Raw genomic sequence first — 229,257 nt, forward strand, 5'->3', positions numbered from 1 at the left:
GGGCAGATGCAGTATCAGGTTCGCCCGTTCGTACCGGGCGCCGGCCCGTTCCTGCTGATGATCATGCACGGCAACCAAGCCGGTGACACCCAGTTCACCCTCGACCAGTACATGCTCAGCGAGGGCTACCAGAGTTCCTGGGGTAAGGCGGAGTACGACGAGCAGATCCGGGCGGCGGCGGCTCTCACCGGGGCCGAGCGGCAGACGGCGCTGGCATCCGTGCTCGCCGACGAACCAGCCGAGATCCGTCAATACGCGTACCTCGCCCATATGGAGGCCGTTCTTGCCAAGTCCGACCGCGTCGACTACCGGCCCAACTCCGCGACCGGAGACGAGATGCGGCTTTCCGAGATGACCCGTGCCGCCCCGGACCACGACTGACGATCCGGCACTCCCACCCTCCCCTGCCCTTCCTTCCCACGAACCGAGGCGAAGCCGATGCTCATCTTCCTCCGGCGCCGGATGTTCACCAGCCTGATCCCGCTGATCATCGTTCTGTTCGGCGTCTTCTTCATGGCCAGGCTCACCGGCGATCCCACCAATCTGTACCTACCGGTCTCGGCGACACCTGAACAGCGGGCCGAGTTCGCCGAGGCGAACGGCCTCGACAAGCCGGTCTGGCAGCAGATGGTCGACTATCTGTCCGGAGTCGCGCATCTGGACTTCGGTGAGTCACTCAAGACCGGGCAGGACGCGGCGACGATGGCGCTCCATGCCTTCCCCGCCACGCTGCAATTGGCCTTCGTCACCCTGCTGTTGTCGATCCTCGGTTCGGTGATCCTGGGCTGCTGGGCGGCGTACCGCCCGAACTCGCTCGCAGACCGCGCGTCGAGCCTCCTGTCGATGACCGCGGCCAGCGTCCCTGACTTCTGGTTCGCCATCACAGGCATCTGGATCTTCGCAGTCGTGCTCGGGTGGCTGCCGACGTCCGGTACCGGCGGGGTGCTCTCCTGGGTGCTGCCCATCGCGACGCTGATGATCCGCCCGCTCGGTGTGCTCACCCAGGTGGTCCGGGGAGCCATGGTGTCGGCGCTGTCTGCGCCGTACGTCAAGGTGGCTCGCAGCAAAGGTGCGGGCGACCTGCGGGTGGTCACCCACCACGCCCTCCGCAATGCCGCCGCGCCGGCGCTCGTCGTCGCCGGTGACCTCGCCGTAGGCCTCATCAACGGCGCCGTGGTCGTCGAGGCGATCTTCGGGTGGCCGGGTATCGGCAAGCTGATGATCGACTCGATCCTCCAGCGGGACTTCGCTGTCCTGCAGGCGGCGGTACTCCTCACCGCTGTCAGCATCTTCATCCTGAACATCGTGATCGACGCGGTACTGGCGCTGCTCGACCCACGAGTACGCGACAAGGCCACGGTCTAGGAGGCTCCCATGTCACTCGTCACCGAACCCCTCGACCCCAGTAGTCCGGTCGGCTCCACCGACCCGACCGGCGACTCCGTCGACGCCGGGAAGGTGCCCTCGGGCCGGATGCCGCTGTGGAAGCTCCTGCTTCGCGACAAGCTGGCCACCGTCGCCGCAGGCATTCTCGGATTCGTCCTGCTCGTCGCGATCTTCGGACCGTGGATAGTCGGGGACGCCGCGACCGACCAGAACCTCGCCGAGTCGAACCTGCCCCCGTTCACACTGGACACCGGCTGGATGAACGTCCTCGGCACCGATCCGCTCGGGCGAAGCATGCTCGCCCGGCTGATCGTCGCGTGTCAGACGACGCTGATGGTGTCGCTTCCCGCGGTGATCATCTCCTGCGTCGTCGGATCTGCCATCGGCATGTGGGCGGGCTATCATCGCGGGTGGCGTGAGACCACCGCGATGCGGGTCGCAGACGTGATCATGAGCTTCCCGTCCCTGCTTCTGGCCGTCGTCGTGCTCTTCGTGTTCTCGCCGAGTGCCGCGAATATCGTTGCGGTGCTGGCGATCACACGGATCCCGATCTACTTGCGCACCGCTCGCGCGGAGGCCGCGGAGCTGCAGAGCCGCGTGTTCGTCGACGCCGCCCGCACCTTCGGAGCCAAGAGCGGCGCCATCATCCGAGTTCACGTGTTCCCGATTCTGCTGCCGACGCTGCTGACCGTGGCCACCCTGGACTTCTGTTACGTGATGCTCGCGGAGTCGTCGCTCAGCTTCCTGGGCATCGGAATCCAACCGCCCGACATCAGCTGGGGGCTGATGGTGTCGCAGGGACGCACCTATCTGCAGACCGCATGGTGGCTGTCCTTCTTCCCCGGCCTCGCGATCGTGATCACCACCGTGTCGGCCACCATCCTCGCCGCGTGGGCGCGGATCGCGACCGACCCGGGACAGCGGTGGCGCCTGACCACTCCGAACGCCCGCAAGCGCTTCTTCTCCTCTCGAAAGGCTGTGCGATGAGTGCTCCCACACTGGACCACCCGGACGCCGACACCGACGACCGCGTCGCACTCGAGGTGACCGGCCTGACCGTCGATCTCCGGACACCGACCGGCACTGTGCGCGCGGTCGACCATGTTTCGTTCGAGGCACGCCGCGGAGAAACTCTGGCGCTCCTCGGCGAATCGGGTTGCGGCAAGTCGATGACGGCGCAGTCTCTGGTCGGTCTGCTCGCCCCGATTGCGTCGGTCACGGACGGATCGGTGACACTCGATGGTGTCGACCTCGTCTCGGCTACCGACTCGACGCGCCGTTCGATGGCAGGCACCGAACTTTCGATCGTCTTCCAGGATGCTCTGACCGCGCTCAATCCGGTTTACACCGTCGGAACACAACTGGCCGAGCCGTTCCGCATCCACCACGGGATGTCCAGGAAGAAGGCGCGCCACGAGGCGATCGAACTGATGAGGCACGTCGGGATCCCAGAACCGGAGTCGCGGGCCGACTCCTACCCGCATCAATTCTCCGGCGGAATGCGGCAGCGTCTGCTCATCGCGATGGCGGTCGCGCTCAGCCCTACCGTGCTGCTTGCAGACGAGCCGACCACGGCACTCGACGTCACCGTCCAGGCGCAGATCATGGCGCTGCTGCAGCGACTTCGGGAAGAGCACGACATGGCGGTTGTACTCATCACCCACGACTTGGCGCTGGTCTCCGAGCAGGCCGATCGGGTGGTCATCATGTACGCGGGCAGTGTCGTCGAATCAGGCCCGGTCGTCGATGTGTTCGGTGCCCCCACCCACCCGTACACGAAGGGTCTGCTCGACTCGGTGCCGGTGGGCGCCGAGCGAGGGGCCGACCTGAGGTCGATAGGCGGTACCCCGCCCGATCTGCATTCGATCCCGTCCGGGTGTGTGTATCAGGCCCGATGCCCACTGGCCAGGGAACGCTGCGTGACGGAGCGTCCTTCACCGAGGAGGACCGGCGTCGGCCAGGCCTCGGCCTGCCACTTCTGGGAGGAGACCCGCAATGCTTGACACCACGACCCGGCCCGTCACCGATCCCCGCGTCCTCGAGGTGCGTGACGTCGGGAAGACGTTCACTGTCCCCGGGAAATCGGGCCACAGGCAACTGCGTGCTCTCGACGGCATCGACCTCGACCTCCGGCGCGGGGAGACTCTCGGCCTCGTCGGTGAATCAGGTTGCGGCAAGTCGACACTCGCCAGGATGTTGATGATGCTCGAGCGCCCCGACAACGGGACGGTGCGCTGGGACGGCACAGATCCGTATCGCCTCGAGGGGAGAGACCTGCTCGCGCTGCGCCGCAAGGTGCAGATGGTATTCCAGGACCCCTACGCGTCGCTGAACAGCCGGATGACGGCATCGCAGATCATCGCCGAACCGTGGCGGACCCACAAGGACCTCTACCCGTCGAAGCGTGACCGGGCCGCGCGTGTACGAGAACTGCTGCATCTCGTCGGATTGCGGCCGAGCGACGAACATCGCAGCCCACAGGAGTTCTCCGGTGGCCAGCGCCAGCGCCTCGGCATCGCCCGCGCTCTCGCACTCAATCCCGAGGTGATCATCTGCGACGAACCGGTGTCGGCGCTCGACCTGTCGGTGCAGGCTCAGGTATTGAACCTGCTCAACGAACTGCAGCATGAACTCGGGATCTCATATATCTTCATTTCCCACGACCTTTCGGTCGTGAGGCATGTTGCGGACCGCGTGGCAGTGATGTATCTCGGACGGATTATCGAGACCGGAAGCACCGACGCTGTCTTCGACCATTCCGCCCATCCGTACACCGAGGCATTGATGTCGGCGGCCCCGACACTCGACGCGAGCGCGCGCCGCACACACATCCTCCTCGAGGGTGAGGTGCCTTCGCCGCTGAATCCGCCGTCCGGCTGCCGGTTCCGAACCCGCTGCGCACACGCAACCGACCTCTGCGCCACCGCGGCGCCGCCGGCGGTGTCCGATGGTGCCGAGGCCGGGCACGTCGCGGAATGCTTCCATCCGCGAGGACGTGTCGCGCTCGGCATTTCCGCTGTGGCGTGAGCATCGCTGCGTTCGCGGTCGTCGCGGCGGCAGTCTGCGTTGCCTCATGCATGCAGGCGTCGATCGGGTTCGGCATGGGCATGCTGGCTGCGCCTGTCGTCGCACTCGTCGAACCCACGCTCCTGCCCGCGACGCTGATCATGTCCGCGACCCTGGTCACCCTGATCGTGGTGGTCAGGGAGCGGGCGAGCCTCGACTTCCGCGGCACCGGCTGGGCTCTCGCCGGCCGGGTGCCGGGGACGGTTGCGGGCACCCTGCTGCTGGTGTGGATCCCGGAGTCCGGACTGACGCTGTTGCTCGCTGCCGTGGTGCTCGGTGGGACCGTTGTCACCCTCCTGGGCTGGAATCCGGCTCCGGTGGCCCGCAACATGGCGATCGCGGGCGCTGCTTCGGGTCTTCTCGGCACCGCGACGTCCATCGGAGGACCGCCGATGGCGCTCGTCAACTCCGGCCGAGAGGGCGCCGCGGTGCGCGGCAACATGAGCGCCTTCTTCCTCGTCGGAAGCCTGATGTCACTGGCTGCGCTCGCCATCGCCGGCCGCATGCACTCCGGGACCGGAACGGCGTTCCTCGCGCTGGTCCCGGCGGTTCTCCTCGGCTACGTCGCGTCGCGGTGGGTGAACCGGCTGCTCGACAAGGACCGTCTCCGCACCGTCTCGATCGTCGTGTCGGCGGCCGGAGCGGTGCTTCTCCTCGGACACCAGGTCCTGCTTGCGACCTGAACCACGCGGAAGGGAATCCACATGAAAATCGTTGTCGGTGAACGGAACCTGGCGCCACACCGGGACTTGTTCCTGTCGTTGCTGCCGGCAGGTGTCGCCGTGTCGTGGCACGAGACCTTCGACGAGGATTCGATCGTCGCGGATCTGCCGGACGCGGACGTGTACGTCGGTGGCCGGGTGACCCCGGCGATGGCGCGGGTGGGGCACCGACTCCGGCTCGTGCACACCGCAGGCGCGGGTACCGACAAGGTATCGTTCGCGGACCTGCCCGCAGGCACCGATGTTGCCAACACCTTCCACCACGAGGACTCGATCGCGGAGTACGTCGCCGCGGCGACCGTTCTGCTGCGTCGGAACCTCTTGGTGCAGGACGGCGCGCTGCGCGAGGGAAAGTGGGCGACCTCCGTGTACCGGCCCGAGCTTCCGCAACCCCGGACGATGCGGGGCGCAACCGTCGGCTATGTCGGGTTCGGGCACATCGGCCGGCGGTGCGCCGACCTGTTCGGAGCGATGGGCGCGAGGGGATGCGCCGTGACCGGTTCCGGGCGTGTTGCTGACGCCACGGGGCTGGAGTGGCACGCCGACACCACGGAACTCGACCGGCTGATGACCGAGTCCGACGTGGTCGTCGTGTCCGCGCCATTGACCGACCGCACGGCCGGCATGATCGGCGCCGGTGAACTGGACCGGTTGGGACCCGAAGGCGTCCTGGTCAATGTCGGGCGCGGGCCTCTGGTTCAGGAGCGTCCCCTGTTCGAGGCACTACGGGACAACCGGATCGCCGGAGCCGCGGTCGACGTCTGGTACCGGTACCCGGAGGGCGGGGATGCGCAGGCACCGGCGGATCTGCCGTTCCACACCCTATCCACCGTCCTGATGACCCCCCACACCTCGGGCGTTACGCACGACACCTTCGTCGGGCGGGTCCGCGACATCACCGACAACATCCGCCGGCTCGACGCCGGGGAGCCACTCGACCGGGTTGTCGCATCCGGCGCCCGATGAACCCATCACCCCTCGATCAGGAGTCGATCCATATGAACGCGACAAAGTCACCCGTGGTCACCGACGTACAGGTGATCCCCGTTGCCGGCCATGACTCGATGCTGCTCAATCTCAGCGGCGCGCACGCCCCGTACTTCACCCGGAACATCGTGGTGCTCACCGATTCCGACGGAAACACCGGTGTGGGTGAGGTGCCGGGTGGCGAAGAGATCCGCCGGACCCTGGAGGATGCGCGAACTCTCGTCGTCGGCAGGAAGATCGGTGACCACAACGCGATCCTCGGCGACCTCCGTACCACCTTCGCGGCCAGGGACTCCGCGGGCAGAGGCGCCCAGACCTTCGACCTCCGTGTCACGGTGCACGCGGTCACCGCGGTGGAGTCGGCACTGCTCGACCTGCTCGGCAAGCACTTCGAGATCCCGGTGGCGGCGCTGCTCGGGGACGGGAAGCAGCGAGACCGGGTGCAGGCGCTCGGGTACCTCTTCTTCATCGGGGACCGCACCAGGACGGACCTGGCGTACCGTTCGGGCGCTGACGAGGACGCAGGCGCCGACGAGTGGATGCGCATTCGGCACGCGGAGGCCCTGACTCCTGACGCGGTGGTGCGACTTGCAGAGGCAGCGCAGGACCGGTACGGATTCCAGGACTTCAAACTCAAAGGTGGCGTCCTCGCACCGAGGGAGGAGGTGGCCGCGGTCACCGCGTTGCACGAACGGTTCCCGTCCGCGCGCATCACGCTCGATCCCAACGGGGGGTGGTTGCTCGACGAAGCAATCGAGACCTGCCGCGGACTCGGTGATGTCCTCGCGTACGCCGAGGACCCGGTGGGGCCCGAGGGGGCGTTCTCGGGGCGTGAGGTGATGGCGGAGTTCAAACGCGCCACCGGCCTGCAGACGGCCACCAACATGATCGCGACCGACTGGCGGGAGATGGGGCACGCCATCCGCACCGGTGCCGTCGATATTCCGCTCGCCGACCCACACTTCTGGACCATGAGCGGGTCCGTGCGCGTCGCGCAACTGTGCGACGCGTGGGGACTGACGTGGGGGTCGCACTCCAACAACCACTTCGACGTGTCGCTCGCGATGTTCACCCACGTTGCCGCAGCGGCACCCGGCGAGATCACGGCGATCGACACTCACTGGATTTGGCAGGACGGGCAGCGACTCACCGCCGAGCCGTTCACCATCGAGGACGGATACCTCGCGGTGCCCGACCGGCCGGGCCTCGGTATCGAGCTGGACATGGAGCAGGTCGCCGCGGCGAACGAGTTGTACCTGCGCGAGGGGCTCGGTGCCCGCGACGACGCCGTGGGTATGCAGTTCCTGCTGCCCGGCTGGACCTTCGACAGCAAGCGGCCCGCTCTGCACCGCTGACCTCGGCTGCTGTGAGCGCGGCGTCGGCGGGTGGTCTCCCTTGGGCCAGTGGGACTACTGAAGGGCATTGCCGAGTCCGAGCCCGAGGGCGGCGGTCGCAACACTGACGATGAGCATCCCTCCGCTGTGGACGAGTGCAGCACGCCAGCGTCCCACGTGGAGTAGCCGCATCGCCTCCGCCGAAGCGGTACTGAACGTGGAATAGCCCCCGAGCAGGCCGACGCCCAACACAGCGTAGATCTCGTCCCATGTGGGATGACCGAGCGCGTAACCCGTGAGCAGCCCGAGGAACAGACACGCTGTTGCATTCACCACGAAAGTGCCCAACGGCAGCGACCACCTGTTGTGGCGGTTGACCGCAGTGTCCACGAGAAACCGGGCTATTCCGCCGAGTCCACCGGCAAGGGCGGTCAGAGCGAGGATCATTCGCCTTCCTCCGCCCGTCCCGGTCGTGGTCGCGAGAATGCCGCTGCGGCAACGCCGATACCGATGCCTGCGGCGGCGATTCCCAGCGCGATGCTGAGCACGGCATACGCGGCTGCGAGAGCGGAGTGTCCCGACTGGGCGAGTCGGTCGACTTCCACCACATAGGTGCTGTAGGTGGTGAACCCACCGATGAGCCCCGTGCCCACGCACAGTCGCACAGCCCGCCTCCAGCCGGTGTCGGCGCCTGCGTGCGCGAGCGACTCCAGCACCGCACCGAGAAGAAGACTGCCGATGATGTTGATAGCGAATGTCGACCAAGGCCATTCGCCGACTTCCGCGGGGTAGGCGCGTTCGATCACGGCCCGAAGGAGCGTTCCGAGGCCGGAGCCGAGCCCGACCATGGCCGCGAGAAAGACAGTCCCCCTTCGGCGGTCAGTGATGTTCATCGGTCCCATGAGCTCGAGGTGGCCTTCCAGTCCACAACCGTCAGCGGAACGGTCACCACAGGTCGATGCTGATGGTGAGCAAGTTGAACTGCAACCGAGCCTTCCATCAGCTCGCGCAGATGAGCGCCCGGACCTGGTGCGCGGGTTCCGACCACGATTGCCGCTGCATCGACGGCTCGTGCCAGGTGCGTCAATGCGCGATCGGGCCGGCCGGCGAGAAAGCGGAACGACCAGTCGCAGGCGACGTCGGTAAGGAGCTCGCGGAGGCGTTCGAGGCACTGCACCTCACGCTCGTGCCACGACTCGTCGCTGCTGTCCGGATCGAGCGGCGCATGCGTCACAGAACCATCAGGATGCTCCGACACGACATGACGTGACGGATCCGCATAAGCGAAGTAGACGTGCGGGGCACCGCACGCCTGGGCAAGTGCTGCGGCAGTCAGGGGGACAAGATCAGGTAGACCAGGGGTGACACCGACAACCACTGGGTGTCCTGAGAACGGGATCAGTCTCTCGACCGTGGGCTGTGGAGGAATGTGCGGCATAGTCGCCAGCCTTCCTGCGGGCAGCGCGTGTCCTGCCCACTCATGTGGGGCAGGAACCATCAGCCGGCAGGCGGTTCGGGTGCTCGGCGCACCCCGGCGGGATCCATCGCCGCTGCGATTCTATCGTGTGGAGATCGCGCCACCGGACCCGACTCGGCCGATAATGCCCCAAGGCCGTGCTACGTCCGGCGTTGTGCGATTGGCGAATGAGTACGTAGTGACACATTGAGCCGCGCGAGCACCGGTAACGCATCGGTGAGCCGCCGTAGGTCTTCAGAGGGCAGCATGTCCACTTCGTCGGCCAGCGCGCTCACGCGGCGCTCTGCCCGGCGATCGCGTCGCGCGGTCCGTTCCCCCGAGATCGTGAGCGTGCTCACCCGCCCGTCTGCCGGGTCCGGTCGGCGTTCGAGCAGGCCCTTGTCCTCCAGATGCCGGACCAATGTGCTGACCGTGTTCGGCCGCAACGACAGTCGGCGTGCCACCTCGCCGATCCGAGTGCCCGGGTTGTTCGCCACATCGTGCAGCACCTCCGACTGTGCTTCCGGGAGTGTCTCGTCCTCACCTGAGGTGACCATGTATTCGCGCAGGGCCCTGCGCAATTCGAACGCTGCATCGATCAACGCGCGCGAGAGATCCGCTGGATTGTGCACCGACATATCTCATCCATCCACTGTGTCTCGCCGAGGCCCGGGCTATCCTGCCACGATGGGTGTTACTGCTGCACGGTGTCTTCCAGAACGGTGAGGACCTGTCTCGCGGCGGTAGGGCCGGTGTTGAGGTAGAACGTGTCGTCGTCGACGGCGATAGCCCGACCCGTGCGGACCGCCTGAAGTTCCGGCCAGAGCGGAGTCTGCGTGAGCGTCGACGGATCGCCGCCCTGCACGCCGTAGAAGAGCCGGTCGGCATCGGCGACCGGCAGTTCCTCTTCGCTGATGTCCCGGGATGTCTCGTCGAACTGCTGAGAAGCCGGCCGCGCGAGTCCGGCGTCCTCCGCAATACTCCCGGTGAACGACGGGACTCCGAAGATGCGCAATCGGTCGCCGTTCTTGCGGGTGAATGACACCGTGGGCGCCGCCTCGAGTGAGGCTCCGACGACCGCGGCGTCGGAGTGGAACTCGTCGAGTAGGGATTGTGCCTGCTCTGTCCGGCCGAGTGCGTCCGCAGCAAGGAGGAAGTCCTGCTTCCAGTACACGCCGGTCCCTTGCGTCGCGACCGTCGGTGCGATCTCCGACAGTTGCCCGAAGAGAGTGTCCGCGTCCTTGCCGGCGGTGTTCATCAGGATGAGGTCGGGAGCGAGGTTCGCGATCGCTTCGAAGTTGGGTGTGAACCGTCCTCCGGCGTCGACGACACTGTCGAGTTCGGTTCGGTACTGCGGATAGGTGTCGAGCAGGTACGGAGGGATCAGGTCGGCGCCGTCCCCTCGCGTCGATCCGGCCGGGACCACACCGACGGACAGCAATGCGTCGGCCTGACCGGTGGAGATGACGACCACATTCTCGGGCTGTGCGTCGAGGGTGGTCTCGCCTTGGAAGTGTGTGACGGTGCGCGGGAACTCACCGTCCTGCGCACCGCTGCCCATTCCCTCCGGTACGGCTCGCGGGGCGACGAAGTCGCCGGTGGACGCCGGTGGGCTGACGGTGTTGATTGCCGATGCGGCGGTGTCTTGGGCACTCGAACAGCTACTGAGCGCTACCGCCAACGATGCGGCGGTGATGATTCCTGCCCATACGAGACGCCTTCTGCTTCGTTTGACGGGCATCGATTCTCCGATTGCTGTTCGACGAGATGGGTTTGACGAGATGGGTTTGACGAGAAGTGAAGTCGATTGGTGCCGGATTGCAGGTTGCCGTCGGCGACGCGCGATTCCGGACAGACCGTGGGTGCTTGTGCTCGGGAGACCGAGCCGGTCATGTTAGGTAACGCTACCCTTTATTGGTGCGTTCGTTTATGTCTGCCACAGATCTAATTTCGTGATCTGAATCATATTAGCGCTGTGGGCATTGCGGGAAGCATGCTCGCCGAGTTCGGCCAACGGGATCTGCCGCGATCCGTGATGAGATTTTCGATCTCCGAATTTGACGCGCTCTCGGTGCGGGGTGGGACGGATGCAGACCGTCACCCATAGCTGATTCGGCGGTGACGGTCTGCATCAGAGCGCTGGTGCCTTACCTGCTCCGGGTCTCGGTCCCGTGGTGCACGTTGCGCGGTCGATGAGTCTTTCGCGGCGGCGTTGCGAACGGGATCGGGAGGGCCACCCACAGTGGAGGCGATTGGAGGGGTGTTGAACTATGCCTATTCTGTCGGCCCCGCGTTGCACTGGCCTCCTGAAACCGCCGTGTATGCATACTTACTAGGTGCACGATCGGTCTCGGTGGCCCGGTAGGTACCGCGCACCGAAGCCTGTCGTTGGGTTAGGTAACCCCGTGGTCGCGATGAGCGTATCGGCATGCTGGTCGGAGCCGATGGGGACCATGGCTGTATCGGCACCTACAGTTGGCTGACAGGTTCCCCCTCGGCGTGGCAGCAAGGCGCGAGTCTTCTCGGCCCCGCGACAGGGGTTCGCGCGAGTGGTCCATTTTCGCCAGGAGGATCAGCCCTGTCCCAGGACCACCATGATCTCGAGTTGGATCTGTTGGGGTTCGGGAAGGTCGATGCTGATCGTGTGTCGTGCCGGGCGACTGGTCTCGTCGGGGAACATTGCGACCCAATGCTTGTCGATGATGGGCCGGATCGACTTGTCGCGAACGAAGACTGTGCACTTGACGACGTCCTCGACCCGTCCGCCGGCTGCGTCGACGGTGCGGCGGAGGTTGGCGAAGGCGAGTTCGACCTGCGCCTCGGTGTCGGTGGGCACTTCGTTCTTCTCCGGATCGAGAGCGACGATGCCTCCGGATGCAAGGAGATTTCCGACGACGGATGCCTGGGGGATCGGCAGTCCGCCGTGGTGCAGACCGGGGACTTCTACGGAGAGACGGGTCGTGGTGTTCAGTTCCTTTCGGTCAAGCTGTCAGATGTTTGATCAGAGTGGTGATGTCGTCGAGTTCGTCCAGTTTTCGGAGCGATTCGACGAGCTGGTCGGTGTGTGCCGATACCCCGAGCCGGGGTGCTGCCGATAGGCAGTCGCGCAGGCGATTCTCGTGATCGTCAGGAGTCAGGGGATTCCCAGGGAACCCGGGTGGTGTGTCGATGCCGTACTCGAGAACGTCATCGCTTGTGGTATGAATCGTCAATCGTGTTGCTCCGGGGCCCTGTTCATCCAGCTTCGGGTCGGCGCGCACGACTACTCGGCCGATCAGGTCCAGCATTTCCGTGCCGGAAATCGTATCAGGCCTGAAGTGTTCCAAACGCGACGCCCCATGGAGGATCGCTCCCGCGACACAATGCGATGCATTGAATTGTGCTGCAACACGCGGATTTTCGTCTGGTGTGAAGGGATGGCCGACGAGGCGGTGTGCATAGGGCGTCATGGTCACCTCGATATGTTCGACTGTGTTCGGGCGGACTCCGTCCGCATACGCGCGTAGCGCCAACTCGGTGGTGCCCTGAGTGAGGCCACAGCGCAATGAGGCGATCGGGTCCTGTTTGGCAGCGCGGAGCGCAGGCAGTGTGCCAGCAAGGAAGGCGATCGCCATGATTCCGAGGATCACGGTGGCGATCGTCGTGGGCTCGAACGCGATGATCGTCAGCCCGGGCATATCCGCCAGAATCGTGCCGTCGAGCGCCGCCGCCGAGATCTTGCCGACGACTACGGCACCGACGACACCGAGCGCGCTGCCGAGCAGGCCGATGACGACGGCCTCGACGCTGAAGAGTGAGAACACCCTGGCGCTCGACAGACCGAGGGCCTTCATGAGCCCGACCTCGCGGGTACGTTCCTGTACTGCCATGAACAGCGTGTTGACGATGCCGATGGACGCCGCGAGCAACGCGATGATCGCGAATGCGTTGAGCACCAGGACAACCGTGTCGATGACCGAGGTGACCGACCCGAGCTGATCCTGAAGAGTGGTGCCGGTGTACCCGATTCGTACTGCCGTCCCGGTTGGATGCCGACAGGGACTGCTGCAGTCGCAGCGAATCCAGTCGGTGACCAGGGCCTATTGCTTGGAGAGGTGTTCACCTATTGCGGGTTGTGATGCGCTGGTAGTGGAGCGGCTGGACTGACCAGTTGGTAATCACACCTTGAATGGTCGTCAGATCACACCCTGCGAACGGCATCCCTCTCAAGGAAGAAAGCGGCATCAGATCCGGGACGATTCACCTGGCGAGAATCACTCCCCGTCCAGTTCGAGGAGCGAAACGCCCCGCGCTGTGAGCCGGAAACGCAGCGGTTTCCTCGTAACCGTCTCAATGATGCCGGCATCGTCTAGGCGCCGAAGTCGCGGGCGGACGAACTGACTGGATCGGCCCACTGCGTCTGCCAGGGTGTTCAACTTGACGGCGCGGTTCGCGTCGAAGTGGTGGGCCTGGCCCAAAGTGAAGAGGACTTCACCGATGTCGTCGCCAACAACCGGCGGCGCCGACTCGCGATCGAGTCCCACGTTCAGCGGAAACTGCTCATCCTCCAACAGGACCTGGATTCGCGTCGCGAGCGTCTCGATCTTCCGCCGACGCTCGGACAGGTCTAGCAGCAGGCGATGTTGCGCCTCGGCGATGATCTCCAGCATGTCGACCAGATAGGGCGTCAGATCTCCGCGATTCAAAGGATTCTCCGCGTCGGAGAACGCTCGGTAGTAACGATCCTTGTTATCGGCGACCGTCGCCGACAATGCCAGGCTCGCATAAGGAGCCAACACCTGTCGAAGGTCCAGCGCGAGAAGATAGCGCCCGGTTCGGCCGTTGCCGTCGTAGAACGGGTGTGTGTACTCAAAGATGAAGTGCGCGACCACTGCTCTGATCAGCCGGGGAATCGAGTCGTCGCGTCCCTGGCTCAGCATGAGCGTCAGCGCGTCGTCGATCGCAGATTCGGGAAACACGCCGGTGTGCACGACCTTGATTCCTGATGTGATCGACACCGGTCCTTGCCGGAACCGCAGCCCGTCGGGGGCGTCTTCATCGCGAATCTCGCCCCGAGTTACCGCGTCGTAGGCGGCCCTGATGTCGTCGAGCGTCTGCGGACTCTCGGCCTGGTCGTTGCCGATGTCGAGGTAGAGTCGCACCATCTCCGCGAACCGCTTGGTCGCGAGGGGCTGTTCCGACCGCACCACTTTGATTGCCTCGCTGATCTCCTTTCGAGTCGAGCGGACCTGTTCGATCTCGTTCGTTGCCTGGATCTCGTCGATCACCATCCGATGCAGGTAGTGGCGGCGCGCGTGGCCCGGAAGGCCGTCCCACTCGGCCTGAATCTTGGGCTCGAAGCTCATGATCCGTTCAATCAGCGCTGCGACTTCGGGTGTCATCAGCGCGAACATCGAGTGTTCACCGAGCGGTAGGTCCCAGTGGACGGCGGCGGGAGACTCTCGTCGCGCCCGTTCCTCAGCGTCGGCTCCAGCACGATCTCGTTGGTGAAAGATCGATTTCAACGTCCTGTACGCCATCTGGTGTTTCCCTGTCTCCACGCCATGTAGCGGCCTTGTCTGTCACGCCTATTTTATCCAGAAAAGGATCTGGATAAAATAGGGCTGCGGCGCGGGAGCACCCAACCCGCACCCGGCCGCGTCACTTCGCCTCTCGGCGCCACGAAGAGCCCTCGGATTCGCCCCGGTCCGGCAGATAGAGACCCCGCCCCGACAACGAAATCCACGGGGTTTCGTGGCTCGACTTCGACCACGGCGCGGAATTACCCGTCCGCAGCCGCCGCGAGACGCGACACGGCTCGATCGGTATGGGAATTCCGCCGCGGTCAAGCTGACGATCTGCCGAATCTGACCCGCTTGGCGGAGTTGCGATGGAAATCAGGGTCCGATTGCGTCCGCAGATTCAATAGGTGGCCCTAATGGGTGACCACTCTTTGGAGCCGATGACGGGAATCGAACCCGCGTACCTAGCTTGGGAAGCTAGTGTTCTACCATTGAACTACATCGGCACGCTGGGCTTTTTGTCGATTTTCATCGACTCTGCCCCACGCTCGGAGCAAACTTTAGCAGACTCTCCGACCGCTACCGCAAACCGCTATACCAGCGTGCGTCCGGTCTCGATCCGCCATCGCATGTCGGCCAGCAACAGCCGGTACGGTGCTTCGCGGACGGCGAGCGGAAGTCGCTTGTTGACCTTGCCGATGGCGCGCATGATGCGCTCGAATCGGCGTTGGTCGCGAGGCGTCCACGACAGCAGCATCTCGTCACGGAACCGTTGCGGCAGAAATCCCGCGGTGAAGAACATGTTGATCGGTCCCGCCACCAGCGACACGGGCTTGGGGACAAACTCCATCCGCGCGATGGAGATCAGGTGTTCGCGGATGGCGTTGTCGATCCGAACCTTCGCGAGACCTTCGTTCCAGTACTCCTCGAACAGTTCACGATCGGCGGGCCACATGTCGGGCTTGACTTGCAGGGTGGTGCCGAAGGTTGCGCCGCGCTGATAGAAGTAATCGACGGCGTGTTCGGGGATCGGCCCGTACAGCGCGCGGTGGACATCCTCGAATCCTCGGTAGATGCACGCGGCGACCCAGAGTTGGAGTTCGGGGTCGAAGGCGTTGTATTCGACGGGGCTCGTCTCGGTCGACCGCACCTGGGCGTGTGCCTTGTTCACGCCGTTGCGGAACATTCGCTTCTCTTCGTCGGTGCCTTTGGCTGCGATAGCGAGGTAGCCGAGGGTGGTGCGGCTCCGCTTGTACGGGTGGTCGAACAGGCGGCCCGACTCGACGCGGCTCTCGAATACGCCGTAGCCGACACCTGGCCACGACAGTTGCATGATGATGTTCGCCGCACCTGCGGCGAGGCCGATGCCGTCCATCGCATCATCGAGACCTGCGGGTTTTTCGATCGTGGGCATGCTGAACTCTCCTCCGAGGTCGAAAATTGCTTACGACTGTACTCAGATGAAAGACGGGCGTAAAGGACCTTTGCTGAGATGATGGGCAGCATGGCGACAGGACGGATCTACGGTGGACGCGCGGGCGAGGAACGATTGGCCGACCGAAGGGCGAAGCTGATCGACGCCGGTCTCGACCTGCTCGGCGCCGCCGACGGCGAACCGACTCTGTCCGTCCGCGGCGTCTGTAAACGTGCCGGCCTCGCATCGCGCTACTTCTACGAGAGCTTCGCCGATCGAGACGAACTCACAGGTGCGGTGTACGACTACGTCGTCCAGCGCATCGCCGAAAGCACGCTGGCGGCGATAGCAGAGGCACCGCATGAGGACCGGGCCCTCGTCCGAGCGTGCGTCGGCAACATCGTGCACGAGATCGGCGAGGACCCCAGGCTCGGCCGCATGCTGTTCTCCGTCAGCCAGGCCAACCCGCAACTCGCGAAGCGGCGGCTCGAGTCCACCCGGATGTTCGCCGGCCTGGTGATGTTGCAGGCGGAGAACTTCTACGAGGTCAAACCCAGCCCGCGCCTCGACCTCGCCGCTCACTACGTCGTCGGTGGTCTCGCACAGGCGCTCACCGCGTGGCTCGACGAAACCGTGCCGCTGAACCGGGACGATGTCATCGAGGAATGTACCGAGCTACTCCTCGCAATGGCCACCCACCTCAACAGAAGCTGAGGCGCGCGAGCGAGGTTGTTAACCTCTACCCGTGCTGCTCTCCGATCGCGACATCCGCGCCCAGATCGCCTCCGGACATCTGGGGATCGATCCATACGACCCGGACCTGGTGCAGCCGTCGAGCGTCGATGTGCGCCTGGACAGTCTGTTCCGCGTCTTCAACAACACCCGCTACACCCACATCGACCCTGCAAAGCAGCAGGACGAGCTCACCTCGCTGGTGGAGGTTCCCCAGAACGAATCGTTCGTGCTGCACCCGGGGGAGTTCGTTCTCGGGTCGACGATGGAACGCTGCTCGCTGCCGTCCGACCTCGCGGGCCGGCTCGAAGGTAAGTCGTCTCTCGGGCGCCTCGGTCTGCTCACGCACTCGACGGCCGGCTTCATCGACCCGGGTTTCGACGGGCACATCACCCTCGAACTGTCGAACGTCGCGAACCTGCCGATCACACTGTGGCCGGGAATGAAGATCGGGCAGCTGTGCCTGTTCCGGCTGACGAGCCCGGCCGAGCATCCGTACGGCAGCTCGAAGGTGGGATCGAAGTATCAGGGCCAGCGTGGCCCGACCCCGTCCAAGGCGTACCTGAACTTCGTGCACGAACATCCCGACGCGCGTCCCAGCTGAATCGGGCAGCGATGGCGCCCACGTCGGTTACCGTCAGTGGATGCGCCTTGCAGTGCTCGTCGCGTGCCTGCTGTTGGTGGCATCGTGTGCGCAGGACACCTCCCCGCGACCGTCACCTACGGAGTCGAGCTCGCAGGTAGTGGTCGCCGGCGACCACCTCCTGCTCGACGGCCGACAGTGGTGGCCCACCGGCATGAACGCCTATCAGCTGGCTACCGACTGGTCGCTCAACGAGGGATGCGGAGCGCAGGTCGATGTGGACGCCTTCTTCGCTTCGTTGCCCCCGAATTCGCTGACGCGCTTCGACGCGTTCCAATCGCACGCCATCCATCGGGACACCGGGACGGTCGATTTCACTGCTCTCGATGCCGTGTTCGATGCGGCCGCACGTCACAATCAGCTCGTCGTGCCGGTGCTGGCACCACAGGACAGCGATTGCGACGCGGGTGGATACAAGCAGCGCGACTGGTACGTCGACGGTTGGCGGCAGGTCCAGGACGGGCACTCGCTGAGTTACGAGGATTGGGTGACGAAGTCCGTCGAGCGCTGGCGTGATTCACCCGCACTCGCCATGTGGGAACTGCTCGGAGAGCCCGAGGCGGCCACGTGTCCGGACGGTGACTGTTCACTCGAGCGACGGCAGTGCCCTCCCGATGCGGCCATCATCCTGAGGAAGTGGACCGACGAAGCGGGGCGCATCGTGCGCGACCACGACCGAGATCACCCGATCACTCTGGGAACGATCGGCGGAAATCAATGTGGCACTGCAGGAGACGGATTCGTGATCGTGGTGGGGTCTCCGTCCGTCGACGTCGCGCAGTACCACGACTACGACGACGGTCGATTCCTCGCGCTGCGTCTGGCCGAGACCGACAAGCCGCTGCTCGTCGGGGAGGTCGGAATCGAGGCCGGAAGCTGCCGCACCCTGGAGGAACGCGCCGACATTGTCGACGAAAGGCTCACCCACTACCGGGAACTCGGGACAGCGGGGGCGCTGATGTGGGCGTTCGTGCCCGATCCTCGTCCCACGGACTGCAGTTTCGATATCGGTCCCGACGATCCGCTGCGGCAGGTCCTCGCTCGACACACGACGCTCGGATGAACGGTGATCGTCAGCTGTCGACCCGCCAGAGCCGCCACGTCGGCTGGTTGTCGCCGTCGTTGGGAATCTCGAGTTCGAGAGTAGCGATCTCACTGCCGGTCTCGAAGATCGTCGGGTAGCGCCGGTTGACGGCGTCGGATGTTCCTCGCCCCTCGTTGGGCACGGTGAGAATGTATCGGACCCCGAACCGGGCGGGTTGGTTCAATACCTCGGTGAAGTCGGCGTCGGACGGGACGACGTAGGTGTCGGGTCTGTCGGTCGCGGTGATCACAGCGAATCCGTACACGGTGTCCATGAGCACCGATCCGGGTGGCAGGCTCTGCTGGTCGAGATACTGCGCGAGGCGCCGTTCGGTCGAGAACGAGGCGATGATCCGCTCCTCCTGTTCTCTCAGATCCGATGGGTCGTCGGGATCCGGAAACAGGACGGTGCGCAGCGCGTGTTGTTCCTGCGACAGCTCGGAATCGAGCATGGCGACGAAGGTGATCGGCAGGCCGCACGCGAGCAGCAGCGCGCCGAGTGGTGCGAGACCGCCGCTGTCGGTAGGGCGCGGTTCAGCGTAGGTGCCCGGTCTCCGCGACACGAACTGCCCGCGACGTGGCGCCAATTGGATCACCCACACCGCGAGCACGGGCACCGCGCACAGGTAGAAACGCAGGAACGGGAATGTCGCCCCGCGCGCATACGACAGCATGGCGAATCCGATCACCGCGCCGAACACGAGGAAGGGGACGAGGGGTTCGAGGTCACGCCGACGCCAGGCCATCGCGATGACGACGGGGATCAACAGAGGCAATGCCGGGCCCAGTGCGACGATCTCCGCGACGGAGAATGCGAGCGCAGAAAGGCCGCCCGCGGAACCGCCGCCGCTCTGCTCGATGATGGCGGCGTTTCCGTACGACGACGAGAACTGCGCGAATGCGTCGCCGGTGATCAACCAGCTGATCGCGGCGAAGACACCGAAGGACAACACGATCGGCGACGCGAACAGGATGCCGTCGAGTATGGCCGGATGCCGGCTACGCGGCATCGATCGGCGAGTCCGCCATCGCGCGAGTATCACGACGAACACCGTGACGGCGCCGCCGGCTGCGAGCGCGTCGTATCGCGCCAGGTACGCGATACCGAGTGCAACACCGGCGAATCCGAGGTCGTGGATGTCGTCGGTACTGCACCAGCGGATCAGGCGACGGGTCGCCCAACACAACAGAAACAGGAACGGTGCCTCGCTCATGCCGTTGGCGCCGTAGTAGACGATCATCGGGTTCAAGGCGAACAACGCCGTCACCGTCCACACGAGCCACGGTGCACACCCGCGGTCGCAGGCGATCCTGTGGATCTGGACGACGGCGCCCGCCATGAACGGCGCGGACATCGCGATGGCGGTGATGGCGAATCGCGTGAGATCGGGAAACCAGTCGGAGAGCGCTACCAGTGGCAGCTGCGCGATCGCGGTGAGGGGAGTGAACACGAATCCGATGGCGGCGAGATGCGGGTCGCGAGAGAACAGGACCGTCCGCGCGGCGGACACTCGGCTCAGTGAATCACCCTGGAAGTACCGGACTTCGAGAGCCAGCCACAGCCCCACCGCGACATAGAGTGCGCATGTCGCCCAGAACACCCGCGACGAACGGGGCGTCATGAGTCCAGTCCGTGGAAGGTCTTCTCCCAGTACGAGGGATTGCGGATCAGCTGATACGTCCCTTTGATGGCCGCGATCGACATGAACAGCCAGTAGATCGGTACTGTCAGACACGGCCACCACAGCGCCGAGTTCGATGATTCGCGGCACGCAACCAGATTCATGTAGACCACTGCAGCATTGCCGAACACCAGCGATATCAGCGCCGGAAAGTACACATACGTCGGAAAGATCTCTTCGATGACGTGCGGCTGTCCCAAGAGCCACGAGATGGTGATCAGCCAGAACACCATGTTCAAGCACGCAATGATCGGTGTTCCGGCGAGCAGCGTGGTGAAGCGCCACATTCCGACGGCGCCGATCGCCCGTCGCAGCTGCATGGGCCGACGCATGTGCACCAGCCAAGTCTGGAGATACCCCTTGTACCAGCGGGATCGCTGTCGAACCCAGTTGATGGGGTCGCTGTTGGCCTCTTCGAGTGTCGTCGAGTCCAGGACAGCAGTGCGGTAGCCGGACTCTGCGATGCGGACGCCGAGGTCGGCGTCCTCGGTGACATTGTACGGATCCCACGCTCCGATGTCGTCGAACACGCTGCGCCGGATGTGGTTCGACGTGCCACCCAGGGGAATGGGCGCCTTCGACACCATCAGCCCGGGCAGAATGAAGCTGAACCACAGCGCGTAGTCGGCGGTGAACCAACCCGTGAGCATGTTCTGAGAGCCGTTGTGAAAGGCCAGCTTCGCCTGAACACATGCGACGTCGCTACCCACACGGTCGAACGCGACGACTACGCGGCGCAGCTGAAGTGGGTCCGGCCGGTCTTCGGCGTCGAAGATCGTGACGATCTCGCCGGTCGTGAAATGGAGCCCGTAGTTGCATGCCTTGGGTTTGGTACGGGGATCCGCGGCGGGAACTTTCAGGATCTCGACGCTCGCGCCGAGTCCGGCCGCTTCGGCCGCGTCGATCGTCACGGTGTCGTCTTCCTCGAGCAGTAGGAGCACCTGCAGCTTCTCTGCCGGGTAGTCGATCGCGTGCATCGCGGCCACGAGGTCGCCGACCACCTCGGGTTCGTTGTATGCGGGCACCAGCACCGTGTACGCGGGCAATCGGTCGTCGGTCGGTGCGAGCGCATCTTCGTCGCTGACCTGCACGATCGCGTCACGGTTCAGGCCGCGCGAGAACAGCAGCAGCCGGTCGGCGAGGGTCGCGATGTAGCCGAAGGTGCACAAGGCGGTGAGTGTGATGAGCGCCGGTTTCGTGACGACCACGAGGGCCACCACGAGGACGACGAGGAGCGACCACCCGATCCGCTTCTGCACCGGAATGAATGCGACCGACGCCGACGACACGGGGCTGCGCTCGCGGAGCCCGAATACGGCATCGTGCAATGCCGCGTGCGTGTATTCGACGTACGCCGCGGTTCCCTCCGGCGGTACCTCCGGTCGCATCCTCACCTCCCTTGCCATTGCGCCTCCACGACCGCGCGTCCGATCTCGGAGAGCATCTCCCGGTCCTTGTATTCGGGGTCGGTATCGGACACGGATGCATTGCCGCGCAGGAGTATCTGCAGCAGGACTCTGATGTTGGCGACCGAGTTCGGGACGGGCTGAGGGAATTCGGCGTCGAACTCGTGATTGTCGACGGTCAGCAGGGTGACGCGCTGAGCGTCGTCGCCGCGAGTCCAGATGAAGCTGAGCAGACTCCACGTGAGTAGCAGGTCATCGTCCACGACCGTGAAGTACTCGGCGGTGACTTCTCGTCCGAGATCGATGTAGTCCTTGGGGCTCACGCGTGCGTCGCGGAGGTTGTACATCGTTTCCGTGGGATAGACCTCGAACGTGCCGACCCGACCGACCTGCAGTGTCTGTAGAGCGACTGTGCGTGGCCGCAGGAGCGCGTCCCAGTCCGGGCGGACCTCGTCGGCGCGGATCATCTGACGCCGGAGGGTCGAAGGATCCCGGAAGTAGTCGCTCGGCCAGTCGTAGTCGACCGAGTTGATCTGACGCCATCCGACGGGGACCACCTGGGTCACCGTGCCGGTCGGCGGTGGCCCGGCAGAGACCGGAGTGAGCCGCTGGTCGGGGAGCGGGACCAGTGCCAGTACCACTGTGATCGGAACGATGTAGAGAGCAGCGTGGGCCGCCTGCACCGGCTTCACCGGGTTGGGCGGCAGCACGCGAGGTGCCATCCCGCGAAATCGGAACAAGTACGCGCCTGCGCCGACGAGGAATGCCGCCCCCGTGGGGACGTACTGGTACAGACCGATCGCAGCGTCGGGCCACTGCGCGGTGACCACCCACAGGAGAACGATCCCGAGAACGAAGGTGATCGCGCCGACGATCATGCCGCGTGCGTGCGAGGTTCGTGTCGCGACGCCGACGGCCGCGCACGCGAGGAGCAGCGTCAGGACACCGGCGGCGACCTTCGAACCGCCCAGCTGTATCAGGATCGCGCGGTAGATGATCGGTGCCGAGAGGAACAGCACCAGCCACGCAAACCAGTACCGCGAGGTGACACGAAGCCCGAACATCGCCACGCACGCGCCGCACGCGAACACCCATGCGGCCAGCACGTCTATGTGCATGAGCTGGTAGGTGGTGGCGTATCTGGGCATCAGCAGGGCTTTGAGCGCGACCGACACCGCAAGCAGGAGGACCGCGACGATCGTGTCGGTCTGCCGGTCGTGGATCGGCAATTCGCGTCTGCGCCGGTGGGTGATGCCGACGGCGATGAGCGCGGCCATCGGAGGGACGATCAGCACGTAACCGCCGCTCGTACCGGTGCGCACTTCGTCGACCAACTCGCTCCACGTCGAGTGGAACGCGACGAGTGTGGCCGCGACGATCACCGTCCACCGGACCCAGGTGTGCACGAATGGCTGCGGCTCCTTCTTTGCAGAAGGTGCCTGCGTGATCGTCGCGACCGTCACTGCGGCCTCGGCCGATTCCGGCGCAGCACCAGCAGTACCCCGGCCGCGACGACACCGGCGGTAACGAGCACTCCGGTGCCGATCAGCGCCCAGCGGACTGTCGGCGACGCATCTTGCTCGGCCGGGACGAGGACATCGCCTCGCGGATCGACGAGCGCGACGGGATCGCGGCCTTCCGCGGTGAACAGCACATGCCCGGTCAATCCCGGCCATCGGTCCGGGTCGACCGCCAGCCAGGTCAGAGTGCGGTCGAGTTCGGCGGGTGCGTCGGTGGAGGTGGCGACGAGGACGGTGCGGTCGTTGTCGCGAAACACCTGTAGCGATGCGTAGATGACATCGGTTCCGAACGTGAGACTCGCGGAGGCACCCTCGGCACCGACTATCTCGAACCGGCGGTCCTCGGTGTCGGTGAGTCGGAGAGGCAGATCGCCGGGTATGGTGCCGTCTGCGGCGACGATCACTGCGGGTGCCGACGACGCGACCGCTTCATCCGCCGTCACCCATTCGGTGTCGAGCAGTATCGGGGTGAGCGACTGCAGCCCGGCGACGATGTCGACGGCTCGCGCGGTGTCGACGATCCCGGAGCCGGTCGCGGCGACGTCGAATTTCGGCATGAGGGTCTGGGGGAGAGACGCGAATCCGTCCGGTACCGGTGGGTCGGCGATCGTGCTGGACACGTGGCTGTCACCGTTGATCATCAGCGTGACCGGTTGAGTCGTACCGCAGTGTCGTTCACCGCCGGTGGTCCGCAGCGTGACCGTCAGCTCGGTGGATCGTTGCATCGCCTCCGGTGGGACGGTGATGGCGCGGTCGATGATGCCGCTGGACTCAGCTGCCCACGAGTCGAGGAGGGTATCGCCCGCTTCGACGGTGAGGAGCCCGCTCTCGGTCTCGGGTAGCGGCGTGTACGACCCCTTCAGGTCGAGTTGCAGGTCGCCGACAGGCCGCCCGAACCGTGCCTGGTCGAGATACAGCCGGACCTGCGCGACGCCGACCGACGTCGCGGTCTGATCGCCGATGCCGAGATCGTCCAGGGTGGTGATGTCGGGACTCTGCTGAGGCGGCACCGTCCTCGGCTCGGCGTAGACCTCCGACGATACCGCCAGACCGGACACTATCGAGGTCACGATGCGGGCCTGGGTCGCGAGGCTCTCGGTGTCGCCCTTCACGTAGAGGGCTGACGGTCCACCGGGTACAGCCCCGATCTCGGCACCGCTGTCGGTGCCATCGGTCTCGGTCACGACGATCTGCCGGACGAACGGGCTCTCCGCAGCGGGCGGGATGCCGTTCGGGGGGATTTCGCGGACGTCGACGGTGAGTGGGCGCCCCGTGTAGCGCGCCGTGACGGCCGAAGCGAGACCGACTGCGGTGTCCGATTCGACTGCGCTCGGCTCTGCGGGAAGGTACAGGTCGAGGCGTTCGAGCACCGGCGGCAGGAAGTCGGCGACGGCGGCGGGGTCGGTGGGGGTTCCGGTGTAGCGGACTACTCCGTCTCTCAGAGCCGCCGACCGATCTGTCCAGTCCTCGGGACAGATATTGTCCACCGCAAAGAGATTCAGCCGTAGCGTGACCACTGCTGCCTGATTCTCGATGGTAGCTCCGCCGAGGGGAATGGAGACGGGGACGGTCGAGATCCCGGGTGGGAGGTCCACCCGCGCCAGGAGACGGCCGTCCGACTCGACGTCGATCGAGCCCCGCGCGATGTTCGCGGGCAACTCCACCGTGGCGTCGAGCGCTTCGGGTCGAAGTCCGTCAGGGGCAGGCACGGTGAGAGTGACGACGTCGGAGTGCCCGCGGAATCCGATGACGTCGCCGAAGCCGAGAGCTTCGGTGTCGAACACGAGCGTGTCCGTTGCGGTATCGGGTTCCAGAGGCTCCGTCTCTTGCGCGACTGCAAGGGACGGACTCGCGCACAGAACGGTCACGGTGATAGCGGTGGCGAGTGCCGAGCGTGTGCGGCACCTGCTGGTGGGATGAGGCGTCACAGGTCTCAGATAAGCAGACATGAGTCCGGGCCGCTGACCAACTGAACGATCTTGCGTCACCTGTTGCCGCCGGATGTCGTACCTACCCGATCGGGTAGTTTCTCGGCAATACTCGCGAGTAGCAATCTTGGTCGATAGACTCGAAAACGCGTCGTCCTCCTGTCCCCCCTGCGAGGACGACCACGCGGGCCGGTACCCCCCATCTCCGGCCTGCGTCGAAGCCCCGCCGATCCCCACCACGATCGGCGGGGCTTCCTTCATCCGCGATAATCTCGTCTCCATGACCGCTATCGGACCTCGCGTCACCATCGCCTACTGCACCCAATGTCAGTGGCTACTGCGTGCGGGGTGGATGGCGCAGGAATTGCTCAACACCTTCGGCACCGACCTCGGTGAGGTGGCACTCGTGCCCGGTACGGGCGGGATCTTCCACATTGCGGTGGACGGCCGCGCGGTGTGGGATCGCAAGGCCGATGGCGGGTTTCCCGACATCGTCACTCTGAAACAGCGCGTCCGCGACATCGTCGACCCGGCACGCGACCTCGGGCATGCCGATCGTAAGTAACACTCGGGCGATCGAACGTATGATCGAGTGGTGAAGCTGTATCGAGTCGCGTCCGGATGGGCCGAGCCTTCGCCCTCGCGCTGCCCGAACGGTCACGAACTCGGTGCGAATCGGGTGCTGGTGGGGTCGCAGGTGTGTGAGTGCGGCGGCAGGCATCGCACTCATTCCTGCCGGGAGTGCGACGCGGTCGTCTACACCCCGCCGCTGGGGCCGAAGTGCCGTTTTCGCGCATTCGACGAACGATGATGCTATTCGGTGCACGTCAGTGAGCAGATTGTTCTATGGTCGAACGGCAGCCGTCGCCGGTGGTCGATTCGGAGTCGGGGAGGTTCTGGACCGGCCGCTGTGCAGGCCTTCGGGGAGGCCGGGCGGCTGGTAGGGGAGCCCCGCCGGCGAATCGAGGGGAGGAGCCGGCGGGGCCCTGAACTGCATCTCCTGTGTCGGGGAGGACCTTCAGGAAGAAGCGTCGCGTCAAGGCGACGGGCGCCACTGTATGGGAGCGCGGCCGACCCCGTCCACTTCCGATGCCGAAATGATATGTAGCACCAGAACTATTCGTGCCTGCATCATCGGCGCGAACAACTGGGCCGGTCGTTCAGCTGCGTTTCCCTTCCGGTTACCTGCAGTGAAGTTGCCCGTACAACTCGGTCGGCCACTGTCTACGGTGTGACGCAGCGCAACGGTTACCACAAGATCGCCGGCCAGCTGGCCGACGAGATCGCCCAACTGGAAGCGGGCACCAAACTCGCGAGCGAGCACGAGCTGATGGCACGGTTCGGCGTGGGACGGGCATCCGCCCGCTCGGCGGTCCAGGAACTCGAGCGTCGCGGCCTCGTCCGCCGGCTCCGTGGCTCCGGCACCTATGTCAACCGCCGCATCGACTACGTCGTCTCCAAGGAGAAGCGACCGTCGTGGCATCGCACCGTCGAAGCGGCCGGAGCGATACCGCGCTCGTCTGTGTTGCAGTCCGAGATCCGGCCGACTCCCGAGACCCCGGCGGGGTACCTCGGGATCGAGCCCGGCGCCCCCGCGCATTACATGCGACGCCTGCGGTACGTGGACGACCACGTGGCCGCGTTGGGGGAGGAATGGGTGGCGTGTGACGCCGTCACCGAACTCGGCTCCGCCATGCGTGTCGAGGAATCACTCGACGAACTTCTGCGCCAGATGGGCAGATTCGACGTGGTGAGGTCGTGGTGCCGCACCGCGACAGAACTTCCGACGCCCGAGATCGGCAAGGCACTCGAGATGACCTACATCGCACCCGTGTGGGTCATCGAAAGCATCAACCGCGACGCCGAAACCGGCGTCGCCGTCACCTACAGCACCGCGTGGATGCGCGCCGACATGATTCGCGTGGTCATGGAGATCGGCGACCAACCTCCCGTTTCGAACCATTAAGGAAACTCATGACGTCCTACACCTACAGCCGGGAGCGGCTCGCCGAGCTGCTCGCCGTGGCGCCCGAACAGGATCTGGTGGGCGCAGCCGACGCCTGCCTGTCCGACGGCGCGGCACTGACCGTCCTGACCACCCCGGAGATCGGGTGCATTGCGACCCAGGTCCGTGAACCCATCGGTCATGCACGCTTCTTCCTCGGCAACGTCCTGGCGTGCCACGCGGAGGTGCGGCTCGACGGCACCCGCGGCTGGGCCATGCGTATGGGCGACGACCGCGCCGCGGTGCTGGCTGCTGCCGTGTGCGATGCCGAGGTCGCCGCGGGCCGCCGGAATGCCGGTCATGTGCTCGACCTGTGCGCTCGCATGGAAGCCGAGCTCGCTCGCGCCGAGGCAGAAGAATGGGCGCAGATCGCCCCGACCATCGTTCAATTCGAGGAGCTGACGTGACCATCGCCGCCGCCGACCAGGTCATGGGAATCGGACTCGATCCCGTTGTTTCACAACAGGTCTATCGAGCAGTGTTGCAGGCGTTCAGTCGCCCGGGCCTGCCGCAGGCGCTGCCGTCGACGGACTTTCCGCCCGCGCTGCTGCCCGCACTTGCCCTCGCCGACCTCGAAACCGGCGTCGCCGTCCTCGAGGACGGATCCGACTGGCGTGAGGTGCTCACTGTCGCGACCGGCGCCCCCGTCGCAGCCCTCGGTCAAGCGAGGTACGTGACTGCGCTTCGTCCCATCACGGGCGATGAACTGCTGTCCGCCACACGTGGAACCGCATTGTCGCCGGAATGCGCCTCGACCGTGATCTGCTCGGTCCGATCCCTCGACGGCGGAACGCCCGCCGAGCTCGCCGGACCGGGCGTGAACGGCACCGAAACCATTGCGCCACTCGGCTTCGACGACGCGCTGCGCAGCGCCCGCAACGACGCCGTCGCCGAGTTTCCCACCGGCATCGACATTCTGCTCGTCGCAGACGACGGCGCCGTCCTCGGGCTGGCGCGTACCACTCGCATCAGCACCCCGCGTTCGACCACCGCACAGGAGAACTGACATGGGATATTCCGGAGCCCGCGGCGGACTCGACGCGATCCTCGCTGCCGAAAGTCTCGTCCGAACCGCACGTGAAGCCGACAACTCGCCGCGCCTGACCACCGAACAGATCACCGGCCGCATGCGGCTCGCCGTCGACCGTGTGATGGGTGAGGGGTCGCTCTACGACCCCGAGACCGCCGCCGATGCACTCCGCCAGGCGGAAGGCGACGTCATCGAGGCCACTCATCTCGTCCGTGCCCACCAGTCGACTCTGCCGCGACTGGCAGTCAGCGAACCCGTCGACCCCGACGAGATGACAGTCCTGCGCCGCATCGTGCCGGCGTGGCGAACCCCGGACGGCCCGCAGTTGCTCGGCCGCACCAGCGATTACACGGGCCGTATGCTCGTCCGCGACGACGGGACCGCGCCACCGACCGTCATCGACGAGGCACCCACCCCGGGGCGCACCGACGCCGAACGTCACCCGAAGCGCTTCTCGGAATTGCTGCGCGAGATGGACCTGCTCGCCGACAGTCGCCCGGCCGACGGCTCCGACCCCGAGCCGTTCGACATCTCCCGCCACCCCGCCGCACCCCCGGCGCCACGCTCGGCGGTGCTCGCGTCGATGGCACGTGCCGAGACCGGCTCGCTGATCGGCACGTGGTACCGCTCGATCCGCGGCACCGAAGGCAACCTGCACGAGGTCACCCTCGGCGAGGTGCGACACGGTCGCGTCCCGGTGCGCGTCCGTCACCCCCACACCGGAAATGCTTTCTCCGTCGGTGATGTTCGTGTCACCGAATGCGAGGCGATCGAGGATCTCAACGGCCCCGACGAGGATCGCGGCCGCTTCGACGTCGGCTACGGATTGTGCTTCGGACACAACGAACGCAAAGCCATCGCGATGGCGAACCTGGATATCGCGTGCCGCCGCTTCGGCGACACCGGAGGCCTCGAGCAGACCCTGCTGCTCACCACCGACGGTCTCGATTCCTGTGGCTTCCTCGAACATCTCAAGCTTCCGCACTACGTCACCTTCCGCTCGATGATCGACCGGAAGATCGCCGTGCAGGCCGGCGCCGACGATGCCGCGGACCGCAACACCGAACCTCTCGGAAGGACCTGCTGATGACCGACCTGCTCACCACTCGCGACACCGGCTCGCGCGTCACCCACACGCTGGACGCGATCGACGCCGCCACCCGCGAACGCGGCATCCTCGACGAAGGATCCAAACGCGAGATCCGCCGCGCGACATTGACCGCGGTGTGCGTGCCCGGCTACCTGACTCCGTTCGGCTCCCGCGAGATGCCCGTCGCCCGCGGCTGGGGCTCCGGCGGCCTGCAGGTCACGTTGGGTCTCGTCGGCGGCACCGACGTCGTCAAGGTCATCGACCAGGGCGACGACGACGGCGTCAACGCCACCAACCTGCGACGGCTGATCGAGTCGAGCGAGAAGTGCGCCTCCACCAAGGACACCCGCGAGTCGACGATCATCCAGTCGCGCCACCGTATCCCCGAGGAGCCGATGACCGAGGACCAGATCCTCGTTTTGCAGGTGCCCAACTCGGAACCGCTTCGGGCCGTGCAGAAATCGGTCACCGAATGTGCCCGTATGCACGCCGAGGCCGACTACTCGATGATGTGGGTCAGTCTCTACGAGGACCTCGTCCGCAACGGCGTCATCACCAAGACCACCGGATATCCGGTGCTCGTCGACGGCCGGTACGTGATGATCACGTCGCCCATCCCACGGTGGGATGTTCCGCGCCTGGACAATTCACCGCATCTGACGCTGCTCGGTGCGGGGCGTGAGAAGCGTATCTTCGCGGTCCCGCCCTACACCCCGGTACAGCCGCTCACGTTCGACGATGTGCCGTTCGAGGTCGAAGGCAGCGACGACCAGATCTGCGTGCGCTGCGGCTCGTCCGACACGTTCCTCGTCGAGGCGTCGCCCGGACGGATGATGTGCAGCGACGTCGAGTGGTGCACCCGCGTCGTCGACGCCGACATCGACGAAGCCCTCCACAGTGCGCACGCCCCGATGCAGTTCCTGCCCGACCCGCAGCGTCGCGTCCGCGCCGCACACGCCGCGACCCGCCGCGATCCGGCCGAACTCACCGATCGTCCCGTGCCCGCGCACCCCGACGGCTGGACCCTCGCCGTACGGGAGGTCGGCAAGGTGCACGGCCCCGGCGGCGCCGACGCCGTCCCCGGAACCGGTCCCGACACCGGCACCGCGATCAGCCCGGTCACCGGCGCCGTCGTTGCCGCGTGGGACGTAAGCTTCGACGTCGCACCGGGAGAGGCACTCGGTCTGATCGGCGAGTCCGGCTCGGGCAAGTCGACGGTGTTGCGCTGCCTGATCGGCGACGACAAGGCCACGAACGGCGCGATGTTCCTGACCACCGTCGGGAGCGGCACCACCGATGTATTCGCCCTCGACGACACCGAGCGTCGCGCGCTGCGCATCGACACCCTCGGCCTCGTACACCAGAACCCCGCCGACGGACTCACGATGACGGTCTCCGCGGGCGGCAACATCGCCGAGCGTCTCACCGCAGCCGGCTGGCGCAACTACTACGAGATCCGCGACCGCGCAGCGTATCTGTTGGAGAAGGTCGAGGTACCCCTCGAACGTATGGACGATCCCGTGCACACGTTCTCGGGCGGTATGCGCCAGCGCGTGCAGATCGCGAAGGCCCTCGCGACCGATCCGCGGGTCCTGCTGCTCGACGAGCCCACCACGGGCCTCGACGCGTCGGTCGCGGCGGGCGTGCTCGATCTGCTGCGGAATCTGCTCGCCGAGCGCGACACCGCCGCGGTGGTCGTGAGCCACGACTTCGCGGTCATCGAGGCACTGACCGATCGCACGCTGGTCATGAACGTCGGCCGCGTCGTGGAGACCGGCCTGACCGACCAGCTGTTCCAGGACCCCCACCACCCCTACACCCAGCGGCTCGTCGCAGCCGCACGGAGGTGACCATGTCCGAGTCCACCACCACAGATCCGGTCCTCACCGTCCGCGACCTGCGCAAATCCTTCACGCTCCACACCATCGACGGCCGCACCGTCGTATCGCTCCACGGTGTCGACCTCGAAGTCGGCCGCGGCGAGCACGTCGCGCTCGCAGGACCGTCGGGCGCCGGAAAGTCGAGTTTCCTGCGCTGCGTGCACCGCAGCTACCTGCCCGATGCGGGTTCGGTCGTGTTGCACACCGACGACGGACCGGTCGAACTGACGGGGCTGTCCGACCGGGAGATGGCCCGACTGCGCGGACGCGAACTCGGCTACGTGTCGCAGTTCCTGTCGGCGCCGCCGCGCACCGCGCCCCTCGAGGTGGTCGCAGCGTCCGCACGTCGCCGTGGGATGAACCGAGCCGATGCCCGCGACGCCGCTGCCGAGGCACTGCAGCGACTCTCTCTCGACGAAGCGCTGTGGGACGTCGATTGCAGCGTGCTCTCCGGCGGCGAACGTCAGCGCGTGAACATCGCTGCCGGCACCGTCCACCCACCGCGGCTGCTGCTGCTCGACGAGCCGGTGTCGGCCCTCGACCCGGTCAACCGCGAACGCGCACTCGAACTCATCGCGTCGCTGTCGGCGTCCGGGGTCGCGGTGCTCGCAGTGTTCCACGATCTCGACGCCATGCACCGTCTCGCGACACGCGTCGTCCGGTTCGCCGACGGCCACATCGACCGAATCGGTTCCGCTACAGATGTGTTAGGGAAGGCAGCATGACCGGAACAGAGACCGCGCCGACCACCGACTCGTGGACGCTGCAGTCCGCGCCGCTCAATTATGTGGTCGGGCATGTCCGGGCGGTGCTGCCGGACCGAATTCTCGAGGATGCGCGCATCGTCGTGCGTGACGGCAGGATCGAGGAAGTGGGACCGTCCACTCCCGGAGTGCGACCCGACGTGGACGGCGGCGGCCTCCTGTGTCTGCCGGGCCTGGTCGACGTGCACTCCGACGGCCTCGAGAAGGAGCGTCTCCCGCGACCGGGAGTCGAGCTGCCGTGGGCGTTCTCGCTCATGTCGTTCGAGGGCAAGGTACGGGCGGCGGGCGTGACGACCGTGTTCCACGGTGCATCGTTCTCCGACCGCGCCACCGCGACGACGGGACGCAGCGTCCATGTCGCGCAGCAGATGTGCGAGTCGATCGAGGGCTGGAACATGCGCGACACCGACGCGCGACTCGTCGATCACCACGTCCTGCATCGCCTCGATGTGCGGTCCGCGGCCGGATTCAAGGCCATGCGTGAGGAATTCGATCGGCTCGTCGCGGCAGGTGTCGTCACCGCAGCAACACCTGCTGTCATCTCCCACGAGGACCACACGCCGGGGATCGGCCAGTACGCCGACCGCACCTACTACGAGAACCACATCGCCGGCGTCCGGGGTATCTCGGCGGAGGACGCGCGCAAAGTGGTGGACGGTCTGGCGGCCGAACGCGAGGCCAACGCCGGGGTCCGCGACGAGACGATGGGCTGGCTCGCCGAGCAGTCGCGTAAGGGCCTGGCCCGCGTCTTCGGCCACGATCCCGAATCGGCGGTTGAGATCGCCGATCTGGCCGCGCGCGGAGGCAACGTCGCCGAGTTCCCCACGACCGTCGAGGCGGCGCGGGAAGCGCGTGATCGCGGCATGTCCGTGGTGATGGGCGGTCCGAACGTGCTGCGCGGACGCTCCCACTCGGGCAACGTCTCCGCCGGTGAACTTGCCGAGCTGGGACTGGTGACCGCGCTGGCGTCGGACTATCTCCCGTCGTCGCTGCTCGGTGCGGCGTTCTCCCTTGCCGACGGATGCATGACGTTGCCGGCTGCGGTGTCGCTTGTCACGAGTGGCCCGGCAACGGCAGTAGGGCTCGCGGACCGGGGCGCTCTGGGCACCGGTCAGCGCGCCGACCTCGTCCTCGTCTCGCTCGAACACGGTCACCCGGTGATCCGCGCGGTCCTGCGCGCATCATGAAATCCCGGCCCCGCACCGAATGGTGTGGGGCCGGTCTCGTAGTGGGCGGACATGCTACCGCGAACGTCTTCCGCTCGAGGTCGGAAGTTCACCTCGGGTTGGGGAATTCGATACACCGCACCGACAGTCTGGATTGCGACGATGCCGCCGGGTGTCGCCCCCCTCGTGCCCCGACTCCGCTTCCGCGGATTCGACAAGGAGCTTTTCTTCATGCGTACCTCTCGTCCCCGATCCCTGGTAGGGATTGCCATGGCCGCCGCAGCAGCGCTGGCTCTGTCCGCGTGCGGCTCGAGCGCCGACGAAGACACCTCGGCCGGCGCATCCGCCGACGAAGGTGCACCCGAGACCCTGGTGCTGGCCTCCATCCCGAGTGAGGACAGCACAAGCCTGCAGCAGGAGTTCGCGCTGGTTCAGCAGGTCATCGAGGATGAGACCGGTATCCCGGTCGAGTTCCAGAACGCCACCGACTACGCGGCCGTCATCGAGGCCCAGCGAGCCGGCAAGGTGCACATCGGTCATTACGGTCCGTTCTCCTACGCCACGGCGAAGGACAGCGGCGTGCCGGTGACACCGCTCGGCGTGTTCGCCGACAGCGCCGACGAGGAGCCCGGCTACCAGTCCTACGCGATCGTGCCCGCGGGATCCGACATCCGCTCACTCGAGGACTTCCGGGGCAGGACGGTGTGCTTCGTCGACCCCACCTCCACTTCCGGTTACCTCTACCCGTCGGCCGGTCTGCTCGAGGCCGGGATCGACCCCGCGACGGACGTCACCCCGGTCTTCGCCGGCGGCCACGACGCATCCGCTCTCGCTGTCAAGAGCGGCCAGTGCGATGCCGGATTCGCATTCGACACCATGGTCACCGAAACCCTCGTCGACAAGGGTGATCTCGCGGAAGGCGACCTCGACGTGATCTGGGAGTCGGAGATGATCGCGGCCAGCCCCTCTGCTGTGCTGACCACGCTGCCGCAGGATCTCATCGACCAGCTCACCGACATCTTCGCGACCAAGCTCAACCGTCCGGCGCTCGTGGAGGCCGGCTACTGCGCATCCGAAGAGGAGTGCGAGCTCCCCGAGAGCACCGAGTACGGATACATCCCCGTCACCGATGACTTCTACGACGGCGTCCGCAAGGTCTGCGAAGTCACGCGGTCCCCGTCCTGCGCGAGCTGACCCGATCTCTCGAACCCCTGGAGTACCGATATGACCGACCCCGACCATGCACGCCTCGGCGCATCCATCGACAGGATTCTCCGACCGACCATCGAACTCGACCACGTCAGCAAGGTATTCGACCCGGCACTCCGGGCGCTCGACAACGTGTCACTGACGGTGCACCCCGGTGAAGTCGTTGCGCTGCTGGGCTTGTCGGGTTCGGGAAAGTCGACGCTGCTGCGGCTGCTCAACGGCCTGCACCTGCCCACCTCGGGTACGGTGCGGGTCCTCGGACACGACGTGGGAGCCGCCCGTGGCCGTGAACTGCGGGAGCTGCGCCGCAAGGTGGGCTTCGTGTTCCAGCAGTTCCACCTCGTGGGCAACATGTCGGTACTCGAGAACGTGTGTTCCGGTGCCCTGGGCTCGCTGCGTGGGCCCCGCTTCGGTCTCATGATGTATCCGAAGTCGGTGCGTCTCGCCGCCATGGAACAGCTCGACCGCGTCGGTCTCGCCGACCGTCCGTTCCAGCGCGCAGACACCCTCTCCGGTGGCCAGCAGCAGCGTGTCGCGGTGGCGCGTGCGCTCATCCAGAAACCGAAGATACTCCTCGCCGACGAACCCGTCGCATCGCTCGATCCGGAGTCGTCGGCCCAGGTGATGGCGCTGATCTCGCAGATCGCGTCCGAAGACGACCTGACGGTGGTGTGCAGCCTGCACCAGGTCGATCTCGCACTGTCATGGGGGCACCGCCTCGTTGGCCTGCGACACGGGCAGGTCGTACTCGACAAGCCGGTGTCGGTGATCGACCGGAGCGAGACCATGAGCATCTACACGGCCGTCGACCCGGTCGTATCTGTGGGGAGTATCGCGAACCGATGACGATCACCGCGCCGCCGCCCGTCAAGACTCTCCCGCGCCCCACCTGGCAGGCGATCAGTGTGCAGGTCATCCTGTTCGGGCTGTTCGCGGCGGCGTTGTGGTCGATCGCATCTCTGAAGATCAACGTCGCCACGATCATCGACAGTATCGGCAACGCAACCGATTTCCTGGCGCGTATCTTCCCGCTCGACTTCCCGCCCATCGGCGAACTGGCCGCGATGACCGGCCAGACCCTGGGCATCGTGCTGCTCGCCACCGTGCTGGCCGTGGTGCTGAGCATCCCTGTCGCGCTCGGTGCGGCCCGCAACACCGCACCTGCCGCAGCTCTGCGAATGCCGGCCCGCGCCATCATCGTCGTCACCCGAGCCATTCCCGAACTGGTGCTGGCGATCCTGTTCCTGCGCCTGTTCGGTCTCGGCGCGATCGGCGGTATCCTCGCCCTCGGAATCCACTCGATCGGCATGGTAGGAAAGCTGTACGCCGACGCGATCGAAGACTCCGACCCCGGCCCGCGCGACGCCCTGCGCGCGGCCGGTGCGACGTGGTGGCAGCAGATCACCGGCGGTGTGTTGCCGCAGATCATGCCCGCGGTCGTCGCCACGGCCCTGCACCGGTTCGACATCAACCTGCGCGCCTCCGTCATTCTCGGCTACGTCGGTGTGAGCGGCATCGGCCTCGAACTGTCGGCTGCGCTGCGCACCATGAACTATCAGCGCGGCATGGCGCTGGCGCTGTTCATCGTCGCGCTGTGTGTCATCGTCGAATTGATCTCCGGTTCCCTGCGGCGAATGGTGCTCGGAGACAAGGCCCCCGCGCGCCGGAGTCTGTTCTCTCGTCTACGCGAACGGGTCTCGGGCGCTCGGAACGGCTGGGTCGATAGTGAACCCGGCAGCGCGCAGGCTCCGACGGCACTGCGCACCTCCGACGGCCGGTACCGCATCAGCCCTCCGTGGACGGGTGAGCGCATCGCTCACACCGCCTACGTCGCGTTGTTCGTGCTGGCCCTGTTGGTGTCGACGTGGGCAGCGAACCTCGACTTGTCCCGTATGGCAGAGGGTTTCGGTTCGATGTGGAACACGCTCTCGCTGTTCTTCCCTCCGGACACCGGCGGCATCGGTGACGAACTGTGGAAGCAACTGATCGTCACGCTGCAGATCGCCCTCGCAGCCACCCTGATCGGCCTGATCGTCGCGATCCCCGTCGGACTGCTCGCGGCCCGTAACGTCGCACCCACTCCGGGTATTGCGAAGGGGTTCCGGGTCTTCATCGTGATCGTCCGCGGTATCCCGGATCTGATCCTGGCGATCATCGTGATCGTCGTGACCGGTCTCGGTGCCACAGCGGGTGCGATCGCTCTGTCGGTGGGCGCAATCGGGCTGCTCAGCAAACTGATCGCCGACTCCGTCGAGGAAACGGACATCCGCGTTCAGCAGGCGGTGGTGGCAGGTGGCGCGACACGCATGCAGGTCCTCATCGCCGCGACGGTCCGCCAATCGGGGCCCGCGATCATCGCGCACCTGTTCTATCAGCTCGATACCAATATCCGCGCCGCCACACTGCTCGGTGTCGTCGGCGCAGGAGGATTGGGCTTCTACCTGATGAATGCGGCCCGCGTCATGCAGTTCGACGTGGTCACCATGATCGTGCTGATGATCTTCGTGGTGGTCATGGTCGTGGAGGGCCTGGCTATCTGGGTCCGCAAGGTCGTGTCCTGATCTGTTCTGCTACATACTATCTGGAGTAACTGCATGAACCTCACCGAATCCGCGACCACCGCTGCCGGACGCATACTCACCGCGGCGTCCGATGCCGCCCTCACCGCCTACCGCGACGCCATCGCGAAATACTCGCGGGAGAAGCTGAAGTCGATCGCGAAGGAAGGTGCCGACGGCACGCCGACGATGTTCATCGATGTCCTCGTCGAAGATGCCATCATCGCTGCCGCAACGGCAGCGGGTGCGAATGTGCTGTCGGAGGAACGCGGCTGGGTCGACGTCGGCTCGGCCATCACCCTCGTCGTCGACCCGGTGGACGGTTCCGCCAATGCCGCCGCGGGAATCCCTTTGGCATGCTTCAGTGCTGCTGTGGTGATGGACGGTGAGTTCACCGAGGCGTCGACCACCTGGCTGCACACCGGAGAGACCTGGTGGGCGTCGCGCAGCCGGTCCGCGTTCCGGACCAGCGGATGCACGTCATTGTCGTCGGCCGCGGTCTCGATGCTCCGCCCGCACGAACGCAACCGCGATTCGTGGTGGCGTGTCGCGGAGCAGGCCACTCGCATCCGCATTCTCAGTTGCAGCACCCTCGAGTCGGTGTTCGTCGCGACCGGATCCACTGATGCGTTCGTCGACGCCGGCAGCGACACCCACCGCTTGATGGACATTGCGGCGGCAGTCGTCCAGGTCGAGGCCTCCGGCGGTGCTGTGATCGACGCGTACGACCGTCCCATCGTGTTCGGCACCGACCTCACCAAGCGGTGGAGCGGAATCGTCGCCGCCACCGACGACCTCGCCGCCGAACTGCGCGACGCCATCCAGGGATGACCCGTCAGAATTTCTTTGCACGCAGGCGCAGCGCGTTGCCGATGACGCTCACCGACGACAGCGCCATCGCAGCGGCCGCAACGATGGGAGAGAGCAGGATCCCGAACGCCGGATAGAGGACTCCGGCGGCGAGCGGAATACCGGCCGCGTTGTAGACGAACGCGAACACGAGGTTCTGGCGGATGTTGCTCATCGTCGCCTCCGACAGCGCGCGTGCCCGTGCGATGCCGGTGAGGTCGCCGTGGAGCAGGGTGATGCCCGCACTCTCGATCGCGACGTCGGTACCGGTGCTCATCGCGATGCCGACGTCGGCGGCGGCGAGCGCGGGTGCGTCGTTCACGCCGTCGCCGGCCATGGCGACCACTCGGCCCTCGCCGCGGAGTCGCTGGACCACGTCGCTCTTCCCGTCGGGAAGGACCTCGGCTTCGACCCGGTCGATGCCGAGGCGGCGGCCCACGGCCTCGGCGGTGGTGCGGTTGTCGCCGGTGAGCATGACGACGGTGATGCCGTCGGTGCGCAGTTCCTCGAGCGCGGTCGGGGTGGTCTCCTTGACGGGGTCGGCGATCGCCAACACCCCGGCCACCGATGTGTCGACACCGACGTATATCGCGGTGGCGCCGTCGCGGCGCAAATCGTCGGCCTGCTCGCGCAGTGCCTGCGTGGCGACACTTTCGTCCTGCAGGTACGACGCGTTACCGATGATCACGCGCCGACCCTCGACCACACCGACCACTCCGCGGCCCACCGGGGAATCGAAGTCGGCGACCTCGGGGACAGTGATGCCCGCATGTCCGGCAGCATCGACGATCGCGATCGCGAGAGGATGCTCGGAACCGCGTTCGACGCCCGCCGCGAGGCGCAGGACCTGTTCGTCGGTGTAACCGTCGGCCGCGACGATCTCGATGACCGTGGGCCTGCCCTCGGTGAGGGTGCCGGTCTTGTCGACGACCAGGGTGTCGACCTTCTCCATGCGCTCGAGTGCCTCGGCATTCTTGATGAGCACCCCGAGCCCGGCGCCGCGTCCCACACCGACCATGATCGACATCGGAGTCGCCAGTCCCAGGGCGCACGGGCACGCGATGATCAGCACCGACACCGCGACCACCAACGCGTATGTGAGCGACGGCGACGGACCGACGAGCGCCCACACGAGGAACGCGATCACGGCGACGGCGATGACGGCGGGGACGAACCACGAGGCGACGAGGTCGGCGAGGCGCTGGATCGGTGCGCGCGTGCGCTGCGCCTCGGCGACCATCGCGACGATCCGGGAGAGCACCGTGTCGCTGCCGACCTGCTCGGCGCGCATCACGAGGCTGCCGCTGCCGTTGACCGTGCCGCCGATGACGTGATCGCCGGTCTGCTTGGCGATCGGCATCGATTCGCCCGTCACCAATGCTTCGTCGACGGACGAGCGGCCGTCCTCGACGGCACCGTCCACCGGGACCTTCTCGCCGGGGCGTACCCGTAGGCGATCTCCGATGTGTACGTGGTCGAGGGGGATGTCGTGTTCGGTTCCGTCGTCGTCGATCCGTCGGCCGGTTTTCGGTGCGAGATCGAGCAGCGACCTGATCGCGCCGGACGTCTGCTCACGTGCGCGGAGTTCGAGGACCTGGCCGAGCAGCACCAGCGTCGTGATCACCGCGGCGGCCTCGAAGTACACGGCGACGGAGCCGTCCATCTGACGGAACTCGTCGGGGAAGATGCCGGGCGCGAATGTCGCGACCACGCTGTACGCCCAGGCGACACCGGTGCCCATCGCGATGAGCGTGAACATGTTGAGAGACCGGGTGCGTATCGAATTCCGGCCGCGGACGAAGAAGGGCCATCCGGCCCACAACACGACCGGGGTGGCGAGGACGAATTGGATCCACGTCGACACCCTGGGCGGTACGACGTCGTGGAGCGCGGGGATCAGGTGCGAGCCCATCTCGAGGACGAACACCGGTACGGAGAGGATGAGTGCGATCCAGAACCGCTTCGTCATGTCGGCGAGCTCGGGGCTCGGGCCGGACTCGGCCGTCACCATCACGGGTTCGAGGGCCATGCCGCAGATCGGGCATGAGCCCGGCCCCTGCTGCCGGATCTCCGGATGCATCGGACACGTGTACTCGGCCATTCCCACACCATACCCCTAGGGGGTATTTAGTCAATGGTGGCCGCGGGAGCCTCCGGCTCATACGGCTCGTCGATGCGGGCAATAGGGCGAACATTTCACACTGATTCTTAGATTAAGTAACGCTGAGAGTTTGCTGTGAGATATTCGAGGTGGCGATGTTGCGCAAGTGACATCGGACCGCCGTACGCCGCGAGGTGAGAGCAGCGCAGCTACCGCGATACCGCACCTTCGAGGGACGTGCGCGTATCCGCAGTCGGCTTACCTCGCGCGGTGGGTGACGGGGAGGACACAAATGTCTCTGAGGGGAGACATATATATGAGGGATGAAGGATGACCACGATCGACAAACTGGAGCGTGATTCTGCACTGACGTCTTCGGCGCGTCAGAGCGGCACGGCCACCCGCTGGACGTGGCAGTCCGCATACGTGCGGCGCCTCTTCTGGACGGACACCGTCATCGTGGTCCTCTCCGTTGTTCTCGCGCACATCGTGCGGTTCGGGCACGAGAATCTGCTCGCTGCGCAGATCGATGCGCTCAACTACACGCTGATCTCCGTCGGCCTCGCTGCAGCGTGGCTGGTGAGCCTGCGGATGTTCCGCACACGATCGCGCCGTGTGATCGGTGCCGGATACGACGAATACCAGCGGATCGTCTCGGCGACGCTCTGGTTGTTCGGATTCATCGCGATCGTGGCGTTGGTATTCAACATGGAACTGGCGCGAGGATATCTGGCGATTGCGCTGCCCGTCGGGCTGTTCGGGTTGCTGATCAGCCGCTGGTTGTGGCGAAAGGTGGTGGCGCGTAAGCGTCGCCGGGGAGAGTTCGCCACGTCGGTTCTGGTCGTCGGTGGTGCGCGGGCGGTGCGTCACCTGGGAAGCACCTTCGAGCGCAAGTTCACCGACGGATTTCGCGTGGTCGGAGTATGCGTTCCCAAGTATTCGGGTGTGGTCGGGGAGGCCGTCGATGTCGACGGGCGCGACGTGCCGATCTTCGGTGACGAGTATTCCATCGCCGAAGCGCTGGTGGCGTCCGGTGCCGATACGGTAGCGGTGACGGCGACCGAGACGCTGGGGCCCGAGGGCATCAAGGATCTCGTGTGGCAGCTCGAGCCGCTGGACGCGGATCTCGTCGTCGCGACCGGTGTCGTCGATGTCGCGGGGCCGCGCCTGGAGATGCGGCCGGTGGCGGGTCTGCCGTTGATCCACGTGGAGAAGCCGAGCTATCACGGGGCGAAGCGCAGCGGTAAGCGCGTGTTCGATCTGGTGTTCTCGTCGTTGGCGTTGCTTGTGCTGGCGCCGGTGTTCGCGGTGGTCGCGGTGCTGATCAAGCTCGACAACAAGGGGCCGGTGTTCTACAAGGCCGAGCGGATCGGTCTCGACGGTGAGCCGTTCGGGATGATCAAGTTCCGGTCGATGGTCACGAAGGCCGACGCGATGGTCGAGTCGTTGCTGGTGCAGAACGAGGGCGCCGGCCTGCTGTTCAAGATGCGCGACGATCCGCGCGTGACGCGGGTGGGCAAGGTGCTGCGCCGGTACAGCATCGACGAGTTGCCGCAGTTCATCAATGTGTTGCGCGGTGAGATGAGTGTGGTCGGTCCGCGTCCGCCGTTGCGTCGTGAGGTGGAGAATTACGACGGTCGCGTCAAGCGTCGTTTGTTGGTGCGTCCCGGTGTGACGGGTCTGTGGCAGGTCAGTGGCCGTTCGGATCTGTCGTGGGACGAGTCGGTGCGGCTCGATCTGTCGTATGTGGAGAACTGGTCGATGATCTCCGATGTGCTGATCATCGGGAAGACTGTCAAGGCCGTCCTCGCGAGTGAGGGCGCGTACTGAGCTGACCCCGACGGTCAACCGGCGTTCTCGTTGCCTTCTTCACGCTGACGTTGCTCTTGCGCGACCCGTCGCTGCTCTTCGACGCGCGCCCGGAATCGGCGCTGGAAGTCGTCGTCGTGCTCGGGATCGACAACGGGACGGGTGGGTCGCGGGTATTCGGCGGCAGACTTCGACATCAGGATCTCGACAACCCCCTGAGGCCGGCCGAGGACCAGCCAGAGCACGGACCCCGCCAGCGGAAGCAGAAGTACGATCATCAGCCACAACAGTTTGGGCAGGTGGCGGACGCGTTCCTCATCGGAGCAGATCACGTCGACGAGGCAGCCCAGCCACAGCAAGGTGATGATCAATCCGAGGTATGGCACCCCCGCAAGCTAGCAGCTCCGATACCGAGCTCGCAGCCCCGGTAGCCATCCACCCGATTCGGTAACATGGGGCTCATTGCAGTTCATGCCCGAAATGCTGGTTGGTGTACCGAAAAGTTCGGCACCAACCAGCATTTCGGACGCCTATGTCGCCCGATCCGCGCGCGCCGAGCCGACCATGAACGCAATCGCCAGCACGGCCGACGCGACTGCCTGGTAGCCGAACCAGAACGCGCCCCCTGATGTCATCATCGCCAGAACAACCAAGGTGACGACGATCCAGCCGCTGTCGTAGCCGATGAGGTACTTGGTGTGCGACGGGGCTGCCGAGCGGAGGGCGAAGACGACCTCTGCGATGCCACTGAGGAGCAGCATGGCCGCGGCGATGACAATGGTCGCGACACTCATGTTCAGTGTGTTGGCGATCGGCGCCACCGCCGCCGAGTAGGTAACGGCAAGGACCACCTTGAACAGGCCGTCACCGAGAAATCCGATGCGCAGCCACCTGCTCGTGTCGGTTGTTGCGACGCTCATGCTCTCTCCTTGCTCGAGTGAGGCGCGACGCCGTACGCGCGCCTGCAGGTGTCCGGGTTCTGCACGACCTCCAACAGCGCTCCGGCCAGATCTGCGCGGTGCACGCTGGCGATCGAATTCGCCTGGGGTACCAGGCGGTGGCCGCGGGCCGGTTTGTCGACGAGGTAGCCGGGACGCAGGATCGTCCAGTCGCAGAACGAACTCGCCGAGCGCAGCACCTCTTCCATTGCTTCGAGGTCCGCGTAGATGTTCGGGCCCTTCCGGCGGACCATCGGGCGGACCGTGCGGCGGAACCACCACGGTTCACCGGCGCCGGATCGTAGTACGGGCGACGCCGATACCGTGACGATCCGGTGGATGCCCTGACGCTGCATCGCCGCCAGCAGATTCTCGGTGCCTGCGGTGCACACCGGATCGGTGTCGTCGTACGACCTCTTGCCGAGTGTCGAGATCACGGCGTCGGTGCTGTCGGGGAGTGTCAGCTCGCGGTCGGTGGTGACCTGGGCTTCGAGCATGCGCACACCGTTCGGTGCGTCGAACGTGCTTCCCGGGCGCACCAGAGCGGTGATCGTGTGACCGGCTGCCACGGCGTTGTCGATGAGTAATCGGCCTGTTGCGCCTGAGGCCCCGGCAATGACGAGATGCAAGTGAAGTCCTCCCATGAGGGGGCTAGTACAGCTTGACTACTGCCCTCGAGGGTAGGCCATTCTGGCAACTAGTCAAGGTGTACTAGAGTTGTCGTCACCACCTCGCGACGGAAGGGCTCCCCAGTGACTGCCACCAGGCTGCTCCTCCTCGGAGCGGTTCGTGGGCGCACAACCGCGCACGGATATCAGGTGATGCGCGACCTCGAGAGTTGGAGTGTGGACCTGTGGGGGAGTCTCAGACAGGGCTCGGTCTACCACGGTCTCAAACGTCTTCGAGACCAGGGGCTCCTGCAGGAAGTAGCATCCGAGTCTCCCGCTGCCGGTCCGGCCCGGACCGAATACTCGATCACAGCAGAAGGTGAGAAGGAGTTCCACGCGCTTCTCGAGAATGCGCTCAGTTCGGGGGAGGACCCCGCAGAGATCATCGCGGGCATCGGACTGATGTCCGTGTTGCCGCGCGAGCGGGTGCTCGATCTGCTTCGCATGCGGCTCGATGCGTTGGCGGTCAAGCGTCAGCGGGTCGTCGGCGAGTACGAGCGCAATCCCGACGCGGATTGGCAGCACCACGTCGAGGCCATCAGGTATTGGGCGAAGACCACCGACAGCGCCATCGAGTGGACGCGCGAATTGGTCGAACGTCTCGAACAGGGCGAATACACGATGGCAGGTGAAGAACACTCTTGGTGATCGTCTTCATCTCTCCGCGTGTCGCCGGAGAAGCTGGACTCAAAGGTGACAACGTGAACCTTCCCGAAACAAAATGAGCCCCGGACTCGGGCTGCAGGCATTGTCGGGGTGCCTGCAGCCGGTCCACTGCACACAATTGAATACGAGGGTGAACCACCTGGTTCATGTGGAGAGGAAGTCATGCCCGCTCAGATCGCCACCGCCGCACCCGTCACCCACGCTGCTCTGTTGGGTTTGGGGGTGTACCGACCACGTCGCGTCGTACCCAATGCCGAGATCGTCGACCAGATCGATTCCTCCGACGAATGGATCAAGACACGATCCGGCATCTCCTCGCGACGGTGGGCCGACGAGGATGAATCGATCGTCTCGATGAGTGTCGCCGCGTCCCGCGACGCGCTCGCCGCGGCCGGTCTGGAGGCCGAGCAGATCGATGCGGTCGTGCTCGCCACGTCGTCGCTCATGGTGCTGGGGCCGTCCGCGGGTGCTGTGGTGGCCACGGAATTGGGTATGGAAGACACCGCCGCCTATGACATCTCGGCCGGCTGCGCGGGCTTCTGCTACGCACTCGGTAACGCCGCGGCCCTCGTTCGTGCCGGGCAGGCCAGGAATGTACTGGTCATCGGGGTGGAACGGTTGTCCGATCTGCTCGAGCCGACCGACCGGACCTGCGCGTTCATCTTCGCGGACGGCGCCGGCGCGGCTGTGGTCGGTCCGTCCGAGTCGGAGGGAATCGGCCCGGTCGCCTGGGGCTCGGACGGAAGCCAGACCGACGCCATCAAGCAGGACAAGGACTTCATGACGTACTTCGACGAGGTCGACGAAGCTGCCGCAGGCGGTGCTCCGGCCGTGCGTCCGTACATCCGGATGAACGGGTCGGCGGTATTCCGCTGGGTGGTGAGTTTCCTGGGGAAGGCGTGCACCGACGCGCTGGAGAAGTCCGGCGTACAAGCCGCCGACCTCGATGCCTTCGTCCCGCATCAGGCCAACAGCCGCATCACCGACGCGCTCATCAAGGGACTACATCTGCCCGAGAACGTCGCGGTGGCGCGCGACATCGGCGAGACCGGCAACACGAGCGCCGCGTCGATCCCGATGGCAATGGAGGAGCTTCTCCGGTCCGGCGTCTCCAAGCCGGGAGACACCGCGTTACTGGTCGGCTTCGGTGCCGGCCTTGCCTACGCGGGACAGGTCGTTCAGCTGCCCCCGATCGTCTAGCTCGCGGTCGCTCTCGGGGGCGAGCAGAAGTGCCACTATCGGCACCGCAAGCAGAACGATGCCGATACCGAACGCCGGGAACAACAGCGACGGCACCGTCATACCTTCGGGTGCCGACGCATCGAGGTCGACGTGCGCACTCATTCCGACCATGCCGGTGTAGTGCAGCGCCACCACGCCGCAGGCCAGCAACAGAGACGACGCCACGCGCACATGAAGTTTTCCAGGCACGTCGAACATCCACATCGCGGCCACCGACCCGACGATGCCGATGGCCGCAGACACGGCCACCATCCTCGGGTCGTGGTCGATGGTGCCCCGGATCCTGATCGCGGCCATGCCGCTGTAGTGCATGAGAACGATGGCCGTTCCCATCACTATCCCGCCCACGGTCAGCGACACAGAGCGGGGGAGTCGACGGGCGGCGGAGAGGCGAGCGTCCGAGATCAACAGTCCGAACAGGGTCGCCCCGACGGCAAGCACCACCGAGAACAGGGTGGCACCGAGGTCGTAGCGGACCGGGGAGGTCGGCACGGAGAAGCCCGACATGCCGATGAAATGCATGAGCCAGATGCCGACTCCGCCGATCGACAGGGCTGCCATCATGAGCCAGCAGACACCGGCGGCAGGCGTCAAGTACTTCCTGGATTGCTGGACGCAGCACAATCCGACGTAGCAACCGACCGCGGCCGTGACGAACGCCAGGTATGGCACCCACAATCCCATCGTGAAGTGCTGTGCGTGCGGCATCCGATCCCCCGTGTCCAGGTACTGCACCTTTCCTGGTTCAGCGGCCCGACCTTATCCCATGCGCCGGCGCTTACTCGACCGTTGGAGGACGATGTAGAGAAGGTGTCGTGGGCGTGTCGGCGAGTTCGCGGATCGCGCCAGCGAGGGGAGACCAGGCATGCTCGGGCAGGTCGTGTCCGACCGCGGGTAGCAGGAGCGTGCGGGCACCGGGAATTCTCGACGCGATGGCAAGGGCGGCTTCGGGTTTGATCAGAGGGTCGTCCTTGCCGTGGACGATCAGCGTGGGACAGGCGATCTTGTCGATCGTCGGGCCGCTCCACTGTGCGCCGATCTGTCGGCTCTGTGATTCCTGGTCGTGGACGCCGCTGTCGGGATTGCCTTCGAGCGTTGCTCGCACTGAATCCTCGTCGAAGTCGACACGGGGAGACGACAGAAGTTTCGCAACGGCAAGCCCAGCCTCGATCGCGCCCTCGCGCGTGTCGGGGAACTTCAGCCTCGCGAATTTGCCGAGTGTGCCCATCCGGATGAAGCGGAGTGTGCGCAGCCCCGTGACATCGCCGGGGACAGCCGCGACCGTGGTGAGCGACCGGACGCGCTGAGGATGCCTGAGTGCGACGCGCTGGGCGACCGCGCCCCCGAGCGAGACCCCGAGCACGTGGGCCGAGTCCCAGCCGAGTTCGTCGAGGACCGCTACGGCGTCGTCTGCCATGTCTTCGGCGGTGTAGGCCTCACCGCGTTTGCCCACTAACGCAGTGATCGGGTTTCGTGTGGGCGTCGGCGGAAAGTGGGTCGACTCCCCTCCGTCCCGCTGGTCGTATCGCACAACAGCGAATCCCTGCTTCGCGAGTTCCCGGACGAACCCGTCGGGCATCGACTCGCGGTTGACGCCCAATCCGGTCGCGACCAGGAGCGGGTCTCCGTCGTGCTCGGGCTTGAACTGGTCGAACGCGATGCGCACCGACCCGTTCTGCGCCCATCGTCGTGGCCCCCATGATCTGTCGGCCGACATCTCGAACCTCCTAAACTGCGTTCAGTGAACTCAGTTTAGGATAGGGCAGAACGGCGACGAGCGGAAGGGCATCGAGTGGCGAAGAAGACGCAGACGATCGTCTGGGACCGTACCGACGGTACGCGCGGCCCGGCACCGTCGCACAGCAGGGACGAATTTGCCGCCGCCGCGATGGAGCTCGCGTCGGAAGGCGGTCTGCCGTCCGTCTCCACCCGCCGGATCGCCCAGAAGCTCGGCGTCAGCCAGTCGGCGGTATATCGGTACGTCTCCGGCGCGGACGACATCTTCGACATCATGGTCGATGCCACGGTCGGCGAGATCGACCTCGAGGTTCCCCTGCGAGGTGAAGCGATCGACGACCTCATCGCACTGGCCAGGCGTGCGAAGAGCGTCCACGTGAAGTATCCGTGGCTGCTCGACCTCCCGGTCGAGTCGATGCGTGTCGGACCACGCACCATCGACTTTCTCGAATACGCCCTCCGTGCAATGGCATCCGTCGATGTGCCGGGCAACGTGAAGATGCAGACGATTGCGGTGCTGAATGCGCTTGTCCAGCAGTTCGCTCGCGCCGAGGTGAGTGGGGGCGAATCCCGGCAGGGCCGCCTCATCGCGCAGGTCGCGTACCTACACAAAATTGCGGAGCAGGGCAGTCACCCTTTTCTCGCGGCAGTGTTGACGCCCGCTGATGTCGACCACGTTCCCGGAGACATGTTCGACCAGGTGCTGCGTCGAGTCCTCGAAGGTGTGCTCGCGGGGGACTGATGCCGGCCGACGTCCCGCTGGGCTGAAACATTGTGGTTGCCGCCACAGGTGCTTCCTACTGTCGAGTCATCCGACGAAGGGAAACGGCCAGAATGCAGTCGCTCGCTTGCCACGCCTGTGGCACCTGCGTGCTCGTCGCGAAATACAGCCCCGCGCATACGAGTATCCAGTGGACCGGATCATCCGAAGGTGCGTGTCACGAGCTCGCCGCCGCGCGTGAGCTCGACCCCGCCGCGTATCTCCTGCGCTGCGGGGCACTCGACCACACGGTCGACGTGGCTGTCGCAGAGGGGAGAATTCCTCAGACCATGCGTGTCGAACCGCACGTGAGGCCTCTCCCGTCCCAGGAATCCCTGCTGTCCGACGAATCCCTGCCGTCCGAGGAACACGCCACCGCCGCGCGGTGACTGCTGCTTGCGTTCAATCCCACTCAGCCCTGGAGGACTCCAATGACCATCGAGCAGGATCGCATCGAGATCCGCAATATCGAAGCCGGCAACAACCCCACTCGCTTCGCGCGCGGGTGGCACTGCATCGGCCTTGCCGAGAACTTCCGCGACGGAAAGCCGCACCAGATCGAGGTGTTCGGTACCACTCTGGTCGTCTTCGCCGACACGAAGGGCGAACTCCACGTCCTGGATGCCTACTGCCGGCACATGGGCGGCAATCTTGCGCGCGGCGAGATCAAGGGCGACACCATCGCCTGCCCGTTCCACGATTGGCGGTGGAACGGCGCGGGTAGGTGTGAAGCGATTCCGTACGCTCGACGCACGCCGAAGGTTGCCCGCACGAAGTCGTGGATCACGATGGAACGCAACGGAGTTCTCTTCGTCTGGCACTGCCCTCAGGGGACGACACCGCCGGAGAACGTGACCATTCCCGAGATCGACGGCTACGAGGACGGCCAGTGGAGCGAGTGGACGTGGACGACCATCCACGTCGAGGGGTCGCACTGTCGGGAGATCGTCGACAACGTCGTCGACATGGCGCACTTCTTCTATGTGCACTTCCAGATGCCCGAGTTCTTCAAGAACGTCTTCGAGGGACATGTGGCAGGTCAGCACATGCGCTCGTACGGCCGCGACGACATCAAGACCGGTGTTCAGATGGATCTCCCTGAGGCCCAGACGATCTCGGATGCGTTTTACTACGGCCCGTCCTTCATGCTCGATACGCTCTACACCGTGGCCGACGGAACGACCATCGAGTCGAAACTCATCAACTGTCACTACCCGGTGACGACGAACTCGTTCGTGCTCCAGTTCGGCACCATCGTCAAGAAGGTCGAAGGTATGTCCGACGAACAGTCCGCAGAGATGGCGACCCTGTTCACCGATGGCCTCGAGGAGCAGTTCAAGCAGGACATCGAGATCTGGGAACACAAGTCGCGCATCGAGAATCCGCTCCTCACCGAGGAGGACGGCCCGGTGTATCAGCTGCGTCGCTGGTATCAGCAGTTCTACGTCGACGTCGAGGACGTCACGCCCGATATGACGCAGCGCTTCGAGTTCGAGGTCGATACCACCCGTGCCCGCGAGTCGTGGCACAGGGAGGTCGAGGAGAACCTGGCCGGCAAGGGGTGACGACGGCGCCGTCCCGCCCGCATCGGGGCGGGACGGCGTCACTCGTTGCGGTTGCGCATCCCGTCGACGAACACGGTGATGATCGTGTGGGCGAGTTCGGTCATGGGTTCGCCCGGTTCGCCGGGGTGCCACCGTGTCGCCTGCCACAGGACGTCGTAGAGCAGTTCTTGGAGGATGCCGGGATCGATGTCGGCGCGGAGAGTGCCCTCGGCGACACCGTCGGCGATGGTGCGACGCCACGCGTGTTGCATCTCGTCGGCGATATCGGCCATGCCGGCTGCCTCGAGGCGCTCGCGCATGTAGTTGCCTTCTCGGCGCCAGATCGATGTGGCTCCGTGGTACTGCACGTTGGAGTCCAGGGCGATCTCGGCGAGTGCCTCGAGGCGTTCGATGGGTGACAGCGAACGCGCGACGACCTCGCGGCAGCGCCCCGAGATGTCGTCGATGTACTCGCGGATGAGCTCGGTGACGATCGCTTCCTTTGACGGGAAGTAGTGGTAGAGCGCTCCGGAATGGACACCCACCGCCGCGGCGATGTCGCGGATAGTGGTGGCGTTGATGCCCTTTCGAGCGAATATCTCGGCAGACCGATCCAGGATCTGCCTCCGGCGTTCCTGCGGATCCATTGCACCCTTTCTGCCGAGTGGCACCGGTGTGCCCGGTCCATAGTGTGCCACATCCCATTGATCAATTGATCAATGGGACCCCTTCTCGCCTCAGGAGTATCAGTGACCACGTTCCATGCGACCACCGCAGTGCTGGCGGGGGAGACCGCGATCGTCACCGGCGCAGGTCAGGGTTACGAACTGCTCGACATTCTGTGAGCAAATGTGAGCAAACATGCTCGAATGTGTTCACAATGCGTGTGAAGCCGGCCGAGTGGGCGCACCCACAGGCTACATGTCGGACCCCTCTGCGAGCATGATCCTCGTGACGTACCGCAACCGTCCGGCCCGGCTCGGAGCCCTGCATCCGACGGCGGTCCTATCTGCGCAGGACCGCCGGATCGTGGCGGGCAACCATGGCCAGCAACACGATCCGGTGCGGGACCTCCTCGAGGATCCGACCTCGAGGTGTCCCCGGTTCTACCGCCACAGCCATGCGCGCACTTGTGCGATGCGGCCGGTCACTGCCACCACACAGGACGTACCTGAGCCGGAGGTCGTGTGATGGCTCGGTTCGAGATCCCGGACGGATGGACCGCGCAGGCCTACAAATTCGCGCTCGACCCGACCCCGGCGCAGGCGCGGGCGTTCCGCTCGCATGCCGGCGGTGCCCGTAAGGCGCACAACACGATGCTCGCCGCCGTGAAAGCGGTCATGAACCAGCGGCAGGCCGAACGCACCTACGGCATCGCCGAGGACGAATTGACACCAACATTGGGATGGTCGCTGCCGGGTCTGCGCAAGGAGTGGAACGCCCGCAAGGACCTGGTGGCGCCGTGGTGGGCGGAGAACTCGAAGGAGGCATACAACTCCGGGTTGGACGCGCTCGCTCGCGGCCTCGACGCGTGGTCGAAATCCCGTAAAGGCAAGCGGGCCGGGAAGACGATTGGGTTCCCTCGCTTCAAGTCCGCCCGGTCCCGCCGGTCGGTGCGATTCACCACCGGCGCCATCCGAGTCGAGACCGACCGGCATCACGTCACCCTCCCGAGGTTGGGGCGGATCCACACCTGCGAATCCACCCGCAAACTCGCCCGCCGCCTCGAGGCAGGCACCGCCCGGATCCTGTCCGCCACCCTGAGTGAGGATTCGGCCGGACGGTGGCACGTCGCCTTTCAGGTCCTCGTGCACCGCGCGGTCGCGGTACCCGGCCACATCGGGGCCGGTGAGCCGGTGGTCGGTGTCGACGTCCGCGTGAAGGCCGACTCGCTGATCGTCGTTGCGACACCGGACGGACGCGAACTCGATCGGGTTCCGGCCCCGAAGTCCCTGACCGCCGCCCAGGACCGGCTGCGGGCGTTGCAACGTCGCCACGCCCGCCAGGTAGGCCCGTACGACCCGTCGACCAAGACGAAGCGGAAACCGTCGAAGCGGTGGGTGCGGCAGCAACGCCGGGTCGGCCGCACCCACGCGCACGCGGCGGCGGTGCGCCGCGATGTGCTGTACAAGGCCACCACCGAGTTGGCGCAGCGGCATGAAGTGATCACGGTGGAGACATTGAACGCCTCCGGGATGCGTTCGGCAGGTGGCAGTCGGAAGAAGGGCCTGAACCTGGCCCTGTCCGACGCGGCGTTGGCGCAGATCCGCCGCATGCTGTCGTACAAAACCACGTGGTACGGCTCGGTGCTGGTGGAGGCCCACCGGTACTTTCCCTCCAGCAAGACGTGTTCGGGATGTGGCAGGCGAAAACCAAACCTGACCCTCGCGGACCGAACGTATGTGTGCGACCGCTGCGGCCTGACGATCGACCGTGATCGTAATGCCGCGATCAACCTCGCCCGCCTCGGCGAGACCCAGCGCACGGGTGCAACGGGGACCGGTACCGGGAGTAGCCTGGCCGCCACCGTTTCGGGTGGAGACGGACGTGGAGCCACGCGGGAGTCCGCGACTACGGAAGTGGTCAACGCAGCAGGCGATGAAGCGTCAACCCGGCACCAGCAGTCGCTGGGTGAGACCGGGACTGTCTCATCGGAAGGTGAGGCTGCCTGATGGCGAAGCAAACAGAGCATGTTCACGTTTGCTCACCAGAAGGCAACGGTATAGGTAGAGGGATCGCGCGCGCGCTGGCCCTCGCGGCCGCCGGGGCGGATGTCGCGGTGGTCGGCCGCACGTCGGCGACGATCACGGCCGTCGCCGACGAGATCGTTGCGCGAGGGGGCCGGGCAGAGCCATTCGTCTGCGATGTGACGGACGGTGTCGCGGTCGACGGGCTCGTCTCGGCGGTGGTGGGGGAGTTCGGTGGGCTCACCGTGCTGGTGAACAACGCGATGGCTCCCGCACACGGGCTTCTGCTGGATGTAGACGAGGCGACCTACCGCGGTGCGATGGAGTCGGGGCCGACGGCGACGTGGCGGATGATGCGGGCATGCCACCCGCACCTGAGCGGGCACGGGCGGATCGTCAATCTCGGCTCGGCGGCGGGGATCCGGTGGGATCCGTCGGGTACCGGGGCATATGCCGCAGCAAAGGAGGCGGTGCGCGTGTTGACACGGACCGCTGCGTGCGAGTGGGCGCGGGACGGAATTCGCGTCAACGCAATTCTGCCGCTGGCAAATTCCGACACGATGGAGGAGTGGTTCCGTCTCGAGCCTGAGGCCGCACAGGGGTATCTCGCGACAGTGCCACTGGGACGGTTGGGTGATCCGGAAACGGACATCGGGCCGGCGGTGGTGTTCCTGTGCAGCGACGCGTCGCGATACATCACTGGGCACACGCTGGCTGCCGACGGAGGTCAGGCGCTGGTGCGCTGATTCACCCCGCGCGGTCTCGGATCGTGTTGTGACAGGGCGTTCCACACGGCTCGTGCCGCGACACGGACCGGGGTGGCGAACTGGACGACGTCCACGGTGTCGACGTTGCCCGTGACCGACAGTGCGCCGATACACGTGCGGCCGTTGCCGATCGGAGCCGCAATGCACGCGACACCCCGCATCGATTCTTCGCGCTCCTGAGCGATGTGTCGTTCACGGATCTGGGCGATCTCACCGCGCAGTCGCGCGGACTCGGCGGCGGGCAGTCGGTCGGGGCTCGCAGGGTCGAGTCGTGTGTGCGCGATCAGGGCCTTGCCCAGCGCTGTGCGGTATGCGGGTTGGCGGCCGCCGATGCGGGACGGAAGCGGAACCGACTCGCGTCCGACTTTGTCGAGATACCTCACATTGTGGCCGTCGAGGACGGCCAGATGCGCGACCAGCCCTGTGGCCGAATGTAGTTCATGCAGGACTGGGTGCGCGGCGCGGTGGAGTTCGTCGTGGTGCTGTGCGAGTGCACCCCACTCGAACATGCTGCGTCCCAATGCGTAGGTGCGTGCCTCTCGGCGTACCCATCCTGCGTCGACCAGTTGGGTGAGGAGTCGGTGGACCGACGAACGCGGCAGGCCGGTGCGTCCGGACAGTTCGGACAGGGTGAGATGCCCGCCGCCTCGGAATTCGTCGAGGATGTCCGCCACCCGATCGATGACTGCAGGGGGAGAGTCGTCACTGTTTCTCACGAAACCTCCATTGATCAAGCGATCAATCAATACGGCAGAACTGTATCAGCATCCCCTTCCCGAGTGAAGAGAATTCGACCGAATCGCAATGATGTTGCTGGTCAGGAGTGGCTGGATGCGGCTATCTGTGCTGCCACGGCGTGGGCCGCCGCGTGGACGCGTCGACCGACGTCGTCCGGGACATGCTCGCGTGGGCCGGTCAGGGACAGTACCGCGATCTCGCCGTGCCCTGCATCGAACGCGGCTGCAACGCAACGGATGTTGCCGCTACCCACGGCGATGCCGTCGTTGCCCTCGCAGAAGGCGAGCGCGGCCGCGCCTTCGACTGTCTCTGCGGCGGATCTCCTTTCACCCGTGCGGGTGTGCAGACTCGTGGACCAGCGTCCGCCGATCTTCTCGAGGTAGAGCAGGCTGTCGCCTTCGAGGACGGCGAGGTGTGCGACGAGTCCGGTGTCGCGGCGCAGGTCGTACATCGCCGGAAGTGTGGCCCGGTGGACTCGATCGTGCGCAACTGCGAGTGCGCCGAGTTCGACCAGTTTGGGTCCGAGGTGGTAGGTGGTTCCGTTACGTCGGACCAAGTCCACCTTCACCAGCTGGAGCAGCAAACCGATGTGCCGACGAGCGGGGGAAGCCGGTGCGTCGGGCGAGTTCGGAGAGGGTGAGGCCCTCGGCGTCGCGGAACGGTTCGAGCAGGGCGGTGACTCGGCCCATGACACTGTGTGGGCCGTCGAGTGCGGTGGTCACGAGGATCTCCTTCGGGGCTGATTCGAAGAGGATTGATCGATTGATCAATGAAGGCGTACCGACGAATCTAGCGCCGTGGCAGCCGAATGGGAAGATGCGACGACAGATCCGCGAACGAAAACGGGCAGACACACCCCTGTCGAGGGTGTACCTGCCCGTGTGTGCCTGGTATCAGCCCGCCGGGATGAATGCCTTCAACGGCTCCGACCCGGTCTGATCGTGGCCCCAATAGGCGTCGGCGGTGATCTCCTCCGACGTGTAATGACGCTCGTCGACGAGCATGCCCTCGGTGCCGAACTCGAGATCCCAGCCGCCCGGTGCGCGGACGTAGAACGAGATCATCTTGTCGTTGGTGTGCCGGCCCAACGTCGACGAGATCGAGAAATCCATGCCGTTGACGCGATCGAGCGCCTGACCCACCGCGTCGAGGCTGTCGACCTCGGTCATCAGGTGCACCAGACCGGGCTCTTCCGTCGGGGGTGCCGGACACAGAGCGAGAGCGTGGTGCCGCTCGTTGATGCCGAGGAATCGCACCCGGCTCACGCCCTCCTCGTCGAGTCGGATCGAGCCGCGCGGCAGGAACCCCAGCACCTGGGTGTAGAACTCGTATGTCTCGTCGAAGTTCGTGGCCGGCAGCACCACGTGACCGAGGCCGAGTCCGCCCGTGACCCAGCGTCCGGCGAAGGGCGTCACGACGGGGCTGTGGTCGAGCACCGGACCGTAGAACACCTCGAGTCGGGTTCCGGCCGGGTCCTCGAATGCGATCGCGGCCTCCGCGTCGAGATGGGTTGCTTCCTTCCGTGACAACACCTCCACCGCGCGTCCGGACTTCTCGACGGTTTCACGTACCCGCTGGAGTGCGAACTCGTCGCGCACCTCCCAGCCGACGGCCAGCGCCTTGTCCGAATCGCCGGGCAGCACCGCGATGCGAGCACGCCGCTCGTCGACCCGCGCGTACAGCGCGGTGGGGTCAGGGCCTGACCCCACCGCCATACCCAGGCCGTCGATGAGCAGTTCCCGCCAGCGCGGCACGTCCTGCGTCTGAATGCGGAGGTAACCGAGACCTCTCAGTTCAGTCATTGTCAACTTCCTCGAAAGTGAAGGGAGATCAGATCATTGCGCGGTAGGCGCCTTGCGGTTCGCCGCCGAGTTGGGTGAGGGCGGCCGAGTGATAGATCAGGCCGGGTACGTGGATGGCGTGAGTGAGGCCGACGTGCGCGTCGCGCCAGAACCGCTGCATCGGTGTCTTGCGGTGCACGGCGGCACCTCCGGCTCGGGCGAAGATCTCGTCCATCGCGCGTACCGCACGCCACGCCGAGGAGATCTGGGTGCGGCGACCGATGGCGCGCTCCTCGAAGCTGATCTCTTCGCCGCGGTCCGTCTTGTCCCAGAACCGGTCGACGGTTTCGAGCAGCGTGATGCGTGCGGCGTCGATCTCCGCCGCGGCCTCACTGACCGCGTACAGCACGTACGGGTCTTCTTTGATCGGGATTCCGGTGACCTGGACGCGTTCCTTCTGAGCCGCGACATAGCAGGCCAGTGCGCCTTCCGTCATTCCGATCAGCGACGACGTGATACCGAGCGGAAAGATGTACGAGAACGGGAACTTGTACAGCGTCTCGTCGCGGCCCGCATGGCGCCAGCCGTTGCCGCTGAGCACGATGTCGGCGTCGATCGTGCGGTACTCGGGGATGAAGGCGTTCTCGACGATCAGGTCCTTCGAACCGGTGCCTCGCAGGCCGATGACGTCCCAGCTGTCGGGATCGATGTCGTAGTCGGAACGCGGCAGCAGCACGTGCAGGACCTTGTCGGTGCGGTTGCCGTCCTCGTCTCCGACGGCAGCGCCGATCATGATCCAGCCACAGTGATCGGTACCCGACGAGAACGCCCAGCGACCGTTGAGTACATAACCACCGTCGACCGGCACCGCGACACCCATCGGCGCGTACGGCGACGCCATCCACATGTCGGCGTCCTCGCCCCAGATCTCCTCCTGGGCACGGGTGTCGAAGAACGTGAGTTCCCACGGGTGGACACCGACGATGCCTGCGACCCAGCCGGTCGCGCCGTCGAGGTTGCCGATGGCCATCACGGTCTCGGCGAACTCGCGCGGGTGCGCTTCCTGACCGCCGTACTCCTCGGGCTGGAACATTCGGATGACGCCGGATTCGCGCAGGCGCTTCGCAGAAATGTCGGGCAGGCGCATGAGGGTGTCGCCGACCGCGCCTTCGGCGCGGATCTCGTCCGCGTGTTGCATGATTCTGTCCAACGTGTGGCCCATGAGGAAACCTTCCTGGAGCTGGGGAGTCGAAGAGGTGGCTTACGCATCTGGCCGGATGTGCTGGCTCGAACAGTCCCAGGCGGTAATGCGACGACGCTCGCGCTTTTCCGTTGAACGGGACGTACGCCACACCGTCCGCCGGCGACGGGTAGAACGGGATCCGCCCTCGCATCGCGCATTGCGATGTGCCCGCACAGTCAGGACGGAGCGATATGACCGACACTGCAGAACTGGTGGCCTCACTGCTGGAGCGCGTTCAGCTCCTCGAGGACAGAGCTGCGATCCAGGAGGTGCTGACTGCCTACGGTCCCGCCGTGGATGCCGGTGACGCAGATGCCGTCGGAGAGCTCTGGGCGGAGGATGCCGTCTACGACATCGACATCCGGGTGATGGAAGGCCGCGACGCGATCACCGAGATGGTGCGAACCCGCCCTCACCAGGACTACATCAACGAAGGCTGCGGCCACCTCCTCGACCCCGTTCACATCCGGGTCGACGGCGACACCGCAGCCGCGACGTGCCACTCGCTGCTGCTGCGTCGCAACCTCGATTCCGAGTCCTACCGGGTGTGGCGCGTGACCGCCAATCGCTTCGACCTCGCCCGCATCGACGGGAAATGGAAGATCAAGCGCCGTACTGCGCGCGTCCTCGACGGCAGCCAGGAAGCCCGCGAGCTGTTGGCGCGCGCGTCCAGCTGACGTCGACGGACGTTGCCGCACTCTCCCCAGCTTCCCGCGAGCGCCCGGACGTTTTCGGGAAGTGGGGATGATCGCGTGTACAAGCTCTGGTCGGCGAAGCGTTCGGGTTCGAGCCGCACTTCAATCGAGAATGTCGCGGACCTGTGTGCCTTCCCTGCCTGCGAGCACCATTTCCTGCGCTACGATCATATGTTTCTGCCAGTGTGTGAACGCGCCTGCGCCGTCGCGGGCGCGCAGCAGCTTGATCAGCTTCCGTTGGGACCGGACGAACAGCTTGTAGTTCGCGTCATATTTTTCTACGTCGCTTTCGCTGCGTTCTCGCGTGACATTGGTGGTGTGCCGCTCGTAGATCTCATGCAGCATTCCCGCGATCAGTGCGAGCGTCGCGTTCCCTGACAGCTGGACCATGCGGAGATGGAACCTAGCGGCAGTCTGACCGAAGGTACCCGCCGCATAGGATGACGGAATAGCTTCGTCCACTATGCGTTCGAGCTCGTCGAAGGCTTCTTCGGTGCCCTGTTCGGCGAGCAGCCGCGCGGCGGCGGGTTCGATGGCTTCGCGGGCGACGTACACGTCCGCGACGGTGGCGCCTGAAAGTTCCAGCAGCAGCGACGCTGGTCGCGCGACCACTTCTGGGCCGGGCACACACACGCGGGCGCCGGTGCGGGAACCGCGGCGGACCTCGACGAGGCGTTCGGCTTCGAGCACACGGACGGCTTCACGGAGCGTAGGCCGACTCACGGAGAAGTGCTCCATTAGCTCGGCTTCGTGGGGCAGGTGGTCGCCGTCCTTGAGCTCGCCGTCGACGATCATGCGGCGGAGCTTGCGTGCGACGAGCTCGGCGGTCTTGGGCGTTCGAATTGCTCGTCCCACTGTACCGGGGGCATCGAAGATCGGAGCCCATGCTGCGTCGGTCACGGGGGACACCTTCCTGCTCTGTTAGAACTTCGCGTACCTAGTAAGGTACCCGACGGACCGCTTCCAGGATGAATCTACTTGTGAAGGCGTGTCACGGGATGCTTCCCCGGTAACGGGCGCTGCTGTATGCGGCGGGCCAACGCAATTCTGAACGCAGGTCCACAGCCGCGCGGTAGGGCCAATGCGGCTCCCGCAATAATTGCCGGCCCATCATGATGACATCGGCAGCGCCGTCGACGAGTACCTGTTCGGCCTGGACCGCTTCGGTGATCAGTCCGACCGCCACCACGGGGAGGGAACTGGCTTCGCGGGCAATCCGAGCGAACGGGACCTGGTAGCCGGGTCCGACGGTGATCTTCTGGTGCTTGACCATCCCTCCGCTCGAGATGTCCATCATGTCCACGCCGGTCCCGTCGAGCAGGCGGCACAACTTGGCGGTGTCCTCGAGGGTCCAGCCGCCGTCGGCCCAGTCGGTGGCGGAGATGCGCACCAGCAGCGGTGTGGCGTCGGGAAGTGCGGCACGAACAGCGGTGACGATCTCGAGTAGGAAACGGCAGCGGTTCTCGAAACTCCCACCGTATTCGTCGGTGCGGCTATTGCCCAAGGGGGAAAGGAACTCGTTGATCAGGTAGCCGTGCGCGGCGTGGATCTCGACCACGTCGAATCCTGCGTCGATCGAGCGACGTGCGGAGTCGGCGTAGGCGGTGACAAGCGTTGCGATCTCGTCGCGGGTGAGCGCGTGCGGTTCGGGGAGGCCTTCGTAGGCTATCGCCGACGGCGCGACGACCTGCCATCCGCCTTCCTCAGCGGGCAGCGGAGTACCTCGGTGGCGGATGCTGCCCTTGCGGCCGGAGTGGGCCAGCTGAATCGCGGGAGTGGCGCCCATGTCGGAAACGAACCGGGTGATTCGCCGCCAGGCGTCGACCTGCTCATCGTTCCAGATTCCGGTATCCGCGTTTCCGAGACGTCCGACCGGCTCCACGGCGGTCGCTTCCGTCATGACCAGGCCCGCGCCGCCGCGAGCCATTCCACCCAGGTGGGCGAGATGCCAATCGGTGGGCACTCCGCATTTCGGCGCCGAGTACTGCGCCATCGGCGCTACCCAGATCCTGTTGCGGAATGTGATGCCGCGCAGCGTGATCGGCGAGAACAGCAGGCTCTCGGACACGGGTCCTCCGATTCTGATGATGGGGTGGATTGGAGGGCATGTCGCCTGAGGCGCCAGTTGGTCCTTGCATCCAGACTACATAGTCAACTATGTTATCTATGTACGCAAGACGGTGTTTCACCGTGAGATCAGGCGCCGGATCGCCGGCGAACTCCGAGGAGCGGCAATGTTGAGGACGCGGTTCACCGAAGAATTCGGTATCGAACATCCGATCGTGCAGGGCGGGATGATGTGGGTCGGGCGGGCGGAACTTGCCGCTGCGGTCTCGAACGGTGGTGGCCTCGGCATCATCACAGCGCTGACCCAGCCCACCCCCGAGGATCTCGCCGAAGAGATCGAGCGATGCCGCGCGCTTACCGACAAGCCCTTCGGCGTCAACCTCACCCTCACCCTGTCGATCAACCCGCCTCCGTATGCGGAGTACCGGCAGGTGATCATCGACTCCGGCGTGAAGATCGTCGAGACCGCAGGCTCCGATCCGACCGTTCATGTCGAGCACTTCAAAGAGCACGACATCAAAGTGATCCACAAGTGCACGAGCGTTCGTCACGCTCTCAAAGCACAGCGCATCGGCGCCGACGCGGTCAGTATCGACGGCTTCGAAGCTGCGGGCCACCCAGGTGAGGACGACGTCCCCGGATTGGTACTGATCCCGGCTTCCGCCGACGCACTCGACATCCCGTTCATCGCCTCCGGTGGTTTCGCAGACGGCCGGGGCCTCGCTGCGGCGCTCACACTCGGTGCTGATGGCATCAACATGGGTACCCGGTTCATGTGCACTGTGGAGAGCCCGATCCACGAGAACATCAAGCAGCAGATCGTCAGCGCCAGCGAGCTCGACACCCAGCTGATCTTCCGCCAGCTCCGCAACACAATGCGCGCGGCGAAGAACTCGGTGAGCGAAGAGGTCGTCGACATCCTGAACAAGGGTGGCCGCTTCAAGGACGTCAAGGATCTCGTCGCCGGCACCCGTGGCCGCAAAGTTTACGAGAACGGTGATCCCGAAGCTGGAATCTGGACCGTGGGTGTGGCGCAGGGCCTGATTCGCGACATCCCGCCGGCCGGCGAACTCGTCGGCCGCATCGCTTGGGACGCCGAGGAGAAACTGCTCTCCTTGACTCACAAGATCACCGACTCCGTTTCTGTGTCTTGAGGAGCGCGCTATGACTGAGACCGACGCACGCGACGCCGCGACCCAAGCGGAATCTCCGCTGCTCGTCACCAAGGACGGGCCGGTCACGATCCTCACACTCAACAGGCCCGACCGGCGTAACGCCATCAACCGGACGATGCGCAAGGCTCTGAAGAAGGAATTGTGGCGCGCCGACGGCGACGACGACGTGCGTGTCGTGGTGATCACCGGGGCTGGCACGTCGTTCTCCTCCGGTGTGGACTTGCCCGAGGCGTTGTCCGGCCCACCACCCCGGACGGAGGGAGTGACGCCGACACAGGTGTTGCGCGGTATTTCCAAGCCGGTGATCGCTGCAGTGAACGGACCGTGCTACACCGGTGGCTACGAACTGGCCGTGAACTGTTCTTTCATCATCGCGTCCGATCACGCCGAATTTGCCGATACTCACGCCCAGATCGGGCTTCTCAACGGCTGGGGCGGCAGCGCCATGTTGCCGCGCATGGTGGGGCTGCCCGCCGCGATTCAGTTCATTCTCAGTGGTGAGCCAATCAACGGAGACGTCGCCGCACGGATCGGCCTCGCAAACGAGGTTGTCGAGCACGACGAGCTCATGCCTCGCACGCTCGAGATCGCCCGCAAGATCGCCGACGGGCATCCCGGTGCAGTGCAGCGGATGCTTCGCCTGCTCAAGGAAGGTGCGGGAGCCTCGCTTGCGCATGCACTCGGTCTCGAGGCCGAAGCAAGCGCGACGCATCGTTCCGACGGCGCTGATATCGGCGCGCGGTTCAGCAAGCGTCGCTCCGAAAAGTCTTGATTCATACACAATCCAAGTTCTAGATCATGGGAGGTGGCGCGGTGGAACAGAACACCACGGCGGTACTCGAAGCGACGACCGGCGACTGGCGCGACAGCCTGGCCGCACTGCTCGACGACTACCGGAAGCGTCCGCGGCCGGCAACGTCCCGTGAGCGTTTCGAGGCTGCCAAGGCTTGGCAGTCCGAACTCGTCGACGCGGGTCTCGCAGCGCCGGGCTGGCCCCGCGAAGTCGGCGGTATGGAGCTCTCGCTCGAGGACCAGCTCGACTACTACCGGATGACCACCCTGGCCGGTGCGCCGAAACATCCGTGTGGCCTCTCGTTCATCGTTGCGCCGACGATCATCGTGCACGGCACACAGGAACAGAAGGGTCGGTTCCTCGAGCCGCTGCTGCGCGCCGACGAATTCTGGTGCCAGGGTTTCTCGGAACCGGGCGCCGGTAGCGACCTCGCGTCGTTGTCGACCCGCGCCGTGCGCGACGGTGATGTCTATAGGGTGACCGGACAGAAGATCTGGACCACCATGGCCGACAAGGCCGATTGGATCTTCGCGTTGGTGCGTACCGGCGCCCCCGGCCGAGGTACGTCTGGTATCACCTATCTGCTGATCCCGATGAATTCGCCCGGCATCGAGGTACGTCCTCTGCGCGACGCTGCGGGTGGCCACCACTTCGCAGAGGTCTTCTTCGACGACGTCGAGGTGCCCGTCGCCAACCGGCTCGGCGACGAAGGCGGAGGCTGGTCGATCATGCGAACCTCGCTCGGCCATGAGCGGGCCACCGCGTTTCTCGCCGACGAATTTCGTTACCGCGGAACGGTCGACAAGGTATTCCGCCTCGCCGCGGAACAGGGTTACGCAAACGATCCACTGATACGCCAGGAACTCGCGAAGGTGGAAACCAACGTCCGCGCGATCGCCGCCAACAGTGCCCGAGCACTTGACGCTGTGCTACGCAACGAGGATCCAGGTGGAGTGGCTTCGGTCAACCGGCTGGTCAAGTCCGAATTCGAGCAGCATTTGCACCGACTCGCACTGCGCCTGACCGGTTCGGGAGCGTTGCTGAACACACGATCCGAAGGTGTTGTCGAAAAGGGACGATGGACGTACGGATACGTGATGTCCCGCGCTGCGACGATCGGTGCGGGTACCGCCGAGATCCAGCGCAACACCATTGCGGAGAACGTGCTGGGCCTACCGTCGCATCGTGGCGAGGGCCGCCGAAACCCAGTGGTCGCACCAGGCCGCCCGCTCACCGCTCCCGAAGCGGACGAGGCGGCGCTTCGCGAAGTACTCGGAGACCTCGTGTCGTCGTACGTGGACACCGAGAAGCTGCGTGCGCGAGAGTCCACGCCCGGCGACTACGACATCGGCCTGTGGGACGAACTTGTGAAGTTCGGTCTGCCGGGTCTGACCGCGCCGGAATCCCTCGGTGGCGGCGGCCAACCGTTGCGGTTGCTGTGTGCGGCCGTCGAAGAGGCTGCGTACCATCTCTCTCCGGTGCCGCTTGTACCGACCGCGATCGCACTCGAGGTGCTCGTCGCAGCCGGTGCAGACGAGCCGGCCCGCACGGTGGCGTCTGGAGCGACCGCGGCGTTCGTTGTTCCCATCGACGACAGGGGCTGGGTTCTCGATTCAGGTCTGCCCGTACTCGACGGCGGCCGGTTGACGGGCCGGGTCGAGCGCATGGCGGGTGCACCGGTTGCCGACGTGCTCGTGCTCCTCGCAACCGATGCCGCGACAGGCGATCGTGTCCTCGTGTCGGTGCAGCCCGAAGATGTCACCGTCACCGTGCAGAATTCGGTTGACCTGACTGCGACCGTGGGTATCGTCACCGCGGATGGGGCGCCAGCCACGGTACTCGGTTCCGGCCAGAATGTCGACGACGCGCTCGTCCGGGCTCGCCGCGTCGCTCAGCTGCTCGTCGCGGCGGACTCGGTCGGGGTCGCAAACCGGGCGTTGGCGATGGCAGTGGACTGGGCAGGGCAGCGCGAGCAGTTCGGGCAGCCGATCGGTTCGTACCAGGCCATCTCCCACCGTTGTGCTTACCTTCTGGTCGGTGCGGAAGGCGCCCGAGGTCAGGTCTTGTCGGCTGCAGATTGCGACGAGGCCGGTCCCGATGCTGTGACGTCGTCGAACCTTGCCACCGCAGCTGCGCTCAGCACCGCGGTATCCGCCGCAGAGGACTGCATCCAGATCCATGGCGGTATCGGCTTCACGTGGGAGCATCCCGCTCATCTCCTCCTGCGTCGTGCAGCCGCCAATGAGGCATGGATCGGACGCCCCGAGGTGCTTCGCGACCGTGCCGTAAGCGAGGTGTTCGACCGGCTGTCCTGACGGGCCGATCGAACTGACTGTCAAGAGACGGCGAGGCCGGTGTCCCGAAGGGGACACCGGCCTCGCCCTGTAACCGGATTCGGATCGGTCAGCAGACGATGTCCTTTTCCCGCAACTCGGATATGCGTTCGGGGCTGATCCCGATCTCGGAGAGGACCGAGTCGGTGTGCTCACCGATCATGCACCCGGCGTCGGCTTTCACTCCCGAGCGGGAGAACCGGGTCAACGGCGCGAGACGACGGTGCTCGTCGAAGACGGGGCTGTCGGCAAGCACGCTGTAGCCGGCTTCGAAGTACACGTCGTCCTGCAGCTCGATCTCGGAGGTCCTTTCGGTCACCGCGACGCAACCGACGTCCTTGGCGTTGAGATCCTTCTCCCACTCGACCTTGGAACGTGTGCGCAGCACGGTCGCGATCGTCTCGGCCAGCTCGGCATCATTGGCGGTACGCAGATCCGGAGTCGAAAACTTCTCGACCGCAAGATCGGTGTACGGCGCGAGGGACTCGACGAGGTTGTTCCACTCCGACTCCTGCGGTGCAGCGAGGAAGACCCAGCCGTCCGATGCCTCATACAGGCGGTACAGAGCATCGAGTCCGTAGAGCCCTGCGTCGGAGGCGGGCGGCTCCGGACGGTTCTCATAGTCGGCGTTGCGGTCCATGAGCGCATAGGTCGCGGAGGACAGCATGGTGGCGGTCATGTCGCCCAGCGCATGGCCCCGGGCACGGGCAAGCAGCCCGAGCAGCATCGCCGACCCGACACCGAGCGCGGCGACACCGTCCGCCTGGACGGAAGGATTGGCACCCGCGGTATGGCGACGAAGTGCGATGCTCTTGATCTCGTCGAGATCTCTGCCGGTGAGGTCGAGGCCACCGAGGTCGCTCATGGTCAGACCGGAGGCGGCTCCGACAGAAGGTGCGTACGCGGGCCGTCCACCGTAGGGGCCTTCCGTGCCGTACCCGGGAGCGTTGAGGTACACCAGATCCGGGTTGAGGCCCTTGAGTGTCGCGGCGTCGACACCGATGCGTTTCGCAGCGCCCGCGCGGTAGCTCTGCAGCACGATGTCGGACCTCTTGGCGATCTCGTGGACGATCGCGAGACCTTCCGGTGTGTTGATATTGAGTGCGACAGACTCTTTGCCCTGCAACACCTTTGCCCCACCTGCTTCAGGGAAGGCGACAAGGTTACGCATCGAATCACCGGCGAGCGGCTCGATCTTGATGACCCGAGCACCGAGATCGCTGAGCACCGTTGCGCCGTAGGGTGCGGCAAACATCGACCCGAGCTCAAGGATCGTCACGCCGGCAAGGGGTAGATCCCCGGCCGGCGCATCCGTCTTCGGTGTAGCGGTCGAACCAGCGGCGAGAGAGGCGAGTACTTCGTCGGTGTCGGCACCGAGGCGCGGAGCCGGATGCAACTCGGTGAGCGGTTTGCCGTCGACATGGACGAGAGTCGACGGCTGGCGAACCGGACCGCGCTCGGGATCGACGATCGTGACGACTCGGCCATCGTGCTGAAGCTGCGGGTGATCGAGCGCGGCCACGGGATCGTTGAAGATCTCGGCGGTCACATCCGGGTTCATGTCGAAGACCTGCTGCCATTCGGCAAGGGTCCGCTCGCGCACCTTCTCGAGCATGATGTCGCGTAGTTCCACGCGGCGTTCGACGTCTTCGAAGAGAGGGAGGCCCTGCCAGTACGGGTCGGAGAAGACGTGGGCGAGACCGAACTCGGTCATCATGGCGAAGAACAGGCGAGGCTCGGTCTGCGCGAACTGTAGCCAGTGACCGTCCTTGGTCTGCGCAACGAGTAACGGGTAGATCAGAGGCGCAGCCGGACGACCCTCCTCGTCGAACGCGTACATCGCCTGGTAGGCGTCGGGCCACCGGGCACAGACGAGTTCGAAGAACCAGTTGTAGGTGTCCATCGACGCGGCACCGCGCAGCAGGTCGGCTTCGACATGCTGGCCGGCACCGCTCGACTCGCGCTCGTACAGTGCGGAGAGGATTCCTTGGACCGCAGTATGCGCTGCGCCCCACGAAGCCCACGGTGTGGATGTGAATGACGGGCCGGGACGCTCGGACATCCGTGCCTTGCCGTGGAACACGCCCATTCGGGCGAGCACCAAGGCTTCGTAACCTTTGTCGTTCGCCCAGGGGCCGGTGGTTCCCCACCCGGTGATGGACGCGCTGACCAGGCGGGGGTTGAGCTCGGTGAGATGTGAGGCAGCCAGGCCCAGCCGTTCGAGTGCACTCGGACGCGACGTGGTGATGAGGACGTCGGCGCCGCGCAGGAGATCGTGAAGTGCCGCGACTCCGGTGTCCGAGTGCAGGTCGAGGGTCACGCTCTTCTTGCCGCGGGCCAGCGCCGGCCAGCCGGTGTGCTTACGCATCGGGTTGCCGTCCGGCGACTCGATCATGATCACGTCTGCGCCGGCATCGGCGAGGAAGACGCTTGCGTACGCACCGGGAGTGGTGAGGGACAAATCGATCACGGTGAGACCGTGTAGGGGGGCGGTGGAACTGAGTGGAGCAGCGTTCACTTCAGACCTTTCGAAAGGAGACGGCGAACGGGGGTGTGACCTTTATAACTAACGAAGTTTACTACGTCCACAAGTTGAACAAAGATTGTTACGCTATTTTCTTTCCTTTGCTGCAGTAACGATTTGCGGGCGGGTACGAAAAACGCACGCCGACCTGTATCGGCGTGCGTTTCCGACGAGTGCAGTTCAGGACCGGAAGCGGAGTAGTCCCTCTTGCGCTGTGCTGGCCACGAGCCTGCCCGCCCGGTCGAACAGGTGTCCCCGCGACAGCCCTCGACTGTTGCCCATCCACGATCCTTCCTGCTCGTACAGGTGCCACTCGTCGGCGCGGAACGGGGTGTGAAACCAGACGGTGTGGTCGAGGCTCGCCAATTGCAGGCCGGGTGAATCGATGTGCCGACCGTGCGGAGGCAGTGCCGCAGACAGCAGGAACAGATCCGAGCAGTACGCGAAGCCTGCGGCTTGGATCAGTGCGTCGTCACCGAGTGTCTCGGGAGTTCGAACCCACGCGCGTTGCCTGGGTGGACGAGCCTCACCACGACGATTCGCCAACCGTGGATACTCCTCGGGAAAGCGGAACTCCACTCCGATGTTGGAGAGGAGTGGGAGGAGCCAACCGGCTTCGCTCAACTCCTGAGGATTCATGCTGTCCTCGAACCGCGAAATCTGCTCCGGCGGTATCGCGGGCTCGCTCGCCGGTTGCTGGTGCTCGAGGCCTGCTTCGGGACGCTGGAACGATGCGGTGGCAACGAAGATCGTGCGGCCCTCCTGCACGGCGCGTATGTGACGCGTGGTGAAACTACCCCCGTCTCGTAATTGCTCGACGCAGTATTCCACGGGTACGTCCGAACGTCCGGGATGGATGAAGTGACCGTGTAGCGAGTGCACTTGCCGGTCGGAGTCGACCGTGAGGCCTGCTGCGACCAGGGATTGCCCGAGCGCCTGACCACCGTAGATACGTGGTGCTGCGATGTTGGACATGCCCTGGAACGTGTCGTCGCCGATGTTCTCGAGCGTGAGGATGCGCCGCACGGGCGGGCGGGGGATGCCGGCCACGGTTTCGGCGGTGACGAGGATAGACATAGGCAAATTGTATAACTACGTTGTATTGCATAGAACGGTTGATATCCAGAAGGAGGGCTCGTGGAGTATCGCTATCTGGGCCGCAGCGGTGTGCAGGTATCCGCGTTGTCGTTGGGAGCCATGTCTTTGGGCTCGATGGGAAACACGGACGCCGACGAGTGCACCGCGATCGTGCACCGTGCGCTCGATGCCGGCATCAATATGATCGACACTGCGGACGTCTACTCGCAGGGCCAGTCCGAGGAGATCGTCGGCGCGGCGATAGCCGGACGCCGCGACGACGTCGTGCTCGCGACGAAGTTCTACAACCCGATGGGGCGCGACCGTAACCGTTGTGGAGCTTCGCGGCGCTGGATCATTCAGGCGTGCGAGGACAGTCTGCGGCGGCTGAAGGTCGAACACATCGACCTCTACCAGATCCACAGGCTCGACGAGAACACTGATCTCGACGAAACCCTTTCCGCATTCTCGGATCTTGTCCGGTCCGGAAAAGTGCGCATGATCGGATCGTCGACTTTCCCGGCGGAAGCCGTCGTCGAGGCTCAGTGGGTGGCGGAGCGGCGCGGGCACGTCCCGCTGCACACAGAACAGCCCCCGTACTCGATCTTCGTACGCGGTGCCGAACGTGACGTCTTTCCGACGGCTCAGCGCTACGGCATGGGCACTCTGGTGTGGAGCCCACTCAACGGCGGGTGGTTGACCGGCAAGTACCGGCCCGATGAGGACCCGGCCGCCGACTCCCGGTTCGCGCGTGTTCCCCGCGGAGCGTGGCGCATGGACTCGCCGGGCGCGCGACGCAAGCTCGAAGCGCTCGACAACCTCGAGAAGGTTGCGAGCGACGCCGGTACCGACCTCATCGGCTTATCGATTGCCTTCGCCATGGCACACCCCGCGGTCAGCTCGGTGATCCTCGGTCCCCGTACTCTCGATCAGCTCGAAAGCCAGCTTCCCGCAGCAGAAATTGTTCTGTCCGAAGATGTCCTCGATCGTATCGACGAGATCGCCTCGCCCGGCACGACCATCTCCCGAGGAGACCTTGCCTTCGAACCCCGGTCGATTCGCCACAAGCAGCTGCGACGCCGCTGAGGCCCGCCCAGCGGAAGGAGTGATCCATATGCAGCCTCTGGACAGGCCCCACGTGATCCGTGCATGGCATGCCCTCATGGAACGGCCCGATCCTGACGTGCTGCAGGCCCTCCTTGCTCCTGGCGTCGTATTTCGATCGCCGGCGGTTCATACTCCTCAGGAAGGCACAGACCGCACCTTCTCCTACCTGTGGGCCGCGATCCAAGTCTTCGGACCCGGCCTCGACTACTGGCACGAGTGGCACGACGAGAGTTCCGCTGTCCTGATGTTCACCGCCGTCGTCGACGGCCTGACGGTCGAGGGCGTCGACATCGTCCGGTGGGACGCCGACGACCGCATCGTCGAATTTACTGTCATGGTGCGACCGTACAAAGGATTACAAGCACTCATCGGTGCGATGGGACGGAAGTTGGAAAGCGCGTGATGGCATGACGTTCCAGCACTGCCATCGACGTACGCCAAGGGCGACGCGCACTGCCTTGCTCATCCACCGTCATTCGATTCACACATCCTCTCGAAAGTTCACCTATGCAGCGCACATTCTTCGAAGGCGATCACGAAGCGTACCGTCACACGGTCCGCGAGTTCCTGGCTCGTGAGGTCGAGCCACACTACGAACGCTGAGAGGACGATCGGTTGGTCGATCGTTCTGCCTGGCTTGCGGCCGGCAAATCCGGCATCATCGGCCTGGCTGTGCCGGAGGAGTTCGGTGGCTCGGGCGTCTCGGATTGCCGATTCCGCTATGTCACCGCAGAGGAGATCGCCCGCACCGGCACGACCTCCTTCGGATCGGGAATCAGCCTGCAGGACGACGTTGCACTCCCGTACATCATCGATCTGGGCACCGATGAGCAGCAGCGTCGTTGGTTGCCCCGCATGGCTGCCGGTGACCTCATCGGAGCCATCGCTATGACGGAACCCGGCACGGGCTCGGATCTGCAGGGCATCAAGACCTCTGCGGTCCGAGATGGCGACCACTGGGTCCTCAATGGGCAGAAGACCTTCATCACCAACGGTATTCATTCCGATGTGGTGATCGTCGTGGCCCGCACCAATCCGGGCGCCGGTTCCCGTGGATTCTCCCTGTTGGTTGTCGAGCGCGATACGCCCGGATTCAGTCGAGGGCGCAAACTGCACAAGGTCGGCCTCGCGGCACAGGACACCGCTGAACTGGCCTTCGAGGATGTGCGGGTGCCGGATGTGAACCTGCTCGGCACTGAGGGCAGGGGCTTCTTCCATTTGATGGAACACCTTCCTCTCGAACGCATCTCGATCGCTGTCGCCGCGATCGCCGCAGCACGCGCGGCCTACGAGTGGACGCGTGAGTACGTGTTCGAGCGCAAGGCATTCGGCAAACCCGTCGGAGACCTCCAGAACACCCGCTTCGCGCTCGCCGAGATGCTCACCGAAATCGAGGTGGCCCGATCGCACATCGACCAGTGCGTTCTCGCGCTCAATGCCGACGAACTGACTGCCGTCGATGCCGCGAAAGCCAAGTGGTGGGCCAGCGAACTACAGAAACGCGTCGTAGACAGGTGCGTCCAATTGCACGGCGGCTACGGATACATGATGGAGTACCCCATCGGACGCGCGTTCGTCGACAGCCGTGTCCAAACACTCTACGGCGGCACTACCGAGGTCATGAAGGAAATCATCGGCCGAGACATCGCTGCGCGGACAACGTGACTCGATACCCGCATGCACTGGACGTGGCAGGGAATGGGGAAACTCCCTTCCCTGCCTTCGTCATTGCTGTGGACTGTGTCCGACAGGCACCTTTCCGTCATGTCGAGGGGCGAGGTTGACAGCAGCAGAAAAGTCAGAATACTATTCTCAGAATAGCAATCTGAGTTTTGTACCCGAGCAGAACTTTGCCGGGAAGTCTTCAGTGGAAGGGCCCCATCGCGTGACGCTCATCGACGACGAACAACTCCGCGCCGACCTGGCCGTACGCGCCACGCGCGCCGGACAAGAATGGCGTGAAGGCCTCTTGGTCACAGACGTACGTCCACTCGCCGGCGGTTCTTCGAGCCTCACCTTCATCTCAGATGCCTCGTCGGCTGCGGGCGAGCAGCAGATGGTCCTCAAGGTTGCACCTCCCGGGCTCGAGCCAGTCCGCAACCGCGACGTGCTGCGGCAGGGACGCCTGATGAACGCGCTGCACGGTGCACGCGGCGTCAAGGTGCCGGAAGTCTACTTTTGCGGCCCGAGCCAATCAAAGGAGGCGCCGCCGTTCGTGGCCATGGCGTTCGTGCCGGGAGAATGCGTCGAACCTCTGCTCGCCGACGAGCGCAGCGACGCGTTCCGGGAGCAGACACGCACGCGATTCCTCGATGCCGCCCGCATGCTCGGCAATCTGCACCATGTCGTCCCAGTCGAGGTAGGTCTCGGCGACGAACCGGTGGTGAGCATCGAGAACGAGATCGACCGATGGACAAAGGCATTCACCACGGTTCCCGAGGATCTGAGCGGCGACTACGAGACATGTGCGAAGGCTCTGCACGCGACGATCCCGAAGTCGATGGCACCGGTCGTGAATCACGGGGACTTCCGTCTCGGCAATACCCTGTGTGACGGCGCGCGGGTCACGTCGATCATCGACTGGGAGATCTGGTCGGTCGGCGATCCCCGCATCGACCTGACATGGTTGACATACTTCACCGACGAAGCCCGACATCCGGCACGCCCCAACGATGAGCCCTGTGGCGCACCGACGATCGCCGAGGTCGTCCGGGAGTACGAAGCCTCGTTCGGCGCGACGATTCCTGATATCGAATGGTTCGACGCACTCACGCGTTACAAGGAAGCCGCCGCGACCGCGCTGCTGATCAAGCGTGCGCGCAAGCACAACACGATGAACCCCTCCTTCGAGCGGATGGAGCCGGCACTGCCAGACCTCCTCCGCGAGGCGCTCGCTCTCGTCGGCGGCTGACAGCCAGACCGGCACACCAGACCGCACCACGAACTTCACGTAAGGAACGACTATGTGGGATTTCCAGACCGATCCGGAATTTCAGGAGAAGCTCGACTGGGTCGAAACCTTCGTCCGTGAGGAGTGCGAGCCGCTCGATCTGCTCTTTCCGCACCTCGGCCAGCCGTACAACACGGAGAACAAGGCAGCCCGAGCGATACTCGAGCCACTGCAGGAGCGCGTCAAGGAGCAGGGTCTATGGGCGTGCCACCTTGGCCCCGAGCTCGGTGGTCAGGGGTACGGACAGCTCAAGCTTGCGCTGCTCAACGAGATTCTCGGTCGCTCGATGTGGGCACCGACGGTCTTCGGCACGGCCGCTCCTGACACCGGAAACGCCGAGATCCTGGCGATGTTCGGCACCGATGAGCAGAAGGCCAGCTACCTGCAGCCGCTGCTGGACGGCGACATCGTCTCGACCTTCTCGATGACCGAACCCCAGGCGGGCGCAGACCCCAAGGAGTTCATCTGCTCGGCGCGTAAAGACGGCGACGAATGGGTGATCAGCGGCGAGAAGTGGTTCTCGTCGAACGCACGGTACGCGTCGTTCCTGATCGTCATGGCCGTCACGGATCCCGAGGCCTCGCCGTACCGACGGATGTCGATGTTCGTCGTCCCGGCCGAGACGCCCGGTGTCGAGATCATCCGCAACGTCGCCGTGATGGGCGATCGCGAGGAACTCGACGAGGGTACCCACGCGTACATCCGGTACAACGACGTGCGTGTGCCTGCGGACGCCATCCTCGGCGGCCCGGGTCAAGGGTTCGAGGTTGCGCAGGCTCGCCTCGGCGGTGGGCGAGTGCACCACGCGATGCGCACGGTCGGCAAATGCCAGCGCGCCTTCGACATGATGGCCGAGCGAGCACTGTCGCGAACCACACAGGGCGAGGCCCTTGCGAAAAAGCAGCTCGTTCAACAGTTCATCGCGGACTCTGCCATCGAACTCGAACAGTTCCGCCTGCTCGTTCTGATGACCGCGTGGATCATCGACACCCAGCCGCACGGCGCCGCTCGCACCCACATCGCGATGTGCAAGGTGGCGATGGCGAAGATCTACCACGACATCGTCCACCGGGCGATCCAGGTGCATGGCTCCCTCGGTGTCACCGTCGAGTTGCCGTTGCACGATATGTGGTCGGGCTGCTTGTCGCTCGGCCTTGCCGACGGACCGACCGAGGTGCACAAGGTTGCCGTCGCCCGCGGCGTGCTGAAGAACTACGAGCCCGCCCCGACCTTGTTCCCCACTGAGCACATCCCCACCCGGCTCGCGGCTGCCAAGGCCAAGCACGCCGACGTTCTCGGGGAGTACGGAATCGCATGACCGACAACCTGTTCGACCTGACAGGAAAGGTTGCCCTGGTGACCGGAGGTAGTCGTGGGCTCGGGCGCCAGATGGTGTTGGCCTTCGCGCGCGCCGGAGCCGACGTGGTGATCACCAGCCGCAAGATCGACGCGTGCACCGAGGTGGGGAAGGAAGTTGAGGCGCTCGGGCGCAAGGCGCTGCCCGTCGCGTGCCATGTCGGAAAATGGAGCGATATCGATGCGCTGATCGAGTCTATCTACGGGACCTTCGGCAAGGTCGACATTCTCGTCAACAACGCGGGGATGTCGCCGGTCGCGCCGTCTTCCGCAGAGACTACCGAGGCGTTGTTCGACAAGGTCATCGACGTGAACTTCAAGGGACCGTTCCGGCTCAGCGCCCGGATCGGTGAACGGATGGCCGAAGGTGACGGCGGCTCGATCATCAATGTGTCGTCGTCCGGCGCGATTTTCCCCGCCCCGAAGTTCGGCCCCTACGCCGGAGCGAAGGCGGCTCTGAATGCGCTGACTGGTGTGTTCGCGCGTGAGTTCGGCCCCGAGGTCAGGGTCAACACAATCTCTGCGGGTCCGTTCCTCACCGATATTTCCGACGCCTGGCCCGAGGAGTCGCGCCGTTCCACCCGCAGTGCGGTCGGACGGCCGGGGAATCCGGAGGAGATCGTCACCACCGCTCTGTATCTGGCCAGCCCCGCATCGAGCTACACCACATCATCGTTCGTGCGTGTGGATGGCGGACTGTACTGACGCACCGAGAATCCCCGGTGCCCCGACAATCTCAGGTGTCAGGAGATGCGTAACCGATGCGAGCAGCACGATGTGACAGGTACGGCTCACCGGATGTGGTGACGGTTTGGGACGTGCCGGATCCAACCCCCGGGGCGGGCGAAGTGCTGGTCGAGATTCGCGCTGCGGCCGTCAATTTTCCTGATGTCCTGACTGTTGCCGACAAGTACCAGGTGTCCGTTCCCACCCCGTTCACTCCGGGTAGCGAGTTCGCCGGAGTCGTGCGGTCGGCGGGAGTGGACGTCCGGTCGGTCGAACCGGGCGACGCCGTCATGGGTTCGGCGATGACCGGAGCCTTCGCAGAACTGATCTGTGTGCCCGAAGGTGCGCTCACTCCCAAACCCGACGGCCTCGACTGGATTTCTGCGGCGGCCTTCCGCGTCACCTACACCACGGCGTATCACGCCTTGGTGACCTTCGGCGGGATGAGGGCCGGCGACTGGGTGGTAGTGCTCGGCGCCGCCGGGGGAGTGGGCACTGCAGCGGTCGACGTCGCACGCCGACTCGGTGCCAGGGTGATTGCCTGCGCGTCATCAGAGGAGCGGCTGGCTGCGGTGGCGACGCTGGGCGCGGAGGTCGGAGTTTCCTACGATTTGCAAGACCTCAAGGCGCGCATCAAGGAGATCACCGGTGGTGGCGCGCAGGTCGTGATCGACCCGGTCGGCGGTAGGTATGCGGAACCGGCGCTGCGGGCGTTGGCCCCCGGCGGCACGTTCGTCACAGTGGGGTATGCAACCGGTGAGATTCCGCGAATACCGTTGAATCTCGTTCTGTTGAAGGATCTTACGATACGGGGAGTCGAGTTGCGTACCCTCGCGCAGCGGCATCCGGACGCACCGGCGCGCGCACAGCAGGCCCTTGCCGCGCTCGTGTCGGATGGGATGAGACCACTGGTGTCGCAGGTGTTCGGCTTGGACGACGTTGCCGGGGCGCTGACGAGCTTGAACGACCGGGCTGCGGTCGGAAAGGTTGTCATTGCCCTCGGCGGCGCGTGCTAATCTCAGAACCGTATTCTGCGTCGTATGGAGGTGAAAGTCGGCTGTGTCCTCATCTCCTGCCGATTCGTTCGACACCGACTTCTTGGTGATCTCCGGGGGCCGCCAACTACGCCGCGCCGCCCATCCTGCCCGTCAGGAAGCGTATGACGCCGAGGTCCGGGCCCTGATCCGGGCGACCTCCGAGGTGATGCTACGCAAAGGCTGCACCGAGGTGCCGAAGGTCAGTGAAATCGTCCGCGAGGCCGGCATCACCAACCAGGCGTTCTATCGGCACTTCCGTAGTCGCGACGACGTCATCGTCGCCACCTACGAACAGGGCATGCAGACGGTCTACAACTACCTTCGTCACCGCGTGAGCAAGATGTCCTCGTGGCAGGACAAACTCGAAGCATGGATCGACGGAATTATCGCGCAGATCGAGGATCCGCGGCTGGCGGATCTGAGCACCGTCATTCAGTGGAACGTATCCCAGGTGGCCAGAGAAAAAACCGAAATCGAGCCGGTGGGCAGAGAGCGCATCCGTGCGCTGCTGCTGTCCATCCTGACGGAGGCCGGTGTGGCCGATCCCGACCGGCAGGCATTGTTCGTAGACAATCTCGTCACCGGCACCGCGTCGCATTACATGGATACCGGTCAGCAGCCGACGGCCGGTGATCGGGAGGCGCTTCTCCGCTTCTGCCTAGCAGGGCTCGGAAGTCCTCCGGCATAGTCGGATCATCGCTGAGGTCGATCGCCAACGAACGATCACCGGGCACCGGCCAGGTACTCGCTACCTGACCCGGCACCCGGCGTCGATGAGCCTCGTCTAATTGGCGATGTGTTCGCGCGGCAGACCGAGCACCCGTTCGGCGATAACGTTCCGGTTGACCTCGGACGTACCACCCGCGATCGTCATTGCGCGCGACATCAGGTAGCTGTACGCGAGCTGCGGCTCGTCCCCGGCCACTACCGCCGGACCGGCGATACGCAGACCCAGCTCGCCGACGTGCTGCGAATGCTCGGCGACGAGCATCTTGCTGATGCTTCCCTCCGGGCCGGGATCCGCACCCGCCACGGCACGCACGACGTTCCGGACGTTGAGCACACCCATTGCTTGCTCACGTGCGACGAGTTCCGCGATAGCGCGAGTCGTCGTGACATCGCCCGCGGCGTACCTCGCGGCAACGTCGAGCAGCATGTAGGCCGAGCGTTCGTCGCCGCCCGTGCTTCCGCCGCCGATCGACACCCGCTCGTTGCCGAGGGTTGCGCGCGCGACCGTCCATCCGTTGTCGACCGCTCCCACCACGTCCTCGTCGGGAACGAACACGTCGTCGAAGAACACCTCGTTGAACACGGCGTCCCCCGTGATCTCGCGCAGCGGCCGCACCGTGACACCGGGCGCGTCCAGGTCGACGACCACAGCCGTGATGCCCTTGTGCTTCGGGACGTCACGGTTGGTGCGGATCGTCGCCAGACCGCGGTTACAGTTCTGCGCGTTGGACGTCCACACCTTCTGTCCGGTGATCCGCCATCCGCCGTCCACCTTCACGCCGCGCGTCGACACCGCCGCTGCATCCGACCCAGCACCGGGCTCGGAGAACAGCTGGCACCACACGAGATCGCCCATCAGGCCCGGACGAATCCAGCGCTCGATCTGCTCGGCATTGCCGTGTTGGGTGAGAGTGAGCAGAATCCACGCACCGATACCCAGGTTGGGAAGATCGACTCCACCGAGCTCCTCGTCGATGACGAGCTGCTCGACCGGTGACGCGGCGCGGCCATACGGCTTCGCCCAATGCGGCATGAGATAGCCCGAGTCCACGAGCAGCGCACGACGATCCGCTTCCGATGCTCCCTGGTACTGCTCGACGAACGCACGAGCTTCGGTGCGGAACGTCTCCGCTTCGGCCGGCAGGTCCACCGCGAAGTGGCGACGCACTCCCGCGGTACCCGACGCGACGATCGAATCGAGCGCGGCTGCGGGCTCACCGAACAGTGCGCGCAGAGCCTGGGCTCGGCGGAGGAACAAGTGGCAGTCGTGCTCCCACGTGAACCCGATACCACCGTGAATCTGAATGCTCTTCTCGGCGTTTGCGACATACGAATCGAACGCGAGCGCCCGAGCAACATCGAGAGCGAGTGCGGCCTGCTCACCGTCGGTGCCGGCGCGTGCGGCGTCCCACGCGACGGCGACCGCGAGCTCACTGGTCGCCAGCATGTTCGCGAGGTGATGCTTGATAGCCTGGAACGAACCGATGGCGCGCCCGAACTGTTCCCGAACCTTCGCGTACTCGAGGGCAGCGTCGAGTGTTGCGCGAGCGCCGCCCGCAGCCTCTGCCGCGGCGAGCGTCCGGGCGATGTGGCGCGCACGGCCCGCGGCGCCACTCACGACCGTCAGCGCCGGCGCGTTGTCGAGCAGTACCCGCGCAAGACGCAGAGTCGGCTCGAAATCGGGAGCCGGGACGACGGTGACGGCTGTGTCGTCGGGGGAGACGAGCACGAGGTCGTCTCCGGCGACCAGTGCGAGCACGCTCGCACCGATGGCCCCCACGACGAGCCCGGCAACACCGGAGACCGCTGTGCCGGAAACAGTGAGCGCCCCGGAGGTGCCGAGCCCGGCCACGGTCGAGCCGTCGGCGAATCCGGGCAGCCACCGGGACTGCTGGTCGTCGTCTCCGGCGATTGCAAGTGCCGCGGAGGTTGCGACGGATGCCAGGAACGGAACCGGAACCAGCTGCCGGCCGAGTTCTTCGGCGACGATCGCCACTTCCGGCAATCCGACGTCTTCGCCACCGAAGCGGGAGGGCAGGTGCAGGCCGAGCCAGCCGAGTTCGGCGAGCTGCTTCCAGAGGGAGGTTGTATCGGCGTTCGGGTCGTCGAGTACGCGTCGCGCGAGCGTCGCTGCGTCGTGACCTGTGAGGAACGAGCGGACCGCATCCGCGATGTCGCGGTGGTCGTCGGTGATCGCGAGTGGCATGGAGACTCTTCCTAGGGTGAGTGGTCGTCGAGTGCTGGACTCGATCAGCGCGGAGCGAACCGCTGGCCGGCGTCGAGACGCAGGCACTGCCCGTTGAGCATGGCGTTGTCGACGATCGCGAGGGCGAGTTTTGCATATTCCTCGGGCCGGCCCATGCGCTTGGGGAATGCGGCGTCTTCGACCAGTGGCGCGACGCGGTCGTCGGGGATTGCGGCGGTGGCGCCGGTAGCGAACAGGCTCGGCGCGATCGCGAGCACGCGGATGCCGAAGGAGCCGAGGTCGCGGGCCATGGTCAGGGCCATTCCGGCGATGCCGGCCTTGGCTGCGGTGTAGGCGACCTGTCCGATCTGGCCTTCGAAGGCTGCTATCGAGGCGGTATTGATGATGACGCCGCGCTCGTCGTCCTCGGGTTCGTTGTTCGACATGTGGGCGGCGGCGAGCCGGTTGAGGTTGAACGTGGCGATCAGGTTGAGGTCGACAATGTCTCGGAAGGTCTCGAGATCATGCGGCCCGCCACGGCCGAGGGTTTTCTTGGCCTTGCCACCGCCCGCGGTGGTGACGATGACGTGGAGGCCACCGAGGTCGGTGACGGCCGCGGCGAGCGTCTCCCCGATACCGGTGAAGTCGGTGATGTCGGCCGGGTAGAACGTGCCGCCGATCGCGCTGGCGACCTCCTTGCCGTTGCTGCCCTCACGGTCGAGGATCGCAACCTGCGCGCCCTGTGCGGCGAGCGCCTCTGCGGTGGCCTTGCCCATTCCGGAGGCGCCTCCGACGACGACGGCTTTCTTTCCGCTGATATTCATGCAGACTCTCCTGGTGTTCGGTACGTCCGGTTCGGGTCGTTACGTGAAGGTTGGGGATCACGTGATCTTCGCGTACCGACTCGGTCGTATGTTAGGTCACTTATAGTACTATCTAAACTATGTGACGGGCGCTACTCTGACAATGTCGGTAGCGGTCGGTCACCGAGGTGACATCGCCGGAGCCGCAGAACGGCCCGAGTGCAGAATTGTTCGAATGGAGGAATCGTGATTCTCAAGGTCGGTCAGTCGTTGGCCAGTTCCGTCGACACCACAACGGTGATCGTGGTCCGCGCGCCCAAGGCGGACGTATCGTTGACCTGCGGTGGAGTCGACATGGTCGTCGGCAAGAAGGGACAGGGGGACGGCTCGTCGATCGATCCCGCGCACGTGGGGGGCGCCGAACTGGGCAAGCGCTATGCAGACGACGAGGCCGGAATCGAAATCCTGTGCACCAAGCCCGGCGCGGGCCGACTCGAAGTCGACGGCCGCGTCTTGCCCCTCAAGGCGGCCAAGCCGCTGCCTTCCTCGGACTGATATCCGGTATCGGTGAATCGATTCCTCGAGTGGAGTGACGAATGAATCTCACGATGTTGCTGGACATGGCGGTCGACGGTTTCGGCGACCGCACCGTGGTCGGAAGTCGCGACCTCGGCATCTCGGCGGCCCGGCTGCAGGAACTGTCGATCGCCGGTGCCGCTGCGATCCGTGAAGTGGGGGCCGACTCCGTCGTGTATCTCGCTGTCAACGGCCCGGCGTTTCCCGTGGCCATGTTCTCGGCAGCACGCGCTGGTGTCCCACTCGTTCCGGTCAACTACCGGCTGGGGCGCGAACAGCTCGACGGTCTGCTCGCGAACCACCCACGCGCACTCGGTATCGCCGACCAGGCGCAATCGGACGCTCTCGAGCGGGCTGGCCTGAAAGTCTTCTCGCCTCAGACATGGCTTCAGAACCTCGCGTCCTCGGCGAACACCGAGCTCGACGAGGACGATGTTGTCGACACCGACGCGCCTGCTGTTGTGATCTACACCTCGGGCACCACCTCTGCGCCGAAGGGCGTGCTGCTCCGACATGAGAACCTCACGTCGTACGTGTTCGGATCGGTCGAGTTCGCGTCGGCCGAGGAGACCGACGCAGCGCTCGTCAGCGTCCCGCCGTATCACATCGCAGCGGTTGCGAACGTGATCACGAACCTCTACGCAGGGCGCCGAACCATGGTGCTCGAGCAGTTCACCCCGCAGCAGTGGCTCGACACGGTCCGCCGCGAAGAGGTCACCAACGCACTCGTCGTACCCACGATGCTCGCGCGCATCGTGGAATCCGACGCCGACAAGAGCATCCCGAGTCTGCGAAGCCTGGCGTACGGCGGTGCTCCCATGCCCGCGAAGGTCATCGAGCGTGCCCTGCGGATGTGGCCCGACGCCGGATTCGTCAACGCCTACGGCCTGACCGAAACCAGCTCCACCATTGCAGTTCTCGGGCCCGACGACCATCGGTCGGCGCTCGAAAGCAACGACGAGTCGGTCCGCGCCCGGCTCGGCTCCGTCGGGCAGGTCGTGCCCGGGATCGACCTCGAGATCCGCGACTTCGACGACAGTGTGCTCGAACCGGGTGTGACGGGACGCATCTGCGTCCGTGGCGACCAGGTGTCCGCCGAGTACGCGGGTGTCGGCCGTATGGTCGACGAGCGCGGCTTCTTCGATACCCGCGACAAGGGGTACGTGGACGAGGAAGGATTCCTCTTCGTGGGTGGACGTGTGGACGACACCATCATCCGCGGCGCCGAGAACATTGCGCCCGCTGAAATCGAGGACGTCATCCTCCGGCATCCGGACGTCCTGGACGTTGCCGTCGTCGGCATTCCCGACGAGGAATGGGGTCAGCGCATCGAGGCAGCTGTCGTCCTACGTCCCGGAGTCTCCATCGATGGTGATGATCTACGTGCGTTTGTGCGGGATTCATTGCGCAGCAGCAAGACTCCGGAGCGCATCGTGTACTGGGACGAACTGCCCCGCACCGAGACCGGCAAGCTCGTACGCAGGCACGTGGTGGAGCGTCTCGCCCATCAGGATCAGTCCGCCAAGGTGTGACGATCGCACGCACCGTCCGGTCGGTTCACGCCGGCCGGACGATGCATTTCAGCTGAACAGTTCGACGATGGATGCTCGGCCCACGCCGCCACTGAACAAGATCTTCCCGACCGAACGCAGGTGCGCGGCCCAATGTTCTTCGGCTGCCACTCCGTCGCCGACCGCGACGATGCTGACGAACTTCTCGTACGACCGGAGATTGCGGCGATAGGCGGGCCACGTGCCCTTGCGCCGGGCCCCGCGGTCCAGGGCGGACTTCTGATGCGTCGTGACGATGTCGCGAAGCACGCCGGCCTGGACGCTGAGCGCGTTGTTGCCGCATCGCTCGGTGATGATGGATTGGAAACTGCCGGTGAGCTCCGCCCATATTTCCGGCGCTCGATTCGTTTTCAGGTCTTCCTCGGTGATGTCGCACATCCGATCGATGCATGCGCGTAGATCGTCGAGGTCGTTGTCGGTGCGACGTTCGGTGAACAGTCGAGCGCAAGTAGGTTCGAAAACCATTCGGGCCGAATAGATTTCGTCGAGTGTGGTGCCACTCATCTGCAAGATGAGGCCGACATACCGCGCTGCGACGGAGATGTCGGGGACGGATACAACGGCTCCACCACGCGCTCCGCGCTTGAGTTGGATGAGTGATTCGGCCTCAAGCAGTCGGTATGCCTCTCGCAGCGTGGGGCGGGAAACGCAGAATTCCTCCATCAGTGTCGTTTCGGGCGGAAGAGTATCGCCTTCCTTCAGCTGGCCGCGCACGATCTCGGTGCGGAGGCGGGCGGCGACGAGTTCGGCCGTTTTCGGGATGCGAACGGAACCCGACGCTGCGCCGAGGGGAGCCGGTTCTCGATTGCTCATGGCCTGAGGTTACGTGCTCGTCCTCGAAGGTTGTCGGAGATATACCATTGAATGGCTTTACATCTATGACTAAGTGCACTTACTGTAGGAAGGGGACCGGCGAGGCGGATCATCGCGCCCGCCCACTCAGCCGCTTCGAAGCGCCGGCCACGATCACGGCGCCCCATCGACCACGGAGGTACTCCATGAGCACGTCGGAGACAACGGAAACAAAGCCCGAGATCTACACCTTCCGCGAGGAGGATGTGCAGAAGGCAAAGGATCTCGTCGGTGTGTATCACGCTGTGACGCAGCGCGAGCAGTACACGCGCGCGACACCGGACATCATGCGCAACTTTGCGCGAAGCTACGGTGACGACAATCCGTTGTTCGTCGACGAGGAGTACGGCCTCGACACACGCTGGGGCGGTCAGATTGCGCCTCCGATGATCAACATCGCGCTCACCAAGGATCTGCTTGCGGATCCGGTGCCGAAGGATCAGCGTCGTCCGTCGTTTCGTGGCATCCACGTGTTCGTCTCGGGTACCACCACCGACTGGTACCGCCCGGTCTACGACGGCGACACCTTGTTCTCGTTCCAGGGTTTCGAGAAGGTCGAAGAGAAGCAGTCCGAGTTCGCTGGCCGCTCGTTGATCGTCACGCGTATCCACGTGCAGTTCAACCAGCGCGCCGAGGTTGTTCAGACCCAGCGTGTGATCACGATTCACACCGAGCGTCACGAGTCGAAGAAGCGCAAGAAGTACGACGCGATCGAGCCGGCTTCCTACACTGCCGACGAAATTGCGAAGATCGACGAGATCTACGCGGCCGAGCAGGTTCGAGGAGCGAATACCCGCTACTTCGAGGATGTGGCGGTCGGTGACACCCTCGGCACGATGGCGAAGGGCCCGCTGACCACCACCGACATGGTTGTATTCCACTCGGGTGGTTACGGTTTCGCACCGTACACGCCAACGTCCAGCCGTCTGGCATACAAGAATCGTCAGCGTATCGCAGCGTTCTACATCCCGAACGAGCAGGGAGTCCCGGATGTTGCACAGCGCATCCACTGGGACAGCGAGTACGCCCGCTCGATCGGACTGCCGGCGGCATACGACTACGGCATGATGCGCGATTGCTGGCTCTCACACTTCCTCACCGACTGGATCGGAGACGAGGGTTGGGTCGAGTCCATGTCCAGCCAGATGCGCAAGTTCAACTACGAAGGTGACATTCACACCTTCACCGGTGAGGTCGTCGGCAAGCGCGTCGAGGGTGATCGCTACCTCGTCGACGTCGAACTGCGCGGCACCAGCCAGCGTGGTGAAATCACGTGCCCTGCCACCGCCACCATCTCGCTTCCGAGCCGCGAAACCGGCTTGGCTGTCCTGCCGACCGCACCGGTCGAGTTCGAGCGTGTCGCTGCGAAGATGCTCAAGCGCAGCGGCGAACTGCGTGCGGCGAAGCGTCAGGGTACGAAGGCCTGATCGTTTTACCGCATGACCCGCCGGGGCGCGGCCTTCAAACGTGCCCTGGCGGGCTTTCCGTATCTGTATCCGCCACCGACGTATGACAGCGAGGACCACATGCCGGTAACCATCGAGCTCCGTGACGGAGCAGCGATCGTCACATTGCGTTGGACGGACAAGCGCAATGCCCTGTCGGCAGACGACGCGGACATCGTGTCCGACGCCATCACGGCTGCCGGATCCGAGGCAGATGCCAAGGCGTTGGTCCTGACAGGGGAGGGCACGTTCTCAGCGGGTGGCGATCTGCCGTACTTCGCGGAACTCGGCCGGACGTTGACGCCCGAGGAGATCCACCAGACCATCTACCGTCGTGTGCAGGCAATGGTGCGCGCGCTGCGCGACTGCCCGATCCCGACGATTGCTGCTGTGGACGGCGCAGCCGTCGGTCTGGGCATGGACCTCGCGCTCGCGTGCGACATGCGGTTCGTCGGCCCGAAGGGATTTCTCATGCAGGGATGGGCCCGGGCCGGCCTGATCGCGGGGACCGGAGGCGTGGCACTACTGCACCGCATCGCGCCGGACCTGCTGTGGCGATTGCTCGCGGAACAGGAACGTATCACCGCGAACCGGGCGGTGGAACTTGGGCTGGCGGAACCCGGCGAGCCGGACGCCCTGTCTGCCGCGCTCGCCCGTGTCGAGGCGCTGTCGTACATCGATCGCCGTGTGCTCGGCGATTATGCGGTGCTCGCGCGGAGGGCGGCGTGGCCGGCCGAGGAGAATTTCGACGAGGCGGGCGCGCGCCAGGGCCACCTGCTGTGCTCTTCCGAGTTCCGTGAACTCACGCATCGATTGCTCGGAAAATCCTGAGTCCCAGCTCTTTCGTGACCGCCTCGCACGACGATAGCGGCCGGTCACATACGTGAGCGGGCAACCGTCAGTTCAGGATGTCTCGGACCTGAGTCGACTCGTGACCGACGAGCAACGAGGCCCGAGAGACCGTCACATGCTGTTGCCAGTGGTCGTAGGTGGCGTCGACGTCACCGGCACGCAGGAGCTTTATCAGGCGGCGGCATGACCGGACCAGCAGCTGGTAACTCGCCTCGTACTTTTCACGGTCCACGAGGCTCTTCTGCGCCGTGACAGCCTCCATATGCCGTTCGAAGATCTCGTGCATCATACCGGCGAGCAGCGAGAGGGTGGCGTTGCCGCACAGCTGCACCAGGCGCAGGTGAAACGCTGCGGCCCCCGCGGAGAGCTTGTTTGCGAGATACGACGCAGGAATATCTTCGTCGATCATGCGCGCGAGTTCGTCGAATTCGGTGTCGCTCCCTGTCAGTGCCAGCAGGCGCGCGGCATGGGGTTCGATTGCCTGCCGGACGACGAGCACGTCGGCAACCGTGGCGCCGGACAGTTCGAGGAGTAGCGACGCCGGGCGGGCCACGATTTCAGGGCCGGGCACGCACACCCGTGCGCCGGAGCGCGAACCGCGCCGCACTTCGACGAGCCGTTCGGCCTCGAGTACGCGAACGGCCTCACGCAGGGTCGGTCTGCTCACGGAGAAATGCTCCATCAGCTCGACCTCGTGCGGCAACCGGTCTCCGTCGGTCAGTTCTCCGTCGACAATCATGCGTCTCAATCTCAATGCCACCAGTTCGGCCGTCTTCGGGGTACGAATCGGTCGCGACGACGTGGTGCCGAGCGAGTCGAAAATCGGGGCGAACGATTCTTCGGCCACGAATACCTCCGGTAAGGGGCGAGGGAGACGCAAGTGGGCTCGCTCTGGACACAGACGATGTAGACAAGACAACAGGTCGAATATCGGCTGACGCTGGAGTCCGGACCGTTCATAGCTTACTATGTGATACATGTCATTTGTGCATTTCACCGTGACATGTGCGTGAAGCCGGTACGGGCTCCACTCGGGCACCGTCGGGTGCTCGCCGTTGGTTCCTCGGCCGACCGGAATTACCGAACGGAGAAGCTGTCTTGAGTAACGGACTGCGGGATGTCGCCATTGTCGGTGTCGGCGCCACCCCCTATTACAAGCGCGGAGGATCCGCGCCCCAGACGATTACGGAACTTGCCGGCAAAGCAATCCTCGCAGCGTGCGAGGACGCCGGAATCTCAGTGAAGGAAATCGACGGTTTCGCCTACTACTCCGGCGCAGGCGCCGGGTACGGCCAGAAGATGGATACCGCCGACTTCATGGAGACCCTGGGCATCCCCGAGGTCACCTTCACGGCATCACTGACCTCCGGTGGCGGCGGCGCCTCCGGATCGATCGGCCTGGCGCGCGCCGCGATCGTAGCCGGTGACGCAACGACGGTGGTCACGGTCATGGCGCTCCAGCAGGATCAGCAGCGTCTGGGCACGGTGTTCGCAGCCTCGGCGCCGAACCCGACCAACTCGTTCCTGCAGCCCTCGGGCCTCGCCGGCCCCGGACACCTGATGTCGGTGCTCGCGCGTCGTCACATGCACCTGTACGGCACCACGCGTGATGCGTTCGCCGAGATTGCCATCTCCGAGCGGCAGAACGCCCTCAACCGTCCCAAGGCGATCCAGAAGAAGCCCCTCACCAAGGAGGACTACTTCAACGGCCGCATGATCGCAGACCCCTTGTGCCTGTACGACTTCTGCCTCGAGACCGAGGGTGCTGTTGCAGTGATCACCACGAGCGCCGAGCGTGCGAAGGATCTGCGGCAGACGCCGGTCCCGGTCGTGGCGGTCGCGCACGGCGGTCGGCGCGAATGGGGTCGCGCGTTCGCGTGGTACGGCATGCCCGACGAGTATTTTGCCTCGGCAGGAAACAAGCCGATCGCCAATCGTTTGTACGAGCAGTCCGGCCTGTCGGCGAAGGACATCGACGTTGCACTGCTCTACGACCACTTCACGCCCATGGTTCTGATGCAGCTCGAGGATTACGGATTCTGCGAGCGCGGCGAGGGCGGTGCGTTCGTCGAGAGCGGTGCAATCCGGTACGAGGGCGGCTCGATACCGGTGAATACACACGGCGGTCAGCTGTCCGAGGCCTACATCATCGGAATGACACACATCATGGAGGCGGTGGAGCAGATGCGAGGCACTGCGATCAACCAGGTCAAGGACGCCGAGTTCGCGCTTGCGACCGGCGGTCCCGCGTCGCTGCCCGTCAGCGGCCTTATCCTGGGACGTGCGGCATGAGCGACATCGTGGCAACGCCGCTTCCTGGTGACACCGTTCGGATCACGACAGATCCGCATACCGAACCCTTCTGGCAGGCTGCCAAGGAAGATCGCCTCGTCGCGTGCCAGTGCGCGGACTGCGGGCACTTCCGGATGCCTCCCACCCCGTTCTGCCCCGAATGCCAGTCCACGGAGAAGAAGTGGCCGGAGCTGTCCGGGCGTGGCACTGTCTACAGCTTCGCGGTAGTGCACGGTTTTCCGGGTCTGCCCGACATCACGGTCGTCGGAGCAGTGATCGACCTCGCCGGTGCCTCCCCGGCCCGGCTGGTCACGAATGTCGTCGACATCGATCCCGACGAGGTCGCGATCGGTATGGAGGTCGAGGTGCGGTTCTCCCCGATCACCGAAGGGTGGAAGCTGCCCGTGTTTCGTCCTGTGACGGACTGAAATCTGCGCGTGCGCACAACGGGATAGCGGGCGCTCTACAGCCGGTGCCTCGAACACTTAGGTGTTCGAGGCACCGGCTGCCGGCGCTCACGAGGGAGTCAACGTAGTTAACTAAGTATTGTTGACAAGCTAAGTGGTGCGACTCACAATAGAGCCCACGACGGCGTGTGCGTCATAGATCGGATCCAGTCGAGTTTCTCGCTTGTGCTCGAACGCAGGGCGCGTCCACACCTCACGCCCAGCCGAACGAAGGGTTTTCCATGTTGCGGTTCATGGCATCACGACTACTGACGGTCGTGCCTATGCTTCTGATCCTGACGGTCATCGTGTTTCTGCTTGTCGAAATCGCGCCGGGCGATCCCGCCGCGATCATCGCCGGCGCCGATGCGTCTCCCGAAGCGATCGAGGCGGTCCGTCAGCGACTCGGACTCGACCAGCCCGTGTGGCAGCAGTACGTGTCCTACGTGTGGAATGCGTTGCAGGGGGACCTCGGGACGTCGTTCGCCACCAACGAGCCCGTGACCGAGGTCATTGCTCGTCGGCTTCCGCGGACCCTGTCCATCGGCTTGTTCGCGATGCTCATGGTCGTCATTCTGAGCATCCCGCTCGGTATCATTGCCGCGGTCAAGCGCGACAGCCTCTACGATCGGCTCCTGACCGGCACTTCAGTGTTTCTGCTCGCCATTCCGCCGTTCGTGCTCGCCGCGATCCTCGTGAAGTGGTTCGCCCTCGGTGGCCTGCAATTCTTCCCGCCTACCGGATATGCGCCGATGAGTGATGGTCTGGGGGAGTGGCTCCTGTATGCCACGCTCCCCGCGATCGCCATCGCCACCATCAGCCTCGCCGAACTCACGCGACAGGCACGTGGCTCCATGATCGAAGCCCTCGAACAGGACTACATCCGTACCGCACGCGCCAAGGGACTGAGCAAGATGGCCTTGGTATGCAAGCACGCGGCGAAGAACGCGTCGGTTCCCTACATCACCATGCTCGGCCTCAATGTCGGCCGCGTCGTCGGTGCAGCCGTCATCATCGAGGCGATCTTCAACATCCAGGGGTTCGGTCAGCTCGGCGTCACCGCCGTCATCAACCGTGACATTCCCACCATGCAGGGCGTTGTTCTCGTCAGCGGCGTGATCGTCCTGTTCGTCACCCTGCTCGTCGACATCTCGTACGGCTACCTGAACCCGAGGATTCGAAACCAATGACCACCACAGTGACGAACGCGTCAAGCGCCAAGGCGCTGTTCTCGTATACGCCCGGCCGGACGATGAAGCGGCTACTGCAGGACCGTCTCGGCATGTTCTGCCTCATCGGCCTGTTGTTCTTCGTGTTCATCGGTGTTCTGGCACAGTTCTGGACGCCGAAGGACCCGTCCGCACAGGACCTGTTGAACCGGCTGCAAAGCCCCAGTGCAGAGTATTGGCTCGGCACCGACGCTGTCGGTCGTGACATCTTGAGCCGGCTCATGATTGCCACCGGTGTCGATCTTGCTGCAGCTGCGCTCGCGGTGGGAATCGGTATCATCGCGGGTGCGAGTCTGGGGCTGATGGCCGGTTACTTCGGCGGCGCCCTGGACTCGTTCACCAGCCGAGTCTCCGACGTGCTGATGTCGTTGCCACCGCTGCTGTTCGCGGTCGCGATCGTCGGTGCTCTCGGGCCGAGCCTGACGAACGCGATGATTGCAATCGGTGTGCTGCTTGCGCCGCGATTCTTCCGGTTGGTCCGGGTGAGTACGCGGGAGATCATCAGCGAGGACTACGTCGAGGCCGCCCGCTCCGGTGGGGCCGGTCCGATCAGGATCGTGGCGCGCCATGTGGCGCCGAATATCGTTTCTCCGTTGCTCATCCAGATTTCCTTCGGCGCATCCGTCGCCATCGTTGCGGAATCGGGCCTGAGCTTCCTCGGTCTCGGTGTGCAACCACCGACCGCGAGTTGGGGTTCGATGGTCAAGGAAGGTTTCGACAATCTCGCGATCAACGGCTGGACCATCATTCCGTCCAGCGTGATGATCGTTGTTTCGATTCTGCTGCTGTCACTGTTCGGCGACAGCCTGCGGGATGCAGTCGGCAGCCAAGGCGGGAGCAAGGCATGACAATAACCACCGAGAAGGCACTCGAGCAGGACACCGTCCTGCGGGTCGACGACCTGTGCGTCGACTTCAAGACACCCGATCATGGGTGGACGCGGATTGTCGATAGCGTCGGGCTCAGCGTCCGCAAGGGCGAAACCGTCGGACTGGTCGGTGAATCGGGGTCCGGTAAGACGGTCACTTCGCTCGCGATCATGCACCTGCTGGCACGTAACGCACGCATCTCCGGTGCCATTGTCGTCAACGACCGCGACTTGAACACGCTCTCGGAGAAGCAGCTCGACGACGTTCGCGGTGCCGAGGTCGCGATGATCTTCCAGGAGCCACGGCGCAGCCTCAACCCTGCCTTCACCGTCGGCGACCAGGTTGCCGAGGCCGTCCGCCGGCACCGCAAGTGCTCGCGGAAGGACGCGTGGGCCCGCGCCATCGAATTGTTCGACCGTGTCGGCATCCCCGATCCGGCAAAGCGAGCGCACGCCTACCCGCACCAGTTCAGCGGGGGTATGTGCCAGCGTGTCATGCTCGCGATGGCACTGTCGTGCGATCCGGACGTTCTGATCGCCGATGAGCCGACCACCGCGCTGGACGTGACTGTGCAGCGGCAGGTGCTCGGTCTGATCCACGAACTGCAGCTCGAACTCGGGCTCGGTGTCCTGCTCATTACCCACGACCTCAGCGTGGTTGCGGAAGTGTGTGACCGGGCTGCGGTGATGTACGCAGGCAGGATCGTCGAGGACGCGCCCATTCTCGAGCTTTTCGACAACCCGCGCCACCCCTACACCGCGGGGCTTCTGCACGCGATGCCTGATCCCGTGCGGCATGCCGAGAAGATGGGTGTGATCCCCGGCCGTGTGCCGCCTCCTCACGAGTTCGTCGATTCGTGCCGGTTCGCGCCGCGCTGCCCTTACGCGCAGGACAAGTGCACCGAGGGCTTCATGCCGTTGTCGACCATCGGAACCGATCATCTCGTGCGTTGCGTCCGCACCGGCGAGATCTCGCTGGAGGACGCTTTCTATGACTGACACGACCGCCGCCGGCGCACACGCCGGTATCCGGAAGAACACCGGCGACGTTGCTCTCGCCATCGAGGGTTTGACGAAGTCGTATCCGGCCAAACGCAATCTGCTCGGTCGTGTGACCGAGACCGTCGACGCCGTGCGGGGTGTGAGCCTCGAGGTGCGCAGCGGTGAGACACTTGCGCTGGTCGGCGAGTCGGGTGCAGGCAAGTCGACCGTCGGGCGACTGGCATTGCGTCTGATCGAACCGGACACGGGCTCGATCAAGGTGCTCGGCGACGACATCACCGCGATGGGACGGTCGGATCTGCGCAAGGTCCGGGGCCGGGCGACGATGATATTCCAGGATCCGTTCAAGTCGCTGAACCCCCGTGCCCAGATCAAGTATTCGATCGCCGAGCCGATGCTCTCGCAAGGGGGGTACAGCTCGTCGGACCGCGACAAGCGGGTGGCGGCGTTGCTCGATCGCGTCGGTCTGACCGCACATCATCTCGAGCGGTTTCCTTACGAGATGTCGGGAGGTCAGCTCCAGCGCGTGGCGATTGCCCGGGCGTTGGTGACCGACCCGGAGGTCGTCGTCTGCGACGAACCCGTCGCTGCGTTGGACATGTCCATCCGATCGCATGTCATCAACCTGCTGCGCGAACTACAGGCCGAACGTAATCTCGCGTACCTGTTCATTTCGCATGACATGTCGCTGGTACGGGTCATCGCCGACCGTATCGCGGTCATGAAGCGTGGCGAGATCGTCGAGTGCGATGAGGCGGCCGCCTTGTTCTCGGACTCCGCCAACGAGTACACCCGCACGCTTCTGTCGGCTATCCCGGCTGCGCATCCGAGTCAACGCACGTTCCGGCCCGCCCCCACCTCACGAATCGCAGGTTAGGGGTCGACCGTGGCAGTCATGCCGATCGAGTGGGGCAAAGTCCGCGAATATGCCCTCGCAACCGGCGCCGGGCGGCCCGAATATCTGGACGACCCGGTAGCTCCCGTGCCGCCGACCTTCCTTTCCACCGTGGTGTTCTGGGACAATATTTCGCGGGTCTTCGACCTTCCCGAAACCCGCGCCGGATGTGAGGCGATCGGAGTGACACCTGATGTCCGCCGACTGCTGTCCCTCGAGCAGGAATACGAATTCCACGGAGGGCTGCTCCATGCCGGCGAAACCGTCACGACCGGATTGCGTCTCGATTCGGTTGAACACAAGAACGGAAAATCGGGACCGATGGCGATGGTGCACTTCACCGTGACATTCACCGATGTCCACGGTGAACTCAGAGCGGAATGCCATTACACCTCAGCTCTTCTCGCGAATCCTGGGGTGCAGGCATGACGTTCTCGACGGTCGGTATCGAAGAGGGGCAGGAGCTTGCCCCGCTCGGGTTCGGGCCCATCACGATGACCGACATCGTGCGCTACCAGGGCGCGAGCGGCGACATGAACCCTATGCATCACGACGACGAAATGGCTTGTGTTGCTGGTTATCCCGCAGCATTCAGCGTCGGGATGCTCGGTGCAGGCTATCTGGCCGCATATTGCACGGATCTCTTCGGTACCCGGTCGGTGAGACGATTCCGGACCCGATTCCGCAAGGTCGTCTACCGCGGAGAGGTTCTCACCGCACGTGCTGTGGTCCGCAGCATTCGGGGGAGTGGAGGCGACGCACGGATCGAACTCGGCCTGGAATTGATCGATTCGACGGGCGCTGTCGTGATCGACGGATCGGCCGAATTTCTGCTCCGTGCGGTGAATAATACTGACGCAAAAAACGATTCCGAATAATCCCATACGTTCGGTATTGTGATGCGAACCACCGCGCGTTAGTGTCGTCGATGAAATATCACATCTTCTTCGGGTGTCGCAGTGTGTGCGCTCCCTCCCGCGCCTGCACAGCCTTGATCCGCGCTCGCACTCGAACCTGATTCCGCGAAAGGGCATCTCATGTTCCGAAGTCGCTGGGCAGTCACCGCAGTCGCGTGTGTGGCTGTAGCCGCGTTGGTTTCCTCGTGCGGGAGTTCCGATTCGTCTGCCGCTGCGGGTCAGGGTGAGGTCGACACCAACGCAACCCTGTCGGTGGGTGTGACCCAGGCGGTGAACACGCTGGACCCGCATATGGCGACCTCGGATCTTGCGTCGTTCCGTTTCGGGCTCAACCTGATCTACGACCGGCTGTTCACGGTGGACCACGAGGGTGAGGCCAACGGCATGCTGGTCACCGACTGGACCTACAGTGAGGATGGCAGCAGCGTTGTACTGACTCTTCGTGACGACGCGTCCTTCCGCGATGGCACGCCGCTCGATGCTGCGGTGGTCAAAGCAAACCTCGACCGTGCGCGCACTCTCGAGTCGCCGGTGGTCAGGCGCTCGTTGTCGGCGATCTCCGATGTGACCGCGACAGGCCCGTACGAGGTCACCGTCGTATTGAACGAACCGACCAACCAGCTGCCCTACACGCTGGCCGGAGTTGCCGGCCTCATCATGAATCCTGTTCTCTTCGAGAGCGGCGATCCCGGCATGACCGCCGACGGCTCCGGTGCGTACAGCGTCGAATCGTGGGCGCCCGGCGAGAAACTGGTGTTGGTGCGCGACCGCGACGACTACTGGGACGCCGACGCCGCCAAGCCGGCTCGTATCGAGTACACCGGTATCCCTGACTTCCAGGCATTCACCAATGCCGTGGCTGCTGGTCAGATTGACATCGGCCAGTTCCAGCCAGGCAACGTTGCCGCCGTCGAAGGCCGTGATGGTCTCGTCACCGTCCCTGTCGATTCCGGGGTGGGTATGGAGATCGCGATCAATCGCGATGCGAAGCCGCTCGACGACCTGAGAGTGCGACAGGCACTCAACCACGCCCTCGACCGCGACATGATCACAGAAGCGCTCTACCCGGATTCTCGCGTGCGGTGGCAGTTCGCTCCCGAGGGACTGCCAGGATTCGATGAAAGCATCGAGGGGATCTACCCGTACGACCCCGAGAAGGCCAAGGCGCTCCTCGCGGAGGCCGGCCATCCGGACGGTATCGATCTCGGTGAAATTGCGGTGTCGTCGGCGACCACACCGGGGCTTGTCGATGTGATTCAAGAGCAGTTTGCGGCGTCGGGCATCCGGTTCGAGCCGCGCGTGCTCGACGGCGTCGAGGTGTACACACAGTTTGCAAGCGGGACCTTCCCCATGATGATTGCGTTCAGCTCGTACGGGCTCAGCCTTCCCGCAGGCCTCAATACACGCGCGGGCGCGACGCAGAATCCTGCTGGTACCACGCCGGAGTACGACATGCTGCTCGACAAGGTCACCGATTCGACGCGCACGGATGACGAGCGGTCGGCGAGCGCGGTCGACCTGAACAGGTACCTCACCGAGGACGCATGGGGAGTTCCGATCGTGTGGATCACTTACCCGTGGGTGATGAGCGACAAGGTCAGCCACTTCAGTACCGAGATGGATTATGCGACGACGTGGGGACCCTCCGACCTGAGGTACCTGACTGTCACCGAATGATCATGCAACAGCGAATTGCGCTGCATCACTGAAGGTACGCACCGCCTGTCGATCGCGACGGCGGTGCGTACCTCGTTCACCGATACGAGAGATGAGGCTCATGAGTGGAACCACGATAGATCTGACCGGGCGAGTTGCCATGGTCACTGGCAGCGGCGGAGGGATCGGCCGCGGGATTGCGCTGTCGCTCGCAGAGGCCGGCGCGGATATCGTCCTCGCCGAGATCGACCCGCAGCGGGCAGAACAGACCGCCGAGCTGATCCGTGGTCTCGACCGCAAGGTGGTTGCGGTGCAGACCGACGTGATGGACAGCGATCAGGTTCGGGCGGCCGTCGAACGGACAGATGCCGAATTCGGACGACTGGACATCCTCGTCAACAATGCCGGTGGAGTGCGCGGCGGAGCGTTCGTCGATCAGAGTGAGCGAAGCTGGCGTCGGCACATCGACATCAATCTCGTCAGCATGCTCGCCGCGACCTCGGCTTCCGTCCCCCTCATGCGCAGGGAAGGACAGGGTGGCTCGATCATCAACGTCAGCAGCATCGAAGGGACCCGCGCCGCACCGAACTTCGCGGTGTACGCCGCATGCAAGGCCGGGATGCTCAGTTTTACGCGGACGATGGCTCTCGAGCTGGCTGCGGACGGCATCCGAGTCAATGCGATCACACCGGACCAGACTGTGACCCCCGGAAATCACGGGCAGCGCACGGGTCCGATCGATGAAGCCGCATTCCTGGTACGTGAGCCGGCTCTTCAGAATGCGATGGACCGGTACATTCCGCTCGGACGCATGGGACACATCTCGGAATGTGGCTCGACCGTAGCGTTTCTGTGCTCCCCTCTCGCCTCATACATTACGGGCGCGACTCTTCCCGTCGACGGTGGAACGTGGGCTGCGTCGGGTTGGTCGCTGGGGGCCGAGGGGACATGGAACCTGGGAGACTACCCCATCGGCTGAGTCGTCGGTCGGGTCGATCGTCGATCCGTAGTGATACGTGAGGAGAATCCGTGACAGCAACAAACGGGTACTGGTCGAACAGATCGACCAGATCCTGGTCGTGACGATCAACCGGCCGCACGCACGCAATGCGGTGTCCGCGGCAGTCACTCAGGGTCTCGTCGACGCCCTCGCGAGGGCCCAGAACGACCCCGATATCCGCGCGGTGGTGGTTACCGGCGCAGGCGACGAGGCCTTCTGTGGAGGCGGCGATCTCAAGGAGATGGCTGCCGGCCGATCGCTATACCCGAGTCCTGAGATCGAGCGGGCCTGGGGGTTTGGCGGGTTCTGTCGGCATCCGATCGACAAGCCGATCATCGCAGCGGTGAACGGCTACGCGATCGGTGGCGGGGTCGAGATCGCGATGGCCTGCGATCTCGTCGTCGCGACCGAGTCCGCCTGGTTCTCGCTTCCAGAGGTGCGTAATGGTTTCCTCGCGTCCGGAGGCGGGGCTATCCGGGCTGCACAGTGGCTACCGCGGGCGATCGCGATGGAGATTCTGTTGTTGGGCGAGAGATTCAGTGCTCGGCAGGCTCACGAGTGGGGGCTGGTCAACCGGGTGGTCCCGGATGGTCGTTCGTTGTCGACCGCACTGGACCTTGCCTATCGGATCGCGACGAGTGCGCCGTTGGCTGTACAGGCGACAAAGCGCCTCGTCGCGGGAATCGTCGACGGTACGGCCGTGACCGAGGTGGAGGCGTGGGCTCGCAACGACAGAGAAGACGCCGTCGTCAGCGAGGCCGAGGACGCGAAGGAAGGCCCGCGGGCCTTTGCCGAGAAACGTCCGGCCGTCTGGAAGGGACGATAGACATCGAGATTCGGAATTCGGGCCAGCCCCGGGGTGCAGGTCTCGAGCCTCTGGCTGCAGTTGCATAACACCTTCTGTAAGTCGAACAGTCTTTTGGAGCCAACTCTAGGCAAGAACCTTGTGTGTGAACTAGGTTACACTCGTGCACTTGGTGATCGACATTCGGTCGCGAGTGATGTCCAGCTTGTACGCAATTTCGACCGTTCGGCCGGTCCGGCCGAGGCTTGAAGGGACGTGTCATGTTTCGACGACGTTGGCGTTTGGCTGTAGCGATGGTCGCTGCTGTCGGACTGATGACAACTGCCTGTGGCTCAGGCGATTCCAGCGGAGATGGTTCCGGTGGCGGCGGTGAGGTGGACACGACGGCGACGCTGCGCGCGGGCTGGACGGTCGGCCCGAATTCGCTGGATCCGCACATGGCAGTCTCCGAGGTTGCATCCTTCCGGTTCGGGATCAATGCGATCTACGATCGGCTGTTCACCATCACCTCCGCGGGTGAGGTGGAGGGGATGCTTGTCGATTCGTGGGAGTACAGCCCGGATGGCCAGCAACTGACCATGCAGTTGCGTGAGGATGCGTCGTTCCGCGATGGCACGCCGCTAGACGCGCCGGTGGTCAAGGTCAACCTCGATCGGGCGCGCACGTTGAACTCGCCGGTGGTCAAGGGTCTGATGGAGCCGGTGACCGAGGTGGCGGCGAGTGGGCCGTACGAGGTGACGTTGACGTTGTCGTCGCCGACCGATCTGATGCCGTATCAGTTGGCGGGGATGTCGGGGTTGATCATGCATCCGGATCTGATCGCGAACGGTGATCCGAATATGGAGGCCAACGGCTCGGGCGCGTACAGCGTGGAGAGTTGGGCGCCGGGTGAGAAGCTGGTGCTGGTACGTGATCGAGATGACTACTGGGACGCCGATGCTGCGCAGGTGGCGCGGATCGAGCACACGGCGATTGCGGATTTTCAGGCGTTCACCAATGCGGTGGCCGGTGGGCAGATCGATATCGGGCAGTTCCAGCCCGGCAATGTTGCGGCGGTCGAGGGTCGCTCGGGGTTGAACACGGTCCCGGTTCCGATGGGTATCGGGACCGAGTTGATGTTGAATTGGGACTATGGGCCGCTGTCGGATGTGCGGGTGCGGCAGGCGTTGAATTATGCGCTCGATCGTGAGGCCGTCACGGAGGCGTTGTTCCCAGGTTCGGATGCGCGGTGGCAGTACTCGCGTGAGGGTTTGCCGGGCTTCGATTCCGGTCTGGAAGAGCGGTATCCGTATGATCCGGCGAGGGCCAAGGAGTTGTTGGCCGAGGCGGGTTTCCCTGATGGTGTGGATTTGGGTCGGTTCATCATTTCCAATGCGGTGACGCCGGGGTTGACCGATGTGATCAAGGAGCAATTCGAGCAGTCAGGGATCCGCTTCGAGCCCAACGTGATGGATTCTCTCGAGGGAATGACTACGTTTGCAGGAGGTGAGGCGCCGGCGTACCTGAATTTCTCGTCGTACGGTCTGGGCTTTGCTGCCGGGATGGTAACGCGGTCCGGTGCGACGCAGAATCCGGCGGGGCCGACGCCGGAATACGATCGGCTCTTCGCGGGTGCAACGGATTCGCGACGTAGTGCCGAGGAGCGAGAGGCCAGTGCGGTCGAGCTCAACGACTACCTGGTGGAGGAGGCGTGGGGTGTGCCGATGACGTGGGTGACCTATCCGTGGGTGATGAGCGATAAGGTCGGAAATTTCAGTGCGGATATGGATTACGCCACCACGTGGGGTCCGTACGATTTCAGGTACCTGACCGTTTCGGAGTAGCTGCTCACGCAGACTCGGATGCCACTGATGCAGTCGTGTCCCCTCCCCACTTCTGTGGGGAGGGGACCACGACTGGGAGGGCGGGTCGAAGTATGCTGCTGCGGCGAGGTTTCCGGCCGCGTGACGTTCGGTCCGAGCAGTGCATCGAGTCAACTGCGTCGAACCGGTGGGCTCCACGCATCGGTCAGGTCGATGGTGTCGAGCAGTCCGGTCTTGAGGACCTTGTTGGTGGGAGTGCGCGGTAGCGCGTGGGTCAGGATGAGATATCGCGGACGCGCGTGCTTGGGTAGATTGCTCGTCAGCCACGTGTACAGTTCCAGCTCGTCCAGAGTGGAATTCTCGACACTCTCCGCTACGAGCAGGACCTGTTGTCCTGCAACAGGGTCGGGCACACCGATTACGGCGCAAGCCGGACAACTGCGGGTGCTCGTCTATCACCGCCTCGACCGCAGTTGTCGAGATGTTCTCGCCCATCCGGCGAATGGTGTCGCCGGCTCGATGGAGAAACTCGAAGTTACCGTCCGGGTGTCGTATGACGACATCGCCCGTGTGGTACCAACCGCCGGCCAGTGCCCGCTCGGTCGCCTCGGCTGGTTCAGATATCCCACCATGATCATGCGCCGGTCGTCGGGCCGAATCCAGAGCTCGCCCGGTACACCGTCGGCGACGGGCTGTGCGTTCTCGTCCACCACCTGCGCCTGGTAGCCGTCGCGGACGCGTCCGCACCAGGTGTGTTCGAGGTCGGGCGGTGTGTCGCTCAGGACAGGAGGGAACCCGACTTCGGTGGAACCATAGAGGTCGTAGCATTTCACGGCGAATCGTTGTGCGAATTCCGCTGCAAGAGCGACGTTGTGCCCGGCGAAGACAGCTTCGAGGGGGTTGTCTGCGTCGTCCGGCTGTGGCGGTGACGCCAGCAGGAGAGCGCCATGCAGTGTGCCGGTGGTGCATCCGAACCTACGGACATCGTCCATGGCGGCCTTCGCCGAGAGCCTTTCGCGGAGCACGACCTGGCCGACGGTATCGCACATCGTGACCAGTGGGCTCCGTCCGGTGACATGGAACATCGCATGGCAGTTGTAGCTGACGTCTTCGGCGCCGAGTGGAATCCGGCCGATCACGGTGGCGAACTGCGCCCAATCGAGTATCACTCCTTTGGCTGGTCCCGTACTGCCGGACGTATAGATCACACACGCGATATCGGCCGGGGAGGGCAGCGGATCGAGCTCGGTGGTAGCCGAATTCAGGGTCTCCCACGCTCCACGTTCGACGACCCGAATAGGCAAGGTCGGTCTTGTGTCTCGGATGTGGTCGGCAAATTCGGGTCTGGTCAAGCACAGCATGGGTGAGGCATCGTCGAGGACATGCTCGAGGAAGGCACCCTTCAGCTCGGGGTTGAGCGGAACCTCTACCGCGCTAAGGCAACCGAGGGCGACCCAGATCATTGCCGCATCGATCGAGGGCGGCAACAAGGTCGCCACACGGGATCCCGAAACCACGCCGAGGTCGCGTAGATGCTCCACCCAGCTGCGGACGCCCTCCCACGTCTCTCCGTAAGTTGCATGGCCTCCCGTCACTTCGCGGAGAAACGGCCGGTTCGGTTCCGATCGAGCACGAGAACACAACTGAACCGGCAGCACCGATGCCGGATCGGTTGCCATGGCGGCGAGTGTCGATGAGGTGGGCAATTCTGGCTTCTCTTTCTTACTTGCACAGATACGGACATTCGATGACGAGACCACCATCGTGCGGATGGTCACCATCTCATTCGTGCCGCCACCGTCCGGATTACGTCTGCGCATTCGTCCGGTCGTTCCAAGGGGAGGTGATGATGTGCGCCGGCCATGGGTCGGATGTCGATATCCGGTTGCCACCCGCGCAGCACCGGCAGTGATTCGATCACAGGAGCGGTGCTCAGTGTGCCGTATGCGTACGCGACCGGACACCGTACCGCCCGCCAGGCTTCATTCACAGCAGTGTCCGAAAACGACGGCGGCCGAAGGTCAGCCCGCCACGTCCATCCGTTGGCAGTCTGGTGAACTGCATATGCGGCGACCGGGTCGATGACGTCTTTCGGCAATGCCGGTTGAGGTGGCTCGAGCCGGAATCGCTCACGTATCTCCTCGTAAGTCCGATACATTCTTTGGGGTCGGACGGTCCGCTGGGCGTCGTCTTTTCTGACCGCAGTACGGAAGCCCGTGTCGAGGACGACCAAGCCACCGAACAGCGCGGGCTCGGCGGCTGCGGCTACCACTGAAGATCTACCTCCCATGCTGTGGCCGACCACAAGTGCGGGTCCTGCACCGACACTGCGCGCGACCGCAGCGAGTTCCTGCGCATGGATTTCGGGATTGTATGCGCTGCGGAGGCCGCTTCGGCCGTTGCCGCTCAGATCGACAGTGATCACACTGAATTCGTCGCTCAGCAGCGGAACGACCCGATGCCACCACATCTGATGCGCACCGAACCCGTGGACAAGTACGATCGGGCGCTGGCCGACGCCGTGAATCGAGTAGTGAATCGGGCATCCGACCACTTCTATCTCGGCAGACGCGATCGTATGGGCACTATGACATTCCATCAGTTCACTGATCCTCTCCAATCTGTAGTGTCGCTCGGCGGATGGTGCGCACCTACTCGCGGCTCTGCAGGTCGAAACCGAATCGACTGCGCCGTCATGCGTTGAGGGTGAGCACGATTCGCATCAGTGGAATCTGGAGATCACCGCGTCGCCGTAGTGGTGGAGTGCGTCGATTGCCTCCTCCACCGTCGTGGCGGGTGGGTCGAGCACGAACCAGCCGACACCTGCCTGGTTGAACTCGTGCAGGCGGTCGCGGTGCTCGTCGAGCGTGCCGCCGTGGACCAACACTTTGCTGTCCGCCCCCTCGATCTGCACCTCGACCGCGTTGCGCGGCCGACCCGCGGCCTCGGTGAGGTCCCGCAGTTCGTCGATCGCCCTCGTCAGCGCAGCGACGGTCGGGATCGGAGTCGTGCGGACCGTCGCGGCTTTCTCCTGATCTATCAGCAAGGGGGCCCAACCCTGTCCGACTGTGGCCGCTCGCGCGAGGGCCCGTGGGGCGTTCCCGGCGATCCACACCGGAACGCCGCCCTCCTGGACCGGGAACGGCAGTGCCGTCTGTGCCAGGCTTATGAAGTGCCGACCCTCGTAGCGATACTCTCGCTGCGTCCAGGCGCCGCGCATCACGTCGATCGCCTCGTCGAAGAGTTCGTGTCGCTCGTCGAAATTTACGCCGACGGCGGCGAACTCCGACTTCAGGTATCCGACGCCGGCGGCCATGATCACTCGGCCCTGCGACAACTGGTCCAGGGTGGACATGGCCTTCGCGACTAGAAAGGGGTTCCGGTAGGGCAGCACCATCGCGTACGTCATCAGCTTGATGCGGTCCGTGACGGCCGCGCAGAACGCCAGTGCGGTGGTCAGGTCGAAACCGTCGTGGCCGCCGGACCGGATCCACTTGTCCGACGGGATCGGGTGGTCGGTGACGGCGATGGCGTCGAAACCTGCGTCTTCCGCGGCACGCGCGAATCGGGTCATCGCCTGCGGTCCGAGGAATTCCGGGGTGTATCCCTGGACCGCGAGCGGGTACTGGACTGTGAACTTCAAGGAATCACCCATCTAGGACAGGTCCCCGACTCGTCCGGTGTCGCGCAGGGCCCGCACGAGTTCGGCGAAGTGGTCGGGCTTCCATCCGTCCTGATCCTCACCCCAGCCGATCTTTCCGTCGAACTCCCAGCGCATCAATGCGTTCGATCCCGTGCCGTGTTCACACATGTGGCTGACGGCGAAGCCTTCGGCTTCCATCGACCGGCCGGTGACGTCGACCAGTTCGACCTCCATGTGCGCGCTCCACCCGGTACGCGGATCGCGGTAGTTGCGCATGCGGCTGCGTGTCTTGTCGAGTCGTTCGAACCGTCCGTCCTTCAGTAGCCACCCGACATTGAGCGGCGAGAAACCCGCGGCGTTGCCGTCCTGGGGACGAACGAAGCTCAAGAAGCCCGTCTCGGCGCCGGCGTGGCCGAAGATGTATTGGATGCGACCGCGACCGCGTTGCCGCTCGACCTGCCGCCATGAGGATCCACCGGGTTCGCGAACGGTGTATTCGCCGCGCAGGTGTTCTGGCTTGCGGCTCTGTAGGTGCGCCCCGCCGCGCGGACCCCACGTGCGGTCCCGCACGGAGTGACAGTCGATGGTGATGCGCTCGCCGTCGAGAACGAGTTCACCGGTGAGATGGCCGAGCTGATCGAAATGCGGGTTGAACATCGCGGGTGCTTCGCCGGGTGTGAAGCGTTGAGGTGGGTGCACGCTGCGGTGTTCGAATTCGATCGCAAACTTCGCAGCCGGGTCGGAGTAAGCGATGTGGTAGTCCATGGTTGGCTTCAAGGCTTTGACGCTGAAACCGCCTGAGGGAAAGGTGATGTCGCGCAGGTCGGGGTTCTCGATCATCGGGATCGGTCCGGGGTTACGGAAGTACGCCAGACGGCCGGGGTCTGCTCCGCGCGGATCCCACGCGAACACGCGCCACGTGACGGTGCCCTGGTTGGGTAGATGTGCCGCGTGGAGCCATCCGCCGATCCGGCGCTCGGGAACGTTGAACGACCACCAGGTCGTCTCGGTCTCGTAGGGGTCGTCGCTGAGCCGGTGGTAGATGTCGTCCTCGGGGAGAAATGGTGCGTCGGGGTCGGTGACGGCGTTCGAGGTCATGTGCACGCTCCGGGATCGGTCGAAGAGCTTGTCGAAAGCAAACTAAGTGATATAAGTGATCTGTACCATATGTGGTGGCTGACCGCATTCGTGAAGCCCTCCAGGAATAGGACGCAGTGATGACGACGGCGACAGAAGATACGACCGAACTCGGAGCGAATGCCCTTTCCTCCGAGCTCGTGGAGTGGATCGGCGACGCGGCGAACGGCACCGTGATCTCGTCCGATCGACGCCCGGGCGGTGGTCGGCGCGAAGCGTGGGTGGTGGAGGTGCGCGGTGCAGACGGCGTGGTACGCCCGCTGTTCCTGCGCTACGACCGTCTCGACCCCGAGGAGAAGGGTGACGATTTCACCCTGCACCGCGAGGCCGCGTTCTTCCGGGCTCTGGGCGGCACTGCGGTCCCCGTCCCGGACGTCGTCGGTGTGCATCCGACCGATCAAGCGATCCTGTCCGAACTCGTGCCCGGGCAGGCGTGGTTTTCCCGCCTGCACGACGAAAGCCAACGAGTGTCTGTCGCGTCGGATTTCATGCGGATCCTCGCCGAGATGCATCGTGTCGATCCGCACCGGCTCGAGCTGCCGGACCAGGACCCCGACGCGGATCTGCGCGTGCTCGTGCACCGCGAGATCGATACGTGGGAGAAGATCTATCGTGACTCCGGGATCATCGATCCGCTGATCGATCTCGGGCTCGATTGGGTGCGTAGCCATGTGCCGGACGTGGACGGACCTGTGGTGATCGTGCAGGGAGATACCGGGCCGGGCAACTTCCTCTACGAGAACGGCAAGGTTACCGCCGTCCTCGATCTCGAATTGGGCCACCTCGGCGACCCGCATGACGATCTTGCATGGGTCTCGGTCCGCGCGGTTCAGGAACCTTTCACGAATCTCATGGAGCGTTTCGGCGACTACGCGCGCGCGGCCGGCACGGATATCGATCTCGACCGGGTCCGCTACTACCGGGTGCTCGCCGAATTGCGCATCGTGATCCTGGGGCACCGCAAGCGTGCGGAACCCGACCTGCTGGGCGAGGTCGGCAACTCTCTCGTGTACGGACTGCTGCACCGGAGGCTGTTCCTCGAAGCGCTGGCCGATGTCGTAGGTGTGGAGATCGTCGAGGTCGATCCGGTGCCGGCGACGCCGAACGAGAGAGACTGGCTCTACGACGCCGCACTCGAGCAGATCCGGCAGATCATCGTGCCGCGAAGCGAGGATCCGTTCGTGATTCAGCGCAGCAAAGGCCTGGCCAGAATTCTCAAGTACCTGCGTGAAGCCGCGTCCGTGTCGGCGCCGATCGAACAGCGAAACCTGGACGATCTCGAAGCGGTGCTCGAATATCGTCCTTCGTCGGTCTCTGTGGGCACTATCAAGCTGGTGAAGCGGTACCTCGTGGGAACGGTGCCGCTCGAGACTGCGGTGGGCGTGCTCTTGCGTCAGGTGGCCGGCGAGACGCAGGCACTGCGCCCGGCAATGGGCGTACTTGCCGACCGGCACTTCGATTCGATCAAGCGGTGAGTGGCGCAATGGGATTCGACGGAAAGATCGCTGTTGTCACGGGCGGCGCTCGCGGGATCGGTCGCGCGATCTGTGAGAACCTCGCCGATGCAGGGGCCTGCGTGGTGGTGGGATATCGCTCCCGGGCAGACGAGGCGACCGCCGCAGTCGCCGGTATCCGCGAACGAGGGGGAGCGGCAGTGGCCGTGCAGATGGACGTGGCGGACTCTCAATCCGTGACGGACTGCATGGCGTCTGCTCGCCGTGAATTCGGCGGTCCGATCGAGCTTCTCGTGAACAATGCTGCCTACTCGCGTTTGCTCGCTGTCGACGAGCTGACTCCACAACGGTGGGATCTCTTGTTCCGCACGAACGCTGGCGGGCCCTATCTCACGACGTGGGCGGTCAAAGACGAGATGGCCGAGGCAGGCGGGGGCGCGATCGTCAATATTTCGTCGATCAACGGTGTCTCGGCGAACCCGTCGACGATCGCCTACGGCGCGACGAAGGCCGCGTTGAACAACTTCACCCGCGGGTGCGCGCTCGCGTTCGCGAAGGACGGCATCCGGGTCAATGCCGTGGCTCCGGGTCTGGTCCTGACGGAGCAGTCGCAGACCGTCACGGCGCAGCAACGTGCCGCGATGGTCGAGGGAATCCCGTTGGGGCGTGGCGCACAGCCGGAGGAGATCGCGTCGGTCGTGCGGTTCCTGCTGTCCGCTGAGTCCTCCTACATCACCGGCGAGACGCTCGTGGTCGCAGGAGGGCGCCACTGAGAGTGGACGCAACGCCACGCACCCGATCCTCTCGGATCGGGTGCGCCGGCGGTCAGGTCGCGTCCACCGGAGTGTCGATCTCGGCCAGCACGTCGAGCCGGTCGGGATGAGGTAGCCACCCGAGTTCGCGCCGCGCGCGGGGTGCGCGCGTGCGACTGCACGTCGAGAAGACGATCAGAGCGGCGAAGGTGCCCCAGATCTCCACGCCCTCGGCAAGACCGATACTCCGGGCCGCAACACCGTGCTTCTGTGCGAGGGCCTGGGCGATGGTGCGGAAGTTCGTTTCACCCGACACCGCGTGGTACAGCGCGCCGGCCGGCGCCTTCTCGGCGGCGAGGTGGTAGATCTCCGCGACGTCGTCCACGTGCACGTTCGAATACAGATTCAGGCCACGGCCGATGTAGCAGACCGCACCGGTCTTCTCGATCGACGTACGGAAGCCGTCGAGCATGGGGGAGCGGCCGTGTCCCCAGATCATCGAGGGCCGTACGACGATGCCTCGGACCCCGCGGGCGTTCGCCTCACGCACGACGTTCTCGGTGTCGACGCGACCGCCGATGTACTTGGACGGGACGAATTCGTCGTCCTCGGCGAACGTGTCCTCGCTCCACTCGCCGTCGGTGCGCTGCGACAGGACGCCGGTGCCGGACGTGAAGATCAGCGTTTTTCCGGTTCCCTCAAGGGTGTCAATCAGTGCTTCGACGGTGTGCCGCTCGGGCTCGAGCAGCAGTTGCGCGGCATAGAGAATGACGTCTGCGTCGGCCGCGTGCGCGACTGTACCCTCGGGATCGGTCAGCAGGTCGCCGAGCACGGGCTCTGCGCCGGCCTTCCGCAGCGCATCACCGTCGTCTTTGTTGCGGACCAGTCCGCGCACGGTGTGTCCACCTGCGACGAACCGCCGGATGAGCGCGGAGCCGAGGAATCCTCCTGCGCCGTAGATCAGAACATTCATGTTGTCCTCCGGGGACTGTCATCGAACCCGTACACTGTGTTATAACCCAGATCACATAGTTTACTAAGTATGCACGATATCGGGAGGCAAAATGGATCTCGGCCTGAAGGGCAAAGCTTTCCTCGTCACGGGCGGGTCCGACGGACTCGGTTTCGCGACTGCCTCGTCTCTGGTCGCCGAGGGCGCCGACGTGACGATCTGCGGGCGCAACACCGAGCGCCTCGACGCCGCAGTGCGGTCCCTGCGCGCACTCGGCGGTGGATTGGTGGAAGGAGTGCGGGCAGACGTCACGGTCGCCGCAGACCTCGACGGTCTCGTCGAACAGGCGCATGCGCAGCGCGGCCGGCTCGACGGCCTGGTCAACTCCGCCGGTGTGCACAGCGGCGGTGCGTTCGAAGAGATCACCGACGACGCCTGGCACGACGACTTCGACCTGAAGTTCCTCGCGGCGGTGCGCGCGAGTCGCGCGGCCATGCCGCACCTGAAGGAATCGAAGGGTGTCATTCTCAACGTGCTCAGCACGGGTGCGCGTGCCCCGGGCGCCGGTGGCGGTATGCCCAGTTCCCCGCTGCGGGCGGCAGGCCTGAGCCTGACCAAGGCGCTGGCCAACGAGTTCGGCCCCGATGGAGTTCGGGTGGTCGCGATGCTCATCGGCATCATTCGCAGCGGGCAGATCATGCGCCCGGCGGTCGAAGCCGGCCGCGATGTCGAGGAATACCTGGCCAAGATCGCCGACCGGATGAAGATCCCACTCGGCCGCGTGGGCGAGCCACACGAATTCGGCGACACCGCGGCCTTCCTGCTCTCACCCCGCGCCGGTTACCTCACCGGTACAGCCGTGCACGTCGACGGCGGCTTCAGTCCCGTCATCTGACCAGTCCCCTGATCACGAAGGAACATGTTGTGAAGACCTATCAACTGGCGGCCCAATCGCTTTCCGAGTGTGGTGTCGGAACCATCTTCGGACTCATGGGTGATGTGAACCTCGCGTATCTCGGTGACTTCGTCGAAAACCACGGCGGTGAGTTCGTGGCGGCCGTGGCCGAAGGTGGCGCGGTGTCGATGGCGGACGGCTACGCCCGCATGACCGGTGGTGTCGGCGTCGCATCCGTGACACACGGCCCTGCAGTCACGAACTGCACGACTGCCCTTGTCGAGGCGGTGCGGTCACGCAGTGCACTGCTGCTGCTGACCGGCGCCACTCCGGACGTGCGCGACCACTTCCAGGACCTCGATCTCGAGGGGTTCGCCCGTCTCACGGGCGCGGAGTACCGTCGGGTGCGGAAGGCCGACGCGGTGGGTGCGGATATCGCCGAAGCCCTCGCGCGGGTGGCCGCCACCCGGGTTCCTCTCGTGCTGGATCTGCCTTACGACCTGCTCGAAGTTGCGGTGACGGGTGAGTCTCCGCGCGCGGTACCTCCGCTGCCGGTGCCCGGTGCCCCGGACCCTGATCTCGTCGACGACGCGCTTGCCGCGTTGCTCGGCAGCGCGCGACCGGTAATCCTCGCGGGCCGGGGTGCGGTCGCCTCCGGGGCGCGGGACGACATCCTGCGGCTGGCGCGGGCCATCGACGCTCCGGTGATGACGACGTTGCTCGCGAAGGACTTCTTCGCGGGTGAACCCGAGAATCTCGGTGTTCACGGGTCGCTATCGCATGCTGTGGCGATCGAAGAGCTCGGACGTGTCGACTGCATGCTCGTTGTCGGTGCCGCCCTGTCGTCGTTCACGACGGACAACACGGCACTGCTGGCCGGCAAGTTCGTCATCCAGGTCGACGATCGATCCGGTGCGTTCGGGCGTTTCGCGCCGGTGGATCTTCCGATTCCTGGTGACGCCGCAGGTGTGGTGCGTGCGTTGTGCGAGCGCCTCGCGGAGGCCGAAGCACCGGTGCCGTCCGGTCGTCGTGTCGCCCAACTCGCCGAAGCGGTGCAAGGGCTCGAGGCGAAGGGTTACCGCAGCATCTCCGGCGGCGGAACCGTCGACATGCGGGACGCGATGGCCCGCCTCGCCGACCTGCTTCCGCAGGGAACACAGGTCGTCACCGACGTCGGACGGTTCTCGTTTGCGGCGTGGAAGTATCTGCCGGTCGATCCGGGTCGCTTTACCGTTCCCGGCGCATTCGGCTCGATCGGACTAGGGATCGCGACCGCAGTAGGTGCTGCCGCGGGTCGCCGCGACGTGCCGACGGTCTGTGTGGCAGGGGACGGCGGCGCGATGATGGGGCTGGTGGAGGTGAGCACGGCGGTCCGGCATCGCCTACCGCTGGTGCTCGTCGTTCTCGACGACCATTGCTACGGCGCCGAATACCTCAAACTCGAGAGTCTCGGGCTCGCGACCGCGCATTCGGAGGTCGAATGGCCCGGCTTTGCGGAGACGGCGCGCGCACTCGGCGCCCGCGCCGTGACGGTGCGGGAGGTCGACGAGTTTGCGCAGGTCAGGGAGCTGCTGGACGAGGGGGCCTACCCTCTGGTTATCGAGGTCAAGGCGGATCCCGCCCGGCGTCGCCCCGAGTTGGCTGCGGTTGCCGGGCATGCGCGTTGATGTGTGGTCGATAGGGACTGGACTCAACATGGGTCACTTAGTAATATTTGTGAGGGCGCATGCCCGTACTTTCCAGGAGGAACTGTGGACCTGAGCGGCTTGACCACGGTGATTGCAGAGCTGAAAGACCACGTTCTGACGATCACGCTCGACCGGCCCGACAAACTGAATTCGTTCACCGACACGATGCGGGCCGAGTTCGCTGCACTGTGGGTCTACGCGCGCGAGGAGGATGACGTCCATGTCATGGTGCTCCGGGCCAACGGGGAACGCGCCTTCTCGACGGGTGTCGACGTCAAGGAAGGTACGTTCCTCTCCGACAACGTCTTCAGCCGCCGCGATCCGGGCGTCGATCTTTCGCCCAAGCACAATGGTTGCTGGAAGCCGCTGATCTGCGCCGTGCACGGCATGGCCGCCGGCGGTGCGCTCTACTGGCTCAACGAAGCGGACATCATCATCGCAAGCGAGGATGCCCAGTTCTTCGATCCGCACGTGTCGTACGGAATGGTCGCGGCGCTCGAGCCGATCGGCCTCGCGCATCGGATCCCGATCGGGGAGGTGCTGCGCATGGTTCTGTTGGGCCTCGATGAGCGCATGTCGGCGAAGCGGGCACTGGAGATCGGATTCGTCAGCGAGATCGTGACCCGGGATGGCCTGTGGGATCGAGCGCAGGAACTCGCAGAGCGCATTGCCGCGAAGCCTCCCGCTGCGATCCAGGGCAGCATCCGGGCCATCTGGGAGTCCAAGGATCACGGCCGGTCCGCCGCCCTCGCGACCGGTATGTACTACACCGACCTCGGCAATCCGATCGGCAAGGCTCAGGTCGTGCGCTCCGAGGTGCCGACCCGGAAGTACGAGGTGCGCTGACATGGATTACGGGATGACCCCGGAGCTCGAAGAGTTCCGTGCAGAGGTAAGCGGATTCGTCGCGGCGAACAAGCCGGCGATCACCGTCAAGGCGGGTGTTCGCAGCGCGGAGGGTGCCGAGGAGCTGGCCCTGCTCAAGGAGTGGACGGGAAAGCTGTTCGCGGCCGGGTATGTCGGCGCCGACTGGCCGGAACAATACGGCGGTAAGGGTTCTGCGCATTCGTCGGAGAAGGACGTCGTCGTCGGTGAGGAACTCGCGCGCGGACGCGCGCCAGCCGCCATCCAGGGCGCCGCACATCTCGTGTCGCATGCCCTGATCGATTTCGGCACCGAGGAACAGCGACAGAAGTACCTGCCGGGAATCCGCTCCGGTGAGCTCATCTTCTGTCAGCTCTTCAGCGAGCCGAGTTCGGGCAGCGACCTCGCGTCGCTGCGCACCAAGGCCGTCCCCACCGAAGACGGTGGTTTCAAGGTCACCGGTCAGAAGGTGTGGACCACGAACGGACACTGGGCCGATTACGGCTACCTGCTTGCGCGTACCGATCCGGATGCCCCGAAGCACCGGGGTATCAGTGCATTCATCGTCGACATGCGCCTGCCTGGTGTCGAGGTGCGGCCGTTGCGGGAGATGACCGGTACGTCCGATTTCAACGAGGTGTTCCTCGACAACGTCGAGCTCGGACCGGATGCGTTGATCGGTGAGGTCAACCGCGGCTGGGGAATCGCGAATTCGAGTCTCGGGCACGAGCGCAGTGGAGTGGCGACGAGCGCGGTGCGGTTGCAGCAGAACGTCGAGGCGCTGAAGGATCTGGCGAAGAACGTCACGCGGAACGGACGGCCGGCGATCGAAGACGGTGCCGTGCAGGACCGCATCGGTGAGCTGGCCGCGGCGGTCACGGCCCTCTCTGCTCTGGTGTACGCGAACATCAGCCGGTGGTCACGCAAAACCGAGCGACCGTACGACGCGCCGATGACCAAACTGATGTTCAGCGAGCTCGGCGTGGACATCGCACGTTTCGCTCTCGAGCTCGCCGGCGAGGCCGGGATTCTCGTCGAGGGAGACGCGAACGCGGTCGACCGTGGTCGGTGGCAGGACGAGTTCCTGTACGCGCGGGCGTACACGATCGCGGGCGGAAGCTCGGAGATCATGCGCAACCTCATTGCCGAGCGTGGGCTGGGAATGCCGCGCTGAAGTGTGTCACGTGATCGGGGGAGGGTCCGACGGATCCTCCCCCGCTTCGTCGTGCGAGGACTGCGGGCGTCCCGTTGCGAAACTTGACCCAAACACGATTGACCTAGTTAACTATGTCATCTATCTTGAAGGTAGACGTTTCGCTCCGCGTTGCCGTAATCGGTGCACGGGAGCGTCATGAAACCGGTACCGATGCAGGAAGAACGCGGATTTTTCCCGTCGGCAGAAGTGGGAGGCATCGAATGACGGGTATCAGGGAAGCGGTGGGCTTGCTGTGGTCGGCATCCGACGACGCGAAAATGGTCCAGCAGGGCAAGGTATGGCACACGTGGGGTGAAGTGCGCGTGCTCGCCGAGAAGATCGATGCCGAACTGGCGCGCGTCGGGTGCAGTGAGGGTGCGCGTATCGGCGTCGTGCTGGGGAACCGGATGGAGTCCATCGCATCCTTGATCGCCATCCTCGGCAAGGGTCGCACGATCATCACACTCAACCCCATGCAGCCGACGGCGCGAGTTACCGCAGACGCGGTGGCATCGCTTCCACAGGTCGTGCTCGCACCGCAGAGCGTGTGGGAAGAAACCGAATTCGAGGTCGCAATAGCGGAGGCCGGCATCGTCGGATTCGCGGTCGACGGACTCGACGTCGTGCAGCGAACGGGTGGTCCCGAGGTCACCATCGAGATCGTGAAGGACGAGAAAGACCCCGTTGCGGTCGAGATGTTCACTTCGGGTACCACGGGCCCGCCCAAGCGGGTCCCGTTGACCTGGCGTCAGCTCGAGGCGGCTCTCAAATCTGTCCACAGCCACACCGGTAAAGGTGGCGACGAGCGTGAGCCGCTCACCGGACGCGTTGCCCTCGTGTCGCTCGCGATCGTGCACATCGGCGGCCTGTGGGGTGTCATTCAGGCGCTTGCCGAGGCGCGACCGATCGTCGTGTTGCCGCGGTTCACGGTCGACGGATGGGTCGACGCCGTGCACGAGCACCAGTTGCGTGTCGCGGGTCTCCCGCCGGCCGCGATGCGGTCGGTACTCAACGAGGACGTGCCCAAGGAGAAGCTCGCGAGTCTGCGTGCGGTGACGGCGGGCACGACCTTCGTCAGCCCCGACCTGGCCGACGAGTTCACCGAACGTTACGGGATTCCCGTGATGATCATGTACGGTGCCACGGAATTCGGTGGTGCAGTGGCAGGGTGGACCAAGCCGCTCATCGGCGAATGGTGGGCGCGCAAGCGTGGCAGCATCGGCCGACCCTTCCCCGGCGTGAAGATGCGCACGGTGGACGAGAGTGGAAACGTGCTGCCCGTCGGCACTACCGGCCGCCTGGAAGTTTGCTCCAGTCAGACCGGCACCGGAACCAACCAGTGGGTGCGTACCAGCGATCTGGCTCATCTCGACGACGACAACTTCGTCTACATCGACGGTCGCACCGACGACGCGATCATCCGCGGTGGCTTCAAGGTGCAGCCGGAGACCGTCTGCAATGCGTTGCGTGCGCACAGTTCGGTGCTCGACGCCTCGGTGTACGGGAAAGCCGACGAGCGACTCGGTCAGGTTCCCATCGCGGTGATCGAACTGGTCGACGGGGCCGACCCCGTCGACGAGGCCGAACTCAAGGAGTTCGTCCGCACTCAGCTGACCGGTTACGAAGTGCCGGTCGCCATCCATACAGTGGACGCACTGCCGCGCAGCGTGTCCCTCAAGGTCGACCGGCGACGACTGCTCGAGATGGTCGCCGAACTCGAATCCACGCGGGTCTGACCCCGCAATCGCTCACAAAGAAGGAATGCATCATGACTGCAGTAATCGTGGAGGCAGTGCGCACCCCCGTCGGTAAGCGGAACGGTGGCCTGTCCGGTATTCACCCGGTCGATCTGTCCGCTGTTGTGCTCACTGCGCTCGTCGAGCGCACAGGCATCGACCCGGCCCTCGTCGAGGATGTCATCTGGGGTTGTGTCCAGCAGGTGGGCGAACAGTCGCAGGACATCGCTCGCACCGCGCTGCTCGCAGCCGGATGGCCCGAGACGGTCCCCGGTGTCACCATCGACCGCCAATGCGGATCGTCGCAGCAGGCACTGAACTTCGCTGTCGCGAGTGTCGAGGCCGGTCACTACGACGTCGTCGTCGCCGGTGGCGTCGAGTCGATGTCGCGCGTCCCGATGGGCTCATCCGTGCAGGTCGCCGGCAAGCCTTTCAGTCAGGCGTTCCTCGACCGTTACGACGGTGCTGTACCGAACCAGGGCGTCGGCGCGGAGATGATCGCCGAGAAGTGGGGCATGAGCCGCACCGAGGTCGACGAGTTCTCCGCCCGCTCGCACGCGCGGGCCGCGGCCGCGCAGGACGCGGGGCTGTTCGATGCCCAGATCGTGCCCGTCACGGCGCCGGACGGCACGGTGATCTCGAAGGACGAGGGTATCCGCCGCGGCACCTCGGTCGAGTCTCTCGCAAAGCTCAAGACGGTGTTCAAGGAAGACGGCGTGATCCACGCCGGCAACGCCTCGCAGATCTCCGACGGCGCGTCGGCTCTGCTCATCATGAGCGAGGAGGCGGCAGTGAAGTACGGTCTCACGCCGATTGCCAAGATCCACACAGCGACCGTTATCGGAGCCGACCCGGTCATCATGCTCACCGCGCCGATCCCGGCGACGGCCAAGGCTCTCGAGAAGTCGGGCCTGAGCGTCGACGACATCGGGGTGTTCGAGGTCAACGAGGCGTTCGCCCCCGTGCCCCTCGCATGGCTGAAGGAGATCGCGGCCGATCCCGAGCGCCTCAACCCGAACGGCGGCGCGATCGCCCTCGGCCATCCCCTCGGTGGATCCGGTGGACGCATCCTTGCCGACATGGTTCACCACATGCGGCGCAACAAGATTCGCTACGGACTGCAGACGATGTGCGAGGGTGGCGGTCAGGCCAACGCCACGATCCTCGAGCTCGTCGAGAACTGAGTAGGAGCCGACGATGACTCGGACAACCCAGGCCGGTGCGCTCGTCGAGCGCGTGGGCAACGTCATGGTGATCACGATCAACCGCCCCGAGGCCCGCAATGCGGTGAACTCCTCGGTGAGTATCGGAGTCGGCGGAGCCCTCGAAGAGGCCGCGAATGACCCCGAGGTGCGTGCGATCGTCGTCACCGGTGCGGGCGACAAGTCGTTCTGCGCAGGAGCCGACCTCAAGGCGATCTCGCGCGGCGAAAAGCTGCATGCTCCCGGTCATGAAGATTGGGGCTTCGCGGGCTTCGTCAAGCACTACGTCGACAAGCCCACGATCGCTGCGGTCAACGGGACGGCACTCGGCGGCGGTACCGAACTTGCACTGTCGGCGGACCTCATCGTGGCCGCGGAGAACGCAACCTTCGGGCTGCCCGAGGTCAAGCGCGGTCTGATCGCCGGCGCCGGGGGCGTGTTCCGTCTCCCTGCCCAGATCTCGCAGCGCCTCGCGATGGAGATGATCTTCACAGGAGATCCGATCAGCGCTGCCCGCGCTTTGGAGATCGGTCTGATCAATCAGGTCGCGCCCGAAGGGAAGTCGGTCGAGGTTGCGATCGCGCTCGCGGAGCGTATCGCCGTCAATGCTCCCTTGTCGGTGCAGGCCAGCAAGCGCGTCGCCTATGGCGTCGTCGATGAACAGCGTGCCGAGGAGAATGATCGGTGGGCACTGTCCGCCGCGGAGTGGGATCGCCTTGCGCTGAGTGAAGATGCCAAGGAAGGGCCGCTCGCATTCGCCGAGAAGCGTGAGCCGGTCTGGAAGGCTCGCTGACGCTCGTTTCGTGGCGGTGTAGAAGCCCGGGTCGTCCCGCAGGGGTTCGGCCCGGGCTGCCCCTGGTCGCCATACAAAGCTTACTAAGTAGACCTTGTGTTCCTTGTGCGGTAATCTCGTGGTGAGCATCACAGCGGGTGTTGGTTCCGGCACATGTAGTCCGGAGTACGAAAGGCGGAATCTCCATGACCGATCGGATTCTCGACGGAGTACGTATCGTCGAACTCGCCTCCGGGCTGGCCGTTCCGGTTGCGTCGCGCATGCTCGCAGAGGCGGGTGCCGATGTCATCAAGGTCGAACCTCCGCAGGGTGATCCACTCCGCGAACGTGTTGCCTTCGCTTCCTGGAACCGCAGCAAGCGCAGCGCCGTCCTGGACATCAAGACCGACGACGGTCGCGCGAAGCTGGCCGATCTGCTTGATACGGCCGACATCTTCATTCACGAGTTCACCCCTTCGCGTGCCGCCGAACTCCGCCTCGACGACGCCGCCCTGCGTGAACGTCACCCGCACCTCATCGTCTCTTCGGTCACCGGATATCCCATCGACCATTCCGATCGTGACCGCCCGGCCCACGACCTGCTCGTTCAGGCCCGTTCCGGACTGATGGGAGAACTCTGGGGCTACCGCGAGGGCCCGATTGCCATGCGCTTCCCGCTGCCGAGCTGGGCAGCGGCCTCGCTGGCCGCCGCAGGCATCGTGGCGCGGCTCATTCAACGCGACGGCACCGGCCGCGTCGGTGCGGTGCATACATCACTGCTGCAGGGCATGCTCAACACGGCATCACTCGCCTGGAACAATGCCGAGAACCCGATTCCGCAACTGATCCTCAACAAGTACGAGGCTCCGCCGCAGCTCGCGATGTACCAGTGCAGCGACGGGGTATGGCTGCAGATGATGAACCCCGGCGAACGCATCGATGTGGGGGCGATCCCCCTCGTCAAGGAGGTCGCCACAGAACTCGGTGGCGACCTGAGCGACTTGTCCAGGAACGCAAGCGAGGATCTGCGCATGGTCATTGCGCAGCGCCCGAGCACCGAATGGCTCCCCGTTCTCCGCGCCGCCGATCTCGGAATCGAACCCGCTCTGCAGATGGGTGAGTTGCTGCGCGATCCGCAGGTCACTGCCAACGGGTACGTCGCCGAAGTCGACGACCCGACGTACGGAAAGACGATTCAGGCAGGAAGCCCCTTCGGCATCGATCCCCCGTGTGCTGTCACGCGCCCGGCTCCGTTGCTCGGTGAGCACACGGACGAGGTGTTCGCCGAACTCGGATCTTCGCCTGCAGCGAATGTGATCCGTCCGGACGATGCCGTCGACCCGCGCCCGCTTGCGGGACTGAAGGTCCTCGACCTCGGATCCTTCCTCGCAGGCCCGATGGCGCCGATGCTGATGGCGGACCTCGGTGCCGAAGTCATCAAGGTCGAGCCCGTCGTCGGCGACCGGCTCCGGTACAAGCCCAGCTATTGGGAAGCGTGCTCCCGCAACAAGCGTTCCCTCGCGGTCGACCTGACCACCGAGCAGGGCCAGGCCGTGCTGCACAAGCTCGTCGAATGGGCAGACGTCGTCCACCACAACCAGCGTCCGAAGGCGTCCGCGAAGCTCCACATCGACGAGGCCGGTCTGCGCGCGCTCAAGCCGGATATCGTCTTCGGCTACGTGACCAGCTACGGAGAGAACGGCGATCGCGCCGACAGCCCCGGTTTCGACTCGATCTTCCAGGCGCTCGCAGGCTGGGAGGTCGAGAACGGTGGCATCGGAAACCCGCCGCAGTTCTCCCGCTTCGGTGTCCTCGATGTCCAGACGGCACTCGGCTCGCTCACCGGAACACTGCTCGCGGTGTACCACAAGCAGCGCACCGGGCGCGGAACCAAGGCATCGGGGTCGCTGCTCGCGTCGGCCACCGCGACGCAGAGCGAAACGCTGATCCGCCTCGCCGACAACAGTGTCGCCGAGTATCCGCGGTTCGACGCAACCCAAACCGGTTTCGGCCCGGGCCGCCGCATCTACGAGGTAGCCGACGGTTGGGTCGCGGTCGTTGCCGAAGCCGGCGGCCAGCTCGCCGCGTTGCGCGCGATAGCGGGCGCAGCCGATGACGACGGGATCGAGGCGGGCCTCGCGGCGTTCGAATCCGAGAAGCTTCTGGTCGAACTCGCGTCCGCGGGCATTGCCGCAGAGCCGGTCCGTGAGGAGTACAGCTTCGAGTTCTTCGACGATGAAGCGAACCGCACCGGTCAGCTTATCGCTACTTACGACCACGCACACTTCGGTCGGATGGAACAGCCCGGCGCCTACTGGAATTTCGACGACCTCACGTTGCAGTTCCACCGTGCAGCTCCGGTGATCGGTCAACATACCCGGGAGATTCTCGCCGAACTCGGGCATTCCGAGAGTGAGGTCGAGAAGATGTACGCGGATCGAGTGGCCGGGGGGCCATCGGTGCCGAAGATGTGGGAACACGAGTAGACAGCAGAGGACAACTTCATGGCAGTCGACATCCCGTTCGGGCTCGTGGCCCGCGGCCCGTCCGGCCCCGCGCCGGCCCGCCGCACGGGTTCGGTGCGCCGCACCTCGACGATCGATATGCGCTGGCCGGAGGGGCCCGGAACCCAGTTGCGTCTCACCGGCAGGTCGCGCGACCTGCTGACACCGGACGACGGTGAGCTCGTCGTCCTCGCCGAGGACGCGATGTCGGTGGGGGTGAACTCGCTGACTCGCACGATCGAGGACATCGCCACCGATCCGCCGCGACCTGCGGTGACCGGGATGATCGGTGCGCGTGGTGGTGGAAGTTCGCGCAAGGTACTCGCCGAGGTGCTGCCCGACGAGGCTGCGGCCGGCACCCCGCTGTATCTGATGCTCGACGACATCGCGGGGGCATCGCTGGTTGCCGGATTCGCGTACTCGCGCTGGATGCCGCGCGAACAGTTGCTTGTGGCGATGGCGAACGGCCCGCGTCGCAGCATGGAGGGTATCTGCACAGGGTTCCAGCCGGGCTCGGAGGCGTTGATGCCGGACGGCTCGTCCAGGTGGAATCATCAGGTGCACACGGTCGGACCGCTGCCGCGCGAAGATGATCCGATCGGTTGGCATGAACTCTCGGAGATCACCGAGATCTCGATGCGACGTGCACGCAGGATCGACGTGACGATGGGTGATGTCATCGAGATCGACTCGATGTTCCAGGACTCGTCGACGGTGCCCGAGGGGGGTCGTGTTGCCGTGCACGAGTATCTGGTGAAAGCGACCGCGGATCGTGTGACAGGGGAAATCCTGTCGATGTCGGCGGATCCCCGCGTGCTTCCGTACGACGAGTGCCCGCTGGCTTCTCTGTCCGTCGACCGGATCGTAGGAACCCCGCTTCGCGACCTGAGAGCGGCTGTGCTGGAGATATTTCCCGGCACTGCGGGATGTACGCACCTCAACGACGCCATGCGCGCAATGGCCGAAGTGCCTGTGCTGGTCGACGCGCTTCGAAGCGCAGACAGGTGAATACAACTTAGTAATATAAGTGCTACAGGTTTACCAAGGAAGATGTTAGCCTAGACACATTCCGGTCGCGGGTGTGTCTCCCGGGCCGGGAATATCCGTATCCCCTGAGAAAGGCCGAACATGTTTCGACGGCGCACTCTTCGCCTGGCTGCCGCCGTGGCCGCTGTAGGATTGCTGGCCGCCTGCGGCTCGAGCGAATCCGGTGGTTCCGGCAATTCCGGTGTACCCAACCCCGACGCGACGCTGAGTACGGGCTGGACCACCGGCATCACCAGCCTCGATCCGCATCTGGCGACCAGTGAGATCGCTTCGTTCCGGTTCGGGCTCAACATGATCTACGACCGGCTGTTCACCGTGAAGGCGGACGGCACGGTCGACGGAATGCTCGTCGACAACTTCTCGTACTCCGATGACGGCCTGCAACTCGTGCTCGACCTGCGTGACGATGCGACGTTCCGCGACGGCTCTCCGGTCGACGGCAATGTTGTCAAGGTCAACCTCGACCGTGCCCGCACGCTCGACAGCCCGTCCGTGAAGTCGCGCATGGAGCCGGTCACCGACGTCACCGTCACCGGCCCGTATCAGGTCACGCTGACACTGGCCGAGCCGACCGACACCATGCCGTATGTCATGGCCGAGATGGCCGGCTTCATCATGCATCCGGATCTGATTGCCAACGGCGACCCGGCTACCGAGACCAACGGCTCGGGTGCGTACTCGGTGGAAAGCTTTGCTCCCGGTGAACAGTTGACGATCGTTCGCGACCGAACCGATTACTGGGACACCGAGGCCGCTCAGATCGCGAAGCTCGAATACAAGGCCATCTCCGACACTCAGGCGTTCACGAACGCGATGGCCGGCGCGCAGATCGAGTTGGGCCAGTTCCTGCCGGGCACGGTGACGGCCGTCGAAGACCGCCGCGGACTGACGACGGTCGACGTCCCGACCGGTATCGGCGTGGAACTGTTCCTGAACCGGAATATGGCCCCGCTCGATGATGTCCAGGTTCGCCGGGCGATCAACTACGCCTACGACCGTGACGTGATCGTCGAAGCGCTCTATCCGGGTTCCGAAACGCGCTATCAGTACTCGCGCACCGGCCTTCCGGGCTACGACGCCTCGCTCGACGACACCTACAGCTACGATCCCGAGAAGGCGAAGCAACTGCTTGTCGAGGCCGGTCACCCGGACGGCATCGATCTGGGTGAAGTGATCATCGTGAACGTCATCACACCGGGAGTGGCCGACGTATTGCAGGAGCAGTTTGCAGAAGCAGGCATCAAGATCACGCCGATTGTGAAGGATGGACTCGAGGGCCCGACATCGTTCGGCCGTGGTGAGGCCTCCGCTCTGTTGCACTACTCCCCGCTGGGGACCAGCTTCACGGCCGGGTCTTCCTATCGCTGGGGCCCTCGCCTCAATCCGTCGGGTGTGACGCCGGAGTACGAGCAGATGCTCGCCGACGCAACAGATCCGCGTCGTTCGGAGGAGGAGCGTGAAGCCTCCTCGGTCGAGCTCAACACCTACCTCGTCGACCAGGCGTGGGGCGCACCGCTCGTGTGGATCACCTACCCATGGGTCATGAGCGACAAGGTTGGCAACTTCAGCACCGAGATGGATTACTCCACGACGACCGGTCCCTTCGACCAGCGGTACTTGACCGTGTCCGAGTAGAGCACTCCCGAATCGGAAATACTCCCCTGGCCACAGGCTGGGGGAGTATTTCCGTATCGGTGGAACCGGGTGCGGCAATCGCGACAAGCAGGTGGGCCTGGGCTCTCCACAATCGTGCGGATCCATCTGCGCGGCGCCCTCGACACCCTTCACAACATTGAAATCCAGGTCCGGAGCCTTGTTCAGGCTCCGGACCTGGATTTCAATGTATGGAGAATGGTTCGGCCGAGCGGCTACTTGCCTTCGGTCTCGGCGGTGTGGGCCCGAGCCAGGGCCAATCCCTCGTCGCGAGTCGGGACGGTGGTGTGCCAATTTCCGCACGTGCAGAAGGCGATGTAGTGGTCTTCGGACGGCAGGACGGCCTGTGCGTCGCAGTATCCGGTGGACTCGGCCATCGAGGAGACGAACTCGCCGGGCAGGTCGTAGAGAACGCTGTCGCTCATCGGAGTGCTCTTTCAGGAGGTGAAGTGGGCCGGCCGGCCCGCGATCAATCGATGCGGACCGGCCGATGGATTACTGGAGAACGTCAGACGGCGGCGGTCGCGGGCTTCTCCGTGCCGACAGCAGGAAGCTTGGGGCTGCCCGGGAACAGCTCTTCGAACGTGCCGTGCATGATGCGATCCTTGACCTTCTGGTCGACACTGTCGAACAGGTTGTGCAGGGTCAGCTGCGTGTGGCCGTAGGTGCCCTCCATATGCGGGTAGTCGCTACCCCACATCACGTTGTTGTAACCCATGCCGGTGAGTGCAGCGACAGCCGACTCGTCGTGCTGGAACGACGCGTAGACCTGGGAATAGATGATCTCCTTGGGGCTGCGCTTCAGCTTGGGTCGGACGACCGTCGAGTGCTGGCGGTACCCCTCTTCCATACGATCGGCAACGAACGGCACCCACGTCGCGCCGCCTTCGGAGACCAGAACCTTCAGATTGGGGTGTCGATCGAGCGCACCCGAAGCGACGAGTTTCATTACAGCGCGCTGGCCGCCGAAGGTGGTCTCGGTGTAGTTCAGCACAGCGCCGCCGGGACCGCGATAGGCAATTCCGGACGCGCCACCGGACGCGAAATCGATGGGCTCGGTACCGATGTGGAACGCGATGACCATGCCGATGTCCTCGGCGAGAGCCCAGAAGGGCTCCCACTCGTCGCGGTTGTAGTCCTTCTGCTGCGGGTGCGGGGCGACGGGCATGAAGACGGCCTTGTAGCCGATCTCGCCGCAGCGCTTGAGTTCGTCGCAGGCATCCTGGATGTCGAGTGTCGAGACCTGGGCGGTGGGGACCAATCGCGGCGAGTAGTCCATGATCGTTTCCTTGGCCCAATCGTTGGACACACGCAGTGCCTCACGCAGGACTTCGGGGGTACGGAACGAGCTGGACCACATGCCGAGCGACGGGAAGATGAGCTCGGTCCAGATGCCCTCTTCGTCGAGGTCCTTCAGGCGCAGTTCGACGTTGCTGGCGCCCGGTGCGCGATGGCTCGCAGCGTAGAACTCTTCCTGCGCAATGCTGGGGAGCCGTCGACGGAATGCCTGCCCGTCGACGAAGACGGTCTCCCACTTGCCGTCGGGATCCTTCTCGGAACGGGGGACGAGATCGGCGAGATGCTTGGGCAGGCGTGCGCGCCACAGATCGTCGGGCTCGAGGAAGTGCGAATCACCGGAATTGGCCCACAGCTTCTTGTCGGACACTTGGGTCTCCATTCGTTCGTACGGGGATGGGGCTGGGCACCGAGCGGGCAAATTCATGCTGGTACCGGCCTGTATTGATAGAAATTCTAGAACGACGTTTTAGGATGTACAGTGATTATGGCCACGCAGAGGGTGGGAAGTCAACCCCAGGCGGTGCGACAACGGAGGAACGATGCTGCAGAGCAAGGGGCGCACACGCGCCCGCACCTGGACGAGTACGTCTGCGACGAAGGAGAAGGTCCTCGACGCGGCCGTCGAGGTCTTCGGCGAGCATGGCTTCACTGCGGCGACCATGGCCGAGATCGTCGAGCGCTCGGGCGTCAGCGTCGGCAGCATTTATCACCATTTCGGTGGGAAAACCGAGGTTTTCAACGCGATCTGGGAGGACTTCGTCGGTTTGCTGCGCGGCCGGGTCGACGAAGTTGTGCAGTCAGCCCGGCAGGCCGGGGAAACCGACGGCTTCGAACTGTTCGTCCTCGGAACCCGCGAATATCTCTCGCTGATATGGGAAAACCGTGTGCAGGCCCGCGTCATCGCGATGGGGGACACCCCACCCGGATTCGACGGGCAGCGCCGGAGGGCGAGCCGGGTCGGCGGCGACAGTGAGATCGCGATACTCGGACTCGGACCGACGCGCAGGGAACGGCTGTTCGGTGACTTCCTGCTCGCCATGCGCAACGAGACCACGATCGCGCTGTTCGGCACGAAGACCGAGGCGGATGCGCAAGAGTTGATCGACGAGGCGGAGAAGTACTTCAGGCGATTGCGCGCCGGCGCCTGAGATGAACGGTACGAAAGGCGAGGCAGTGGTCTCGAACCCGCTGCCTCGCCCTTTCGTGCATGGTCTCGCTCAAGCCGAGACGAGCCGGCGCCGGTGGTACGACACCGACCCATCGAGGAGTTCGTCAACCTTGATGCGGCGGATCAGCAGGTGTACGTCGTGCTCCCAGGTGAAGCCAATGCCTCCGTGTACCTGCAGCGCGGTCTGCGCGGTGGCGCTGGCTCCTTCGCCGGTGAACGCTGCCGCCGCGGACACCGAGCGGGTGCGGGCGTCGGCATCGTCGCCGTCGAGGGCAACGGCGGCGGCCCACAGCGCGGCGCGCGAGGCTTCGACGGACAGGGCCATGTTCGCGCAGTGGTGTTTGATCGCCTGGAAGCTCGCGATCGGCTTGTCGAACTGGGTGCGCTGTCCGGCGTATTCGACCGTGACATCGACCAGACGGGCTGCCGCGCCGAGCGCGTCCAGGGCCCGGAATGTGGTGAGCTCGTCGTGCAGGAGCGCGACGGTACCGGGCTGCAGCACCGACCAGTTTCCCTCTTCGAGGATGACGTCGACTTCGGCGACCGACCACGAGCGGGTCAGGTCGAGGGTTTCAAGGGTGCGCACGGTAACCGTATCGACGGGTAGCACGGCGGCGACTTCGGTGCCGGAGTCGGTGGAAACGACGACCAGAACGCTATGCGCGTCGACCAGCCCTGTCGTGGGAGCTGTCGTACCGCTCAGGCGAAGGGTTGTACCATCGACCTGCGCATGCAGTGCGGAGTTCTCGAGGGACGGGAGTGCCGGTACCACGAGCTTGGCGCCGGATTCGGCGTCCTCGAAGACTGGATGGTCGAGCTGTTCGAGGAGGCGCGTTGCGATCGCGAGTTCGGCGACCGGCAGCGGGCTGCCCGCGCGGCCGTGCTCTTCGACGAGCACAGCGAGATCGACGTGTGTGCCGCCCATGTCCTCGGTGAGGAGCCCGATCAGACCGGATTCGGCGAGGTGCTGCACGCCCTCGGGTGTCGTGCGGGCCGGGCCGTCGTCGATCGCAGGGCGCCGCGCTGCGATCGGATCGTTCTTGGTGAGCCAGGCGCGCTCGGCCTCGGCGAGGGCTTCCTGTTCGTCGCTCAGCGCGAAGTCCATGACACTCCTCCAACATCGTGTTTGTTGACGTAGTTAACCACGTCACCTAAGTTTTGGATAGCGCCCGAGACGAGATTTCTGAAAGTCTAGGTTCGTATCGAGCGGTTGTACGAACACGGAGGTGACATGTTCGGGAGCAGCACAGGTGAATCGGTCGGCGAAGGCGCAATCGGGGGTGGCTGGAGTTCGGTGAGCCACCGGGGCTTCGACGCCGGCGTCCACCAGGAGAATCCGCAGCCGTATGCGGCGATGGTCGCGGTGGCTCGGGACATGCTCGACGAACTCGCGGGAGCAAACCCACCCCTCGACGTCGTCGAAAAGGTTTCTGCTCATCTGGCCGATGTGCAGACACTGCTCACGGACCACCAGGTATCCGAGCGTCGTCGTCCGTTCGGCCATCTCGACGTGCCGGGGCGCGCACAATGCATGTCACCGGTGCTTCGGATGCATCGGTGGGAACGCGACGGTGCTGATGGCGTCGTCACATTCGGCAAATACTACCTGGGCGGGAACGGCGCCGCGCACGGCGGCACGATCCCGCTGATGTTCGACGAAGTGCTCGGCCGGCTCGCGAGCACCGACCGCACGCCGTGCCGTACGGCGTATCTGCATGTGGATTTTCGATCGATCACGCCGATCGACGTCGAACTCACTGTCACCGGGCGGTTCGAACGCGAAGAGGGGCGCAAGCGCTATCTGCGCGCTGAACTCCGTCACGATGACGTGGTGTGCGCCGAAGCCGAGGGCCTGTTCATCGAGCTGAAGCCGGGACAACCGTGACGGACGAGGGTGCGTCTCTGGTCGAGGTCACGCGGCACGGGCATGTCCTCGTGGTGGAGATGCGGCGTGCGGACAAGCGCAACGCAATCGACAGGGCAATGGCCGATGCACTCGACCGGGCATTGACGCTTCTCGATGAGGAGGACGACCTGTGGGTCGGAGTTCTTGCGGCGGATGGGCCCGTGTTCAGCGCGGGTAGTGACCTGACGGCCGGGGGCGACTACGTCACCGAAACTGGCGGTGAATACGGAGTGATCCGGCGGCATCGCACGAAGCCGCTCATCGCAGCGGTTGACGGGCCTGCTCTCGGCGGCGGATTCGAGATCGTGCTTGCGTGCGATCTCGTTGTCGCGTCGGATGCGGCGGTGTTCGGACTGCCGGAAGTAGCGATCGGTCTCGTGCCGACGTGCGCTGGGTTGTTTCGTGCGCCGCGGTCGCTGCCGCTCAATCTCGCGCGTGAGCTCGCGCTGACCGGCGATCCCATCTCGTGTTCGCGCGCGTACGCGGCGGGCTTCGTCAACATCCTGGCACCGGCAGGTGAGGCACGGTCGGAGGCGGTGCAACTTGCGAAGCGAATCTGCAAGAACGCTCCCGTTGCAGTGCGGGCATCCCTCGCTGCGGTCAACGAGATGGCCGCCGCCGACGATGAGGCCGGATGGGAGATCACCGACACCGCAAAGCGTACGATCACCGGTTCCGCAGACGCGACCGAAGGCTTGCGGGCGTTTCTCGAGAAGCGTGCGCCGAAGTGGTCTGGACGCTAATTGGCCTGCAACTTAAGTAACGTAGTAAACTATGTGAAATGGTTTGAGTTTCTGGTGAAAGGGTGCACCGATGTCCGGAACCGAGGCGGGTGTGCCCGTTGCCGACGACACCGTCGAACTCACAGAGATCCTTCGAGTCGAACAACTCGACCGCGATCTGTTCCGTGCCTTGCCCGTGCATCACGACGGCAGGCCACTGTTCGGCGGACAGATCGCGGCCCAATGCCTGCTCGCATGCGGTGCGACGGTTCCGGAACACCGGCATCCGCACTCCCTGCACGGCTATTTTCTGCGGCGAGGTGATTCCGCACAGCCCGTGATCTACCGCGTGGACCGCGACCGCGACGGCCGCAGCTATTCCTCACGCCGTGTCGTCGCACTGCAGGACGGTGAGGTGCTCTTCAGCATGGCGGCGTCGTTCCGTGTCGGTACCGACGGCGCAGAACTGGACGGTGAGCAGCCCACGCCGATGCTGCCGCCCGAGGAGTGCCGCGCAATCCCGAGTGGGCTGCCTCTCGACGCGCGGGTCGACAAGTGGCCGAACCGCACACAATTTTTTCCGACGAGATTTCATGTCCGTCCGATCGGCGGATTGCCCACCGACAATGTGCTCGTCCATGCGGCCGCGTTGACGTACATGTCGGACTTCTCGGCAGGACTACCGAAGCTGCTCGGCGGAGAGGTTCTCGGGCCGAGCCTCGACCATGCTCTTTGGTTTCACGATGTGCCGAACTGGGACGGCTGGCTCCGGGTCGACTACGAACCGGGTACCGCCGGTGGCAAGCGCGGCTGGTATTCCGGGGCGATTCGCGACGCGTCGGGTCGCCGCATTGCGAGTCTCGCGCAGGAGATGGTCTATCGCGACGACGATTCCGAAATGACGGCGCCATGAGGGCGACCGTGAGATGAGGGGTATTCGATGAACGAGGTCGACTCAGGTTCCGGCACTCCGGATGCCGTCGAGGTCGCTGCCGACGCAGTCCGTCGGCTCACGGCCGCGATACTCGAGTCCAGAGTGCGCGGCGTCGCCACCCCCGATGTCTCGGAGAAGATTTCCGTTCTCGCGGATCGTCTGGAGGCCGTGGCGGCACACCCGCGCGAATGTGTCACCGGAAAGATCGGTACGCACGAGGGGGCGCTGCAACGCAGCCCTGTGAGCGGCCCGAAGAACCCTGTCGCCATACCACTTCGCTTCGAGCAGTGCGACGACGGATCGTCGCTTGCTCACACCGAGTTTCCCCGGCAATACCAAGGGCCACCCGGGCTCGTTCACGGCGGCGTTTCGGGTCTCGTGCTCGACGTCGCCATGGCGGTCGCGAACAGCGCGGCCGGCCGAGCGGGCGTGACCGCGGAGATGACGCTGCGCTATCTACGGCCGACACCCTTGTATACGGAAGTGACCGTGCGCGGACGGCACGTGCGCGTCGAAGGACGCAAGACCTGGTCGCAAGGAACGCTCGAAGTCGACGGCGAGACGACTGTGGTCTGCGACGGCTTGTTCATCACGAAGGAGCTTGCCCTGTGACCACCGTCGAAGATCGTCCGTTGCCTGCCCCGGAAGCGGAACTCGAGTACGCCGCCGCCCTCGAACGGGACGCCGTCCAGTTGCGCCGAATCGTGGATCTGCTCCAGCGTGTAGACGTCGACGATCCGCTGCTTCTCGACGTAGCCGAGGAACTCGATGCCCTTTCCGAGCATCTGGAGAATCCGGTTGAAACGGTGACCGAAACGATCCGCAACCCCGGTTGGCGCCACGATCCGGTCAGCGGAGTCGAGAACGCGATCGCACCCCCGATCATCCTCGAGTCCCAACCCGACGGAAGCGTAACGGCAGGAGTCGAATTCGGGCTTCCGTATCAGGGGCCAAATTCCTTCGTACACGGCGGAATCTCGGCGATGGTCATGGACCACGTGCTCAGCGCGGCCACCACGCCGAAAGACGGACCCATCTTCACCGCGCAGCTCACCGTCCGGTACCACAGGCCCTTGCCGCTGTTCGTGCCGCTGACTGTCGTGGCACGATTGAAGGAACGTGAGGGACGCAAGATCTGGGCCACCGGCGAAATTGTCGTCGACGGGAAGATCGCGGTGTCGGCCGAGGGCTTGTTCATCCAGCCGCGCCCGAAGGCTGCACGGTAAACGCTCGGGTCGGCCGGTCAGGAGGCAATGTGGTCACGTGGAATATTCCGGATTCCCGGAAAGAGCTGTCGCGCTATTACACCGGTGCCGAGACGTATCTGACGGCCGTCCCCGGCGAGTCCCCGCTCGACGACACCGCGAACCAACTCCGTCGCATCGTCGAGGCGCTCTCCCTCACGACACCGGACGCAGCGCACATACCGCTGACCACCGAGCGACTCCGCGACATCGCCGACGAACTCGAAAGATACGCTGAACCAGCCACAGATCGCTTGCTCGGGATGTGGGAGGGCGACGGAGTCGTCCGCCACGACCCCGTCACCGGACCGGAGAACACACTCGCCCCACCGCTCGTCATGCACGTCGCGGAGGACGGGTGGGTCGAGGGTGAGGTCACGCTCGGTCTGCCGTATCAAGGCCCACCTGCCGCGGTGCACGGCGGCATCTGTGCCGCACTGCTCGATGCCGCGCTCGCCGTCGCCAACCACCGTGCCGGAAACAACGGCATGACCGCCCGACTCGAAATCCGGTACCAGCGTCCGACTCCGCTGTACCGGCCCGTCATAGTGCGCGCGAAGCAGTTGAGGCACGAGGGTCGTAAACGATTCACGGTGGGGGAGATCGTCGTCGACGGTGAGGTCAGCGCCACCGCCGAAGGGCTGTTCATCGCTCGGCGCACTTCCGTGGCAGCCGAATAGCAAGCGGGAGGCAACGTGAAATACATCCGACTCGGCAACAGTGGCCTGCAGGTGTCCCGGCTCGCGCTGGGGTGTATGAGCTACGGCACGCCCGACACCGGTCAGCATTCATGGACTCTCGGCGAGGACGACGCCACGCCGTTCATCCGTACGGCTGTCGAGGCGGGCATCAACTTCTTCGACACCGCGAACAGCTACTCGGGTGGCACCAGTGAAGAGATCCTCGGGCGTGCTCTGAAGGAATACACCAAGCGCGAGAATGTCGTGATCGCGACGAAGGTGTTCGGCCGGGTGCGGTCGGGGCCCAACGGAAGTGGCTTGTCGCGCAAGGCGATCCTGACCGAGGTGGACGCGAGTCTGCGCCGTCTGGGCACCGACTACATCGATCTGTACCAGATTCACCGTTGGGACCCTCGCACCCCGATCGAGGAAACCCTCGAGGCACTGCACGATCTCGTGCGGTCCGGCAAGGTCCGGTACATCGGCGCGTCGTCGATGTACGCGTGGCAGTTCTCCAAAGCGCTGTACACGGCTGACCTGCACCGTTGGACCAGGTTCATCTCGATGCAACCCCACTACAATCTCCTCTACCGCGAGGAGGAGCGCGAGATGCTGCCGCTGTGCGAGGACCAGGGGATCGGAGTGTTGCCGTGGAGTCCGTTGGCCCGTGGCCGTCTGACCCGGTCGTGGAGTACGACCAGCGCGCGCACCGAGAGCGACGAATTCGGCAAGGGTCTGTACGGCGACGACGACAAGCCGATCGTCGATGCAGTCGGCCGCATCGCGGACGAGCGTGGTGTGGAACGAGCACAGGTGGCGCTCGCGTGGGTACTGAGCCGGTCGGCCGTGACAGCGCCCGTCGTCGGCGCCACCAAACCCAAGCACCTCACCGATGCATTGACTGCGCTGGAACTCGAATTGACGGATGAGGAGTGTGCGGCACTCGAATCCCCATACCGACCGCGGCCGGTTGCAGGCTTCGCCTGAGATCGGTCCAGCCACCGTTCGGCGCGCCCTCGACCGAACCTGCAAGGTCAACAGGAACCCATGAGAGGGAAGCGCAGGTCATGAATGTGTCTCTGCGCAGGCCGAATGCGCACCCGGCCTCGACCCGGGGTAATGAGCTGCAGACCGGATAATCACGTCGACGAGAGGTTCGACGTGGGCCGCCGCGTTTCGTCGTGCGTCGTCGCGCTCGTCGGGATGCAACGAGAGAACGTGCATCAACGTGGAGCCGACGAGTGATTGCACGAGCGGGAGTACGGGCACATCGGGTGCAATTTCGCCGCGCTCGGTAGCGCGAGTGAATATCGCGGTGAGTCCGTACCGGACAGCTTGGTTGATCCGTTTCTGAAACGGGTCGATCATTGTGAGGCTCGAGGTGGCGTCGATGGAGATACGAAGTGTCGCCCAACCCACTGGGTCGAGAAAGTGGAGCAGTAGTCGTGCCGCCGCGTCTGTGAGGTCTTCGCGCAAGCTCCCCGAATCAGATGTCGTGGCCAGGGGTACCGCGACGGATTCGACGCTGTCGATGAGCAGTTGTTCCTTCGTTGCCCAGCGCCGGTAGAGCGCAGACTTGCCGACACCGGCGCGGCGCGCGACTCCCTGCATCGTGAACGAGGCCCAGCCGGTTTGGGCGTATTCCTCGAGTGCGGCCCTGATGAGACGCTCGCTGATGTCCGGGTCTCGGGGGCGACCGGTCGGTCTTTGCTGATCCTCGGACATTGCTCCTCGATTCCGGGTGTCGAACTGTGTCCACTCGATCTTTTCATTTCGCGGAGTGGGGCTTCGCACCCTTGCGGACTTCAAGCGTCCGTAATACTGTGTGACGTGCCTAACATCTTGATCTAGGTGATCCTCTGCGTCTTTGTCGAGGCGCGACGTCTCCCTCGTCCCACTTTGCGCGCACGGTCTGCCGGGCGCTTCCCCTCCGAAAGGATTCTCTTGACCGATCTCGAAGGCAGAGTCGCATTCATCACCGGTGTCGCCCGCGGGCAGGGACGCGCGCATGCGGTCAAACTGGCCTCGCTCGGCGCCGACATCATCGGTGTCGACATCTGCAAGGGCATCGACTCGATGGACTATCCCAACGCCTCACGCGACGATCTCGCCGAGACGATCCGGCTCGTCGAGGCCGAGGGTCGTCGAATGGTCGGCCGCGGCGCCGACGTGCGGGATCGTGCCGGGCTGGCCGCGGCGTTCCAGGAGGGCGCCGCGGAATTCGGCCGTGTGGACATCGTGATTGCCAACGCGGGCATCGTGCGCCTGACTCCGTGTGCAGACGAGGAACGCGAAAACCTGTGGCGCGACATCATCGATACCAATCTCACCGGTGCATGGAACACGGTTGAGGTCGCGCTACCTCTCTTGCGTGAAGGTGGACGGGGTGGGTCGATCGTCCTCACGAGTTCGAGCGCCGGACTGAAGGGCACCGCATCCGATCGGGCCGGAGCCCAGGCCTACACCGCCGCGAAGCGGGGTCTGGTCGGGCTGATGCAGTCACTTGCGAATCAGTATGCGCCCGAGTGGATTCGCGTGAACACCATCCACCCCACCGGGGTTGTATCCGGCATGACGATGAACGAAACGATGGAGAAATTGTTCGCCGCTGCAGCCGTGGGCGAGGGTTCGGGGATGGCGACCATGCAGAACGCACTGCCGATCCCGATTCTGCAGGCCGAGGACATTGCCAACTCTGTCGCGTGGCTGGTGTCCGACGAAGCCAAGTTCGTCACCGGTGTCGCACTACCACTCGACGCCGGCTTCAACGTCCGCTAGTACCGCACCCGAATTCCGAACACGACCACAGGAGCGATTATGACTACTGTAGTAACCGATCTCACCCGTCCCGACGTTCATCTGCATATCGGTGCCGACCGGTCGGCCGCAGGATCGGCAGGCACGTTCGATCACGTCAACCCGGTGACCGGCAAGGTCGACAAGACCATTCCGATGGCAGGACCGGTCGAAGTCGATCGGGCTGTGGATGCGGCCGCGGAGGCATTCGAATCGTGGAAGCGCACCGCTCCGGCGGATCGGGCTCGGCTGTTGAATCGATTGGCAGATCTGATCGAGGCCAACGCCGAAGAGTTCGGCCGGCTGGGCGTAATGGACAACGGCACCGCATTGGGGACTGTTACCAACCTCGTGGGGAAGTCGATCGCGTGGACCCGGTACTACGCGGGATGGGCCGACAAGATCACCGCCGAGGTGACATCGACGCTGACCGCAGACGGAGAACTCGGCTACACACTGCGTCAGCCCTACGGAGTGGTGGGCATCATTATCACCTGGAACGGACCGCTGATCTCGTTGGCGATGAAGATCCCGCCCGCGGTCGCGGCCGGCAACACCGTGGTGGTGAAGCCGTCCGAGCTGACTCCGTTCTCGGCGGAACTGTTCGCCGATCTTGTTGTCGAAGCAGGTTTCCCGCCCGGCGTGATCAACATCCTGCCCGGCGACGCCGCGTCCGGTGCTGCGCTCGTCGAGCACCCCCTGGTCAAGAAGATCTCGTTCACCGGTGGTCCAGCCACGGCATCGAAGATTCTCGCGGCCTGCGCGCCGACGATGAAGCCTGCAGTGCTCGAACTCGGCGGCAAGTCCGCCAACATCATTTTCGAGGACGCGGACCTGCAGACCGCGTGTGGTATCGGCACGATGATGTCGGTCGGTGCGATGGCCGGACAGGGCTGTGCATTCCCCACCCGGATGCTCGTGCAGGAGTCGATCTACGAGCAGGTCGTGGCCACCGTCAAGGCCATCGCCGAACAGATCGTCGTCGGTGATCCGTTCGCGGCGGGTACCTTCGCCGGTCCGGTGGTAAACCAGGCTGCATTCGAGCGGATCCAGGGTGTGATCGCCAAAGCGAAGGAAGACGGCGCACGCCTGGTCACCGGTGGTGGACCGGCAGCGCTCGATGGCGATCTCGCGGGCGGGTTCTTCCTGCAGCCGACGGTGTTCGCCGACGTCGACCCACAGTCGGATCTGGCGCAGAACGAGGTGTTCGGGCCGGTGCTCGCGATCATCCCGTTCCGCGACGAGGCGCACGCGGTCGAGATCGCCAACGGCACCCGCTACGGATTGTCCGGTTACGTGCACACCAAGGATCTCAAGCGTGGTCTGCGGGTCGCCGAAGAGTTGGTCACCGGTGAGGTGTTGATCAACGGTGCTGTCAACCTGCCCGTCAACCGCCCGTTCGGTGGCCTCGGGCTCAGCGGTCTCGGTAAGGAAGGCGGTAAGGCCGGCATCGAGGAGTTCCTCTTCACCAAGGGTATCGGCATCGCCTGACTCTCGTGGCCGAGTGCCCGGCTCCCGCACTTCGGGGCCGGACACTCGGCATGCGGCATGGACGTGGTCATCGAGGTACTCGACCGAGCACCTCGGCATCGGATTCTGTCCCGCAGCCTCACGATGGCCGATTCATCCACGTGTGCGGCACTGCCTCTGACCGGGCTTGCTCACCGCACGAGCCACATTCGGACCGAGTACCACTGAGCGGAAACACATGAGAGTGTGCTCGAAGGCCAAGATTGCGTTTGCCGCATGCATGGCCACTGTTCTACTTGCCGGGTGTTCGGGAGCAAGTGGGGCCGAAACGTTCCGGAGAGATCGATCCGAACGGAACAATCAACGTCGCCAACGTTGCAGGAACTCCCACGCTGGATCCGCACGCCACAACCTCCGAGATCGTGTGGATGCTATGCACGATGCCGCTGGTTTACGACCAACTCTTCTCGGTTGATCAGGATGGCAAGCTGGAAGGTCGGCTGGCCGAGAACTGGACTTACAGCAAAGACGGGCTGGGGTTGAACTTCACGTTGCGCGACGACGTGGTTTTCCGGGAGGGTACGAGGCTTGACGCAGCGGTTGTCAAAACCAACCTCGACCGAGCTCGCACTCTGGATACTCCGGTTGTCAAGAAGCGTATGGAGCCCGTGACCGCGGTAGAGGTCGTCGGTCCCTACGAGGTCCGGCTCACTCTGGCGACGCCGACGATTCCCTATGTCCTGGCCGAATGTTCAGGCTTCATCATGCATCCCGACCTGATCGCCAATGGCGATCCCGCTATCGAAACGAACGGCTCGGACGCCTACAGCGTGGCGTCGTTTACGCCTCGCGAGCGCCTCGAGCTCGTCCGAGACCACGACAACTATTGGGATCCGGATGCAGCGCGTGTCGAGACTGTGACGTTCCAGGCCATCAGTGACAAGCAGTCCTATGTCAACGCTGTGGTCGGCGAGCAGGTCGATCTCGGTAATTACCAGAGCTACGGTGATGTCGCGAAGGGGCAAGATCACCTCCAGGTGGTCCAGGTCCCACCGGCACCGGCGTTCAAATCGTGCTCAACTCGTCGATCACCCCGCTCGACAAACTGGAGGTTCGTCAGGCAATCAACCATGCGATCGACCGTGTGCCGCTCGTGGAGGCGCTCATGCCGGGATCGGAGGTGACGCATCAGCATGCGCGTCGTGGATTCCCTGCTTACGAACCGGCTTTGGAGAATGTCTACGAATACGATCCGGAACGAGCGAGGGCTCTGCTCGCCGAAGCGGGTTACTCGAAAGGTATCGACCTGGGTGATCTCCTGGTTTCCCAGGCGATCGTGCCCGGCACATCGGACGCCGTCATCGAACAGCTCGCGGAGGCCGGTATCCGCGTTCGACCGATCGTCATCGATGGTCAGACAATCTCGTCTCAATGGATCGAAGGTCGCAACGCGGCAATGCTGACATTCGCTCAGACCGGCACCGAGTTCAGTGCCGGTGCCGCGACCCGGTGGGGGCCACGATTCCAACCGGGCGGTATGTCGCAGGAGTTCACTACCTTGCTTGCGGATTCGGCGGACAATCGTCTCGACGACGCAAAACGCGCTGCCCGCTATCAGCGGGTCAACAAATACCTGGTCGAAGAAGCGATCGCTGCCCCCCTCGTATGGCTGGACGACCACTGGATCGTCAATACTCGTGTCGGAGGGTTCAGCGCGGAGAGTGATTACGCGGGTACGACCAGCCCGTTGGCGTGGGTGCCCCGCGGGCTGTGGGTAACCGAGTGAGAGCGTGTCCCCTTGGGGGCAAGTACCTGACGAATCATTCACCGAGCCAAGGCAACCGGAGATGGCAGCGATGAAGTTCGTCTACAGCTTCCCTGGTCGCAGTGTCCGTCGCCGAGGCGAGCCTGAGCTTCCTCGGTCTCGGCGTACAGGCCCCGCAGACGTCGTGGGGCTCGATGGTGCGTGAAGCGTTCGACAATGTCTACACCGCCCCCGGCATGAATGTTGCACCCGCCGTCATGATCGTACTCACCGTTCTGGCGTTCTCCACCTTCGGCGATGGACTACGTGATGCCCTCGAAGGTTCCGGCAAAGTCAAGAAGAACTGACTGCGGCCGCACAGGGGGGATCTGGGGTAGTGCGATGAGTGCGATGCTCGAAAGTATCAGTCCGATCCAGACACCCAAGGCCGCGGAGCTCGTGGCGCGGTACGCGCGTAGATACATCATCGACGCCAGGATCGAAGGGGGGACGAGACTGGCGTCCGAAGCCGAGCTGCGTGCGCGATACGCTGTCAGCCGCACCACGATCCGTGAAGCAGTGCGGATTCTGGAGTCAGAGGGCCTGGGTCGAAGTGCATCGCGGTGCGCGGCGCGGGGCGCGGATATGCGTGCCAGGGCCCGAGATCGTCGCGAAGCCGGCATCGCTGCTACTGGCTGTGGGCAAAGTTCCATTGTCGGACGTGATCACCGCGTGCCGGGCGCTCGAGGACAATGCGGTCAGGCGCGCAGTGTCCGAAGAGGGTGGCATCGGGATCCCCGCTCTGCGAGTGGTCCTTGAGCGTGATCTGCCGGATGCGTTTCGGTCCAGATCTCTTACGCGCGGTGCATGGGGATTCCACCGTGCACTCGTCCGGGCGTCGGGTGTCACAACCCTGGCGATGGTGGCCGAAGCCCTGCACTCCATTCTCGAGTCGCATACGGAGGCTGTGTCCGACTCGAGAATGTATGAGGACCCGGATGGATACGAAGCCGGCTACCAGCGCCTTCGGCGGTCATATGGGCGCATGCTCGACGCAGTGGCCTCGGGTGATCCGGGTGATGCTGCGGGGCAATGGAATCGGCATTGGACAGCACTCGAAAGGATCCTGCTCGCAGAGAACAGCGAAGTTACTGTGGCCGAGGTCGTTCGGTCGGCCGGCGAGACTCGACGATAGACCTGTCGTGAACTGAAATCGGCTTCGGATGTGACGATACGGGCAGGTAGCCGCATCCGGCGTCGGATACGGCTACCTGCCTCCGCTCACGGGCGACCTCGATCGCTGTTCAGAGCAGGTGCTCGGGCACACTGACGTGCTTGGCGAGCAGATACTCCCCGACGGCCTTACCCACCTGATCCACCCGCATGTTGCTCGAACCGCCCGTGCCGAGCAGACCCCGCAGGATGAAGTGCACGGCATTCAGGTGTGGGAACTCGTGCCGAACGATGTCGAGTTCCTTCGTCTCGGGTACGAGCTGTCGGAACTCCTCCGACGTGAGGGTTGAGCGCAACCAATCCCACGCTGCCGGATTCGACACCCACACACCAATATTGCTGTTTCCGCCCTTGTCGCCGCTACGGGCATGCGCAATGGTTCCCAGCTCGACACGCCGGTCGTCGAGCGAGACTGTGCGGGACGCGGGTTCGGGATGCGCCAGCTTCTGCGGGGCCTGCGTCGTTGTCGGGGCATCGATGTAAATGGCGGTGCTGTCGTCCAGTACCGCTCGATGCGAGAGCACGGTCGCCGGCAACAGTGCGGGCCAGTAGTCGACGCGGGCCCACGGCTTGGTCACCCGCTGCGCGCCCCCGTCGAGGAAGTAGCCGGGGATGCTGCCGCAGTAGAGGCTGTCGAGCGCTTCCGAGAACTTGGAGCGGCTCAACGGCTCCGGGGTCGATGCCGTGGCCATGACACGCACCGGCACGGTCGCCGCCCACTGGTTCGGTGGATTGTCGGCGGCGACCCCGAGCGGGGTGATCTCCAACCGATCGATGCCGTCGTCCAGGACCGCATCCAATTGTCGGCGGAGCAAGGCGATCTTGTCTTCCACACGCGGAGCGGTGACGAAGACCGTCTGCACCACCTGATAACCGATCTTCGCGAAGATCGCGACCTTGGTTGTCGGAGGCGGCGGCGAGCCGAGGACGGGCTTGATCCGAACCCGGTCGACGCCGGCCTGTTCGATTTCGATCGAGTCGAAATGCACTGTCACGTCCGGGTTCAGGTATCGTGGTCCTTGGATCTCGTACACAAACTGGGCGGTGACGGTGTCGACGGTGACCGCGCCACCGGCCCCTGAGTGCTTGGTGATGACGCTGCTGCCGTCCTCGGCGACCTCGGCAATCGGGTAGCCGGCGTGTTCGACGCCGGGGATCTGCGTGAATCCGGAGAAGTTGGCGCCGGTCGCATGCGGCCCGCACTCGATGACATGACCCGCCGTGACCGCACCTGCCAGCCGGCCCCAGTCCTCCCGGCCCCAGCCGTGCCACCACGCCGACGGGCCGGCGACGAGCGACGCGTCAGATACTCGCCCGGTGACGACGATGCTCGCTCCGGCTTCCAGGGCTGCGGCGATACCCCAGCCGCCCAGATATGCGTTCGCGGAGATCGGCTCGAAGCCCCAGTCGGAGAAGGGGCGTCCGGTGTCGAGATGCTCGAGTTCATGGCCGTTGCTGCGCAACTCGTCGAGGGTGTCGAGAAGGTTGTCGCCGTCGACGTGCGCGACACGTAGATCCGTGCCGCACGCTGCGATGTCGGCCCGCAGTGCGTCGGCCAGACCGGCCGGATTGAACCCACCGGCATTGGCGACGACTTTGAGGCCACGCTCGGCGATCATCGCCAGGTGCGGACGCAAGTGCTCGACGAATGTCTCCGCGTAGCCCTTGGACGGGTCGCGTCGGTAGTGCAGGGCCATCGGTGCCAGGGTGATCTCGGCGAGGTAATCGCCGATCAGGACGTCGACCGGGTCGCCCTCCAGGACCTCCGCGAGTGCGGTCGGCCGGTCGCCCGAGTAGGCGGAGAAGTTGGCGATGCGGATGGCAGGTCGGCTCATGTGCGCGTCCTTACGTTCGTACTTGCAGTTGCTCCTTCCCCGGACGCTACGGAGCGGTTACTCGCCGCGACCAGGACCGTTGTGTGTGCATGAACATGACCGCAATGGTCATGACCCTTGTAAGGTGGCCGAATGGAGGTTCGGCACCTGCGCTACTTCGTCGCGGTCGCGGAGGAACTCCACTTCGGTCGGGCCGCGCAGCGACTGCACATGGCTGCGCCGCCGCTGAGCCAGCGAATCCGCAGCCTCGAGCGGGAACTCGGCCGTGAACTGTTCCTCCGCAGTCACCATCGGGTGGCGCTGACCGACGCTGGTGAGGCCTTGCTCCCGCTCGCGCGGCAGGCGCTGGAGACATTCGATGTCATTCCGGGGGCTCTCGGGGCGGCGGTGGCGCGCGTAGCCGTCATCGGAATCGCGCCGGACGTGCCGACCGAACTGCGCACCAATTCTCTCGAGCGGATCCGCCGGCACAGCCCTGATCTCCAGGTGCGCATCGAACCGGCGAGTACCGGGCCTCTGTACGAGGCGTTGCGGCGACGCGAGGTCGACCTCGCCTTCGTGCACAGTCCCTCCCGGGACCCGCGGTTTCGTCACCGGAGGCTCCACTCGGAGTCGGCTGTCGTGGCGGTGACGCGGGGGATCGGATTCGATACGCGGACCGAGGTGAGGTTGGAGGAACTCGTCGACCTGCCGTATGCGTCCATACGGCACGATGCCGATTCGGTGCTCTACGGTCGCACCGACGCTTTGCTCACACGAGCCGGGATTCACGCGCGTCTCACCATCGACAGCCACAACCTCGCCGACGTGGCCCAGATCGTTGCGACCGGGCCGGCATTTACATTCGTGGCGGTGTCGTCCGGCCAATCGCACAAGGCGTTTACCGGTGAGCCGGTGGTTCTGTTGCAGCTTGTCGACGCGAACCTGCGGATCAGCACCGACGTTGTGTGGGAAACGGCCCGGGACAAGCCCGGCGACGTGGTTCACGATTTGGTAGCTGCGCTCTCGCTCACCGACGTTTCTTGACAGTTCGCCCGAGGTTGACGTAGTTACCTATCTGAGCAATGGTAGTTGGTGGCGTGGCATCGGACGGCAGACAAGGTGATCAGATGGAACTCGAACGTTTGCTGAATCTCGCAGATGTGGAACGTGCCGCACGGCGGCGGCTTCCTGCTCCGGTGTTCGACGTCATTGCCGGAGGCGCCGGCGACGAACTCACTATTTCGGCAAACTCCCTTGCCTTCGACGAGATCAAGCTTCGGCCACGTAATCTCGTCGACATCGCCGAGGTCGATACCTCGACGACCGTCCTCGGGCAACGCGTGTCGATGCCGGTGCTGCTGGGCCCTGCTGGGTACCAACGTATGGCACACCGCGACGCCGAACTCGCCGTCGCACGAACCGCGGGCAAGGCGGGTACCGCGTTCGCACTCAGTACGGTGAGCAGCTACAAACTCGAGGACGTTGCCGCCGAGGCCACCGGCCCGAAATGGTTTCAGCTGTATTTTCCGCCGGGTGGGCGCAGTCCGGAGAAGGTCATCCGCCGTGCGGCATCCGCAGGATTCGACGCTCTCTGCGTCACGATCGACACCCCCACGAAGGGCCTGCGGGAACGCGATTCCCGTAGCAACTTCTCTGTACCTCTACGGATCTCTCCGAAACTATTGGCGCAAACTGCAATCCGGCCATCGTGGGCCCTGGACTTCGTACGCGGCGGAGTGGGGCGTGGGACTCTCGGATTCAACCGCAAGGTGTTGTCGATGAAGGAAGCCGGGAACGCGCTGTCGAGCGCGCTGCGGCCCGTGACCGAAGACGACATCCGCCTCGTTCGCGAGCTGTGGGACGGGCCGCTGGTGATCAAGGGCGTGCTGCGCGGGGACCAGGCCGCGCGACTCGTGGATTTGGGAGCCGACGGCATTGTCGTGTCCAATCACGGAGGTCGCCAGCTCGATACTGCGACCTCGACGATCGAAGCGTTGCCCGACGTCGTCGAGGCCGTCGCAGGTCGGACCGAGGTCTACCTCGATGGGGGCGTGCGTCGCGGCACCGACGTCGCGAAGGCGCTCGCGCTCGGCGCCCGGGCGGTGCTCATCGGCCGCCCGTATCTGTACGGACTGGCGGTGGGTGGCGAAGCCGGCGTGCGCCGGGTGCTCGACATCATGCAGGACGAGACGGAGAACGCTCTCGGTCTGCTGGGTTACACCAGCGTCGCCGAGGTCGAACGAAGTTGCGTCGTGCTGCCGCATGAGCGTTGGCGGACGCCTTTACAGGCTGTCGTCGCTGCCGTCGACTGAACAGACTCGGCTATGAGTCGGGCCCTATGGCCCTCGAAACGAAGTCGATGATTTGGGCGAAGCCGATGTGGTGGTTCTCGTCGACGGACTCGCGGCGCCGCCTGAAGGAGGCGTTCATGACGATGTCCTGGATGATCGCAGCGTCGGATTCCGGCGTGGAGGTCCGGAACGAGCCGTCTGCTGCACCTTGACGAAGGATGAGGACGAGTGGGTCGCGGTGCCGTGCTGAGATCTGCTCCATAGTGGCCGCATAACCGACTGCGCGGATGATCTCAGGAGAGTCCATAACCTTGACCCGTCGGCGCCGGCGGGGTTCGGATGACAAAGACAGGAAGAACCGAATCCACTCTTCGAGTCCGGCCATCGGCGGGCCCGCCTTGCGTAATCTGTCGGCGAGTTCGTCTGCGGCACGGTTCGTCTCCTCTGTCAGGACTGCCAGGAGTAGATCGTCCTTGGAGCGAAAATGACGATAGAACGACCGTGTCGACAACCCGGCCTGGGCGCAGATGGCGCTGACCGTCACCGGATGGGATTGCTCGAGTGACAGCACGCGGTAGGCAGCTTTGATCATCATCGAGCGTTCCTCGGCCGGTTCGTGAAGGGGCTGCGGACCGGGTCGGCGACGTTGCTGCGGCGGCATGAGGTCTTGTCCTCCAACGGTTTCGGGTTGACAGTCCAATGCTGTGTGATGAACACTACACCGGAAACTGAAAACTCGATTTTCAGTTAGTGCTCTGTCCACTCGCCTCGAAGCGAGCGGATGATCCGGAGGGTTGTGCTGTGAAACGGTTCGAAGAACGCGTGGTGATCGTGACCGGGGCAGCCCGAGGGCTCGGTCGGGACTACGCCCGGTATTTCGCCCAGGACGGCGCCAATGTGGTAGTTGCGGACGTGCGTGACACCCAGTCTGCTGCCGCCGAAGCGTCCCTGGAGGGCCCGCGATGCGTCGGGATCGACGTCGACGTGACCGACCGTAGAAGCGTCGAAGCGATGATCGAAAAGGTGCGGGCAGAATTCGGCCGACTCGACGTCCTGGTCAACAACGCCGGGCTGTGGCGGGGACTCGCCGACGCCGGCTTGCTCGACTGCCCCGACGACCTGTGGGACGCCGCGTGGTCTGTCAATGTCACCGGCACACTGAAATGCTTCCAAGCCGCCGTTCCGGTGATGCGCGAGAAAGGTTTCGGGCGCATCGTCAATGTGTCGTCGATGGCTTCCCGCTCGGGCGGAAACGTATATGGGCTCACCAAGAACTCGGTCGAGCGAATGACCGAGGGCATGGCGCGGGAGGTCGGGGACCACGGCATCACGGTCAATTGCATTGCGCCGGGCATCTCGGCCTTCGAAGCGGCGCAAGGTCAACTCGGCGCTGCCGAGTCGATCGTTGCCGGCAACGCAATCAAAAGAGTCGGCACCAGCCGGGACCTGTACGAGGCGATCGCGTACCTGTGCGGAACGGGCGGTGACTGGATCACCGGTCAGACCGTGCGTATCGACGGCGGCGCAGGCATCGGCTGACAACACCTTTCGTAGCGAGCATCCGAGGAACTGAAATGAATACCACGCAAAAAGGTCGATTCACTTCGCGCGAAACCGATGTGGCTCCGCTTGCAGGCCTCACGGTCATCGATTTCTCGGCGACTTCACCGGGAGCGCAGGTCACTCAGTTCCTCGCCGATGGCGGCGCTGACGTGATCTGCGTCGAGCCGCCCGGTGGAAGCCCGCTCCGCGCACAGCCGGGATGGCCCGGATTGGCGCGCGGCAAACGCAGTATCGTGCTGGATCTGAAAGATGCGAACGACCGTGCCGTCGCCGACGGCCTGATCGCGGGCGCGGACGTCCTGGTCAGCACGTGGCGTCCTCGGACCGCGGAGCGTCTCGGCTTGGATCCCGTTGCTCTCGAGCGGCTCAATCCGCGGCTGGTCAGTGCTTCGATCACCGGCTGGGGGCCTTCCGGGCCGTGGGCCGATCTGAAGGGTTACGAGGGCCTGGTCATGGCCAAACTCGGAACCTTCCACGCCAAGAAGGCGATGGTCGCCCGCCCGGGGCCGGCGTTCGTCTCGGTGCCATACGCCGGCTGGGGTGCTGCACAGACCGCGCTGCACGGAATTCTCGCCGCCCTTCTCGATCGTGAATCCACGGGCCGGGGCCAGAATGTCCAGGCCGACCTGGTCAGGGGTGTCACTGCGCTGGACACGTGGACCTGGTTCACCGAAATGGTCAGTGTGCGGTGGCCCGATGCCTACCAGAGCGTCGACGCATTCGACGAGAACATGGAGCCGCAGGCGTCGTTGATCTATCCGCTGTTGATCGCACCGACGAAGGATGGGCACTGGCTGCAATTCGCGCAGGTCGAGCCACGACTGCTCATCGCCATGCTCGCCGAGTTCGGCTTTTCCGAGATCCTCGCCGACCCGAAGTGGACCGGATTCCCCGCGCTCGAGACGCAAGAGCTGCGAACCGAACTGTGGGAGGCCATGATCCGCAAGGTCGGGGAGCGGACGCTGGCCGAATGGCAACAGGTGCTCGAGACGAATCCCGACATCATGGCGGAAGTCTTCCGCGGCGGGGCCGACATCTTGGGCCATCCGCAACTGGCGTACGACGGTCGCGTCGCGGTATTCGAGGACCGGTCGATTGGCAAGATACGGCAGCCGTCCACACTTGTTCACTGTGAGGAGCAACCGTTGTGCCCACCGCGCCGTGCTCCCGGTGTGGACGAGCATGGCGCAGAACTGCGCGGACGAGCCGACCATGATCGCAACCGTGCTGAGACCGCAGAAAACGCTGCTGCAGAGGAGTTTCCGCTATCGGGGATTACTATCGTGGAGTTCGCGCTGCAGTTCGCGGGCCCGTACGGTACGACGCTGTTGACTGATCTGGGTGCACGGGTAATCAAGGTGGAGAGCCTCGAGGGCGACACGATCCGCAGAGTTGCGCCCTTCCCGGAAGCCGGTGGAGCCAAGGTGATGCAGGGGAAGGAGAGCATCTGCCTGGACCTGAGCACTGACGAGGGCCTGCGCATCGCCCACAGCCTTGTCGAGAAGGCCGACGTCGTGCTGCAAAGTTTCCGAGCCGGAGCCGTGGAGCGTGCCAAGATCGATGCCGAGACGTTGAAGGCAATCAATCCGGATCTGGTTTATCTCAATGCCTCCGGCTACGGCACCAGCGGACCGTTCGGGACCCGGCCCGCATATGCACCGTCGATCGGTGCCGCGTTCGGGTTTGCGTTGACCGATGCGCCCGATGCGGCGGATGCCGCTACCGGCTCGCTCGCCGAGGTCAAGGTCGCGGCAGCCCGACTCAACGCCGCCACAGCGGTTCCTACAATTCAGGCCGATGGAGTCGCAGCCATGGCTGTGGCGTCCGCGATGCTGCTCGGCCTGCTGGCCCGCAAGCGAGGCCGGCCGATGGGCACACTCACCACTACCATGATCGCCTCGGCGAACCACGCCCTGCTCGATCGGGTCATCGACTACCCCGGCAAGCCCGCGCCCCCGACCGTGGATGCCGGTGGCTACGGCTTCTCCGCGCTCTACCGGATGTATCGTGCGGCCGACGGCTGGGTTTTCCTAGCGGCACCACAGGATTCCGAATGGGCCGCGCTGGTGGCGGCAATGGCCGCCAAGGTAGATCTGAAGCTCCCACACTTTGCCACCTCTGTCGCCCGCCACGACAACGACGCGTCTCTCGCCGACGCCCTCGCCGAGGCATTCGCCCGCAAGCCCGCTGCGGAATGGGAGCAGGTGCTGACCCGCGCCGACGTTGGGTGTGTCGAAGTGACCGAAATCCGGCCGGAGCGGCACCTGCAGACAAACGATGCGGCGTCGGCGGAATATTGCACTGCGGCGATGAGTCCCATCTTCGATGAACACCTCCGGATGGGCCCGACCGTTCGGTTCTCACGATCGTCCACACAAGCCGAGGGCGGTTGTATGGCCGGCGATCACACGGACTCGGTCCTCACCGAACTCGGATTCGGTGAAGCAGCTATCACAGATTTGAGGAAACGCAGCGTCGTCGGCTGATGTTTTCTGACACTTTCCACTCGGCGTGAGGGAGCAATCGACAATGGACACCACTGGAAATGCGTTGCCTGTAGCGATCGTGATCGGGGGCAGCGGTGGCATGGGCCAGGCCTGCGCGCGCAGGTTGGCAACCGATCATCTCGTCGTCCTGGCGAACAGGGATGTGGGCAAGAGCGAGGCGGTCGCCCGGGCGTTCGCGGAGGACGGACTCCATGCCGTAGCTATCGCCTGTGATGTCACGCGGCCGGAGTCGGTTGCCGAAATGGTGCGACGTAGTGCCGAACTCGGATCAGTCGATGTGGTTGCGCTCGTCGCGGGTTTGTCGCCGAGTATGGCCGATGGGCGGCGCATCATGCATGTGAATCTGGTCGGCGCCGCGACGGTCGTCGAGGTTGTTCTGCCGGTGATCGCACCGGGTGGCGTGGCGGTTCTCGTGTCGTCGGTCGCCGGGCACAGAGTAGCCGCGGGCTCCGAGGTAACGGCGTTGCTCGACGATCCGTTGGCCGAGTCGTTTCTCGATGATCTCGAAGTGGCGCTCGGCCGGGAGCTGACGGCTATGGAGGGGTACCAGTTCTCCAAGTTCGGGGAGATCCGGATGGCTCGTCGTCTCGTCACCCGGTTCGCGGAGCGTGGTGCGCGCATCGTGTCGCTATCGCCGGGAATTATCGAAACGCCGATGGGGGAACTCGAATTCCGAGAGAACCCGAAGAAGCGCGCACTGTTCCAGCGCAGCCCGCTCGCACGGGTCGGCACCCTCGACGAAATCTGTGACGCGATGGAGTTTCTCTGCTCCGACCGGGCCGCTTTCATCACAGGCACCGACCTGCTCGTCGACGGAGGTCTGACGTCTGCCGTCGAGTTCGACCTTCCGGATCCCTCCGGGAAACCGATCGACGCCACTCTCGTAAGGAATTCGTAACCATGGACACTGTGCAAGGAAAGACCGCCGTCATCACCGGTGGTGCGAGCGGTATCGGCCGGGCAACTGCTCACTCGCTTGCGCGGCGCGGAGCTCAGGTGATCGTCGCCGACATCGACGCCACCGGCGCGGCCGCCGTCGCGAGCGACATCATCGGAAGTGGTGGCAGCGCGACCGGCGTGCGCTGTGACGTCGGCGGTGAGAGTGCATTCGAGGAACTGAAGGCGTTCGCATTGGACGCCTATGGGCGAGTCGACATCGTGATGAACAACGTCGGTGTGCTCACCCGCGGTCTGCCCGACCACATCCCGGTCCACGAGTGGCAGCGGGTTATCAACATCAACCTGTTGTCCGTGGTGCGCAGCAACGACGCCTTTCTGCCGTTGCTCGTCGAACAGGGCAGCGGGCACATCGTCAATACCGCCTCTTTCGCAGGGTTGTACACCTACGCATACGACCGTCTGCCGTACGCAGCAAGCAAGGCAGCGATCGTGCAGATCTCCGAAGGGCTGGCCTTGTACCTGCGACCCAAAGGCATCGGTGTCACTTTGCTGTGCCCGGGACCGGTCCGGACCAACATCGCCGCGTCACTGCCTTCGGGTTTCGGTCCTGCCACCGGAACCCGGGGCCCTGGAACACAGTTCGGATTCCTGGAACCGGAGGTTGTCGGTGAGCAGGTTGCCGACGCAATCGTCGACGGCACCTTCTGGTTGCCGACTGACGCTCAGGTTCGTGACGTCCTCGTGCAACGAGCGTCGGACTGGGACGCCTTCATCGACGAGAAGGCCAGGGAGATCGCGTCCTCGGATTGAGCGGCTCAGCACCGATACAACGCTGAGGAGGGGCCGACCGATGATCGCATCGGTCGGCCCCGCTGCAGGGGTTGTTCGGGGAATGCAGAATCTACACGGGACCCATGCGAATTGCGCCGTCGATCCGGATGGTTTCGCCATTGATCATGGCGTTGTCGACGATCGACAGGGCCAGCTTGGCGTACTCGGCCGGCACGCCCAGGCGCGACGGGTGCGGAACCTGCGATGCAAGAGATTCGCGGACCTTGTCGGAAATGTTGTTCAGGATCGGTGTCTCGAATGTGCCGGGAGCGATCGTGACGACGCGGACCAGTTTGCGTGCCAGGTCGCGTGCTCCGACGAGCGTCAGGCCCACGATGCCCGCCTTCGCAGAGGCGTAGGGCACCTGGCCGATCTGGCCTTCGAAGGCTGCGACGGACGCGGTCATGATGACGACGCCGCGCTCCCCGCCGACCTCCTCGTTCTTGACCATGCGTGCTGCGGCGAGACGCAGCACGTTGAAGCTGCCGACGAGGTTGATGTCGACGACCTCTTGGTAGAGGTCGAGACTGCCGGGAGTGCCGTCCTTCTCGACGAGGCGCAGCTTGCCGCCGCGGCCGGCGCAGTGCACGACGGCGCGCAGTGGAGCCTTCTTTTCGGCCTCGGCGAGGGCGGCGTCGACGGCATCCGAGTCGCGGACGTCCGCGGGTGCGAACGTCGCGAGGTCGCCGAGTTCCTTGGCTACGGTCTCGCCGTCCGAGGTCGGCAGGTCGATGATGACGGTCGGGACGCCTCGCGCGATGAACGCCTCGGCCGTCGCTCGTCCGAGGCCGGAGGCTCCGCCGGTGACCGCGGCGGACGCGTTGGTGAGATCCATGGAAAAGTAACCTTTCGTTCGCAAGAGCAGCGGCGCAGGGCTGTCGACCTGGGTGTGAAACGGCTACCCTTGCCGATAACCTAGTTATACAGGTAATACTTGTTTAGCAGGATTGGTGTGGCACCGGCAACACATCCGTCCGCGAATGACCATGTCGAGTGAAACGGAGCTGAAGTGGACACGATCGACACCGGCCTGGTGATACTCCGAGTGCTACTGGGGTTGACGATGGCCGCCCACGGATACGGCAAGCTCTTCCGCGGTGGCCGCATCCCCGGAACGGCCGGATGGTTCGACAGTATGGGTATGCGACCCGGCAAGGTACATGCGTGGCTTGCCGCCCTTACCGAAGTAGCTGCAGGCCTAGCGCTCGCGCTGGGTCTTCTCACCCCGTTCGCGGCGGCCGGGTTCGTCTCGCTGATGTTCATTGCCGCGTGGACCGTGCACCGAGGTAAGGGCTTCTTCGTGGCTGCCGACGGTTGGGAGTACAACCTCGTACTCGCCGGGGGAGCTGTGGTCGTCGCAATCATGGGCGCCGGCAGCGCGAGCTTCGATCACCTGATCTTCGGCAACAATCTGCTCGACGGTTGGGTCGGCGGCGCAATTGCGCTGATCGGTGGCCTGGCCGCGGCCGGCATCCTGCTCGGGGCGTGCTATCGACCTGCACCGAAGCAGAGCGACGAGGCGGTGACGGTGTCGTGACGATGGATCTGTCGGAACTTCACGCCCGCGAAAGCGTCCGCGACACGGTCGCCCGTTACGCGCATGCAGGTGACGGTGGAAAGCTCACCGAGCTCGCCGAATGCTTCGCCCCGGACGGAACACTCGAAATCAAGGGCCGGTCCACCGCGACGGGCCGGGACGCGATCGTCGACTTGCTCGGCGGAAGCGCGACGTCGGCCGACCCGCCACGCACCACGTCAGGCGCGAAGTTCTTTCAACGACATTTCGTCGCCAATCTGAATTTCGATTCGATCACGCCCGAGCGCATCGAGACGCGTGCCTACTTCGTGGTGTTCGGACCAGACGGTGCCGACCACTGGGGCCGGTACCGGGACGCCTTCGTGCCGGTCGGCGACCGCTGGCTCTTCACGCACCGCTTCGTGGCTGTCGACACGATGGCACCCGGTTCGTTCCTCGCGGCACGATGGTCCCAATGACAGCACGCGGATTTGTCAACCTCCGCGACGTGGGCGGGCTGCCGCTCGTCGGCGGGGGAGTGACCGCACATGGGGTCCTGTACCGCGGCGACGCTCCGTATCCGGGCGACTCGGTGCTTCCCGCGCTCGAATCCTGGCCACCGAGCACCATCATCGACCTGCGCGGTGACACCGAACGTGATCGGTTCGCGTACGGCTGGCCGACCGGCACGGTGGTACACCACATGCCGCTGTTCGATTCGGCAGCACCCGGCGCCCGTCCGGTCGATCTGCAATCGCTCTACACACGCATGCTTCACTACAACGAAACCAGGGTGGGGGAAATCCTCGCGCGCGTCGTCGAACCCGACGGTGCCGTCCTGCTTCACTGCACGGCAGGCAAGGACCGCACGGGCGTCCTCGTCGCGGTGCTGCTGCTTGCGGCGGGTGTCGAGCCGGACGCCGTCGTCGACGACTACGTCCGCAGCGAAGAAGCCTTGTTCGACCTCATGGACCGGTGGCTCGAGGTGGGTGTCCGTACCCGCAACTCCCCACCGCTCGCCGAGCAGTTCCTGCGCGCACCCGCCGACGCGATTGCACCGATTGTCGAGCAACTCACGGCGGCACCCGGGGGACCGGCGCAGTGGATGCTCGACCACGGCGCGAACCCCGACCACCTCGATACATGGCGGGCTCGGATACACAGGGTCGCTGTACCGTTCACCGGCAGCCCGGAAGGACAGAAGTCATGACCTCGACTCGAACCGATGTCGCGGCACCGGCGGTGCTGACCGAACTCCGCGACGGCGTCCTTGCCATCACACTCAACAGACCGCACGCCCGCAACGCGATGAATGCGGACATGGCCGGACAGATCGGCGATGCCCTCGAACGCGCCCACCACGACCCGGAGGTGCGGGTGGTAATCCTCACCGGCGCCGGCGAGCAGGCGTTCTGTGGTGGCGGTGACCTCGTAGCGATGTCCGAAGGGCAGTCCCTCGAACCCTCGGCCCCTGACAAGGAAGCGTGGGGTTTCGGCGGAGTGTGCCGGCACCCCATTGACCAGCCGATCATCGCGGCAGTCAATGGTTTTGCGGTCGGAGGCGGAGCTCAGATCGTCCTTGCATGTGACCTTGTCGTGGCAGCGGAGAGTGCCGTGTTCTCTCTCCCCGAGGTCGGCAACGGCCTCGTTGCCTCCTCCGGCGCGGCAGTGCGGTTGCCTGCGTGGCTGCCTCGGCCGATCGCCATGGAACTCCTGCTGCTGGGCCGCCGTTTCACCGCCGCCGAGGCCCACGCGTGGGGACTCGTCAACCGTGTCGTACCGCCCGGTCGTGCTCTCGACGAAGCGTTCGCGATGGCCGAGATCATCGGCCGGCAGGCCCCGCTCGCTGTGCAGGCCACCAAGCGTGTGGTGGCGGGCATCGTCGACCGCGAGTTCGTCACCGAACATGATGCCTGGGAAAGAAATCTGATCGAGACTGCTGCGAACCGGGCCACAGAGGACGCGAAAGAAGGCCCTCGCGCGTTCGCCGAGAAGCGCCGACCTGTGTGGCTGGGCCGGTAACTCCCACCCCTTTGCGTCTTTCCGTACTACGCCGACCGACCAGAACCGAGGCGCCCGAGATGACAGCACCCGAGATCAGCACCTACGACCCCATTGCGTTACGCGAGTTGTGGTACCGCGAAGGCTTCTACAGCGAGCGCACGTGGCCCGACGTGCTTGCCGAGAGTTGCGTCTCCGGAGCGTCGACGACCGTCGTCTATGCCGGCGCAGAAGGCGCGCAACTCGTGACGACGGTCGGTGAGATACACATGCTCGCCCAGCGGGTTGCTGCCGCGTTGCAGGATCGTGGCATCGCACCCGGTGACGCCGTGGCCGTGCAACTGTCCAACCGTATCGAGGCGTCGATCGCCTACGCAGCAGTGTTGCTCACGGGCGCAGTACTCGTTCCGATCGTGCACATCTACGGACCGAACGAGGTCCGCTTCATCCTCGAACAGTCACGCGCAAAGGTCCTCGTCCAGGCCGACCGCTGGCGTTCGATCGAGTACAGCGACCGTGTCGCCGCGTACTCCGACATCCCTACCCTCGAGCACGTCGTGGTGGTCGGCGATGCCGTACCAGCCGGCGTGTGTGCGTGGGACGAGCTCGTCACCACCACATCGGTGTACACCCCGCCGACCGTTCACTCCGACGACGTCGCACTGCTGATCTACACCTCGGGCACCACGTCTGCTCCCAAGGGTGTACAGCACAGCCACAATTCGCTGCTCGCAGAGCAGCGGTCGGCACCGCAGTACCTGGGCGCGGGGGAGGACGCCGTGCAGCTCGTGTCGTTCCCGCCCGGACACATTGCGGGCGTCGGCAGCGTACTGCGGCCGTTGCTCCACGGCCAGGACACGGTGTACATGGACACGTGGGATCCGTCCCTCGCCGTCGAGCTGATCGCCCGACACCGTGTCACCGCGACGTCGGGCACCCCGTTCCACCTCACCGGAATGCTCGACCTCGGCGACGTCGCCGGAAAGCTCACGACGATGCGTGAGTTCCTCATCGGAGCAGCTACGGTCCCCGAGGACCTGGTCCGCCGTGCAGCAGACGTGGGGATCGGCACCTACCGCTGCTACGGGTCGACCGAACAACCCACCGTTACCGCAGGCTCGGCCACCGACCCGGAGGCCGCGCGCCTCGGTACCGACGGCTCGCCTCTCCCGGGCGTGCGGGTGCGCATTGTCGACGAGGCCGGCGCCGATGTGCCCACCGGCGCGGACGGCGAGGTTGTCACGCGCGGACCCGACCAGTTCGTCGGCTACCGAGATGCGAGTCTGAATGCCTCGGCATTCACCGTCGACGGCTGGATGCGCACCGGCGACCTGGGACATCTCGACGTCGACGGTCGGCTCACGATCACCGACCGCATCAAGGACGTGGTGATCCGTGCGGGTGAAACCATCTCGTCGGGACAGCTCGAGGATGTGCTTGTCACCCACCCGTCGGTGGCCGAGGGCGCAATCGTCGCCGCACCGGACCCCCGATACGGGGAAGTCGTCGCTGCAGTCGTGGTGACTGTGCCCGGCGCAGATATCGATCTGGACAGCATCCGCGAGCACTTCGTGAAATCCGGTCTCGCGAAACAGAAGACCCCGGAGCGATTCGTTCTCGTCGACGCGCTCCCACGTACGGCGCTGGGCAAGATCCGCAAGGCCGACCTGCGCGCCGAGCACTTCCCGAAAGGTGGTATCCGATGACCGTGCGGTGGCAGGACCTACGGGTGCCGGTGATGGCGGCGCCGATGTTCATCGTCTCGAATCTCGACCTGGTGATCGCAGCGTGCCGCGCGGGTGTCATCGGCGCATTCCCCTCCGCGAATCCGCGGGCTCCCGAGACACTCGACGACTGGCTCGGCGCCATCCGCGCCGCCGAGCGCGACAGCATCGATCGTGGTGAGCCGTTCGCGCCGTTCTGCGTGAACTTGCTCGCATCCTCCGCAGTCGACAAAGACAAGCGCGACCGTGCACTCGCAACTGTCGCGAAACACGAAGCACCGCTGATACTCACCAATATGGGCGATCCGCGTGAAGTCGTGGACGCCGCGCACGGATGGGGCGGGACGGTGTTCCATGACGTGACCACCATCCGCCACGCCGAGAAGGCGATCGAGGCCGGTGTCGACGGGCTCATGCTCGTGTGTGCGGGAGCCGGTGGGCACGCCGGCACCTTGTCCCCATTCGCCTTCCTGCCGCAGGTGCGCCGCATCTTCGATGGTCCGATCATGCTGGCCGGTGGTATCGCCGACGGACACGGCATCGCCGCAGCGCTGACGCTCGGGGCCGACCTTGTGGTGATGGGCACCCGGTTCATCGCGACGCGCGAGTCGGGCACCGTCGACGACCACAAGGACATGCTCGTCACTGCACGCAGCGAGGATGTCGTTTTCACCGACGCGATCGCAGGTCTGCCCGCCAGCTTCCTCGCGCCGTCGATGGTGGCGAACGGCCTCGACCCCGCAGACCTGCCGAAACCACTCGCGAAACACCGCCCGAATCTGCCGGCCGGTGTCAAACCGTGGAAGACGGTGTTCAGCGGCGGTCATTCGACCGGGTTGATCCACGATGTCCCGCCCGTGGCGGGCGTGGTCGACCGGCTGGCTCACGAACTCGGCGCGGCTCGTGAGGCGGGCAACTGGCGTACCACCCTCGCAGCAGCAGTGTCACGCGACAAGAACGATCGATCATGACGAGTACTCCTGATTCGCTCACTGTCACCGGCTTCAACGCGCACCTCGGCATGACGCTGGCCGATGTCGGACCCGACCTCGTGACCGCGACGATCGAGATCGACGGGGAACACCTGCAGCCCGCGGGCATCGTCCACGGTGGCGTGTACTGCGCGATCATCGAGACGCTGGCGAGCGTCGGTGGCGGTCAGTATTTCTCGGGCCCCGGCCGCAGCGTAGTCGGGGTGAACAATTCGACGGACTTCATTCGAGCGGTGGGCGCGGGAAGTGTGCTCACCGCAGAGGCGACCCCGATCCACCGCGGTCGGACCCAGCAGCTGTGGCAGGTCGAGATCGTCGGACCCGACAACCGGCTCGTGTCCCGCGGAACCGTCCGGCTGGCGAATCTCGAATCCCGAGAAGATCACCCGAGCAAGGAATCGAGGAATTCATGAGCGACGTGCTATCGATCGAGAATCCGCGGGACGGTGTCAAGATTCTGCGGATGAACCGCCCGGACAAGCTCAATGCATTGGATCTCGACCTTGCAGCTGCATTGCACCGGGAATTCGATGCGCTCGCATCGGATCGCACGACTCGGGTGGTTGTCCTCACCGGAGCCGGTCGCGGCTTCTGTGCGGGCCTCGACCTCGACGGATACGGTGATATTCCCGGTACCGAGGAGTTCGGGGAAGTGCACCGGACGCTGGCACGCCAGCAGGACATCGCTTCGCTCGTGCAGAAGATTCGACGGCTGCCGCAGGTCTTCGTCGCCGCCGTCAACGGTCCGGCTGCCGGCGGGGGATTCGCGCTTGTGTGCGCGTCCGACGTACGAATCGCCGCCGAAAGTGCGGTCTTTGCAGTGTCGTTCATCAAGGTCGGGTTCTCCGGTTGCGATATCGGCACCTCATGGTTGTTGCCGCGCATCGTCGGCGCAGGCCGCGCACACGAACTCATGCTCACCGCACGCAAGTTCGGCTCCGACGAAGCCGTGCGGATCGGTCTGCTCGCCGACGTCGTCCCCGATGACGCACTGGCCGGCCGTATCGACACCTGCGTGAGCGATCTGCTCGCGGCACCACCGTTGTCGCTGGCGCTGACCAAGCGCGGCATGTGGCTTTCGCTCGAGATGCCGTCGTTCGACACTGCCGTCGAATTCGAGAACCGGCAGCAGGTTCTGACCTCGGTGACAGCCGACCAGTCGGAAGCGATGACCGCCTTCGTGGAGAAGCGGTCGCCCATCTACGAGAACCGATGAGAGAAGACTCCGTGGGTAACGAGAATCCTGAACGTGAAGCGTCGGTCGTTCTGATCAGCGGGGCGGGCCGCGGAACCGGGCGTGCGATTGCGCTGCGTCTGGCCCGCGAAGGATTCGACGTCGCCGGCTTGTATGCGCGAAATGACGAAGCTGCCGAAAGTACTCGAGCTGAGGTGGAGTCGACCGGTGTGCAGTGCCGAATGTATCGGTGCGACGTCGCGGACGCGGCCGCCGTCGCGGAACAGGTCGAGCAGGTGTCGGCCGATTTCGGCCGCATCGACGCACTGGTCCACAACGCCGGAATCGCCAGCCGAGGAAAGACCGTGGCCGACACGGAACCGGCAGAGATGGCCCGGGTGATCGGCGTGCACGCCTTCGGCGCGTTCCATCTGTTGTCGACAGCGATTCCGATGCTGCGCAAGTCCGAACGGGCGTCAGTGGTGCTGATCTCCAGCACCGCGGCGGCGACGGCGGCGCCGGGTAACGCACCGTACACGATCGGCAAGGTAGCGCTCGAGGCGCTGGGCAGGACGGTTGCGGCCGAAGAGGCCCGCAACGGTATCCGCGTGAACATCGTGGCCCCCGGCCTTATCGCCACCGAAATGGGGGACCGTCTGGCCCGGGCCGTCACTGGCGCCGCAGATGCGGTCGAACTGGACGCGCAGATGCCGTTTGGGCGAGTCACCCGCCCGGAAGACGTTGGGGAAGCGGTGGAGTTCCTGATCTCCGACCGCTCTCGTCAGATCACCGGTCAGCGCATCGAGGTCCACGGCGGCGTTCCGGGAGTGCCGCGGCCGTAGCCGCACGGTGAATCAGACAGCCGCGGTCTCGGGTATTTCCGGGATCGCGGCCAGCAGAGTCCGAGTGTAGGCCTGCTCCGGCTCGGAGAACAGAGCCTCGGTAGGGGCGTGCTCTACGATCTTGCCCGCTCGCATCACCGCAACCGAATGCGCGAGCTTCTCGACGAGGGCAAGGTCGTGGGTGACGAACAGATAGGCCACGCCCCGCTCTTCCTGGAGGTCGAGCAGCAGGTTGATTACTTGTGCCTGAACGGATACATCCAGGGCCGCGACAGGCTCGTCGCACACGATCAACGACGGGTCCGTGCTCAGCGCACGGGCAATCGCCGCACGCTGCAGTTGACCACCGGACAGTCCGGTGGGGTAGCGATCGAGTAGATGCGTGCCGAGGCCGACGCTCTCGAGCAGCGCGGCGGCCCGATCTTTCAACTCGTTCCTAGGGCAGACCCCGTGCACCAAAAGCGGTTCGGCGACTGCCTTCCAGATCCGCATACGTGGGTTGAGGGATGAGAACGGATCCTGGAAGATCATTTGCGCATCGCGTCGGAAATTCCGCAGATCGACGCCACGCAGACTGCTAACATCCTAACCGCGGAACCTGATCTCGCCTGAATCTGCGTCGGTCAGTCGCAAAACGAGACGACCCGTCGTGGATTTACCTGCGCCGGATTCTCCTACCAGAGCGAGGGTTTCACCCTCGATCACGGTGAAGGAAACGTCGTCGACCGCCGGCCGTGATACAGATCCGTGCGGGAATGTCTTCGACAGTGAGTGAACGTCGAGAAGGGGCATGGTGCTCCATCGGGTCAGTGGATGCCAGGGTTGTGTGATGCGTGCAACATAGTATACAAAGTGTCCTAAGTGAAGTTGTAGTTTTGCCGTTCGTTTCGGGACGGCCTCGTGGAGGGACTGCCATGACGGCGATGAACCTGACGGACCTGGCTGCGAACTACGAGGCCAAGCCGGCGGTCGCAATGGCAGGCAGCGGTGCCACGCTGAGTTACCGGGAGCTCGAAGATGCTTCCAACCGCATCGCTCACCTGCTCCGACAGCGCGGACTGCGAGCCGGTGATCACATCGCGATTCTCATGGAGAACTGCCTGGACGTGTTCCCGGTCGTCTGGGCCGCACAGCGAGCCGGGCTTCTCTACACACCCGTCAACTGGCACCTTGCCGACGACGAGGCAGCGTACGTCGTCGAGAATTGCGGTGCGCGTCTACTTGTCCACTCCGAACAGCTCGACCGACTGGCCGCCGTCGTCGCAGCCGAGACTCCTGCAATCGAAGGGCGATTGACCGTGGGGCAGACGTCGCCGAGTGGAGCCGAGCGGGTCGCGGATGCAGTCGTCGACCTTCCGACTACCCCGATCGACGACGAGATCGAAGGGTATTACATGTTCTATTCGTCCGGCACCACCGGAAGGCCCAAGGGAATTCTGCCCGCACTGACCGGCGCATCTTTCGGGACCGGACTGATGATCGACACGACGATGCGCAATGCCTTCGGATTCGGTCCGGATACGGTATATCTGAGTCCCGGTCCCCTCTATCACGCGGCGCCGCTCGGATGGAGCATGGGCACCGTCCGCAACGGAGGCACTGCGATCATCATGGACCGCTTCGACGCCGAGGTTGCGCTGGCCGAGATCGGTGCACAACGCGTGACCCACGCCCAGTTCGTGCCGACGATGTTCGTACGCATGCTCAAGCTGCCGGATGAGACCCGTGTCCGGTACGACGTGTCGAGCCTGCGCGTCGTGGTCCATGCGGCCGCGCCGTGCCCGACCGAGGTGAAGGAGCGCATGATCGACTGGTTCGGCCCGAAAATCCTCGAGTTCTACGCGGGTAGCGAAGGCAACGGGTTCTTCATGATCACCACTCCCGAGTGGCTCGAGCACCGAGGGTCCGTCGGTAGACCGACCCTCGGGGAGGTGCACATCTGCGACGACGACGGAGTCGAACTCGCGCAGGGTGAAGTCGGCACCATCTGGATGAGTGGTACCGCGAAGTTCGAGTACCACGGAGACGCTGACAAGACCGATGGTGCGTACAACGACAAGGGTTGGAGCACGCTCGGTGATCTCGGGCATGTAGACGAGGACGGCTACCTCTATTTGTCGGCTCGACGCACCGACCTGATCCTGTCCGGCGGGGTGAACATCTATCCCCAGGAGATCGAGGACGCGCTGACGATGCACCCGGCGGTTCTCGACGTCGCGGTCGTCGGCGTACCGGACGAGGAGATGGGGCAGCGGGTGCACGCGGTGGTGACCCCGGCCGACGGCATCGCTGCGGACGAGGCCCTTGCTGCCGAGCTGATTACTCATGCGCGGGAAAAACTTGCACATTTCAAGGCGCCCCGGAGTGTCGAGTTCGGTGAGGTGCCGCGCTTGCCGAGCGGCAAGATCCTCAAGCGCGCACTGCTCGCCCGCTACGAGGGCACGGGCGTCGCATGGTAACGGCACACCCACCGCGGGGACGGAACCTGGGCCGCAACGAGTTCGAAGGAGAACCATGGCCGTTCACAGATCACGACGCCTCATCGGGGCGACAGCTCTTGCCGTGACGATGCTCGCCGCAGGCTGCGGATACGGGCCGAACAGTGCGGAGTCGGTGACGAACCAGGCCACTGCGGTTCTCGACCGCGACGCCGGCCTCGTCGCCGCCACCGTCGCGGTGCCGACAGGGTTCGACCCGCATCGCGAACGAACATCGGGTGAACGGGTGTACTACTACCCGGTCTTCGATCGGCTCACACGTGTTGAGACCGGCGGAGTCGTCGTTCCGATGCTCGCGACGTCCTGGGACACCGCGCCGGATGCGATGGCGATGAGGATGTCCCTCCGCGAGGGCGTGGTCTTCCATGACGGCACGCCGTTCGATTCGCGAGCGCTCGTCGAGTCCGTCACCAGGGCGAAAGAACTGCCCGAATCCGTGGTAGCGCCCTTCTTGACGACCCTCGACCGGATCGAAGTCGTCGACGATCACGAGGTGGTGTTCCACTACCGTGAACCCACACCGGATATGCCGACGCTACTCGCCGGCCCGGCGGGCGCGATGATCAGCCCCGCCGCGCTGGCGGACCCGACCCGCGACCTGCGTGTCGATCCGGGCCCCGCCGGCACTGGTCCGTATCTCGTGGAGACGTTCGTACCCAGTCAATCTGTGAGCTACGCGCGCGCGCCGGACGAGAACTGGGACCCGGATGCGGGTGCGCTCGCACACCTCGAGATTCGCTACATCGCAGACGACCGCACCCGCGACTCGGCGATCCGGGCGGGTGAGATCGATGTTTCCTATGTCAACGCCACAGTCGCTCAGGCGGTGCGGCAGGCGCAGCTCGCGGCGCAGGGCAGCACGTTGAAGCTCATCGAGGAACCGACGAATCAGCTGGCAGCATTGTGGCTCAGCTCGACTCGGATGCCCGACCATCGTATGCGTGAAGCTCTCATCCGTGGAATCGACCGTGACGCAATTGCCGAAGGTTACTACCAGGATGTCTGTGCCCCGTCGGCTCAGATGTCACGGGACGGCTTCCCCGGCCACGTCGCCGAGTTCACCGACCCCTATCCGTACGACCCTGACCGCGCGCGTAGACTCGTCGACGAGATCGGCGCAACAACATTCGAGATCACGTACGCCTCGGGCCGAGAGGCACTCCCGGTCATCGCCGCCGACAATCTCGACGACGTCAGCATCGACACCATCCTGCGACCTGGTACGAGCATCGAGGCAATCACGGCATTCCGCACCCATCAAACCGACTCGTTCATGTACTCCATTGCGCCGGAAGGTACCCCGGCCGATACGGTGAAGTGGACCATGGCCGGCTCTCGGCTCTCCTACGATGATCCCGAGCTTGCCGCGCTCGCCGAACAGGCGTCCAGGACGGTCGATCCGCAGGAACGCGAACGCATTAATGCCCAGCTCATCACTGCTCTTGCCGAAGCTGCGATCTTCGTTCCGATCTGCCACTACAACACATACTTCCTCACCGCGTCCGACGTGGTCGGCTTCGACGAGGCGATCAACGGTGAGTCCCAGTTCATGATGGACCTGCGCTACGTCGGGCGGGTCGGAGAGGCGGAGCCGTCGTGACGACACTGCGCCGGGTCGTCATCACGACCCCGGTCCTGTTCCTTCTGGTCACCTTCTCGGTCTTCGCGATGATGGCGGCAGCACCGGGAGACCCTGCTATCGACCTCGCCGGCCAGAACGCCACGGACGAGGACATCGCCCGCGTGCGTGGCGAATTGGGTCTGGATCAACCGTTCTTCATTCGGTACTGGGATTGGCTCTCTTCGGCCCTGACCGGCGATCTGGGCACGTCCTACAGTAGACGACAGCCCGTCACCGAGCTCATCGGTTCGCGACTCGAACCGACCCTGTCGCTTGCGTTGGTCGCGGTTATCATTGCGATCGTTCTGGGTGTGGGTCTGGGCATTGTTGCCACCGTGCGCCCCGGAGGGGTGATCGACCGGATCGTCGGTGTCGTGTCCGCGGCGGGTATCGCACTCCCGCAGTTCTGGGTCGGCATGCTCCTGGTCATGGTGTTCGCCCTGACCCTGCGCACCATGCCTGCCACCGGATACGTTCCGTTGTCCGAGGGCGTGGCCCCGTGGGCAGCGCATGTGGTGTTGCCCGCAGTTGCCTTGGCCATCATGCCTGCCGCCGAACTCGCCCGGCACACCCGAGGCTCGGTACTGGAAGTGCTGGACAAAGACCACATTCTCACCGCGCGAGCAAAGGGCATACCGACCTGGCGGATCTACACGATGCACGTCGTGCGCAATGCGGGCATCCCGATCGTCACTGTTCTGGGCATCCGCATCGCGCAGTTGCTCGGCGGCACGGTCGTCATCGAAACCGTTTTCGGCATCCAAGGTCTCGGAACCTTGACCATCGACTCCGTGCTGGGACGTGACATTCCGACGATTCTCGGGATCGTTGCGCTTGCCGCTGCTGTCGTGCTGGTGATCAATCTGCTCGTCGACCTCTCCTATCGCTTCATCGACCCGAGGACGGTCAACCGTGTCGCTGCATGATGAAAAGGCCCCGGCCTCGATCCCGGTCGCACCTCCGGCATCGGCCGAAGCCGAGAAGCTGCCCGCCGCGGGCGCGAGTATAGTTACCACGACTGTACGTGCGCTGTGTCGAGATCGAGTCACTCTGTGCGCCCTCGTCTTTCTGGGTTTCGTCACGCTCGTGGCGATTGTCGGTCCGCTTGTCGTGGCCACGGATCCCAACACCTTGAACCTGCGGCATGCCCTGGTTTCACCGAACTCCGAATTCTGGCTCGGAACAGATGATCTCGGGCGTGATCAGTTCAGTCGACTGGTCGACGCAACGCGCGTGACCATGATCGCGGCGACAGAAGCTGTGCTCGTGTCGGTGATCATCGGTCTGCCACTGGGGTTGGTATCCGGATACTTCGGGGGGAGGGTCGACGCCGTGCTCGGCCGGCTCAACGATGCGCTGATGAGCGTGCCCGCCCTCCTGCTCGCCGTGACTGTCGTTGCAGTCGTCGGGCCCGGCCTGACGACCGCGATGTTCGCGATCGGTGTGGTGTTCTCACCCTCGATCTTCCGCATCGTCCGCGGTGCCACGATGGCGGTGCGTTCCGAAACTTATGTGGAAGCTGCTGTGGCGATCGGATGCCGGCCGCTGCGCATCATGTTCGTCCATGTGCTGCGTAATACCTTTCCACCGGTGTTGGTTCAGGTCAGCTTGCTCTTCGGCATCGCGATGATCGCCGAGGCGAACCTCAGCTTCCTCGGCTTGGGTGTGACCCCACCGCAGGCGAGTTGGGGATCGTTGCTGCGCACCGCGTTCGACAACTTCTATGCGGCACCGTTCTTGATGTTCGCGCCGGGCTTGGCCATCGCGCTGACGGTTCTGGCGTTCTCCCAGATTGGTGACGGTCTGCGCACCGCCGTCGGCGACACGAAGGGGACACGATGAGTAAGCAGAGCGCTACCGCGGGAGATATCGTTCTCGAAGCGCGCGGCCTCACGATCGAGTTCGGTAACGGACCGAATGTGATCCGACCGGTCGACGGCGTCGGCCTGGTCCTCCGACGCGGTGAAATGCTCGGGCTGGTAGGCGAATCCGGTTCCGGTAAGAGCGTCACATCGCTCGCGATCACAGGCCTGACCGAGTACACCGGTGGCCGCATCGTGTCCGGCAGCGTCCGCCTCGGTGACATCGACGTCCTCGCGCTCACACCCAAGCAGCGCAGCGCAATTCTCGGTCGCGATATCGGCATGATCTTCCAGCAGCCACGCCGCAGTCTGAATCCGACGATGTCGGTCGGGGGACAGATCGCAGAATCGGTGCGGCGTCACCGCGGTGGAAGTCGCAAGGACGCGTGGGCGCGGGCCGTGGAGATGCTCGATCGGGTGCGGATCCCGGATGCGGCGCGGCGTGCGCACGAGATGCCGTTCAGTTTCAGCGGCGGGATGGCGCAGCGCGTGATGATTGCCATGGCGCTGGCATGCGAGCCGTCCGTTCTGGTTGCTGATGAGCCGACGACCGCGCTCGATGCAACGGTGCAGGCCCGTGTGATGGAGTTGCTTGCCGAACTGCAGCACGACCTCGATGTCGCGGTTCTGCTCATTACGCACGATCTGGGCGTCGCGTCGGGGGCGTGTGATCGGATCGCGGTGATGTACTGCGGGCAGATCGTCGAGGAGGGCCCGACGTCAGAGGTACTGGCCGGGGCATCACACCCGTATACGAAAGGCTTGCTGGCCGCGACACCACGTCGCGGTCGTGGCGACAGGCTCGAACCCATCCCCGGCAGCGTGCCGGCTCCGAATGCGGTTCCTGTCGGCTGCCGGTTTCACCCTCGGTGTCCGACGTACACGCCCGGGGCATGCGATACGCATCCTGTTCAGCTCGAACATCGGTACGAGAGACGTGCCGATCGCTGCGTGCATCCTCAGGAAAACCAGGTCGTCTCGCTCGCATGAGGCGTGCGGTGGGTCTGACCGTCGGTGCTGTAGTCGCGGGAAGCCGGCGGGCGCGCGGGAAAAACACGGGACATCGCGCGGGCCGTCGCCGAACCACCTAAATTGATACGCATGGCGATGTGCATGGTCGGGATGGACGACGATGCCACGCTCCGCACGTGGACGACCGGATTGCGTAGATCCGCGCCTCCGGTAGTTCTGCTGCACGGTGGCCCCGGCCTCCCGGACTATCTGCAAGCGGTCGCGCAGATGCTCGACGATGTCACCGTCGTCCACCGCTACGACCAGCGCGGTACGGGCAGGTCGTGCTGGGACGGGCCGCACACCCTCACGCGGCACATTGCCGACCTGAAACTCCTCCTCGACGGGTGGGGTTACGAGCAGGTTGTGCTGGTGGGGCATTCCTACGGCTCGGACCTGGCCAGCTATTTCACGCTCGCGCACCCCGAGCGGGTCGCACGCCTCGTCCACCTGGCCGGACCGTTCACCGGTAACTGGCGTGAGCTCTGCAAGGCGACGGAAGTGTCGCGGCGGACGTACACCCAGCAGTCCAGGTTCGAGATTCTCGACGCCATGGAGGTCCGGTCCGAGGCCGAGGAGATCGAGTTCCTCGCGCTGGCCTGGTTCACCGACCACGCCGACCGACGTCGCGCGTGGCGGTGGGCGCTGGAGGCCGCGCGCATCCGGCGCCCGATCAACTATTCGATGAACAGTCAGTTGAGCGTGGACAAGAAGGCCGACCCCCTCGACGCCCGCCTCGACGAGCTGCGAGAGGTGCTGCCGTCCGGATCGATGATCATCGGCGGTGCAGGAGACCCACGACCGGCTGACGAGCTGACGCGGTTGGGTACCCGCCTCGACTGCGACGTCGCGATCCTTCCGGAAGCGGGGCACTTCCCCTGGCTGGAAGCGCCCGGAAGGTTCAGATCGCTGCTGCGTTCGGCCGTCGAGCAGCCCATCTCCGGATAGTCGGATGGTGCAATGAGCACTACGTGGACAGGTGCGGTCCCGATCGCTCCGTATCGTGGAAGTACCGAACTCTCGGAAACGGCGATAGGTGGGTACACGATGGGTATGTTGAGCAAGGTCCTCAAGACCGGCGTGGCGATCAAGGCGGTCCAGGTCGTCAAACGTGAGGCGTCCAAGCCGGAGAATCAGCGGAAGGCGCAGGAACTGGTGGCGAAGCTGCGTCAGCAACGCCCCGGCCAACGCTGAATGGTCACGCCGGGCGGAGGGGGAGTTCGACGGTGAATCGCGCGCCCTGCCCGGGGCCGTCGCTGTACGCCCGGATCCGACCGTCATGGGCGGCGACGAGCGCGCGGGTGATGGTCAGACCGATACCGCTGCCGCCGTGCACGCGGTCGCGTGCGGTGTCCACCCGGTAGAAGCGGTCGAAGAGATGGTCGAGGTGATCGCGCTCGATGCCGTCTCCGGTGTCGGAGACGATGATCTCCACGTATCCGGCTTCACCCGGTCTGCTCGTGACGGTTACGGCACCTCCTGCCGGAGTGTGCCGTAAGGCGTTGTCGAGGAGGTTTCCCAGTACCTGGCCGAGTCTGTCGGGATCGACCGTCACGGGCGCGGAGTCGTCGAGCCGTGTATGCAAGCCGACGCCCTTGTTCTCGAACTGTTCGCGGACCGCATGGACGGCGGCGGTGACGAGAGCGCCCGTGGTGGTGGGTCTCGGCCGGATCCGGGTGAGGCGTTCTTCGGTGTGGGAGACCGCCGTGATGTCCTGGGCGAGCCGCTCGAGCCGGTGTGTGGCGGTGTGCAGGACGTGCCGAGTGTCGTCGTCGAGGGTGCGGACTCCGTCGTCGAGTGCTTCGAGGTAGGAATCGAGTGTTGCTATGGGCGTGCGCATTTCGTGACCGAGGTCGGCAAGCATGCGGCTGCGGGTGTTCTCCGTGGCCTCGAGGCGGCGGGCGAGTTCGTTGACGCTGACAGCGAGTTCGTCGAATTCTCGACCCAGCCCGGGGCTGTGGACGCGGGTGTCGTAGTGGCCGTCGGCAATGTGTGCGGCCGACGTGGTCACCGCGGTGATAGAGCGTTGGACGCGCCGAGTGAGGTACCAGCTCACGGCCAGCGCCAGTAGTACCGCGATCGCGACCGCCAGTCCCCAGGCGAGGATGATTGCCACGGTGAAGGCCTGCTCGACATGAGATGCTTCGTTCGAATCGTGGTCGATGCCGGCCTGGCCGAGATGATCGTGGAAGATCCCCGGGGCGAGAGCGGACGCGACGAACCACGCGCTGACGGCGCACCCGATTACCACGACGGACAGGGCGATGAGCAGCCGGGTTCCGAAACTCGAGCCGACCGGTGCGCGCTCCGAAGACGAATCATCAACGCCGAAAACAGTATTCAATGTCCTGCTCCCATTCGGTAGCCGACACCGCGGACGGTGCGGACGTAGCGACCACGGGTGGCTTCGTCGCCGAGTTTGCGGCGTAGGTGTCCGATATGGACGTCGACGAGGTGCTCGTCACCGACCCAGTCGGGGCCCCATACCGCGCCGATCAGTTGGGTGCGCGAGACGACGACGCCGGGGTCCCGGGACAGCGCGGCGAGGACATCGAACTCGGTTCGAGTCAAGGATATCTGCGTGCCGCCGACGGTGACCTCGCGCCCGTCGATATCGATGGTCAGGTCGCCGAATGTGCGGATCCGATTATCCCCTGCGGTCTCGATCGGAGGGGCGACCGCACCGCTGGTACGCGGTCTGCGCATCATCGCCTGGATACGGGCCATCAACTCGCGGGGGCTGAACGGTTTCGTCATGTAGTCGTCGGCGCCCACGGACAGACCTATCAGGGTGTCGATTTCCTCGGTGCGGGCAGTGAGCATCACGACGTAGGCATCGGAGAAGGTCCGAACCTGACGACACACCTCGACACCGTCCAAGCGCGGCAGGCCCAGATCGAGGACGAGAACGTCGGGGTCGATCCGGCGGGCAAGCGTGACGGCGTCGACGCCGTCTCCGGTGATCGTGGCCTCGAATCCGTCGCGTTCGAGATACGACCCGATCAGATCCGCCAACGCAGTCTCATCTTCGACAACCATCGCTCGCAACCCGGTGGGAGGACGACTCTCGGGTAATGCATCACCGGCGGTCCCGGCTGTGTGAGAGGGGGGAGTCACGCATCCATCCTTACGGGAGGGCTTTCCTGCCGTCACATCGGTTTCGGTTCTTGATCGAACCTTCATGAAAGCACCACACGAATCCGGGGGAAGTGAGGCGAGAGTGGGGGACATGTTCGAGAGACGAATGCCTGTGTACAAGAAGACCCTCGCCGTCGGGGTTACCGCGTTGGGCGTGGTGTTCGCCGCAGCGGGGTGCGGCGACGCCGACACCGAAGCCTCCTCGAGCATTGCGACGTCGAGCGTCACGTCGCCGGTCGCCTCCTCCGCCGACGATGCGGCGGCTCACGACGAGGCCGACGTGATGTTCGCGCAGATGATGCTCCCGCACCACGCGCAGGCGATCGAGATGAGCAATATGCTGCTGGGTAAAGAGGACATCCCAGCGTCCGTGGCTGCCCTTGCCGAGCAGATCAAGGCAGCACAGGGCCCGGAGATCGAACAGCTCGAGTCCTGGCTCGAGCAGTGGGGGCAGCCCACTTACATGTCCGACGACATGCCCGCGATGAACCACGACATGCACGACGCGGACGGCGGCACAGAATCGATGGAAGGAATGCTGAGCGAGGCGGACATGCAGGCGCTGTCCGAAGCTCAGGGCACCGAGGCCGCCCGTCTCTACCTGACCGGGATGATCGAGCACCACGATGGTGCGGTCGACATGGCGCAGACCGAGATCGAGCACGGGCAATTCCCCGACGCAGTGGCGATGGCCCGCACCATCGTCGACACTCAGCAGCAGGAGATCGAGACCATGCGCGAACTGCTGACCACCCTGTAAAGGAAAGGCATGCAGGTGGAGGAGAGTTCCCCCGCTGCGACGCACGCCCACCGGTGCTCCCCTTCGACACATCACGGGCGGATGTGCTGACCCTACAGACCACGGGCTTCCTCGAGTTTCCGGATCAAGGTCGCCGCATCGAACGGGCCGGTGTGCAGGGTGAGATCCGAACCGGTGGCGCCTACGTAGAACGTCGGGGTCCCGTGCACATCGCTGGATGCGGCATCGAGGTCGTCGTCTTCCACCCGGTGGCGGTACCGCCCCAGCCGCAGGTCGTCCGCGAACCGCTCCATGTCGAGCCCCAACTGCTCAGCGTGTGCGTAGATTTCGACTTCGGTGAGGGCATCGCTGTTGACGAAGAGATGATCGTGCATGTCCCAGAACCGGTCTTGCGCGGCTGCGGCTTCTGCGGCCTCGGCTGCGAAACGCGCATGTGGATGCGCCTCGTCGAGTGGCAGGTGCCGGAAGACATAGCGGAGTTCATCGCCGAAGTGCCCGTGCACCTCTCTGATGCTTCCAGTGGCTTTGCTGCAGAACGGGCACTCGAAGTCGCCGTACTCGACGAGTGTGAGCGGTGCGTCCACCGGTCCGCGCAGGTGATCTCTGTCCGGGTCGACCGGCCGCAACAATACGAGTCCGGTGACGCCCTCCGACGGGTGGCGGCGATCCGCGAGCCTGAACAACACCCAGCCCAGCCCGGTCGCGAAAACGGCTGCGACGAGCACGCCGATGCGGGCATCGTTGGCGGCGTCCGGAGATTCCAGGGCCAGATCCACGATGAACAGAGAGATGGTGAAACCGATCCCGGCGAGGGCGGCGCCCCCACTGACCTGCGACAGCGTGAGGCCCGGCTGGAGGCTGCCTGGGCGCAGCCGGGAGAACGCGGCGGTGGCGGCGGTGATGCCGACCAGTTTTCCCACCACCAAACCGAGAATGACGCCCCATGTGATCGGCGACCGGATCGCGTCGCTCACGGTCTGGCCGGTGACCACGACTCCGGCGTTGGCGAGTGCGAAGATCGGTACCACGAGAAACGCGGTGTACGGCTGATAGAACCGCGACAGCCGCTCGTTGACGGAGACCGCCCGGAGCACGCTGAGCTGCGCGGCGCGCGCATAGTCGGAGTTGGGCGATTGACGGAAAGCCCGCGTGAGCTCACCCGCGCGTTCCACCTCGCTGCGTCTCGGCGGGTAGACGGGAAGGATCAGCGCGATCAGCACCCCGGCGAGGGTGGGATGCACGCCCGATTCGTAGAACGCCACCCAGGTCCCCGCCGCAACGATGAAGTAGGCGATGCCACGCCACACCTCGAGCCGGCGGAACTGCAGGATGAGGAGCAGTCCCACCCCACCCAGCAGCAGATAGCCCAGCCGCAGCTCGTCGGTGTAGAAGAAGGCGATGATCGCGAGTGCGCCGATATCATCGGCTACCGCGAGTGTCAGGATGAACACGCGCAGTCGGGCGGGGCACCGAGGTCCGACCAATGCGAGTGCGCCCAACACGAATGCCGTATCGGTGGAGACCACCACGCCCCACGCACCGGCGGCCTCCCCGCTCGGGTTGAGCAGGAGGAAGAGCGCAGCGGGCAACGCCAGACCGGCGATCGCGGCAACCAGAGGGACCGCGGCCCGCGTGCGGTCGGTGAGTTCTCCTATCGTGAGTTCGCGTTTCACCTCGAGACCGACGACGAAGAAGAACAAGGTCATCACTGCGTCGTTGACCCAGTGTTTCAAGTCGAGACTGATGCCGTAGTCGCCGATCCGAATGGTCAGTGGAGTGTGCCAGAACGCCTCGTACGAGTCGCCCACGTTGGCCCAGACCAGCGCCACCACGGTGGCCATGAGCAGAAATCCGGCCGCCAGTTTGTCGTCGTCAGTGCCATCACGAATCCCGGAGAGGAGCAGCGATACCCGGCGAAGGTTCCCAGGATGCTCGTCGACCGCCATGTGCCTCGCTCCGAAGTCCGCTCTCAGTCGTCCGTCGACGAGCCTATCCCCGAAGCAGGCACCTATCCGGGCGAGCTGGAGCCTTCCTGCGAGACTTGCGTCGTGAGTGATCTCCATCCAGATGTCGAACCTTACGAGTCCGGCCACCTCGATGTCTCGGACGGCAACTCCTTGTATTGGGAGACTGTCGGAAATCCCACCGGCCTTCCGGTGGTCTACCTGCACGGCGGGCCGGGGTCCGGTTGCACCCTCGGTGCGCGGAGGTACTTCGATCCGGCGGTGTTTCGTGCGGTGCTGTTCGATCAGCGTGGTTGTGGGCGCAGTACGCCTCGCGTCGATGATCCATCGGTCGATCTGTCGACGAACACGACCGAGAATCTCATCGCCGACATCGAACGGCTCCGGAACCACCTCGGGATCGACGGGTGGATTGTCGCCGGCGTGTCCTGGGGTGTCACGCTCGGCTTGGCCTACGCCCAGGCCCACCCCGATCGTGTGCTCGGTATGGCCTTGGGTGCGATCACCTCGGGTTCTGCCAAGGAGATCGACTGGATCACCCGCGATATGCGTCGAGTCTTTCCGCGTGAGTGGGAGCGGTTCATCGAGCCGGTGCCGGAGAACGAGCGCGATGGAAATATTGCGGCCGCATATGCACGACTGCTCGCTCATCCTGCCCGTGACGTTCGTGAGCATGCTGCGCTGCGATGGTGCGAGTGGGAAGACACCCACGTTTCGTTGATGCCCGGCTGGGTTCCACAGCCCCGGTATCAGGACCCCGTCTTCCGAATAGTGTTCGCGCGACTGGTCACTCACTATTGGGGCCACGACTGCTTCCTCGTGGATCAGACGTTGTACGACGGGATGGGAGAGTTGGCCGATGTGCCTGCCGTACTCGTCCACGGGAAGTACGACGTGTCCGGCCCGCTCGACACCGCGTGGGAGCTGCACAGGCGGTGGGCGGGCAGCCGGCTCGTCGTCGTCGACGACGCCGGTCATGGTGGTGGTGGCTTCACCAGGCACTTCGTCGACGCCATCAACTCCTTCGCTGAGGGTGGGAGCAGATCAGAGACCATGCACCGATGCGCTATCAGTGCGCGACATCCGGGCAGCGGCGATCTCGGCCCGGTGTTCCACGACCCAATCGGCCAGTGCTGACAGGGGCACCAGCAGGGTCCTTCCGAGCGGTGTGAGGCTGTACTCGACACTCGGGGGCACAGTGGCAAACACCTCTCGGTGGACCAATCCGTCGGCTTCCAGACCGCGGAGAGTGCGGGTGAGCATGCGTTGGCTGATGGTCTCGATCGCGCGATGCAATTCGTTGAACCGGTAGGCGCGCTTACCCAGCAGCACGATTACCAAGACCGACCATTTGTCGCCGACTCGGCGCAGAACATCGGTCACCGGGCACTGCTCGTATTCCTCAGCCGGGACGGGGTCGGGCAGCTGGGCACTCACCATCGAGGGCACATCGGTGTGCGTACCGGACATCGAACTGCCTCCTTCCGCGCACGCGTGTGGTTACCGATGATGGTAGTGCGCACCGAGAGTAACTACCGAAGGAGTGATCATGCCGGAACCGGATCCGACCTGTTCGCGCGTGATCGTCATCAGTGGCGGCACCGACGGGATGGGCCGGGCCCTGGCCCTCGCCCGGGCCGGTCGAGGCGACACCGTTGTCGCCTTGGGCAGCAACCTGGACAAGGGCAGACGGTTGCTCGCCGACGCAGACAAGAGCAGCGTTGCAGGCCGGGTCGAGTTCATCCGGGTCGATCTGTCCAGCGTCGGTCAGACGCGGGCCGCTATCGGTGAGATCATCGCACGCCACGATGTGATCGACGCGCTGGTGCTGTTCGCGAACCGGCAGGCTCCCGAACGAACCACCACCGCGGAGGGATTCGAGCAAACCTTCGCTCTGTACTACCTGAGCCGATACATCCTCGGCTACGGACTCCTCTCGCTCCTGCGTCGCAGTGAAGCCGGCGTGATCGTCAATGTCGCGGGTGTAGGGATGGTGAAGGGAAAGATCCACTGGGACGACCTGCAACTCGAGAACGACTACGGCATGGTGGCCGCGCAACTCCAGGCCGGCCGCGCAAACGACCTGCTCGGTGTCGCGTTCGCGGAACAACCCGACAATCCGGTCCGCTACGTGCTCTACCACCCTGGCTTCACGAGGAGCGGAGACCTCAGCCCCCTCCCCGCTGTGCTGCGCGCATCCCTCAGCGTCGCCGCCCGCCTGGCGGCCCGTCCGATCGCCGAGTCCATCGCTCCCATACACGAATTCATCGACACCCCACCGTCCGCACCGCTCACTGCGATCGACCGCGGCAAGCCCGTCCCCCTCACCCTCCGAACCCTCGACCCCGCCAACGCCAGACACCTTGCCGAAGCGACGAGTTCCCTCCTCGAAACAGTGGATCGGGCACGTCCGTGAGGAGGACCGGGTCGAATGGCCCCTGTCCTACAGTTCCGCGAACCCATTGCCGATCAGTGCCACGCCCAGAATCAGCAGTACCGCCGCCGTGATCGCCACGTTGTGCCGCATCATCCATCGATCGACCGCGGCGAGAGTGCGCTCGGCGCGGCTCGCCAGTACGACTCGAATCACGGCCGGAGCTGCCACGCCCAAGCTCGCCACGATCGCAAAGGCAACCACGGCCACCAGCTGCTCGAGCACCTGTGCAGTCGCGTACGCGATGACCGCTGCGCCTGCTGCGACCAGGGCGATGTTCTTCGGGTTCGCTGCGGCAAGTAGAAAACCCAGACCCACCGCCCGTCGAGCGGTCATGGATTCCGCGGTCGCCATCCACCCGGGCACGGTGGATTCCTCGTCGGACCGCGGCCGAGTGAACCACTTCCTGAGGGCTATCAGGACCAGCACGATCCCGAGTACGAGCTTGACGCCACCGGCCCACCAGGTGGGTTCGTCGGACATGGCGATTACATCCGCCAGTGTGATCACGGTTGCGCCTACGACGAGGAGCCCTGCAATCCAGCCACCGATGAAGGCGTACGACACCTTCGTCGACCGCTTGGTAATCAGTACCAGCGACAGCATCAGCATCGGCAGTGTCGCCAGCAGCAGTCCGACCGCGATGGGCAGTGACTGGCCGATCGCGCTGGTCACGAGTTGCTTCTCGGAGAAATGAGCATCGGCGAATAGTATCGGAGTGCGGTACCGAAGGCCTGGCTCGGTGCGCGAAACCATCGCGGGACACCAGGTTCGGAATCAGAGGAGGACGTCCGCGACCTTGCGCGCGGTGACCTTCGCGAGGTCGACGAAGAATGGAACCCGCTCGTCGATCATCAGCTCGACAGGGCCGCGGAGCCCGAGTGCGAATCGGACCTGTCCTGATTCGTCACCGATCGGTACGCCGATGGTGCGGAATCCGTGCACGAGCTCTTCGTCATTGAACGCGTATCCGCGTTCCCGTGTTCGGGTGAGTTCTTTTCCGAGCTCCACCGGCCCGGAGATCGAACGTGCGGTGCCACTGTTGTACGGAAGTCGGGCCAACTCGTCCTCGCCGGCCTGCGCCCAGGCCAACAACGCCTTACCCAGTGCGCTCGCGTGCAGGGGAAGTCGAAGGCCTTGCAGTTCATGCCCGTCGGCTTCGCGCCAGCTGCTGGTTCCCAGTAGGACGACATCGTTTCCGTGTCGAGTTGCGATGGACGCTTTCGCGCCCGTGATCGTGGCCAGCTCTTCGAGATGTGGTTCAGCGAGGTGGATGCGGTGCTGTCGATAGGCGATCCGGCCGTACTCGGCCAGTGCTGTGCCCAGTCGGTATCGGCTGGGAGAGTCCACCTTGTCCAAGAAGTCCGCTCCGACGAGTGCGGAGAGCAGACGGTGGGTGGTGCTCACCGGCAAGTCCAGTCGCCGGGCGATCTCGGAGACGCCGAGATCTTCGCCGTTGCGGAAGCACGCGAGGACGGACAGAGCGCGCGTGACGGACTGCAGTTGGCCGTTGGCCGAGGAAGTGGGCTCCACGTCGTGACGCTAACACGGAGGATGGCCGATCGGCGCCCAGCTATTCCGCATCATGGAAAACGATTGTTCAGCAGATGTGAACTGCATCTCTGTCGTATGGCGAGATCTATCAGCTGATATCTGCAAATTCTGCTGTTTCCCGGTGGGTGAACATACACCCTGTTCCTACGTCAAGCTTTCCGATCAACGGAAAGGTAAGGGTGGGCATCTCCAACTGAGCCGCCTAGTTTCGCTAGGTACCAGCCCTCTCTCGAATAGGAGCCAAGACCGATGCGTCTCCATCGCCGACCACTCCGAGTGCATGCTGCGCTCGCGATCCTCCCCGTCGTCGCGTTGGTTGCTGCCGCGTGCGGCTCCGGCGGAGAAAGTGTGGACGAGTCCGTGGCGGGCGGTGAACCCACCTTCATTCTCAAGGTCACCGACGGAGGAAACTCCGGCCCGCTCGCAGTGGCCAAGCGTGACGGTACCTTCGACGAAGCCCTCGCCCCGTTGGGCGCGAAGGTCGAGTGGGTCAACGCTCCGCCTTCATTCAGTGCGAATCTCAAGTTGTTCAACGCCGGCGAGCTCGACGTCTCGGGTGGCGCCTACAGTCCGGTCGTCGGAGCGCTCTCGAAGGACGTCGGTGTTCGAATCATCGCCGTAGCCGATCCGGTGGATCAGGATCAGGCCGGCATCATTGCCAGACCGGACTCGGGTATTGCGGAGGTCAAGGACCTCGTCGGCAAGCGAATCGCCGTCAACCCGGCTGCGAAGGGTGAGTACATCACTCTGAAAGCGCTGGAACAGGCCGGTATTCCGTTCGATCAGGTCGAGCGGGTGCCGCTGCAGATATCGGATGCAGCCTCGGCCTTCTCCACCGGTCAGGTCGACGCGTGGGCGTCGTTCAACGACCCGTATGCAGAAGCCAAGGCGCGCGGGGCTATCGAAATCGCGACCGAGGCCACCGTCGGCTCGACCGACAACACAATCGTCGCGTTTCGCACCGAAGTGCTCGAGACGCGGCCCGACATCGCCGCGAAGTATCTCGAGACACTTCAGCAACTGACCGAGCGTCAGCAGGCCGACCCCGAGGACTTCGAGAACGTGTTCGAGGAAGCTGGTCCGCGGGCATTGTCCGGCGAACGACTCGACCGCGCAATCGATCTCGGACGTCGGGCGACAGTACCGCACTACCCGACTGCCCAGGATGCAGCCAACCTCCAGGAAGTTGCGGACCTGTTCTACGAGAATGGAGTGATCACCCGGGCAATCACGGCGGACGACGTCTTCTACCCGCTCGAGGAAAAGCTCGCCGCCGCCGAGAACCAGTCCGCACCGACTCCCGGGAGCTGAGATGGTCATCGTGACGACGCCGCGCACGAACGGCGGGCCCGACCAGAGGCCGGGGGGACCCACCCTCGAAGTACCGCGATACCGATCGGGTCGAGGCAGGCCGCGCTGGGTCTCCATTCCGTTACGATTCCTTGTGCCGGCACTCCTCGTAGTGGTGTGGTGGATCGGTTCGGCGACCGGTGCGATTCCCGAGGAGATCCTCGCCGGGCCGCCGAAGGTGTGGACGGCCTTTGCCGAGCTGTACCAGACCGGACAACTCCTCGATTTCTCGATCGCGTCGTTCAAGCGGGCTGCTCTCGGCGTGCTGTTCGGCGTCGTGATCGGGTTGGTGCTGGGAGTCATTTCCGGGTTGTCCAGCCTCGGTGAGGAACTCGTGGATTCCACGATGCAGATCACCCGTGCGGTTCCATTCCTCGCGTTGGTCCCCTTGTTCATCGCGTGGTTCGGAATCGACGAGACATTCAAGGTGCTGCTCATCGCGGTTGCCACCGTTGCACCCATGTACGCCTACACCTATCTCGGCGTCCGAAACGTCGATCGCAAGATGGTCGAAGCAGCGCGCAGCTTCGGATTGACGGGCTCACGTCTGGTGTTCGAGGTGATCCTCCCGTCGGCACTTCCCGGGGTGTTGATGGCTCTGCGGATCTGCCTGTCCATCTCGATCACCGGTCTGATCGCAGCCGAGCAGGTGGGAACCAGGGAGGGAATCGGATACCTGGTGACTCTTGCGCAGGAATACAACCGCACCGACTACATGGTGCTGTGCGTGGTGCTGTACGCAGTGTTGGGCCTCATCTTCGACGGGGCGGTTCGAATCATCGAACGGTTCTCGATGCCGTGGCGCGGACAGGTGGCGGCCCGATGAGCCCCGAAGCCGCCCTCCCGCCGTTGTCCACACGCACACAGAGCCCGGTATCGGCAACCGCTCGCAGAGAGGGCGAACCGGTCGCGGTGTCGATCACCGGGCTTCACAAGAAGTTCGGCGACAAGGTTGTTCTCGATGGGATCGACCTCGAGATCCGCCGCGGCGAATTCGTCGTGCTCCTCGGTCCGTCCGGAACGGGGAAGACCACCCTGCTGCGGCTACTGACCGGTCTCGAGAAACCGGACAGCGGAGAGGTTCTCGTGCCCTCACGTCGAACAACCGTCTACCAGGAGCCGCGACTGATCCCGTCGAAGCGTGTACTCGGCAACGTCGCCGTAGGGCAGCGCCGCACCGGCGAGACGAAAGAACGCGCAACCCGTGCGCTGGCCGAGGTCAACCTCGCGGGCAAAGCCCGACAGTGGCCTGCGACCTTGTCGGGTGGCGAAGCGCAGCGGGTGGCGCTGGCTCGCGCGCTGGTTCGCGAACCGGAACTGCTACTGCTCGACGAACCGTTCGCGGCTCTCGACGCGCTGACCCGACTACAGATGCAGGATCTGGTCGGTGACCTCGTCGCGCGACACCGGCCGGCAGTCCTCCTGGTAACCCACGACGTCGACGAAGCGGTACGGCTTGCCGACCGGGTGCTGATCCTCGACAAGGGTCGGTTCGCCGTCGATACCGACATCGACCTTGCCCGCCCACGGGACCGCACCGATCCGGAATCCTTGCGCTACCGAGCAGCCTTCTTGGCCGAGCTGGGTGTCGGTCGCACACTCCCCACCACAACCACCTGAAGGAGCACGCGATGACCGCTGTATCCAACACCGTCCTCGACACCCTCTGGTACACGCGTTGTCCCGTGCCTACCGCGAGCGGCTTGGCCCACAGCCTCGGCTGGCTCGGCGAGACCGCCTCCGAAGCGGGGGTCGGGCTGGGGGTGTTGCAGGATGCCGGCCCCGAGCTGGCGCCCCGACACTTCGACCATCAGTTGCTGGGCCTGATCCGCGAGGGCGGTAATGTGCCCGCGCTCGCTGCACGGGCCGAAGGCTCGCCCACCAGGCTGATCGGCCTGACCTGGATCGACGAGGCACAAGCGATCCTGGTGGCACCCGACTCACCTGTTTCCGAGCCGGGTGCTCTGGCCGGGCTGCGGATTGCAGTTCCCGCATGGGCGGAGGACAGAGCACGCAGCTTCCCCCGCGCGATGGCCCTGCACGGATTCGCGAGCGCACTTGCGCTCGGCAGGCTCACCTTGGCCGACGTCCGGCCCGTCGAGGTCGCCGTCGAACGCAATCCGCAAGTACGGGGTGAGGCCGCCACGGGTCGAAGGGTCGCCACCTGGGGAGTTGACGCGCTGCTTGCGGGTGACGTCGATGCGATCTATGTCAAGGGTGCTCGTGCTCAGGAGGTGGCCCGCGAACACGGACTGCGTGTCGCAGTGGATCTGGACGCCACCGGGTCGAAGCGCTCGCGGGTCAACAATGGAACCCCGCGCCCGATCACAGTGCATGCGGACCTGCTGGAATCTCGCCCCGACCTGGTCGTCGGTTTCCTGACTCAGACGCTGCGGGCCGCAGACTGGGCCGCAGGCAACCTCGAGGAGGTCCGCGGCGTACTGGCCCGGGAAACCTTCTCCGGTGCAGAGGGAGTCGAGGCAGCATACGGCAACACTTTCCACCGTGGACTGCACCCGACGCTGTCCGACGAGCGAATCGAACTGCTCGACGTCCAGAAACAGTTCCTCTACACCCACGGCTTCCTTGCCACCGACTTCGATCTCGCATCGTGGGTTGCCCGGGAACCACTGCAGCAAGCGAGTGCGCAGCTCGCCGCCGAACGGAAGGTGCCATCGTGACCGAGTTCCTCTGGGAGCTGCCGACTCGAGGAGACGGGCGTCACGTCGACTCCGTCTCCGAGCACCGCAGCGGATTCGATTTCCTCGATCAGGTCATCCTTGCAGCCGAACTGTCGGGACTCGACGGTGTCGTCGCTCCCTACGATCCGGAAGGGGAAGAGTCGTGGGTGGTGGCCGGCTCGGCTCTGCGGCAGACTCGACACCTACGAGTCGGTGTCGAATTCCATCCTGCGTTCGGGACACCCGTGTATGCGGCCAAGCTGTCCGCAACCCTGCAACGACTCTCGAACGGCCGACTGGACTGGCGGTTGCGCGTCGAAACCGACGCCGCCGACACCGTCGCACGCGGTGACCGGGTCGCCGGCGCTGATCGTTATCGACGGGCAGCCGAATTCCTCACTGTGGCACGGGGAGTATGGAACGACGAGCCCGTGTTGCCCGGACGGTTCGGGGGTACCGGTTTCGAGTTCGACGGCGAATACTATGACGTTGTCGATGGCGGATTCCGTGGCATTCTGTCGGGCCTGCCCTTTCCTGTCGTCTACCTTTCGGGCAATTCGCGCGACGCGATCGAGTTGTCGGCCGAGCATGGCGATGTGCACGTATTCGACGAGACCGCAGAAGGGGTGGACGGTGCGGTGACAGCCTTGCAGGATTCGGCGAACAGATTCGGGCGTACCGTGCGCGTGGGACTTGCATTACCGGTCATCGCCCGTGAGACAGAGGATGAGGCATGGGCGCGGGTACTGCGCCAGTGGCATGAGGTGCACCCGCAGGGTGCCGACACCGAGATCCGGGCGCTTGCGCTCGACGGCGCTCGCTGGTCGGGCTTCGACCGGATCGGCTACAGCCGTTCGGTCGGACTGGTAGGGAGTTATGAACAAGTGGCGCAGTCGCTCTCGGACTACCGGGCGCGCGGAATCGAGATATTCGAGCTGACAGGGCACCCGCACATCGAGGAACTGCACCGAGCGGGGGAACATCTGCTTCATCTAGTCGACCCTGCCGGTCGCACTCTTGTAGGACAGGAGGATCACGCGTGAGCACCGACTTCTACTGGCGCATCGGCATGGAGGGAGACCATGCGTCGTTGCGTACACCACGTCGCTACAACCGTGGTCATGCCGGTGGCCATGGCCCGGGCAACATCGCACCTGCGATCCGCGGCGGCAGGCTGGACGGCTACAGCTACATCGACCATATGGCTGCGGTTGTGAAGGCGTCGGAGTCCGCAGGATTCGTCGGTGGTCTCCTGCCGTCCTTCCCGGTCACCGAAGACCCGTGGGCGACCGCGTCCGCGCTCGCACGAGAGAGCGATACGTACCGCTTCATGGTGGCATTCCAACCGGGCTTTCTGCATCCATTGCAGGCCGCCCGGATGTCGGCAAGCCTCCAGCGTGCCACCGGAGGACGTCTGGTCTACAACATCATCAGTGGCGGCGGTGGAGCACCACAATTGTGGTGGGGCGACAAAGTGCATCACGATGAACGCTATGCGCGAACCTCGGAATTCCTCGATGTTCTGCGCGGAGTGTGGGATGGCGCGCCCTTCGATTACGACGGACAGTTCTTCAGGACCGAGGGTGCATCGCTGCCACCGTTGCTGACGGGCCAGCCCTTCCCCGAGGTGTACTTCTCAGGGTCGTCCGGCGCCGCCGTGGACGCTGCGGGAAGACACTCCGACTACTACCTGTCCTGGCTCGAACCGTTCGACGACCTTCGCACGAAGTTCGACGGAGTCCGTGCGCATTCCGGGAAATCCGGCCGCACACCGAAGTTCGCTGTCCGGATCGATATCGTTGCGCGGCACACCGAAGAAGCTGCGTGGGCGGAGATCGAGAAGGGGTGGGCCTTCGTCGACCGTGAGGCAGCCAACCGGGCGGCGCAGGGCGACTCCGTAGGTGCCGCACGCATCAAAGGCTGGGTGCCGGAGACCATTACCGGCTATCGCGACCTCGAAGTCCAACCCAACGTGTGGTGCGGATTCAGCCTCATTCGTGGCGGACCGGCGTTCGGCATCGTGGGTAGTTACGAGCAGGTAGCCGAACGTCTCGACCAACTGATCGACCTCGGCGTGGATGCGTTCATTCTCGCCGGTAACCCCCACCTCGAAGAGGCCTACCGCGTGGGTGAGGAAGTGCTGCCGTTGCTGCGTCGCACCACGCCCACACCGGTTCGTACGCTTCCCGCCCGATAGGAGAATCAATATGACCAGCACCGAAACCCGCGTCGATCCTACTGTCGAGGCCTTCGTCGACGAGGCTCGTCGAGCAGCCGATACCGCCTTCCGGGTGTTCCGTGAAACCGGAACAGTGTCCGCGAACGGCACCGTGAACTTCGTCGAACGGGTGCCCGGTGAAGAGTTGGCCGTCGCACTCAACGAGCCAGGTCCATGGGTAGACGACCGCAGGGCGAAGCCGATCCTCGCGACGTTCGACGGAAAGGTACTGGCCGGTGACGGTCCGGCGGGATTCGTCACCGGGTACGCCGAAGTGTTCCGCAAGCATCCCGAGATCACTTCGATCGTGCACGTACACACGCCGTGGTTGGGCGGGTGGGCACAGACCCACCGCACACTGCGTATCAAGTACGCGGCCTCGCAACGCTTGACACTCTCACGCGACATCCCCGCGCACATCGACCGTAGTCAGGCACCCGGCGACTTCATCCTCGACCGCCTCGTGGACGATCCGGATCTGGTCGCGATCTTCGAGGCCAACGGCGGCGTCAACGTGATCGGCCGGTCGGGCCTGCTCGACCTCGCCAAGTTCGTGGTCCTGCTCGAAGAGGGCGCGCAGTACCAGGCGCTCGGTGAACTCGTCGGTGGCTCTGTCGACTTCGACTCGACAAACCTCGTGGCGCAGTGGAGCCGCAGTGGATTGCTCGATGAAGCCCGCCGTCGAGGACTCGTCTGAGATATCGCCGATAAGGAGCCTCCCCAATGACTATTCGTATCGGGTACTTCCCGAACAACAACTCCCTGTTCGTGCTGCGCCACAACGGTCTCCTCGAACGGTATCTCCCGGACGTCGAGTGGGTGGACCTGCGCGAGCTGTCGGCTCCGCCTCGGGTCGATCCTCGTCAGGGGCTGCCGACCCTGCACTCGGACTGGTTGTTCGAGGACGGGGGATACGACTTCATCGGCACAGGATTCACCCCGCCGATCACCGGCCTGGGTCAAGGGCGCGACCTGGTGTACGTCGGTATCTCCGGACCTCGAGTCGAGAACGGGCGGCTGGTGAGCCTCGAGAGTTCAGGTATCGGCAACGTCGCTGATCTGCGCGGCAAGCGGGTCGGGATCGCGCACGGATCGTGGCAGACCACACTTGCCCTGCTCGCACTCGATCGCGACGGGCTGCGCTGGGATGACATCGTTCCGGTCGATGTCGACGTGAATGACGGCGGTGCTGCCCTGGTGCGCGGAGATCTCGACGCGTGGGTCGGTGCCTACCCGGGGCTGGCGGAGGTCGAAGCGGCAGCGCAGTTGCGCACCCTGGTCGACACCGAAGGGCTCTTCAGCCACCCATCGCTGTGGTTCGTCCGACGCGAGTTCGCCGAGAATCACCGCCCGGAGCTCGAAGCGATCATCACAGCCCTGCAGGAATCGGATGCGTGGATCGTCGCCAACCCGCGCGAAGCAGCACGTTACTTCGTCGACGATGCAGAACGCCGTGGCGGCACCGCTGATCTCGATCGCTGGGAAGCGGCGCTGCGCGGCCGCCCCTTCGGGATCGGCACGGTCACCGATGACTTTCTCGACGAGCAGCAGCGTTCGGCCAACCTGCTGTACGCCAACGGCTTGCTGCCTAGGGAGATCGATGTGCGCGACGCAGTACTGCCGTGGATCGGCGAGGTTGTGGAGGCACGTCGTTCGGCCACGGTGGTCTGAGAAGAAGGTTGCCTGCGTCAGACCCGCACTGCCCTGGACCGTGAACACCATGACCGCACCGGAATTGTCCGGTGCGGTCATGGTGATTTCGACGTGCCCCTCGCGTGCGGTTACCTCGGATCCCGAGGGCGGGGATCATCTGGCGGCCATCGCCGCGAGACGGATGTCACGGGTGCGTTCTTGGTGCGTGATCATCAATGTCCGCGCCCTCTCACCATCGCCGTCGACGACTGCGTCGTGGATGTCCCGATGCTCGGCCTCGATCTGAGCAAGGTTCGTCTGGGCCTTCGACTCCTCGGCGTCATACACAGCGAGCTGCGCATCGAGTCTTTCCATCAGTTCGACAATCGTCGGGTTGTGCGCGGCGATGCGCAGGGCACTGTGCCAGTCGTTGTGTAGCCGTAGTGCGGTCTCGGGTTCGGCTGCGGCGACAGCGCGGTCGAACAGACCGATCAGGCGAGCCAAGTCGAACTCGGATCGCCGGGTCGCCGCGGCGAATGCCGCGGCGGAATCCAGTGCGATCCGGGTGTCGCAGATTGCTAGCACCTCGTCCTCGGTACGCACCCGCACTACATAGCCGCGGCTGACCTTGGTGACCAGGCCGTCGAACTCGAGCCGCTGCAGTGCCTCACGGACAGGCGTTCGTGACATACCGAGATCCTCGCCTACGGCGGCCGGAACCAGCAGTGCACCGGGCGGACAGCGACCGCCGGTGATCCGTTCGCGTAACTGGACATACGGCGATCTGTCGTGTGGCACTGTGGCCCCCTCATGGCGTCCGGAGATATCAGTCGAACACACGACTACCAGGGAAGTTGCGATCGCGCAAGAGTTTGAATCCATGTGTATACAACTGTCTTTATTTGGATGCATATGGATATACGGTGCTTCTCGCACGCAGCACGCGAGGAGAACGATGAACACCACATCCCCTGTCTTGATGGCATCCGACAATGTCTGACGCCACGCTCACCGCGCCGAAGGTGGCTCCACCGTCCGACCGGTCGGTGAACCGCGGGCGATCCGTGCGGTCACCGCGCGCGACTTCTCTCTTGCCCTGGGTGGTGCCGGTTCTGGTGCTCCTCGGTTGGCAGTGGGCGTCGTCGACGGGCGTGATCTCGTCGGCGATCCTGCCGCCGCCGAGCAAGGTCTTCGACACTGCCGCCGATCTCTGGAATACCGGCGAACTGCAGACCCATCTCTTGGTGAGCGTCCGCAGGATCGTCATCGGCTTCGCCGTGGGTGCGGCGATCGGGCTGGCTCTCGGGTTCGCGGTCGGGCTCTCGAAGGTCGCGGAAGGCCTGGTCGACCGGACGCTGCAGATGATGCGCGCACTTCCGCATCTCGCACTGGTTCCGTTGCTCATCGCGGCCTTCGGAATCGGTGAATTGCCGAAGGTCGTGCTCGTCACCCTCGGCGTCATCTTTCCTGTGTACTTGAACACCGTCGCGGGTATCCGCACGGTCGACCCGAAGCTCGTTCAGCTCGGGCAATCCTATGGACTCGGCCGAGGAGAACGGATTCGGCAGGTCATCGTCCCGGGCGCGATGCCGATGATCCTCACCGGCATCCGCTACGCACTCGGCGTCGCCTGGCTGACCCTCGTCGTCGCCGAGACCATCGCCACCAGCGAGGGCATCGGGTACCTGGCACAGAACGGTCGTGAGTTGCTCCGCAACGACCGGATCGTCCTCGCGATCATCCTGTACGCCCTCGCGGGTCTGCTGGCCGACCAGATCACCCGCATGATCGAGGCCCGCGTACTGCGGTGGAACCCGAATTACCAGAAAGGGGGTCACTGATGCCCAGTGACGCGCTCGTCGGTCTCGAGCTGCTCGGTGTCGGGCACCGGTACCGCGACAAGCAGGTTCTAGACCGCATCGACCTGTCGATCGCTCCGGGAGAGTTCGTCACCTTCCTCGGTCCCAGCGGCGTCGGTAAATCCACCCTGCTCCGCATTCTTGCCGGACTGGAGGCGCCCACAGACGGGCGAGTGGAGTCGACCGCCCACCGGGACGTCGTGTCACGCATGATGTTCCAGGAGGATCGCCTGCTTCCGTGGCGCAACATCCTCGACAACGTTCAGCTCGGCACCCGAGGCCGTAGGGGCGAGGCCGTGGAGCTGCTGCGTGAGGTCGGACTCGCGGGACGCGAAAAGGACTGGCCGTCAGAGCTGTCCGGAGGGCAACGGCAGCGAGTTGCGCTGGCACGTGCCTTACTGCATCAGCCCGACGTACTGCTTCTGGACGAACCGTTCGGCGCACTCGACGCCATCACCCGCGTGACGATGCAACTACTGCTCGAACGCGTCCTCGAAGAGCATCCGCGGACTGTCTTGCTCGTCACTCACGATGTCGAAGAGGCCCTCGTACTGTCCGACCGGGTGCTTCTGCTGACCGAGCAGGGCATCACCCGAGAACTGCGGATCGACCAAGCCCGACCCCGTCATCGTGGCGACGGCCGGCTCGCCGGTTGGAAGGAGGAGTTCCTCGACGGACTTCTCGAGGCCGATCGAGCTCTGCACTCCTGATCCACCACATTCCTTGTCCACTGCAGGAAGGGTTCACTACCAAATGTCTCCCCTGACCACCCCCACGCTGAATCGGCGTGGATTCCTCAAGGCCACCGGCGCCGGTGTGCTCGGCCTCTCCGGGCTCTCCCTCGTGGGCTGTGGCTCCGACGGCGCTGCGTCAGACCAGCCCGGAACCCTTGCCGAGGTACGGTACGCGCTGATCGGTGACGGGAACGCCGAGCCGGGCACTGTGCTGCGCAATGGACTCGGTGGTTTCGATCTCGGCGGGGACCTCGGTGGACTTCCGGTGCAGTGGCCGTCCGGGTTCCCGGCGTCACTGCCGGTGATGGAGGCGATCAAGTCGGGCAGCGTCGACTTCTCGTTCGCCACCGCGACCGCGGTGATCTACGCGATCGGGGGCGACGTGCCGATCGTGCCGCTGGTGGCCTACCCGCTGCCGAGCAACGAGGTCGACGTCCTCGTACCGCAGGGCTCACCCATCCGCACGGCTGCGGATCTCCAGGGTCGCAGGGTTGCCGATCACCGCGGTACCACGGGGACGTACAGCCTCGTCAAGTACCTCGAGTCCGCCGGCCTGACCATGGATGACATCGAGTACGTCAACCTCGCCGCCGCGGACGCGGAGGCCGCGTTCGCGCAGGGTGAGGTGGATGCCTGGATCACCTGGCAGCCGACGGCGGAACTGGCGAAGCGCAAGCACAACGCCGCGACCCTGCCCGATGTGAAGACCTACGATTACGCCTTCTTCGTCGCGAGCGAGTCGTTCGCGAACAACCACCCCGACGCGGCGGCGACATTGGTTCGGAACGTACGTGATGCACAACGCTGGGTCGAAGCGAACCCGGAGGCCGCGGTCGCAGAGTTCACCCGCCTCGGCGGTTTCGGGGGCAGCGACCTCGAAGCTCAGGTGTACCTCGATCTCGTGAAGTCGAACCGACTCTCCTATTCCGGTGCGGGGCAGTTCACCTCGGTCAACGCCGACGCGATTTCGGGTACCCAGGACTTGGCGGACAACTTCCACCGACTAGGCATCTACCCCGATCAGGTCGACGTGACGTCGTGGCTTCAGGATTCACGATTCGACTCGATCAAATCCGTCATCGACCAGGAACTCGCGAAGTAGGTATCAGCGCTCTCATGTCCGAATCCCAGATGCATCTCGCCGCATTCGTCACTGCCGGACCAGGCCGTCCCGGCGGCTGGCGGTATCCCGCCTCGGTTCCCGGTTGGCTGTCCGCGGACTACTACCAGAACATCGCCCGCACCCTCGAGGACGGCCGATTCGACCTGGCGTTCTTCCCTGACATCGTGTCCGTCCCGGACCGGTTCGGGTCGAGTACGGACAGTCAGCTGCGCAACGGCGCCCTCGGATCCTTGCGTCTCGATCCGTTGCATGTGCTGTCGTCGATGGGTGCGGTCACCCGGCACCTCGGGCTCGCAGCGACCGTCTCGACCACGTACGCGCAGCCGTTCACCGTGGCCCGCTCCTTCGCGAGCCTCGACCACCTCACGGCAGGTCGTGCGGCGTGGAATGTCGTGACGTCTTTCCAGGAGTCCGAGGCGAAGAACTTCAATCGGGACGAGCAGTTCCCACGTGAGAGGCGCTACGCTCGCGCCGACGAGTTCCTGGAGGTGGCCGCGAAGCTGTGGGACAGCTGGGACGATGATGCGCTCGTCCTCGACACTGTGGAACCGCTGTTCGCCGACCCGGCCAAAGTGCACGCGATCGAGCACAAGGGAGAGTGGTTCACTGTTCAGGGACCGCTCAATGTCCCTCGTTCTCCGCAGGGCTACCCAGTGATCATTCAGGCTGGTGCTTCCGCCAAGGGCAAGGACTTCGCTGCGCGGTGGTCGGATGTGATCTTCTGCAGCCATGCCTCCCTCGAATCCGCCCAGGACTTCTACCGCGAGATCAAGGAGCGGGCTGCGGTGCATGGCCGCGATCCCAACCAGGTGAAGATCTTGCCGTCGATCGCTCCCGTCGTCGGTGCCACGACCGTAGAGGCACAGCAGAAGTTCGAGCAGCTGTTCGATCTCGTTCCCCCACTCGGTGGGTTGTCTACTCTCGCTTACCACTTGGACGTGGATCTTTCGACGTTCCCGCTCGACGAGCGCCTGCCCGATGTCGAGGTTCCCGGTGTAGAGGGCCACTACCGTGAGGTGCGCGAGATCACCGAACGCGAAGGTCTGACGCTGCGCGAGCTGGGTAAGCAATACGGCGGCCGTGTCGAAGGCGGATTCATCGGTACTGCACACGAAGTCGCGGACGGTCTCCAGGAGTGGTTCAGTGAGGGTGCTTGCGATGGGTTCATGGTGCAGGCCCCATATCAACCGGGCGGGTTCGAGGACTTCACCCGTCAGGTGGTTCCCGAGCTGCAGAAGCGTGGGTTGTTCCGCACCGAGTACGAGGGCGCGACACTCCGTGAGAATCTCGGACTGGAGCGATCCGCGGTCGGTGAGTGGAGCAACCGGATCCCCAAGTCTGCGAGCAACGTCGAATGAGCACCGCAACTGTCCCCGTAACCAACGTTGCAACGGTCTCCGGCCACACCATCGTAGGTGTGCCCGGGCGATTCGTGATCGACGCTCGCGCGAATCACCTGGTCACCGACTCGAGGTTCGGGCCGGGGGAGTCGATTCAGGCCGGCGAGCTGCTCCTCTCCGCACTGGTGTCCTGCGCCATGGCGAATTTCGAAGCGAACGCGCTGGATCAGGGTCTGCCCGTCACCGGCATCACAGTCGAAGCCGAGCATGCCCGCGGAGTCGAGGACCCGACGCGGTACGACTTCACCCGCGTCGCCATCACAGTGCGTGGAATCGATCAAGCGGCAGCCGACGCTCTCGGTGAGCGGTTCGTCGCGACCTGCCCGATCTACAACACGATCCGGCGAGGTGGCGGAATCGAGCTCGGTGTGGTGGCCGCCTGATCACACTCACCGGCCGAGCAGGACAGTCGGGCGATTCACCACGGACCCTCTGCTTCGTATCGACGGACTCATCCGAATTCACGCCGCGTCAGGGCGATCTCTCGGCGTCTCCCACTCCTTCGCGTATGCGTCGACGTACTCCTGCCCTGTTCGGGCGCAGAGTTCGAGCATCAACACGTCCGTGGCGGCTCGTGCACCTGCCGCTCCGGCGCCGCGGTACGGCGTCAAGTCCAGTGGTTCGAGGATCTCCACCGAGACTCTGCGGCGCCACCACGAAATGGAGCGATCCGGCCGGGTCCCCGTAATTGCCACTGGCACAATCGGAGTTCCCGTCTCCAGGGCGACCCGGGCAGCTCCGGTCCGTCCTCGATAGAGGCGACCGTCGGGTGACCGCGTGCCTTCCGGGTGGATGCCCCACGCTCCGCCCTGCTCGACGATTCGGGTCGCAGTCTCGAGTGCGGGGGCTGCCGTGGATCCTCCTCGTCGATCCACCGGAATCTGACCCATGGCCGAGAAGAACCACCCCTGGAGGCCTCCGACGACGCCGCCTCTGTCGAAGTACTCGCGCTTCGCCAGGAAAGTGATCTGCCGCCGGGCGGCCAGCGTCAGGTAGAACGAGTCGAGTACTGCGAGGTGGTTGGCTGCCACGATGATCGGTCCGTGGCGCGGGATGTTCTCCCGACCCACGATCTTCGGACGTCCCAGTAGATGCAGGGCAGGCCCGATCAAGGCGTGCCGGCACAGCCGGTAGAAGCACGCACTCCAGAAACGCATAGACAGTGTCTACACCAAGATGGGAGACACTGTCTACGTGAAGACGGAGGATACGAGATCGGCCCTGGTGAGGGCGGGCATCGAGTTGATGGAAGAGACAGGGTCGGCAGAGATCGGTCTGCGAGAGATCGCGCGGCGAGCAGGTGTCTCCCACGGCGCGCCGCGTCGATGGTTCCCCACGCACAGGAGTCTGCTCGCGGCGATCGCCGAGGTCGGCTTGAATGACCTCTCGGCGGTGCTCGCCGCGGCGGCGGGAACAGACGGCAACCTTGCCCCACTGGCCGTTGCCTATGTCGACTTCGCCCGCCGCCGGCCGGCGATGTTCACCCTGATCTTCCGGCACGACCTGCTCGAAGGCTCCGGTTCCGAGCTGCGGACCGTGTCGCAACCGCTGTTCACATGGCTGGTCACGATGGTCGAGCAATCGGCAGACGTGGAAGACGCGGCACAGAGCGCGGCGGCGTTGTGGGTCGGGGTCCACGGGATCGCCGTGCTCTCGTCGACGGGCTCGCTGGGTCTTGCAGCATCGAACGTGAACGAGACCGAACTGATCGACCGCGTCGTACGCGACAGTCTCCGCTGAGCCGAACTTCTGACCACACCGAGTGCCCGGGTAGCGTTCGTGCCTATGAGCACCCTTCAGGAAGTCGGCGACCGCGAGTCGTGGAGATGCTGGTTGTGCGACGAACCGGTGGATTCCGATATGTCGGTCAACGACCCGCGTGGCCCCAGCATCGACAGCATCAATACCGCCAAGAAGGGCGCCAAGGGCAAGGGCGGGGTCGAGCGGCTCGCGCACCGCGCCTGCAACACCAGAAAGGGTGCCGTGAAGCCGGTCGTACCGTGGCCCGATCAGCTGTTCGTCGTCGATCCCGCACCCATCATCGGCGTGGTCGAACAGCTGAGACGGAAGGGCGGGCGCGTTGCCGTCGCCCGATGCCCCGCCGAGTCCGATGCCGAGGACGCTTCCGCGTGGTTGCTCGACAGACTGTCGCGCTTGGAACCGGACATGCGGTTCGACACCCAGATCGATGCCGGCGGCGGCGGATTCCTCCTGGTGCTGAGGGCGTAGCGCAGCGACACCTACTGCCGACCGGATCGTCCTTCCAGCACCGCGACGACTGCCTTGGCTCGGGAAATCCAGTCCGCGACCGTCGCTCCGGATGCATTCGTCGGAAGCTGGGCCAGACGTAGCGTCAGTGTGTGGTTACCGTCCCGGTTGCGGACGGGCAGCACGACAGACCCCACGTTGTAGCGACACTCGGGTTCGAGTTCCCGCGGACGGTAGTCGACCGTTGATTCGACGATCGATGCCCGAATGTCACGCTCCTGCAAGGGTGTCAGGCGCCCGCACTCGTATCGGCGCGTGGCCTCGCACATAGTGTCGTAAGCAGCGATCCCCTCCTGTGGAAGCAGCGACAGCACGTATCCGTGGGTGCGGAGGAACATGATCCGCTGCCGGTAGTGCCCTTTCACGGATTCGTCGACGCCGTGGGCCTTGGCCAGCCATTGCTCCTGCTCGTCGTCGGCCCGGTCGAAGACCACGCTGTCGCCGATGGGCGGCACGATCGGTATTCGTCGTGCCAGGCCGTTCTCCCGGTCGATCGCGGGCCCGACGGCGGACAGGACCGTAGCCATCTCGTCCCTGCTGATTGCTGTGTAGAGGATGACTTCGCATCCGACGGCCCGGGCAAGGGCCTCGACGTCGGGGCGTGCGATCTCCGCGTCGTGGATCTCGTCCATGATCTCGTGGTCCATCCGGGCCATCAGGGATGTGCTGACGAAACTGCCGTAGCCGCCCTGGAAATAAATCAGTGGCACAACAGGATTGGTGACTGCCATGTCGTTCACACTGCAGAGGATGATCCAATGGTCACCGGCGTCCAGTGTGTTCGTGATGCGGGCATCGATCCACGCGACGGACTGTTCGAGCACGGGGTCGCCGGAAGGTGAGCCGAACCAGTCGATGCCGTCGAACTTGTTCTCCCAACGTCGTGCGATCGTGGAGACCAGGTCTTCCTGCTCGCCGCCGAGAATATTGATGCATACCGAATCGCATCGGCGGAGCTTGTCGAACGACTTGGACGTCTTCATCGGCATGAAGGAGACCAGGGGAGGCTCGAGAGACACCGAGCTGAATGTGCCGACGACGAGAGCGAGCAGCTCGCCGTCGTCCGCGCGCCCCGTGACTACCGCGACGCCGGTGGGGTAGTGGCCCATCACCTCGCGGAACAGGCCCTGATCGATGTCGATGTCGATGTCGATGGTGGTGTCGGTGGACATGAGCGCCCTCCTTGCTCGGGGAAGTTTACTTGCTGTAGCCGGCCTGGAGCTTGCGTCCGAGGGCCTCGGGGCGGAGGAACAGGATGCACAGCACACCGCCGACGAGGAGGACGACACCGGTGATCGTGAATGCCTGATGCACACCGGCGGCCATGTTGTTCGCCATCTCGGGAGTGAGTTCCGATCCGGATGGCGGCGAGACATAGCCGGCTCGGGTCATCAGCCATCCGACGAGCGTGGGGGAGATGATCGCTCCCACCGAGGCGACACCACCGAGCGTGGCCATCATGATGGGTCGCTGCTTCTTGCCCACGGAGAACGCCAACGCTGACGCGGTCATCGGGTAGGCGAGGCTGCAACCGGCTGCGATGCAGAGCAGCGCCACAGCGAAGACACCCGATGCTGTCTGGACGAGGATGAAGCAGACACCGGCGACGAGTGCCGCGATCCCGAAGGGGATAGCGATGGAGCGGTGCGAATCGAACCCCTTCTGCATCAGCCGATGGCCGAGGAATCCGAGGAGCAGCAGCACGGCCGCGCCCAGGATCCACGGAATGGTCGTGACCGTTCCGACCTGGGGCAAGGAAAGCCCGACGACGGTGCCGAGGTACTGCGGAAGCCACGTCGTCACGAAACCCTGGACCCAGAAGTTGGAGCCGCCGCCGATGACCGCGGCGAGGAAGGTCAGGCTGGCGAATGCGCGCCAGAGAGCGATGGGTTTCTGCTTGTCGACGTCCTCGGTGTCCATCTCGGCGGTGGTCTCGGCGGGCACACCGTCCTCGCCGTGTTTTCCATGACCCGAGTAGGGGCCGTCGCCGGCGAGCAACACCCATGCGATCACCCAGACGAATCCGACGATACCGAGGACACCGAAGGCCCAGCGCCAGCCCCATTCGCCGATGACCCACGCCAGCGCGGGCGCGGCGAGAACGGGACCGAGGGTGGAGCCGGCAGCCACGAGATTCGACGGCAGAGCACGGCGACGCGGCTCGAACCATGAGTGGACCGAGGTGAGCGACATCGCCGTGGCCGGCCCTTCGGCGCCGCCGAGAACGATGCGGGTGACGAGCAGGATCGCGGCACCGCCACCGAGCAGCATGGGGAACTGCATGACCGCCCACACGACGCCCATCGTGAGGATGATCCACCGCACCGAGAACTTCGCTGCGAGAAAGCCGGTCACGACGGACACCACAGCGTACAGGAAGAAGAAGGCGCTGCCGATGAAGCCGAATTCGACTGCGGAGATACCCAGATCGGGAATCGCCTCGGACGCAACCAGACCCAGCACTGCCTTGTCGGCGAACGCGACGATCTGGAACAGGACGAGCAGTGCTGTGATGAGCCAGGCCTTGCGGTTCATTCTGCCGAAATCGATCTTCTTCGATGTCTCCGGTCGGGGAGAATCGATGATCTTGTCCGGCGCCACGGACGAAGCCATGTGCAGCCGCCTTTCTTGTGGGCTGGGAATGGGCGTGGTGCGTGCGGGAAGTGTTGGACGGGCACCATCGGACCGACGGTGTGGAAAACATATTTGCCGTTTCCTCGCTCGGGTAGGAGGGAAACCTTTACTGTCGGCGACTGCGCTCACTGGGCAGAATGGTGAGGTCAGCGAACGTAGGAGGAAGATGTGAACGCGCCCGCGGTTGGATTCTCGGTTTCGGATCAAGTGCGGTCGATCGGAGCGGGCGCGACGACGGCGACGGAGCTCGTCTCGCAGGTCAGAGAGGTGATCGAGGCCAGGGAGCCGGAGCTCGAGGCGTGGGTGCAACTCTCGTCGACGGCGGCCGCCGAGGCCGCGGACATCGACAACGACCCACGCGACCTCCCCCTGCGCGGTGTCTCCGTCGGCGTGAAAGACCTCATCGATGTCGCGGGTATGCCCACGCGTGCCGGCTCGTCCGTCACTCCTTCCTCTGCGGCCACTTCCGATGCGCCCTGCGTTGCCCGGCTTCGGGCGCTCGGCGCTGTCGTCCAGGGCAAGACCGTGACGACGGAGTTCGGCTACTTCCGTCCCGGCCCCACCCGTAACCCGCGCGCACTCGATCACACGCCGGGTGGGTCGTCGAGCGGTTCCGCGGCAGCGGTGGGTGCAGGCACTGTGCCGCTGGCTCTCGGCACGCAGACTGCAGGATCTTTGACTCGCCCCGCGTCGTACTGCGGTGCAGCGGGAATGGTCCTTCCGCACGGCAGCACCGATATGTCGGGAATCATCGGCCTGAGCGACTCACTCGATTCCCTGGGGTTTCTGACCCGCACTGTCGCCGACCTCCGGTACGTGCACGATGCGTTCCTCGGTGCGCAATCGAGCGATCCATTCGGCAGCGCTACAAGCGTGTTCGTCTGGGGTGGTAGCTACCTCGACTATCTGGACCCCGCGATGATTGCACTGCTGGGCCGAATCCCCGCCCTCCTGGGCGATCTGGGGTTCCGGTCGGAGCCACTCGACTGGGACGATCACGTCAGGACGCTCGCGGATGATCACCTCACGGTGATGGGCTATGAGGCCGCGCGGGAGCGTGCCGGTGAGTTCGACGAGCACCGTGACGAGCTGAGCCCTCAGATTCGGGACCTGCTGCAGCAGGGCCGCGAGATTTCCGGTTCTGCATATTCTGCCGCCCTGATCCGTCGCGATCGCTCGCGCGAACTTCTGCGCGAGATCCTCGACGGTCCGGCTGTGATCGTCGGCCCCGCCGCGACCGGTCCGGCACCGAGGGGGTTGTCTGCGACCGGCTCACCGATTCTGAGCCGCCCGTGGCAGCTGCTCGGCGTGCCCGTGGTGGTTGTGCCGGGCGCCCGCACGGTGCAGGGGCTCCCGCTGGGGCTGCAGGTGATCGGATCGGCAGGCGACGAGGGGTATCTGTTCGACGTGGGGGAGAAACTCGAGGTGGCACTCCGTGATCTGCCGCCGGTGGCCGGATGACGATGACTGCACCACTGAAAATTCGGGGAAACGCAGTGATTTCGGGAGGCACAGTGAATTCGGGCGACACAGGGATTTCGGGCGACACAGGGATTTCAGGAGATACCGGGATGCTGACACCTCGACCGGTCAACCATCATCGGATGTTCCTCACCTGCTACGAGGACACCTTCAACTACGGGTGGCATCACGTCGACCTGTTCGTGCACGACGAGTACGGCCGCGAGGTCAATTGGGTGCACTGGACGGTGGAGGCGGACGGTCCGGAAGCTGCCGACGAGTCGGTGCGCGGGGAGGAACCACTGCTGAGGCGCACCACGCCGTGGGAGCCCCAACTCAGTGCGGTGGGAGCGCGGTACTGGACCGCTGAGGCCGGGTGGGGAGACAGCACCGGGTCGGAAGACAACGTCGGGGTGGGAGGCGACGCCTGATGACCACCGCGCGCGCCACCGAAGATGCGCCGGAGACAACGGTGTACGTCGTCGACGACGACCCTGCGCTGTGCGATTCCGTCGACTGGATTCTCGAGAGCATCGGTATCAAGCCGGTGATCTGCCACAGTGCTGATGCCTTCCTCGACGTGTACGACGGTTCGACACCGGCCTGCATCGTGCTCGATGTGCGGATGCCCGGAATGAGCGGGACGCGGCTACAGGAGAAAATCAACGAATTCGCCCCGCACGTCGTGATCATCTTCGTCTCTGCACACGGCGACATCAGGATGTCCGTCGGGGCGCTGCAGAAGGGGGCGATGGACTTCCTCGAGAAGCCATACGACCCGCAGCGACTGCTCGACGCCGTGCAGTCCGGTGCGGAGAGAGCCAGAAGCCGTTTCGCCGAGCATGTCTCGCGTACGGTCGTGCAGGAGAAGCTCGAGTGCCTGACTCCGAGGGAGCGGCAGATCCTTGCCCTGGTCGTCGAAGGGCTACCCAGTCAGAACATTGCCCGCAGGCTGGGCATGAGCGTGAAGACGGTCGATGTCCATCGCGCCCGAATCAAGAGCAAGACCGATTCCGACAGCATCGGAACCTTCGTCCGGGACCTCCTCCGGTACGGAGTGGAAGTCCCGGACGCCGATCGGTAACAGTTCGATCAGTAGTAGTCCAGCACGAGCCGGGGGCTCTTCGTGCGCGACACGCATACCGCCATGACCTCACCCGATTCCTTCTCGGCCTTGGTGAGCACGTTGTCGCGGTGCTCGGGCGACCCTTCCAGTACCTGCATGATGCAGGTCCCGCAGATCCCTTCCTGGCAGGAGGTGTCGACGTCGCAGCCGTTCTCCTGGAGCACCTCGACGATGCTCTTGTCGGCGGGAATCTCGTAGGTCTCGCCTTCCAATTCAACTTCGAAGGCCGCGTTCTCGGACGCGTCGGGCTGTTCGGCGGCATGGAAGTTCTCCAGGTGGACGGCATCGGGCGGAACATGCCGGCCCGCGACCGCGACGACCTTGTCCATGAATCCGTCCGGTCCGCACGTGTAGACGTGCGTACCTGCCGGCAATGTCGTGAAGGCCGCGTCGAGTACCTGCTCCTGGCTGTCGCGGGAAACTCCGATGTGTGCGTGGAGCTTCTCGGGGCAGCGGTCGTTCAGCAACGGCAGGAACGCCGCTTCGGCTTCGGTGCGGGCGAAGTAGTGCAGCTCGAAGCTGAGGTCGTGGACATCCATGTAGCGGGCCATGCTCAGCATCGGGGTGATGCCGATGCCTGCGGCGACGAGTACGTGGTGTCGTGCGTCGGTTGCGATGCCGAGGAGGTTCCGGGGCTCGCTGATGCGGAGTCTGTCGCCGACCGCGAGTTCGTGCAGGGCGGCAGACCCGCCGCGGGAGTTCGCCTCACGTTTGACGGCGAAGGCGAACGAGTCCGCGGAGTCAGGGGTGCTGCAGAGCGAGTACTGGCGGGTGATGGCCGTCGGCCCTTCCACGTCGATGTGCGCACCCGGAAGATATGTACCCAGCGGCGACCCGTCGGGCTTCTCCAACCTGATCGACTTGATGGTCGGAGTTTCCTGGGTGATATCGGAGACGATGACGTCGATGAGTGCCATGTCCGTTCCTCCTTGTGTAGCAACAGTGGAAGGGGAGGACGTCAGCGGACGTACAGTCCGCCGTTGACGTCCCAGCAAGCGCCGGTGACGAAGAAGGCGTCGTCGGAGGTCAGCAACGCGACCGTGTCGGCGATGAACGACGGGCTTCCGAGGCGCCCCACAGGGATCCCCGCGATGATGCCTTCGAGCTTGTCTGCGGGCACCGTCCTGCGCACCACGGGCAGGTCGTGCGGGCCGGGGGAGACGGCGTTCACCGTCACGCCCCGGCTCGCCAGCTCACGTGCGAACACCTTGGTGGTGGTGAGGATGGCGCCCTTGGACGCGGCGTAGTGGCCGCCGGTGGCCGTGCCGCCGTTCTGGCCCGCGAGTGACGCCATGTTGACTATCCGTCCGAAACCCTTGTCGGCCATGGCAGCCCCGAACACCTGGCATCCGAAGAAGATGCTGTTGACATTTGTGTTCAGGACGCTGGTGAAATCGTCCTCGGCGAGCGTCATCAGGTCGGCGGCCTGGGTGACCGCGGCATTGTTGACGAGGATCGTGGGCGTGCCCCAGAACTCTTCGCACACCGCGAGTCCCTCCTCGAACCCGGCCTTGTGGCCGACGTCGAGTTCGACCCCGCGCGCGGTGGATCCGTCTGCGGACAATTCCGATGCGAGCGCGTCGACCGCGCCGCCGTCGAGGTCGGCAAGCAGGACACGCCGGCCGTCGGTGTGCAGTTTCCGGGCGATGACGGCGCCCATTCCGCCGGCGGCGCCCGTGACGACCGCGATGCCGTTGGTGGTCATACCAGCTCCTTACAGCAGGTAACCGGAGGCGCTGACCGCGTCCTCGCTGTCGACGAGACGGATCACCTTGAGGGAGATCTTGTCGTCACCCTCGTCGTCCAAGACGACGGTGTGCGTCAGGTTCGCGCCGAGTGTCAGGAACTCGTTCCGCTTGAACGCGTTGAGAATCTGGGCCGAGCGAACGGTGACGGAGGTGTCGGTGAGCTCGCGCACGGTGAAGCGGGAGATGACCCGGACCGTGCGTGCCGCCGCCACCGCAGACGGCGAATAGCCCTGCAGCATGCGCTCGACGCGAAGCCGCCGCATGCGCTTGTCGTCGTACACCAGGTTGAGCGACGACCCGAAATCGTCGGTATCCGGGTCGATCGGGACGACGTAGTGGGCATCGTCGGAGTACATCTGCTCCCACGACTTGTAGTCCTTGTCGTCGAGCGCTTCGGCTTCCTTCCAGATGAGCTCGATCGCGCGCAGGACGCGGGGGTCCGTCAGGGTGAGGTCAGTCATCGCTCATCAACTTCTTCCACATTGCGTAGGCCTCACGCATTCCCGTTTCGTCGGTGACATGTGAAGTGGGCCAGCCTTCTTCGGTGAGATATTCGCGTCCCTCGCCGCGGTTGACGAGGATCGGCATGTTGGGATTGCCGCCGGCGCCGATCTGCACCCGGGTCCAGCCTTCGGCATCGTCGGGGCTACCGAAACCGAACGGTCCCTGGAAATGTTCGTGGATTCGCAGCCGCTCCCGGTTGACGCTCTCGGGTCCGCCGTCCATGCCGATGGCCATGTGCCAGATCTCGGTTTCGTCGACGGAAATGGGGATGAGCACGCGGAAGAACGACGACGACATCGCCACGTTCGGGAACGTGTTGAGGTTGAATCCGCATCCGTGCATCGAGCGCATGTAGCGGCGGATCTGCTCGGGACTTTCACCGGCTTCTGCGAGTTCGTCGACGAGATGCTGGAATCGAGGCTGGATCTCTTCGGTGCCGTCGTCGATGTCGAGGTCCATGTGGGCGGCCGCCATGATGGCGACACTGTGCCCGTTGCCGAGCGAGTGTGTTTCAGCGCTCGGATCGTCCATGAACGACATCATGTTCGCGGTTTCCGCATCGACCGAGGCCATCCACGACTTGTGGACCATCGGGAAGTGGTAGCCGTCGGTGGTGTTCTCGAGCTGGATCTTCCAGTTCCCCTTGAATCGGAACTTGTGTACGCCGATGACCTTCGTCGGTGAACCGTTGCTCTGTTTGAAGAACCGCTCCATCCAGATCTTGGCGTCGCCCAGGAAATCCTCGAGCGGCTCGGCGTCCTGGTTGAACGTCGCCCAGATCATCCCCATGTAGCTCTCGGTGCGGAGGGTCTGGAGCGGGTAGTCCTTCTTGTCGATGACACCCTCGTACCCGTCCGGGTACGGGATGCCGCGCAGGCGACCGTCGAGTGCGTACGACCAGTTGTGGTAGGGACAGGTGAAACCGTTCGCCTTGCCGCTGCGCTGGTCGCACACGGTCGCGCCGCGATGCCGGCACCGGTTGAGCAGCGTGTTGAAATTGCCTTTGCGATCGCGGGTGACGATCACCGGCTGATCGCCCACCTGCGTGGTCTTGAACGATCCGGCCTCGGGGATCTCGCTCTCGTGCGCGACCCACACCCACGTGCGGTAGAAGATCTTCTCCATCTCCACGCGGAAGATTTCCGGATCGGTGTAGAGTCGGCCGGCGACACGATCGGTGCCGACGAGGTCGCCGTAATTCTCTTGGATCGAATGCTCGACCGTTGTCATGGTGCTCTTCTTTCGGAATTCGTGTCGTGCGGGCGTCCGCATCAGTGCAGGTGGGCCATTGCTTCGGTGGGCAGCGGTGTCGCGAACATCCGCTGCGTACGGAACCGGCTCATCCGGGCGGTGGGATGGGGAATTTGTTCGATCTCGAAGTCGATTTCGAGTCGGGCGCACAACAACTCGGCGGTTCCGTCCGTGTGGAGCGAAAGTTGCTGCATGATCCAGCGGCCCCGAACGCTGTCACTCTCGACCCGGATCTGCTCGCTGCCGAGGAGATGAGCATTGCGGACGAAGTGTTCTGCCGGTGGAAGATACCGAGAGACGAGCGCAACCACCTCGGCGCGGCCTCGGGCGATTCCGAACTTGCCGGCGTACTCAGGGCCTACCCCTTCCCAGGTCGCGTCCGCGGTGAACAGCAGTCCGATCTGGTCGGTGCTCTCCAATGGCCCGGGCACGTCGCACAGGTCCATGTAGCGGGTCAGGCAGTCGCGGACGGCGTCCTTCGCTTCAAGGACTGCCAGACGGCGTTCGAGGGCGGTCATCGGATCACAATTCCACGTCGTCCCGAATGGTCAGCTCACGACCCATCCGCGCTTCGATCTTGAAGTACTTCCACAGTGCGTATTCGCCGATCATGGTGGTGCGCAGCAGGTTGCAGGCGTCTTTCACCGTCTGCTGATCCCGAGCATCGGCGAGGACGTAGCAGGTCCACGGCCACCCATCGGACGGCCCGACCATGTGGGCGTCGTCATCGAACGTGCCGATGATGTCGATGCCGTCCATGTTCTTCAGGTTCGACAGCATGGTGGAAATGCCGACCCAGACCGGGCCGATCTCCGCCTTGGGCAGATCGAAGAAATTCTGGTTGTTGCCGATGCAGAACAGTGTGCGCAACGGTTCGGCCATGACGGCGTCCTTTCGGTTGAGGTGCGAGCCCGGTCAGGGGAAACTGGGGATACCGGCGTCGAGCCCGAGCAGAATCGAACCGGCGGCCTCGAAGGTGTTGGTCTGGAGCATCGCGTGCTGGGCAGGAACGAGCGCGTCCTGCAGATATCTCTGGAGCGGATGGCTCTCGTAGATCGCGCCGGTGCCCGCGAGATCGAATGCGGTGAGCACCACATCGCGGCCTACATGCGCGGCCTGGGTTGCACCCAATCGGAGCAATGCCTTGTGTTCGTCGGTGATGGCGGCGCCCGATACGGCGAGCTCCCAGACCTCGTCGGTGACCTCGTAGAAGAACGCCCGCGCCGAGCGTAGATCGGCCTCGGCCTTCGCGAGGCCCGTCTTGTATGCGGGCCGGTTCCCCTTGGCTGTGCCGCCGGTGATGCTGGAACGGGCCGAACCCACCTCACGCACGTAGTCGAGGGCGCCGCGTGCCGCCCCGAGTGTCACCACCGCAAGGACCTGTGCCGCGTACGGGAGCATCGGGTAGCGGGTGATCGGCTCGTCCACCTGCGGGACTCCGCCACGCACGAAGGTCATCTCTTCGGGCACGAAGAGCCTGTCTGCGCGGACGGCGTGGGAGCCGGTGGCCTTCATTCCGGCAACATCCCAGTTCTCCACGATCTCCACGTCGGCCGGATCCACGAGTGCGGTGAGAGGCATCCCGTTGGAATCCGGCCCACCGGCGAGGCCGATGCCGAGAATGTCGGCACCGCGGCATCCGCTGGCGAACTGCCAGAGTCCACTGCACAGGTAACCGCCCTCCACCTTCTCGGCCTCCTGCATCGGGAACAGGCCACCGGCGTAGGCGAGATCCGGCCCATCGGCGTAGATCTTCGCCTGCGTCGCGACCGGCAGAGCAGAGAAATAGACCAGAGACGACCCGAAGCTGGCGACCCAGCCCGTGGCAGGGTCCACCGCGGAGATTCGCTCGACGAGCTTCATGAACGACGACGGATCCATCGGTTCACCACCGAACTGCGCCGGTGTCGACGCCCGATACATCCCGGCCTGCTTGAGCAGGGCAATGTAATCGGGCGGGACGAAGTGTTGCTTGTTGAACTCGTCGCGTCGGTCGCGCAGGACTTCGAGCGCATCGTCGAATGCACGGTCCCGAGCCGCGCCCACAGGCTCGGCCGCGATCCGTTCGGTCGTGCTGGGGATCGTCATGTCGTCTCCGTTCGCTCGTGTTCGCGCTGATGAACACGCTATGGACGAGGCGGCTACGGCGGTATCGGGGTTTTCTCCCGAGGTCATAAAGTAATTACCGATGGCGGTGGTGACGGACTGCGTTCCATGATGGACCGTCCTGTTCTCGGAGGTGCTGATCGATGTTCCCGACCCGACGCGACTTCCAGGCGATGGCGGAACACACTCGGACGGGCATCCTGATTCACGAGGCCGCGTCGAAGAACATTCTGTGGGCGAATCCTGCAGCGTGCCGGATGTTCGGATTCACGCTCGAAGAGTTGCGTCCGCTCAAGGCGCACCACATGAGCAGCCAGGAACGGCAGTACCGTCGAGCGCTCGGTGTTGCGTGGCTGCAGTCCGCCGTCGTCCACGGGTCGAGCCGCCGGCAGTGGAAGTATCGGACCAAGGCCGGCGTCGATTTCCTCACCGATGCCACCGCGTCGCACATACAGTTCCAGGATGGCCCGGTGGTGATGGTCGAGTTCCGCAACATCTCCGAGGAGGTCGAGATCCAGCAGGAACTCAGCTGGGTGTCGCAGTCCTTGCAGCGGATCATGACACACACGTCGGCAGGAATCCTGGTGCTCGACGACGACAATTGCATAGAGGACATCTCTCCGCTCGCCGCGCGACTGTTCGATTCCACACCCGATCGGCTGACGGGTGTCCATCTCGAAGACCTGGGCCGGTGCGACCCAGCGCTGAACTCCGAACAGGTGGTGGCCAAACTCGCGTCCGGACACGGATCCGTCAAGATCACGCAGAAGATCACGAAGGCGGACGGGAGCATCACGTGGCTGGCCGGTGAGCTCGAGGACGTCGTGCACGACGGCATCGTCTCGCGCGTGCTGGCCTTCCGGGACGTCACCGAACGCGTCGAACTGGAACTGCGGCACGAGTACCAGGAGGCCAATCTCCAGTATCTGAGCCGCTACAACGCGATGGGCGACATGGCGATGATTCTGGCCCACGAGCTCGGACAGCCCCTCGCTGCGTCGTCGAACTATCTGAGCGGACTGAAGGCGCGTGTCGCGGGAGGAACCCTCGACCGCGAGCAGCTCTCGTACGGATTGGATATGGCAGAGAGACAATTGAGCCGCGCCGCGGAGATCGTGGCGTCCGTCAAACGGTATGTGCGACGTATCGAATCGACAATGTCTGCACTGGATCTCAACGAGGTGGTCGACGAGAGCCTGTATTTCGTGCGGCTGCGTGCGGCCGAGCGCGGTATCCGCGTCGATGTGCATTCCGCGCCGGAACCCCTGCCGGTCCAGGGCGAGAGTGTGCTGATCGGACAGGTGATCATCAACCTGTGCTTCAACGCGATCGACGAGATCGTGCTGCCGAACACTGAGGTCAAAGTACTGACGGTGAGCACGTCGCGCGACGGGGAGTGGGCCTGTGTCTCGGTCGCGGACCGAGGTCGGGGGATGGAGAGCGCACCCGAGAACCGCCTGGCGTCAGGAGTGTTCTCGGCGAAACAGGATGGGTCGGGGCTCGGGTTGATTCTGTCGGAACACATCGTCGAACGGCATGGCGGCGACATCCGGTTCCTTGCGAACGAACCGCGCGGCACCGAGGTGCGGTTGCGTCTGCCGATCACGAGGGCGAGTCGGTGACTCATGTTCGGCTGCGGCCTGCTCGGCCGGCCGGATTCCGGGCCGGTGCGTATCGGGAAGTCGACATGGCTGGGATGATCTGTCGCCATGGTTCAACGAGTCGATACCGGAACGGAGTGTGTCGTATGGGTGTTCCCGAGCAGATGACGGCGGTGCGGATCGGGGAGCACGGCGGTCCCGAGGTACTGGAGGTGGCCGGTGTCCCAGTGCCGGTGCCGGAAGCGGGGGAAGTGCTGGTCGAGGTTCGAGCGGTGGCGCTCAACAACACCGATCTGTGGACACGGGAAGGTTCCTACGGGGCGCCCGGCAACCCGGACGCACTGTCGGGCTGGCGGGGTCCCATCGACTTCCCGCGAATCCAGGGCGCCGACGTGGCCGGTGTGGTCGTTTCGGTCGGGCCAGGTGGAGACACGGGCCTGGTTGGTCGCAGGGTGGTGGTCGACCCGGCGATCTACGACGCAGAGGGCCCCGATGCGAACCCGGTCGGATTGATGGGTAGCGAGCGCGACGGCGGATATGCCGAGTACGTCACTGCGCCGACTTACCAGGTGCACGATGTCACCGGCTCGCCGCTCTCGGACGCTCAGCTCTGCGCCCTGCCCACGGCCTACGGCACCGCGCTGGGCATGATCGAGCGAGGTGGTGTCACCGACAGCGACACCGTCGTGGTGACCGGCGCGTCCGGAGGTGTGGGTCTGGCGCTCGTGCAACTCGCACATGCTCGCGGCGCGCGGGTGCTCGCGGTCAGTAGCGGATCCAAGCTCGAGTCCGTACAGCGAGCGGGGGCCCATGAGGTCATCGACCGCGCCGATGACGTTGCCGCGCAGGTCCGTGCTGCCTCGGGTGATGGCGTCGACGTGGTGCTCGATGTCGTGGCAGGAGACTTCTTGGGTGAGGGACTTCCACTGCTTCGTGAAGGCGGCAGATGGGTTGTCGCTGGTGCGCTCGGCGGACACACCGTCGCTTTCGACGTGCGTCGTCTCTATCTTCACAATGCCCGGATCATCGGTTCCAGCATGCACACTCCCACCCACTTCGCGATGTTGATGGACATCGCCCGACAGGGTCGAGTCCGTCCCGTCATCGCGAAGACATTTTCATTGGACGAGGCGGCCCAAGCCCAGGAAGAACTCGGCCGACGCAGGCACGTCGGCAAACTTGTGATGTATCCCCGGCCGGCGGGCTCCCTCGACCGCGTGTGAGTATGCCGATATGCCGGATCTGTTGCGCGAACTCCGGCGCCGTTGCGCGGCGGGGCCCGATGTTCTGAATCGGGCATTTTCGACGAGAGGTGAACAGATGTGCGCCGGGCGCAGTATTCGGGTGATTTTCGGGTATCAGGTCTGTAGCCGGGGCGTTTACGGCCGAAGACGCTCCGGTCAGGGTTGGCCGGTTCAGCAGCGCAGCCGGCCTCACCCGTCCTGCGATGTCCTTCCCTGAGTCTGGGCTGACCTGCCCGGATGTCGTTGTTGTACTCGGCACCTGCCTGCCGAGTGGACGTTGCGGCGCGAGGAACCGCTTTACGGCACCTAGCTAGATTGCTAGCATGCTTCCCTGTGGGTGACGTCAAGCAGTTCAACGTGTACTTGCCGGTCGATCTGATCAAGCAGGTCAAGCATCGCGCCATCGAGGATGAAATGTCCTTGTCCGCGTTGGTCACCGAGGCTCTGCGGGCCTACCTCGACACCCACGAGTAGTTCTCGTGTTCCTCCGGAAGGGAGAGAGAAATGGCAACCGATGGCATCGAGGCCGTGTTTCTGACGACCCACAACTGGGGCAAGTCGGCGAAGTTCTTCCAGGAGCTGGGTTTCACCCTGGAGTTCGAGACCGATCATGCATCCGGGCAGCTCCGCGCGAACGACGGTCCTTACAGGTTCATCGCCGAGGTTCCCGAGACCGAGCAGCCACAGACTCGGCTTGTTCTGAGAGTGCCTGATGCTCATGCATTTCGTCCGGATCCCGTCGTCGATGTGGTCACGCCGTTCGAGGACACCCACTTCGGAACTCGTGAGATGACCGTTCGTGATCCCGACGGACGTATCTGGAGCATCCAAGCTCCCGGCACCGGGCGACACAGTGAGGCGGATCATCATGGCCAATGAGCAGATCGAGACGCCGGAGAATACGGCCGAACGTGTCGCGCTGTGGCGTGCGATGCACGTAAGGGTGGATCCCCCGCCGCATGTACTCGAAGATGAGGTCGGCCTGCAGCTTCTTGCGCCTGACAACGACTGGTCGAGGCGCCCGGACATGGACCCGCAGACGACCGGCGGTTTCCGGGCCGCCATCGTTGCTCGCGCTCGATTCATCGAGGATCTCGTGATCGAGCAGGCGGAACTCGGCGTGACCCAGTACGTGATCCTGGGCGCAGGCCTGGACACGTTCGCCCAGCGCAGGCCGGATGTTGCCGCGAAGCTGCAGGTGTTCGAGATCGATCGGCCCCGCAGGCGTGGAAGCATCGGCGCCTGATCGAACTCGGGTACGGCGTTCCGGACTGGCTTCACCTCGTGCCGGTCGACTTCGAGGACGACGAAAGCTGGCGGGAGAAGCTGTCCGACGCAGGCTTCGACCCGAATCTTCCGGCGATCGTCGTCTCCACAGGTGTGTCGCACTATCTGACCAGGGACGCCACCGCGGCGACGCTTCGTCAGGTCGCCGGGCTCGCGGCCGGGTCGACGCTGGCAATGACCTTCCTGTTACCCGCCGAGTCGGTCGACGAGACCGACCGCGGCGGCCTCGACACGAGCAAAAAGGGGGCCGAGGCCTCCGGAACTCCGTTCGTCAGCTTCTACACCCCCTCCGAAATATTGGCTCTCGCGGGGGATTCGGGCCTCACTGATGTCCGTCACGTCGCAGGAACATCGCTTGCTGCACGCTACTTCGCCGACCGGGCCGACAGCCTGCGCCCGTCGAGCGGGGAAGACATTCTGGTGGCCACCCTGTGACGGCCGCTCTCATCGTGAGCGGGTGAACCCGTCGTCTCATCCGTCGAACCCGGCTCCGCGGAAGCGACGGACGAACCAATGGGGATTCGTTGAACCTCCAGGGAGCGAGTGTTACTGTCTCGCGTGTAGATACCGAGAGGTGATGTGTAAATAACACAACATCGCGGCTCGCTCGGCCGATGAACGGAGTGACCATGCCGCTTGCCCTCTGCGCTTCGTCGCACTCGCCGCTGATCGGCCTGCACGACCCTGCGGCGGACATTGCGGACGAGGTGCACGCCCAGCTCGCAGGGGCACGTGCCTTCGTGGAGGAATTCGATCCCGAACTCGTGCTGGTCTTCGCCCCCGACCACTACAACGGATTCCTGTACGAGCTGATGCCGTCGTTCTGCGTAGGTGCGGCAGCCACATCCGTGGGCGACTACGGGTTGCCGAAGGGTCCGCTACCCGTCGACCGCGACGCCGCCTATGCCCTTGCGCGGCATGCACTCGAGTCGGGCGTCGATGTGGCGCTGTCCGAGGCGATGCAGGTCGACCACGGCTTCGTTCAGCCGCTGCTGTTCCTGTTCGGTTCTGTGGAGAAGCTTCCACCCCTGGTGCCGGTGTTCATCAACTGTGTGGCCGAGCCGCTCGGCCCCGCAAGTCGAGCGCGTCTGCTGGGGGAGGCTGCAGGACGAGCGCTGGCGGAGTCGGGGAAGCGAGTGCTGATCGTCGGGTCGGGTGGCCTCTCGCACGACCCGCCGGTGCCCCGCATGGAAAGCGCTACTCCGGAAGTGGCCGAACGAATTACACACGGGCGCAATCCCACGGCCGAGCAGCGTCGGGTTCGGGAATCTCGCACGGTCGCCGCGGCGGGCGAGTTTGCGTCGGGATCAACCGACTTCCACGACCTCAACCCCGAGTTCGATGCCTTCGTGCTCGACGCGTTCGAGTCGGGCGACACCACTGCGTTCGACGAGAGATCGACCGACTGGTTCGTCGAGGAGGGCGGCCATTCCGCCCATGAGATCCGCACATGGATCGCCGCCTACGGCGCGTTGTCCACGCAGGGCGACTACGAGATGACACGCCGTTACTACCGACCGATAAAAGAGTGGTTTGCCGGATTCGCCGTCACCACTGCACTACCGAAGGCCACTGCACTACCGAAGGCCACTGCACTACCGAAGGCCACTGCACTACCGAAGGCCACTGCACAACCGAAGGAGTTGGCTGCGCAATGACGATCTGGGACGATCTCGGCACGGTGGCGCACACGATCGAGTACCGCGAGATCGACGGATGGCGGACCCGCGTGCTGCGCGCGGGTTCCGGGCCTGCGCTGGTGCTCATGCACGGCACGGGCGGGCATCTGGAAGCGTTCTCGCGGAACATTCCTGCGCTTTCCGAGCATTTCACCGTCATCGCCTACGACTTCCCTGGGCAGGGCTACACGACCCCGACCGAGCGCGATCTAGAGATCGACGCCTACGTCGGGCATCTCGCCGCGCTACTCGATGATCTGGATCTGGATCGCGTGCACCTGTCCGGCGAGTCGCTCGGGGGTTGGGTAGCAATCAAATTCGCTGTCGAGTACCCCGAACGACTGGACCGTGTCGTGCTCAACACGCCCGGCGGAACCATGGCTGCACCGGAGGTGATGGCGCGGATCAGGGACTTGAGCCAGGCCGCCGCCGACGACCCTTCGGAGGAACGCATCCGGGCGCGTCTCGAGTGGCTCATGGCCGACCCTTCGAGTGTCACAGACGAACTCGTCGGGTGCCGACGCGCGATCTATTCGCGACCCGGGTTCGCCGAGTCGATGCGGCACGTCCTCTGCCTGCAGGATCCCGAGGTACGGCGGCGCAACATGGTCACCGACGCCGACCTGGCCGCAGTGGCGGCACCCGCACTGGTGATCTGGACCAGCGACGACCCGTCCGGGCCCGCGGGGGCGGGCATGGACATGGCCGACAAGATGCCGAACGGGAAGTTCCTCTTCATCGACGGAGCTGGACACTGGCCGCAGTGGGAGCAGCAGGAGATCTGCGACAAGGCTGTGATCGGGTTTCTCTGCGGCGACGCATGACGGTGCTCAGCCCTCGAGAACTGCCGATGCGATCTCCTGTGCTGCCCGCACGACTTCCGGTGCAGCCGCGGCCAGCTGGTTTTCGCGATGGCTCATGAGCGTCAGGCACGCCGCGGGGTGTGAGTTCGCGATCGGGGCCGCGACCGCGTAGGCACCGGACTCGACCTCACCCGAGCTCGTGGCGTATCCGCGCCGCCGTGCCTCGACGACCGATTCGGGCTCGCCCGGAAGTGCCGGGCCCGCTGCCAGTAGCGCGTAAGCGGCGGCGCCGCGGTCCAGCGGCGTCCGCATTCCGGCGCGGAAAGCGATGTGCTGGAGCACCGTCACGGGCTCCACCACCTCGATCGAGACTGCTTCGTCGCCCTCGACGACGAATAGGTGCACGGTGCAACCGGCCTGGTCGGCGAGGCGCCGCATCACCGGGGTGGCGATCTCGCGCAGCGCCGGTAGGTAGGACGTCGAGAGGGCTGCGAGGAGCGCTCCGGGGCGGTAGCTGCCGTCGGATCCGTGCGTCACGAAGCCGAAGTCGCGCAATGTCTGCAGGATTCGGTACGCGATCGAGCGGTGGACGTCCAGTTCAGCGGCGAGACGCTGAACGGTCATGCCGTCGGGGGAGTCCACGACGGCGAGCAGCGCGGTGAGTCCGCGAGCCAGCGTCCGGCTGCCGACCTGGGGTGCAGGCTGCTGGCGCCCGTTCGACGTCGTCATTCAGCGCACGCCCGTGAGCGAAAAGTACAACATGAAGCTCATTATATGCACTTCGGCTGCGGTAGCGGTGTTGACACTATAGCTCCGCATTCGACATAGTACGTGTGGATATAGAAGCTCGGTGTTCTATAAATACAACACACTGATGCAAGGGAGTGCCCGTGACCGACGGTCGAGAACGATCCGCTTCGGAGCCTGCTGCCGTCGATGTACTCATCGTGGGGGCCGGGCCCGTGGGGCTCACCTTGGCGAACATCCTGGGGGCCCGAGGTCTGCAGGTTCTCATCGCGGAGGAGCGAGACGTCCTCATCGACTACCCGCGTGGCGTGGGACTGGACGATGAGTCCATGCGCGCCTTCCAAGGCATCGGTCTGGCAAGAAACGTTGAACAGCACCTCATTCCGAATCAGATTTTGAGATTCGTCAACGGCGATGGCGAGCTTCTCGCGGAGATGGCGCCGAGTCAGGCACAGTTCGGCTGGCCGCGCCGCAACGGGTTCGTCCAGCCACTCGTGGATGCCGAACTCCTCGAAGGCCTCGCGCGTTTCGACACCGTCGAGGTGTGCTGGTCCACCCCGATGCAGTCCCTGAGAGAAGACGGGGACGGTGTCGTCGTCGAACTCCGCGACCGGGGCGCACCTCGCGAGGTGTGCGCGCGATACGTGGTCGGATGCGACGGCGGCAAGAGCCGAACCCGCCACATCATCGGGACCGCGTTCGACGGTGTCACGTCGTCCACCCGTTGGCTGGTTGTCGACCTCGCGCACGATCCCCTCGGCTCGCCGAACAGCTACGTCGGCGCCGACCCCGAGCGGCCCTACGCGTCCATTTCCATCGCCCACGGCATCCGGCGCTTCGAGTTCATGCTCATGGACGACGAGCACGACAGCGAGGTCGACGACATCGGCTTCGTGCGCACACTCCTCGGCCTGCACATCCCGCGCCCGGAGGACGCAGAGATCATCGCCTACCGCATCTACACCCATCACTCGCGGATCGCGGGCGAGTTCGGCCGCGGTCGCATCTTCATCGCGGGCGACGCCGCCCACCTCATGCCCGTCTGGCAAGGGCAGGGGTACAACAGCGGCGTGCGCGACGCGGTCAACCTCGGCTGGAAGCTGGCCGCGGTGTGCTCCGGGCAGGCCGACCCCGACCTGCTGACCACCTACGATGCAGAGCGACGCGGACATGCCCGGGCCATGATCGATCTGTCGACCATGGTCGGGCGGGTGATCTCGGTGCGTGACAAGCGTCTTGCCTGGCTTCGCGACCGTGTGCTTCGCTCGGCGTCGGCGCTCCCCACTCTCGAGCGCTACATCCTCGAGATGCGGTTCAAGCCGATGCCGCGATACGAGACCGGTGCGGTGGTACCTCTCCCCGGCAAGGACTCGCCGGTCGGCCGGATGTTCATTCAGCCCGAGGTCGTCACCGAGAACGGTCGGTGCCGGCTCGACGAGGCGCTCGGAAGCTGGTTCGCGGTGCTCTGCTGGAACAACGACCCCACCGCAGTACTCGACAAGCCCAGCGTGGAGGCGTGGCGCAAGATCGGTGCGAGGCTCGTCGCTGTCGTTCCGGCCGCCCAGGTAGGGCGGACCTCGTACGGAGACGACGTGACCGTGGTCGGCGACCCGGGGCAGCTCAAGGCATGGTTCGACGTCCACCGCGAGTCCGTCCTGTTCCTGCGACCCGATCGCTTCGTTGCTGCTGCCGGCATCGCGCAGGATGCGAGTCTGTTGTCGACTCGGCTGCTGAGTGCCCTGCGCATGGAGAAGTACGTCGCCGACAGCCCCTCGGATACCACCGCAGGCTGACGAGCGCCGACACTTCGCTGGAGAGTCCGACTATTTGCTTGACGATGACACCTGTGCTGAGGAACAGTGTCCAATGACAAGACACATCGTCCAGCGAACTGGGTTGGCTGCTGATCCGACGGGCGTGAGGAATCTCGAATGTACAAAGGTCAGGACAGTCGGATCGAAGAGCTTCCGCTCGAGGGCTTCGTCGTCGTCGATCTGTCCGTCGGCGTTGCCGGCGGTTACGGGACGAGGCTCCTGGCCGACGGTGGTGCCACGGTCCTGAAAGTGGAAGCCACGGAAGGCGACCCGTTGCGTCGCTGGTCCGGCTCGGGCGCTGAGATCGGGGACGAGGAGAGCGGTCCGTTCTTCCAGTTCCTGGCGGGCGGCAAGGAAAGCCTTGTCCTCGATCCAGGATCCGCGGACGTCGCAATGCAGGTCGGTCGGCTGCTGGCGAGTGCCGATGCGCTGATCTGGTCGGCCGATTCCCCGTTCGCGAACATCGCCGAGCTGCATCCGAAGCGGTTGGAAGCCGACCACCCGCACCTCGTCATCGTGGCGATCAGCCCGTTCGGACTCGAAGGTCCGTGGAGCGGCAGGGCTGCAACCGAATTCACGCTTCAAGCGTGGTCCGGTGCGATCGTCGGTCTGGGCCGTGGCGCGCCCGATCGTGCGCCTGTCCAGGTGGGCGGCCGGGTGGGGCAATTCGTGACCGGCACTTACACCGCCATCGCGGCACTGACCGGACGTGTGAATTCGCGCCTCACGGGTCGCGGGTGCCTCATCGACCTGTCGATGCTCGAATCGATCGTGTTGAGTCTGACGTATTACCCCGTCACCTACCACGATGTGATGGAGCGGCCGTGGCGCACCGAACGCGCGCTGGTGCTCCCAGGCGTGCAGCAGGCTGCCGATGGTCTGGTCGGAATGGCCTGCGGGACGCTGCAGCAGCGCCAGGACCTCTACGTGATGATGGACCACGCGGAGTGGATCGAGGACGACGCCATCATGTCCCGTCCGGCAGAGGTGGCGCCCCTGATTGCCGAATGGGTAGCCGAACGCACCGTCGACGAGATCCGAGAACTGGGGATCGCCTTCCGAATCCCGCACGCTCCCGTCGCAGATCCCAGCAACGTCGCCACGCTCGACCATTTCGAAGCGCGCAATGTGTTCGTCGAGAATCCGTACGGGAAGTTCCTGCAGCCTCGTCGACCCTTCCAGGTGTCGTCGTTCACTTGGGCTGCGCCGCAACCGTCTCCAGCTCTCGGCGCACACCACGACCCGTTCGGCCCTGTGCGCACGCACAACGACGGCGGCAGTGGCACCTTGCCGTTCGCCGGGTTGCGGGTGCTCGACATGACGGCCTTCTGGGCCGGTCCCACCGCGACCCACCTGCTCGCCCTGCTCGGCGCCGACGTCATTCATCTCGAGTCCGTGGTGCGCCCGGACGGCGGTCGGCTCGTCGGTGGAGTGTCGGGCGACGTCGACATGTGGTGGGAGCGTTCACCCATTCACCTCGGTGGAAACGCAAACAAGAAGAGCGTCACGCTCGACTTCACCACCGACGAGGGGCGCGTACTGCTCGAGCGTCTCATCGAAACGTGCGACGTGCTCGTGGAGAACTTCACGCCGCGGGTGCTCGATCAGGCCGGACTGGACTACGAGCGAGTGAAGGAGATCAGACCCGACATCGTGATGGTGCGCATGCCGGGCTTCGGGCTCGACGGCCCCTGGCGCGACATCGCCGCCTTTGCCTACGCGATCGAGGATGCCGCGGGCCTGACCTGGATGACGGGCTATCCCGACCGGAACCCGCTCGAACCCTCCTGCATCGGCGACCCGAACGCCGGCATGCACGCGGTGTACGGCCTGTTGCTCGCGCTCGAGCACCGTGCGGCCACAGGCGAAGGTGCGCTTGTCGAAGCGTCCATGATCGATGCGGCACTGAGCATCACCGCCGAGCAGATCATCGAATACACCGCGACCGGATCGATCCTGACGCGACAGGGAAACCGAGGGCCGGACGCCGCTCCGCAAGGGCTGTACCGGACGAAGGACGTCGACGAGTTCGGCCGCCTCGACAGCTGGGTCGCGCTCGCCGTCGAGAACGACGCACAATGGTGTTCACTTGTGGATGCGTTGAGCGAGGTCCCCGAGTTCCGGGATTCGCGTTTCGCGTCCGCTGCCGGGCGTCTCGAATATCACGACGAGATCGACAAACTGATGCAGGCCTGGTGCGAGGGCCGGGAGTCCGAGCGCATCGTCGACCTGCTGTGGAGCGCCGGTGTCCCCGTAGCGAAGATGATGCAGCCGCATCGCCAGACCGAGATAGAGCAGCTCAACGCGCGAAAGTTCTTCGAGGACATGGAACATCCTGTCGCCGGCCGGTATCGGCAGAGCACGCTGCCGTTCACCATGACCGGACTCCCCGAGCGGCTGACACAGCACCCGGCACCGCTGCTCGGGCAACACAACGAGGACGAGCTGAAAGCGCTGGGAGTCACCGACGACGACCTGCGTGTATTGGAAGAAAACGGAGTGATCGGCCGGGCTCCCGCTCGGTAACCAAGTACTGAACTCGAGGAGCACACATGTCGAACAGCGAACCGCCGTCGGCCGAAGAGATCATTCTCTACGAGAAGGATCCGGCTTCGAAGATCGCGACCATCACGTTCAACCGGCCCGACCGCCTGAACGCCCCCACCGTCGAAGCGCGACTGCGCTACGCCGACCTGCTGCATCGAGCGAGCATCGACGACGACGTGAAGGTTCTGGTGGTGCGGGCCGAGGGCGACGATTTCGGAAGCGGGGTCGACCTGCCGGACTTCATGGCCGGGGTCGAGGGCGGCGACTCCGCGGAGCGGCTCAAGGAGTTCAGGATCGACGACCCCGACGTCGTCTATCCGCCGAAGGACTCGTACCGCAACATGGGCAACTACGGTCCGTGGTTCGCCGACGCCCAGTCCGGATGCCGGAGCCTGCAGGAGTTCAACAAGATCAGCATCGTCGAGGTCAAGGGTTACTGCTACGGGTGGCATTTCTACCAGGCCGCCGACGCCGATCTCGTAATCGCCTCCGACGACGCGTTGTTCGGGCACGCCGCGTTCCGATATGTCGGCTGGGGCCCGCGCATGTGGACGTGGGCGATGACGATGGGAATCCGGCGGTTCCAGGAGATGGTGTTCACCGGCCGACCGTTCACCGCCGACGAGATGTACGAGTGCGGCTTCCTCAACAAGGTCGTGGCCCGCGACGACCTCGAGGATGAGGTTCAGACCTACGCGAAGGCGTGCGCGCGCAACCGCCCGACCGACACCGTCGTCATCCAGAAGATGTTCTTCAGAATGATGAAGCAGCATCAGGGCGAGTACATGGGCAGTCTCCTCACCGGTATGGTCGAGTCCATGGGGCGGCTCGTCCGCCCGGACGAGCATGAGTTCCATCTCGACGCCGAGATGATGGAGGCGGGGCTGACCAATTCAGTGAAGGCGAACGACGAGAATTTTCCCCCCGAGTTCCGGCTCAGCAAGGCCGCACGGCTGCGCCCCTAGCCACTGTTGCGGTCCCAGTTAGGATCACCGACTCATGAGCACTACTCCACGACTGTCCATGCGGGAGCGTCAACGCAACCTGACCCGGCAGAGCATCCTCGATGCCTCCCTGGAGGCGTTCGCAGAGCGCGGATACTTCGCGACCACGGTCGACGACATCGTGCAGCGGGCCGGGATCGGGCGGGCAACCTTCTACCTGCACTTCGACGGCAAGGCCACCGTGCTGCGAAACCTCCGCGACGCGCGGATGGTCGAGTGGCAGACCCAGGACGGCTTCAACTGGGGGCACGGGCAGGAAGCATCGGTGCGGAAGTTCTTCGAGCGGATGGTCGACTTCTATCTGGAGGCGCCGATCCTGTACAAGACGCTGCACGAGGCGCGCGCGGCCGATCCGGAGTTCGCCGCAGAGCACATGCGGACCATGGAGGAACTGGTCGTCGAATGGTCACGTACCAAGACGTCGGCCACCAGGGAGCAATTGCGTCTCAGTGCCGCGATGCTCTACTCGATGCTCGACTACTTCATGCATCTCTGGCTGATCCAGGGGTGGGAGATCGAGCGTGAACGCGCGATCGACGCGATGTCGGACGCGCTGCTGGCCGCGATGCGCTGAGTTCAGCCGCCGGTCTCGAAGGCCCTGCGCAGGGCAGCGTAGACGTCGTCGAGGAAACGCTGGGTCTGTCGTGTACGAGGGCGGGCGACGAACCCGCCGTGGATCACCCCGGGGTAGACATGAAGTTCGACCGGAGTCCCGGCCCGGGACAGTTGCGCGGCATAGTGCAGGTTGGAATCGAGCAACGCGTCCACGTCGCCGATACCGATGAATGCGGGTGCGGTGCCGCGCAAGTCGTCGGGTGTCGCTCGTCCGGGTGCGGCTGTCGCCGGGGGGACCGTGCCGTGGAGTTCGCCGAGATAGGCCTGCCACGAGTGACGTTCTGCTTCGAGTCGCCACAGACCCCAATGTCCGGCACCGCCCTCGAGCGCCCGGAGGGAGCCGTGCTCACGGTCGTCGAGCATCGGATAGACCAAGAGCTGGAGCGCGGGCTGGGGCAGGCCCACCTCGGTGAGGCGGATGCACAACGCGGCGGCGAGCCCGGCGCCGGCGCTTGCGCCGCCGATGACCAGTCGAGACGGGTCGACACCGAGCGCGTCGGAGTGGGTGAGGATGTGGCGCCAGACCGTCTCTGCATCGTCGAGCGCTGCGGGGTAGGGATTCTCGGGAGCCAGGCGGTAGTCGACCGATACGATCGCGCAACCGAGTTCGGTGGCGATGAGATCGAGCCGATCGTCGTTCTCGTCGAGCCCTCCCATGATGAAGGCGCCGCCGTGGAAGTAGACGATGGCAGGGAGGGGGCCTGTGGCCCCCCTAGGCCGGTACCAGCGGACGGGTATGCCCGGTCGTTCCTCGGTGCCGAGGACGACGTCGTCGATCCGCTCGACTCGCTCGTTCGCCGGGGTCGGAGGGGGAGTGACCTTGGCATAGCTCGCGCGAATGGTGTCGATGCTCGTGGTGTCCCACCGGGTCAGGTGATCGAGCTGCGCGAGTGTCGCCGGTTCGACCCTGCGGTGGACAGCGACGGCGGGCTCGGTGGGGCCCGCGAACTCCGGGAGTGCCGCGATGCGAGCGTGCAGATCGTTCTCGGTGGAGTGGAACGTCTCGACGAGGATCGGGGGTTCCTTCCGAACCCGGACCCGTTCGGCGAGTTCGGCGGCACGGGGCTGCGTTTCCGGCGTATCGAGAACGGCGATGCGGCCCGGATCGACATCGAAGAGATCGGTGGCCACCGAGCGGGCCCACTGCAAGGCGCGATCACTGTCGTCGAGCGCACTGCCGGAACGGATGGGGACCTCGACGATCACCAGTCCGTCGGCGGCGAGCTCGCGACAGGTGTTCCAGTGGTCGCGGCTCAGGATCAGCACCAGGAATCGGCTGGTGGAAGCGTGTGGCGACGCAAGAGTGCGGACGATCAGCCCGGCCCCCACGTCGTGGGAGTCGCTGCCCGTCATCACTACCTCCGTCTCATATAGTGCACAAATATGTGCAGAAAATACACTCTGACGGTAGCTGATCGTGTTGGGCGCCACAAGGTTCCGCTCCGAACCCTTGACTAGGTGCGACCCGCTCGACCAGTATGTGTGTATATAGAACCAAACTGTTCGATAAATACACAAGCCTTCGGATCATGCATCACACCGAGAAGGAGCCGCACCCATGGCGGAAGCTTGGCGCAACTCAGCCCCTGAGATCGACACTCCGAATGCGGCACAGGTCTTCACGGCCTGGCTCGCGGAATTCGCGTCCGCGCTCGAGAAGGGCTCGGAGGTCGAACTGGAGGCATGCCTGCACCCCGACGCCACGTGGCGCGACTTCATGGCCTTCCCGTGGGACTTCCACCACGCCGTAGGCGGTGCGCACACCGCCGGTCGTCTGATCGAGCTCACCAAGGAATGGAGCGCGTCCGGCTTCGCTGTGAATGCCGAGCAGGAGCCCTTCGCCTCCGGCGACGACATCATGGGGTTCTTCGACTTCACGACCAACGACCGGATCGATCGCGGATTCGCGCGACTCGTGCGCGACGGTTCGCGCTTCGTTGCGTTCACGCTGCAGACCCAGGTCGAAGCGCTCGAAGCATTCCCGGAGGGAACCCGTCACCGTCGTCCCGAAGGAAAGGTCTACGGCGTCGTCCCGGGCCGCACGCGCTGGGCCGACGACCGGCGAGGCGAGACGTCGTTCGAGGACCGCGACCCCACCGTGCTCGTGCTCGGCGCCGGCCACAACGGCCTGGCTCTCGCAGCGAGGCTGGGTGCCCTCGACGTCGACACGCTCGTGATCGACCGGGAGGCACGCATCGGCGACACGTGGCGCAAACGCTACGCCTCGCTTGCATTGCACAGCACCGTCTACGGCGACCACTTGCCGTATCTCCCGCTTCCTGCCACGTGGCCGGCGCACACTCCGAAGGACAAGTTCGCGAACTGGCTCGAAACATACGCCACCACACTCGATCTCAATGTGTGGACGAGCACGACGTTCCTCAGCGGCCACTACGACGAGAAAACCGAGCGCTGGACGGTCCGCGTGCAGCTGGGCGACGGCTCGATCCGCGACCTGCACCCGCGGCACTTCATCGTCGCGGGCGGTATGTTCGGCTCGCCGCGTATTCCCGAGATCGAGGGACTCCAGGAATACCGCGGTGTCGCAGTGCACTCCGACGAATTCCAGGACGGCGACCGCTATGCCGGCAAGAAGACGCTCGTCATCGGCTCGGGGGTCAGCGGTCACGAACTGGCGCACGACCTCTGGGAACACGACGCCGACGTCACAATGGTGCAGCGCACCTCGACCTACGTCGTCACCTACCCGAGCTACCACAGGTACTGGTCGACGCTGTTCACCGAAGACATGACGCTGACGCCGGACTTCGCCGACCAGATGACCTATGCCCTGCCCAACGAGCGGGTCGACGCGTTCAACAAGGAACTCGTGCAACTCGCGAAGGCGGCCGACAAGGAACTGCTCGACGCACTCGAATCCCAGGGGTTCAAGCTCAACTGGGGCCCGGACGGTACAGGGATCATCGGTGCGCACATGTCCGGCAAGGACAGCTACCAGATCGACATCGGCGCATCCCAGTTGATCGCCGACGGCCGAGTCCGCCTGAAGCAGGGCGTCGAGGTCGCGGAGATCAAGGACGGCACAACGGTGGTATTCACCGACGGGTCGGAGATGCACGACGTCGAGTTGATCGTCTTCGCGACCGGCTATCACCAGTTCTGGGGCCATCTGAAGCCGGTCCTCGGCTCCGCCGCAGCGAAGATCGACAAAGCGTACGGTCGCGCCGCCGACGGCGAGTACGCGAACACCTGGCGCCGATCGGCGCAGCCCGGGCTCTGGTTCGGCACCGGATTCATCCGGATGGCGCGTTTCTACACCCGATTCACCGCCTTGCTGATCAAGGCGATCGAGGAGGGCATCGAGCCTATGGACCCGGAGGCCCGCAAGGCGTAGAGCCCGACCCGAACTTCGGTGTTCTCGACAGCGATATACGCCGTTGGGAACACCGAAGTTCATCGTCCGCGCAATGCGCCTCGCTGGATCTTGCCGGTCGCGGTCTTCGGGAGCGCATCGAGCACGTGGACCACGCGGGGACGCTTGTAGGCAGCGAGGCGCTCGCCCGCGAACTCGACCAGTTCGACCGGGTCGGTCGCCTTGCCTTCTCGCAGTGAGACATACGCGACCACCGCTTCACCGCGGTAGTCGTCGGGTGTCCCCACCACCGCGACTTCGAGAACCGACGGGTGCTCGTACAACACGTCTTCCACCTCACGCGGCCACACCTTGTAGCCCGACGTGTTGATCTGATCCTTGATGCGATCGACGAGATAGACCCAGCCTTCGTCGTCGATGATGGCGACGTCGCCGGTGTGCAGACGCCCACCGGGAAGTGTGCGCTCCGTGGCTTCCTCGTTCTGCCAATAGCCGGGAATCACCTGCGGCGCGGTGACGACGAGTTCGCCCTCCTCACCTGGTGGCTGTGGCCTGCCCTGGGCGTCGACCGTGATGACCTCGACGCAGCGTGTCGCCACGCCGACGGACAGCGTCCCGCTCGGCCCGTGCACGGGAGCCGCCACACCCGGCGGCACCGCGATACCCCCGCCCGTCGTCTCGGTCATCCCCCAGATGTTGTGGAGGTAGACGCCGAACCGGTCGCGGAAGGCGTCGATCGTCGCCGGTGGGATCGGGGCTCCGCCGGAGTAGACACGCTTCGCACTCGCGAAATGGTCGGCGCCCGCATCGGGCACGCCGAAGAACGCATTGAACGCGGTGATCGAGCCGACTGTCGTGGTGACCTCGTGCTCGTGGATCGTGTCGAGTGCGACCGACGCCTCGAACCGTCCGCTCATGCTCAGTGTCACGTCGTTCAGCAACGCGATCCCGGCGTTGAGCGAGAGTCCGGTGATGTGGAACATCGGAGCGATCGCGTAGGAGACATCGCCGGCTGCCAGCCGGATCCACTCGGCGTATCCCGAGACAGCGCAGAGGAAATTTCGGTGGGTGTTGAGCGCGCCTTTGGGCGGTCCGGTCGTGCCGGAGGTGTAGGTGATGAAGGCGATGTCGTCGCCGTCATGCATGATCCGAGCCGGACGCTGACCGCGTCGTGCAGCGAGGATCGTGGTGAGGTCGCCGTCAGGGGAGGGCGCGGGGTCCGGTTCGGTGAATACCCGAGGGTCATCCCGCGTTTGGAAATCCCGCGACGACGCAGAGAGCAGCCACCGGACCGGGGTTCCCGCCAGCGCGCTGCGCGTCGCCTCGTCGGTACCACGCGCGACGATGATCCCCGTCGTGCCGGAATCCTCGACCAGACGCCGCAATTCGTCCCCGCGGTACATCGGGTTGAGCGGCACGGCGATTGCCCCGGACTTCCACACGGCCAGCAGAGCAAGTGGGTAGTAGGGGATGTTCTGTAGGTAGATGCCGATCCGGTCGCCCGAGCGCACACCCCGAGCTTGCAGCTCGGTGGCCAGCGCGTCGGTCAGCTTATCGAGGGTGGCGGCGTCGATCGTGCCGTCGAAGTATCGGATCGCCGCGCGGCTCGGGCGGGCGGCGACCCGCTCGCGCCATGCCTCGACGATCGAGCCGGACATGCTCATCGGTCTGCGCCGACTGCGTGCCGTCCTGCGATCCAGGCGAATGTCATTCCGGGACCGAGCGTTCCGCCTGGGCCCCCGTACGACGCGCCGGTCGGCGACGAGACGTTGCCCGCCGCATACAAACCGCCGATCACCTCGCCGTCGAGATCGATGACGCGGGCATACTCGTCGACCTTCGGTCCGCCCTTGGTACCGATGACGCCGGCGGTCAATTCCATGGCGTAGAACGGACCGTCCGTGATCGGTCCGAGCGTGCCTTCGATACTCCCCTTCTTGTAGGGATCGCCCCACCACCGGTCGTGAGCGCTCTCTCCTCGGCCGAAGTGCGGGTCCTTACCTGCGGCGACGTTCGCGTTCCACTGGTCGACGGTTCGCTCGAGTTCGTCGCCGGGGATGCCGAGCGCCAGCGCGAGGTCGCGGAGGGTGGGTGCCTCCACCAGCCACGGGGGTGTGGTGCCTGTGTAGGGGCGACCGGTCGATCCGTAGGTGGTGAGGTAGGTGTGGTCGAAGATCAGCCACGCGGGCAGGTTGGCGTACCGGAACGCAGTGACGTCCTCCTGATGGAAGGCGCCCACGACCGAGTTGTAGCTGACGGCCTCGTTGGTGAAGCGTCGACCGGTGCGGTTCACCATGATGCTGCGTGGCCGCGTGCGGTCGCCGTTGATCATCTCGAGGTTCATCGAGTTGATGCCCTCGGGGAGTTCGGTGATGGGGATCCACCAGGCTTCGCGCATGTTCTGGAGTGCAGCTCCGGCACGCATCGCCATGCGCAGGCCATCACCGGTGTTCGTGGGAATCGAGGCGGGTTTCGTGACGTGGCCGCGCAGAAATGCGGTGCGGTATTCCTCGTTCCACTCGAATCCGCCGGTGGCCAGGATGACAGCGCGTGTGGCCTGGAAGGTTCGACGTCCGGCGGCGGTCTCGACGACCACACCGGTCGCGCGGCCGTCCTCGATGATCAGATCGTGTGCCGCTGCGGACACCTCGATCGTGACGCCCACGCGGAGACACGCGTTCAGGAGGTGGCCGACCAGGCCTCCGCCCATGCCGCGCAGGTCTTCGGCCTCGCGATGTGCTTTCTCCTCGTCGGTGGGAGCCTTGGGGACGGCGCAGCCGATCGCGGTCTCGTCCATTCGCAGGTAGGGAGAGTAGTAGGGGGTCACCTCGACCTTGTCCTGCCACTCCCCCAGGGTGGGGAAGGGAAACAGTTCCTGCCCGAGTGTTCGGCCGCCGTCGGGCTTACCGCCGGGATTCGACGGGTGGTAATCGGGTAGGCCGGGCACGGCGAAGAACTCGACCCCACCGTCGTCGGCAAGTGCGCGCACCATCTTCGGCCCGGCGTCCACGAAGGCACGCGCCAGGCGTTCGTCGAGGATGCCGCGACCGAGTGACATCAGGTAGGTCATCGCATCCTCGACGCTGTCGCTCGCGCCGATGTCCGCCATGTACGGGTTGTTCGGGATCCAGACGTGGCCTCCGGACCACGCGGTCGTCCCGCCGACCCGGTCGTTCTTCTCGAGGACCGCAACTCGCGCGCCTTCGTGTGCTGCAGCGAATGCGGCGGTGAGTCCTGCGGCGCCGCTGCCGAGGACGATGACATCGTATGTTTCGGATTCTGACACTCCGGCCTCCGGTTCGAGTGGGCTCTTGTGGGGTGGTGTGATCCCGCTTACCATAGCGAACGTGCATCAATAGAGACCAGGTGTTCACTATATACAACAAGCGCGGGGCGAGATGGTGGAGCGAATGCCAATGCAGGAGACGTACGACGTAATCGTTCTCGGGTCGGGAGCCGCCGGCCTCACCGCCGCGCTCGCCGCCGCGCTCGAGGGTGTCGACGTCGCGGTGTTCGAGAAGGCCGAGCTGATCGGCGGCACCACCGCCCTGTCCGGTGCGGGGATCTGGGTTCCCGGCAACCCGGTCGCGGCGGAGAAAGGCGTCGAGGATTCCCTGGAGGAGGGCATCGCCTATCTGTCGAGCCTGTCCAACGGGATGATCCTGCCGGAGCTGGCCGAGGCGTTGATCGCCGGCGGTCCCGGATTCGTCGACTTCCTCCACGAGCACACCGACCTACGACTCCAGCTTGTCGAGGGATATCCCGACTACCATCCCGAACATCCCGGCGGGAAACCCGGCGGTGGCCGGACGCTCGAGCCCGGGCTGTTCTCCTTCGCCGGGATCGAGGAGTGGATCGACCGTATTGCCGGCGACATCCAACGCATCGTGCTGGCCGAGATGCCACTCGGTGGCGGAACGGGAGTCGTCGCGCCCGAGACGCTCGCTACTCGCGCGGAAGCCGAGGAAGAAGGGCTGGGTCGCGCGCTGGTCGGTGGCCTCCTGAAGGCGTGCCTCCAGCGCGGGGTCGACGTCCACGCCGGGACCCGGGCGCTGCGGCTGTGCACCGATGAGGATGTCGTCGACGGTGTCGAGGTCGAGACCGGCGACGGAGTGAAAACCATTGGATCCTCCGCGGTTGTGCTCGCCACCGGAGGGTTCGAGTACGACCCGGATCTGGTGCGCGATTTCCTGCGCGGACCGCTGACGCGACCCATCGGTGCGCCGACGAACACCGGTGACGGCCTCCGGATGGCCATGAGAGTTGGTGCCCGACTGGGCAATATGCGTGAGGCGTGGTGGTCGCCGTCGGTACCCTGCCCGGGCACCCGGCGCGACGGGGCTCCGGTTGCGATGCTGTCGTCGCGTGAGCGGGCGCTACCCGGCTCGATCATGGTCAACCGCTACGGCCGCCGCTTCGCCAACGAGGCGGCGAACTACAATGCCTTCGGTGGTGCCTTCCATCATCTCGACGAGTCGCGACTCGAATACCCGAATCTCCCGGCGTACATGATCTTCGATCAGTCCACCGTCGACCGGTTCGGTGTATTCGGCGCTCGCCCGGGTGACCCGGTACCCGAGTGGGTCGTCCGGGCATCGTCCATATCAGAACTGGCTGCAGCACTCGATCTTCCGGTCGACTCGGTGACGGACACCGTCGCGCGCTTCAACGATCATGCGGCGCACGGCGTGGATCCGGACTTTTCGCGGGGCAGCAGTGCGTTCGATCGATTCCCCGGTGGGAGGATGGGCGATCCGGATTCTTCTGGTGCCACACTCGGTCCGGTCGAAACGGCACCGTTCTATGCCGTCGAGGTGATCAGTTCGGCGCTCGGCACGAAAGGTGGGCCCCGCACTGACGTCGAAGGGCGGGTTCTCGATGTCGACGGCGACGTGATCGAGGGGTTGTATGCCGCGGGCAACGTCATGGCCAACCCGAGTGGGATGGTCTACGGCGGTGCAGGTGCCACACTCGCGGTCGCAGGAGTGTGGGGAATCGCTGCAGGTCGTGCTGCTGTCGCGGACCGGGTCCCGGCACGTCCCGAAGCGATGCAGACCTGGGCGGACGCATAGGCAAGCCAATTCATCCAAAAGATGGACGCATCGTCTATTGACTTGCCGAACCATCCATCTATAGCGTGTGACTGGGATTACAGGACGACTCTCGATGCCACCTCTGATCTGAAGGACGGCCCATGGCGACTCGGCGCTATCTCCACCTGAACCTCGTCGGCAACGACATCAATCTCCACATGGGGGCTCCCTCTTACGAACAGAAGCACCACGCCGACTCGGCGCTCGTCGACCCGTTCGAGCGGCTGATGACTTACGGCCATCTCGGCGACGAGGGTCTCTTCACCGCGATCTTCCTCGGCGACGTACCCGGCATGCCGAACTCACCCGCCTTCGACGGCGGGCCCGCCGAACCGATCACTGCGCTGACCGCGATGGCCCGCGAGACCGAGCACGTCGGTCTCATCGCCACCGCGTCGACGACGTTCTATGATCCGTACACACTCGCCCGTCTCATCGCCTCGCTCGATCAGGCATCCGACGGCCGGGCCGGACTCAATGCAGTCACCACCGTCGGAGATGCACTCGCGCTGAACTACAGCAAGACCGGTCACCCCGACCGCGAGACACGGTACCGCCGCGCAACGGAATTCCTCGACGTGACCGAAGCTCTCTGGGCGAATCGTGAGGTGCGCAGAGACCCCGACGGCGTCACGCGGTATTACGCCTCGCCGATCAACCACAAGGGCGAATCCTTCAGTGTTATCGGACCGCTCAACGTCGCGCCGAGCCGCCAGGGTCGGCCGTTGGTCGCGCAGGCGGGTGGGTCCGGGCCCGGAATCAAGGTCGCCGCACGGCACGCCGACATGGTGTTCACGGCCGCATCCAGCAGGGAGCGTGCAGCGGCATACCGGGAGGACCTCGACAAGGCGCTCGCCGACGCGGGTCGCCCCGTCGGAAGCGTCCCGGCCGTCCCCGGCCTCATCCCCTACGTCGCGCGTACCGCGAAGGAGGCCGAAGAGCAGATGCTCGCTCTGGACGAGTTCGTTCCGTGGGAGCTCCTCGCGCCGAAGGTGCTGGTGCAATTCGGGTTGGAGCCGATTTCGTTCGACAGCGTCGAAGACCGGTTCCCGTTCGAGAAGATGCCGAAGCCGGCAGACGTCGAGTCGACCATCAAGAGCACATTCGGGAACTACGTGGGTCTCTACGACTGGATCGAGGCGCGTCCCGGCGCCACCGTCCGTGAGGTCACAGCGCAGTCGCTCGGTCGGGGCGGCGCCCAGCATCGCAAGTTCGTCGGCTCGTACGACGACATCGTCGACGATTTCGAGGCATGGTTCGGCGACGGCAATGTCGGAGGCTTCAACCTCATGTTCCCCGTCGGCCCGGCGTCGATCCGTGAATTCATCGATGAGGTGATTCCGCGCATGATCGACCGCGGGATATACCGATCCACCCCCGACGACCGGCCGCTGCGAGAACGCTTCGCATGAGCAGCAACCTGCCGAGAGGCGAAAGGAACCGAGCATGCCGGAGACGTTGACGCCGCCGGGACCGAAACCCGAAGGCTTCGACCCGGATTGGGTGCGGGCCAAACATGCCTACGAGCGGGCCAAGCGGCTCAGGCGCGACGGCATCGAGCAGTTCGTCGAAGTCACTGCCGAGTTCTCGCACTGGGAGGACGATCCCTACGTCGAACGCACCTCGCGCGATCCGGTGAACGACGAGGTCGAGATCCTGATGATCGGTGCCGGCCTCGGCAGTCTGATCGCCGCGGCACGGATGCGTGAGGCGGGCCTCGACGGTATCAGGCTGCTCGACCGGGCAGGCGGCGTCGGCGGAACCTGGTACTGGAACCGCTATCCTGGCATCCAGTGCGACATCGAGTCCTACATCTACATGCCGCTCCTGGAGGAGCTGGGCTACATCCCCACTCAGAAGTACGCGTACGGCGCGGAGATCCGTGAGCACCTCACGGCGATCGCGCACAAGTACGACCTCGTGCGCGACGCGCTCTTCCACACCACTGTCACCGAGATGGTCTGGGACGAGGCGAGCGAACGTTGGATCGTGCACACCGATCGCGGCGACCGCATCCGCGCCCGGATCGTGGTGGTCTCGCCGGGCTCGCTCGTACGTCCGAAACTGCCCGGTATTCCCGGCATCAACGAGTTCGAAGGACACACCTTCCACACCGGCCGATGGGACTACAGCTACACCGGAGGAGACGAGTCCGGTGAGCTGACCGGCCTGCAGGACAAGTCCGTGGGCGTCGTCGGCACCGGTGCGACCGGCCTGCAGGTGGTTCCTCACCTCGGTCGATGGGCCGAGCAGCTCTACGTGTTCCAACGGACGCCGAACGCCGTCGACGAACGGGGCAACAAGCCGACCGATCCCGACTGGGCCGCGACTCTCGAGCCCGGATGGCAGCGCGAACGAATGGAGAACTTCACCCGTTACACCGCGGGCATGGAAAGCCACACCGACCTCGTCGACGACGGCTGGACCCGCGTGGCATCCGAGGTCACCAAGACCGCGATCCAGCAGGAGAACGAACGCCGCGGCGCACCGATGACCCCCGAGGAGATCGGCGAGTTCTTGTTCGAGGCCGATTACAGATCGATGGAGCGGGTGCGCGCCAGGATCGACTCCATCGTCACCGACAAGGCCACCGCCGAGGCACTCAAGCCCTGGTACAAGCGGCTCTGCAAGCGCGTCGGGTTCCACGACGACTTCCTGCCCACGTTCAACCGCGACAACGTCGAGCTCGTCGACACCGACGGGCGCGGCATCGAGCGGCTGACGCGCGACGGGGTCGTTGTCGGAGGCACGGAATACAAGGTCGACGCGTTGATCTTCGCAACGGGATACGACGTCAGCAGCAGCTACACCCGCCGTGCCGGATTCGACATCATCGGTCGCGACGGCATCCACCTGAGCGACAAATGGAAGAGCGGACCACGTACCTTCCACGGTCTGCAGTCCAACGGATTCCCCAACTGCTTCTTCCTCGGGTACACGCAGACCGGTATCGCGAACAACTACACGCACACCGCAGAGGAGCGCGCCCGCCACCTCGTTTACCTGCTTCAGCAGCGCGTCGAGCGGGGCGCCACCACGATCGAGGCCGACCTCGAAGCCGAGGACGGCTGGGTCTCCACCATGAAGGAACTCTCCAAGCCTGGGCAGGCCTTCTACGCGGACTGCACCCCCAGCTACCTCGACAACGAGGGCGACAGCGGCAATCCCGACGGACTCGTCGCAGCCAACTACGGCGGTGGCCCGATCCAGTTCTTCGAATTGCTGGCCCGATGGCGGGACAGCGGACAGATGGACGGCGTCACGCTTTCGTAGCGTCCTTGGTCCCCAGTCACGGTTACGGAGTGAATTGTCAATGAAAGTCGAGATCATCGAAGAGCGATGCGTCTCTGCCGGCCAGTGCGCCGCGATCGCACCCGAGGTGTTCGACCAGCGTGACGAAGACGGCGTCGTGGTCCTGATGGACCCGAGGCCGTCTGAGGAACACTGGGATTCGGTTCGTCAGGCAGCAACATCGTGCCCCGCGGTCGCCATCGCATTCGAGGAGTGAAGGACATATGACAGAGAATTCCACGACCGGCGTCGACGAGGCCGTTCTGAGCTTCCCCGTCGAACGTGACGCACGCTGCCCCTTCGACGTCCCCGCTGCACTCATCGACTCGGCGGCCCATCAGCCTCTGAGACGAGCACGCATCTGGGACGGCAGCACACCGTGGCTGGTCACGGGCAACGCCGAATTGCGGGTGTTGGCACTGGATCCGCGCATCAGCACCGACGATCGTCTGACGGGTTTCCCGCACTGGAATGCCGGCCGGGCGGCCATCGCTCCGATACGGCCCGACAGCATCTTCAACACCGACGGCCCCGGGCATCTGCGACTACGTCGCATGATGACACGCACCTTCTCGTACAAGCGCGTCGAAGCTCAACGCGAGAAGATCCAGCAGGTGACCGACAAGCTCATCGACGACATGCTTGCCGGGCCGAATCCGGTCGACCTGGTACCGGCATTCGGTCTTCCGCTTCCGTCGTTCATGATCTGTGAACTGCTCGGAGTTCCCTACGACAATCATGATTTCTTCCAGGAGCACGCCTCGGCGGCGATGGATCGCTATGCCACACCGGAACTGCAGGAGCGGCTGTTCACGGCGATGCGTGGTTACATGCGCGAGGTCATCGAAGAGCGGCTCGCCTCGAAGGAGGAATCGACCGGCGTCATTGCGGAATTCGCCGACAACATTCGTGCCGGCGACATGACGATCGACGAGGGCGTCGCACTGGCAAACGGCCTGCTGTCCGCCGGTCACGAGACCAGCGCGGGCATCATTTCACTCGGGACCCTGGCGCTTCTGCAGAATCCCGAGCAGCTCGAGTTCCTTCGCAACAACGACGATCCCAAGGCCATCGCCAACGCGGTCGAAGAACTCCTGCGGTACCTGAGCATTGTGCACAACGGACAGCGCCGGATTGCTCTGGAGGACATCGAGATCAGCGACATCGTGATCCGAGCCGGCGAAGGTGTCATTCTCGACTACTCCGCGGGCAGCTGGGATGCGCGGACTTTCGACGAGCCTCGGCAGTTCGATGTGGCTCGGGTGGCGAACAAGCATCTTGCCTTCGGATTTGGCCCGCACGGGTGCATCGGCCAGCAGCTCGCCCGCGTCGAACTTCAGGTCGCGTTCTCCACGCTTATCCGCCGAATCCCGACCCTGAAGCTCGCCGTCCCGCTCGAACAGATCGAGTTCAAACACGACCGGCTCGCCTACGGTGTCTACTCCCTGCCCGTGAGTTGGTGATGGGCAGGGAGTCTCGACTTCAGCTCTGACCCGGCGTCGTCATCGTGCTGCCCGCGGCTGTGCCGCCGTCGACACGGAGGACGGCGCCGGTGACGTAGCGGGCGCGGTCGCTTGCCAGGTAGACGGCGGCTTCGGCGGCGTCGTCTACCGTCCCTTCGCGGTTGAGAGGCCTCTTCTTCGACTGTGTGGAGCGCACACTGGAGATCATCGCGTCGCGCTCCTCACCCTCGAGTTCGGTCGTCGACGACTCCAGCAATGTTGTCGGGATGCTGCCCGGTGCAAGGCAGTTCACGCGGATACCGTGGACGCCGAGGTCGATGGCTGCCGACTTGGTGAAGTGGATGACCGCGGCCTTCGACGCCCGGTAGGTGATCACTCCGCGGCCGGCCATGATGCCGCCGATCGAGGACGTGTTGATGATCGCGCCGCCACCGTTCTCGGCCATGTACTTTGCTGCTGCTTGCGTCCCCACCATCACCGCGCGCAGATTGATTGCGAAGATCTTGTCGAAGGCTTCGAGGTCGTCGTCGAGGAAACTGGCGTAGATCGGTCCGGAAATGCCGGCGTTGTTGACCAGCACGTCGAGGCCTCCGAATGTTTGTACCGCGAAGTCCACCAGTGCTCGTACCTCGCCGATGTCGGATACGTCGGTTTCCCGGAACACTGCGGACGCGTCGAGCGAGTCGGCCAGAGCCTTACCTTCGTCGCGGTTCACATCGGCAATCACCACCCGGGCGCCCTCGCGGACGAAATGTTCGACCGTCGCTCGACCTATTCCAGTGGCTCCACCTGTGACGATGGCGATCTTTCCGGTGAGTTCTGAAGACATGTAAGCACTCTCGCATCTCGGACGGTTCGACATTCATTGCATCCAACTACTGGACGCATTGTCTATGAAGAAACGTTCTCTGCCAAGGATGCACCGTAGAGGGCGGGTTGCGACGGCCGATGATGAGGGCACACTGGTAGTCGACCGACGCCGGGATGCCGAACAGGGGAGGACGCATGATCGGAGATAGGTGGGGAGTCACCGACGAGGAGGTCGCGCGCCGTTACCCGTGCGACGACATCGTCCCGGCGCCGAGCCTGTCGGCATGGCGAGGCGTCACCGTGAATGCGCGGCCCGAGGCGGTGTGGCCGTGGGTAATGCAGATCCAGTGGGCGCCGTACGCGTACGACTGGATCGACAGTCTCGGGAAACGCTCACCGCAGCGGTTGCTGGGCTTCCCGCAACCGGTACCCGGCGACCACTTCACCAGCACGGCGGGCCGTCCCCAAGGGCGGGTGTTGTCGATCGAGACGCAGGTGCACTACACGGGCCGCATCATGGGCGGTGTCCTGTCGTACGTTCTCGTGCCCGTCGGTGACGACACCACTCGATTGCTGTTGAAAGTTGTTGTGAGCGGGTATCGATGGCTTGCGCCGGCGGTCTCTGTCGGCGATCTCGTGATGGCACGACGCCAACTGCTCAATCTCAGGCGGCTCGCGGAGAGCGATCCGTCGTGATGCGGTTGCACGCTCGGGTCTTCGACACTCACCGAGCTGGGTGGGTGTGCTTCAAGATCGTGGACGTCGAGCAACGACGGCGAAGGTGAGGGGAATCCGCGGCGACCCCTCGGGAAGCGCCCATCCCTGGTCGCAAGGGGTGAGTTCGGCGAAGGCCGGCCAATCCATGTGGGGAAACTCGGCGAGGGTTTCGATCGTGAGCCCGGCGTCGCGCAGTGAACCGACAACCTCGCTCAGGCTGTGACGCCACTCGTGGTTGGTGACGTGCTCGACCTCTCGCGGGCCGTCTGTGTAGGTGCCGGAGTCTTCGTAGGTACGAACGCCTCCGCCGCTGAGATAGTCGTCCGTGATCTCCCAGGGTTCGAATGCCATTGCTCCGAGGATGGGGTGATCGTCGCGGATCATGAATATGCCGCCCGGTTCGAGGAGGTCGTGGATGGACTGGGCCCACGCCCTGAGTTCCGGGAGCCAGACAATCGTTCCTGCACTGGTCACGACCACGGCGAAGCGGCGATCGATCAGTGACGAGGCATGACGGGCGTCGCCCTCTACCCATGTGATGCCGTGGCCATCGACGCCGGCGATCCGCGTTGCGTGGCGCAGTGAGTTGGGTGAGAAGTCGAGGCCGTGAACGTCGGCGGCGCCGAGTCGTGCCCACGAGACGGTGTCGATGCCGATGTGGCACTGTAAGTGAAGCAGCGAAAGATCTGTGACACCGGATTCCGGCAAGTGGGGTGCCAGCACCGAGAGGTCGTTGCGAACCACGCCGGAAATCCGCGTCGAATCGGCCAGGAAACCGTCGACGTCGTACATCTGCGACCGCACATGGATGTCGGCACGATCGTCCCAGTTCGCCTGGTTACTGGCAATGGCTTCCGCTTCGCTCACGGCCTGTCCCTTCGCGGTGTCGGATGACGCACGTTTGTATCACACCTCAATGGTGCGAGCGATTGTATTTGTCCTGCGTCCCGGTCGCGCCGACGGTTTTCATCTTATCGACGAGGGTGTCCGGGAGTGGCCGGACGTTCAGGAGTGTGGTCCGCGGCTGGATGCTGGGCTATTTTGCGGGTCATGTTTCGGTGCGGTGACGCGGTCGTCGACGACCTAGTTTGCCGAAGACGCCTCGGCGAGAGGGCTTCTTCGCCTTGGCTTCTGCACACTCCGTGGTGCGCGCTTCCTCAGATCGCGCCGCTTTGCGATCGGCCCATGCAGTCACTGTGGCTTCAGTGTCACGTGGCATGGTGATCAGCGGTGGTCCTGATGGCAGTTGGTAGCGAGCGTGCATCACCCGTTTGTTGAACTGGTCGATCTCGTGTCGAACGGCCTTCTCGTTCGATAGCTGATCGAGTTGCTCGTCCAGGGCGGCGTCATCTTTGCGCAACTGAATGGAGGGGGGCAGGAAAGCGAGCCCTTCACGTTTCATGAAGCTCTTGAGCCACCAATCTGGGTCATCGGCATCGGACAGATCGAGTGGTTTACCGCTGCCGGGAAGGTCGTCGAAATCGCCCCGTTCGATCGCCTTTCGAATGTGCATGTCGGCGAGCAGTGCGATCGCCGTCTCGGAGTCGATCGCGAAAGCAGAGGGGTTGGAGAACGAGAGGGGCAGCGCGTGCTCATGCATCATCAGCACTCCATGTCGTGAAACTATTTGGGTCACGTGTATTATGTCATGCGTATTGCCAAAGTGAGGGGTTCGAGCGTCGAAGCATCCTCGCGGCGTGCTGCTTGCCGCAGGAGGCACTGATTGATGGGAACATGTGTTCGACTCGAGGTAGTGTGTGGAACGCGCGGGCCGGTGAGGCGCCATGCCTGGGAAGCATCGGCCCGCGTCCAACTCGGCCGCAGTCAACTGCCTCATCGACGGAACTCCGATGCAGCAGTGCGGCTACACAGGAATGGACTACGACTCGATGCCGGTCATCGGGAGCTGACTTCCGCCTTATCTGTGAGCCAGGTGCTTCAGGCCTGGCTCATATGCCACTCGAGCGATTGACCCGATTCTCATAGGTGACCGAAATGTCGGTCGGTGCATCGATATTTCGTGCACCAACCGTCGTTTGGAACCCTTATGCCGCGTCATTTCGCAGCGACCGGGGGCGTCGTCACCGACGCGAGCCGAGTGCACCTTTGATGATCTCCGCACTGGGCACATGCAATGCGTCGGCCGCTCGCTTGCCTGTCTCGATGAGGTAGCGGTCGACGAGGCGGTTGCCCACCGCATACCCTGCTCCCATGGGAACACCGACCGGTTCGGCGCCGAACCGGGCCGCGGCATCATCCCCGATGACCCACGCGGCGAAGTTCTCCATACCCGAGACGTTCAGTGCCGACACGATCTTCTCGAACGCTGCATCGTCGTCGAGGTGGGGAACGCCGAACGGTGTGTATCCGAGTGAGTCGCCGTACAGCTGACGGGCGAAGGCGTCGGCGAGGCCTTCCGAGACAATATGTTCGCCGACGACGACGGACGTGGGATCCCACACGACCCCACCGGGCGCGTACCGGAGGTTGTGGTTGAGTTCGTGCACGGCAGAGGCCTCCAGTCGGGCCAGGTTCTCGTCGGTCGGCCAGAGGGTGAGCGAGATGTAGCCCGTGGCGCTGCCGTTTCCGCTGAGTCCGCGCGCCGAGCTCATGAAGTAGTCGTCGTCGGGGTCTCCGAGGACGAGCAGGAACGAGATATCCGGAACCTGCAGATCCGGGGTGGCGAGGGTCTGCACGGCGACCGCATCGACTAGTGCGCGCTCGATCCGATTCCAGGCGTCCGCGGCCACCAGGCGGCCGAGAGCTCGACGTGTTTCGTCCACACAGCGATCGATCGGGAAGCCCATGCTCATGGTGTGCATGGCGAAGAGGTCGACGTCGCCGGGGAGGTAGCGGAACATTCCTTCCATCGGCGAAAGTAGTACACGCACGAGGTCGGGGCGTGCCGGTTCGTCGGCGGTCAGTACGGCATTCATCTCGGTGGCGGTGTCGAGCACTGTGATCGTCATGTCGACGACGGTAGATCCTCACGTTGCGTGAGGTTCAAGTTCGGCGACGGAGTGACGAATCCTCGCAAACCCTTCCCCTGATGTGAAACGTGTTCTAGATTCTGGGGGAGGGGTTCGTCGGAGTGGAGGTATGCACAGTGGAGTTCAACCTTGCTGATGTCTTCGAGACGACCGCGTCCGCGGTACCGGACCGGATCGCACTCACCTACGAAGATCTGAATCTCACGTATGCCGAGCTGGACGCGGAAGCGAACCGCGCCGGACAGCTCTTCGCGCGGGCGGGAATCTCCAAGGACGATCACGTCGCAGTGTTTCTCAAGAATTGCGTCGAGCATGTCACCAGCATCCTCGGCCTCATCAAGATCCGTGCCGTGCCGATCAACGTCAACTACCGCTATACGCCCACCGAACTCGAATACATCTTCGTCAACTCCGATTCGGTGGCGGTGGTCGTCGAACTTCCCGAACATCAGCAGGTCCTCGCGTCGTTGCTCGACGGCTGCCCGCTGATCCGCACGGTCTTCGTCGTCGGCGACACGACCGACGAGTTGAAGCGGGCAGCCGAACAGCGATCCGTCGCCGTGATCTCCTTCGCCGACGCACATGATCTGCCGTCGACCGCAGAGTTCCCGGAGCGCTCGGGTGACGACCTGTACCTGCTCTACACGGGCGGAACCACCGGATACCCGAAGGGTGTGATGTGGCGGCACGACGACTTCTTCCGCAAGCCGCTCTCCGGAGGCAACCCCTACGGTGATGAGCCGCGGAAGGATCTTGCCGAAGTGGCCGCGGGAGCGAAGGAATTCCCCGGTCTCTCGTTCCTCATCGCGGCACCCCTCATGCACGGTGCAGCCCTGTACTCACTGTTCACGTTCTTCACGCTCGGGGCCCGGGTCGTCCTGAGGCGCGATTTCGACCCGAAGACGGTCGTCGAGGCCGTCGAGAACGACAAGGTGCAGGTGATCCTCATCGTCGGCGACGGCATGGGTTTGCCCCTGGTCGACGAGATGGAACGACGGAAGGACGACGCCGACCTCAGTTCGCTGTTCTCCATCACTTCGGGTGGCGCCATCTGGTCGACGAGTGTGCGCGACCGCATGCTCGCCGTGAAGCCGGACCTGTTGCTACGCGACAACTTCGGTGCCTCCGAAACCGGCAACGACGGCGCGTTCAATGTCGACGAAGACGGCAACCTGCGGATGCCGCCGAGTCCCAACATGATTCTCGTCGACGAGCGCCTCGAACCCGTACCTCCAGGATCCGACGACGTCGGCTACATCGCCCGTATCGGCAACGTGCCGCTCGGTTACTACAAGGACGAAGGGAAGACCGCCCGGACCTTCCCGACTCGCGCCGACGGTACCCGCCTGTCGATCCTCGGTGATATGGGTCGGGTCGAGGCAGACGGCACCATCGTCTTCCTCGGTCGCGGCTCGCAGTGCATCAACACCGGTGGCGAGAAGGTCTTTGCCGAGGAAGTCGAGTCGGCACTCCATGCGCACCCGTCGGTCTCCGACGCTCTCGTTGTGCCGGTTCCGCACGAACGGATGGGTCAGGCAGTCGCGGCCGTCATCGCCATCTACCCGGACGCCGGCGAGCTGACTCTCGAAGCGGTTCAAGAACATTGCCGCAAGTCATTGGCAGGATACAAGATCCCGCGCTCGATCGTCGTGGTCGACGAGGTGAAGCGAACCCCCGCTGGCAAGGCCGACTACCGATGGGCCGCCGCTCAGGCTGCGCAGTAGGCGACAAGAACGAACTCCACGGGCAGATACGACCTCTTCTCGAGGGGCGTATCTGCCCGTGGTGTAACCGGATTCTGATTCGCCGCGAGTCAGAACTGGGCGCGGCGGGCGCGACGCTCCGCTTCTGCGAGGGCACGCCGGACAACGCCGGACAGTGCGACGAACGACTCCAGCTGACTGGATTCCACACCCTTGACGTCGTCGAGCACGGCTTCGATCGACTCGCTCTCGCTGCGGAGCTCAGTGGCGAGAGCGCACTGCTCGCTCAATGACTTCAGTTCGGCCACAGACCAACTCGCGTCGATGAGCCGGTAGTCGCTGCGTTCCTTCAATCGAACCCCGCGGGATGCGAGGAAGCGTCGAAGTGCCTCGTTGACCTCGACGGAGCGGTCGGTGACCTCGATCCACCTCTGCATCGCGTCGAGCTGCGAGCGCTCGCTACGACGCCTGCCCGATCCGAACAGTGACAGCTTCATTCGCGATATCCCCCTTTTACTGGGAATCATCGTAACGGCAACGGTGCGATCGTGTAGGCGATTCGGCCGAGGCATTCGGATCTGTGAATGGAATCGCCTCAGCCGGTAACTCGGTCGAGTTCGGGACCGGGCTGGACGGGCGCCGCCGCGATGCGGCGGGGATCGTCGTCGGGGAGCGATTCGATCAGGATGCGTCGCGGGTGCGCCGCAGAGCCCGTCGTCAGATACTTCTGACCAGGACGCACGCGTCGGGCCTCGTCGGCTATCTCGTCCGTGACCAGAGGAGCAGTGGGTTCGTCGAGTGCGTCGCGCATGATCCGTCGTGGGTCGTACTGTTTCAGGTCCAATGAGGTCGCGAGCCCCATTTCACGTTCGGCGCTTCCGCGCGTCGATTCGACGAAGTCGCGCAGTGCCCGAACAGTGCGGGCGAGCTGATGGGCGTAGACGGGCAGCCGTTGCGGACCGAGCACGACGCCCGCGATGATGGCGACGAGGAACAGTTTCTCGAAGGTCAGGCCGAACATGGTGTGGATTCCTCATTTCGGGACGCTCTCCTGTCATGCAGCGTCGTGATGACGAGTGCGGCGCCGAACAATACCGACATCGGCAACGCGACCAAGAACATGGACAGGACGTCGGCGGCCGGCGTTACCAGGGCACTGAACAGCGTGATGACGACGACGATTACACGCCAGCTGCCACGGAGCTTGGCTGCGGAGACGATCCCGATGTAGTTCAACATCACCAGGAACACCGGCAGGACGAAGGCAATCCCCGTCGCCAGAACAACTTTCATCACGAAGTCCACGTAGTACGACGCGTTGAGAATCGTGCTGTCCTGGTCGGACGAGAACGCGGTGAGCACGCTCACCATCCGGGGGAAGATCAGGAAGCCGAAGGCACAACCGGCAGCGAAGAGCGGGGCGGCCGCCGCAGAGAACCCGACGACGTACTTCTTCTCCCTGCGCGTCAGACCGGGGGTGACGTAGGCGAAGAGCTCTCGCAGCCAGATCGGACTGGACAGGATCACGCCTGAGAACAGCGCGATCTTCAGCTGGAGGTCGAACGCACCGGTCACGGTGTCGTAGTTGAGGCTGGCCTCCCGGGAGAGCGCCAGCTGCTCGACAGGTTCGCGCAGGACGTCGAGGATCTGATCAGAGAGAGCGAAGCCGACGATCACGCCGATGAGCAGCGACACCGCCGCGCGAACCCCGCGACGTCGCGCTTCGCGCAGGTGTCCGGCGAGCGGCATCGTGCCTCGCGCGGCGGTGGTCGCGGTCATGATGCGGGTCGGTACGGAACCTGAGTGAGGTCCGCGGTCTGCGCGTCGGTGGTCGGCTCGTCACTCACCTCGTCCTTGAGGATGCGCATCGACTGGCCGACGCTCTTGGCGAGCGCCGGAAGCTTGGTGGAGCCGAAGACGAGGAGGACGATCGCGAGGATGATGAGAGCATGCCAGCCCGTGAGGTTGTTCAACATGATGTTGTCCTTGTGTGTTGGGTGAGTGTGTGTCGGGTGAGTGATCAGTTGGGGGTGCCCGAGCCCATGCCCGGCATGGCTCCACGGGGAGGTTCGCCGCCCATCGGTGCTCCCGCTGGGGGCGCGCCGCCACCGCTGAGGGTGGGTTCGGTCGTCGTGTCGACCGCGACGGCCAGCGACCCGACGTATCCGGAATCGGTATTGCCGGAGAACGTCCCCATCTGCAGGTCGTATCCGTCGCCGAAGACGTTGTCGTTGTCGAGGCTTCCGATCTGTGCCAGATTCTCGGCCGACCCCGAATAGGTATCGAGCCGGTAGACCTCGTCGAGCATGTCCTGGGGAAACGCGATCTGAGAGGTCGCGATCGCGTTCTCGACGTCGGTCGCGGAGGCGACGTCGGGGTAGACCTCGAAGTGAATGTGGGTCCAGCGGCCTGTGTAGCAGCCGGGCACGATCGTCTCGAAGGTTGCTTTGCCGTCGGCGTCGGCCACCTGGATCCCGCGTAGGTAGGTCTCGTCTTCGACACCGTCGGTGTACATCGAGTACCGGCCCTGCGCGTCGCACTGCCAGGCGTACACGGCGACGCCTTCGAACGGGGTGTTGTCATCCGCCATGTCGGTGACCGTGAAGGTGAGGGAAAGGGGAACACCGTCGGCGGTGGTGCCGCCGTCGAGGCTCGACGTGATCTCGCTGCGGACGATTCCGGATTCCTCGAGCACGTTGACCCCGTTCGTGCCGTCGGCCGGATAGGGGCCGTTGGTTTCGTCGGGGATTTCGCCGGCGGGTGTGCTCACCGTGGCGGCAGTGCTGTCGATGCTCGAGGAACACGCGGCCAGTGCCAGTGCGCCGGCTCCGGCACCGACGACGCTCAGCACGCGGCGGCGGGTGACCAGGGTT

The 229,257-nt window shown here is 64.6% G+C and carries 222 protein-coding genes, 1 tRNA gene, 4 pseudogenes and 1 riboswitch (2 of these 228 only partly in view); of the genes and pseudogenes, 149 read left to right on the top strand and 78 right to left on the bottom strand.

The window, feature by feature from the left end; genetic code table 11:
- The 8 genes in view from Q7514_RS06175 to gudD are tightly spaced (at most 57 nt apart) and all read left to right on the top strand, a layout consistent with a single transcriptional unit that may run on beyond the window.
- On the top strand, window positions 1-381 hold the final stretch of the coding sequence (locus Q7514_RS06175; protein WP_330132364.1) for an ABC transporter substrate-binding protein. The gene continues 1,197 nt to the left of window position 1, outside the view; 381 of the gene's 1,578 nt are visible here — the last part of the coding sequence; its start codon lies beyond the left edge, outside the window; its stop codon occupies window positions 379-381.
- A gap of 57 nt (window positions 382-438) precedes the next feature.
- Window positions 439-1,365 (top strand): ABC transporter permease, encoded by a 927-nt coding sequence (locus Q7514_RS06180; RefSeq protein WP_330132365.1) that lies wholly within the window; start codon window positions 439-441, stop codon window positions 1,363-1,365.
- A gap of 9 nt (window positions 1,366-1,374) precedes the next feature.
- The gene (locus Q7514_RS06185) at window positions 1,375-2,373 is read left to right on the top strand and encodes an ABC transporter permease (protein ID WP_330132366.1); all 999 of its coding nucleotides are present in this window, start codon (window positions 1,375-1,377) and stop codon (window positions 2,371-2,373) included.
- Window positions 2,370-3,389, top strand: a complete 1,020-nt coding sequence (locus tag Q7514_RS06190) for an ABC transporter ATP-binding protein (RefSeq protein WP_330132367.1) — start codon at window positions 2,370-2,372, stop codon at window positions 3,387-3,389. The genes Q7514_RS06185 and Q7514_RS06190 overlap by 4 nt, the downstream gene beginning before the upstream one ends.
- Window positions 3,382-4,413 (top strand): ABC transporter ATP-binding protein, encoded by a 1,032-nt coding sequence (locus tag Q7514_RS06195; protein ID WP_330132368.1) that lies wholly within the window; start codon window positions 3,382-3,384, stop codon window positions 4,411-4,413. The genes Q7514_RS06190 and Q7514_RS06195 overlap by 8 nt, the downstream gene beginning before the upstream one ends.
- Window positions 4,410-5,135: a sulfite exporter TauE/SafE family protein gene (locus Q7514_RS06200; protein WP_330132369.1), complete on the top strand. Its 726-nt coding sequence runs from the start codon at window positions 4,410-4,412 to the stop codon at window positions 5,133-5,135. The genes Q7514_RS06195 and Q7514_RS06200 overlap by 4 nt, the downstream gene beginning before the upstream one ends.
- A 21-nt stretch (window positions 5,136-5,156) precedes the next feature.
- Entirely contained in the window at window positions 5,157-6,140 is a 984-nt protein-coding gene (locus Q7514_RS06205; protein WP_330132370.1) for a 2-hydroxyacid dehydrogenase, read from the top strand.
- Window positions 6,141-6,172: 32 nt separating this feature from the next.
- The gene (gene gudD, locus Q7514_RS06210) at window positions 6,173-7,516 is read left to right on the top strand and encodes a glucarate dehydratase (protein WP_330132371.1); all 1,344 of its coding nucleotides are present in this window, start codon (window positions 6,173-6,175) and stop codon (window positions 7,514-7,516) included.
- A 54-nt stretch (window positions 7,517-7,570) separates the two neighbouring features.
- Here gudD and Q7514_RS06215 read toward each other — a convergent pair whose 3' ends face one another.
- The 10 genes from Q7514_RS06215 to Q7514_RS06260 form a co-directional block, all read right to left on the bottom strand.
- The gene (locus tag Q7514_RS06215; protein ID WP_330132372.1) at window positions 7,571-7,942 is read right to left on the bottom strand and encodes a fluoride efflux transporter FluC; all 372 of its coding nucleotides are present in this window, start codon (window positions 7,940-7,942) and stop codon (window positions 7,571-7,573) included.
- Complete coding sequence (locus tag Q7514_RS06220) at window positions 7,939-8,388, bottom strand: fluoride efflux transporter FluC (RefSeq protein ID WP_330132373.1); 450 nt, start codon at window positions 8,386-8,388, stop codon at window positions 7,939-7,941. Before Q7514_RS06220 ends, Q7514_RS06215 begins: the two co-directional genes overlap by 4 nt.
- Window positions 8,385-8,873 carry a universal stress protein gene (locus Q7514_RS06225; protein ID WP_330132374.1) on the bottom strand — a complete coding sequence of 163 codons (489 nt, stop codon included), beginning with the start codon at window positions 8,871-8,873 and terminating at the stop codon, window positions 8,385-8,387. The genes Q7514_RS06220 and Q7514_RS06225 overlap by 4 nt, the downstream gene beginning before the upstream one ends.
- A 103-nt stretch (window positions 8,874-8,976) precedes the next feature.
- Window positions 8,977-9,053, bottom strand: a riboswitch (Fluoride riboswitch).
- A 59-nt stretch (window positions 9,054-9,112) separates the two neighbouring features.
- The gene (locus tag Q7514_RS06230; RefSeq protein ID WP_330132375.1) at window positions 9,113-9,583 is read right to left on the bottom strand and encodes a MarR family winged helix-turn-helix transcriptional regulator; all 471 of its coding nucleotides are present in this window, start codon (window positions 9,581-9,583) and stop codon (window positions 9,113-9,115) included.
- Between the two features lie 62 nt (window positions 9,584-9,645).
- On the bottom strand, window positions 9,646-10,692 hold the full coding sequence (locus tag Q7514_RS06235; RefSeq protein WP_330132376.1) for an iron-siderophore ABC transporter substrate-binding protein: 1,047 nt from the start codon (window positions 10,690-10,692) through the stop codon (window positions 9,646-9,648).
- Between the two features lie 831 nt (window positions 10,693-11,523).
- Entirely contained in the window at window positions 11,524-11,922 is a 399-nt protein-coding gene (locus tag Q7514_RS06240; RefSeq protein ID WP_330132653.1) for a RidA family protein, read from the bottom strand.
- Window positions 11,923-11,932: 10 nt separating this feature from the next.
- A complete protein-coding gene (locus Q7514_RS06245; protein ID WP_330132377.1) occupies window positions 11,933-12,886 on the bottom strand; it encodes an FtsX-like permease family protein in 954 nt (317 codons plus the stop codon).
- Between the two features lie 318 nt (window positions 12,887-13,204).
- Entirely contained in the window at window positions 13,205-14,332 is a 1,128-nt protein-coding gene (locus Q7514_RS06250) for a Fic family protein (RefSeq protein ID WP_330132378.1), read from the bottom strand.
- Between the two features lie 552 nt (window positions 14,333-14,884).
- Window positions 14,885-14,958: transfer RNA gene (locus Q7514_RS06255), tRNA-Gly, on the bottom strand.
- Between the two features lie 86 nt (window positions 14,959-15,044).
- On the bottom strand, window positions 15,045-15,866 hold the full coding sequence (locus Q7514_RS06260) for an oxygenase MpaB family protein (protein ID WP_330132379.1): 822 nt from the start codon (window positions 15,864-15,866) through the stop codon (window positions 15,045-15,047).
- A 90-nt stretch (window positions 15,867-15,956) separates the two neighbouring features.
- Here Q7514_RS06260 and Q7514_RS06265 point away from each other — a divergent pair, with 90 nt between their 5' ends.
- Genes Q7514_RS06265 through Q7514_RS06275 form a run of 3 tightly spaced genes read left to right on the top strand, consistent with a single transcriptional unit; the run spans window position 15,957 to window position 18,304 of the window.
- Window positions 15,957-16,580, top strand: coding sequence for a TetR/AcrR family transcriptional regulator (locus Q7514_RS06265; RefSeq protein WP_330132380.1), 624 nt, complete (start codon window positions 15,957-15,959; stop codon window positions 16,578-16,580).
- Window positions 16,581-16,611: 31 nt separating this feature from the next.
- Window positions 16,612-17,202, top strand: a complete 591-nt coding sequence (gene dcd, locus Q7514_RS06270) for a dCTP deaminase (protein ID WP_330132381.1) — start codon at window positions 16,612-16,614, stop codon at window positions 17,200-17,202.
- 40 nt (window positions 17,203-17,242) lie between these two features.
- On the top strand, window positions 17,243-18,304 hold the full coding sequence (locus tag Q7514_RS06275) for a glycoside hydrolase 5 family protein (RefSeq protein WP_330132382.1): 1,062 nt from the start codon (window positions 17,243-17,245) through the stop codon (window positions 18,302-18,304).
- A 10-nt stretch (window positions 18,305-18,314) separates the two neighbouring features.
- Here Q7514_RS06275 and Q7514_RS06280 read toward each other — a convergent pair whose 3' ends face one another.
- The 4 genes from Q7514_RS06280 to Q7514_RS06295 are packed head-to-tail and all read right to left on the bottom strand — an operon-like array spanning window position 18,315 to window position 24,716.
- Complete coding sequence (locus Q7514_RS06280; RefSeq protein WP_330132383.1) at window positions 18,315-19,946, bottom strand: ArnT family glycosyltransferase; 1,632 nt, start codon at window positions 19,944-19,946, stop codon at window positions 18,315-18,317.
- On the bottom strand, window positions 19,943-21,394 hold the full coding sequence (locus Q7514_RS06285) for a glycosyltransferase (RefSeq protein ID WP_330132384.1): 1,452 nt from the start codon (window positions 21,392-21,394) through the stop codon (window positions 19,943-19,945). Before Q7514_RS06285 ends, Q7514_RS06280 begins: the two co-directional genes overlap by 4 nt.
- A 2-nt stretch (window positions 21,395-21,396) precedes the next feature.
- Window positions 21,397-22,818: an archaeosortase/exosortase family protein gene (locus Q7514_RS06290; RefSeq protein WP_330132385.1), complete on the bottom strand. Its 1,422-nt coding sequence runs from the start codon at window positions 22,816-22,818 to the stop codon at window positions 21,397-21,399.
- Between the two features lie 53 nt (window positions 22,819-22,871).
- Complete coding sequence (locus tag Q7514_RS06295) at window positions 22,872-24,716, bottom strand: hypothetical protein (RefSeq protein WP_330132386.1); 1,845 nt, start codon at window positions 24,714-24,716, stop codon at window positions 22,872-22,874.
- Window positions 24,717-25,140: 424 nt separating this feature from the next.
- Between Q7514_RS06295 and Q7514_RS06300 the strand changes: the two genes are divergently transcribed.
- The 12 genes from Q7514_RS06300 to Q7514_RS06355 all read left to right on the top strand — a co-directional run bounded on the left by Q7514_RS06300 (window position 25,141) and on the right by Q7514_RS06355 (window position 37,393).
- Entirely contained in the window at window positions 25,141-25,425 is a 285-nt protein-coding gene (locus tag Q7514_RS06300; RefSeq protein ID WP_330132387.1) for a SelT/SelW/SelH family protein, read from the top strand.
- 666 nt (window positions 25,426-26,091) lie between these two features.
- The gene (locus Q7514_RS06305) at window positions 26,092-26,826 is read left to right on the top strand and encodes a GntR family transcriptional regulator (protein WP_330132388.1); all 735 of its coding nucleotides are present in this window, start codon (window positions 26,092-26,094) and stop codon (window positions 26,824-26,826) included.
- An 8-nt stretch (window positions 26,827-26,834) separates the two neighbouring features.
- The gene (locus Q7514_RS06310; RefSeq protein ID WP_330132389.1) at window positions 26,835-27,272 is read left to right on the top strand and encodes a phosphonate C-P lyase system protein PhnG; all 438 of its coding nucleotides are present in this window, start codon (window positions 26,835-26,837) and stop codon (window positions 27,270-27,272) included.
- Entirely contained in the window at window positions 27,269-27,871 is a 603-nt protein-coding gene (phnH, locus tag Q7514_RS06315) for a phosphonate C-P lyase system protein PhnH (RefSeq protein WP_330132390.1), read from the top strand. The genes Q7514_RS06310 and phnH overlap by 4 nt, the downstream gene beginning before the upstream one ends.
- Before the next feature lies 1 nt (window position 27,872).
- The gene (locus Q7514_RS06320) at window positions 27,873-28,982 is read left to right on the top strand and encodes a carbon-phosphorus lyase complex subunit PhnI (protein WP_330132391.1); all 1,110 of its coding nucleotides are present in this window, start codon (window positions 27,873-27,875) and stop codon (window positions 28,980-28,982) included.
- Window positions 28,982-30,835 (top strand): alpha-D-ribose 1-methylphosphonate 5-phosphate C-P-lyase PhnJ, encoded by a 1,854-nt coding sequence (locus tag Q7514_RS06325; RefSeq protein WP_330132392.1) that lies wholly within the window; start codon window positions 28,982-28,984, stop codon window positions 30,833-30,835. Before Q7514_RS06320 ends, Q7514_RS06325 begins: the two co-directional genes overlap by 1 nt.
- Window positions 30,836-30,837: 2 nt before the next feature.
- Window positions 30,838-31,590 carry an ATP-binding cassette domain-containing protein gene (locus tag Q7514_RS06330; RefSeq protein WP_330132393.1) on the top strand — a complete coding sequence of 251 codons (753 nt, stop codon included), beginning with the start codon at window positions 30,838-30,840 and terminating at the stop codon, window positions 31,588-31,590.
- Window positions 31,587-32,816, top strand: coding sequence for an alpha-D-ribose 1-methylphosphonate 5-triphosphate diphosphatase (locus tag Q7514_RS06335; RefSeq protein ID WP_330132394.1), 1,230 nt, complete (start codon window positions 31,587-31,589; stop codon window positions 32,814-32,816). Before Q7514_RS06330 ends, Q7514_RS06335 begins: the two co-directional genes overlap by 4 nt.
- Before the next feature lie 210 nt (window positions 32,817-33,026).
- Window positions 33,027-33,989 (top strand): phosphate/phosphite/phosphonate ABC transporter substrate-binding protein, encoded by a 963-nt coding sequence (locus Q7514_RS06340; protein WP_330132395.1) that lies wholly within the window; start codon window positions 33,027-33,029, stop codon window positions 33,987-33,989.
- Between the two features lie 30 nt (window positions 33,990-34,019).
- A complete protein-coding gene (gene phnC, locus Q7514_RS06345; protein ID WP_330132396.1) occupies window positions 34,020-34,850 on the top strand; it encodes a phosphonate ABC transporter ATP-binding protein in 831 nt (276 codons plus the stop codon).
- Window positions 34,847-36,565, top strand: a complete 1,719-nt coding sequence (gene phnE / locus Q7514_RS06350; protein WP_330132397.1) for a phosphonate ABC transporter, permease protein PhnE — start codon at window positions 34,847-34,849, stop codon at window positions 36,563-36,565. Before phnC ends, phnE begins: the two co-directional genes overlap by 4 nt.
- A 33-nt stretch (window positions 36,566-36,598) precedes the next feature.
- The gene (locus Q7514_RS06355) at window positions 36,599-37,393 is read left to right on the top strand and encodes an inositol monophosphatase family protein (protein ID WP_330132398.1); all 795 of its coding nucleotides are present in this window, start codon (window positions 36,599-36,601) and stop codon (window positions 37,391-37,393) included.
- A 4-nt stretch (window positions 37,394-37,397) separates the two neighbouring features.
- Here Q7514_RS06355 and Q7514_RS06360 read toward each other — a convergent pair whose 3' ends face one another.
- Entirely contained in the window at window positions 37,398-39,512 is a 2,115-nt protein-coding gene (locus tag Q7514_RS06360) for a copper-translocating P-type ATPase (RefSeq protein ID WP_330132399.1), read from the bottom strand.
- Between the two features lie 330 nt (window positions 39,513-39,842).
- Here Q7514_RS06360 and Q7514_RS06365 point away from each other — a divergent pair, with 330 nt between their 5' ends.
- A complete protein-coding gene (locus tag Q7514_RS06365) occupies window positions 39,843-41,342 on the top strand; it encodes a sugar transferase (protein WP_330132400.1) in 1,500 nt (499 codons plus the stop codon).
- A 14-nt stretch (window positions 41,343-41,356) separates the two neighbouring features.
- Here the strand turns inward: Q7514_RS06365 and Q7514_RS06370 are convergent, their stop codons facing one another.
- The 3 genes from Q7514_RS06370 to Q7514_RS06380 all read right to left on the bottom strand — a co-directional run bounded on the left by Q7514_RS06370 (window position 41,357) and on the right by Q7514_RS06380 (window position 42,903).
- The gene (locus Q7514_RS06370) at window positions 41,357-41,707 is read right to left on the bottom strand and encodes a PLDc N-terminal domain-containing protein (protein WP_132473454.1); all 351 of its coding nucleotides are present in this window, start codon (window positions 41,705-41,707) and stop codon (window positions 41,357-41,359) included.
- Between the two features lie 144 nt (window positions 41,708-41,851).
- Window positions 41,852-42,241, bottom strand: coding sequence for a hypothetical protein (locus Q7514_RS06375; protein ID WP_330132401.1), 390 nt, complete (start codon window positions 42,239-42,241; stop codon window positions 41,852-41,854).
- Window positions 42,238-42,903, bottom strand: coding sequence for an NAD(P)-dependent oxidoreductase (locus tag Q7514_RS06380; protein ID WP_330132402.1), 666 nt, complete (start codon window positions 42,901-42,903; stop codon window positions 42,238-42,240). The genes Q7514_RS06375 and Q7514_RS06380 overlap by 4 nt, the downstream gene beginning before the upstream one ends.
- Window positions 42,904-43,011: 108 nt before the next feature.
- Between Q7514_RS06380 and Q7514_RS06385 the strand changes: the two genes are divergently transcribed.
- Both Q7514_RS06385 and Q7514_RS06390 read left to right on the top strand, forming a co-directional pair.
- Window positions 43,012-43,575, top strand: a complete 564-nt coding sequence (locus tag Q7514_RS06385) for a PadR family transcriptional regulator (RefSeq protein ID WP_330132403.1) — start codon at window positions 43,012-43,014, stop codon at window positions 43,573-43,575.
- 180 nt (window positions 43,576-43,755) lie between these two features.
- Complete coding sequence (locus Q7514_RS06390) at window positions 43,756-44,793, top strand: beta-ketoacyl-ACP synthase III (RefSeq protein ID WP_330132404.1); 1,038 nt, start codon at window positions 43,756-43,758, stop codon at window positions 44,791-44,793.
- Here the strand turns inward: Q7514_RS06390 and Q7514_RS06395 are convergent.
- Window positions 44,725-45,543, bottom strand: a complete 819-nt coding sequence (locus Q7514_RS06395; protein ID WP_330132405.1) for an MHYT domain-containing protein — start codon at window positions 45,541-45,543, stop codon at window positions 44,725-44,727. The genes Q7514_RS06390 and Q7514_RS06395 overlap by 69 nt on opposite strands.
- A 70-nt stretch (window positions 45,544-45,613) precedes the next feature.
- Entirely contained in the window at window positions 45,614-46,552 is a 939-nt protein-coding gene (locus tag Q7514_RS06400) for an alpha/beta fold hydrolase (RefSeq protein WP_330132406.1), read from the bottom strand.
- 75 nt (window positions 46,553-46,627) lie between these two features.
- Here Q7514_RS06400 and Q7514_RS06405 point away from each other — a divergent pair, with 75 nt between their 5' ends.
- From Q7514_RS06405 to Q7514_RS06415, 3 genes are all read left to right on the top strand, one after another.
- Entirely contained in the window at window positions 46,628-47,314 is a 687-nt protein-coding gene (locus Q7514_RS06405; protein ID WP_330132407.1) for a TetR/AcrR family transcriptional regulator, read from the top strand.
- A gap of 92 nt (window positions 47,315-47,406) precedes the next feature.
- Window positions 47,407-47,721, top strand: coding sequence for a hypothetical protein (locus Q7514_RS06410; RefSeq protein ID WP_330132408.1), 315 nt, complete (start codon window positions 47,407-47,409; stop codon window positions 47,719-47,721).
- Window positions 47,722-47,763: 42 nt separating this feature from the next.
- Window positions 47,764-48,897, top strand: a complete 1,134-nt coding sequence (locus Q7514_RS06415) for a Rieske 2Fe-2S domain-containing protein (RefSeq protein WP_330132409.1) — start codon at window positions 47,764-47,766, stop codon at window positions 48,895-48,897.
- Window positions 48,898-48,935: 38 nt separating this feature from the next.
- Here the strand turns inward: Q7514_RS06415 and Q7514_RS06420 are convergent, their stop codons facing one another.
- Window positions 48,936-49,523: a TetR/AcrR family transcriptional regulator gene (locus tag Q7514_RS06420; RefSeq protein ID WP_330132410.1), complete on the bottom strand. Its 588-nt coding sequence runs from the start codon at window positions 49,521-49,523 to the stop codon at window positions 48,936-48,938.
- A 543-nt stretch (window positions 49,524-50,066) separates the two neighbouring features.
- Between Q7514_RS06420 and tnpB the strand changes: the two genes are divergently transcribed.
- Both tnpB and Q7514_RS06430 read left to right on the top strand, forming a co-directional pair.
- A complete protein-coding gene (gene tnpB / locus Q7514_RS06425) occupies window positions 50,067-51,548 on the top strand; it encodes an IS607 family element RNA-guided endonuclease TnpB (RefSeq protein ID WP_330132411.1) in 1,482 nt (493 codons plus the stop codon).
- Window positions 51,548-52,309 (top strand): SDR family NAD(P)-dependent oxidoreductase, encoded by a 762-nt coding sequence (locus tag Q7514_RS06430; RefSeq protein WP_330132412.1) that lies wholly within the window; start codon window positions 51,548-51,550, stop codon window positions 52,307-52,309. Before tnpB ends, Q7514_RS06430 begins: the two co-directional genes overlap by 1 nt.
- Here the strand turns inward: Q7514_RS06430 and Q7514_RS06435 are convergent.
- The 5 genes from Q7514_RS06435 to Q7514_RS06455 all read right to left on the bottom strand — a co-directional run bounded on the left by Q7514_RS06435 (window position 52,291) and on the right by Q7514_RS06455 (window position 56,071).
- The gene (locus Q7514_RS06435; RefSeq protein ID WP_330132413.1) at window positions 52,291-53,046 is read right to left on the bottom strand and encodes an IclR family transcriptional regulator; all 756 of its coding nucleotides are present in this window, start codon (window positions 53,044-53,046) and stop codon (window positions 52,291-52,293) included. The two genes, Q7514_RS06430 and Q7514_RS06435, sit on opposite strands and share 19 nt — an antisense overlap.
- Before the next feature lie 101 nt (window positions 53,047-53,147).
- Window positions 53,148-53,624 carry an IclR family transcriptional regulator domain-containing protein gene (locus Q7514_RS06440; protein WP_330132414.1) on the bottom strand — a complete coding sequence of 159 codons (477 nt, stop codon included), beginning with the start codon at window positions 53,622-53,624 and terminating at the stop codon, window positions 53,148-53,150.
- The gene (locus Q7514_RS06445; RefSeq protein WP_330132415.1) at window positions 53,611-53,790 is read right to left on the bottom strand and encodes a helix-turn-helix domain-containing protein; all 180 of its coding nucleotides are present in this window, start codon (window positions 53,788-53,790) and stop codon (window positions 53,611-53,613) included. Before Q7514_RS06445 ends, Q7514_RS06440 begins: the two co-directional genes overlap by 14 nt.
- Window positions 53,791-53,961: 171 nt before the next feature.
- A complete protein-coding gene (gene bphC, locus Q7514_RS06450) occupies window positions 53,962-54,870 on the bottom strand; it encodes a biphenyl-2,3-diol 1,2-dioxygenase (protein WP_330132416.1) in 909 nt (302 codons plus the stop codon).
- Between the two features lie 28 nt (window positions 54,871-54,898).
- Window positions 54,899-56,071, bottom strand: coding sequence for an acyl-CoA dehydrogenase family protein (locus Q7514_RS06455; RefSeq protein ID WP_330132417.1), 1,173 nt, complete (start codon window positions 56,069-56,071; stop codon window positions 54,899-54,901).
- Window positions 56,072-56,283: 212 nt separating this feature from the next.
- Here Q7514_RS06455 and Q7514_RS06460 point away from each other — a divergent pair, with 212 nt between their 5' ends.
- The gene (locus Q7514_RS06460) at window positions 56,284-56,769 is read left to right on the top strand and encodes a nuclear transport factor 2 family protein (protein WP_330132418.1); all 486 of its coding nucleotides are present in this window, start codon (window positions 56,284-56,286) and stop codon (window positions 56,767-56,769) included.
- Window positions 56,770-56,889: 120 nt separating this feature from the next.
- On the opposite strand, the gene Q7514_RS06465 is transcribed toward Q7514_RS06460, so the two are convergent.
- On the bottom strand, window positions 56,890-57,687 hold the full coding sequence (locus Q7514_RS06465; protein WP_330132419.1) for a FadR/GntR family transcriptional regulator: 798 nt from the start codon (window positions 57,685-57,687) through the stop codon (window positions 56,890-56,892).
- 91 nt (window positions 57,688-57,778) lie between these two features.
- Window positions 57,779-58,855 carry an NADH:flavin oxidoreductase/NADH oxidase gene (locus tag Q7514_RS06470; protein ID WP_330132420.1) on the bottom strand — a complete coding sequence of 359 codons (1,077 nt, stop codon included), beginning with the start codon at window positions 58,853-58,855 and terminating at the stop codon, window positions 57,779-57,781.
- A gap of 166 nt (window positions 58,856-59,021) precedes the next feature.
- On the opposite strand from Q7514_RS06470, the gene Q7514_RS06475 reads away from it, so the two are divergent.
- Genes Q7514_RS06475 through Q7514_RS06485 form a run of 3 tightly spaced genes read left to right on the top strand, consistent with a single transcriptional unit; the run spans window position 59,022 to window position 63,137 of the window.
- Window positions 59,022-60,008, top strand: a complete 987-nt coding sequence (locus Q7514_RS06475; protein ID WP_330132421.1) for an NAD(P)H-dependent flavin oxidoreductase — start codon at window positions 59,022-59,024, stop codon at window positions 60,006-60,008.
- Between the two features lie 10 nt (window positions 60,009-60,018).
- On the top strand, window positions 60,019-60,801 hold the full coding sequence (locus tag Q7514_RS06480; RefSeq protein ID WP_330132422.1) for an enoyl-CoA hydratase-related protein: 783 nt from the start codon (window positions 60,019-60,021) through the stop codon (window positions 60,799-60,801).
- Between the two features lie 26 nt (window positions 60,802-60,827).
- Entirely contained in the window at window positions 60,828-63,137 is a 2,310-nt protein-coding gene (locus Q7514_RS06485; protein ID WP_330132423.1) for an acyl-CoA dehydrogenase family protein, read from the top strand.
- Between the two features lie 88 nt (window positions 63,138-63,225).
- Here the strand turns inward: Q7514_RS06485 and Q7514_RS06490 are convergent, their stop codons facing one another.
- Window positions 63,226-65,673 (bottom strand): CaiB/BaiF CoA transferase family protein, encoded by a 2,448-nt coding sequence (locus tag Q7514_RS06490; RefSeq protein WP_330132424.1) that lies wholly within the window; start codon window positions 65,671-65,673, stop codon window positions 63,226-63,228.
- A gap of 186 nt (window positions 65,674-65,859) precedes the next feature.
- A complete protein-coding gene (locus tag Q7514_RS06495) occupies window positions 65,860-66,756 on the bottom strand; it encodes an acyl-CoA thioesterase (RefSeq protein WP_330132425.1) in 897 nt (298 codons plus the stop codon).
- A gap of 60 nt (window positions 66,757-66,816) precedes the next feature.
- On the opposite strand from Q7514_RS06495, the gene Q7514_RS06500 reads away from it, so the two are divergent.
- The 8 genes and pseudogenes from Q7514_RS06500 (at window position 66,817) to Q7514_RS06535 (ending at window position 74,620) form a co-directional block, all read left to right on the top strand.
- Window positions 66,817-67,842, top strand: coding sequence for an aldo/keto reductase (locus Q7514_RS06500; protein ID WP_330132426.1), 1,026 nt, complete (start codon window positions 66,817-66,819; stop codon window positions 67,840-67,842).
- A gap of 28 nt (window positions 67,843-67,870) precedes the next feature.
- A complete protein-coding gene (locus tag Q7514_RS06505; RefSeq protein WP_330132427.1) occupies window positions 67,871-68,266 on the top strand; it encodes a nuclear transport factor 2 family protein in 396 nt (131 codons plus the stop codon).
- A 104-nt stretch (window positions 68,267-68,370) separates the two neighbouring features.
- Window positions 68,371-69,528 (top strand): annotated as a pseudogene (locus Q7514_RS06510) (acyl-CoA dehydrogenase family protein).
- Between the two features lie 220 nt (window positions 69,529-69,748).
- Window positions 69,749-70,774 carry a phosphotransferase family protein gene (locus tag Q7514_RS06515; RefSeq protein WP_330132428.1) on the top strand — a complete coding sequence of 342 codons (1,026 nt, stop codon included), beginning with the start codon at window positions 69,749-69,751 and terminating at the stop codon, window positions 70,772-70,774.
- 52 nt (window positions 70,775-70,826) lie between these two features.
- Entirely contained in the window at window positions 70,827-72,131 is a 1,305-nt protein-coding gene (locus tag Q7514_RS06520) for an acyl-CoA dehydrogenase family protein (RefSeq protein WP_330132429.1), read from the top strand.
- Window positions 72,128-72,874 carry an SDR family NAD(P)-dependent oxidoreductase gene (locus Q7514_RS06525; protein WP_330132430.1) on the top strand — a complete coding sequence of 249 codons (747 nt, stop codon included), beginning with the start codon at window positions 72,128-72,130 and terminating at the stop codon, window positions 72,872-72,874. The genes Q7514_RS06520 and Q7514_RS06525 overlap by 4 nt, the downstream gene beginning before the upstream one ends.
- Window positions 72,875-72,930: 56 nt before the next feature.
- Window positions 72,931-73,911: an NADPH:quinone oxidoreductase family protein gene (locus tag Q7514_RS06530; RefSeq protein ID WP_330132431.1), complete on the top strand. Its 981-nt coding sequence runs from the start codon at window positions 72,931-72,933 to the stop codon at window positions 73,909-73,911.
- A 43-nt stretch (window positions 73,912-73,954) separates the two neighbouring features.
- Window positions 73,955-74,620: a TetR/AcrR family transcriptional regulator gene (locus Q7514_RS06535; RefSeq protein WP_330132432.1), complete on the top strand. Its 666-nt coding sequence runs from the start codon at window positions 73,955-73,957 to the stop codon at window positions 74,618-74,620.
- A 96-nt stretch (window positions 74,621-74,716) separates the two neighbouring features.
- Here Q7514_RS06535 and Q7514_RS06540 read toward each other — a convergent pair whose 3' ends face one another.
- Complete coding sequence (locus Q7514_RS06540) at window positions 74,717-76,867, bottom strand: acyl-CoA dehydrogenase (protein ID WP_330132433.1); 2,151 nt, start codon at window positions 76,865-76,867, stop codon at window positions 74,717-74,719.
- A 44-nt stretch (window positions 76,868-76,911) separates the two neighbouring features.
- Window positions 76,912-77,670: an SDR family NAD(P)-dependent oxidoreductase gene (locus Q7514_RS06545; protein ID WP_330132434.1), complete on the bottom strand. Its 759-nt coding sequence runs from the start codon at window positions 77,668-77,670 to the stop codon at window positions 76,912-76,914.
- 225 nt (window positions 77,671-77,895) lie between these two features.
- On the opposite strand from Q7514_RS06545, the gene Q7514_RS06550 reads away from it, so the two are divergent.
- Complete coding sequence (locus Q7514_RS06550; protein ID WP_330132435.1) at window positions 77,896-78,204, top strand: hypothetical protein; 309 nt, start codon at window positions 77,896-77,898, stop codon at window positions 78,202-78,204.
- A 41-nt stretch (window positions 78,205-78,245) separates the two neighbouring features.
- Window positions 78,246-79,757, top strand: a complete 1,512-nt coding sequence (locus tag Q7514_RS06555) for a class I adenylate-forming enzyme family protein (RefSeq protein ID WP_330132436.1) — start codon at window positions 78,246-78,248, stop codon at window positions 79,755-79,757.
- A 48-nt stretch (window positions 79,758-79,805) separates the two neighbouring features.
- Here Q7514_RS06555 and Q7514_RS06560 read toward each other — a convergent pair whose 3' ends face one another.
- On the bottom strand, window positions 79,806-80,609 hold the full coding sequence (locus Q7514_RS06560) for a FadR/GntR family transcriptional regulator (RefSeq protein WP_330132437.1): 804 nt from the start codon (window positions 80,607-80,609) through the stop codon (window positions 79,806-79,808).
- Between the two features lie 185 nt (window positions 80,610-80,794).
- On the opposite strand from Q7514_RS06560, the gene Q7514_RS06565 reads away from it, so the two are divergent.
- On the top strand, window positions 80,795-82,075 hold the full coding sequence (locus Q7514_RS06565; protein ID WP_330132438.1) for an FAS1-like dehydratase domain-containing protein: 1,281 nt from the start codon (window positions 80,795-80,797) through the stop codon (window positions 82,073-82,075).
- A 12-nt stretch (window positions 82,076-82,087) separates the two neighbouring features.
- Window positions 82,088-82,924: an enoyl-CoA hydratase/isomerase family protein gene (locus Q7514_RS06570; RefSeq protein ID WP_330132439.1), complete on the top strand. Its 837-nt coding sequence runs from the start codon at window positions 82,088-82,090 to the stop codon at window positions 82,922-82,924.
- 67 nt (window positions 82,925-82,991) lie between these two features.
- On the opposite strand, the gene Q7514_RS06575 is transcribed toward Q7514_RS06570, so the two are convergent.
- On the bottom strand, window positions 82,992-83,792 hold the full coding sequence (locus Q7514_RS06575) for a FadR/GntR family transcriptional regulator (RefSeq protein ID WP_330132440.1): 801 nt from the start codon (window positions 83,790-83,792) through the stop codon (window positions 82,992-82,994).
- Between the two features lie 251 nt (window positions 83,793-84,043).
- Here Q7514_RS06575 and Q7514_RS06580 point away from each other — a divergent pair, with 251 nt between their 5' ends.
- The 12 genes from Q7514_RS06580 (at window position 84,044) to Q7514_RS06635 (ending at window position 95,878) form a co-directional block, all read left to right on the top strand.
- Window positions 84,044-85,237 (top strand): thiolase C-terminal domain-containing protein, encoded by a 1,194-nt coding sequence (locus Q7514_RS06580; protein ID WP_330132441.1) that lies wholly within the window; start codon window positions 84,044-84,046, stop codon window positions 85,235-85,237.
- Window positions 85,234-85,665: a Zn-ribbon domain-containing OB-fold protein gene (locus Q7514_RS06585; protein ID WP_330132442.1), complete on the top strand. Its 432-nt coding sequence runs from the start codon at window positions 85,234-85,236 to the stop codon at window positions 85,663-85,665. Before Q7514_RS06580 ends, Q7514_RS06585 begins: the two co-directional genes overlap by 4 nt.
- 272 nt (window positions 85,666-85,937) lie before the next feature.
- Window positions 85,938-86,873, top strand: a complete 936-nt coding sequence (locus tag Q7514_RS06590; protein WP_330132443.1) for an ABC transporter permease — start codon at window positions 85,938-85,940, stop codon at window positions 86,871-86,873.
- On the top strand, window positions 86,870-87,760 hold the full coding sequence (locus Q7514_RS06595; protein WP_330132444.1) for an ABC transporter permease: 891 nt from the start codon (window positions 86,870-86,872) through the stop codon (window positions 87,758-87,760). The genes Q7514_RS06590 and Q7514_RS06595 overlap by 4 nt, the downstream gene beginning before the upstream one ends.
- A complete protein-coding gene (locus Q7514_RS06600; protein ID WP_330132445.1) occupies window positions 87,757-88,779 on the top strand; it encodes an ABC transporter ATP-binding protein in 1,023 nt (340 codons plus the stop codon). Before Q7514_RS06595 ends, Q7514_RS06600 begins: the two co-directional genes overlap by 4 nt.
- On the top strand, window positions 88,772-89,659 hold the full coding sequence (locus tag Q7514_RS06605) for an ATP-binding cassette domain-containing protein (protein WP_330132446.1): 888 nt from the start codon (window positions 88,772-88,774) through the stop codon (window positions 89,657-89,659). The genes Q7514_RS06600 and Q7514_RS06605 overlap by 8 nt, the downstream gene beginning before the upstream one ends.
- Window positions 89,660-89,677: 18 nt before the next feature.
- Window positions 89,678-90,106 carry an FAS1-like dehydratase domain-containing protein gene (locus Q7514_RS06610; protein WP_330132447.1) on the top strand — a complete coding sequence of 143 codons (429 nt, stop codon included), beginning with the start codon at window positions 89,678-89,680 and terminating at the stop codon, window positions 90,104-90,106.
- A complete protein-coding gene (locus Q7514_RS06615) occupies window positions 90,103-90,555 on the top strand; it encodes a MaoC/PaaZ C-terminal domain-containing protein (protein WP_330132448.1) in 453 nt (150 codons plus the stop codon). The genes Q7514_RS06610 and Q7514_RS06615 overlap by 4 nt, the downstream gene beginning before the upstream one ends.
- A gap of 159 nt (window positions 90,556-90,714) precedes the next feature.
- Window positions 90,715-92,271: an ABC transporter substrate-binding protein gene (locus Q7514_RS06620; RefSeq protein ID WP_330132449.1), complete on the top strand. Its 1,557-nt coding sequence runs from the start codon at window positions 90,715-90,717 to the stop codon at window positions 92,269-92,271.
- A gap of 100 nt (window positions 92,272-92,371) precedes the next feature.
- A complete protein-coding gene (locus Q7514_RS06625) occupies window positions 92,372-93,229 on the top strand; it encodes an SDR family NAD(P)-dependent oxidoreductase (protein ID WP_330132450.1) in 858 nt (285 codons plus the stop codon).
- A 37-nt stretch (window positions 93,230-93,266) separates the two neighbouring features.
- The gene (locus Q7514_RS06630) at window positions 93,267-94,076 is read left to right on the top strand and encodes an enoyl-CoA hydratase-related protein (protein ID WP_330132451.1); all 810 of its coding nucleotides are present in this window, start codon (window positions 93,267-93,269) and stop codon (window positions 94,074-94,076) included.
- Window positions 94,077-94,369: 293 nt separating this feature from the next.
- Window positions 94,370-95,878 (top strand): ABC transporter substrate-binding protein, encoded by a 1,509-nt coding sequence (locus Q7514_RS06635; protein ID WP_330132452.1) that lies wholly within the window; start codon window positions 94,370-94,372, stop codon window positions 95,876-95,878.
- 149 nt (window positions 95,879-96,027) lie between these two features.
- On the opposite strand, the gene Q7514_RS06640 is transcribed toward Q7514_RS06635, so the two are convergent.
- The 5 genes from Q7514_RS06640 to Q7514_RS06660 all read right to left on the bottom strand — a co-directional run bounded on the left by Q7514_RS06640 (window position 96,028) and on the right by Q7514_RS06660 (window position 100,598).
- A complete protein-coding gene (locus Q7514_RS06640) occupies window positions 96,028-96,276 on the bottom strand; it encodes an AMP-binding enzyme (RefSeq protein WP_330132654.1) in 249 nt (82 codons plus the stop codon).
- 36 nt (window positions 96,277-96,312) lie between these two features.
- Window positions 96,313-97,536, bottom strand: a complete 1,224-nt coding sequence (locus tag Q7514_RS06645; protein WP_330132453.1) for an AMP-binding protein — start codon at window positions 97,534-97,536, stop codon at window positions 96,313-96,315.
- A gap of 95 nt (window positions 97,537-97,631) precedes the next feature.
- Window positions 97,632-98,456, bottom strand: coding sequence for an alpha/beta fold hydrolase (locus Q7514_RS06650; protein ID WP_330132454.1), 825 nt, complete (start codon window positions 98,454-98,456; stop codon window positions 97,632-97,634).
- Window positions 98,457-98,579: 123 nt separating this feature from the next.
- Entirely contained in the window at window positions 98,580-99,512 is a 933-nt protein-coding gene (locus tag Q7514_RS06655) for an LLM class F420-dependent oxidoreductase (RefSeq protein ID WP_330132455.1), read from the bottom strand.
- On the bottom strand, window positions 99,513-100,598 hold the full coding sequence (locus Q7514_RS06660; protein WP_330132456.1) for a DUF7065 domain-containing protein: 1,086 nt from the start codon (window positions 100,596-100,598) through the stop codon (window positions 99,513-99,515).
- Between the two features lie 119 nt (window positions 100,599-100,717).
- On the opposite strand from Q7514_RS06660, the gene Q7514_RS06665 reads away from it, so the two are divergent.
- Entirely contained in the window at window positions 100,718-102,112 is a 1,395-nt protein-coding gene (locus tag Q7514_RS06665) for a phosphotransferase family protein (RefSeq protein WP_330132457.1), read from the top strand.
- Window positions 102,109-102,864 (top strand): SDR family NAD(P)-dependent oxidoreductase, encoded by a 756-nt coding sequence (locus Q7514_RS06670; protein WP_330132458.1) that lies wholly within the window; start codon window positions 102,109-102,111, stop codon window positions 102,862-102,864. The genes Q7514_RS06665 and Q7514_RS06670 overlap by 4 nt, the downstream gene beginning before the upstream one ends.
- A 52-nt stretch (window positions 102,865-102,916) precedes the next feature.
- On the opposite strand, the gene Q7514_RS06675 is transcribed toward Q7514_RS06670, so the two are convergent.
- Window positions 102,917-103,816 (bottom strand): NAD-dependent epimerase/dehydratase family protein, encoded by a 900-nt coding sequence (locus Q7514_RS06675; RefSeq protein WP_330132459.1) that lies wholly within the window; start codon window positions 103,814-103,816, stop codon window positions 102,917-102,919.
- A gap of 91 nt (window positions 103,817-103,907) precedes the next feature.
- On the opposite strand from Q7514_RS06675, the gene Q7514_RS06680 reads away from it, so the two are divergent.
- The 10 genes from Q7514_RS06680 (at window position 103,908) to Q7514_RS06725 (ending at window position 117,333) form a co-directional block, all read left to right on the top strand.
- A complete protein-coding gene (locus tag Q7514_RS06680; RefSeq protein ID WP_330132460.1) occupies window positions 103,908-104,690 on the top strand; it encodes an SDR family NAD(P)-dependent oxidoreductase in 783 nt (260 codons plus the stop codon).
- Between the two features lie 29 nt (window positions 104,691-104,719).
- Window positions 104,720-106,357 carry a thiamine pyrophosphate-binding protein gene (locus tag Q7514_RS06685; protein ID WP_330132461.1) on the top strand — a complete coding sequence of 546 codons (1,638 nt, stop codon included), beginning with the start codon at window positions 104,720-104,722 and terminating at the stop codon, window positions 106,355-106,357.
- Window positions 106,358-106,441: 84 nt separating this feature from the next.
- A complete protein-coding gene (locus Q7514_RS06690) occupies window positions 106,442-107,224 on the top strand; it encodes an enoyl-CoA hydratase/isomerase family protein (RefSeq protein WP_330132462.1) in 783 nt (260 codons plus the stop codon).
- A gap of 1 nt (window position 107,225) precedes the next feature.
- Window positions 107,226-108,416, top strand: a complete 1,191-nt coding sequence (locus Q7514_RS06695; RefSeq protein ID WP_330132463.1) for an acyl-CoA dehydrogenase family protein — start codon at window positions 107,226-107,228, stop codon at window positions 108,414-108,416.
- Window positions 108,417-108,658: 242 nt separating this feature from the next.
- On the top strand, window positions 108,659-110,173 hold the full coding sequence (locus Q7514_RS06700; protein WP_330132464.1) for a class I adenylate-forming enzyme family protein: 1,515 nt from the start codon (window positions 108,659-108,661) through the stop codon (window positions 110,171-110,173).
- A gap of 29 nt (window positions 110,174-110,202) precedes the next feature.
- On the top strand, window positions 110,203-111,357 hold the full coding sequence (locus Q7514_RS06705; RefSeq protein WP_330132655.1) for a thiolase family protein: 1,155 nt from the start codon (window positions 110,203-110,205) through the stop codon (window positions 111,355-111,357).
- A 13-nt stretch (window positions 111,358-111,370) separates the two neighbouring features.
- Window positions 111,371-112,168: a crotonase/enoyl-CoA hydratase family protein gene (locus Q7514_RS06710; protein ID WP_330132465.1), complete on the top strand. Its 798-nt coding sequence runs from the start codon at window positions 111,371-111,373 to the stop codon at window positions 112,166-112,168.
- 185 nt (window positions 112,169-112,353) lie between these two features.
- Window positions 112,354-114,633, top strand: a complete 2,280-nt coding sequence (locus Q7514_RS06715; RefSeq protein WP_330132466.1) for a CoA transferase — start codon at window positions 112,354-112,356, stop codon at window positions 114,631-114,633.
- Window positions 114,634-114,651: 18 nt separating this feature from the next.
- Complete coding sequence (locus Q7514_RS06720; protein ID WP_330132467.1) at window positions 114,652-115,659, top strand: DUF2889 domain-containing protein; 1,008 nt, start codon at window positions 114,652-114,654, stop codon at window positions 115,657-115,659.
- A gap of 156 nt (window positions 115,660-115,815) precedes the next feature.
- Window positions 115,816-117,333, top strand: a complete 1,518-nt coding sequence (locus Q7514_RS06725) for an ABC transporter substrate-binding protein (RefSeq protein ID WP_330132468.1) — start codon at window positions 115,816-115,818, stop codon at window positions 117,331-117,333.
- A 233-nt stretch (window positions 117,334-117,566) separates the two neighbouring features.
- Here the strand turns inward: Q7514_RS06725 and Q7514_RS06730 are convergent, their stop codons facing one another.
- Window positions 117,567-117,776 carry a hypothetical protein gene (locus Q7514_RS06730; RefSeq protein WP_330132469.1) on the bottom strand — a complete coding sequence of 70 codons (210 nt, stop codon included), beginning with the start codon at window positions 117,774-117,776 and terminating at the stop codon, window positions 117,567-117,569.
- Between the two features lie 83 nt (window positions 117,777-117,859).
- Window positions 117,860-119,029, bottom strand: coding sequence for an amidohydrolase family protein (locus tag Q7514_RS06735; RefSeq protein WP_330132470.1), 1,170 nt, complete (start codon window positions 119,027-119,029; stop codon window positions 117,860-117,862).
- Between the two features lie 160 nt (window positions 119,030-119,189).
- Between Q7514_RS06735 and Q7514_RS06740 the strand changes: the two genes are divergently transcribed.
- The gene (locus tag Q7514_RS06740; RefSeq protein ID WP_330132471.1) at window positions 119,190-119,798 is read left to right on the top strand and encodes a TetR/AcrR family transcriptional regulator; all 609 of its coding nucleotides are present in this window, start codon (window positions 119,190-119,192) and stop codon (window positions 119,796-119,798) included.
- A 69-nt stretch (window positions 119,799-119,867) separates the two neighbouring features.
- On the opposite strand, the gene Q7514_RS06745 is transcribed toward Q7514_RS06740, so the two are convergent.
- Complete coding sequence (locus Q7514_RS06745; protein ID WP_330132472.1) at window positions 119,868-120,923, bottom strand: acyl-CoA dehydrogenase family protein; 1,056 nt, start codon at window positions 120,921-120,923, stop codon at window positions 119,868-119,870.
- Between the two features lie 126 nt (window positions 120,924-121,049).
- Between Q7514_RS06745 and Q7514_RS06750 the strand changes: the two genes are divergently transcribed.
- The 7 genes from Q7514_RS06750 to Q7514_RS06780 all read left to right on the top strand — a co-directional run bounded on the left by Q7514_RS06750 (window position 121,050) and on the right by Q7514_RS06780 (window position 126,291).
- Window positions 121,050-121,703, top strand: a complete 654-nt coding sequence (locus tag Q7514_RS06750; RefSeq protein WP_330132474.1) for a PaaI family thioesterase — start codon at window positions 121,050-121,052, stop codon at window positions 121,701-121,703.
- Entirely contained in the window at window positions 121,700-122,467 is a 768-nt protein-coding gene (locus Q7514_RS06755; RefSeq protein ID WP_330132475.1) for an enoyl-CoA hydratase-related protein, read from the top strand. The genes Q7514_RS06750 and Q7514_RS06755 overlap by 4 nt, the downstream gene beginning before the upstream one ends.
- A 70-nt stretch (window positions 122,468-122,537) precedes the next feature.
- Window positions 122,538-123,359 (top strand): acyl-CoA thioesterase, encoded by an 822-nt coding sequence (locus tag Q7514_RS06760; protein ID WP_330132476.1) that lies wholly within the window; start codon window positions 122,538-122,540, stop codon window positions 123,357-123,359.
- 27 nt (window positions 123,360-123,386) lie between these two features.
- Window positions 123,387-123,992 (top strand): PaaI family thioesterase, encoded by a 606-nt coding sequence (locus Q7514_RS06765; RefSeq protein ID WP_330132477.1) that lies wholly within the window; start codon window positions 123,387-123,389, stop codon window positions 123,990-123,992.
- On the top strand, window positions 123,989-124,606 hold the full coding sequence (locus Q7514_RS06770; RefSeq protein ID WP_330132478.1) for a PaaI family thioesterase: 618 nt from the start codon (window positions 123,989-123,991) through the stop codon (window positions 124,604-124,606). The genes Q7514_RS06765 and Q7514_RS06770 overlap by 4 nt, the downstream gene beginning before the upstream one ends.
- 29 nt (window positions 124,607-124,635) lie before the next feature.
- Complete coding sequence (locus Q7514_RS06775; RefSeq protein ID WP_330132479.1) at window positions 124,636-125,304, top strand: PaaI family thioesterase; 669 nt, start codon at window positions 124,636-124,638, stop codon at window positions 125,302-125,304.
- Between the two features lie 15 nt (window positions 125,305-125,319).
- Entirely contained in the window at window positions 125,320-126,291 is a 972-nt protein-coding gene (locus tag Q7514_RS06780; protein WP_330132480.1) for an aldo/keto reductase, read from the top strand.
- 78 nt (window positions 126,292-126,369) lie between these two features.
- On the opposite strand, the gene Q7514_RS06785 is transcribed toward Q7514_RS06780, so the two are convergent.
- The gene (locus tag Q7514_RS06785) at window positions 126,370-127,029 is read right to left on the bottom strand and encodes a TetR/AcrR family transcriptional regulator (RefSeq protein WP_330132481.1); all 660 of its coding nucleotides are present in this window, start codon (window positions 127,027-127,029) and stop codon (window positions 126,370-126,372) included.
- A 219-nt stretch (window positions 127,030-127,248) separates the two neighbouring features.
- On the opposite strand from Q7514_RS06785, the gene Q7514_RS06790 reads away from it, so the two are divergent.
- From Q7514_RS06790 to Q7514_RS06820, 7 genes and pseudogenes are all read left to right on the top strand, one after another.
- A complete protein-coding gene (locus Q7514_RS06790; protein WP_330132482.1) occupies window positions 127,249-128,082 on the top strand; it encodes a mycofactocin-coupled SDR family oxidoreductase in 834 nt (277 codons plus the stop codon).
- A gap of 39 nt (window positions 128,083-128,121) precedes the next feature.
- Window positions 128,122-129,591 carry an aldehyde dehydrogenase family protein gene (locus tag Q7514_RS06795; RefSeq protein WP_330132483.1) on the top strand — a complete coding sequence of 490 codons (1,470 nt, stop codon included), beginning with the start codon at window positions 128,122-128,124 and terminating at the stop codon, window positions 129,589-129,591.
- 296 nt (window positions 129,592-129,887) lie between these two features.
- Entirely contained in the window at window positions 129,888-130,754 is an 867-nt protein-coding gene (locus tag Q7514_RS06800; RefSeq protein WP_330132484.1) for an ABC transporter substrate-binding protein, read from the top strand.
- A complete protein-coding gene (locus Q7514_RS06805) occupies window positions 130,643-131,356 on the top strand; it encodes an ABC transporter substrate-binding protein (RefSeq protein WP_330132485.1) in 714 nt (237 codons plus the stop codon). Before Q7514_RS06800 ends, Q7514_RS06805 begins: the two co-directional genes overlap by 112 nt.
- 101 nt (window positions 131,357-131,457) lie before the next feature.
- A complete protein-coding gene (locus Q7514_RS06810; protein ID WP_330132486.1) occupies window positions 131,458-131,682 on the top strand; it encodes a hypothetical protein in 225 nt (74 codons plus the stop codon).
- A gap of 43 nt (window positions 131,683-131,725) precedes the next feature.
- A pseudogene (locus Q7514_RS06815) lies at window positions 131,726-131,908 on the top strand (GntR family transcriptional regulator); the annotation flags it as partial.
- Window positions 131,909-131,963: 55 nt separating this feature from the next.
- Window positions 131,964-132,509, top strand: coding sequence for an FCD domain-containing protein (locus Q7514_RS06820; RefSeq protein WP_330132487.1), 546 nt, complete (start codon window positions 131,964-131,966; stop codon window positions 132,507-132,509).
- Window positions 132,510-132,618: 109 nt separating this feature from the next.
- Here Q7514_RS06820 and Q7514_RS06825 read toward each other — a convergent pair whose 3' ends face one another.
- The gene (locus Q7514_RS06825) at window positions 132,619-134,382 is read right to left on the bottom strand and encodes an acyclic terpene utilization AtuA family protein (RefSeq protein ID WP_330132488.1); all 1,764 of its coding nucleotides are present in this window, start codon (window positions 134,380-134,382) and stop codon (window positions 132,619-132,621) included.
- A 132-nt stretch (window positions 134,383-134,514) separates the two neighbouring features.
- On the opposite strand from Q7514_RS06825, the gene Q7514_RS06830 reads away from it, so the two are divergent.
- Complete coding sequence (locus Q7514_RS06830) at window positions 134,515-135,408, top strand: LysR family transcriptional regulator (RefSeq protein WP_330132489.1); 894 nt, start codon at window positions 134,515-134,517, stop codon at window positions 135,406-135,408.
- An 83-nt stretch (window positions 135,409-135,491) separates the two neighbouring features.
- Entirely contained in the window at window positions 135,492-136,676 is a 1,185-nt protein-coding gene (locus Q7514_RS06835) for an alpha-hydroxy acid oxidase (RefSeq protein WP_330132490.1), read from the top strand.
- Between the two features lie 10 nt (window positions 136,677-136,686).
- Here the strand turns inward: Q7514_RS06835 and Q7514_RS06840 are convergent, their stop codons facing one another.
- Entirely contained in the window at window positions 136,687-137,250 is a 564-nt protein-coding gene (locus Q7514_RS06840) for a TetR/AcrR family transcriptional regulator (RefSeq protein ID WP_330132491.1), read from the bottom strand.
- A gap of 206 nt (window positions 137,251-137,456) precedes the next feature.
- Here Q7514_RS06840 and Q7514_RS06845 point away from each other — a divergent pair, with 206 nt between their 5' ends.
- From Q7514_RS06845 to Q7514_RS06860, 4 genes are read left to right on the top strand one after another with little or no spacing between them, the layout of a single operon-like run.
- Complete coding sequence (locus tag Q7514_RS06845; RefSeq protein WP_330132492.1) at window positions 137,457-138,194, top strand: SDR family NAD(P)-dependent oxidoreductase; 738 nt, start codon at window positions 137,457-137,459, stop codon at window positions 138,192-138,194.
- Window positions 138,195-138,229: 35 nt separating this feature from the next.
- Window positions 138,230-140,704: a CaiB/BaiF CoA-transferase family protein gene (locus tag Q7514_RS06850; RefSeq protein ID WP_330132493.1), complete on the top strand. Its 2,475-nt coding sequence runs from the start codon at window positions 138,230-138,232 to the stop codon at window positions 140,702-140,704.
- 43 nt (window positions 140,705-140,747) lie between these two features.
- On the top strand, window positions 140,748-141,623 hold the full coding sequence (locus tag Q7514_RS06855; RefSeq protein WP_330132494.1) for an SDR family oxidoreductase: 876 nt from the start codon (window positions 140,748-140,750) through the stop codon (window positions 141,621-141,623).
- Window positions 141,624-141,625: 2 nt separating this feature from the next.
- Complete coding sequence (locus Q7514_RS06860) at window positions 141,626-142,435, top strand: SDR family oxidoreductase (RefSeq protein WP_330132495.1); 810 nt, start codon at window positions 141,626-141,628, stop codon at window positions 142,433-142,435.
- 91 nt (window positions 142,436-142,526) lie between these two features.
- Here Q7514_RS06860 and Q7514_RS06865 read toward each other — a convergent pair whose 3' ends face one another.
- Window positions 142,527-143,291: an SDR family NAD(P)-dependent oxidoreductase gene (locus Q7514_RS06865; protein ID WP_330132496.1), complete on the bottom strand. Its 765-nt coding sequence runs from the start codon at window positions 143,289-143,291 to the stop codon at window positions 142,527-142,529.
- A gap of 174 nt (window positions 143,292-143,465) precedes the next feature.
- On the opposite strand from Q7514_RS06865, the gene Q7514_RS06870 reads away from it, so the two are divergent.
- Genes Q7514_RS06870 through Q7514_RS06910 form a run of 9 tightly spaced genes read left to right on the top strand, consistent with a single transcriptional unit; the run spans window position 143,466 to window position 150,705 of the window.
- Window positions 143,466-143,993, top strand: coding sequence for a DoxX family protein (locus tag Q7514_RS06870; RefSeq protein ID WP_330132497.1), 528 nt, complete (start codon window positions 143,466-143,468; stop codon window positions 143,991-143,993).
- Between the two features lie 2 nt (window positions 143,994-143,995).
- Window positions 143,996-144,451 carry a nuclear transport factor 2 family protein gene (locus Q7514_RS06875; RefSeq protein ID WP_330132498.1) on the top strand — a complete coding sequence of 152 codons (456 nt, stop codon included), beginning with the start codon at window positions 143,996-143,998 and terminating at the stop codon, window positions 144,449-144,451.
- On the top strand, window positions 144,448-145,182 hold the full coding sequence (locus Q7514_RS06880; protein ID WP_330132499.1) for a tyrosine-protein phosphatase: 735 nt from the start codon (window positions 144,448-144,450) through the stop codon (window positions 145,180-145,182). The genes Q7514_RS06875 and Q7514_RS06880 overlap by 4 nt, the downstream gene beginning before the upstream one ends.
- Window positions 145,179-145,994 carry an enoyl-CoA hydratase-related protein gene (locus tag Q7514_RS06885; protein ID WP_330132500.1) on the top strand — a complete coding sequence of 272 codons (816 nt, stop codon included), beginning with the start codon at window positions 145,179-145,181 and terminating at the stop codon, window positions 145,992-145,994. Before Q7514_RS06880 ends, Q7514_RS06885 begins: the two co-directional genes overlap by 4 nt.
- A 59-nt stretch (window positions 145,995-146,053) precedes the next feature.
- Window positions 146,054-147,679, top strand: coding sequence for an AMP-binding protein (locus Q7514_RS06890; RefSeq protein ID WP_330132501.1), 1,626 nt, complete (start codon window positions 146,054-146,056; stop codon window positions 147,677-147,679).
- Window positions 147,676-148,668: an NAD(P)H-dependent flavin oxidoreductase gene (locus tag Q7514_RS06895; RefSeq protein WP_330132502.1), complete on the top strand. Its 993-nt coding sequence runs from the start codon at window positions 147,676-147,678 to the stop codon at window positions 148,666-148,668. Before Q7514_RS06890 ends, Q7514_RS06895 begins: the two co-directional genes overlap by 4 nt.
- Window positions 148,665-149,102: a PaaI family thioesterase gene (locus Q7514_RS06900; protein WP_330132503.1), complete on the top strand. Its 438-nt coding sequence runs from the start codon at window positions 148,665-148,667 to the stop codon at window positions 149,100-149,102. The genes Q7514_RS06895 and Q7514_RS06900 overlap by 4 nt, the downstream gene beginning before the upstream one ends.
- Window positions 149,099-149,905 carry an enoyl-CoA hydratase/isomerase family protein gene (locus Q7514_RS06905; protein WP_330132504.1) on the top strand — a complete coding sequence of 269 codons (807 nt, stop codon included), beginning with the start codon at window positions 149,099-149,101 and terminating at the stop codon, window positions 149,903-149,905. Before Q7514_RS06900 ends, Q7514_RS06905 begins: the two co-directional genes overlap by 4 nt.
- Complete coding sequence (locus Q7514_RS06910; RefSeq protein WP_330132505.1) at window positions 149,902-150,705, top strand: SDR family NAD(P)-dependent oxidoreductase; 804 nt, start codon at window positions 149,902-149,904, stop codon at window positions 150,703-150,705. Before Q7514_RS06905 ends, Q7514_RS06910 begins: the two co-directional genes overlap by 4 nt.
- A 12-nt stretch (window positions 150,706-150,717) precedes the next feature.
- On the opposite strand, the pseudogene Q7514_RS06915 reads toward Q7514_RS06910, so the two are convergent.
- A pseudogene (locus Q7514_RS06915) lies at window positions 150,718-151,497 on the bottom strand (ATP-binding cassette domain-containing protein).
- 131 nt (window positions 151,498-151,628) lie between these two features.
- Between Q7514_RS06915 and Q7514_RS06920 the strand changes: the two are divergent.
- From Q7514_RS06920 to Q7514_RS06950, 7 genes are all read left to right on the top strand, one after another.
- A complete protein-coding gene (locus Q7514_RS06920; protein ID WP_330132656.1) occupies window positions 151,629-153,164 on the top strand; it encodes an acyl-CoA synthetase in 1,536 nt (511 codons plus the stop codon).
- Window positions 153,165-153,219: 55 nt separating this feature from the next.
- Window positions 153,220-154,803 carry an ABC transporter substrate-binding protein gene (locus Q7514_RS06925; protein ID WP_330132506.1) on the top strand — a complete coding sequence of 528 codons (1,584 nt, stop codon included), beginning with the start codon at window positions 153,220-153,222 and terminating at the stop codon, window positions 154,801-154,803.
- Entirely contained in the window at window positions 154,800-155,750 is a 951-nt protein-coding gene (locus Q7514_RS06930; protein WP_330132507.1) for an ABC transporter permease, read from the top strand. The genes Q7514_RS06925 and Q7514_RS06930 overlap by 4 nt, the downstream gene beginning before the upstream one ends.
- Window positions 155,737-156,666: an ABC transporter permease gene (locus tag Q7514_RS06935; protein WP_330132508.1), complete on the top strand. Its 930-nt coding sequence runs from the start codon at window positions 155,737-155,739 to the stop codon at window positions 156,664-156,666. Before Q7514_RS06930 ends, Q7514_RS06935 begins: the two co-directional genes overlap by 14 nt.
- On the top strand, window positions 156,663-157,676 hold the full coding sequence (locus Q7514_RS06940; protein ID WP_330132509.1) for an ABC transporter ATP-binding protein: 1,014 nt from the start codon (window positions 156,663-156,665) through the stop codon (window positions 157,674-157,676). The genes Q7514_RS06935 and Q7514_RS06940 overlap by 4 nt, the downstream gene beginning before the upstream one ends.
- A gap of 111 nt (window positions 157,677-157,787) precedes the next feature.
- A complete protein-coding gene (locus tag Q7514_RS06945; RefSeq protein ID WP_330132510.1) occupies window positions 157,788-158,645 on the top strand; it encodes an alpha/beta fold hydrolase in 858 nt (285 codons plus the stop codon).
- A gap of 12 nt (window positions 158,646-158,657) precedes the next feature.
- Entirely contained in the window at window positions 158,658-158,891 is a 234-nt protein-coding gene (locus Q7514_RS06950; RefSeq protein ID WP_330132511.1) for a hypothetical protein, read from the top strand.
- Window positions 158,892-158,895: 4 nt separating this feature from the next.
- Here the strand turns inward: Q7514_RS06950 and Q7514_RS06955 are convergent, their stop codons facing one another.
- A complete protein-coding gene (locus Q7514_RS06955; protein WP_330132512.1) occupies window positions 158,896-160,041 on the bottom strand; it encodes a sensor histidine kinase in 1,146 nt (381 codons plus the stop codon).
- Window positions 160,038-160,736, bottom strand: coding sequence for a response regulator transcription factor (locus Q7514_RS06960; protein ID WP_330132513.1), 699 nt, complete (start codon window positions 160,734-160,736; stop codon window positions 160,038-160,040). Before Q7514_RS06960 ends, Q7514_RS06955 begins: the two co-directional genes overlap by 4 nt.
- Window positions 160,737-160,926: 190 nt before the next feature.
- On the opposite strand from Q7514_RS06960, the gene Q7514_RS06965 reads away from it, so the two are divergent.
- Window positions 160,927-161,595, top strand: coding sequence for a DUF305 domain-containing protein (locus Q7514_RS06965; RefSeq protein WP_330132514.1), 669 nt, complete (start codon window positions 160,927-160,929; stop codon window positions 161,593-161,595).
- A 92-nt stretch (window positions 161,596-161,687) separates the two neighbouring features.
- Here the strand turns inward: Q7514_RS06965 and nhaA are convergent, their stop codons facing one another.
- Window positions 161,688-163,541, bottom strand: a complete 1,854-nt coding sequence (gene nhaA / locus Q7514_RS06970) for a Na+/H+ antiporter NhaA (protein ID WP_330132515.1) — start codon at window positions 163,539-163,541, stop codon at window positions 161,688-161,690.
- A gap of 102 nt (window positions 163,542-163,643) precedes the next feature.
- Here nhaA and pip point away from each other — a divergent pair, with 102 nt between their 5' ends.
- Window positions 163,644-164,696 (top strand): prolyl aminopeptidase, encoded by a 1,053-nt coding sequence (gene pip, locus Q7514_RS06975; protein ID WP_330132516.1) that lies wholly within the window; start codon window positions 163,644-163,646, stop codon window positions 164,694-164,696.
- Here the strand turns inward: pip and Q7514_RS06980 are convergent.
- On the bottom strand, window positions 164,604-165,029 hold the full coding sequence (locus Q7514_RS06980; protein WP_132473478.1) for a winged helix-turn-helix transcriptional regulator: 426 nt from the start codon (window positions 165,027-165,029) through the stop codon (window positions 164,604-164,606). The two genes, pip and Q7514_RS06980, sit on opposite strands and share 93 nt — an antisense overlap.
- A 79-nt stretch (window positions 165,030-165,108) precedes the next feature.
- Here Q7514_RS06980 and Q7514_RS06985 point away from each other — a divergent pair, with 79 nt between their 5' ends.
- Entirely contained in the window at window positions 165,109-165,975 is an 867-nt protein-coding gene (locus tag Q7514_RS06985; RefSeq protein WP_330132517.1) for an SDR family NAD(P)-dependent oxidoreductase, read from the top strand.
- Window positions 165,976-166,002: 27 nt separating this feature from the next.
- On the opposite strand, the gene Q7514_RS06990 is transcribed toward Q7514_RS06985, so the two are convergent.
- Complete coding sequence (locus Q7514_RS06990; RefSeq protein WP_330132518.1) at window positions 166,003-166,668, bottom strand: GAP family protein; 666 nt, start codon at window positions 166,666-166,668, stop codon at window positions 166,003-166,005.
- A 102-nt stretch (window positions 166,669-166,770) separates the two neighbouring features.
- Window positions 166,771-167,526, bottom strand: a complete 756-nt coding sequence (locus tag Q7514_RS06995) for an IclR family transcriptional regulator (RefSeq protein WP_330132519.1) — start codon at window positions 167,524-167,526, stop codon at window positions 166,771-166,773.
- Window positions 167,527-167,796: 270 nt separating this feature from the next.
- Between Q7514_RS06995 and Q7514_RS07000 the strand changes: the two genes are divergently transcribed.
- Genes Q7514_RS07000 through Q7514_RS07035 form a run of 8 tightly spaced genes read left to right on the top strand, consistent with a single transcriptional unit; the run spans window position 167,797 to window position 175,467 of the window.
- The gene (locus tag Q7514_RS07000; RefSeq protein ID WP_132473480.1) at window positions 167,797-168,858 is read left to right on the top strand and encodes an NrtA/SsuA/CpmA family ABC transporter substrate-binding protein; all 1,062 of its coding nucleotides are present in this window, start codon (window positions 167,797-167,799) and stop codon (window positions 168,856-168,858) included.
- Between the two features lies 1 nt (window position 168,859).
- On the top strand, window positions 168,860-169,723 hold the full coding sequence (locus Q7514_RS07005) for an ABC transporter permease (RefSeq protein WP_330132520.1): 864 nt from the start codon (window positions 168,860-168,862) through the stop codon (window positions 169,721-169,723).
- The gene (locus tag Q7514_RS07010) at window positions 169,720-170,517 is read left to right on the top strand and encodes an ABC transporter ATP-binding protein (RefSeq protein WP_330132521.1); all 798 of its coding nucleotides are present in this window, start codon (window positions 169,720-169,722) and stop codon (window positions 170,515-170,517) included. Before Q7514_RS07005 ends, Q7514_RS07010 begins: the two co-directional genes overlap by 4 nt.
- Window positions 170,518-170,528: 11 nt before the next feature.
- Complete coding sequence (locus tag Q7514_RS07015) at window positions 170,529-171,578, top strand: ABC transporter substrate-binding protein (RefSeq protein WP_330132522.1); 1,050 nt, start codon at window positions 170,529-170,531, stop codon at window positions 171,576-171,578.
- Window positions 171,575-172,621 (top strand): LLM class flavin-dependent oxidoreductase, encoded by a 1,047-nt coding sequence (locus Q7514_RS07020; RefSeq protein ID WP_330132523.1) that lies wholly within the window; start codon window positions 171,575-171,577, stop codon window positions 172,619-172,621. Before Q7514_RS07015 ends, Q7514_RS07020 begins: the two co-directional genes overlap by 4 nt.
- Window positions 172,618-173,775, top strand: a complete 1,158-nt coding sequence (locus Q7514_RS07025; protein WP_330132524.1) for an LLM class flavin-dependent oxidoreductase — start codon at window positions 172,618-172,620, stop codon at window positions 173,773-173,775. The genes Q7514_RS07020 and Q7514_RS07025 overlap by 4 nt, the downstream gene beginning before the upstream one ends.
- 10 nt (window positions 173,776-173,785) lie before the next feature.
- Window positions 173,786-174,493, top strand: a complete 708-nt coding sequence (locus Q7514_RS07030; RefSeq protein ID WP_330132525.1) for a class II aldolase/adducin family protein — start codon at window positions 173,786-173,788, stop codon at window positions 174,491-174,493.
- A 26-nt stretch (window positions 174,494-174,519) separates the two neighbouring features.
- Window positions 174,520-175,467: an ABC transporter substrate-binding protein gene (locus Q7514_RS07035; protein ID WP_330132526.1), complete on the top strand. Its 948-nt coding sequence runs from the start codon at window positions 174,520-174,522 to the stop codon at window positions 175,465-175,467.
- Window positions 175,468-175,602: 135 nt separating this feature from the next.
- Here the strand turns inward: Q7514_RS07035 and Q7514_RS07040 are convergent, their stop codons facing one another.
- Entirely contained in the window at window positions 175,603-176,268 is a 666-nt protein-coding gene (locus Q7514_RS07040) for a GntR family transcriptional regulator (RefSeq protein ID WP_330132527.1), read from the bottom strand.
- Window positions 176,269-176,420: 152 nt separating this feature from the next.
- Between Q7514_RS07040 and Q7514_RS07045 the strand changes: the two genes are divergently transcribed.
- The 5 genes from Q7514_RS07045 to Q7514_RS07065 are packed head-to-tail and all read left to right on the top strand — an operon-like array spanning window position 176,421 to window position 180,927.
- A complete protein-coding gene (locus Q7514_RS07045; protein WP_330132528.1) occupies window positions 176,421-177,269 on the top strand; it encodes an ABC transporter permease in 849 nt (282 codons plus the stop codon).
- Window positions 177,269-177,997 carry an ABC transporter ATP-binding protein gene (locus Q7514_RS07050; protein WP_330132529.1) on the top strand — a complete coding sequence of 243 codons (729 nt, stop codon included), beginning with the start codon at window positions 177,269-177,271 and terminating at the stop codon, window positions 177,995-177,997. Before Q7514_RS07045 ends, Q7514_RS07050 begins: the two co-directional genes overlap by 1 nt.
- Window positions 177,998-178,040: 43 nt before the next feature.
- Entirely contained in the window at window positions 178,041-179,123 is a 1,083-nt protein-coding gene (locus Q7514_RS07055) for an ABC transporter substrate-binding protein (RefSeq protein ID WP_330132530.1), read from the top strand.
- Window positions 179,124-179,137: 14 nt separating this feature from the next.
- On the top strand, window positions 179,138-180,502 hold the full coding sequence (locus Q7514_RS07060) for an LLM class flavin-dependent oxidoreductase (protein ID WP_330132531.1): 1,365 nt from the start codon (window positions 179,138-179,140) through the stop codon (window positions 180,500-180,502).
- The gene (locus Q7514_RS07065) at window positions 180,499-180,927 is read left to right on the top strand and encodes an OsmC family protein (RefSeq protein ID WP_330132532.1); all 429 of its coding nucleotides are present in this window, start codon (window positions 180,499-180,501) and stop codon (window positions 180,925-180,927) included. Before Q7514_RS07060 ends, Q7514_RS07065 begins: the two co-directional genes overlap by 4 nt.
- 78 nt (window positions 180,928-181,005) lie before the next feature.
- Here the strand turns inward: Q7514_RS07065 and Q7514_RS07070 are convergent, their stop codons facing one another.
- The gene (locus Q7514_RS07070; RefSeq protein ID WP_330132533.1) at window positions 181,006-181,701 is read right to left on the bottom strand and encodes a lysophospholipid acyltransferase family protein; all 696 of its coding nucleotides are present in this window, start codon (window positions 181,699-181,701) and stop codon (window positions 181,006-181,008) included.
- 37 nt (window positions 181,702-181,738) lie between these two features.
- Here Q7514_RS07070 and Q7514_RS07075 point away from each other — a divergent pair, with 37 nt between their 5' ends.
- Both Q7514_RS07075 and Q7514_RS07080 read left to right on the top strand, forming a co-directional pair.
- Window positions 181,739-182,284, top strand: a complete 546-nt coding sequence (locus Q7514_RS07075) for a TetR/AcrR family transcriptional regulator (RefSeq protein WP_330132534.1) — start codon at window positions 181,739-181,741, stop codon at window positions 182,282-182,284.
- Window positions 182,285-182,329: 45 nt separating this feature from the next.
- Window positions 182,330-182,773 carry a hypothetical protein gene (locus Q7514_RS07080; RefSeq protein ID WP_330132535.1) on the top strand — a complete coding sequence of 148 codons (444 nt, stop codon included), beginning with the start codon at window positions 182,330-182,332 and terminating at the stop codon, window positions 182,771-182,773.
- Between the two features lie 11 nt (window positions 182,774-182,784).
- Here the strand turns inward: Q7514_RS07080 and Q7514_RS07085 are convergent, their stop codons facing one another.
- Together Q7514_RS07085 and Q7514_RS07090 are read right to left on the bottom strand one after the other, a co-directional pair.
- A complete protein-coding gene (locus Q7514_RS07085; protein WP_330132536.1) occupies window positions 182,785-183,984 on the bottom strand; it encodes a flavin reductase family protein in 1,200 nt (399 codons plus the stop codon).
- Window positions 183,985-184,009: 25 nt separating this feature from the next.
- A complete protein-coding gene (locus Q7514_RS07090; RefSeq protein WP_330132537.1) occupies window positions 184,010-185,425 on the bottom strand; it encodes an MFS transporter in 1,416 nt (471 codons plus the stop codon).
- 189 nt (window positions 185,426-185,614) lie between these two features.
- Between Q7514_RS07090 and Q7514_RS07095 the strand changes: the two genes are divergently transcribed.
- From Q7514_RS07095 to Q7514_RS07105, 3 genes are all read left to right on the top strand, one after another.
- A complete protein-coding gene (locus Q7514_RS07095; RefSeq protein ID WP_330132538.1) occupies window positions 185,615-186,907 on the top strand; it encodes an amidase in 1,293 nt (430 codons plus the stop codon).
- 110 nt (window positions 186,908-187,017) lie between these two features.
- Window positions 187,018-187,338: a hypothetical protein gene (locus Q7514_RS07100; RefSeq protein ID WP_330132539.1), complete on the top strand. Its 321-nt coding sequence runs from the start codon at window positions 187,018-187,020 to the stop codon at window positions 187,336-187,338.
- Window positions 187,338-187,991 carry a response regulator transcription factor gene (locus tag Q7514_RS07105; RefSeq protein WP_330132540.1) on the top strand — a complete coding sequence of 218 codons (654 nt, stop codon included), beginning with the start codon at window positions 187,338-187,340 and terminating at the stop codon, window positions 187,989-187,991. The genes Q7514_RS07100 and Q7514_RS07105 overlap by 1 nt, the downstream gene beginning before the upstream one ends.
- Window positions 187,992-187,999: 8 nt before the next feature.
- Here Q7514_RS07105 and Q7514_RS07110 read toward each other — a convergent pair whose 3' ends face one another.
- Genes Q7514_RS07110 through Q7514_RS07140 form a run of 7 tightly spaced genes read right to left on the bottom strand, consistent with a single transcriptional unit; the run spans window position 188,000 to window position 193,624 of the window.
- The gene (locus Q7514_RS07110) at window positions 188,000-188,950 is read right to left on the bottom strand and encodes a PDR/VanB family oxidoreductase (protein ID WP_330132541.1); all 951 of its coding nucleotides are present in this window, start codon (window positions 188,948-188,950) and stop codon (window positions 188,000-188,002) included.
- A gap of 41 nt (window positions 188,951-188,991) precedes the next feature.
- Complete coding sequence (locus Q7514_RS07115) at window positions 188,992-189,738, bottom strand: SDR family NAD(P)-dependent oxidoreductase (protein ID WP_330132542.1); 747 nt, start codon at window positions 189,736-189,738, stop codon at window positions 188,992-188,994.
- A 9-nt stretch (window positions 189,739-189,747) separates the two neighbouring features.
- On the bottom strand, window positions 189,748-190,242 hold the full coding sequence (locus tag Q7514_RS07120) for an aromatic-ring-hydroxylating dioxygenase subunit beta (protein WP_330132543.1): 495 nt from the start codon (window positions 190,240-190,242) through the stop codon (window positions 189,748-189,750).
- Window positions 190,235-191,515, bottom strand: coding sequence for an aromatic ring-hydroxylating oxygenase subunit alpha (locus Q7514_RS07125; protein WP_330132544.1), 1,281 nt, complete (start codon window positions 191,513-191,515; stop codon window positions 190,235-190,237). The genes Q7514_RS07120 and Q7514_RS07125 overlap by 8 nt, the downstream gene beginning before the upstream one ends.
- A 41-nt stretch (window positions 191,516-191,556) precedes the next feature.
- Window positions 191,557-192,054, bottom strand: a complete 498-nt coding sequence (locus Q7514_RS07130; RefSeq protein WP_330132545.1) for a nuclear transport factor 2 family protein — start codon at window positions 192,052-192,054, stop codon at window positions 191,557-191,559.
- Between the two features lie 4 nt (window positions 192,055-192,058).
- Window positions 192,059-192,418, bottom strand: coding sequence for a hypothetical protein (locus Q7514_RS07135; RefSeq protein ID WP_330132546.1), 360 nt, complete (start codon window positions 192,416-192,418; stop codon window positions 192,059-192,061).
- 33 nt (window positions 192,419-192,451) lie between these two features.
- Entirely contained in the window at window positions 192,452-193,624 is a 1,173-nt protein-coding gene (locus Q7514_RS07140) for an acyl-CoA dehydrogenase family protein (protein ID WP_330132547.1), read from the bottom strand.
- Between the two features lie 161 nt (window positions 193,625-193,785).
- Here Q7514_RS07140 and Q7514_RS07145 point away from each other — a divergent pair, with 161 nt between their 5' ends.
- From Q7514_RS07145 to Q7514_RS07175, 7 genes and pseudogenes are all read left to right on the top strand, one after another.
- The gene (locus tag Q7514_RS07145) at window positions 193,786-195,264 is read left to right on the top strand and encodes a PAS domain S-box protein (protein WP_330132548.1); all 1,479 of its coding nucleotides are present in this window, start codon (window positions 193,786-193,788) and stop codon (window positions 195,262-195,264) included.
- Between the two features lie 125 nt (window positions 195,265-195,389).
- The gene (locus Q7514_RS07150) at window positions 195,390-196,466 is read left to right on the top strand and encodes a zinc-binding dehydrogenase (RefSeq protein WP_330132549.1); all 1,077 of its coding nucleotides are present in this window, start codon (window positions 195,390-195,392) and stop codon (window positions 196,464-196,466) included.
- A 354-nt stretch (window positions 196,467-196,820) separates the two neighbouring features.
- Window positions 196,821-196,961 carry a ribbon-helix-helix domain-containing protein gene (locus Q7514_RS07155; RefSeq protein ID WP_169687181.1) on the top strand — a complete coding sequence of 47 codons (141 nt, stop codon included), beginning with the start codon at window positions 196,821-196,823 and terminating at the stop codon, window positions 196,959-196,961.
- Window positions 196,962-196,991: 30 nt separating this feature from the next.
- Window positions 196,992-197,366 carry a VOC family protein gene (locus Q7514_RS07160; RefSeq protein WP_330132550.1) on the top strand — a complete coding sequence of 125 codons (375 nt, stop codon included), beginning with the start codon at window positions 196,992-196,994 and terminating at the stop codon, window positions 197,364-197,366.
- Between the two features lie 52 nt (window positions 197,367-197,418).
- Window positions 197,419-198,209 (top strand): annotated as a pseudogene (locus Q7514_RS07165) (class I SAM-dependent methyltransferase).
- Window positions 198,210-198,403: 194 nt separating this feature from the next.
- The gene (locus Q7514_RS07170; protein WP_330132551.1) at window positions 198,404-199,432 is read left to right on the top strand and encodes a 3-carboxyethylcatechol 2,3-dioxygenase; all 1,029 of its coding nucleotides are present in this window, start codon (window positions 198,404-198,406) and stop codon (window positions 199,430-199,432) included.
- Complete coding sequence (locus tag Q7514_RS07175; protein WP_330132552.1) at window positions 199,429-200,277, top strand: alpha/beta fold hydrolase; 849 nt, start codon at window positions 199,429-199,431, stop codon at window positions 200,275-200,277. Before Q7514_RS07170 ends, Q7514_RS07175 begins: the two co-directional genes overlap by 4 nt.
- A gap of 6 nt (window positions 200,278-200,283) precedes the next feature.
- Here Q7514_RS07175 and Q7514_RS07180 read toward each other — a convergent pair whose 3' ends face one another.
- Window positions 200,284-200,985, bottom strand: a complete 702-nt coding sequence (locus tag Q7514_RS07180) for an IclR family transcriptional regulator (RefSeq protein WP_330132553.1) — start codon at window positions 200,983-200,985, stop codon at window positions 200,284-200,286.
- Window positions 200,986-201,146: 161 nt separating this feature from the next.
- On the opposite strand from Q7514_RS07180, the gene mhpA reads away from it, so the two are divergent.
- From mhpA to Q7514_RS07200, 4 genes are all read left to right on the top strand, one after another.
- A complete protein-coding gene (mhpA, locus tag Q7514_RS07185) occupies window positions 201,147-202,796 on the top strand; it encodes a bifunctional 3-(3-hydroxy-phenyl)propionate/3-hydroxycinnamic acid hydroxylase MhpA (protein WP_330132554.1) in 1,650 nt (549 codons plus the stop codon).
- A gap of 138 nt (window positions 202,797-202,934) precedes the next feature.
- Window positions 202,935-205,343 carry a CaiB/BaiF CoA-transferase family protein gene (locus Q7514_RS07190; RefSeq protein WP_330132555.1) on the top strand — a complete coding sequence of 803 codons (2,409 nt, stop codon included), beginning with the start codon at window positions 202,935-202,937 and terminating at the stop codon, window positions 205,341-205,343.
- Window positions 205,344-205,369: 26 nt separating this feature from the next.
- Complete coding sequence (locus tag Q7514_RS07195; RefSeq protein ID WP_330132556.1) at window positions 205,370-206,329, top strand: enoyl-CoA hydratase/isomerase family protein; 960 nt, start codon at window positions 205,370-205,372, stop codon at window positions 206,327-206,329.
- A gap of 34 nt (window positions 206,330-206,363) precedes the next feature.
- Window positions 206,364-206,942, top strand: a complete 579-nt coding sequence (locus Q7514_RS07200) for a TetR/AcrR family transcriptional regulator (RefSeq protein ID WP_330132557.1) — start codon at window positions 206,364-206,366, stop codon at window positions 206,940-206,942.
- 2 nt (window positions 206,943-206,944) lie between these two features.
- On the opposite strand, the gene Q7514_RS07205 is transcribed toward Q7514_RS07200, so the two are convergent.
- Complete coding sequence (locus Q7514_RS07205) at window positions 206,945-208,336, bottom strand: alpha/beta hydrolase (protein ID WP_330132558.1); 1,392 nt, start codon at window positions 208,334-208,336, stop codon at window positions 206,945-206,947.
- 205 nt (window positions 208,337-208,541) lie between these two features.
- Here Q7514_RS07205 and Q7514_RS07210 point away from each other — a divergent pair, with 205 nt between their 5' ends.
- Complete coding sequence (locus tag Q7514_RS07210) at window positions 208,542-210,338, top strand: NAD(P)/FAD-dependent oxidoreductase (protein WP_330132559.1); 1,797 nt, start codon at window positions 208,542-208,544, stop codon at window positions 210,336-210,338.
- 59 nt (window positions 210,339-210,397) lie between these two features.
- On the opposite strand, the gene Q7514_RS07215 is transcribed toward Q7514_RS07210, so the two are convergent.
- Window positions 210,398-211,981 (bottom strand): class I adenylate-forming enzyme family protein, encoded by a 1,584-nt coding sequence (locus Q7514_RS07215; RefSeq protein ID WP_330132560.1) that lies wholly within the window; start codon window positions 211,979-211,981, stop codon window positions 210,398-210,400.
- Window positions 211,978-213,603 carry an FAD-dependent oxidoreductase gene (locus tag Q7514_RS07220; RefSeq protein WP_330132561.1) on the bottom strand — a complete coding sequence of 542 codons (1,626 nt, stop codon included), beginning with the start codon at window positions 213,601-213,603 and terminating at the stop codon, window positions 211,978-211,980. Before Q7514_RS07220 ends, Q7514_RS07215 begins: the two co-directional genes overlap by 4 nt.
- Before the next feature lie 124 nt (window positions 213,604-213,727).
- Between Q7514_RS07220 and Q7514_RS07225 the strand changes: the two genes are divergently transcribed.
- The 5 genes from Q7514_RS07225 (at window position 213,728) to Q7514_RS07245 (ending at window position 220,164) form a co-directional block, all read left to right on the top strand.
- Window positions 213,728-215,389 carry an FAD-dependent oxidoreductase gene (locus Q7514_RS07225; protein ID WP_330132562.1) on the top strand — a complete coding sequence of 554 codons (1,662 nt, stop codon included), beginning with the start codon at window positions 213,728-213,730 and terminating at the stop codon, window positions 215,387-215,389.
- Between the two features lie 122 nt (window positions 215,390-215,511).
- Window positions 215,512-216,822 carry an NtaA/DmoA family FMN-dependent monooxygenase gene (locus Q7514_RS07230; RefSeq protein WP_330132563.1) on the top strand — a complete coding sequence of 437 codons (1,311 nt, stop codon included), beginning with the start codon at window positions 215,512-215,514 and terminating at the stop codon, window positions 216,820-216,822.
- 34 nt (window positions 216,823-216,856) lie between these two features.
- Window positions 216,857-218,683 (top strand): flavin-containing monooxygenase, encoded by a 1,827-nt coding sequence (locus Q7514_RS07235; RefSeq protein WP_330132564.1) that lies wholly within the window; start codon window positions 216,857-216,859, stop codon window positions 218,681-218,683.
- 40 nt (window positions 218,684-218,723) lie between these two features.
- The gene (locus Q7514_RS07240; protein ID WP_330132565.1) at window positions 218,724-218,918 is read left to right on the top strand and encodes a ferredoxin; all 195 of its coding nucleotides are present in this window, start codon (window positions 218,724-218,726) and stop codon (window positions 218,916-218,918) included.
- A 7-nt stretch (window positions 218,919-218,925) separates the two neighbouring features.
- On the top strand, window positions 218,926-220,164 hold the full coding sequence (locus tag Q7514_RS07245) for a cytochrome P450 (protein WP_330132566.1): 1,239 nt from the start codon (window positions 218,926-218,928) through the stop codon (window positions 220,162-220,164).
- A 19-nt stretch (window positions 220,165-220,183) separates the two neighbouring features.
- Here Q7514_RS07245 and Q7514_RS07250 read toward each other — a convergent pair whose 3' ends face one another.
- Complete coding sequence (locus Q7514_RS07250) at window positions 220,184-220,993, bottom strand: SDR family NAD(P)-dependent oxidoreductase (RefSeq protein ID WP_330132567.1); 810 nt, start codon at window positions 220,991-220,993, stop codon at window positions 220,184-220,186.
- Window positions 220,994-221,169: 176 nt separating this feature from the next.
- Between Q7514_RS07250 and Q7514_RS07255 the strand changes: the two genes are divergently transcribed.
- Window positions 221,170-221,670, top strand: a complete 501-nt coding sequence (locus tag Q7514_RS07255) for a polyketide cyclase (RefSeq protein ID WP_330132568.1) — start codon at window positions 221,170-221,172, stop codon at window positions 221,668-221,670.
- Window positions 221,671-221,721: 51 nt separating this feature from the next.
- Here Q7514_RS07255 and Q7514_RS07260 read toward each other — a convergent pair whose 3' ends face one another.
- Both Q7514_RS07260 and Q7514_RS07265 read right to left on the bottom strand, forming a co-directional pair.
- Window positions 221,722-222,558: a class I SAM-dependent methyltransferase gene (locus tag Q7514_RS07260; protein WP_330132569.1), complete on the bottom strand. Its 837-nt coding sequence runs from the start codon at window positions 222,556-222,558 to the stop codon at window positions 221,722-221,724.
- Between the two features lie 181 nt (window positions 222,559-222,739).
- On the bottom strand, window positions 222,740-223,294 hold the full coding sequence (locus Q7514_RS07265) for a DnaJ family domain-containing protein (RefSeq protein WP_330132570.1): 555 nt from the start codon (window positions 223,292-223,294) through the stop codon (window positions 222,740-222,742).
- A gap of 181 nt (window positions 223,295-223,475) precedes the next feature.
- On the opposite strand from Q7514_RS07265, the gene Q7514_RS07270 reads away from it, so the two are divergent.
- Window positions 223,476-223,601: a hypothetical protein gene (locus Q7514_RS07270; RefSeq protein ID WP_330132571.1), complete on the top strand. Its 126-nt coding sequence runs from the start codon at window positions 223,476-223,478 to the stop codon at window positions 223,599-223,601.
- A gap of 171 nt (window positions 223,602-223,772) precedes the next feature.
- Here the strand turns inward: Q7514_RS07270 and Q7514_RS07275 are convergent, their stop codons facing one another.
- Window positions 223,773-224,660 (bottom strand): DUF2268 domain-containing protein, encoded by an 888-nt coding sequence (locus Q7514_RS07275; RefSeq protein WP_330132572.1) that lies wholly within the window; start codon window positions 224,658-224,660, stop codon window positions 223,773-223,775.
- A 137-nt stretch (window positions 224,661-224,797) separates the two neighbouring features.
- Here Q7514_RS07275 and Q7514_RS07280 point away from each other — a divergent pair, with 137 nt between their 5' ends.
- The gene (locus Q7514_RS07280; RefSeq protein ID WP_330132573.1) at window positions 224,798-226,405 is read left to right on the top strand and encodes an AMP-binding protein; all 1,608 of its coding nucleotides are present in this window, start codon (window positions 224,798-224,800) and stop codon (window positions 226,403-226,405) included.
- 89 nt (window positions 226,406-226,494) lie between these two features.
- Here the strand turns inward: Q7514_RS07280 and Q7514_RS07285 are convergent, their stop codons facing one another.
- The 5 genes from Q7514_RS07285 to Q7514_RS07305 all read right to left on the bottom strand — a co-directional run.
- Window positions 226,495-226,881 (bottom strand): hypothetical protein, encoded by a 387-nt coding sequence (locus Q7514_RS07285; protein WP_330132574.1) that lies wholly within the window; start codon window positions 226,879-226,881, stop codon window positions 226,495-226,497.
- Between the two features lie 98 nt (window positions 226,882-226,979).
- Complete coding sequence (locus Q7514_RS07290) at window positions 226,980-227,405, bottom strand: preprotein translocase (RefSeq protein ID WP_330132575.1); 426 nt, start codon at window positions 227,403-227,405, stop codon at window positions 226,980-226,982.
- Window positions 227,393-228,163: a twin-arginine translocase subunit TatC gene (gene tatC, locus Q7514_RS07295; protein WP_330132576.1), complete on the bottom strand. Its 771-nt coding sequence runs from the start codon at window positions 228,161-228,163 to the stop codon at window positions 227,393-227,395. Before tatC ends, Q7514_RS07290 begins: the two co-directional genes overlap by 13 nt.
- Window positions 228,160-228,360 (bottom strand): Sec-independent protein translocase subunit TatA/TatB, encoded by a 201-nt coding sequence (locus Q7514_RS07300; protein ID WP_330132577.1) that lies wholly within the window; start codon window positions 228,358-228,360, stop codon window positions 228,160-228,162. The genes tatC and Q7514_RS07300 overlap by 4 nt, the downstream gene beginning before the upstream one ends.
- Window positions 228,361-228,404: 44 nt before the next feature.
- On the bottom strand, window positions 228,405-229,257 hold the 3' portion of the coding sequence (locus Q7514_RS07305) for an intradiol ring-cleavage dioxygenase (RefSeq protein WP_330132578.1). 113 nt of this gene lie beyond the right edge of the window; only the last 853 of its 966 coding nucleotides appear in the window; its start codon lies off the right edge, out of view; it ends in the stop codon at window positions 228,405-228,407.

The organism is Rhodococcus artemisiae, assembly GCF_036327795.1.
GTDB classification, from domain to species: Bacteria; Actinomycetota; Actinomycetes; order Mycobacteriales; family Mycobacteriaceae; genus Rhodococcus; species Rhodococcus artemisiae.

Coding starts and splice junctions, on each gene's coding strand:
- Q7514_RS06180 (WP_330132365.1), top strand. CDS start 439: ATGCTCATCTTCCTCCGGCGCCGGATGTTCACCAGCCTGATCCCGCTG.
- Q7514_RS06185 (WP_330132366.1), top strand. CDS start 1,375: ATGTCACTCGTCACCGAACCCCTCGACCCCAGTAGTCCGGTCGGCTCC.
- Q7514_RS06190 (WP_330132367.1), top strand. CDS start 2,370: ATGAGTGCTCCCACACTGGACCACCCGGACGCCGACACCGACGACCGC.
- Q7514_RS06195 (WP_330132368.1), top strand. CDS start 3,382: ATGCTTGACACCACGACCCGGCCCGTCACCGATCCCCGCGTCCTCGAG.
- Q7514_RS06205 (WP_330132370.1), top strand. CDS start 5,157: ATGAAAATCGTTGTCGGTGAACGGAACCTGGCGCCACACCGGGACTTG.
- gudD (WP_330132371.1), top strand. CDS start 6,173: ATGAACGCGACAAAGTCACCCGTGGTCACCGACGTACAGGTGATCCCC.
- Q7514_RS06215 (WP_330132372.1), bottom strand. CDS start 7,942: ATGATCCTCGCTCTGACCGCCCTTGCCGGTGGACTCGGCGGAATAGCC.
- Q7514_RS06220 (WP_330132373.1), bottom strand. CDS start 8,388: ATGAACATCACTGACCGCCGAAGGGGGACTGTCTTTCTCGCGGCCATG.
- Q7514_RS06235 (WP_330132376.1), bottom strand. CDS start 10,692: ATGCCCGTCAAACGAAGCAGAAGGCGTCTCGTATGGGCAGGAATCATC.
- Q7514_RS06250 (WP_330132378.1), bottom strand. CDS start 14,332: ATGACACCCGAAGTCGCAGCGCTGATTGAACGGATCATGAGCTTCGAG.
- Q7514_RS06260 (WP_330132379.1), bottom strand. CDS start 15,866: ATGCCCACGATCGAAAAACCCGCAGGTCTCGATGATGCGATGGACGGC.
- Q7514_RS06265 (WP_330132380.1), top strand. CDS start 15,957: ATGGCGACAGGACGGATCTACGGTGGACGCGCGGGCGAGGAACGATTG.
- Q7514_RS06275 (WP_330132382.1), top strand. CDS start 17,243: ATGCGCCTTGCAGTGCTCGTCGCGTGCCTGCTGTTGGTGGCATCGTGT.
- Q7514_RS06280 (WP_330132383.1), bottom strand. CDS start 19,946: ATGACGCCCCGTTCGTCGCGGGTGTTCTGGGCGACATGCGCACTCTAT.
- Q7514_RS06285 (WP_330132384.1), bottom strand. CDS start 21,394: ATGCGACCGGAGGTACCGCCGGAGGGAACCGCGGCGTACGTCGAATAC.
- Q7514_RS06300 (WP_330132387.1), top strand. CDS start 25,141: ATGACCGCTATCGGACCTCGCGTCACCATCGCCTACTGCACCCAATGT.
- Q7514_RS06310 (WP_330132389.1), top strand. CDS start 26,835: ATGACGTCCTACACCTACAGCCGGGAGCGGCTCGCCGAGCTGCTCGCC.
- Q7514_RS06320 (WP_330132391.1), top strand. CDS start 27,873: ATGGGATATTCCGGAGCCCGCGGCGGACTCGACGCGATCCTCGCTGCC.
- Q7514_RS06325 (WP_330132392.1), top strand. CDS start 28,982: ATGACCGACCTGCTCACCACTCGCGACACCGGCTCGCGCGTCACCCAC.
- Q7514_RS06330 (WP_330132393.1), top strand. CDS start 30,838: ATGTCCGAGTCCACCACCACAGATCCGGTCCTCACCGTCCGCGACCTG.
- Q7514_RS06335 (WP_330132394.1), top strand. CDS start 31,587: ATGACCGGAACAGAGACCGCGCCGACCACCGACTCGTGGACGCTGCAG.
- Q7514_RS06340 (WP_330132395.1), top strand. CDS start 33,027: ATGCGTACCTCTCGTCCCCGATCCCTGGTAGGGATTGCCATGGCCGCC.
- phnC (WP_330132396.1), top strand. CDS start 34,020: ATGACCGACCCCGACCATGCACGCCTCGGCGCATCCATCGACAGGATT.
- phnE (WP_330132397.1), top strand. CDS start 34,847: ATGACGATCACCGCGCCGCCGCCCGTCAAGACTCTCCCGCGCCCCACC.
- Q7514_RS06355 (WP_330132398.1), top strand. CDS start 36,599: ATGAACCTCACCGAATCCGCGACCACCGCTGCCGGACGCATACTCACC.
- Q7514_RS06360 (WP_330132399.1), bottom strand. CDS start 39,512: ATGGCCGAGTACACGTGTCCGATGCATCCGGAGATCCGGCAGCAGGGG.
- Q7514_RS06365 (WP_330132400.1), top strand. CDS start 39,843: ATGACCACGATCGACAAACTGGAGCGTGATTCTGCACTGACGTCTTCG.
- Q7514_RS06375 (WP_330132401.1), bottom strand. CDS start 42,241: ATGAGCGTCGCAACAACCGACACGAGCAGGTGGCTGCGCATCGGATTT.
- Q7514_RS06380 (WP_330132402.1), bottom strand. CDS start 42,903: ATGGGAGGACTTCACTTGCATCTCGTCATTGCCGGGGCCTCAGGCGCA.
- Q7514_RS06390 (WP_330132404.1), top strand. CDS start 43,756: ATGCCCGCTCAGATCGCCACCGCCGCACCCGTCACCCACGCTGCTCTG.
- Q7514_RS06395 (WP_330132405.1), bottom strand. CDS start 45,543: ATGCCGCACGCACAGCACTTCACGATGGGATTGTGGGTGCCATACCTG.
- Q7514_RS06400 (WP_330132406.1), bottom strand. CDS start 46,552: ATGTCGGCCGACAGATCATGGGGGCCACGACGATGGGCGCAGAACGGG.
- Q7514_RS06410 (WP_330132408.1), top strand. CDS start 47,407: ATGCAGTCGCTCGCTTGCCACGCCTGTGGCACCTGCGTGCTCGTCGCG.
- Q7514_RS06415 (WP_330132409.1), top strand. CDS start 47,764: ATGACCATCGAGCAGGATCGCATCGAGATCCGCAATATCGAAGCCGGC.
- Q7514_RS06420 (WP_330132410.1), bottom strand. CDS start 49,523: ATGGATCCGCAGGAACGCCGGAGGCAGATCCTGGATCGGTCTGCCGAG.
- tnpB (WP_330132411.1), top strand. CDS start 50,067: ATGGCTCGGTTCGAGATCCCGGACGGATGGACCGCGCAGGCCTACAAA.
- Q7514_RS06430 (WP_330132412.1), top strand. CDS start 51,548: ATGGCGAAGCAAACAGAGCATGTTCACGTTTGCTCACCAGAAGGCAAC.
- bphC (WP_330132416.1), bottom strand. CDS start 54,870: ATGACTGAACTGAGAGGTCTCGGTTACCTCCGCATTCAGACGCAGGAC.
- Q7514_RS06455 (WP_330132417.1), bottom strand. CDS start 56,071: ATGGGCCACACGTTGGACAGAATCATGCAACACGCGGACGAGATCCGC.
- Q7514_RS06460 (WP_330132418.1), top strand. CDS start 56,284: ATGACCGACACTGCAGAACTGGTGGCCTCACTGCTGGAGCGCGTTCAG.
- Q7514_RS06475 (WP_330132421.1), top strand. CDS start 59,022: ATGTTGAGGACGCGGTTCACCGAAGAATTCGGTATCGAACATCCGATC.
- Q7514_RS06480 (WP_330132422.1), top strand. CDS start 60,019: ATGACTGAGACCGACGCACGCGACGCCGCGACCCAAGCGGAATCTCCG.
- Q7514_RS06485 (WP_330132423.1), top strand. CDS start 60,828: ATGGGAGGTGGCGCGGTGGAACAGAACACCACGGCGGTACTCGAAGCG.
- Q7514_RS06495 (WP_330132425.1), bottom strand. CDS start 66,756: ATGTCTATCCTCGTCACCGCCGAAACCGTGGCCGGCATCCCCCGCCCG.
- Q7514_RS06505 (WP_330132427.1), top strand. CDS start 67,871: ATGCAGCCTCTGGACAGGCCCCACGTGATCCGTGCATGGCATGCCCTC.
- Q7514_RS06520 (WP_330132429.1), top strand. CDS start 70,827: ATGTGGGATTTCCAGACCGATCCGGAATTTCAGGAGAAGCTCGACTGG.
- Q7514_RS06525 (WP_330132430.1), top strand. CDS start 72,128: ATGACCGACAACCTGTTCGACCTGACAGGAAAGGTTGCCCTGGTGACC.
- Q7514_RS06530 (WP_330132431.1), top strand. CDS start 72,931: ATGCGAGCAGCACGATGTGACAGGTACGGCTCACCGGATGTGGTGACG.
- Q7514_RS06540 (WP_330132433.1), bottom strand. CDS start 76,867: ATGCCACTCGCGATCACCGACGACCACCGCGACATCGCGGATGCGGTC.
- Q7514_RS06545 (WP_330132434.1), bottom strand. CDS start 77,670: ATGAATATCAGCGGAAAGAAAGCCGTCGTCGTCGGAGGCGCCTCCGGA.
- Q7514_RS06555 (WP_330132436.1), top strand. CDS start 78,246: ATGAATCTCACGATGTTGCTGGACATGGCGGTCGACGGTTTCGGCGAC.
- Q7514_RS06560 (WP_330132437.1), bottom strand. CDS start 80,609: ATGAGCAATCGAGAACCGGCTCCCCTCGGCGCAGCGTCGGGTTCCGTT.
- Q7514_RS06565 (WP_330132438.1), top strand. CDS start 80,795: ATGAGCACGTCGGAGACAACGGAAACAAAGCCCGAGATCTACACCTTC.
- Q7514_RS06570 (WP_330132439.1), top strand. CDS start 82,088: ATGACCCGCCGGGGCGCGGCCTTCAAACGTGCCCTGGCGGGCTTTCCG.
- Q7514_RS06585 (WP_330132442.1), top strand. CDS start 85,234: ATGAGCGACATCGTGGCAACGCCGCTTCCTGGTGACACCGTTCGGATC.
- Q7514_RS06590 (WP_330132443.1), top strand. CDS start 85,938: ATGGCATCACGACTACTGACGGTCGTGCCTATGCTTCTGATCCTGACG.
- Q7514_RS06595 (WP_330132444.1), top strand. CDS start 86,870: ATGACCACCACAGTGACGAACGCGTCAAGCGCCAAGGCGCTGTTCTCG.
- Q7514_RS06600 (WP_330132445.1), top strand. CDS start 87,757: ATGACAATAACCACCGAGAAGGCACTCGAGCAGGACACCGTCCTGCGG.
- Q7514_RS06605 (WP_330132446.1), top strand. CDS start 88,772: ATGACTGACACGACCGCCGCCGGCGCACACGCCGGTATCCGGAAGAAC.
- Q7514_RS06610 (WP_330132447.1), top strand. CDS start 89,678: ATGCCGATCGAGTGGGGCAAAGTCCGCGAATATGCCCTCGCAACCGGC.
- Q7514_RS06615 (WP_330132448.1), top strand. CDS start 90,103: ATGACGTTCTCGACGGTCGGTATCGAAGAGGGGCAGGAGCTTGCCCCG.
- Q7514_RS06620 (WP_330132449.1), top strand. CDS start 90,715: ATGTTCCGAAGTCGCTGGGCAGTCACCGCAGTCGCGTGTGTGGCTGTA.
- Q7514_RS06625 (WP_330132450.1), top strand. CDS start 92,372: ATGAGTGGAACCACGATAGATCTGACCGGGCGAGTTGCCATGGTCACT.
- Q7514_RS06635 (WP_330132452.1), top strand. CDS start 94,370: ATGACAACTGCCTGTGGCTCAGGCGATTCCAGCGGAGATGGTTCCGGT.
- Q7514_RS06645 (WP_330132453.1), bottom strand. CDS start 97,536: ATGGCAACCGATCCGGCATCGGTGCTGCCGGTTCAGTTGTGTTCTCGT.
- Q7514_RS06650 (WP_330132454.1), bottom strand. CDS start 98,456: ATGGAATGTCATAGTGCCCATACGATCGCGTCTGCCGAGATAGAAGTG.
- Q7514_RS06655 (WP_330132455.1), bottom strand. CDS start 99,512: ATGGGTGATTCCTTGAAGTTCACAGTCCAGTACCCGCTCGCGGTCCAG.
- Q7514_RS06660 (WP_330132456.1), bottom strand. CDS start 100,598: ATGACCTCGAACGCCGTCACCGACCCCGACGCACCATTTCTCCCCGAG.
- Q7514_RS06665 (WP_330132457.1), top strand. CDS start 100,718: ATGACGACGGCGACAGAAGATACGACCGAACTCGGAGCGAATGCCCTT.
- Q7514_RS06675 (WP_330132459.1), bottom strand. CDS start 103,816: ATGAATGTTCTGATCTACGGCGCAGGAGGATTCCTCGGCTCCGCGCTC.
- Q7514_RS06680 (WP_330132460.1), top strand. CDS start 103,908: ATGGATCTCGGCCTGAAGGGCAAAGCTTTCCTCGTCACGGGCGGGTCC.
- Q7514_RS06695 (WP_330132463.1), top strand. CDS start 107,226: ATGGATTACGGGATGACCCCGGAGCTCGAAGAGTTCCGTGCAGAGGTA.
- Q7514_RS06700 (WP_330132464.1), top strand. CDS start 108,659: ATGACGGGTATCAGGGAAGCGGTGGGCTTGCTGTGGTCGGCATCCGAC.
- Q7514_RS06710 (WP_330132465.1), top strand. CDS start 111,371: ATGACTCGGACAACCCAGGCCGGTGCGCTCGTCGAGCGCGTGGGCAAC.
- Q7514_RS06715 (WP_330132466.1), top strand. CDS start 112,354: ATGACCGATCGGATTCTCGACGGAGTACGTATCGTCGAACTCGCCTCC.
- Q7514_RS06720 (WP_330132467.1), top strand. CDS start 114,652: ATGGCAGTCGACATCCCGTTCGGGCTCGTGGCCCGCGGCCCGTCCGGC.
- Q7514_RS06730 (WP_330132469.1), bottom strand. CDS start 117,776: ATGAGCGACAGCGTTCTCTACGACCTGCCCGGCGAGTTCGTCTCCTCG.
- Q7514_RS06735 (WP_330132470.1), bottom strand. CDS start 119,029: ATGGAGACCCAAGTGTCCGACAAGAAGCTGTGGGCCAATTCCGGTGAT.
- Q7514_RS06740 (WP_330132471.1), top strand. CDS start 119,190: ATGCTGCAGAGCAAGGGGCGCACACGCGCCCGCACCTGGACGAGTACG.
- Q7514_RS06745 (WP_330132472.1), bottom strand. CDS start 120,923: ATGGACTTCGCGCTGAGCGACGAACAGGAAGCCCTCGCCGAGGCCGAG.
- Q7514_RS06750 (WP_330132474.1), top strand. CDS start 121,050: ATGTTCGGGAGCAGCACAGGTGAATCGGTCGGCGAAGGCGCAATCGGG.
- Q7514_RS06760 (WP_330132476.1), top strand. CDS start 122,538: ATGTCCGGAACCGAGGCGGGTGTGCCCGTTGCCGACGACACCGTCGAA.
- Q7514_RS06765 (WP_330132477.1), top strand. CDS start 123,387: ATGAACGAGGTCGACTCAGGTTCCGGCACTCCGGATGCCGTCGAGGTC.
- Q7514_RS06785 (WP_330132481.1), bottom strand. CDS start 127,029: ATGTCCGAGGATCAGCAAAGACCGACCGGTCGCCCCCGAGACCCGGAC.
- Q7514_RS06795 (WP_330132483.1), top strand. CDS start 128,122: ATGACTACTGTAGTAACCGATCTCACCCGTCCCGACGTTCATCTGCAT.
- Q7514_RS06825 (WP_330132488.1), bottom strand. CDS start 134,382: ATGAGCCGACCTGCCATCCGCATCGCCAACTTCTCCGCCTACTCGGGC.
- Q7514_RS06830 (WP_330132489.1), top strand. CDS start 134,515: ATGGAGGTTCGGCACCTGCGCTACTTCGTCGCGGTCGCGGAGGAACTC.
- Q7514_RS06835 (WP_330132490.1), top strand. CDS start 135,492: ATGGAACTCGAACGTTTGCTGAATCTCGCAGATGTGGAACGTGCCGCA.
- Q7514_RS06840 (WP_330132491.1), bottom strand. CDS start 137,250: ATGATGATCAAAGCTGCCTACCGCGTGCTGTCACTCGAGCAATCCCAT.
- Q7514_RS06850 (WP_330132493.1), top strand. CDS start 138,230: ATGAATACCACGCAAAAAGGTCGATTCACTTCGCGCGAAACCGATGTG.
- Q7514_RS06855 (WP_330132494.1), top strand. CDS start 140,748: ATGGACACCACTGGAAATGCGTTGCCTGTAGCGATCGTGATCGGGGGC.
- Q7514_RS06860 (WP_330132495.1), top strand. CDS start 141,626: ATGGACACTGTGCAAGGAAAGACCGCCGTCATCACCGGTGGTGCGAGC.
- Q7514_RS06865 (WP_330132496.1), bottom strand. CDS start 143,291: ATGGATCTCACCAACGCGTCCGCCGCGGTCACCGGCGGAGCCTCCGGC.
- Q7514_RS06875 (WP_330132498.1), top strand. CDS start 143,996: ATGGATCTGTCGGAACTTCACGCCCGCGAAAGCGTCCGCGACACGGTC.
- Q7514_RS06880 (WP_330132499.1), top strand. CDS start 144,448: ATGACAGCACGCGGATTTGTCAACCTCCGCGACGTGGGCGGGCTGCCG.
- Q7514_RS06885 (WP_330132500.1), top strand. CDS start 145,179: ATGACCTCGACTCGAACCGATGTCGCGGCACCGGCGGTGCTGACCGAA.
- Q7514_RS06890 (WP_330132501.1), top strand. CDS start 146,054: ATGACAGCACCCGAGATCAGCACCTACGACCCCATTGCGTTACGCGAG.
- Q7514_RS06895 (WP_330132502.1), top strand. CDS start 147,676: ATGACCGTGCGGTGGCAGGACCTACGGGTGCCGGTGATGGCGGCGCCG.
- Q7514_RS06900 (WP_330132503.1), top strand. CDS start 148,665: ATGACGAGTACTCCTGATTCGCTCACTGTCACCGGCTTCAACGCGCAC.
- Q7514_RS06905 (WP_330132504.1), top strand. CDS start 149,099: ATGAGCGACGTGCTATCGATCGAGAATCCGCGGGACGGTGTCAAGATT.
- Q7514_RS06910 (WP_330132505.1), top strand. CDS start 149,902: ATGAGAGAAGACTCCGTGGGTAACGAGAATCCTGAACGTGAAGCGTCG.
- Q7514_RS06920 (WP_330132656.1), top strand. CDS start 151,629: ATGAACCTGACGGACCTGGCTGCGAACTACGAGGCCAAGCCGGCGGTC.
- Q7514_RS06925 (WP_330132506.1), top strand. CDS start 153,220: ATGGCCGTTCACAGATCACGACGCCTCATCGGGGCGACAGCTCTTGCC.
- Q7514_RS06940 (WP_330132509.1), top strand. CDS start 156,663: ATGAGTAAGCAGAGCGCTACCGCGGGAGATATCGTTCTCGAAGCGCGC.
- Q7514_RS06945 (WP_330132510.1), top strand. CDS start 157,788: ATGGCGATGTGCATGGTCGGGATGGACGACGATGCCACGCTCCGCACG.
- Q7514_RS06950 (WP_330132511.1), top strand. CDS start 158,658: ATGAGCACTACGTGGACAGGTGCGGTCCCGATCGCTCCGTATCGTGGA.
- Q7514_RS06960 (WP_330132513.1), bottom strand. CDS start 160,736: ATGGTTGTCGAAGATGAGACTGCGTTGGCGGATCTGATCGGGTCGTAT.
- Q7514_RS06965 (WP_330132514.1), top strand. CDS start 160,927: ATGTTCGAGAGACGAATGCCTGTGTACAAGAAGACCCTCGCCGTCGGG.
- nhaA (WP_330132515.1), bottom strand. CDS start 163,541: ATGGCGGTCGACGAGCATCCTGGGAACCTTCGCCGGGTATCGCTGCTC.
- Q7514_RS06980 (WP_132473478.1), bottom strand. CDS start 165,029: ATGTCCGGTACGCACACCGATGTGCCCTCGATGGTGAGTGCCCAGCTG.
- Q7514_RS06985 (WP_330132517.1), top strand. CDS start 165,109: ATGCCGGAACCGGATCCGACCTGTTCGCGCGTGATCGTCATCAGTGGC.
- Q7514_RS07000 (WP_132473480.1), top strand. CDS start 167,797: ATGCGTCTCCATCGCCGACCACTCCGAGTGCATGCTGCGCTCGCGATC.
- Q7514_RS07005 (WP_330132520.1), top strand. CDS start 168,860: ATGGTCATCGTGACGACGCCGCGCACGAACGGCGGGCCCGACCAGAGG.
- Q7514_RS07010 (WP_330132521.1), top strand. CDS start 169,720: ATGAGCCCCGAAGCCGCCCTCCCGCCGTTGTCCACACGCACACAGAGC.
- Q7514_RS07015 (WP_330132522.1), top strand. CDS start 170,529: ATGACCGCTGTATCCAACACCGTCCTCGACACCCTCTGGTACACGCGT.
- Q7514_RS07030 (WP_330132525.1), top strand. CDS start 173,786: ATGACCAGCACCGAAACCCGCGTCGATCCTACTGTCGAGGCCTTCGTC.
- Q7514_RS07035 (WP_330132526.1), top strand. CDS start 174,520: ATGACTATTCGTATCGGGTACTTCCCGAACAACAACTCCCTGTTCGTG.
- Q7514_RS07045 (WP_330132528.1), top strand. CDS start 176,421: ATGTCTGACGCCACGCTCACCGCGCCGAAGGTGGCTCCACCGTCCGAC.
- Q7514_RS07050 (WP_330132529.1), top strand. CDS start 177,269: ATGCCCAGTGACGCGCTCGTCGGTCTCGAGCTGCTCGGTGTCGGGCAC.
- Q7514_RS07055 (WP_330132530.1), top strand. CDS start 178,041: ATGTCTCCCCTGACCACCCCCACGCTGAATCGGCGTGGATTCCTCAAG.
- Q7514_RS07060 (WP_330132531.1), top strand. CDS start 179,138: ATGTCCGAATCCCAGATGCATCTCGCCGCATTCGTCACTGCCGGACCA.
- Q7514_RS07065 (WP_330132532.1), top strand. CDS start 180,499: ATGAGCACCGCAACTGTCCCCGTAACCAACGTTGCAACGGTCTCCGGC.
- Q7514_RS07070 (WP_330132533.1), bottom strand. CDS start 181,701: ATGCGTTTCTGGAGTGCGTGCTTCTACCGGCTGTGCCGGCACGCCTTG.
- Q7514_RS07080 (WP_330132535.1), top strand. CDS start 182,330: ATGAGCACCCTTCAGGAAGTCGGCGACCGCGAGTCGTGGAGATGCTGG.
- Q7514_RS07085 (WP_330132536.1), bottom strand. CDS start 183,984: ATGTCCACCGACACCACCATCGACATCGACATCGACATCGATCAGGGC.
- Q7514_RS07090 (WP_330132537.1), bottom strand. CDS start 185,425: ATGGCTTCGTCCGTGGCGCCGGACAAGATCATCGATTCTCCCCGACCG.
- Q7514_RS07100 (WP_330132539.1), top strand. CDS start 187,018: ATGCTGACACCTCGACCGGTCAACCATCATCGGATGTTCCTCACCTGC.
- Q7514_RS07105 (WP_330132540.1), top strand. CDS start 187,338: ATGACCACCGCGCGCGCCACCGAAGATGCGCCGGAGACAACGGTGTAC.
- Q7514_RS07110 (WP_330132541.1), bottom strand. CDS start 188,950: ATGGCACTCATCGACGTCATCGTCTCCGATATCACCCAGGAAACTCCG.
- Q7514_RS07115 (WP_330132542.1), bottom strand. CDS start 189,738: ATGACCACCAACGGCATCGCGGTCGTCACGGGCGCCGCCGGCGGAATG.
- Q7514_RS07120 (WP_330132543.1), bottom strand. CDS start 190,242: ATGACTGACCTCACCCTGACGGACCCCCGCGTCCTGCGCGCGATCGAG.
- Q7514_RS07125 (WP_330132544.1), bottom strand. CDS start 191,515: ATGACAACGGTCGAGCATTCGATCCAAGAGAATTACGGCGACCTCGTC.
- Q7514_RS07130 (WP_330132545.1), bottom strand. CDS start 192,054: ATGACCGCCCTCGAACGCCGTCTGGCAGTCCTTGAAGCGAAGGACGCC.
- Q7514_RS07135 (WP_330132546.1), bottom strand. CDS start 192,418: ATGGCCGAACCGTTGCGCACACTGTTCTGCATCGGCAACAACCAGAAT.
- Q7514_RS07140 (WP_330132547.1), bottom strand. CDS start 193,624: ATGACGATCCCCAGCACGACCGAACGGATCGCGGCCGAGCCTGTGGGC.
- Q7514_RS07145 (WP_330132548.1), top strand. CDS start 193,786: ATGTTCCCGACCCGACGCGACTTCCAGGCGATGGCGGAACACACTCGG.
- Q7514_RS07150 (WP_330132549.1), top strand. CDS start 195,390: ATGGGTGTTCCCGAGCAGATGACGGCGGTGCGGATCGGGGAGCACGGC.
- Q7514_RS07160 (WP_330132550.1), top strand. CDS start 196,992: ATGGCAACCGATGGCATCGAGGCCGTGTTTCTGACGACCCACAACTGG.
- Q7514_RS07170 (WP_330132551.1), top strand. CDS start 198,404: ATGCCGCTTGCCCTCTGCGCTTCGTCGCACTCGCCGCTGATCGGCCTG.
- Q7514_RS07175 (WP_330132552.1), top strand. CDS start 199,429: ATGACGATCTGGGACGATCTCGGCACGGTGGCGCACACGATCGAGTAC.
- Q7514_RS07180 (WP_330132553.1), bottom strand. CDS start 200,985: ATGACGACGTCGAACGGGCGCCAGCAGCCTGCACCCCAGGTCGGCAGC.
- Q7514_RS07190 (WP_330132555.1), top strand. CDS start 202,935: ATGTACAAAGGTCAGGACAGTCGGATCGAAGAGCTTCCGCTCGAGGGC.
- Q7514_RS07195 (WP_330132556.1), top strand. CDS start 205,370: ATGTCGAACAGCGAACCGCCGTCGGCCGAAGAGATCATTCTCTACGAG.
- Q7514_RS07200 (WP_330132557.1), top strand. CDS start 206,364: ATGAGCACTACTCCACGACTGTCCATGCGGGAGCGTCAACGCAACCTG.
- Q7514_RS07205 (WP_330132558.1), bottom strand. CDS start 208,336: ATGACGGGCAGCGACTCCCACGACGTGGGGGCCGGGCTGATCGTCCGC.
- Q7514_RS07210 (WP_330132559.1), top strand. CDS start 208,542: ATGGCGGAAGCTTGGCGCAACTCAGCCCCTGAGATCGACACTCCGAAT.
- Q7514_RS07215 (WP_330132560.1), bottom strand. CDS start 211,981: ATGAGCATGTCCGGCTCGATCGTCGAGGCATGGCGCGAGCGGGTCGCC.
- Q7514_RS07225 (WP_330132562.1), top strand. CDS start 213,728: ATGCCAATGCAGGAGACGTACGACGTAATCGTTCTCGGGTCGGGAGCC.
- Q7514_RS07230 (WP_330132563.1), top strand. CDS start 215,512: ATGGCGACTCGGCGCTATCTCCACCTGAACCTCGTCGGCAACGACATC.
- Q7514_RS07235 (WP_330132564.1), top strand. CDS start 216,857: ATGCCGGAGACGTTGACGCCGCCGGGACCGAAACCCGAAGGCTTCGAC.
- Q7514_RS07240 (WP_330132565.1), top strand. CDS start 218,724: ATGAAAGTCGAGATCATCGAAGAGCGATGCGTCTCTGCCGGCCAGTGC.
- Q7514_RS07245 (WP_330132566.1), top strand. CDS start 218,926: ATGACAGAGAATTCCACGACCGGCGTCGACGAGGCCGTTCTGAGCTTC.
- Q7514_RS07250 (WP_330132567.1), bottom strand. CDS start 220,993: ATGTCTTCAGAACTCACCGGAAAGATCGCCATCGTCACAGGTGGAGCC.
- Q7514_RS07255 (WP_330132568.1), top strand. CDS start 221,170: ATGATCGGAGATAGGTGGGGAGTCACCGACGAGGAGGTCGCGCGCCGT.
- Q7514_RS07265 (WP_330132570.1), bottom strand. CDS start 223,294: ATGATGCATGAGCACGCGCTGCCCCTCTCGTTCTCCAACCCCTCTGCT.
- Q7514_RS07270 (WP_330132571.1), top strand. CDS start 223,476: ATGCCTGGGAAGCATCGGCCCGCGTCCAACTCGGCCGCAGTCAACTGC.
- Q7514_RS07275 (WP_330132572.1), bottom strand. CDS start 224,660: ATGACGATCACAGTGCTCGACACCGCCACCGAGATGAATGCCGTACTG.
- Q7514_RS07285 (WP_330132574.1), bottom strand. CDS start 226,881: ATGAAGCTGTCACTGTTCGGATCGGGCAGGCGTCGTAGCGAGCGCTCG.
- Q7514_RS07290 (WP_330132575.1), bottom strand. CDS start 227,405: ATGTTCGGCCTGACCTTCGAGAAACTGTTCCTCGTCGCCATCATCGCG.
- tatC (WP_330132576.1), bottom strand. CDS start 228,163: ATGACCGCGACCACCGCCGCGCGAGGCACGATGCCGCTCGCCGGACAC.
- Q7514_RS07300 (WP_330132577.1), bottom strand. CDS start 228,360: ATGTTGAACAACCTCACGGGCTGGCATGCTCTCATCATCCTCGCGATC.